Genomic DNA, 230,686 nt, shown 5'->3' with positions numbered 1-230,686 from the left:
TAGATAAACTTATTAAAGAAAAGAGCATTGACAAATTTGTTACAGATGCCAATAAACAAGTAGAATAATACACTTAAAACATAAAGGATAATGAATTATCATTATCTTTTATGATTTTATTATAAGGGGGGAGTAATTTGGATTTTTCGTTTTTAAGTAAATATTATTCATTTTTTATAAATGGTGCAAAATACACTATTATATTAGCATTTTTCACTGTAGTAATAGGAACTATTCTAGGGTTATTATTATCCTTAATGAAATTATCTAAAAATAAAGTATTAAAATATATAGCTGTATCTTATATTGAATTTATAAGGGGAACTCCGGTTTTAGTGCAATTATATATAATATATTATGGATTGCCAACTATAGGTATAAACTTTCCAGAGGTTCCTATTTTGGGAAGTAATTTTCCAGACTTTTTCGCTGGGATATTAGCATTATCTATTAATAGTGGAGCCTATGTGGCAGAAATAATAAGAGCTGGAATCCAAGCAGTAGATAAGGGACAAATGGAAGCTGCAAGAAGTTTAGGAATGTCAGAATCTATGGCAATGAAAAATGTTATAATACCTCAAGCCTTTAAAAACATTTTACCAGCCTTAGGAAATGAGTTTATTACAATAATTAAAGAATCATCTATAGTATCTATAATAGGAATACATGAACTTATGTATAATGCAGATACTGTTAGAGGAAATATTTTTAAACCCTTTGAACCTTTACTTGTAGCTGCAGTAATGTATTTTATAATGACTTTTACATTGTCAAAATTACTTGGAGTAGCTGAAAGGAGGATGAGAGTAAGTGATAGAAATTAAGAATTTAAATAAAAGTTTTGGTAAGAATCATATATTAAAGGGGATAAATACTCATATAGATAAGGGTCAAGTTGTGGTAGTTATAGGACCTAGTGGCTCAGGTAAAAGTACATTTTTAAGATGTTTAAATTTACTTGAATGTCCGGAAGAGGGAGCTATTATATTTGAAGGTGAAGATATTACAAGTAAAAAAACAAATATTAATAAGGTAAGAGAAAAAATGGGTATGGTTTTTCAGCAATTTAATCTTTTCCCACATAAGACTGTTTTGGAAAACATAACTATATCTCCAATAAAGGTAAAAAAACTTTCACAGGAACAGGCTAATGAAATTGCTATAAAACTTCTAAAAAAAATAGGACTAGAGGATAAGGCAAGTTTTTATCCTTCTCAGCTTTCTGGGGGACAAAAACAGAGAATAGCCATAGCAAGAGCCTTAGCTATGGAACCGGACGTGATGCTTTTTGATGAACCTACTTCAGCCTTAGATCCAGAAATGGTAGGGGAAGTTTTAAATGTAATGAAAGATTTGGCTCTAGAGGGTATGACTATGGTGGTAGTTACTCATGAAATGGGTTTTGCAAAAGAAGTTGGAGATAGAGTCATGTTTATGGATGAAGGGAAAATACTAGAAGAAGGCACACCGGAGGATATATTTAACAATGCTAAAAATTCAAGGACAAAGGACTTTCTAAGTAAAATAATTTAGTCTAGGAAAGGAGTATGTTATGAAAAATAAATTTTTAGCCTATAAGTATAAAGAAAATGAAAATAATTTAATGTCAGAAACCGCTAATTTAAAAAAGAAGTTTGAAGATATAATTGATTTAAGCTTAGGAGATCCAGATATAATAACGGATAAATCTATTATACAGACTGCTTTTAAGGATACAAAAAAGGGATATACTAGATATTCAGATCCAACAGGGGATAAAGAATTAATAGAGGGAATTATTAATTTTTATAAAAAAGATCGTAATATAACTTTTAAAGAAAATGAAATTATGGCAGTGGTAGGAGCTTGTCATGGTATGTATTTAGCTCTGCAATCCATTATAAACCCTGGTGAGGAAGTAATAGTACATTCTCCTTATTTTACTCCATACAAGGAACAAATAGAGATGGTAGGTGGGAAATTTATTGAATTTGAAACCCTAGAGGATGATGAGTTTAATATAAACCCTAAAAAATTAGAAAAATTAATAAACAGTAAAACAAAAGCTATAGTATTAAATTCCCCTAATAATCCTACTGGTGCATTTTTCCCTAAGGAATTGTTAAAAGAAATAGCTAAAATAGCCATAGAAAATGATTTAGTTATAATATCCGATGAGGTTTATGATGGATTTACTTATTGGGAGGATTTTTGCTCCATAGCTTCCCTAGATGGGATGAAAGAGAGAACCATAACTTTAGGTAGTTTTTCAAAGGATTTCTGTATGACTGGGTGGAGAATTGGTTATGTAGCTGCTCCAGATTATATAATTAATACTATGAAAAACATTAATGAAGGTATATGTTTTTCTGCTCCTACAATTTCTCAAAGAGCTGCCATATATGCTTTAAAAAATAGAGATAATATTGTATATAAAATAAAAAAAGAATTTAAAGAAAGAATGGAATATGCCTATAATAGGATAGAATCCATAGCAAAACTAAGTGCTTTTAAACCTAAAGCAGGCATATATATATTTGTAAATATAAAGGAAACAGGTAAAAGCTCTGAAGAATTTTGTGATGATTTATTAAATAAAGCTCATATAGTAGCAATACCAGGAAAGGCCTTTGGTAAGTATGGAGAAGGATACATAAGAATTGCTTGTACAGTAGGTTTAGAAGAATTAGAGCAAGCTTTTGATAGAATTGAAAAAATACTATAAACAGATTTCTTGGCTTCAGAGGAAGTATTTACTCCCACTAAAGCTTAGGAAATGGTTATCCAGGGACGTACCCGCTCTTTATTCTCACTTTGAAGAAAAGCAGAGAGTCCAAATCGTCGATTTGGTGCGAATCGCTTTCACAGAGTGCGATGGGAGTATTAGAGCGGGTAGTTATAGGATAAATAAAAAAGACATCCGCAAATGAAGTGTAACCAAAAGTTAGAGGTAAATCTAATATTTTAAGGTGCACTTCAAAAGGGGTTGTCTTGTTCTGTTATAAAGAAGGTTATAAACTTATTATGTTGGCTAAAGGTATTTTAAATATACTAAATTTAAGTTTAATAAAAAAGATTGTTTATAAAATTTTTAAATCTATGTTTTTAAGTTTTATTGATTTATCTTCAATAACATTGTATTAGAATGTAATTTTTTATATTAATTTCATAAGGGTTAAGACATCTTATCTCCCAAATTTGTCCCAATTATTCCAAGTATAATCATAAATGAACCAATTATATGAAAGTATTGTAATTTTTCTCCCAGAAATACTACTCCTGCCATCATAGTTATTAAGGTGGAGAGATTATTAAATACACTCATTTTAGAAGCTTCTATTTTAGATAGAGAGTAGTTTAATAAAAAGGATGTAACAAGAGAAGATAATATTCCTAAATAAAATATTGAAACTATAAATAATGGATTGGTAAAGGGTTTAAAGTAAAGATTAAGAGTACCATTTAAGCTATGATTAATAATAGACACAATATTAAAAAACACAAATCCTATACAAATTACTGTATAAGTTAGGGATATAGGTTTATATTGTCCTGACATTTTTCTTGCTAGTACGTTGTTACCAGAAGAGGAAAGGGCAGATAACAGAATAAGAACTATACCTATAAATATATTACTTTTTAAATTTACTCCCTTCATAAAAAATATATACACTACTCCTGCTACAGATAATAGAATTGATAGTTTCTGTAATATACTAGGACGCTCCTTTAAAAATATTATTGAAAATATCATTGTAAAAATAGGAATAGTTGCTTGGATAATTCCTGCTTCAGAAGAAGCAATATAAACTAGTCCAAAAATCTGAAAACCAAAGAACATAATTGGATAAAATAATGATAGAGGCAGAATAGAAAGAATATCTTTTTTAGTTATATCTAATTTTATCCATCCTAATAAAACAGATACAAAAGCAAATATAAAGGATATAGTAAAACGATGAGCTAGTGTATCTAAAGGATCTGCAAAAGTTAAGCTTATTTTTGAAAATAAAAATGAGAAACCTATTATAATAGAATATAAGATAGCGGAAACATAGGCCTTTTTTTTATGTGAAAATTTCATGGTATACATTCCTCCTAAGTTTATATCTTGCTATAAGTTTTAAATTTTACTCTAGAGTATAATTATATGTTAGTAGATTACTAGTTGTAGTACAATAAGAATAAAAGCTATCTATACCGGTACAGATTTTATATAGGGGTGGAAATATATGTATAAATATTTAGAAATATTAAATCATGTTGAGAGTTTAATTCAAGAGGGGGAGTATAAAGATGGGGATAAGTTACCCTCTATTCGTGATTTTACTAAGATATATTCCTGCAATAAAAGTACTATTCTAAAAGCTTTAGAGGCATTAGAGAGGCAGCACAGAATATATTCCATACCTAAGAGTGGTTATTATGTTGTAAAGAGAAAAAATCCTACCAATAGCAATAAAGAAATATTATTAGATTTTGCATCCTCTGCTCCAGATCCACAGGTTTTTCCCTATTTAGATTTTCAGCATTGTATTAATGAAGCCATTGATATATATAAGAATGAATTATTTATCTATGGAACACCTAAAGGATTACCTTCATTAATTGATGTAATACAAAAGCATTTAGCAAATTATCAGGTATTTGCTAATAAAGATAATATTTTTATTACCTCTGGAGTTCAGCAGGCCTTGGCTATACTAACTACACTAACTTTTCCAAATAAAAAGGAAACTATCTTAATAGAACAACCTAGTTATCATTTATTTATAGATTATTTAGAAACTCATAATGTTCCTGTACTAGGCATTAAAAGAACGGATAAAGGTATTGATTTAAATGAACTTGAGAGATTATTTAAAACGGAAAGTATTAAGTTCTTCTATACTATGCCTAGGTTTCATAATCCTTTAGGTACTTCTTATTCTCAAAGTGAAAAGAAAGCTATTGTAAAGCTAGCTCAAAAATATGATGTATTTATTGTGGAAGATGACTATTTAGCAGATTTAGAAGAAGATCCAAAGGCTGATCCTTTATATGCCTATGGTGATTTTTCTCATGTTATTTATTTAAAGAGTTATTCAAAAATTATATTTCCTGGACTTAGAATAGGAGTTGCGGTTATTCCTAATACCATTTTAGAGGGCTTTGGAAAATATAAAAGACTTATAGATGTAGATAGCTCCATGCTCTCTCAAGGAGCTTTAGAAATTTATATTAAAAGTGGTATGTTTCAGAGACACAAACAAAAGATTAAAGCTTCTTATTCTTTAAGAAGTAAATGCTTAGCTTCAATTTTACGAAAACAATATGAAATTTATAGTGATATTTTTCAGTATAAATCTATTAAAAACCCATGTATTCATACATATATAACCTTGGATGAAAAAATAAATAGAGAAAGACTTATAGATAGATTGAAAAAGAAATCTATTATTGTGGCTACAGAGAGAGGACACTATTTAAGCATATTTCCAAGTGAAAAGATTCTTAAATTAAATGCTACAAATGTAAGAGAAGATTATATTGAGAAAGGAATTTTGGATATAATTCAGGAACTTATAAAAATTTCTTAAATACTCTTATAAAATTAAGTCCATAAGTTATGAGGTCTATATTTATTACTATTATAGAGATAAAATAAAATGCATCTTTAGTAAAATATTTGATTATGAAATTTTAATATTATGATTTCCATAAATGTAGTTACAAAGATATAGTGTAAATAGAAGCCCATCTACTATAATAATGTATTCATAATAGCTTTATGTTTTATATTTAAACAATAGGAACTGCTAAAGCAGTTCCTATTAGTTATATGTTTTATATGTTTATTTACCTGGATTTATAAACATTTGAGTCCAATAGGATGTTCCATTAGAACTCTTAGCTAATCCAACACCTATTTCAGTGAAAGATTTGCTTAATATGTTAGCTCTATGTCCTGGTGAATTCATCCATCCATCTACAACTGCTTTAGCTGTAGGGTATCCAGAAGCTATGTTTTCACCTGCTGCAGAGTATTTTATCCCGAATTTTTTCATCATATCAAATGGTGATCCATAAGTTGGTGATGTATGTGAAAAATAGTTTTTATCAATCATATCTTGAGATTTAAGTCTTGCTACATTTGAAAGCTCTGCATTAGCTTTAAGTGCTGGTAAACCAGCCTTTGCTCTTTCTGCATTAACAAGAGTAACTACTTCTTTTTCTAATGCTGCTACACTTGAATCAGGTTTAGTTGCACTAGGTTTAGTAGCTGTAGTAGTTGGTTTAGATTGAGAAGTTGTGTTTGCAGTATTATTTGTATTACTGCTAGTTGGTTTAGATTGAGAAGTTGTGTCCGCAGTATTATTTGTATTACTGCTAGTTGGTTTAGATTGAGAAACTGTGTTCACATTATTATTTGTATTATTTTTTGTGTTTTTGCAGTCAGTATTACCCTTATAAGTCTTTATTACTTTTATGCCGTAGTTAGACTGAGTTTGTGCACAATTAGTAGTAATTTTGCTCAAATTTACTGGGTATTTAGATGCAGCAGATACTAATTGTATATTAGACATTGCTATAAATGCAGTAAGCACTGAAGTAGCCATAAGTTTTCTTATGGAAGATTTATTCATTGTAACACCTACCTTAAAATATTTTTTTAAAGATTCACATTTTAAATTTATTTAAAATTTTTGTGAAAATTTATATTTCACATTATACGTTACATATAGGGGCATGTCCAAGGTAATGTTGTGGAAAAACATCAAACTTATTCCATTTACTATTTCATCACTTTAAGCTTTTAGGGTGTTGATTTAGAATATAATGAGTGTAAAAACTAAGTGCTTTTACATATAAAAATAAGCTGTCTTTTTTATTTCAAAAGAGGGATGGTTTATGAAAATATATTATAAAGATAATAAATTTTCATGAATCGTCCCCTTATATAAAGAGTAAAAATAAAGAGTATCTCACTTTAAAGTGAGATACTCCTATTTTACATTTAATTGTTTAAATTTTAAAAGATTTTATTTTAAAAGATTTATTATAAGATCATTAATCCTCTTTAGAATTTGTTAAAACTCTTCTAGGGATTTTTAATTTAATTTCTTTTTCTATGGTATCTAAAGTAGCTTCATCTTTTGGTGCTACAAATAGGAATGTATATCCTTTTTCACCAGCTCTTCCAGTTCTGCCTATACGGTGTATATAGCTTTCAGCATTTTCTGGAATATCATAGTTAAAAACATGAGTAACTCCAGTAATATCAAGTCCTCTAGCCGCTACATCTGTAGCTATTAAATATTGAATTTCTAGATTTTTAAAGGAACGCATTATTCTTTCACGTTTTGGTTGAGTTATACTACCATGAAGTTTTTCACAGTTATAACCCTTTTTATAAAGGTCTTCCTCAAGATTATCAACTCTTCTTTTGGTTCTACAAAATATAATAGCCATAAATGGATTTTCTTCATCTAAAATTTTACACAAGTCCTCTTGTTTTCTTCGGTCAGTGGTTTCTATTAAAACTTGTTTGATATTTTTAAGGGTTACTTCTTCTTTTTCTATTATTACTAGTTTTGGGTCACGCATGTTTTTATAGGCTAGTTTTTTAACTTCAGAATTCATTGTTGCCGAAAAACATAGAGTCTGACGCTTTCTTGGTGTATTATCTATGATAGATCGAACTTCATTTTTAAATCCCATAAGTAACATTTCATCAGCTTCATCTAATACTAATGTTTTTAGATCTTTAAAATTCAGTGTGTTTCTGTTAAGGTGATCTAAAAGTCTACCGGGAGTTGCAATTACCAAATGTATATTATTTTTAAGTTTTTTTATTTGAGATCCTATATCTTTACCACCATAGGCAGCTAAAATATTCAAATCTTTGGCTTTTTTTAACTTCATAGCTTCCTCAGTTATTTGTATAGCAAGTTCCCTTGTAGGGGTTATTATTAAACCTTGAATTGCATTTATATCAGGAGATATATTTTCAAACATTGGAAGTAAAAATGCAAGGGTTTTTCCAGTTCCAGTTTGCGCTTCAGCTATAACATCATTACCGTTTTTTATTAACATAATGCTTTCTTCTTGAATTGGTGTTGGCTCAATGATTCTTTGATTTTTAAGAACATCTATTATACTATCACTAAGACCTAGTTCTTCAAATTTTATCATAATAATTTACCTTTCAATTTTCAAATATATTTTTAGCTTTTTATAAGTTAAATCAGCTAAGTATAACACATTTTTAATATAATAAAAAGAAACATGGGAGAAATCAGCTTAAGTCACTGTTATTCTAATTGATGGTTTATAAAATTTTATTATAAAAATAGCAAATTTTAATGAAGCGTCTCCTTATATTATGGTTAAATGTGATGGGGAATATTTATCATTAAAGTTATGGTAATATTATATAAAGCTTAAATTTAAGATAAGTATTTCATAATAGGACATAATTATAGAAAAAATTTTATTAAAAACAAATAAAAATAAAATATGTCTTCAATTGAAAATTTATAAAGATTAATGATAAAATTAGGTATCAAAAGGATATAGAAAACAAAGAGAGGAGGAGTTACGTTAAAACGAAAGCATTATATTTCTGTGCAAAATAATTTTAAAAGTTTTACGTAACGAATATAAGTGTCTTTAAATAGTATAAAGGGCTCTGTTCAAGAGGTGGCGGAAGCTATAGCCGCAGTTCTTAAGGTGGATGTTACTATAATTGATAAAAATTTTAATAGAATTGCCGCCACCGGTAAGTATAAAAAATTTATAGGAAATAAAATACCAGGAAAATGTTTGTTTGAATTAGTTATAAAAGAGAAAAAAACCAATCATATAAAAAGATATTTAAAAGATAATGAAAAGAAGATAAATCCATCTGTATGTGAAAGCTGTGAGGCGAAGGAGAGATGTACAGAATATGCAACCATAGGTTACCCTATAATTATGGAGAATGAAGTAATAGGAGTAATTGGTATAAATATTTTTAATGAAAAGCAACTTAATATAATATCTGAAGAATTTGATTCTATGATAACATTTTTAAATAGATTAAGTACATTACTTGTAGGAAATATTATTTATTATGATACTATAAAAAAATTACAAATTCAGACTGAAGAAACCAATCATATAATAGATAGTTTAAGCCACGGTATAATGTGTGTAGATAACAATGGAATTTTAAAATATATTAATCATAAGGGAAAAAAACTATTAGATATTAAAGAGAAGTCATTAGTAAACACTAATATTAAAGATACAATATCAAACTTTAATATTAAACTTTTAAGTAAAGAATATAAGGGTAAAAGAATAAGTATCCATGGTAAAAATGAAAGTTTTTTAATTAAAAGTAGTCCCATTATATTCAAAGGTGAAAGGGTAAGTAATATTATAGAATTTAATAAAAAAATTGATGAAGTTCAAGCTGCCTATAAGCTTTTTGCTAGTAGTAAAATTATAAAATTTGAAGATATAATGGGTAGTAGTAATAATATAAAAAATGTAAAGCTGATTGCTAAAAATATTGCTAGAACTGATTCAACTGTGTTATTAAGAGGAGAAAGTGGTACAGGAAAAGAACTTTTTGCAAGAGCTATACATTTTGAAAGCCAAAGGTGTGATGCTCCTTTTATAGCTGTTAATTGTGCTTCTATTCCAGATAATTTATTAGAAAGTGAATTTTTTGGATATGAAGGAGGGGCTTTTTCGGGGGCAAAAAGGGAAGGTCAAATGGGGAAATTTGAACTTGCCAATGGAGGAACTATATTTTTAGATGAAATAGGGGATTTACCTTTGCATCTTCAACCTAAAATATTAAGAGTACTTCAAGAACAAAGTTTTACTAAAATTGGTGGTAAAGAAGAAATATGTGTAGATGTTAGAATAATAGCAGCTACCAATAGAGAACTTGAAACTATGGTTAAACATGGACAATTTAGACAGGATTTATATTATAGATTAAATGTAATACCTATATATTTACCTAGTCTTAAAGATAGAGGGGAAGATATAATATTACTTAGTGAATATCTTATGGATAAATTTTGCGAAAGATCTAATCTAAAGATTAAACAGCTTTCAAAGGAAGTAAAGGATAGTTTTAAAAAGTATTCTTGGGCTGGAAACATAAGAGAACTAGAAAATGTAATAGAATATATAGTAAATACCACAAAGGAAAATATAATATATAATGAACATTTACCAAAATCCTTTAAAATATCTAAAGAAGATGAAAAAAGTAATAAAAGTTTACAGGATAGACTTTATGAGTATGAAAAAAATTTATTAATATCAATGATGGAGGAATATGGTGAAGATGGAAAAGGGAAAGAGAGAATTGCAAAAGAACTAGAGATTAATTTATCCACCCTTTACAGAAAATTAAATAAATATAATTTGCAAAAGTGAGAATATTTTTGCAAGAATGCAAAAAAACTTTAATATCAATATATAATGCCTTGAAATTTATAATTAATAACAGGATTATTTGCAATGATGCAAAAATATAGACTAAAATAATCTGTATATTAAGTAAATAAAAAATAATTAAATACTTAAACCTATTGAAATGTGAGGCTTTATAATGGATTGAGGATAAAATTTAAATTCTTTGGCATCCTTATTGCTACTTATTATAAGTAGTAGAACTTAAAGGGAGTGGGTTAGGATGTTAAGATTATCAAAAGAGGAAATAAGTGAAAGATTATTAGAGCTAATAAAAGATGAAACTAAACCAGCTATAGGATGTACTGAACCTGTGGCAGTAGCTTTTACTGTAGCAACAGGTAAGAAGTATATGCAAGGTAAGATTTTAAAAATAGACTTAAAAGTAAGTAAAAATATATTAAAAAATGGTAAATCCGTTACTATACCAAATACAGAGGTTTGTGGTTTAGATATTGCAGGGGCTCTTGGAGAAATATGTGGAGATTCAGAGGAAGGATTATTTGTTTTTAGGAATGTAAACAATGAATATTTAGATAAAGCAAAAGAAATGATAAAAAATAAAGTTGTAACCCTTAATCCAATTGAGGATACAGATCCTGTTTTTGTAGAGGCTACTTTAAAGGGAGAAAAGGATGAAGTTGTTGCCATTTTAAGAGGAGGACATACTAATATAGAGCAGGTTATTGTAAATGGTAAAATAGCCTTTGAAAAAGATAATAAAAATAAAAAAGATAATAAAGATTGTGATTTTATTAAGGAGCTTTCTTTAAAGGATATAAGACAAATTACAGAGGATATTAGTATAGAAAAATTAGACTTTATAATGGATGGAATAGAGATGAATAAAGAGGCTGCGATGGAAGGGTTAAAAAGACAAAAGGGTTTAACATTAGGATCTTCTCTTTTAAAATTACAAGAGGAAGGAAAAATAGGTAAGGATTCTGCAACCATAGCAAGGATTTTAACTGCTGCAGGCTCTGATCTTAGAATGGGTGGAGGAATGTGCCCTATAATGACCAGTGGTGGAAGTGGTAACCAAGGATTATGTGTAATTTTACCTATTAACGTAGTGGCGGAGGATATAAAAGCTCCTAAGGAAAGACTTCAAAGGGCAGTATTCTTTGGTCACGCCGTTAATAATTTTGTAAAGAAATATACAGGAAAATTATCTGCAATTTGTGGTTGTGCCATAGCAGCAGGTATAGGAGCAACAGCGGGAATTGCTTGGCTTTTAGGGGGAAAAGATAAGGAAATAGAAGGAGCTATATTAAATATGTTAGCAAACCTTACAGGAATGGTATGTGATGGAGCTAAAGGAAGCTGTGCTATTAAACTTTCAACCTCAGCCTCTGAAGCGGTTATATCAGCTTATTTAGCTTTAAATGATATAATTGTACCTAACAATACGGGAATTATAGGAAATACCGTTGAAGATACAATAAACAATCTTGGGATGCTATGTAAAGATGGATTTTATAAAGCAGATGATGTAATGCTTTCTATAGCCTGTAAAGAGGTAATATAGTATATAAGATTTTAAGGTTCAGGTGGAGTTTTCTTAGAAAATTCATTTATTTCATCTGAACTTTATAAATATTTGGAGTGAATAGTTTATACAGAGTGCTGATTTTGTGCGAATATCTTACACAAAATGGGATGTAAGTATTAGCAATAGAAATAATTGGATAATTTTTTAAAAATATTTTTAAATCATCTCTAGAAAGGACAAAATCCGACTGGATAATATTGTAAAATAGGTATAGATAATATTTGAAATTAGTAGAGGTGATTCTTTATGAATTATAATCATATGTCTAAGAATGAATTGATAGAGGAATTAAATAAAAAAGATAAAATAATAAAAAGGATGAAATATATTTTTGGAAGAGATCCTGTTACCTCTGTATATAATAGAAAATTAGGTTTGGAAAAACTTCATAGAGAAATTAAGCTAGCAAAAATTAATAAATGTAACTTAATTATAACCTTTGCGGATGTAAATAATCTTAAATATATAAATGATAACTATGGTCATGATACGGGAGATTATGTATTGGAAACTCTATGTAGTATAATAAAAAACAATATAAGAAAAAGGGATTTTATTTTTAGATATGGAGGGGATGAATTTATAATTGTATTCCTGAAATCTAATATGAATGATGCAAATAAAATATTATCTAGAATTCAAAAGAAAATAGATGAATTGGGGGAAGATTTGGAATATAAAATGGGGTTAAGTTATGGTTTAGTAGAGTATAATAAAAATACGAATAAAACCATGGAAGATTTAATAAAAATAGCGGATTATAGAATGTATGAGAATAAGAGGAAAATTGGATAAGACTTGAAGGGGCTGTCGTATTAGCATAAAAAAATATGTTAACGTGACAGCGTTTTTCGTGTATTTCACAGAAATTTTAATGATATTTTAACCCCAAATAAGCTTAATAATCGAAAAATGACGCACTTTAATAAGCCTTTGATATTAAGGTTTTTTTGACTAGGCAAAAAGCTGTGGCACTAATTTTTTTTAGTGTCACAGCTCCTTTTTATTTTTAGTGTTAAAATTAAATTTATTTTATTTTGAAGCAAATTATATCTTTATAAACATAATTATATTTTAAGGAATAAAAGAAAGAATTCCTAGGCTAAAAATTATAGCTTTTATTATATATTTTAATGATGAATTTTTCAGGAAAAGTAAGTTAATTTTATTTAATATACGTATAATATGTAAAACTATGTTGAAAATATTCGCATAATGTGGTAATGTTTATTATGTTATAAAATAAAATATTCGCTCTTATATAATTCTGATAATAGGGTTCAGGAGTTTCTACAGAGTAGCCTTAAACTACTCTACTATAGGAGAGGTTATTAGGATGCATATATTCTATAACTTATCTCCTTTTATTATTAAGAGTAGATATAATTGAAGGGAGATAAAAGATATGGATTTATGGAAAGACATTTTATCAATTTTTAGTGTGCTTTTAAATGGCTTACCACAAGGGCTTTTAGCATTATCCTTTGGTTTTGCCTCTGTTCCTACAGCCTTTGCATTTCTAATAGGTGCTGCTGGTAACGCAATAACAGGAAATGTAGTACCTATATCATTTCAAGCGGAAACAATTACTTTAGCTGGTACTATGGGGGACAACCTTAAAGAAAGACTTTCAATGATTTTTTATGGTGGTTTAATAATGACCTTCATTGGATTATTTGGATTAATGAGTAAAATAACTGATTCTATTGGCCCTGTTATTACAGCAGGAATGATGGCCGGAGTTGGAATTATGTTAGCTAGGGTTTCTATAGAAATGGCTAGAAAAAATAAAATTATAGGATATGTTTCTATAGCTTCAGGAGTAATAACTCATCTATTTACAAAGGACTTAGTTTATACCATAGCAGTGTCTGTAATAATATCAAGTATTGTATATAATATCCTTGGAAATAAAAAAGGAGAATCTTTTATTATAGAAAGAGAAAAAATAGCTATAAATAAACCATCTTTTAGCTTAAAAATATTAAGAGGAGCTATGAGTATGGTATGTCTTAACATAGGGGCTAACATTGCCTTTGGAAATATTACGGGACAATTAGCAAACCGTAAGGTAAACATAGATCATGTATCTATAATAAGTTCATTAGCTGATATGAGTTCTTCTATTTTGGGTGGTGCGCCGGTAGAATCTATAATTTCAGCAACAGGAGGAGCTCCTAATCCTAAAGCTAGTGGTATTATAATGATGCTACTTATGGCTGCAATATTATTTGCAGGATTTCTACCTAAAATAGGAAAGTATATTCCTACAGAATCAATAGCAGGATTTTTATTTGTGCTAGGAGCCATAGTTACCGCTCCGGTAAACGCAGCCTCTGCTCTTACATCTACTGCTGCTAATGGTACAGTTATAGGTGGGGTTACAATGACTGTCACAGCTATAACAGATCCTTTTATTGGTATGATTTCAGGGTTATTAATGAAAATATTATTACCTATGATAGGGTAAATGGAGGGGAAATATATGAATAAATATTATGAATTAAATGTATGTGGTGTTAAGCGTAATCTTCCAATAATCAAGATAAATGAAGAGTTGGCCATTGCTAGTTTTGTAATTCTTGGGGATACTGAACTTATATCTAATGTAGCTTTGGATATAGCAAAAAAATTGCCAAAGGTTGATGTATTAGTTACTGCAGAGGCTAAGGGAATTCCCTTGGTTTATGAAATATCAAAAATATTAAATATGAAAAGTTTTATTGTGGCGAGAAAAAGCATAAAACCTTATATGAAAAATGCTATATGTAGTGAAGTGCTCTCTATAACTACTCAGAAAAAACAATTATTGTGTTTAGATGGGGTAGATGTAGATAAAATTAAGGGTAAAAAAGTTGCAATCATTGATGATGTAATAAGTACTGGAGAATCATTAACTGCACTGCAAAAATTAGTGGAGGATGCAGGCGGAATTGTAACTAGTAAGGCTGCAATTTTAGCAGAAGGGGAAGCTTCAAAGAGAGAAGATATAATATTTTTAGAAAAACTACCTCTATTTCCATTAAAGTAGAAGTACATATGGTATTCACTCCGTTATGTATATACAGATAAAAAGACTGTGTATACATAACGGGGTGATTTTTTATGGAAAGTAAACAAAAACATATTTATGGAAATAATAAGGAAAATTTCCATGAAAATTAGATAGATTTGAACATATCATCTTTTTAAAGAGTCAAATATTATGGTGTGAATTTTATCCACCTTTTTTCTTCACTACTTTTTTGAGCTAGTTCTATAATTTTTATTTTGTGAAGATTTCTTTTTATTTTCTTCTATTATTTTTTTCATTTTTTCTATAGTACTTTCCTTCATATTATTCTCCTCTAATTTCTATATTTTAATGATCACACAGGCTTTCCCTTGAATATTATACTATTTTCTTATAATAGTGAACACCCCATAATTTTAGTAAATATAATTTTAAGAACTAAATCCCTATAATCCATATAAAAAACACAGTATTATATCATATCTGTTCATTTTTCTTTTTAAATATTTAATTTTATTGTATTATATCTTTATACCCTTCACTGTAACAATTAAATTATCATATTATATTAATTATAATCATTTAGTGAGGTTTTAAATTGTAATGAATTGGACAATGCAAAGACAAAATATATACTTAAGAGAAAAGGCTGTGAATTATGCTATAACTTATGCTTTAAATCCTAATCCTCAATATAGATATTTCCCTATAATAAATAATAATGGTGGTGACTGTGCAAATTTTATATCTCAATGTCTATTAGCTGGTGGGGCTCCCATGAAATTTAGTAGCGAGTATCCTTGGTGGTATAATCATAGCAATACTATAAATGTATTAGATGATACTTGGTCTATATCTTGGGCTGTAGCTCATTCTTTATACTATTATTTAAAAGTAAATCAAGAAAAAGGCTCTTTTGGTGCAAAGGGGCTAGAAGTTTATAATAAGAATGAATTAAATATTGGAGATTTAATATTTTTTGAAGATAATAACAGTCATATATTTCATTCTGCAATAATAACCGCTTTTCAGAATAAAGAACCTTTAATATCACATCATACTTTTAATGCGCTAAATATTCCTATTAAATATTCCTGGAAATATGATAAAATACATTTTTTAAAAATAAGCTTATAATTCTATATGTATTACTTTAAAAATTCTTGAAGTAATACATATAGAAGTAACACATATATATAATTAGTATTTTCATTGCTATAAAAATTATAAAACTAGAGAAAATCTTGATAATTTCGCAATTGGTAATTTTATAAATAGAATAGATTAAAAAATTCTAAAAACAGATTTTAAACATAATGTTACAATGAATAATAATTTATGTTAATTAGGGCTAATACTTAAACTTTTATAATTTATATATTAGCTCTAAATTTATTTTTGTAAAAATATAAATCTATACTAATGGAAATTTATATGCCTAATTAAATATAATAACGGCTATAGATACTGCTTCAGAATATGTTATCAAAGGAAGGAACTTTTTTAAGTGATTAAGAATGTTGTAAGATTTTGAAAATTGCAAAAATATCTTGAGGAATATGTATAAATATAGTAAAATTGATTAAAAGATGCTTCAATTAGTGTTAATTCATAAAGTTAAAATTAATTAGAAATTTAGAAGGAGGTATCATATATGGAAATTATAAAAAAGAGTGGGAAATTAGAGTACTTTGATGAAAGAAAGTTAAAAACAAGTATAGCTAATTCTGCTAGAGATACTGAGGGGGTTCATTTAACAGAATCAGATTTAAATGCCATAGTAAAAGATATAAAAAATATAATTAAAAACATAAGAAAGGATAATGAAAAAACCTCCAGTTATGAGTTAATAGGCATAATAAATGATGTTCTAATAAAAAATAAATTTCATAAAGTATTAAAAGAATTTGTAGCTTTTAAAGATAAAAGATAATAAAAAAGTTGCCTTAAAATTAAATCTATTTTGAGGCAACTTTTTTTAATAGTGTTATTAAACCTTTCTAAATATTATTTTGTAAATTGTAGTTTGTAAAAATAATATTTCTTAAACTTAAATGAATAATATTTCATACTTTAAAGGCAATGAAATTAGCACTTTTAGTATATAAATATCATTAAACATACAATGATGAGGAACGATAAGTATTGGTCTGACTGATGTATTTAAATCTAATGTAGTTATAATGTGTTTTTTTAGGATTGTGCTAAAAAATTGAAAAATGTATTATTATTATGTATAATAGTATAAAAATACAATAATAAAATAATATAAATTAGGCAGGTGTATATAATGTCTTATCCAAGGGTTGAAGTAGATACTAAAAAAATTAGATATAATACTAAGGTTCTAGTAGAGGAATGTAAAAAAAGAGGAATAAAAGTAACGGCGGTAACCAAAACATTTTGTGGAAATCCTAAAATTGCAAAGGTTATTGCAGAAGAAAAAGTAGATATTCTAGCAGATTCTAGAATAGAAAACTTAAAAAAATTAACTCATATTAATTTGCCTAAAATGCTTTTAAGATTACCTATGATAAGTCAGGTAAAGGAAGTTATAAAATATGCGGACATTTCACTTGTATCAGATATTATTACTATAAGGGAACTTTCTAAAGAGGCTATAGAACAAAATAAGATACATAATATTATATTAATGATAGACTTAGGAGATTTAAGAGAAGGTATATTTAATGAAGAGGAAATTTATACTACTGTAGAAGAAATACTTAATCTTAAAGGTATAAAACTAATGGGCATAGGAACAAACCTATCCTGCTATGGGGGAGTCATTCCTACATACGAAAATTTATCACAGTTAGTTAATATAAAGAAAAATATAGAAAGTAAATTTAATATAAAAATAGAGGTTATTTCAGGAGGAAATTCTGGATGTATTAGTTTATTTAAAGAAAATAAGGTACCAAAAGAAATTAATCAATTAAGATTAGGAGCATCCATATCCTTGGGAATAGGATTGAATGATGGACATATAGAGCCTCTTCTAAAAGATGCATTTAAATTAGTGGTTGAGATAGTGGAAGTTAAAAACAAGCCCTCAGTGCCCATTGGAAGTATTGGATTAGATGCCTTTGGTAACAAACCATTTTTTGAGGATAAAGGTATTATGAAAAGAGCCATATGTGCTATAGGAAGACAAGATATTAGTCCAGATAACCTAATACCCATAGATGATAAAATAGCAGTTTTAGGGGCAAGTAGTGACCATCTTTTATTAGATATTACAAATTGTAATAAGGATTATAAAATAGGTGATAAAGTAGAATTTAATGTTACCTTTGGAGGATGTTTATCCATAATGACTTCTGAGTATGTTCATAAAATTATATTATAGATTTTTTAGTCATTCTTTATTGATACTTTTGTATTTTTAGAAAAAATATCGATAAAGAATGACTTTTATTTTGTATAGATAATGTTAGCATACTTGAAAAAATTTATAAGAGTATTATAATTATAGAAGTTAATACAGTATTAGATAAAATAGACAGAAGTAGGTGTAATTTATGTTAAATAGCTTTAAGAAAAAAATATTAGCAGGGTTTTTATTAGTAACTATAATGTGTGTGGTTTCTTTAACTGTAGTATCATCATTAGAGACTAGAAAAATAGCTACTAATCAAATGAAAAAGGATGGTATTGCTATAAGTAATATGGTAAGAAAATCTTTAGGTAAAAATAAAATAACTGAAACAAAAGAAATAAGTACAATATTAAAGGATATAAAAAAAGATTTAAAAGAAGATATGGTGTATTTATCAGTGTGTGATACAGATTATAAGGTAATTGCTCATAATGATGACAATATGCTAAATACTGGAATAGAGAATAAAGAGCAATTTGAAAATGTACTTAAAGAGGGAAAAACTATAGGATTAATATTTAAAAGGACAACTGGAGATAAGGTATATAATGTATCTACTCCCTTTTATGAGGATGGGAAAGTAGTGGGCATTGTAAATGTAGGAATCTCCCTTGAAGGCATGAATAAGTTAATAGAAAAAGGGCTTATTGAAACATTAGTTATAGTCTTAGTAATATTAGTAATTTCCTTTATTATAGCCATTTTAATTGCAAGAAATATATCAAAACCTATAGAAAGTATGGTAACTAAAGTGAATAAGATTTCTGAGGGTGACTTTACTATAGAATTTCATGCAAAGGGCGAAGATGAGATTTCAAAACTAATGAACTCTTTAAATAAAACTATGGAAGTTATAAGAAATCTTATAGGTAAAATTAAAGATGAAGCAATTACTATAGATGGAGTTTCTCAAAATTTATCTGCCTCCAGTGAAGAAAATTCTGCTTCGACTACTCAGGTTTCAAATTCCTTAGCAGAGGTTGCAGAAAACTCTACAAATCAAGCACAACAAATTAATGAAGCTACTGAAGCTCTTATGAGATTTGGAGAAATTTTAGAAAATATAAATGATAAAGTTATAGATGTAGCCAGCAGCAGTTCAAATATAAAGAATTCTGCCCATGAGGGTTCTATAAAGATAGACAACCTTGTTAAATCCGTAGAAGATATTAAAGAAACCTTTATATCTGTTACAGATAGAATTTCTTCATTAAATGTTAGTGTTCTTAAAATAAGTGAAATCACAGATGTTATAAATGAAATAGCAGAAAAAACTAATCTTTTAGCCTTAAATGCTGCTATAGAAGCAGCTCGAGCTGGTGAAGCTGGAAGAGGTTTTTCAGTAGTAGCAGAAGAAATAAGAAAACTTGCAGAACAAGTTTTATATTCATCTAAGAATATACATACATTAGTTGAGACCGTAACAACTAATACAAATGAAGTTTCCCATAACACTGAAAAAGTATCAGAAAAAATACAAGTGCAAGCAGATTCTATAGAAGATACTATAGATTCCTTTAAAAATATACTAGGAGAAGTGGAAAAAATTAATCCTGAAGTTGAAGAAGTATCCCAAAAATTAAATATGACTATGGATAAAAAAGATACTATTCTTAATAATGTGGGAACAGTATCTAATATATCTCAAGAACTTTCAGCTTCCACAGAAGAAATCGCTGCAGCTATGGAACAACAAGCATCTTCTACAGAAGAAGTATCTTCTTCTGCTGAGGAGCTTACAGAACTAGCAGATAGGCTAGCAAATGTGGTAGAAAAGCTAAAAATATAATAGGGGATGGTTCATGCCAAAAAAATAAAAATATAATACATGTAGTTAATACAAAAACATAGAAAAGCTAAATAAAAAACAATTTTAATAGGCGCCTTATTTCATGTCAATAATCATAAAAAAAACATGAAATGAGGTATTCTATTTGGGGAATTTTAGAAGATATAAAAGGGAATATGGAATATATTATGTAATAGTAAGAGCCGTATCTGAAATCCAAGTGTTTCAAAGAGATAAAGATCAAGAAATATATTTATCACAGATGAAGTATTATAAAGAAAATAAGAAATAGATGATAGTTAAGTTTTTATAACTAAAGATCTATTTCTTAGTTATGATATATATTAAATATGAAGATAGTTGTCTAATATTTAATATGACGATAAGTCTCATTTATTTAATAATAATAAAATTATAAATAAATGAACCATTCCTAAAAAGGTCTTATTAGAGGGTTAAATTATTAACAAAAATGTTGAAAAATAATTGATTTATATATTATTTATACAAATTTGCTAGATTATCTGCAGTAAGAATAGCAGCATAAACATCCTCGTAAGTTACTTCAAAAGGCATATTGAAAATAGTTTCTCCCTCAGCACAGGTAGCTTTAGCCACCTTCATAATGTCTTCTTTTTTTATCTCTTTAATTCCCATATCTTCTAGAGTTATTGGAAGATTTACGTCTAAACAGAATCCTATAACTTTTTCAAGTTCTTCTAATGGACTGTTTTCTAAAACCAGTTGTACTAAAGTTCCAAAGGCAACTTTTTCACCATGGTACAAATGATGACATTCCTCTAATACTGTAAATCCATTATGGATGGCATGGGCTGCTGCTAGGCCACAGCTTTCAAAGCCAATTCCACTTAAGAAAGTATTAGCTTCAATAATATTTTCTACAGCTTTAGTGGAAACTTTATTTTCTACAGCAAGTTTTGCTTTAAGTCCATCTCTTAAAAGGGTTTCATAACAAAGTTTAGCTAATGCAAAGGCACTATTAGTTCCTTTACCACCAGCTAAAGTATCGGAATTTGAATTTGTGCAAGCTCTAGCTTCAAAATAAGTTGCTAAAGCATCTCCCATGCCTGCTACTAAAAGCCTTGCAGGAGCTTTAGTTATCATAGAAGTATCTACCAATACTAAGTCGGGATTTTTAGGGAGTAATAGGTACTCTGAGAAAGTTCCTTCTTTTGTATATATTACTGAAAGGGCACTACAAGGAGCGTCTGTGGAGGCCACAGTTGGAGCGATAACTACTGGAGTATTCTTATAGTAAGCCACAGCCTTTGCTGCATCAAAAATCTTACCTCCTCCAATACCAACTACCACATCACAGTTATTGGATTCCACACAAGAACATAATCTATCTATTTCTTCTTTGCAACATTCTCCATTAAAGGACTTAAATATTAATTGTATATTAAAATTTTTACAACTTTTTTCTAAAGTAAATTTAGTTCTTTTTATTCCATTAGGACTAGCTATTATTAAAAATTTTTTACCTAAAGATTTAGCATGAACTCCAAAGTTAGATAATTCTCCTTTACCTTGAACATATTTACTTGGGGAAATTATTATTTTACTCATATTCTTTCCTCCTAAAAAGTATATCTAGTTCTATATTTATTATATCAAAGAATAGTTAATTTTTTATCAATTTATTGTTAAAAAATTTAAATTTTAAGTTTTATTTATACATAAATTGATTAAATAATAGATTTTATTATTTGAAATTTATTCACAATTGACATTGTATATTAAAAAATATAGTATAAAATAGAGAAAACTAAGTTACATATGTTAAAAGATATATATAATATATAAATGAACCGTCCCTAAATAATTATTGGAATAAAGGAAGATAATAGAATATAATTAAATTCAAGGAACATGTTTAATAAGTAGTTCTTATTAAAATAATATTTTATAAAAAATTAACTAAAGAATGTGAAGTTTTTAGTATAGAACAAAAGATAAAAATTTTGATGAATAGATTAGAGTATTTTAAATGGAGGTATTGAGAAGTTTATGAGGTATGAAGGCGCTATATTTAGACCACCTAGTGAAGCGAATAGCTTAATTTTACAGATTACTATAGGGTGTTCTCATAATAAATGTAGTTTTTGTTCTATGTATAAAAATGAGAAGTTTAGAGTAAGAAATTTAGAGGAAATATTTGAGGATTTAGAGGAAAGCAAATTATATTATAGAAGAATAAATAGAATATTTTTAGCAGATGGAGATGCACTTTGTTTAAAAACAGAAACTTTAAAAAGGATACTAGTAAAAATAAAGGAAACTCATCCTCAATGTGATAGGGTTGGCATATATGCTACAGCTAAAGATGTACTAAGAAAATCCATAGAAGAATTAAAAGAGCTTAGAGAATTAGGCTTAGGAATAGTTTATATGGGATTAGAAAGTGGTAGTCCAGAAATTTTAGAGGACATAAATAAGGGAGTTAAAGTTGAGGAATATATAGAAGCTTCTAAAAAAGCAAGGACCAGTGGTATAAAATCATCTATAACTGTAATATCTGGCCTTGGAGGAAAAGAAAAATGGCAACAGCATGCCATAGAAACAGGTAAAGCATTATCTTTAATAGATCCAGATTATGTTGGCTTATTAACTCTTCTTTTAGATGAAGGTACAGAGATGACCGAACAGGTGAAAAGAGGAGAGATCACTTTACTAAAACCAGAAGAGGTTATGAAGGAAACAAAATTAATGCTAGAAAATATGAATGTAACTAATTGTATATTCAGAAGTAATCATGCCTCTAATTATGTGGCATTAAGAGGTACATTACCTAGTGATAAAGAAAAATTAATAAATGTAATAGAAAATATATTAAAGAAAGATTTTTATTACAAAGAAGATATGTATAGATTGTTATAGGATCAATTTAAATAAACTATATTAGGAATATTAAAAATTGAAAACAGATATTAAAGTAGAAGGATATATTAATATAAATAAATATTGCAAATAAAAATTAATGATAGGAAAGATTTTTAATATGACATGCAGGTGTCATAATAGCCTTGGTATAATGAAATTATATATTAAAGATAAATTTAAATATCAAGGAGATAATAATTTATGAATATCATAAGTGTTGATAATGAAAATATTGATAAAGAGCATATTTGTTGTGCTATATCAGATAAAAAAGGAGAAACTTGTATATCATCTAAGAAAAACTGGATGAAAAAACAATTTAGTGAAGGACTGGTTTTTAAAAAGTTTAATGTACGTGGTAAGGTTTTTATAGAATATATACCTTCCGAAAATGCATGGTGTCCAATTGAAGCCCCAGGATATATGTTTATCAATTGTTTTTGGGTTTCTGGTCAATTTAAAGGTCAGGGTTGTGGAAATAAATTGTTGGAAGAATGTATTATGGATGCAAAACAGCAGAATAAAAAGGGGCTTGTTATCCTTTCATCAAAAAAGAAAATGCCCTTTTTGTCAGATCCTAAATACTTAAAATATAAAGGGTTTAAGACATGTGATATAGCAGAACCTTATTATGAACTGTTATATTTTCCTTTTGATGAAAATGAAGTAAAGCCAAAATTTAAAGAGTGTTGTAAAAATGGTACAATTAATGAAAAAGGAATGGTTTTATATTACTCAAATCAATGCCCACATACTGATAAATATGCACTGCTAACTAAAGATATTGCTCAATTAAAGAAAATAAAATTTTCATTGATAAAGTATGAATCTAAGCAGCAAGCTCAGAATGCACCTTCACCCTTTACCACATATAGCCTTTTTTATGATGGTAAGTTTGTGACCAATGAAATATTATCAGAGAATAAATTTAAGAAGTTCCTTGAGAAAAAAGGTTTTTAAAATGGAAAAAATGTCCTCAATGTTTTTTAACAATGAGGGCATTTTTTATAATGGAATATTTTTATTTAGGAGGATGAGATAAAATTATTTTGCTGCCCATATTTCAATTTCTAATTTTATCTCTTTTAATCCTAAAGCATTTACATAAGCAACAGTCATTGAAGGATAAGGTTTTCCAAAAAAATCATCATATACTTTATCAAAGTAATCCCAGTCAATTTCTTCTGTTGCCCAAATATTAACCTTTATAACATTATTAGGTGTTAAACCTATACTCTTTAATAGATTTGATATATTTAAAAATGTGTTGTTTACCTGTTCATTGAATTCCACAGGGAAATTGCCATCTAAATCTGCTCCAACTTGTCCAGAAAATGTGTAAAATGTTGCATTAGGCTCTATTTTGGTTATATGAGTATAATTACCTACTGCTTTACTTATTTTTGAAGAATCCAATCTACTAACTACATTATTATTCATTTTTATTAATTCCTTTCTCTATTGGGATAAAATAATTTCTACCACTATATATTGCTTATAATATATAGTTATCCATTGATAGAAATTTATTTATCGAAAACAGAGATGGAATGTTTATTCTTTTCTATGTTACTAGCATATAAACATTCTTTCATTTTAATACCCCCCATGCTATAAATATATATATTGAAATAGATTTTGTCAATGAATACTAATTAATGCTATAATAAAGTTGAAATAAATAGCTTTGAGATAAAAACACGATTCGGTTGGTAGTCCGAATAGGGTAATTAGCCCTCAGTAACCTGCCCTCCTGGGGTTGTCCGTTCTCTAATTGAGCTATATAACAGGAGGAAAAAAATGATTAAATTAACAGTTTTATTTGACGAGCCTTTTTGGATAGGTATTTTTGAAAAACAGGATCAAGATAAAATTCAAATATGTAGGGTGGTTTTTGGTCAGGAACCTAAAGACTATGAAGTATACGATTTTATCTTAAAAAATTATTACAATATTAAATTTAGTGATCCAATATCCATAGGCAAAAATCCTAAGAAAAAAATTAATCCCAAAAGGATGCAAAGAGAAATTAAGAAAACAGTACAGGAAAAAGGTATTGGAACAAAGGCGCAACAGGCTTTAAAACTTGATCATAAAAATAAAAAAACAGAAAGAAAGATTAAGTTAAAGGAAAATCGTGAAAATAAAAAAGAACTTAAATTTCAAAAAAGACAGGAAAAGAAATCTCAAAAGAAAAAGGGACATTAATATAGAAATGACATATGTTATAAAAAATATTTATTAGGAGTTAAAAAATGTCTACAACAAAAAGAACATACAAGTAAGCCTTCTATACTTATGAAAAATCACAATTATATAATAAAAAAGAGTATAGGAGGCAGTTTTTATGAATAATAATATTTTTCAAAATTGGATGAATAGCTATATAATAAAGGATCATATTACAAATAAGAACATTGAAGTTGGTGATTTTTCTTATTATTCCGGCTATTATCATGCTAAGCATTTTCAGGACTATTGTGTAAGATATTTATCCGAAGAGAGAGATGATGTTGATAAACTAAAAATAGGAAAGTTTTGTTCAATAGGTTCAGGAGCTGCATTTATTATGGCAGGAAATCAAGGCCATAGATATGATTGGATAACAAGCTATCCCTTCTATTATACAGAGCTTAATGAAAATTCAAAGGATGGATATGTGCGAAGTGGAGATACTGTAGTAGGAAATGATGTATGGATAGGAACTGAAGTTATAATAATGCCGGGAATAAAAATAAATGATGGGGCCGTAATAGGAACAAGAGCAGTGGTTACTAAAGATGTAGAGCCATATACCATTGTGGCTGGAAATCCAGCTAAACCTATAAAAAAAAGATTTTCACAGGATGAAATTCAAATGTTATTAGAAATGAAATGGTGGAACTGGCCCATTGAAAAAATAAAGGAAAACATACCTATTTTATGTAGTAATAATATTAAATTATTATACAAAAAGTTTGTATGCAATAATATCTAGTTTAAATATTTTAATTTTAGAAGCATTTAATTTAGGGGTTTTTTTAGTAATTATATGAATGGGGATGAAAAAATGGTTATAGAAGTTAATAAAAGTATTTTTGATGGTCTTACTGAAACAGAGAAAACAGTAGTTAATTATATTAATTCTAATGAAAGCAAAATACCTAATATGTCTATAGTAGATGTAGCAGAAAAATCTTTTACCTCCCCAGCAACGGTTTCTAGAACTATTAAAAAATGTGGATTAGAGGGTTTTTCCGAACTAAGATACAAAATTTCAGCTAAAAATGATTACAATCATGATTCTAAAAAGGTAAATGAAATACTAGGTAAATCTTTAATAGAAGTAACAAAGACTATAGAAAATATTTCTGTAGAAAATGTATTAAAAACTGTTAGACTAATAAAAGAAGCAAAGCGTATATACATTTTAGCTAGAGGTCTTACAGAACTTGTGGCTCAAGAGTTTAATTTAAAATTAGAATTATTAGGATATAATACATTTTTGATAGTAGATCCTAATATTATGAAAAAGATATGTAAAACTTTAAATAAAGAGGAACTTGTAATAGTCTTTTCACTAAAAATCGGCTCTCCTGAAATAGTAGAGTCAGCAGAAAGTGCAATTAAAACTGGAGCAAAATTAATCACTTGCTGTTGTGTTAAAAATAGTAAATTAGAAAATTTATCAGATATTACATTGATAGGCCATAAACAGTCTAGAACGGCTATTAAAGAATTTGAAGTTACTTCAAGGTTACCATTGTTTATAATATCAAGAGCTATTATAGATTATCTAATAATTTAAAAGCTGTATGAAAAGAGATTTTTTAATATTGAAAATCTCTTTTTTATATTTTCAGAATTATTTTACATGCTCTAATATAGACAAATACAGGAGTACATTGTATATTTACATAAAAAAACATATATGAACTATGAAAACATTTTCTCTATATATTAGATAAAATAAAAGTATAAATAAAATATAAACGGAGGACAAAATAATGAGAAGAATTTTATCTACTAGAGAAATGTTAAAAAAAGCTCAAGCAGGAGCATATGCTATACCAGCATTTAATATTCATAATTTAGAAACATTACAGGTTGTGGTAGAAACTGCAGCAGAATTAAAATCTCCAGTTATTATAGCAGGAACACCATCAACAATTAGTGATTATGCAGGACCGGATTATATAGCTGCTATGGCAGAAGTTGCAGCAGAAAAATATGATATTCCAATAGCAATTCATTTAGATCACTTTGAAAATGTGGAGGAAATTAAAAAGGATATCGATATTGGATTTAAATCTTGTATGATTGATGCATCTAAAAAACCCTTTGAAGAAAATATAAAAACTGTTAAAGAAGTAGTAGAATATGCTCATAAGTATGATGCAACTGTAGAAGCAGAACTTGGTAAACTAGGTGGAAAAGAAGACGATTTAGTAGTAAGTGAAAAGGATGCTATGTATACAAATCCAGATGATGCTGTAGAATTTGTAAATAGAACCGGGGTGGATTCTTTAGCAGTAGCTATAGGAACAGCTCATGGATTATATAAGGGAGAAGCAAAACTTGATTTTGATAGATTAAAAGAAATTAGAGAAAAAGTTAGTGTACCTTTAGTATTGCATGGGGCTTCAGATGTACCAGATGAATTAGTTAAGAAAGCTATATCTCTTGGAATTTGTAAAGTAAATGTGGCTACAGATTTAAAAATACCATTTTCAGATGCTGTAAAAAATTACTTTAATGAAAATCCAAAGGCTAATGATCCAAGAAAATATATGACACCAGGAAAAGAAGCCATGAGAGAAGTAGTAAGACATAAAATAATGGTTTGCGGAAGTAATGGACAAGCTTAGACCTAGAGGAGATGAGGCTATGATTTATACATTAACTACTAATCCAGCTATAGATATGAATTGTTCTTCCAGTAGTAATGAACCTTTTAAGGTAAATAGAACTACTAATTTATCCTATTCACCTAATGGCAAAGGAGTAAATGTGTCACTAGTTTTGAATCATTATTCTATAGAAAGTAAAGCTCTTGGATTTTTCGGAGGATTTACAGGAAAGTATATTGTAGAGGAACTAGATAAGAAAAATATACTTACAGAAGCTTTTTGGATAGAAGAAAATACAAGGATAAATGTATTTATAAATACGGAAGATAATAAAGAATTTAAGTATGTAAACAAGGGACCTTTTGTTTCGAGGAAAACTCAAAAGGATTTATTAAAATACTTATCATCAAATTTAAAAAAAGGTGATTATTTAATAATAAGTGGAAGTCTTCCTCAAAGTATTGAAGAGGATTACTACAATGAAATTTTAGATATATGTGTGGAAAATAATGTTCAAGTTATATTAGATATAAGCTCTAAAAAATTAAAAGAATTATTAAAATATAAACCTTTATTAATTAAACCTAATGATGAAGAAGTTGAGGCTATATTTGGACTTAGTTTAAAAGATGAAGAGGATATAAAAGGGGCATTAAAATATATTTATAAGTTAGGTGCAAAAAATATACTTTTAACCTTAGGAGAAAAGGGAATGTATTTTTACAATGGAGACAAAGTTTATTATTGCAATGCACCAAAGATTAAACTTTTAAGTTCTGCTTGTGCAGGGGATGCATCCTTAGCAGCATTTTTAAGTGAATGGTTATTTGAATCTAATATAGAAAAGGCACTTAAAAAGGCATCCGCTACCGGTGCAAATGTTGCTGAATCTAGTGCGCTAGGAACTTTTAGTAAAGTATCAGAGTATATACAAAAAATAGATGTTAAGGAGGTAATGTAAATGAAAAAGATTATTGCTGTTACGGGATGTCCTACAGGAATAGCTCATACATTTATGGCAGAGGAAGCATTAAAGAAGGCAGCCAAAGAATTAGGAGTAGATATAAAAGTAGAAACTAATGGTGCTGTTGGAGTAGAAAATGAATTAACAGATAAGGATATAGAAGAAGCAGTTGGAGTAATAGTTACATCAGATAAAGATGTTAGAGCTGATAGATTTACAGGAAAAGCAACTATAGAAACTTCAGTAGCAGATGGAATTCGTAAACCTAAAGAGTTAATTCAAGCGGTATTAGATGGAAAGGTTCCTATAAAAGGAGGAGCAGCTAAAAAAACTATAAAGAAAAGTTCAGAAGAAGTTCCAGGTAAAAAATCTGTAACTAGAGATATCTATAAACACTTAATGAATGGTGTATCTCATATGTTACCTTTCGTTGTAGCAGGTGGTGTACTTATAGCTATATCTTTTTTATGGGGAATATATTCCTTTGATCCAAAATCAACACAATATAATCCTATAGCAGCTATGATTAAGGGAATAGGTGGAGAAGCATTTGCAATAATAGTTCCAATATTTACAGCTTATATTGCAGATTCCATTTCTGGAAGACCAGGTATGGTAGCCGGATTTGTTGGTGGACTTATAGCAAATACTACAGGATCAGGATTTTTAGGTGGTATCATTGCAGGTTTCTTTGCAGGATATCTAATGCTTTACTTTAAAAAATTACTTTCAGGATTACCAAAACAATTTGAAGGTTTAAAATCAATATTTATATTGCCAATAATCGGAATATTGGTAACAGGTGTACTAATGACATTATTAGGTGAACCGGTAGCAGCTTTAAATAAGGGTATTATGGCATGGCTTGCATCACTTGAACAAGCAAATCCAATTTTATTAGGAATAATTATAGGTTGTATGTCTGCCTTTGACTTTGGCGGACCAGTAAATAAAGCCGCTTACCTAACAGGTACAATGCTACTTGCACAAGGAAATTATTATTTCATGGCTGGTGTTTCAGCAGCTTGTATAACACCACCACTTGTAATCGCTTTAGCAACAACATTCTTTAAAAACAGATTTGATGAAGAAGAAAGAGCAGCTGGATTAGTTAACTACATCTTAGGTTGTACTCATATAACAGAGGGAGCAATTCCTTTTGCAGCCAAAGATCCATTAAGAGTTATTCCAATATTAATGGTTGGTTCTTCTGTATCTTCTGTATTAACTTATTTAATGAAAATTCAAGTGCCAGCTCCTCACGGTGGATTTTTAATACTACCATTAGTTAGTAAACCATTACTATGGGTAGGCGCCATATTAGTAGGATCAACAGTAGGTGCAATATTATATGGAATATATAGAGGACATACACAAAAGAAAGCTCAATAAGATTAATTCAAAAAATATATACCTTGTTACTATATTAATTATAATTTATAATAGCATTGGACATTATTGTTAAGCATAAGACAAAAACAATAATTTACAAGGTATTTAAGATAAGGGGATGAATAAAATAATTATGGAATTAAATGAATTAATAACAGAAAGCACTATAGAATTAAATGTAGTGGCAAAGGATAAAGAGGATCTTATTAATAAAATGATTGATGTTTTGGTAAAGGATGGAGCAGTTCTTGATGAGGATAAATTTAAAGCAGATATTTATCATAGGGAATCTTTAAGTAATACAGGCATAGGTTTTGGTATTGCTATACCACATGCTAAATCTATAGCTGTAAAGGAACCGCGTATTGCAGTAGGAGTTCTTAAAGATAATGTAGATTATGACTCAATAGACGGAGAGCCAGTAAACATGATATTTATGATAGCAGTAAACGATATGCAAAGTGATCTTCATCTAAAGGCATTAGCTAACTTATCAAGAAAATTAATGCATGAAGATTTCAGAGGAAAAATATTAAACGCAAAATCAAAATCAGAAATATTAGAAATAATTTAAATTACTTCTAACAATTTAGATTTAATAAAAACTCTATCTCAATTAAAATTTATTTTATAAAATCAATAATATGAAATCAATAACTAATATGATTATATAAATTTAAACATAAAAAAGTTACAACACAAAAGAAAGAAACTGTCTTAAAGGAGATTTAATTTTAAGACAGTTTCTTTTTAATCTACTGTTGTAAAGTTAAAAAACAGTATTATTTTCTTCGTGCAAATTCTACAAATTTAAATCTATCCGGTCTATGTCTAGATTCAGTGTATTGAAATAGACTCATATCATCTAGATATATATAGTTTTTTACCACTACTATCATATTATAGTTTTCAAAATCTAGATATGATTTGTCTTCCTCAGTAGCTTGTTGCACTGTAATTTCCTTCTTGGCAAAGCTAATTTTAAGTCCTAGTTCATTTTCAAGATATTCATATATAGAATTTTCACAAATATCCTTAGTTAATAAAGGTACATATTTCTTATTAAAAAAGTCTTTATCCAAGATGATTTTTTTATTGTTTATTTCTCTTACTCTTATAACTTTCCACACATCATCATTTTTTGATAGGTTTAGTTGTTTCATTAAAAAGTTATCTGGTTTCATTAGCTTTAATTCTTTAACTAGGGTATTAGATTCTACGCCCATTTTAGTAGATAATTCTTTAAAACTTGTAAGTCCTGAAACAGGAAAATCAAATTTATTAATATCTATAACAAAGGAACCTTTACCCTTTACTTTTTGAATATAACCATTACTTTCTAGTAAATTTAATGCCTTTCTTATGGTATCTCTAGATACATTATATTCTTTCATCATCTCATTTTCAGAGGAAAGTTTTTCACCGGATTCAATTTTATTATTTTCTATTTTATTTGAGATCTCATTATAAATAGTCAAATACTTGCTTTCCATATCTTATCACCAGAAACATTTTAACATTTTTTTAATTTTTCCTCAAGATGATAAACAATAGACTCATAAGGTCGTAAATTAATTTCTCTAAAGTCTATAGGAGAATCCTTATAATTAGAAATTAAAATTTTGTTTTTATATTCATCTAATTTTAATTCTGTAGGCAATTTAAATAAGGATTCCTTTCCATAAAAATTATTTATTACAAGTAGTTTTTCATTTTTGTAATTTCTTAAATAAGCAAATATACTTTTATCTTCTTCTAATATCAACTCAAAATTTCCATAGGATGTAATATTATATTCTTTTCTTAATTTGATTAATTTTTGATAGTGATAAAAAATAGAGTTATTATCTTTTAAAGAGCTTTCTACATTAATGGATTTATAATTTTTACATATTTCTATCCAAGGCTCTCCTATGGTAAATCCAGCATTGGTTGAGTTATCCCATTGCATTGGGCTGCGGGAATTATCTCTGGATTTTGACTGTAGAATTTTAATTATTTCTTCTTCAGTTTTACCTTCAGATTTTAGTATATTATAAAAATTAATCGACTCCACATCCCTATAAGAATTAATTGTATCATAATAACAATTTGTCATACCGATTTCTTCTCCTTGATAAATATAGGGAGTTCCTCTAAGTAGGTGTATTGATGTAGCTAACATTTTTGCGGATTCCTTATGGTATTTTTTATCATCTCCAAAACGGGATACAATACGAGGTTGGTCATGGTTACACCAAAATACTGCATTCCAACCGTTTCCTTCTTCCATTCCAACCTGCCAATGATTGAAGAGATTTTTTAATTTTATAAAATCAAAATCCATTAAGCTCCATTTATCACCGTCTTTGTAATCTACTTTTAGATGGTGAAAGTTAAATACCATAGATAATTCTTCTTCTTTAGGATTTGAATATTTAACACAATTATCTATAGTGGTAGAGGACATTTCGCCTACAGTAATTATATCTTTATATCTGCCAAAGGTTTCTTTATTTAATTCCTTTAGATAGTTATGAATATTAGGACCATCTGTGTAGAATGAACGACCATCTCCATTATTGTCATCCTTATATTCCATTGGTTTTGAGATCACATTAATAACATCGAAGCGAAAGCCTTTTACACCTTTTTTAATCCAAAAATTCACAATGTCAAAAACTTCTTTTCTAACTTCTTCATTTTCCCAGTTAAGATCCGCTTGGGTAGCATCATATAAATGTAAGTAATATTCATTAAATTTTTTAACATATTCCCAGGCAGAACCGCCGAACTTGGAGTCCCAATTGGTAGGCGTATGTCCATTCTTAGATTCTTTAAAAATATAATAATTCTTGTATTTTCCATCACCTGTTAGAGCATTTTTAAACCACTTGTGTTCTGTAGAGGTATGATTAAATACCATATCAAGCATAATGTCAATTTCTCTTTTATTTGCTTCTTTAACTAGCTTATCAAAATCTTCCATGGTTCCAAATAGGGGATCAATGTTACAATAATCTGCTACATCATATCCATTGTCTTTTTGAGGAGAGATATAAAAAGGAGTTAACCATATATAATCTATACCTAATGTTTTTAAATAATCCAATTTAACTGTAATTCCTTTTAAGTCTCCCAATCCATCACCATTAGTATCATTAAAGGATTTTGGGTATATTTGATAGACTACGCTTTTTTTAAAATCTTTCATATAATTTGCTCCTTTTTTTATAATATGAATCAGAAAAGGGAGGAATTTAATCCTCCTTTTCTATTTGTAATATTATTTTAAGATGTTTTTCCTTTGAAATTTTGTATTTTAAATTTACTTTTATTTGAACTATTATTTTATATTCTAAGCATTTTTCTATTTCAAATCTTATTATGGTAATTTTAAAGCTTTTTTCTTTAAAATGTAATTAGTTTATTGTGTTTTTTTACTCCACTTTTTTTTCTTAGAAAACACAATTGTAAGTATAAAAGGTACAACAATAGCTACTAACATTGCTAATGCAAAAGACAGCATGTATTGTGGCTTTATAGACAAGATGCCTGGTAGGCCACCAACTCCAATTGAATTAGCCATAACATTTGAACCTACTGATATTACTGCGGCTATGGAAGAACCTATCATAGCTGCTAAGAAAGGGAACACATACTTTAGGTTTATACCAAATATAGCTGGTTCCGTTACCCCTAAATAACAGGAAATTGCTGCTGGAATAGATATTTGTTTTTCTTCTTCATTATTTTTATTTAAATAAATCATTGCTAAAACAGCAGAGCCCTGAGCTATATTGGATAGAGCAATCATTGGCCATAAATTAGTTCCACCAAGTTCGGCCATTATTTGCAAATCAATAGTATTTGTCATATGATGTAATCCTGTAATTACTAAAGGTGCATAGGTAAATCCAAATACCGCTGCAAAGAGCCATCCGAAGGTTGAAGTTAAACTTGAATATACTACGTTTGCTATAACTGTACCTATTTTCCAACCCACTGGACCCAAAACAATATGGGCTATTAATACAGTAGGTACTAAGGAAAGAAAAGGTACTACAATCATTGAAATATATTCTGGCACAATTTTACGTACAGATCTCTCTAACCAGGCTAAAAGAAAACCGGCTAGCATGGATGGAATAACCTGTGCCTGATAACCAATCATTTGAATCTTTGCAAAGCCAAAATTCCAAACTGGAATTTTATCGATAGGAGTACTTGAAGCGGCATAAGCATTCAATAGTTGAGGAGAAACCAAAGTAAGTCCTAATATTATTCCTAAAATCTGTGTGGTGCCCATCTTTTTAGAAATAGACCAAGTTATTCCAACAGGTAAGAAGAAGAAAATTGCTTCACCAATTAACCATAAGAAGGAATGAACTCCTTGCCAAAACTGTGATACCTGTATTAAAGTTTTAGTTCCATTTTCAACTAATTTAATATCTCCAATAATATTACGGAATCCTAATATTAAACCTCCAACTACAAGGGCAGGGATAAGAGGTGTAAATATTTCTGCTAAATTAGCCAGTAGTTTTTGCATAAAATTCATATTATTTTTAGCAGCTACCTTGGCTTGATCTTTGCTAACACCATCTACTTCTGCTATTTTTACAAATTCATTATAAAATGTTGATACTTCATTACCAACAATAACTTGAAATTGACCGGCCTGTGTAAAAACCCCTTTTACGGATTTAATTTTTTCAATGTTTTTAACATCAGCTTTCTTAATATCATTTAATACAAAACGCATACGGGTTGCACAATGGGTTACTGCAGAGATATTTTCTTTTCCGCCGATATATTCTAATAATTGCTGTACGTCATTTGAAAACTTAGACATATTATAATCCCCCTTTATTATTTATACTTTCGTAAATATTTTTATCTATTAGAAAGATGTACGTACAAGTTAATATAACTAAATTATATCTTGTACGTACATGCTAGTCAATACGTTTTCATAAATTTTTATTATATTTATTTTTTCTATTAAAGTAAAAACATATACAAATGGAAAATAAGAGGGAAATAGAGTTGAGGGTAACATTAGCTATACTCTTCTTTTTTAAGCCATTATCATAAAATCAAAAAACATTAATATTTTCTTGTAGGAAATTTTAATAATAATAGGACTTATCTGGGGTAGTTTAAATAAACCCAAATAAGTCCTTATAATAATAATACAAATAAATTATTTAATATATGAATTAATTTAAGAGTAGTCATTACATAGTTATAAATTTTTAACTTACATACTGACAATATTATTTTTAATATTGTCTTAAAATAGCTTATGGTATATTATGATAAGTTAAATAAATCCTTTAATAGTTTCAGCTCTCTTATAGGCTTTTTCAGTTACTTCCTTTGGATAGCCAATATACTCTAAAAGTCTTATGGCATTTCTTGTATTAGAAACTCCAACCTTTAGCTTATAATCAAAGTTTAATCCATTCTTACTATCAACGGATTCGCTGAAATAATAAAACTGGTAACTATCCTTTAAAATATCTACTAATTCTCTATCATGGGTAGCTACAATAGAAACTGTTCTTCCATTTTGAAGATAAGAAAGTATTTCTGCTGACATAGCTATTCTCTCGATAGGATTTGTTCCTCTAAATATTTCATCTATAGGGCAGAATACAGGTAAATCTTTTTCAAGAGCTTTAACTATTCTAAGTATTCCTTCTGCTTCAGCCATATAGTAACTTTTTCCCTTTGATAGATCATCATTAGGACTAATAGAGGATACTATATTAAAAAAGGAAGCTTTATATTCTTTAGCTAATGCAAAATAAAAGGTTTGTGATAATAGTATGTTTATACCTAGCATCCTTAAAAATGTTGATTTACCAGACATATTTGTACCTGTAAGTACTATTCCTTTATCTTTAATAGAAATAGAATTTGATACTGGTTTATCTAAAAGTGGGTGAATACCTTCTTTAATATCTAAGGAAACTTCCTCTGTAAAAATAGGATTTACATAGGATTCATTTAACTTTTTTTGATATCCAGATATGGATAGTAATACTTCTAATTCACCTAAAATATAAAATATATCCATTATGTATTCTTTCTTGTCTTTTAAAACTTCAGATACTTTATAATAGGCACATTCTTCTACTAAAAATATTACACATATAGCCTCAAACAAACCCTGCCACATATTTACAAAGCCTATTAAAAAAGTGCCTCTGTCAATAGATTTTACCTGTTTAAGATTATGGTTTATATTATTTGTATAATAGTTAAGACCATTACTTTTTATACTACCTATTTTTTTAGCTGCTTTTATAATTGCCCTTAAATATATAATTCCTTTAGATTTTATTGTATTTCTTTCAATATAATTAACAAACATATTTAAACCAGCTGAAATAGCTATATATTTAGCATAATTTACATTTGCAAATACAGTAAGCAGGATAGCTATTAAAGGGAAAATTTTACCTAATATTGTATATAAATAATATTTTATTTTATTTACCACTAGTTCACTTTCTATCATGTCTAAGAAAGTATTCTTTCTATCTCTACCTAATTCATAGTATATAATCAAAAGCTTATCTCTTAAATTTACATCCTCTTTAAATAGCTGAATTAGATTATTCCTGCTTTTTAATTTTTCTTCATTATTTAAGGGGTTTCTAAGCATATAATATAAAACAGATTCCCCTAAAGTACTGGAGTTTCTATCTAATTTCCCATAGATTCTATCCATATCCATATCAGACCAGGTTTCATCATCAATGGTATAATCTTGTTTTTCTTTCATATCAAAAAATTTTCTTATATTCTTAAATTTTCTGTTTTTTTCATCACCTTCTTCATATTGTATTTTTGCCCAATTTAAAGCTACTTTTTTATTCAATTTTGTTCTCCTTTCAATATGAAATATAAAAATTTTATATAATAATATTTTAACATGTATTTTATGACTTAATATTAGTTTTTTACATTTTATATTAAATATTTCTTAAAATCTATTAAAATCTTTAATTTACTATATAAGATTAGACTTTATTAAGTTGATATCATTTGGAGGTCCTTATGCGCATATTCTTATAATTTTACAAAAGGAATTATCAAGAATATGGGGAGATAATGAAATTTAGGATAATTTTTTTAGAATTTTATATATAGTATTTTTATTTTAGTTATATTTTTTGTAGCTAATTAGTTATTGTGTTTAAATAAAATTTTTTATAAAAAGCATGTAATTATTAGCTTTTAAAGGGATAATAACTGTTAATTAATTTCTTAAAATATTGACATAAATCCTTAAATATGTTATATAAAAAGTAGCCGTTAGCACTCGCTAGGTTAAAGTGCTAACAATTATGCTATATAAGATTACAATAAATACATAAAAGTGTATTTGTAGTTTTTATTCTGAAGGGAGAGACTGATATGGAAACTAAACAATTTAAAGCGGAGTCTAAAAGACTTTTAGATCTTATGATTAACTCAATTTATACTCATAAGGAGATTTTTTTAAGGGAACTTATTTCAAATGCTAGTGATGCTATTGATAAAATTTATTACAAAACTCTAACAGATGATTCCTTAAAATTCGAAAGGGATGATTACTATATTAAAGTAATTTCTGATAAGGAAAATAGAATATTAAAAATTGCTGATACTGGTATTGGTATGACAAAGGAAGAGCTTGAGAATAATCTTGGGGTTATAGCTAAGAGTGGATCTTTGCAATTTAAAAAAGAAAATGAAGTAAAAGAAGGCTACGACATAATAGGTCAATTTGGTGTAGGCTTTTATTCAGCTTTTTTAGTATCTGATGATGTTACAGTTATAAGTAAAGCCTTTGGAGAGGATGAGGCTTACAAATGGAATTCAAAGGGAGCTGAAGGTTACACTATAGAACCTTGTGAAAAGGAATCCTATGGTACAGAAATTATACTTAAAATTAAAGATAATACAGAAGAAGAAAACTATGATGAGTTTTTAGATGAATATACATTAAAATCTATAATCAAAAAATACTCTGATTTTATTAGATACCCAATAAAAATGGATTTAACAAAGACAAAGCCTAAAGAGGACAATAAAGAAGAATTTGAAGAATACAAAGAAGAAGAAACTATAAATAGTATGGTTCCTATTTGGAGAAAAAATAAAAATGAGCTAAAAGCAGAGGATTATGAGAATTTTTATGCTGAAAAGCACTATGGCTTTGATAAACCAATAAAATATATTCATACTAGTGTTGATGGTATAGTAAGCTACAATGCAATCTTATTTATTCCAGAAACAACACCTTATGATTTCTATACAAAAGAATATGAAAAAGGTTTAGAGTTATACTCAAATGGCGTTTTAATTATGAATAAGTGCGGAGATTTATTACCAGACTATTTTGGTTTTGTTAAAGGTATAGTAGATTCTGAGGATTTATCTCTTAACATATCTAGAGAAATACTACAACATGATAGACAATTAAAGCTGATTGCTAAAAACATAAAAACTAAAATTAAAAATGAATTAGAAAGCTTATTAAAAAAGGAAAGAGATAAATACGAAAAATTTTATGAATCCTTTGGTAGACAATTAAAATATGGTGTTTATAGTGATTTCGGAAGTAACAAAGATGTATTACAAGATTTATTAATGTTCTATTCTTCTAAAGAGAAAAAGATGGTTACTTTGGATGAATATGTTTCTAGAATGCCAGAAGACCAAAAATATATTTATTATGCTGTAGGGGAATCTAATGAAAGAATTGAAAAACTTCCACAAATAGAAGGAGTATTAGATAAAGGCTATGAAGTACTATACTTTACAGATGATATAGATGAATTTGCTATTAAAATGCTTATGAATTATAAAGAGAAAGAATTCAAATCTGTATCAAGTGGTGACTTAGGTATAGAAGGTGAGGAAAAAGAAAATACATCTAGCTCTGAGGATAAAGAAAACAAAGAGTTGTTTGAATCTATGAAGGATATTTTATCAGGAAAAGTTAAAGATGTTAGAGCCTCAAAAAGATTAAAAAATCATCCAGTATGCTTAGCAAATGAGGGTGAGCTTTCAATTGAAATGGAGAAAGTATTAAATGCTATGCCTAACAATGAAAACATAAAAGCAGATAAAGTTTTAGAAATAAATATAAATCATGATGTATTTAAGTCATTAAAAGAAGCTTATGAAGGAGATAAAGATAAACTTAAATTATACACAGATTTATTATACAATCAAGCCTTACTTATAGAAGGATTAACAATAAATGATCCAGTAGAATTTACAAACAATATTTGTAAAATAATGAAATAGATATATCTATTTAGAAAAGTTTTTGAATAATGTTAACATAAAAATTTATAATATAAATAATATCTGAAAATCAATATATATTATTATGTTTATCTGAATTTTTAGATGATTTATCTTATGTCTGGCCACTGTAAGGATTCCGTGGTATTATGTAAAAGTCATTATCACTGTTGGATATTTGCTTTTTTATAAACATGGAAGATAACAGTGGCAAGACCTTAGATAAGAAATTCTAATCTTTATATGGAAGAAAACACTTTTCGCAAAATTATATTTAATTTTCTAATAATTTTATAGTAAGTTATTTTTAAAATCAAAGGTTTCACCATATATTCTATTTATGAAAAAACATTTCTTTATAAAATATTTAAAATATTTAAAAAATTTTAACATGAATATTAAAAAATCCTTAAAATTTATATGTTATAATTAAATATCCCAATATGAGAATATAAATATTTATTCTAATTAATCTCTGTTTTCATTTCACTTTTTTATTAATCAAAGACATAAGAATGAATAAACATAAAGGTTGGAGGTAGTGTATGAATGTTTTATTAATTTCTGGTGTGATTTTGTTTCTATGTGTAATTTCAAGTAAAGTTTTATATAAGTATGGTATACCTACACTTATTATATTTCTTGCAATAGGTATGATAATGGGTTCTGAAGGCTTAGGTGGGATTTATTTTGATAATTCTCAATTAGCTAGTCAGCTATGTAATTTTGGTTTTCTATTTATTATGTTTTCAGGTGGTTTTGAAACAAACTGGAAAACCGCAAAACCTATTATTTTTCCATCTACAGTTCTTGCTACTATTGGAGTAGCTTTAACAGCTTTTCTTATAGGTATTTTTGCTCATCATTTTCTTGGCATGACTTTTCTTGAAGGAATGCTACTTGGTTCTATTATTTCCTCTACGGATGCAGCGTCTGTATTCTCTATTTTGCGTTCTAAAAATTTAAATCTAAAAAATAATTTAGCTCCTATGTTAGAAATGGAAAGCGGTTCAAATGATCCAATGTCATATATGTTGACTACTATCTTTTTAGGCGTTATAACAGGTAATGAACATAATATAGTAATACTTCTTACAACACAAATATTAATAGGAGTTTTGGTTGGCCTTTTAATAGGTAAAATTGCCTTGTGGTTAATGAACAAAATAAATCTTGATATTGAAGGACTTTATTCTGTTTTAGCAATTAGTATAGCTTTATTATCTTATTCTATAGCCAGTGCAACTATGGGAAATGGATTTTTAGCAGTTTACATTACAGGATTAGTTATGGGAAATGGTAAGCTTGTGAACAAGGTAAGTTTAGTTCGCTATTTCGATGGTATATCTTGGCTTATGCAAATTCTACTATTCTTTACTTTAGGTTTATTAGTTTTCCCATCTCAATTATTAGGGGTAGCGTTAAAGGGAACTGCAACTGCAGCTTTTATTATATTTGTAGCACGTCCAATAGCAGTATTCTTCGTATTAACATTATTTAAAAAGCCTATAAAAGATATGCTACTTGTGTCTTGGGTTGGATTCCGTGGTGTGGCATCTATTGTTTTTGCTACTTATCCATTAATGGCAGGACTTCCAGTAGCAGATGAAATATTTAATATAGTATTCTTTGTGGCTTTAGTATCTGTTTTAGTTCAAGGAACACTATTTGTTCCTATAGCTAAGAAGCTTAATCTAGTAGGAGAGGAAGAAACAGTACTTAAAACTTTTAATGATTATGAAGAGTTTGCAGTGGAATTATTAGAAGTTAATATTGATAAAAACAGTAAAATGATAGGTAAAGCTATAGAGGATATGAACATTCCAGGAGATGTTTTAATAATTATGATTAGAAGAGGGGAAAAAATCATTACGCCTAATGGATCAACTGTAATTAAAGCTAATGATACCATTGTATTTTCAGCAGAAGATAAAAATAAGTTATTAAAGATAGACGAAAAATTAAAGCTTGCATAGTAAGCTTTGATTTTTTTATATTTTAATGCTTTAGATTCGTAATTGAGAGTAATTTAAAATTAATATTAATTGTGATAAATAAATCATATGGAACACTTGAAACAAGTTCTTAGGATTTTTTAGTGCTCCATAGAAATTACTAAAATATATAGTAAATTTTAAGAAAAGTTCATTATAACATTTACATTGTTTTTTAGGATATAATCTCATTGCAACCTTTTCCATGTATTATGTTATTTGAAATTAACAAAGGGTACAATTTTTTTATTAAGGTTATCATTACAAGTAGTGTACACTTTATGATAAAAAGAAGGATCTTTTTCTTTGCAATTTAAAGCTTTCATATAATCAGATATAGCATTTTCATAGCTTTTCATTTTATAATACATAGTTCCTCTATTTAAGTAAATATTTTTATTTTCAGGTTTGAGTTTAAGAGCATTGGTATAATCTTTTATAGAAGGAGAATATTTCTTTAAATTATAGTAAGCAAAAGCTCTATTTTCGTAGGCTTCACTATCTCTCGAGTCTTCATGTATAGCTTTTGTAAATTCAATGGCTGCTCTTTTATAATCTTCTATTTCAAGGAAAACCATACCTCTATTAAAATATATGTTTTTATAATGTTTATCTATGGAAACTAACTTATCTAAGTCCTGTAGGGCTTTATCATAATCTTTTATTAAATAATATACAATAGCTCTATTATTGTAACAATCTTTATCTTTAGGATCTAATTCTAAAATTTTGCTATAGTCCTCTATAGATTTATTATATTCTTCTAATTCTTTATATAATTCAGCTCTATTAAAATAAGCATCTATAAAAGAAGGCTTTAGTTTTATTGAAATGGTGTAAAATTTAATTTTTTCTTTTATATCCGAAGAATAGTAGCCATTAGAAAAAAACTTTTCCGCATCATGTTCATATTTTTCCCTTTGCAAGTTTTCTTTTGACCATTTAAACTCATTAAAATTTATACACTTCATAAGTAAATAAATCCTCCCCAAATTTTTTTCACTCAACTTTATTCTATGCATATTTTTATATAAGGGCAATAGAATGCTTTAATATATAAAATAACTATAGCTAGTGTATCAGTGTATATGAAAAATAAATATAGCTTAATTAAATTGAAAAGAGGGTCTATAATAAAAATTATTAAAATTTCATAGGGATATTGATAGCCTTTAAATATAAATAATAAGAACAATATTTTATATATTAATGTTTGTTATAAATACAAAAACCAAAATACAGAAGTTATAACAAAACTCTGTGTTTTGGTTTTTATTATGTTGTAGATCCACCACAGCTTGATCCACTACCAGCAGTACAAGCATAGCAATGGTTTCCTAAAGAAATTTGGCGTTTTACAATGGGATTACCTTTTAGCATACTAATATGATTTTTACCATTAACAGTCCATCCCAATGTCTGGTTGAAATCACAATCATAAAGTTTTCCATCCCAAGCGATAGAAAGTTGATTTCTACACATCATATTTTCTACAGTTGATGAGTTAAAACTATTTGAAAGTCTTTCCATATATCCTTCTAAGTTATTACTTCTTTTAAGAAATGCTCCAAAACGACCTACAGGATTATTAGTAATTGTAAATAAATTATTGAATGTTATTTCATATTCCTTTTTTAATTTTTGTTTATATTCTAATTCTAGGGATTCTTGAGGTGGTGGTAAAAATGCTCCACCTGGATTGTATACAAGATTTAAAACTAGAGATTCATCTTTTCCATATCCTAGCTTGTTCAATTTTTTTAATATATTAATACTTTCATTAAAAACTCCTTCACCACGCTGTCTATCTGCATCTTTAGCACTATAATAGGGAAGAGAACATACCACTTCTACCTTATTTTCTGCATAAAATTCTAGTAAATGTTTATATTTTTCCTCTCTTAATATAACTAAATTTGAGCGTACAATAACTTTAGCTCCTATTTTTATAGCTTCTTTAACAAGCCATTCAAAATTAGGATTCATTTCTGGAGCTCCTCCAGTAATGTCTAAAATAGAAAAATTATTTTCTTTAAAAACCTGTAGACAATCTTTCATAGTTTCTAAATTCATAATTTCTGTACGGCTTGGACCTGCTTCTACATGGCAATGTCTACAGGATAAATTACAAAGCTTTCCAATATTTATTTGCATTGTTGTTAAGGATTTATTAGTTTTACAAAAATCTTTATTAGTCACTTTGCTTTCAAAGCTAGGAATACAATCTAATTTATCTAAATAACTTTTATTATTCATATCTTACTCCCTTTAAAGTTCTAATTTATTTGCTACATTTTTCATTTGAACACCATGAACTAAAGTAGCACCCCCACGAATTGCAGCGGCTACATGAATTGCCTCCATCATTTGTTCTTTATTTACACCCTGTTCTAAACAAGTTTGAGTATAAGAATCTATGCAATAAGGGCATTGTAATGCGTGTGCTACTGCTAAAGCTATAATTGCTTTTTCACGAGCAGTTAAATTTCCTTCTTTAAAAACCTCACTATAATATTCAAGAAATTTTTCCCACAGTTCAGGTGCATCTTCTCCAATTGTTCCAAACTTTCCAAGGTCCTGTGGATCATAATAAGTATTCATTTATATATCCTCCCTTAAGCTTTTTAAAAATAATTTTAAATATTAAATTCAAACTGTATGCTTATAAATAGTTTATATATAAGTATAAATAGTTTATATATTAGTTATTTTATGTATATAGATATATTTACTAAAATAACTACAAAATCATGTTAATTTTAGTGTATAATCACAATTATTGTATATGCTTGTTTAACTTGTGTCAAATAGAAAAACGTAATACAGTGATTGGGTGGTATTACTATATATTATCAATATTTTACAATATTCGACCCTTTATTAGGCATGATGACTATAGTATATGATATAATAAAATTATCAAAAATTTCTAATTTACTACAAATAGGGAGGTTATATAAGTGAATGAACAACAGGTTTTAAAAGCTTTTTCAGAGGGGTTTGATTGTTCACAAGTGGTTTTAAGTAGTGTAGCTAAAGATCTAGGTATAGATGAGATTATAGCTAAAAAAATATCAGCATGTTTTGGTGGAGGGATGTTTTGTGGAAGTACCTGTGGAGCAGTAACTGGAGCACTTATGGCCATAGGATTAAAATATGGTCATAGTATTCCAGATACCCCTCATATAAAAGAACAAAATATTTCTAAGTTAATAGAATTTAGAGAAAAGTTCTTACAAAAATATGATTCAGTTATATGTAAAGATCTTTTAGGATATGACCTTACGAATTCTGAAGATATGAAAAAGATTCAGGAAGAAGAATTACTCACCACATTTTGTCCTAAATTAGTATCAGATGTAATTGTTATTTTAAAAGAGATATTACAAAATAAATAATTTTATAAATCTATTACATAAATAGTGTATTTATAATGATAATTTTATAGTTCCAAGAAAATATAAAATATAAGTTTAAATGTTAGTGCCATATTTTAAAATTATGAATAAGATATATTAAGATGAAATAAAAAAAATATAAAATACTAGGATGATGCTTATATAGATAGAGTAAAAGCTTTATATAAGGAATTTGTGCAGAATGTTATCGTAATATTGAAGTTGAGTATTGTGAAATAGAGAAGGTAAATACAAAACGTATAATTGTAAAAAATAACATTTACTTACCATTATAAGTAAATAAATTTAAAATACATATAAAAAAACATAGAAGAATGTTCATATAATATAATTAAAAAATATATGAATGTTCTTTTAATTTAGTTAATATTTAGCTATTATAATACTCCTTTTTTAACATAAAAATATAAAGGAGGTTAAGAAAAATGAATGAAGAATCAAGAAGATATTGTCAAGAACCAAAAGAGGATAAGTTAGAATCTAATGCAGCAGCTTTTGCTTATAATAAAAACTATAATATCTTAGTGGCGCCTAATACAGTTAATGATGATGATGGTGCAGGAATAGATGCTAATAAAACTAAAAATCATTTTGATGAATTGATGGAAAATCTTCGAGACAATGATAAAGATATGGAAACAAAGTCTAAAACTACAGGTCAAGCCACTATAGTAAACACAAATTTAAACTTTATAGTTACAATTTAAAGGTTGATTAGAAAGTATTTATTTAGTTTTATCAGGTTATAAATAGACTATTTTGCTTAGAAATTACTATGGGAAAATAACCCTATAGTAATTTCTATTTTAAGAAATTCAATCCTAGTTTTACATTGTAAAACATTACATAATAGCTCTTTATAAGATATTAATAAAATGTAAGGAGAGAAGTAGGATGGTGAAACAGGATTATAAATGTGAATTTCAAAATCAAGGTAATATAAATTTTATAATTATAAAGAATTCTGAATCAGTTTTAAATTATAATAAGTATGTGGAAGAGTCCTTAAAATTATGCGATAAGTTTGATGAATATTCAAATTTAAATATGAATATTATTTTTATTCATAATATAATAATATATGATGATAATGAAGAAAGAAATGGTATAGAAAAGGATTCAAAAGAGAATTATGAAAAAGAAAAAATTAAATTAAAGAATAATAATGTGAATATAACCCTCTTAAAAAACATAATTAATGTAAGGGGGGAAATAAAATGAATGAATGAGTATGAATCGAGGGAACATTATGAAAGAAACAGAATGGATGAGGAGGAGCTAAGAGAATATTATAAAAGAAATAGAATTGAAAAGTATTATAATAAAAAACATTTGAAATGTACTGTAACAGCCTATGCTTATAATGAAAACAAGAATATACTAATTGCCCCAAACACAAATACGCCTAATAATTCAGAAAATGAAGATTGTTTAAATTCAGCTAAAGAAAATTTGGATAATTTAATAAAAAACTTTATAGATGATAATAAAGATTCTGAAACAGAAAATAAAGCTGTAGGGAAAGCTAATATTGTAAATACAAATTTAAATTTTATAATATCTATATAGAAATTAATTTTATTATAAAAAGGTTAAAGTATAAAAAAGTTGTTTTTATACTTTAACCTTTAATATTTTGATTTTCTATATTTTAATATAGATTTACTAATGAATTATGTATATGTATTTTAAATTTTAGTTATATAGTAGAAGATAAATTTTCTGTTTTAGATTATTATTCCACAAAAAAGTAAAATTTAAAAATTATATGCTTATGAATTAGGTTGGAGTAATTTCTTATCTTTTTCTCTCCAAGCAAATAGGGCGATTAAAGTGGAAAAAATTATATTATAAATTATATATATAGGCATTATTTTGCCTATAATTTTCTTTGAATTAGTTACATTACCATAGAAGAATGATATTATAATCATTAAAGGAATGCTCAATAATAAAATTTTTGTTTTATCTATTTTTTTAATTAGATTGTTTAATTCATGAAAAGCTATAAAATAGCTATTACATATAGTCTTAAACATAGTTAAGCTCCATAAGGACATGAATATATATCTGAAAGAATTTATTACTGGTACCATTATACTTTCAGTAATATTAACTATTGGCCATGTAAATTTTAAACTAGCCTCTATGCCTAAATAAAGTATATCTATAATAGTAAATAAGAAATAAACTACCGTTATAAAAATAATACTTTTAAACCCACATTTTTTTATTTTTTTATTATCTTTTAATAATGGATAGATTAATAAAATTATTTCTATTTGAGAGAAGGAGAAAATGGTCTCTTTTACTGCTTTTAGTATATTTAATGCTCCGCTTCCCAATACTGGCTGTATATTTAAAATATTTGAATCTTTTATTGCTATTAGGGGTATAAAAAAAATGATAATAGTGGAGAAAAATATAAATTCATTTAATATCCCTACAGTTTTAAATCCTCCATGGACAGCATAGGCTATCATACAGTATATAACAATTAATATAGTCCATTTATTTAAACTTTGAACCATGTAAATATGTAATACATTAGATACATCTGCAGCTACTTTTGTAGATATAATTACAAAATATAAGATAAAAATTAAATTTAGAATGTTCCCCAATATTTTACCAAAAAATTTTTTGCTTAAAATAAGCATATTTTCTTTTGGATAATTCTTACCTAAATAACTTGCTATAAATACTATATATAAGGGGTAAATAGATCCTAATAGAACAGATATCCATCCATCTTGTTTTGCAATTTTTATAACATCATTTGGTAGACTCAAAATGCCCACACCCATCATAGATCCTATTAGAATTAGAGTGAATTGCATTTCTGTCAATTCATTATCTCTATTATTTTTCATGAAATATCCTCCTAATTTATTATAAGACAAAATATTTTAATTAATAATCTCCTCTACCTTGGCTATCTACTTTAACCTTTACATTAACTTTAATTTCAGAGTTTAATACTTCTTTATTCCAGTCTACTCCAGATTCCCTTCCATATTTAGCTGCAGCAACACTCCCTAATTGTAATACATCTACTTTGCAACTTTCTTTCATTTTACTTATAAAAAGAGTACATTTTTTTTCTACAAATTGCTCCATATCCTTTTCAAATTTTTTTAATACCTTTGAATCAGTATCTAAATTTTTATATAGTTGATTAGATACAATAGGTCCCTTAAGAGTAATATCTATTATAAACTTATATTTATCCCCTTCTTTATAACACTTAACCCTTTTTTTTGATTTGGGATAATAATTTACATATTCCTTAGAGTTCTTTTGAAGGGTTAAAATTCCTTTACCATTATTTTCTCTTAAAAGATTTAATATTTTACCATCTTCTACGCCTAACTTTTTTACCATTTTAGTTTTATCAAAAATAGCTAAACCTGTTATTTTTAATTCATCATCAACAATCTCTATATAAGGAACAACTGGATTTTTACCCTCGGAACTAGATTTTATGATAAAATCCATTAAGGTATATTTTTTAGAAAAAAAATTAAAAGCATATAAATGTTCTATTAATGAACCGACATATTCTTCTGTGCCACTATATTTTTTTACTTCATACTCTAAAACATCCTTTGCTTTACCACTGCAGATTACCATTGCAGCATTATCATTTACTAAAGGATTATTAAGCAATATATCAATTATATTACTTATTTCAAATCTAGCAGCTTTTTCACTTATAACAAGAGATTTTTCTAGTCCTAATATAAAATCTTTACTAGCTTGTAGCTGTCTTTTGTTTCTAGTTTCTCCTAAATTTATTGCTTCCGCAGTTATTAATTTACTTTCATTAGGCAATTTACTTTCAGAAAAATAAATTCTTAGAGGTACACTATACAATACTTGATCTCCTGTTTTTTCAACTATATCATAACCTATGCTATTAGGAAGATTTAATTCTTCTATCAGAGTTCCTCTTTTCCCTATTAAATTAACAATTATAATTAAAATAAAAGCAATTTTTATTATTGTTTTCATTTTATTTTTCATTTTTATCACCTTTTCCTAAAGCTACTAATAGAGCAGTAATAGAAATAAATATAATATTAAAAATCACATAGGGAGGGAAAATTTTATCTAAAAAACTTCTTCTCCTTACTGGAGTACCATATAGATTTGATACTATAATCATTACAGGATAGAGTAATATTACCCAAGTTTTCCTGCTAATTTTCTTAAATATTTTATTTAATCCATGAGCAAATAAAAAGTAATGTACAGATATACATTTAAACATAGTCATAGTCCATAGAGATAAAAATATATAGCTAAAAGAATTTATTACAGGTATTATTATGCTTCTAGATATGGTTATAACTGGCCATAAAAATTTATTAGTGATATTAATTCCTAAATATAACGTAGTAAGCAAAGTATATAAAGTATATAAAATTGTAATAAAGGATATACTTTTAAAACCTATTTTTTTTAGTTCTATATTTTCATCTACAAGGGGATATAATATAAGAAGCATTTCTATTCCTGAATAAGCTATAATAGTTTTTTTTGTAGCATTTATAATATTTTTTATTCCACTTCCTAGTACTGGTTGTAGATTTAGTATATCAGCTTCTTTTAATGAAAAGATAGGTATTAGAAAAACTATAAAGGTAATATAAAACAATACTTCATTTAATCTTCCTACTGTTTTAGTCCCACCATAGACAGCATAAGCAGCTCCCAAAAATAGCAAACTCAGTATGTTCCAAGAATTTAAAAAATTCACCATATAAGTTCTTAGAACATTATTTATACCTGCAGCTACATCTGTGGCAATTAGGAAAAAAAATAATAAAAATATTAAATTTAATATGTTTCCTAGGATTTTTCCATAAATTTTTTTGCTTAAATATAAAATATCCTTTTTAGGGTGTTTTTTTCTTATATAAATTGTTATAAATACGACATATATTGGATAAATCGTTCCTAAAAAAGTAGCTATCCAAGCGTCTTGCTTAGCTACTTTTATTGGAGCTAAGGGTAAATTTAGTACGCTTATTCCAATTATGCTACCTATAACCATAAAGGTTAATTGGCTCTCAGTTAAGGCATTTTCTTTATTATTCATCACTTTTTTTCCTCCTAAACAAATCTCTAAAATTGCTTTGTCTAGTTGGGTTTGAATTTGGGATAATTTCTGGCCTTTTTTTCATTTTATAATTAGGAGCTCTTATTAATATATCTTTTAAATCGCTTTTATAAATTTTAAAATAGGGTATTCCATAGCTTTCTAAAGTACATAAATAGGCTATTAAAAAAAACCATCCTATGGTAATGCCGAACATGCCTAAAAAATTACCTAAAAATAACATAGGATAACCTATTAATCTTATAGAAATAGCCATTTCATAATTAGGGATTAAAAAAGTGGCTGCTGTAGCGATACCTACTACAAGCAGAGTAGTAGAGCTAACTATTTTTGCTCTTATTGCTGCATCACCAATTATAATACCACCAACCACACTTAATGTCTGACCTATCTTAAAGGGTAATCTCAATCCACCCTCTCTTAAAAAGTCTATAATCATATTCATAGATAATATAGACATAAAAGGCGTTAATGCTATACCTTTTCTTGATTCAATAAGGGCCCCTAAAAATTTAAAGGGAATTAATTCTGGATTGAATTTTATTAAGGTTATGTATATAGCAGGCAGTGTTATAACTATAAAAACTGCAATATATCTTAATATTCTAGTAAAAGAAGATATAATAGTTCTTTGACTATAATCTTCAATTGCTTGAAAAAACTCAAAAAATATTGCAGGTACTGTAAATACAAAAGGAGTCCCATCAGTAATAATAGCAATCCTGCCTTCAAGTAAGTTTGCCCCTACTACATCTGGTCTTTCTGTAAAAAAAGCCTGAGGAAATATACTATAGGGACTATATTCTATTAATTGTTCTAAAATACCGCTACTTACTAATGCATCTACATCTATTAAACTTAATTTTGATTTTACATCTTCAACTATATTTTTATCTGCTATATTGTCAATATACATTAACACTACATCTGTTTGATTTCTTCTCCCAATTGTAAAGTTTTCTTCTATTAAATTGTTATCCTTTAGTCTTCTTCTCAATAGACTTATATTAGTTTCTAATTTTTCTACAAAACCTTCTCTAGAGGCTCTTGTAGAAGTTTCGTTTATGGGGTCTGAAATACTTCTATATTCTCCCCCAGCAGTGTCAAGAATTATAAATTTTGTACTGTCTTGCAAAAGTAGTAGAGTTTTACCTCGCTTTAAGTGAAAAATAGCTTTATTAATATCTTCTTCTAAAAAGGCGTTGCTAAGTGATATGTATTTCTTACAAAGAATTTCTTCTAAATTATCTATAATACTTAGATCTTCCTTTATATTAAACATTAAAGGTTTGAGAATATCTCTATCTATGACTTGGTTATTAGTTAACCCATTTATATATAATAATACAGCCTCCATATTGGAAGTTTTACATATTATAAATTCTTTTACTATTAAATCATTTTTTTCTCCAATTAAAGTTTTAATAGAATTAATTTTATCTTGTAATGAATTTAAATTTCTATTTCTCATAAACACCATACCCCTTTATAGGAAATATTATAGATAAAATAATTATTCCCTTATAATAAAATAACTATGCAATATAATTATATTTTTATATAATGTTTCTGTTAATTTTAAGTAGAGTTCTGATAATTTTTTAATTCTTTCAATGATTCACATATTTAGGAAATGTTGTTTTAATACACAATAAGATAAAATATAAGATGTTTTTTATAAAATTTAATATAATTAAGAATTATTTCAAAATATGAGAATTATATAGTATAATATAGTAAATTTATGAAAATAATCTGGGGGTGTGATTTTTGAATAAAATTTATCCATGTGTAGAAATAAACCTTAAAAATATAACTTACAATATTGGACGGCTTATTGATTTGTGTAATGGAGCAGGAATAGAGCTTGCAATAGTAACTAAATCCTTTTGTGCAGAAAAAGCTGTGGTAGAAACCATAATAAAGGAAGGAATTAAAACTATAGCAGATGCTAGAATGAAAAATCTTATGAAAATACAGGATTTAAATTGTGAAAAGCTTCTTCTACGCATACCTATGAAAAGCGAAGTTTCAAAGGTAATAGAATATGCAGATATAAGTTTAAATTCAGAACTAGAAATTATAAAAGAATTGTCAAAAGAAGCTATGAAAGTTAATAAAATTCATAAAATAATTCTCATGATAGATTTAGGAGATTTAAGAGAGGGGATTCTTCCAAAGGACGTATTACCTACAGTAAAAGAAATAATAAAACTTCCAAACCTTGAATTTGTAGGCGTAGGTACTAACCTTACTTGCTATGGTGGAGTTATTCCTGATGAAAATAATTTGGGAAAACTTTTAGAAATAAAAAATCAAATAGAAAATGAACTAAAAATAAAGGTTTCTATAGTTTCTGGTGGGAATTCTAGTAGTTTACATATGATTGTAAACGATTCTATACCACAAGGCATAAACCAACTAAGAATAGGGGAGGCTGCCATATTAGGAAGAGAAACAGCTTTTGGACAAAAACTAGATAATTTTTATGAAGATTGTGTAACTTTAGTAGGAGAAATTGTAGAATTAAAGGAAAAGCCTTCTATGCCAGAAGGGAATATAGGGTTAGATGCTTTTGGCAATAAGCCAAGTTTTATAGATAAAGGTATTATGAAAAGGGCTATACTCGCCTTAGGACAGCAGGATATAAAGTTAGATGGACTTATTCCTAAGAATAGTGAAATAGAAATACTAGGAGCAAGCAGTGACCATCTATTATTAGATTTAACGAAATGCAAAAACCAATACAAAATAGGGGATACTGTGGAGTTTAATATGAATTATGGATGTTTGCTTGCAGCTATGACTTCTGAATATGTAACTAAATATAGTAAATAATTTTTTATGAAATATATTTTTAAGATTAGAGAGTGAATTAATTTCACTCTCTAATCTTTTCTAATATATCTATGTACTTATATAAATTTCATTAGAAGTCAATGCTTATTAATTTTTCGAATAATTACACGTTAAAGCATAAATCTTTCTTATTAGACAAAATATTTAATGTTTACTAATATTATAATGGACATTATACAAATTAATAATTGGAGGAGATATAATATGAAACAAACTTTAAAATTAAAAGAAATTGTAGTAATGGCTATGCTAAGTGCTCTTATGGGAGTTGTTTTTATGGGCTTAGACAGTGTTTATCAGCCCCTTACTACTATAGCAGGTCCCTTAGGAGGAGATATTATATATGGAGTATATTTAATATCAGCTTTATTATCAATGTATATAGTTAGAAAACCAGGCGCCGGTGTTATCGGATCTCTTTTTACAGGATTAGTAAATTTATTAATGGGAAGTCCTTACGGGATTCATATAATTGTGGCATCCTTACTTCAAGGTGCTGGCGTTGAAATAGCTGTAGCAATTAGAAAATATTCAAAGTTTTCTTATTTTCAAATGTCTATTGCCTCAATATTAGCAATGATTCTTGTAACAATAAGAGATTACTTTATTTTTGGATTTCAACTTTATCCTAAACTTATACCAATAATGCTTATTATTAGAGCGATTAGTTCAATTATCTTTGGAGCCGGTCTTTCAATAGCTTTAGGAAAAGCTTTAAAATCTACAGGTGTTCTTAATGATTTTAAAATTAGTAGAGGGAGTGAATCTTAAGATTGCTTGAAATAAAAAATTTAAGTCTATCTTTTCAGAATAATTATAAGGTTTTTAAAGATATAAATATCAAAGTAAAAAAGAATAGAGTTACCCTTCTTACTGGTAAAAGTGGATGTGGTAAAAGTTCATTACTTATGTGTATTACTGGGGTTATACCGGATATTATAGAGGGGAACATTACTGGTGAAATTATTTATAAAGATGAAAATATAGAAAACAAAGGTGTAAAAACTGTTTCAGGTGAAATTGCTTATATGTTTCAAGATCCAGATAGTCAGTTGTGTACATTTACGGTTGAAGACGAAATAGCCTTTGGACTTGAAAATATAAAAATGGAACCATCTCATATGGATCCTACTATTGATAAAGTTTTAAAGCTAACAGGTATAAAGCATCTTAGGAAGCGACAATTAAATCACCTTTCAGGGGGAGAGAAACAAAAGGTTGCTTTAGCTTCTATATTAGCATTGGATCCTGAAGTAATTTTGATGGACGAACCTACTGCAAATTTAGATCCTAAATCTACTATGGAAATAATCAACCTTATAAAAGACCTTAGGGATAAATTTGGAAAAACTATACTAATTGTTGAACATAAAATAAATGAATTTAGTGAAATAATAGATGATATAATCTGGTTTCAAAGAGACTATGCTAGGAATATAGATAAGGAGTTCTTTATACAATCCTATAAAAGTGAATCAACTCTTCCTGCTGGTAATAAAAATCAATCAACTACAGAAAAAGTATTAGAAGCTAAAGAAATATGCTTTTCTTATAATAAAAACAGTAAAGTGCTAAAAAATGTGAACTTTTCATTAAGAAAAGGGGAAATAGCAGCAATTATTGGGCCTAATGGGGCTGGGAAATCTACTTTATCAAAAATATTAATGGGATTATTAAAAGCAGAAAAGGGAGATATATTAGTAAAGGATATAAATATAAAAAATATAAATCCACGAGAATTGGGAGAACATATGGGACTTGTGTTTCAAAATCCTGAGCATCAATTTATTAAAATGACCGTTGAAAAGGAAATGGCATTAAGTCTAGAAATAAGGAAGCAAAATTCAGAAATAATCAAAAACACTGTAGACTCATATTTGTCCATGTTTGATTTAGCTAACCATAGGTTATCAAATCCATTTTCTTTAAGTCAAGGACAAAAAAGAAGGTTAAGTACAGCCAGCATGATGATAAATGGACAATCTATCTTAATTTTGGATGAACCAACCTATGGACAAGATAGAACAAATCTTAAGGAATTAATAAATTTATTATATAAAATAAACAGCGAAGGTACATCTATTCTTATGATAACCCATGATATGGATATGGTTTTAAATTGTTGTGATAGAGTAATATATTTGGAAAATGGAGAAGTAAAATATGAAGGTTCACCCAAAAATATGAAAGAAAATATTTTTACCTAAAAAGAAGGAGAGAATATGACTGAAAGAAATTATTTTATAGATAACATGAATCCATTTTTAAAATTACTTATTCTTATACTGATAACTATCATAGGATCTCTAGATTTTAAGCCCTATGCATCAAGTATTTTGATTATTAGTGGAATTATAATTGCTTCTATTTTTAGTAGTCTAAGTATTTTAGAAATATTAAATTCTGTTAAAGGGTTTATAATAATGTCAGTAAGTTTTATGTTTGTTATTTTAGCTGTAAGATATATTAGTGGAGAAACTCTTAAGGTTATTGCTGTATTAGGCTTAGGGTTTAGGATAATATTAATAAGCATTTATACTTCTATTTTCGTAAAAACAACGGATCCTACAGAGTTTGTTATATCTTTAATAAAATATCTTAAGATGCCTCCTAAGATAGGCTATGCTTTTTTGACTGCTTATAGATTTCTCCCTACCTTTAAAGAGGAACTTCAAACCATAAAATATGCTCATGAAGTAAGAGGAATTGTGGAGAGCAAAAATCCTTTTATTAAAGTATGGAATTCGCAAAGATATATACTTCCCATGATGGCTAATGCTGTTAGAAAGGGTATAAGAATATCTATGGCTATGGAAACTCGTGCCTTTGACAAATACAAAACTAGAACCTATTATAGGGAACTTCATATGCCTATAAATGAAATAATTATGACAACAGTTTATATTCTATATATTATTTCTGTTGTAGTTATACTTTATTTAAATAATCTTGTTGCTTTTGCTGTTAAGTATGTACAATAATAAAACATTGGAGGGATAAAATATGCCATTTAAACATGAAAAAATAACTTATGGATTTCCACAGGATCCATATGATAAAAATATTGTTAAAGAATTATGTGAAGATATTAACTGTGCATTAAATTTTAGTAGAAGACCTGTAGGCATAAAATTATATTTTGACAAAGAGGAGTATAGTAAATTAGAATGGAAGGAACCTAATGCACCATTATCTTATTGCTGTGTAGTAGAGAAAGCTACTAGAGGGAAAGCATTTAAAATAAGACTTGAACATTTAAGCTGTGATGGAGGCACCACTGCATTAAATCTTGAACCTTCCACAGAAAGAATAGAGTCCGGTGCAGAGTATTTTTCATATAATTTATATAAAACTCCAGCTGCAGCAAGAAGAGTAAGAGAAGGAGTACCTGGATTATATAGAACAGGTGCTACTACATATGGTGTTGCAGTAGCACCCTTAGAAGAATTTAAAACTATTCCAGATGTAGTTATTTTTATAGTAAATCCTTATCAAGCTATGAGAATTCAACAAGGATATGTATACCATGAAGGTGGTAGATTAGAAATTACAGGTGCTTCAATGCAAGCAATTTGTGCAGAAGCTACTGTAGAACCTTATATAAAAGGTAGATTAAATACTACAGTTCTTTGTCCAAGCACTAGATTTTTAGCAAAATGGAAGGATGAAGAAATGGCAGTAGGAATCCCTTTTGAAAGATTTCAAAGTGTGGTAGAAGGAGTAATAGCTACTATAAACACTACAGATATTAAACGTAGAAAAGATGAGATTAAGGAAAGATTTGCCGAAAAAAATAAAAATATAAACTTAGAATATTAAAACTTTTAACTACCTAAGTTTTGTACAAACACAACTTAGATAACTAAGATAATAAAAAATGGCATCTCAAAATAGCTTTAATTTTAATAGAGTAGATATAAATAATATATGTAATAAACATATGAATTAGCTTTAGTAGTTCTTAATTTGACGGAATTAAAAATTTTTGTAATTCTTCACAGGACGTGAGGAGCCAGTAGTGAAACCAAGGATGGTGCCTCTACTGGGTAAAAAATTTTTAATGGAGTCAAATTTAGAACTCCTTAGCAAAATGAAGTGCTTTATGAATATATTATTTATATTTACGGTTTTAAAATTAAAGCTATTTTTATTTTGAGATAGCCCTATTTTTTATTTAAAATTAATGATACATAATGATTATTTAAAATATGTTCATAGATTTTGAGTATTTATTAGTATAAAATATAAAGGAATTTATTTTTATTAATTTATAAATAATAAATAAAGTAAAGATTATAAATATATTAATATGTAAAAATAGTTATGCATAATTAATGATATATTTAAACAGGAGAGGGATTACAATGCCAAAGAAAATTCTTGTAGTAGAGGACGATTTTGATATACAAACTATTATAAGTGAAGTTTTAAAGGAAAGTGGATATTTAGTAGAAAAGGCTACAGATGGATTAATGGCGGTGGAGATGTTTAGAGAGGGGAATTTTGATTTAATAATTTTAGATGTGATGCTTCCTAAAATCGATGGATTTGTAGTGTGTGAAATTATAAGAAAAGAATCAAGTGTGCCTATAATAATGCTTACTGCTTTAGGGGAAGAAGAGGATGAAATGAGGGGTTTTGAATTAAAAGTAGATGATTACATAACAAAACCCTTTTCTATTAATTTATTAATAAAAAGAGTGGAAGCAGTACTTAGAAGAGTTAATGGTTTAGAAGAAAATAATTCAACTTTAACCTTTGAAGAAATAACAATATATCCTTCTAATTATAAGACTTTAGTTAATAGTAAAGAAATAGAACTAACTTATAAGGAATTTCAAATATTAGAAATATTAATATTAAATGTAGGAAGGGTTTTTTCGAGAGAATCTTTATTAAATCAAATATGGGGTTATGATTATTTTGGAGATACCCGTGTTATTGATACCCATATCAAAAATTTGAGACAAAAGTTAAATGTAGATTATATAAAAACCATAAGAGGAGTGGGGTATAAAATTGAAAAATAAATTTAAAAAAAGTATATTATATAAACTATTTTTAGTAACTACATTATTATTAGTAATAAGCTCTATATGTACTTACTCTATAATTTATATGTTACTTCCTAATTATTATCATAAATATAAAAAAATGACTATAGAAAACCAATTAGATAGTATAGTAACTAATTCACCTAAGTTAGACATAAATAATATTGAAGAATATTTAGGAAAAATTTCATTTGATAATAATGCAACTATATTAGTAACAGACGAATATGGAAGAGCTATTTATTTTACTAATTTTTCTCAAAAAAGTCCTATAGCTATACCTAAAGAAGAAGATTTACCCCATTTTAAAAATAAGGAAAAACTTAATAGTAGGTCTACATATAGAAGTTATAGAAAAATAAAATTTCGTAATAGTGAGGAAGAATATAATTTATATTTAACTGCTCCACTTCAGCCTATATCAGAGGCATCTAAAGTTTTAGTTCTACTTATACCTTACATAGGATTGGTTGTAATTTTAATTTCTATAATAGGAGGATTAATTTATTCTAGATTTATATCTAAACCTTTAATAAGTATAAACAAAGTAGCTAAGGAGATGGCAAAATTAGATTTTACTAAAAAGTGTACCGTAAAAGGGGAGGATGAAATAGGTGAACTTTCTCAAAGTTTAAATGATCTATCTGACAATTTAAGGATCTCTATGGAAGAACTCCAAAGGGCTAATGAACAATTATTAGATGATATTGCTAAAGAAAGAGAAATAGAGAAAAAAAGAAGAGAATTTATAGCAACTATATCTCATGAATTAAAAACCCCTATAACTATTTTAAAGGGTCAAATAGAAGGAATGTTATCTAATATAGGTGTTTATAAGGATAGGGATAAATATTTAAAAAGAAACCTTGAAGTTTTAAATGATATGGAATATATGGTTAAGGAAACTTTAGAAATATCAAAATTAGAATCCCAGGGCTTTAAACCTAAAAAAGAGCAAGTTTCTTTAAGTAAAATAGTTGAAGAATGTATTTATAATACCTCCTTTATATCTAAAAGAAAGAATATATTCATAGATAAAAATATAAAAGAAGATTTATTTGTTTGTGGAGATAGTAAATTATTAAAAAAAGTAGTGAACAATATAATAACCAATGCTATTAATCATTCTCCAGAAAATGAGAAAGTTTATGCAAGTCTCTATGAAGAAAGAGATGAAATTATATTAAAGATAGAAAATACAGGAATCTATATAGAGGAAAATGAACTTAAAGAAATATTTAAACCTTTTTATAGAATTGAGAAATCTCGTAATAGGAAAAGTGGAGGTAGTGGCCTTGGACTTTATATAGTAAAAATGATTTTAGATGCACATAATGGAAAGTATTCTATTTCAAACAGTGAAAAGGGAGTGGAATTTAAACTTTGTCTAAAAAAGTATAGTTAAAAGAATTGATCATTATTAAGTAATTTTTAAGCATAGAAGATAAACCATAATAGAATAAAATTAAATATAGAGATGGGATTGATGTAATAATAGATATAGCAAAGACTTATTTATAATTGCTCAAAATTTATTTGCTTATGCTATAAAAAATGTAGGTAAATTTGTTTTTATACAAATTTACCTACTTACATATACTTAACACATCATTTAAAGTATTTTAATTTATAATATTAGTTTCTAACCTTTAAATGACCTTCTTTAATTAACATTTCATTTCCTTCAGAGTCTATTGCTACTATTTTGTAAGGATAGTCATAATTGTGCCAATTTGAAAAATATAAATCAAATTTAAATCCTGCTTTTGATAAATCATATCCAGCATATTTATTTTTGTAATCTCTTATTGCATATCTTTTTGCATCAACATATGGGTATCCGTTGACATATAATTTAACTGCTTTAATTTCTTTTCCATAAACACATTCACCGGTTAAAGTTCTAGCGCCATATAAAGCTTCATTATCTCCTAAGTTGAAATTACCTTTGAAAGGTAATTTCTTGCTGTTTCCCTGTTTTTTTACTCTTAAATAACCTTTTTTAATTGAAATCCTTTGTCCATCTTCTGTAGTTACCTTTATTTCGTATGGATAATTAGATTCATACCATCTTGAAAAGTCCATTGAAAATTTGAATGCAGCTTTGGATAAGTCATAACCTTTATATTTATTTCCTGGATCATTTAATTTGCTACGTTCAGCATCCATATATTTATATCCATTTATATATAATTCTATATTATTAATTTTCTTTCCATATACACATTCACCAATTATATTTTCAGTGTTTGATAATGTTTTGGTATCATCAAAATTCACTTGGTGCTTAAGTGGTAAGTTTTTATCAACAGTTTCACCACCAGCAGTTTGTCCATTTATAACAACATTAAAGTTAACAGTGTTACCTGATACATTAATATTTTCTAAACTTATTCCGCTATCACTTCCATCTGATAAGAATAATTCCTTTGAATTTATACTTGTTTTATTATAAGCTAAAGCTGCTTTAGATATATCTCCAACATTATTTAAACTTCCATTTGGTCTGTATACATATACTTCATCATTACCACTAGAATTACCTCTACCTTGAAATGCTGTATTAATTCTATAAACTAATAACCCTTCTCCAGGTAAATTCGATTCATATTGTCCTTCATTTTTTCTGTATTCTACTACAAAATATTCTTTGTTTGAATTTGGTGACTTTATAATATAACTGTTATTAGCTTCATTACCTATTTTACCTATTGAATATTTTCCTGGTTTATTTATTTCATTTATGTTATTAAGCCACTTACCGTAATTCATTTTCATGTATGCCCCCATGGATTGAGGAATAGATGCGGTTTGATCCATTACATCCCATGGTCCTACAGCAACTTTGCCATCATAATTATAGTGATAAAGATCCGGCGCTCCTAAGGTATGGAACATTTCATGGCTTAAAACTCCAATACCATTATCACCTATAAAATCTTCCAATTGGAAATTATAAGTATCTATTTTTTTACCATTTATTCTTACATCTTGGTAGAACATATTCCATTTATGAGGCCATAAAAGTGATGACCATCCAGTTGTTGCTCCTTTTATAATAAAGCATACATTATCAACTTTGCCATCATTATCTGAGTCCACATTTAAGTCCTTTGGAATTTCACTTTTGACAGAATCAACAGCATTTTTAAGTAAGGTTTGCTCTCTTGCTGCTCTTTCATTTTGTGGAACATTAGTATAATAACTTCTTGGGTGACTGTCAGTATAACTTAAAACTTTATCTCCATTAGGTTTAGGATAAAAAGTTGTATTAACATCTAGTTTGTTATATGATACTTCTTTGTAATAATTATTTAAAGATGCCTGATTTTTTGAATTAAATTGCCTATCATAGATAGAAAAATCTCTTGTTATTTCATCTTGATCGCTAAATTTTATAAAAATAACTATATTATTAAGTTGTCCAATATTTTTTGTTCTTTGGATTGGATTGTTTGCATTGAGCAACTCTCTTTGTTTTTCAATCTCATCCTTTGGAGCTTTAACATCTTTCATGTTAACTTTGCTATCAGAATCAATTTGTTTTAAAGTTTCAATATTGCTCTTTGTTACTCTTTCTCTAGATGGTTGTACTTTACTTTTTACATATTTTCCATAAACATAATAGCCCGTTTTTTCATCCTTAACTATAGCTCTTCCATTTGAATCGTGTAAATAGTTATAAAATTCATCTCCTGAGGCGTAACATTGAATAACTTGTCCATCAGGTTGAGTTAATTTTACTTCTGCATCCTTTATAGGCGCAGCACTAACCTTGGTTTGATTTGCTCCTATAATAGTAGATGAAGCAACTAAAATTGGTAAGACCAGTTTTGGTAAAAGATTTTTTTTCATTGTTTTTCCCCCTTTTTATTTTATATTGAGAAATCTGGTTCAACTAGATTTATATATATATCTTTTACTGGTTTATAATTGGATATATTATTTTTATCTAGTTTTAGAGATTTCAATTTTTTAAAATTACTTATAACTGATATATCTGATATTTTGTTGTTATCTAATGCTAAGTTCACTATTTCATTTTTATTTGAGAGTATAGAAACATTACTTATTTTATTGTTACTGGCCCAAAGACCTATAAGTTGTTCCATATTTTTTATCCCTTCTAGATCAGATATATTGTTATTACAGATATTAAGTTCTTTAATAGATTTCATATTTTTTAATTCTTTAATTGTATTAACTCTATTATCACTAATATCCAAATTAGTTAATTTAAGTAAACTACACATTGGTTTTATATTTGTTATATTGTTGTTTGACATATAAAGCTCTTTTAAATTTGTTAAGTTTCCTATTCCTTCTAAGTTATTTATTTGATTATTGCTAATATCTAATCTTTTTAATTGTTTTAAGTTTTTAACTATTGATACATCATTTAATTTGCAATCTATAATTTCTAAATTCTCAAGGTTTTTTAATGTAGATATAATTTCTAAATCTTTTATATTACAGTGGACTATTTTTAAAGCTTTAATATTTTCTTTCCCTTTTAATTTATCTATATGTTCTATATCACTATCAATAATTTCTAATGAGGATATTTTATCTAAATTTTTTACATCATCTAAGTTTTTTGCATTATTATTTTTAATAACACTAGGTATTTCATCTTCATTGATTTTTGAATCATCATTTTCTCCATTTTTAGAAGTTTCTTTTTTATTCTTAGAATTATTTTTAGAATTGTTATTCTTTATATTGCTCCTAGATGAATTTTTTTCAGACTGAACTTTTTGTATATTGGTCTCAGTATCATTTTTCTTAGTTTTATTGTGATTATAAATTAAAATTACAGATGTAATTATAATTAGACAAACTATTATTATAGAAATCTTCCTCTTTTTCACTTTTTTCACCCCCTTTTTTTCAAATTTTACTTTTTCTGTTTATTATCGCAATTATTGTTTGAAACTTTACATAAAAAGTATAATTTTATATAAATTTATATTAATTATAAAAAATAAATTATTTAAATTCTTTTTCTATTTATGATAAATAATAGATAATTTTAATGATCAAGCTATTTTAGAATCGTAGATTATACTATATAAAGTATAAGAAAGATTATCCTTGTAATTAAAATTTGATAGATTACTTAATAAAAATTTAGGCTTAAATTGAAAGGAAAAAAGTACCCTGTAAGTTAACACAGCCTCTTTTCTGTGTTTATCTTACAGGGTACAGTTTACTATCTTTGGTCTTTATCTATCATGATAGATAGAATGGTTCGGTCTGTTTCAACCATGCCAGGATTGCTGACTTGTCCCATGTTTCGGATAACTTGTTCCGCTGTTACATCGCAGATTCCGTCTGATGGCTGTAGCGCTACGTCAGACATAGCCAGATAAGCGCACATTAATGCTGCATTTGTTGCGGTAGCTAACTTTAAGGCACAGCCGATTTTGCCGCCGTCACAAATCATACCAGTTAAATTTCCACTCATGTTGATAATGGCATTGGCAATCTTGTCATCATTTCCCCCCATCAGCCATACCATAGCTGCTGATGCTGCTGTAGCAGCGGATACGCCGCAGCCACAGGTGGCAGACAGCTTGCCTGTAAAAAGCTTGATATAGACGTTGAGAGTGTGTGAAAATGCCAGTGCTTTTACCAGCTGCTCTCTGGAGGAATTTAAGTAACGGGCCATTTCGGTTACGGGCAGAATAGCTGTGATTCCGTGATTGCCGCTACCGGCACTGCTCATGACGGCGTAGGGACAGCCGCTCATACGACCTTCAGCGCTACTAGCAACGCGGAGCATAGTTCGACTGAATAAATTATCTCCCATAATATCTGTGGTCATTTTTTCCTGTAGGGCAGAAGCGATGCCGATTCCCAGAGAATGCTCCAGACCATAGTCTGCTAGCCTTTCATTCATATCAACACCGTCTAATAGGAAGGAAAGCTCTTCTTCCTTGCACTCGTCAATCAACTTACGAATTTCAGCTATGCCCATAAGCTTCAGCTGCTGATGAAGGGAATCGTCAGAGTCGGCAGAGTATTCCTTCTGCAGAAGCATATCATTATTTCGTTTAGTAAAAATTATATTGGAATGGGTGCCACGGATTTCGCTGATGCCGATTCCGGCAGTGGTGATGATTTCCGCCCGTACGTATAACTGAGCTTCTTCATGATTAATTACTACTACAGCCTGGCTGTTTTCTACAATTTTTATGGCTCTTTGGCTTAACTCTGGTGTGATGTCCTCTAAAAGCTCTAGCTTCTTCTCAGGATTTCCCATGACTGCTCCTAGTGAGGCTGCATATTTAAGGCCTACGCGGTCGAAGCCGGGGATACCTACAGACATTCCGTTTTTATAGATTCCAGGATTTACTTCTATTTTAATAGAAACAATTCCGCCTCCTATGGCATGATAGGCGTCTGCCGTAGCCAGGGCTACACAGACAGGTTCGGTACATCCGAGGGCAGGAACAACCTCCTGCTTTAATAAGGTTAATAAATTTTCTTTTGTTAGCATTAGAAAAATCTCCTTTCAGGCTTTGTTTTTTACTTTTTATATAGAGCAAAAAATATGCCAATTTTTAAATAAGAGAAAAAGAAGGGGATTAGAATCGGAAAGAAAGGTAAAATAATCACAGAATATGGTTAAAATGGTCATATAAAACATATTAACCATATATATGACCAAATAGACCAATTAAGATAAGCTGAGAAGGTGAAAAAATATAAAATTTGTTTAAAAATGCAAAAAAATTTTTTGGCATGGTTTTTGCTCATCATATTAGTATCAACTGTAAACAACGAGGACAGTAAGGAAAGGAAGATTTATTATGAAATATGATTTTGATGAAATCATTGACCGCAGCAATAATCGTGCTGCAAAGTATGATGAACGTGTGAAAAAATTTGGTACCAATGAAGTAATTCCTTTGTGGATTGCGGATATGGATTTCAGAATTGCTCAACCAATCATCGATGCTTGCAAAAGAAAAGCCGAGGAGGGCCTCTGGGGTTATACTTCCAGGCCAGACAGTTATTTTAAGGCTGTACAGGAATGGGAAAAAAAGCGGAATCAATGGGATGTTGATGTATCCCTGATGAGCTGGAGCTTAGGGGTTGTTCCTGCATTATCGGCTATTGTTAAAGTTTTCAGCCACACTGGCGACAAAATTTTGATTCAGACTCCGGTTTATTCAGAGTTTTATGATGTCACAGAAGCTTGGGGACGAGTAGTGGTAGAAAATCAGCTTATAGAAAAAAATGAAAAATGGCATGTTGATTTTGAGGAGTTTGAAAAAAAAGCAAAAGAGTGTAAGATTTTTCTTCTGTGTAATCCCCACAATCCCCTTGGCATTGTATGGGAGCCGGAGGAATTAAAACGGATGGTGGAAATCTGTATTGCAAATGATGTGCTTCTAGTGTCAGATGAAATACACTCAGATTTAATTTTCCATGGAAAGAAGCATACGCCTACAGCAACACTTTCCAAAGAAATTGCAAAAAAAATTATTACCTGTGTATCTGCAACTAAAACTTTCAACCTAGCAGGTCTTCAGGCTTCTACGACTATCTTTCCAAATAAGCAGATGAAACAGAAGTTCGACGATTTTTGGATGAATATGGATATTCAAAGAAACAATGCTTTTAGCTCAGTAGCCATGGAAGCAGCTTACAATGAAGGCGAAGAGTGGCTAACACAGTTGCTTGCTTACATCTCAGAAAACTTTGATTTTATTAAGAAATATTTTGATGAAAACATTCCAAAAATCAAGCCTAATGTTCCAGATGCTACATATCTGGTCTGGCTGGACTGCCGAGAATTAGGCATGAGCAATGAAGAGCTCCGTGACTTCATGATTCATAAAGCTGGTTTAGGCTTAAATGAAGGATGCAGTTTTGGACGCAGTCTTTCCGGATACATGAGACTTAATGCAGCATGCCCGCGCTCTGTACTGGAACAGGCATTGAAACAGTTAAAAGAAGCAATGGATAAATTATAAAATACAAAAGCTAGGGTTTTTATGAAATGCTGGAAAGGAGAAAATATGGGGAAGAAGAAAATATGGGAGAGTTATCGATCTCCACTCATTTTGCTTGGGGGGATTATTACGGGAGCTATATTGGGTGTTGTTTTGGGGGAAAAGGCAACAGTATTTGAGCCTTTAGGAAATATTTTTATTAATTTAATGTTTACTATTGTAGTTCCCATGGTATTTGTTTCAATAGCAACTGCTGTAGGCAGTATGTTGAATATGAAACGTTTGGGTAAAATCTTGGGAAGTCTGATGCTGACCTTTGTGGTAACCGGATGTTTCGCGGCAGTGCTGGTTCTGGTAGTTGTCAATATCTGGTCGCCGGCAGCGAATACTGCAATTGCAATGGAAAGCGCAAAGGTGCAGGAGAGTGCAAGTATCAGCTCTATGATTGTAGGCTCTTTGACGGTTGACGATTTTTCTGGTCTTATGAGTCGTAAAAACATGTTGCCGATTATTGTATTTGCCATCATTTCCGGTTTGGCTGTATCTGCCTGCGGTGGGGAAGAAAGTGCTGTAGGTAAGTTATTAGAAAACCTGAATAGGGTTATTATGCGGATTGTGGAAATGATTATGAAGTTAGCTCCTATTGGATTGGGCGCTTATTTTGCAAATCTGATTGGTAAATTTGGTCCTCAGCTGATTGGGGATTATGGACGTACGATGCTGATTTATTATCCGATGTGTCTTGTTTATGGGATGGTTTTCTACCCGGCTTATACATATTTTGCTGGAGGAAGGCTGGGAGTAAGGAAAATGCTGCAGAATATTTTGGATCCTGCAGTTACTTCATTTGCCACACAAAGCTCTGTGGCTACCTTGCCCGTTAATATGAAAGCCTGTAAAAATATCGGAGTACCGGAGGATATCTCTAACATCGTTCTCCCTATGGGAGCTACCATGCATATGGACGGTTCCGTAATTTCGTCCATAACAAAGATCGCTTTTCTGTTCGGTGTGTTCAAAATGCCGTTTACAGGGATAGGAACCTATGCTATGGCTGTCCTGGTATCAATTTTAAGTGCATTTGTATTATCTGGTGCTCCAGGTGGCGGTCTGGTAGGAGAAATGCTGATTGTCAGTTTCTTTGGTTTTCCAGGTGAAGCGTTCCCATTAATCGCCACCATCGGATTTTTGGTGGACCCAGCAGCTACCTGCCTAAATTCGTCAGGTGATACTATTGCTTCCATGATTATTGCACGTTTTGTGGAAGGCAAGGATTGGCTGTTAAAGGGAGAGAAAAATAAAAAGGGAGAGAAAAATAAAATAGAAATTAGCTGTTAAAGAGAGAGAAAAAGAAAAAAATAAAAAGAAAGGAAAATGAATACATGAAAATTACTGTAATTGGAAGTCATCTTTGCCCAGATACCTTAGCTGCATTAAATAAGCTTTCTGCTGTTGGAGCAGATATTGATTTTAAGGATATACTGTCCTGCCATGCAGATTTAAAGGAATATTTAAAACTAAGAGATACTAATGCTCTTTACGAAGAAATCAAAGGAACAGAAAGCCTAGGAATTCCATGTTTTGTTTTAGAAAATAATGAACTGACCATGGATATCAAAAAGGTTATGGAGGACTAAAAAAGTCCTAGAATATATAAAAAGAAAGGAAGAAGAACATATGAAAATTATTGAAACAATAAAAGCCCCAGGAGCTATTGGACCATACTCTCAGGGATATGAAGTAAACGGTATTGTTTATACTTCCGGCCAGATACCGGTTAATCCGGAAAATGGAGAAATAGGGAAGGAAATTTCAGAACAAGCAAAACAAAGTTGCGAAAATGTGGGTGCCATTCTGGAAGCGGCAGGCACCGGATTTGAAAAAGTATTTAAAACCACCTGCTTTTTAGCGGATATGGGGGATTTTGCAGATTTTAATGAGGTTTATGCAAAATATTTCGTATCAAAGCCGGCCCGCAGTTGTATAGCAGTAAAGACCCTTCCGAAGGGTGTATTATGTGAAATTGAAGCAATTGCTGTAAAATAAGGAGGAAATAATATGAAAATTACTGTAATTGGAAGCCATCTTTGCCCAGATACCTTAGCTGCATTAAACAAGCTTTCTGCTGTTGAAGCAGATATTGATTTTAAGGATATTCTGTCTTGTCATGCAGATTTAAAGGAATATTTAAAACTAAGAGATACTAATGCTCTTTACGAAGAAATTAGAGGAACAGAAAGCCTAGGAATTCCATGTTTCGTTTTAGAAAATAATGAAATCACCATGGATATCAAAAAGGCTCTGGAGGGTTAAGAAAAAGACCTGGAAGACATATCAGGCCTGATACAGATACCTGACAGAGGGGAAGAAAAAGGATGCTGTATAAAAACGTTTGCAGCATCCTTTTGTCATATAAGGAGAATGGTATAAATTATACTATAGGAATGTAAAAAATGATCAAAAAGTTACATTCTAATCTAATCTTGATATTTATACAAAATTGCATTCACTTATTCTTTAAGATATAATAGATATAGGTAATATAAGAAAATTATGGAGGAATCATGAAGGGATCATGAAAAAAACGATGTCTGTAGTGGCTTTGGATGCCAGAGCCGGAGAATTTTATGCAAAAGAAATCAATGAGCTGTTTGGGGAATATGTCGAGATAGCATCCTACAATGTGAGTGACGGGTCTGCCGTGGGAACGTTGCCAAAGGCAGATTTATTTGTGATTTCAACAGATGCATATGGTTCAGCAGAAGAGGTGGCCCGTCATGTTCCTATAGACAGCCTTACCATGGGAATTGAAGTTTCCTACCGGTGGAGTACGTTGCAAAATCTTAGTATGATACCAAAGGGAACCCGAGCTCTTTTTGTAAATATGACAGATACCATGGCTCGAGAGGCTATTGCACAGCTGCAACAGCTGGGAGTAAACCATATTCGTTTTATTCCATTTTATCCAGGTGCTGTTTTGGAAGAGCCGGTGGATATGGCTGTAACGCCGGAGGAGGAGAGATATGTACCTCAGAGTGTAAAGAAAGTTTTAAATATCGGACACCGTTCCTGTACCTCGGGAATGATGATTGAGATTGCCTTGCGTATGGGACTTGAACAGTTGTTGGAGACGAAAAAATTCCAAAATTATTTCCAAGCAATGGCAACGAATAATTACAGCTTTAATCAGATATATGCCCGTTCTAGAAGACTGGAAAGTCAATTTCATATTTTGATGGAAATATTGGATGAGGGACTGGTAGGTGTTAATGAAAAGGGGGAGATTTTTGCATGCAATAAGAAAGCCTGCCAGATTGCAAAAATCGCTGAAAATCTTGTCATTGGCAGGTGCGGGGAAAAAGTATTTCCCTATATTCCCTTTTACAGCGCCTTGAAGGATAAGAAAGAAATTCCCCCTAAAGTGATTAAGCTGGGTGGCGTAAACATAAGTATTGAAGTTATACCGGTTCTGCGGCAGAAGAAATGCATTGGTGCATTTGCTACCCTGCAGGAATTTAGTGAGCTGGAATCCAAACAGAATGAGCTAAGAAGCCAGCTTCTAAAAAAGGGTTATTGTGCCAAGTACACCTTTAATGATGTAATCGGAGAGTCAGATTGTATCTGCCAGACAAAGGGGATTTTGAAACGGATGGCGGCTACCGAAAGTCCGGTTTTAATTGTAGGTGAAACAGGAACGGGAAAAGAACTGCTGGCTCATGCGGTGCATTGTGCATCTAAGCGAAGTAAAGGTCCTTTTATTGCCATTAATGTGGCAGCCATGCCGGAAAATCTTCTGGAAAGCGAGCTTTTTGGCTATGAAGAGGGCGCATTTACCGGCGCGAAAAAAGGCGGACGCCCTGGACTGTTTGAATTTGCCCATGGTGGTACCTTATTCCTCGATGAAGTAGAAGGTATGAGCCAGGCTATGCAGGTAAAGCTTCTGAGAGTTCTGCAGGAAGGCGAAGTCATGCGTGTAGGTGGCAGCAGAATCGTAAGCGTTGATGTTAGAATTGTTGCAGCAACCAATGAATCTTTGGAGCAGAAGGTGGAGGAAGGAAGCTTCCGAAAGGATCTGTATTATCGTCTGAATACTTTGACGGTTGTAGTACCGCTGTTACAGGAACGAGGAGAGGATGTCTTTCTTTTGATGGAGCATTTTAAAGAGGAGCTCCGGGGTGATTTTAAGTTATCGGAGGAAGTGAAAGACTTTCTGCGTCAGTATTCCTGGCCGGGAAATATCCGGGAACTGCATAACACAGTGGAATATTTTGTTTATACCGGGAAACAGGTGATTGATATGGATGATTTACCCCCTACTATTTTCCATGACCGGACATCCAGACCGGTGAGTGTGGAGAAGAAGGAGAGACTGCAGGAGGTGGTTTCGCCCTTCTGGTTTGTTCTGGAACAGCTTTATATGGCAGCAGAGAGGAATGAATTTATCGGAAGGGATAAGTTGCTGTTGAAGGCGAAGAAGCAGTATCTTCTATTGTCCCAAAAGGAGATTCGAGATATTTTAAAGGATATGGAGAAAAAAGGGTTTGTAAAAATCGGAAAAGGAAGAGGCGGTAGCAGGATTACCCTGGAGGGGAAGGAATACTGGCAGAGCCGGGATATTATGTGTCGTTGATGAAATTATTTTAGAATGCTATCATTAAAGAAAGGCGACGTTATTATTTGCTTAACTAATACATTGGTAAAACCATCCTTAAGCACTAGATAATGACTGAAAACAGGCTTTTAATGAGATGTGAGTCTTAAAGGGGATAAGCCTTTGGATAAATAGAGCAGTGCCAAGTTATAATATACTTAGCACTGTTTTCTTTCTATATGTCTTAAATTATAGTGATAAATAAATTTTTTATTTATATTCTTTAAAACAATTGATTGGTGTTTTTATCTTAGAGCAGTGTGATTAATTATAAGTTTATATTTAATAAATTCTTGCCCAAAGAGCTGGTGTTTTTGATGGCTCCCAAGTAACTATGGCATTATGAGCTTGAAGGCATTTATATTTATAATTATTATAAGTTACTATATCGCCAACTTTATAGCTTGTACCAGGTTTCCATTCCTTAATATCCTTATCTTCTGTACCGCCAGTTTGCTTTTTTACCTTTAAATAACCTTGTTTAATTGAAATTTTTTGTCCATCTTCAGTAGTTATTCTTATTTCGTATGGATAATTTCCATCAGAGAATTTTGAAAAGTCTACTGAAAATTTAAAGGCAGCTTTAGATAAGTCATAACCTTCATATTTATTTTCAGGATCATTTAATCTACCACGTTCAGCATCCATATATTTAGAGCCATTTAAATATAATTCTATATTATTAATTTTCTTTCCATACACACATTCACCGCTTATATCTTCAGCTTTTGATAATGTTTTAGTATCGTTAAAGTTTACATTATATTTAAGTGGTAATTTTTCATCTCCAGTTTCGCCATTACCAGTTTGTCCATTTATAACAACATCAAAATTAGCAGTATCCCCCAATGTACTAATATTTTTTAAACTTATTCCACTATCTCTTCCATCTGATAAGAATAATTCTTTTGAACCTATGCTTGATCTATTATAGCCTAAAGGAGCTTTAATAAGATCTCCAATATTATTTAAACTTCCATTTGGTCTATATAAATATACTTCATCACCACCGATACCTGTACCACCAATATCAGCACCATCCATATTACCCTTGCCTGCAAAGGCTGTATTAATTCTATAAACTAATAATCCTTCTCCATGTAAATTTGAATCATATTTTCCTTCTCTTTTTCTGTATTCTACTACGAAATATTCTTTATCTGAATTTGGTGATTTTATTATATAACTATTATTAGCTTCATTACCTATCTTGTTTATTGAATATTTGCCTGGTTTATTTATTTCTTTTATATCATCAATCCATTTTCCATAGTTCATTTTCATGTAAGCGCCTGTTGATTGAGGGGTATGAGAAGTTGAAGCCATTATATCCCATGGCCCTACAGGATCGTTAGTGCATCTACTTTCTTGGTGATAATGATAAAGATCTGGTGCGCCTAATGTATGGAACATTTCATGGCTTAAAACTCCAACACCCTGAGTATTTAAATGATCTTCTAATTGGAAATTATAAGTATCTATTCTTTTATTATTTATTCTTACATCGTAGAACATATTCCATTTATGTGGCCATAAAAGTGATGACCATTCAGTTGTTGCTCCTTTTATAATAAAGCATACATTATCAACTTTACCATCATTATCTGAGTCTACATTTAAATCACTTGGAATTTGATTTCTAACAGATTCTACAGCATTTTTTAGCAAAGTTTGTTCTTTTGCTACTCTTTGGTTTTCTGGAACATTAGTATAATAGCTTCTTGGATGACTGTCAGTATAACTTAAAATAGTATTTCCATTAGGTTTAGGGTAAAAAGTTGTATTAATATCTAGTTTGTCATAGGATATTTCTTTAAAATAATTATTTACAGATACTTGGTCTTTTGAATTAAATTCATTATCGTATTTGGACAAACTTGTTTTAAATTCATCTTGATCACTAAATTTTATAAAAATAACTATATTATTAAGTTTCCCAGTATTTGTTGTCCTTTGAGCCGGTTTGTCTGCATTGAGTAATTTTCTTCGTTCTTGTATTTTATCTTTTGGAAGTTTAACATCTTTCATATTAACTCTACTATCAGAATCAATTTGTTTTAAATTTTCAATATTAGCCTCTGTTACTCTTTCTCTGGATGGTTGTACCTCATCTTTCACATATTTTCCATAGACATAATAACCTGTTTTTTCATCTTTAAGGATAGCTCTTCCATTTGAATCATGAAAATAGTTGTAGAATTCATCTCCTGATGCGTAACATTGAATAACTTGTCCATCAGGTTGAGTTAATTTTATTTCTGCATCCTTTATAGGTGCAGCACTAACTTTGGTATTATTTACTCCTATAATAGTAGACGATGCAACTAAGATTGGTAAAACTAATTTGGGTAAAAGATTTTTTTTCATTATTTTTCCCCCTTTTTTATTTTATATTGAAAAATCTGGGTCAACTAGATTTTTATATATATCTTTTAATGGTTTATAACTTGATATATTATTTTTATCTAGTTTCAGAGATTTCAATTTTTTAAAATTAGTTATAGTTGATATGTCTGATATTTTATTATTATCTAGTGCTAAATTTACTATTTCATTTTTATCTGAAAGTATAGAAATATTATTTAGTTTATTATTACTAACCCAAAGACCTGTAATTTTGCTCATATTTTCTATTCCTTCTAAATTAGATATATTATTGTTGCATATATTGAGTTCTTTAATGGATTTCATATTTTTTAATTCTTTGATGCTAGTAATTTTATTATCACTAATATCTAAATTGGTTAGTTTAAGTAAGTTATGAATTGGTTTTAGATTTGCTATATTATTGTTTGCCATATAAAGTTCTTTTAAATTTGTTAGATTTTCTAATCCATTTAAATTACTTATTTCATTATTGCTAATATCTAATCTTTTTAATCTTTTTAAATCTTTAACTATGGATACATTACTTAATTTACAATCTACAATTTCTAAATTCTCAAGATTTTTTAATGTAGATACAACCTCTAAATCCTTTACATTGCAGTGAACTATTTTTAAAGTTTTAATATTATCTTTTCCTTTTAATTTATCTATTTTTTCTATAGAACTATCAACAATTTCTAATGAGGATATTTTATCTAAATTTTTTACATGGTCTAAGTTTTTTGAATTATTGTTTTTAATAATAGTAGGTGTTTCAGTCTCCTTAGATTCTGAATCATCATTTTTTTCCTCTTCTTCAAGGGCTTTCTTATTACCAGAATTATTTTTAGAATTTTTATTATTCTTTACATTGTTTTGAGATGAATTTTTTTCAGACTGAACTTTTTGTATATTTGCCTCAGTAGGAGTAACTTTAGTTTTATTATGATTATAAATTAAAGCTGTAGATGTAATTATAATTAGACAAAATATGATTAAAAAAATTCTTTTCTTCTTCACTTTTTTCACCTCCGTTTTTGGAATTTTATGCTATTTATTGTTAGTATACCAATTTTTTCTTATTATTGCAATTATTTCTCAAAACTTTATATGAAGAGTATATTTTTATATAAAAAATAGTATGAAAATCTGGTTATCCGCATAAACACTGGACTTATCACACTTTATCAAGGACAAACCCAATCAATTTACTACTTATGAATGAGCTTTGATACGACGATTTACTTTTGATAAGTGAAGAAACAAAGATACTTCCAATATAAAATTGAATATGTAAAAGGTAGACACTTCAAAAATGAGGTGTCTATTTTTTTACCCAATTTTGAAAGCCCTTAAGCCCCTAAGCATACTGAACAATTGCTTATAAATTATATATAATATAAAAAGTGATTGGAGGTAAGTTATGAGAGGCAGAAGTTATACAAAAGAATTAAAAGAATCAATACTAAACGAGGTAAAGGAAGTTGGAAATGTTTCATTAGTTTCAAGAAAACATGGAATTTCAAAATCCACTATATTTACATGGATTAAAAATTCTAAACAAAAAGATGAAATTAAGGTGAAGCCGGGTAGAAAGGCTTTAATTGAGGGAAAAAATAACTTTGAAAAAGAAATAACAGAAATAACACAAGAAAATGATACTCTTAAAAAATATTAGGAGAAAAGGATTTAGAAATAGCAATTCTTAAAGACTTAATAAAAAAAGCCAACCCTCAATTAAAGATAAAGTAACAGTAGCTAAAAAATATATAGAACAAAATTATAACGCAGTTTTTGTTTTAAAGACAGTTGGTTTATCCAGATCTACATATTACTATAATTTAAGTATAGAGGGGAAAGAAAAATACAAGCCGGTAGGCGGTAAACCAAAGGGATATTCTTTAACTTCAAAAGGAGAAAAAATTTGTGATGATGAGATCAAAGAGTATATTTTACAAGCTATAGAAGGTGATGCTATAAATTATGGTTATAGGAAAATAATGCATTATCTAAAACGCGAATATGGACTTATTATAAATCATAAAAAAGTATATAGGCTATGCAAAGAACTTGATATCCTAAAGAATCAAAGGGCTATAAAACCTAAAGTTAAGCGGAGCATTGCTGCTAACAGAATTATAACAGGTTCAAACCAATTGTGGGAAATGGGTATCAAATAAGGGTACATTGAAGGAGAAGATAAATTTTTCTATATGCTGAATATTATAGATATCTTCGATAGAAACATTGTAGATTATCATATAGGTTTTCATTGTGAAGCCAAGGATGCTACCGCATTATTAAGGAAGAGCCTAATTAGAAGGGATCTATTTGCAGAAGGTGCTACAAAACCTGTTATAAGAACCGATAATGGTCCACAATTTATAAGCTATAAATTTAAAGAATGCTGTGAAGAGTTTAAATTACATCATGAAAGAATACCAGTAAAAACCCCAAATAAAAATGCACATGTGGAATCTTTCCACAGAATACTTGAAGATGAATGTTTTAAAAATAATGAATTTCAAAGCTATACGGAGGCATATGAAATAGTAAACGATTTTATAAATTTTTATAATAACAGAAGATTACACTCAAGTTTAAGGTATATGACTCCCAATGAATTTTACCACCTTTATTTTGGAGAACAGCTAACTAATATTGAGGTGAGGGTGTAATTATAAGAAAAAATAAGAATTAATTAGATATTGTCCAAAATAAAGGGGTTAATCCGTTGAAAACTTAATATTGATAGTTAATAGATATTCTTCTATAAAAAATTAGTCTTGACAAGCGACCGTTGGTCGCTATATGATAAAAGCGAAACAAGAAACGACCGTTGGTCGCTACAAGGAGGTACCATCACATGCCAAAAGGAATTATGCTTACCCCCGAACAACAAGCAGAGCGCCGGGAAGAAATAATCGGTGTTGCTTTGCGGCTCATAGAGAAAAATGGATTCCAAAAAACATCAATGCGGGAAATCGCGGTTTTAGCAAACATGGGAAAGTCCAGTCTGTATGATTTTTTCAAAACGAAAGACGAGATTGTTGTATACGCAGTTGAGAAAAAAATAGAAGAAACAATTCAAAAGGTTCATAGAATTATTGCTGATGAATCTTCGCCGGAACAGTGCCTTAGAAAAATCATGCTGAATCATCTTGGAGTACCAAAGCAGTATAGAACTGTGCTGATGTGGTTAAATACAGAATCTGACTACTTAGAAGAAGAATATCGAAAGCGGCTGAGAGCTGCGCGTTACGCATATCAGGATATTATAAAATCTGTGATTGAAAATGGAGTGACCGCAGGCATCTTTCGTAAAACGAATGCCGATCTTATGGCGCGTTTGTTAATTAACTCCGTTATAGCAATCATCTACACATCCCGACCATCAGCCAGTCCGGAAAAAATGCTTGATGAAACAATGAATATATTTCTACACGGAATTATGAATGATGGAGGTGAATTATTATGATTTATTATATCCTACCATTGGCGCATAAACAGGCAACCCTTGAAATGGTCGGCGGAAAAGGTATGTCTTTATCAAAACTTATGACAGCGGGCATCCCTGTGCCAGACGGCTTTCATGTTACGACTGCTTCATACCAGAGTTTTGTTGAGATGAACCGTATTCAGCCTCACATTAATAAGTTGCTGGACGGTATTGATTCCAACAATACCAGCCAGCTTGAAGATGTTTCTACGCAGATTGGGATGCTTTTCCATAATGGAGAAATGCCGCAGGAAGTGTCGGCGGCAATTAAAACCGCTTATGCTGGATTAGGGAACATCGCGGTAGCTGTCCGTTCCTCCGCGACCGCCGAGGATTTGCCCGACGCTTCTTTTGCGGGCCAGCAGGAAACTTATCTTAACATACAAGGTGAGAATGAAGTCCTTGCCGCTGTAAAGCGGTGCTGGGCTTCCCTGTGGACAGCACGCGCTATTGCTTACCGCGTGAAGAATGATATAAAGCAGGAGATTGTCGCGCTTGCTGTTGTAGTACAAAAGCTTGCGTTTTCCGATGCGTCTGGCGTTATGTTTACGCTAAACCCTATCAATGGCAGACGTAGCGAAATGATTATTAACGCCGCGTGGGGACTTGGCGAATCGGTGGTTTCCAGCTTAGTCACCCCTGATACAATCGTTGTAGATAAAAACGCCGAACGAATTGTATCGTATGAAGTAGCAAACAAAGAGATCATGACGGTTCGCACCTCAGATGGAACGGAAGAAATCCCAGTTCCTGAACGGTTGAGGAAAAAACATGCTCTTACCCGCAATCAAGTCATGCGGTTGACACAGCTTGGGAAGAAAATTGAGAAGTATTATCAAATGCCTATGGATGTAGAGTGGGCACTGGAAAAAGATAAATTGTATATTGTTCAGGCTCGCCCCATTACTGTCCTGCCGCCCGAATGGACGTTACCGGAAAAGGATGTTATATACACAAAAGGCAGTCTGGCGGAACACTTGCCAAATCCTGTTACGCCCTTGTTCGCCACGCTTGGCCTTGAAATCGTCAACCGTGCGTCGGCGCTTTTATGGGTAGATATGTTTGGTAAAAGCGCGAAAAAGCTATTGCCAGAAAACGGAGCATATACGATTATTAACGGATATGTTTATCTTTCTGCCAAATCAAAGCCACTTTTGATTGCTGTCAAATCCCTTTCGCCCCGCTCTTTGCGCCGGGCGCTCACGAACAGCGTTGCACGCTGGGAAGCGGCACGAAAAGAATTTGAGGATGTGATTAAACAATGGGAAGAAAAGCCCATGCATATGCTGAACGCTCATCAAATAATGGAGGGGATTCAGACTGTATTTTATGCCGCGTGTATTTATTTCACAAGGATTCAGCTTACATTGCCCGCCGCCTCTATCAGCGAAACATTATTTACAAAATTATTTCAGGGAGCGGCTCGCCGCGCTGGTATGACAGATACTTCTGTTTTCCTGCTTGGATTTGATACGATTGCTCTGCAAGCGGAAAAGAACCTGTGGAGCCTCTCGGAATGGGTAAAGCAAAATAGCACCCTCAACCTTTATCTGCAAAACAATCCGACAACAAAGATAGCGGAAGATTTTATGTCCTCAGTTCTGCCTGCCGAAGTTTCGCAGGAAGTATGGATAGAATGGAAAAATCGAATCAATCAGTATTTTAAAGAGTTTGGTCGTACCGCTTATGAATTTGATTTTGCGTATTCCACACCGCAGGAAACACTTACACCAACCTTTGAATCCATAAAAACATTTGTGGAAGGAAAAGGGGAAAGTCCTTTTTTACGTCAAGCCACATTTGAAAAGCGTAGGAAACAGGCAGAAGAAGAAATTTTACAACATATAGGTAGCTCACGCAAAAAACTGTTTTTGAAGTTGCTCCATTGGGCGCAGGAAACCGCCCCTATGCGTGAAAATGCTATTTATTTGATGGGAATGGGGCATCCGCTGATTCGCCGGATGTTTCAGGAAATTTCAGCCCGCCTTATACGTGGCGGAGTTACTTCGCATCTGGATGATATTTACTGGCTCACAAAATCGGAATTGGAAAAACTCATAGTACAGTTAGACGAAAATATACCTTTATCCGATAGAAGCAAGGCGATACTTGCGCGAAAAACGGAACTAAAAAAATACCAGGGGTATGTGCCGCCAGCTCAGTTACCTGAGAAGAATGCAAAAAGCACATCACATGCACCACAGAAACAAAAAGATGGAAAAACCGTGTTGAGGGGTATAGGAACCAGTTCTGGTGTTGTGACAGTTCGCGCCTGTGTACTGAATAGTCCGGCAGATTTTGAAAATTTCCAGCCGGGAAGTGTATTGGTTGCTGTTACTACAACTCCCGCTTGGACACCCTTGTTTGCCTCTGCAAGTGCAATTGTAACGGATATTGGCGGTCCTCTCAGTCATTCAAGCATTGTTGCACGGGAATATGGTATCCCTGCTGTTATGGCGACACACACCGCCACGAGAAGCATTGAAAGTGGACAAATGATAACGGTGGACGGTTCTGAGGGAACGGTGACGATTAATGGATAAAAAGCCTATTTTCGCTTTAAAGCTTGCGACTTTGGTGATTGCGTTAGGATATAGCCTAATTCTTCCGGTCATGCCGTTTCTCTTAAGCCCCTAAGCAATTGTCCAAGTATGCTTAAGGGCTTAAGAGATAATAGCTAATTTTAATAATTAAGCTATTTTAAAATCATGGATTATACTATATAAATTATAAGAAATGTTATTCTTATAATTAGGATTCAATAGATTACTTATTAAAAATTTAGGATTAAATTTGAAGGGAAAAATATATAATAATGGCGATGCTTGTTTCACGGGTATGGTAACAATAAATAGAGGGCTAGGCACTCGTGATGACTATGGGAGTAATTATTAACTTATTTTCATATTGGACAAGGGCTTACTATGGTAGAAACTTTAATCTACTGACCCAAGTTAAGGGCAAATACGATTCTGAGAATATATTTAGATTCCCACAAAGTATACCGCATGCAACTGAATGTGACTAAAAAATGGATAAGAGGAAAGTTAATAGTCACCCAAATACAAAATGCTTGAAGAAATATATGTAAAATTGATAGGCTTTATTAAAGACGATGTTGAATTAAAAACTTTTCAATATGTGATTATTGATATATTATTAGAAGGGATAGTATATAATAATTTATACTATTTTTTCTATTTCACTGTTGAACTATATTTTTAAATGTTGAACCTTTAATAAAGTATATAATGTAAGCCTATATTTATATAGTAGACCTAATGTATAACTTAGAAAAAGTTTATGTTATATCTGTTACGGTAAACAATGTCATAAATAACATAGATTTTTTACAGCAATGTATAAACCACAAGTAATGAAGGGATTTTTAAATTAGAAAAGGGTGTGTCAAAATAAAAATAGCCTTAATTTAAAACCATAAATATATTAAAATTAGGGCTATTTTGAGACATCCTCTTCTAAGATTAACGTATAAAATTGGTCCATGCTCTTGGTTCTTTTTCTGGGAGTGCAACTCCTGCTTCTTTACCAGCATTTATACTTTTCAAAAGCCAGGCCATATTTTTACCTAATACTCTCATTGTTTGCATTCCTTCTAAATCCTGTTTTACTTCTTCAGGAGTATTTCCATGAACCATATTCCAATATTGAGAAGATACAATAGGCATGTTTGAAATAGTAAAATATTTATTTAACTGATCAAAGGCTGCAGTTGAACCACCGCGGCGACAGCTTACAATAGCGGCACCAGGTTTATACTGAAAGCTATCTCCTGCATAAAAGAATCTATCTAAAAAAGATGTTATTTGGCCAGAGGAAGCAGCATAATGTACAGGGGAACCAAAGATAAAACCATCGGCTTCTTTAGCTTTTTCAAGGGCTATATTTACAGTATCATCGTCAAATACGCACTTGCTAGCCTCATTTCTAGAACAACCTCCGCAAGCCATGCAACCGCGAATAGGCTTGTTTCCAATATGAAAAATTTCTGTTTCAATATTTTGTTTTTCCAGTTCCTTTGCTACTTCGCATAAGGCAGTATAGGTACATCCTTTAACCTTAGGACTTCCATTAATAAGTAATACTTTCATTTTTATACCTCGCTTTACTTTTATACTATTTTTATATTATGATATTATTCTAGAATACAAGTATTACTATTACAAGTACGTACTTTTTAGTATCATAGTACCAAAAAGGATACTGTAAAAAATAAGTAGCGTATAAAGATAGGAAAAGTCTATGTTATATCCGTTACGGTGAAATGCACCACAAATAACGGAGACTTCCTTTGAAGCTGCTGATAGCATTGACTTTAAGAGAGATAACAGTGTTATAATCATAAGCAAGATAACTATAAGAGATAAGGAAGATATAGATGGTATAGGGCTTCACTTTGATGAAAAGATACAAAAATAAATGACTCAACATATGGCAGATGCCTATACTATGTTAAGTCATTTTCTAAAGTTTCTATCATTAGTTTTGTAATATAATGTTTTTGTTCTTTTTGGGAAATATCAGAAATTAGGTACTCCTCAAAAGAGTAATCTCCTAAAGAAATTCCATTCTCATCCGCATAATTTAGCATTTTCTCATAAGCATGGCATAAGTCATCATATGTACCTTCAAAGTATCCACATAGATAGATTCCTGGTTTTCGAATTACTGTTTTACCTGGTAGAAAGGATTTTGTTTTGATATACAGATAAGAAAGATTTGTGGATTTATTCTTTCTCAAATTTTTAACTGATATGATGCCACCGACAGATTCCTGAACCGCAATTCCTAGATCTTGACAGAATTTAATATACTCTTGCATATAGTTGGCAAAGGTTTTATTTGTTGAATTCTCCATATTATTCGATGGGAGAATGGTCTCCTTAGGTAAGTATTCTAAGTAAATGTTATTGTGGCTGTTTATACCTTCTATGGTCATGGCTTTCATACTTTCAATCATTTCCTGTATATCTTCAAAATATTTTATTTTTTCAGCTACCTCTTTACTTTTTTCTTCTAATAAATCTAAGAACATGGATGGATCGCGCTGCTCAAGATAGATTTTTATGTCCTTTAAAGACATTCCAATTTTTTTTAGGTTCAATATAACAGAGAATGTAAAATACTGATGATAGGAGTAATAACGGTAACCATTTTTCTTGATTATTGCCGGTCGGAATAGGCCGATGTCATCATAGTGAAAAAGAACATGTTTTTCAACATTACACATCTTAGCGAATTCTCCAGTGGTAAAATATTTTTCTTGCATTTTTTAAAATCTCCTCTTGACTATAAGGTAACACTATAGTTTATCATAATATATGTTGATGGGGAAATCAAGGATTGATTTTACAAAAAATCGCTGACAAAAGAGAGGTTGAATATGAAGTTAATTTTACAGTATTTAAAAAAGTATAAGCTATACGTATTTTGCAACATCCTAGCGGTGCTTGGATTTGCTGCGGCAGAGCTTGGAATTCCTACAATTGTCTCTAATATGATAGACAGGGGCATTGTATTGAAGGATAGAGTCTATATTTATAAGCTGGGTATTGTTATTTTGATTTTGGCCATTATTGGTGGTATTGGGAATATTGTGTTGGCCTATTGTAGTTCCAAGGTGAGTACCTCAATTACAAGAGATATTAGAAATGACATTTTCAAAAAAGCCCAGGGATTTTCTCATAGGGAATATAATAAATTTGGTGTATCCAGTATGATTACCAGAACCACCAATGATGCTTTTATTCTCATGCAGTTTATTAATGTTCTACTTAGAATGGCCTTTTTAACGCCGATAATGATTTTAATCAGCATGTTTATGGTAATAAAGACAAGTGTAACTTTATCTATGGTAATTGGAGGATGTATTCCCATTATATGCTTTGGAGTATATCTCATTGCTAGAACGAGTAATCCAATTAGTACTAGGCAACAGAAGGGAATGGACAGGTTAAATCGAATTACAAGAGAGAATTTAACTGGAGTTAGAGTTATTCGTGCATTCCGGAAAGATCACTATGAAACTCAGCGATTTTACGAAGCCAACGAAGATTATGCATCTAATGCAAAAAAGTTATTTAAGTTGATGTCTGTTGCGCAGCCAGCCTTCTTCTTGCTATTAAATCTTGCAGTTGTAATTGTATTTATCATGTCTAGCAAAATGATTGATGTAGGAACACTACAGGTGGGAAAATTAGTGGCATTCCAGGAATATATGTTCCATGCAATGTTTTCTATGATGCTGTTTTCTATGATATTCGTAATGTATCCCCGTGCAGAAATTAGTGCTAGACGTATTCAAGAGCTTCTAGAGGAAGAACCGATTATTAAAAATCCTGAGAATGCAGTAACAAAGGGAGATGAAAGGGGAACTTTAGAATTTGATCATGTAACCTTTCAATATCCTGACGGTGAAGTTCCTGTATTACATGATATAAGTTTTCAGGCAAAGAAAGGGGAGAAAGTTGCTTTTATTGGAAGTACTGGTAGCGGTAAAAGTACGTTAATCAATCTTATTCCTAGATTTTATGATGTAACTAAAGGTAGCATTAAAGTAGATGGAGTAGATGTTAGAAAATATGATTTAATATCATTGCGTCAAAAAATTGGTTTTATTCCACAAAAAGCCCTGCTGTTTTCTGGTAGCATCAATGAAAATATCCGCTATGGAAAACATAACGCGGTACAATCTGAAATAGAGCATAGCGCCAAAGTTTCCCAGGCTTATGATTTTATTAAAGATAAGCCAGACCAGTTTGAGGAAATGATAGAAGAGGGAGGAAGCAATGTATCTGGTGGACAAAAACAAAGGTTGAGCATTGCAAGAGCTGTTGTAAGAAAGCCGAACATCTATATATTTGACGATTCTTTTTCCGCATTAGATTCTAAAACAGATGCTAAATTGAGAAAGAGATTAAAAAGTGAAACTACAGATGCTATTACTTTGATCGTGGCTCAGAAAGTATCTTCTATTATGGATGCCACAAAAATTATTGTATTGAACGAAGGAGAAGTGGTTGGAATAGGAACTCATGAGCAGCTACTAAGAAACTGCAAAATTTATTATGAGATAGCCGCTAGCCAGATGTCAAAGGAGGAATTGAAACGATGAAAAAGAAAAATACTGGTATTAAACGTTTGATTCCATATTTAAAGAAATATAATATAAAGATTATCTCAGCAATATTATTAATCATTGTGGCGTCCTGCTTAATCGCATTAAGCCCTACTTTAGAGGGGATGATTACTACTCAATTATTTTCTGATATTACAAAAGGACAAAGGGTAGATTTTGCAAAAATCAATAGAATTATTTTAATTTTAATCTGTGTCTATGCTGCAGGAGCTTTAAGCAACTGTGCTTATCAGTTCTTATTAACCGATGCAATACAAAGCGCTATGGTGGATCTAAGAAATGATGTGCAAGGTAAAATCAGAAGACTTCCTATTGCATATTTTGATAGAAATGCCTTGGGAGATACTTTGAGTCGTGTATCCAACGATGTGGAGACCATTTCTAATGCTCTTCAACAAAGCTTCGCTCAGATTTTAAATGCTATTTTAGGATTAAGCCTTGCGGTATTTATGATGTTTAAGATTCAATGGGTAATGGCTCTATCTTCCGTTGCAATTATCCTAGTGTCGGTTATTATATCTAAGGTAATTGTGAAGAAATCTCAGCCCATATTTCAAAAGCAGCAAAATGCTCTAGGGCATTTAAACGGAATTGTTCAAGAAAAATTTACTGGTTTTAATGAAATTAAATTATTCGGTAAACAGGAAGATGCACTGACAGAATTTATGAATGCTAATGAAGAATTGTGTGAAAATGGTTTTAAAGCTCAGTTCATCAGTGGTTTGATGTCTCCACTTGTAGCCTTTGTAACTTATATTGGAATTGGATGCGTAGCCATTGCAGGTGCATTTTATGCCATTGGGGGAATTATTACTGTAGGACAGCTTCAGGCTTTTATTCGTTATATATGGCAGGTAAATCAGCCTATGTCTCAGATTACTCAGTTATCCTCAGCAATACAGTCTTCTGTAGCTGCAGTGCACAGAGTTTTTGAGTTCTTAAATGAAGAGGAAGAATCAGAAGAAGTGGAGTTAGTAAAATCAGATAAAGAAGTTCATGGAAATGTATCCTTTGAAAATGTAGAATTCTCTTATACAAAGGAGAAACCTTTACTTCACGATCTGAATGTGCAAGTAAAAAGTGGTCAGATGGTTGCTATAGTAGGGCCTACAGGAGTAGGAAAAACTACATTAATCAATTTACTTATGAGATTTTATGATGTAACTGGTGGTTCTATCAAGATAGATGGTGTAGATATTCAACATATGAAACGAGATGATTTAAGAGCAAAATTTGGAATGGTTCTTCAGGATACCTGGCTCTTTAATGGAAGTATTAAAGAAAATATAGCCTATGGAAAAGAAGGCGCTACGGAAGAAGAAATCATAAATGCAGCTAAGATAGCAAATGTACACCACTTTATTACCACACTTCCCGAAGGCTATAACATGATACTGAATGAAGAGGCTAGTAACATCTCTCAAGGAGAAAAACAGCTTTTGACCATAGCTAGGTCTATTCTCTGTGATCCACCTATCATGATTTTGGATGAAGCTACTAGCTCCGTGGATACAAGGCTGGAACAAAAACTACAGGATGCCATGAGAAAAATTATGAAGGGCAGAACTTCCTTTGTAATTGCCCACAGATTGTCTACAATTAAAAATGCAGATTTAATCATGGTAATGAGAGATGGAAATATCGTGGAGCAAGGAACACACAATGAGTTGCTAGGTAAGAAGGGATATTATGAACAGCTTTACCATGCCCAATTTGGGGATTTGGCTTGATAATAATTTCTAATGTATTTTTTAAGCTAACCTATAGGTAGATACTATTCATATAAATAGTAATTTAAGTTTTTATAAAAAATATTTAAAACAATAAAAAACCACTCCTTTATGGTTGATTTATTTTGTAGATTAACTATAAAGGGGTGCTTTATTTATGAGAAATTATCAACAATATATTACTAAAGGATTAAAAAATACTAAGATTCACTTATTTGCTCTCAATAGAATAAACTTATAATGAAAGAATTTTATTATAAGAGGTATTTGTATGGGATGTTATGTTAAAGTAGAACCAAATGTAAAACTTTATGTAGAGGATCTTAATCCAGAAGGGAAAAAAACAATTCTATTTCTACATGGATGGCCCGGAAGTCATAAGCTGTTTGAATATCAATTTGATCAGCTTCCTAAAATGGGGTATCGATGTATAGGTATAGATCAGAGAGGATTTGGCGAATCCGATAAGCCTTTTAGGGGCTACTCATATGATCGATTATCAGATGATGTTCGATGTGTAGTTGAAGCACTTAAATTAAAGAACGTTACGTTGTTAGGTCATTCTACAGGAGGAGCCATTGCTATTAGATATATGGCAAGGCATAGTGGATATGGTGTATCTAAACTTGTTCTTTGTGCAGCTGCGGCTCCTAGTCTTATTAAACGTCCATATTTCCCTTATGGTTTAGAAAGGGAAGCTGTGGATAAAATTATTGAAGGAACATATAATGATCGTCCAAAAATGTTGCAAGACTTTGGAGATATATTTTTTTTCAAATATATAACTAAGCCTTTCTCCGATTGGTTCTTCCAATTAGGATTACAGGCGGCAGGCTGGGCTACTGCAGAAATTGCAAACACATGGTTAGATGAAGAAGGGTTATTTTCTGATCTTAAGAAAATAAAAGTTCCAACTCTAATTCTTCATGGTATTCATGACAAAGTTTGTCTATTTCCATTAGCTGAAGCACAAAAAAAAGGAATTAAAAATTCAAAACTTGTACCATTTGAAGAGAGCGGTCATGGGTTATTCTACGATCAAAAAGAAAAGTTTAACAAGGAATTGACCAAGTTTATTGAAAAATAAAGTTTTATTATGATTAATAATTACTTTGAAGAATTAATCATATAAAACATATTATTTAAATATAAAAAATGAGGGTATCTCAAAACAAAAATAGCCTTAATTTTAATATAGTAAATATAAATAATATATGTAATAAACATATGAATGAGCTTTAGTAGTTCTTAATTTGACGGAATTAAAAATTTTTGTAATTCCTCACAGGACGTGAGGAGCCAGTGGTGAAGCCAAGGAAGGCGCCTCTATTGGGTAAAAAATTTTTAATGGAGTAAAATTTAGAACTGCTTAGCAAAATGAATTGCTTTATGAATGTATTATTTATATTTACGGTTTTAAAATTAAGGCTATTTTTAGACATCCTCAATTCTACTTATCATCTTTTCTAAATTTATAGGTTATAAAAACAATAATTAATCCTACCAAAGAGTATCCAATATATTTTAATTTAGCTTCATAGGGAAGTGTTAATAATATTATTATCCAAACTATACCTGAAACTATACAGTCCCTTTTTATGCTTTTCATTAAATAATCCCCCTATTTATTACTCATATATATTTAACTATTTCTTTAGAGAAATACAATGTTATTATAGCATATTTTACAAATATCTTATTATTTTATTATGATTTTAGGATATTTTTTGTAATAAAAATAAATATAGAAAACATGAATTAAAACTTTAGTTATATAGAATTTTAATTAATATGATTTTTATATATAAAGGAATTTATATTTTATATAAAAAACAAATTAACTTCACAAAAAACACATAAAGCTTTATTAGAATAACCTTTGTAAGAAATTTATAAGACTTAGGAGGTTATATAATATGAATTTTTTAAAGAGAGCTATGCTTAGTATATCAAAAAAGAAAATAAAGTCTTTGATATTATTTGTTGTACTCTTAATAATTGCCAATATGGTGTTGGTGGGTTTATCGATACAAACTGCTACAAAAAAATCCACAGAATTAGCTAGAGAAAAATTAGGCAGTGATGTAACACTTAAAATTAATGAACAAAAATTTATGGAACAAAGAAGAAATAATAAGGAGGAAGGATCAAGCAGCAGACCATCTTTAACTACAGATATTGCAGATACTTTAAAGGATAATGAACATGTAACTCAGTATAACTATATTTCTTCAGGTTTTGGGTTGGCTAAAAACTTTGAAAATGTAAAGAGCGAAGAAAGCAGTGATGATACTACTTCCGAAGAAGGTGAAGAAAAACCAAAAGGTATGTTCAAAATGGCAGGTACTAATGTTACTACTATGCCAGAGGTTTCTTTTTCAGGTACTATAGCTACAAATCTTTTATCAGATTTTAAGAATGGAGATAGTAAAATCGCAGAAGGTAGAGGAATTACAAAAGATGATGCAGGAAAAAATGTGGCTATAATTGAGAAAAATTTGGCTAAAGAAAATAGCTTAAAAGTAGGAAGCAAAATACAAGTAGCTTCTATTGATGAAAATACTACACTAGAACTTGAAGTTGTGGGGATATATGAGGCAAATTCAGATGAAAGTACTAATGATAATAGAAATATGGATTTTTTAAACCCATATAATAAAATATATATGCCTTATGATGTAGTTTCTAAGGTTTCAACTGGGGATAGTACTAATAGTAAAAATATTACTTCTGCAGTATATTTTATGGACAATGCTGATAATATAGAAAGTTTCAGAGAATATGCAAAAAATAAGAAAATAGATTTAGAAACCTATACATTAGATGCTAATGATCAATTATATACACAAATGGTAGGACCTATTGAAAATGTAGGATCCTTCTCAAAAACTTTAGTAGCAACTGTATCCATTGCAGGAGCAATGATCTTAGTTCTTATAATAGCATTATCTCTTAAGGATAGAAAATATGAAATAGGAGTATTACTATCCCTGGGAGAAAGCAAATTTAAAGTTATTTCTCAACTAGTAGTTGAAGTACTTTTAGTAGCTTCTATAGCTTTTGCTACTTCTGCATTTACAGGAAATTTAGCAGCTAACAAAATAGGAGATAGTTTACTTGCAAATGAAATTAAAGTAACAGAATCATCTTCAACGCAAGAAAATCAGAATTTTGGTGGGCGTGGTCCTATGGTAGTAGGCCCTGGTAGAATGAATAGTAATGCTATTAAAAATGCAGATGTGGTAAAAGACATGGATGTTTCTATAACTTCAAAGGATTTAGAAAAATTAGCAGGTATAGGATTACTTATAGTAATAGCCTCTGCAGCTATACCAACTATATCTGTACTAAGATTTAGTCCTAAAACTATACTAAGTAAAAGAGAATAGATGGGGTGATATATATGAATGCAGTTTTAGAATTTAAGAATGTAAATTATAGCTATAAAGATGGAGGAAAAGAATTAGTAATTTTGGATAGTGTAGATTTTAATTTTGAAGGTGGGAAATTTTACACTATATTAGGAGCTTCTGGATCAGGAAAAACTACTGCTTTATCCTTGGCAAGTGCATTAGATAGTCCTAAAAGTGGTGAAATTTTATATGAAGGTAAGGATATAAAGAAAATTGGCTTAACCAACTATAGAAATCAATATATAGGAATAGTATTTCAAGCATACAATTTAATTAATTACATGACAGGTATACAAAATATTATTACTGCTATGGAAATTACCAAGAATGAAATTTCAGATAAAAAACAAAAGGCTTATGAATTAATAGAAAAGGTAGGGCTTACAAGAGGAGAAGGAGATAGAAGTGTATTAAATCTTAGTGGAGGACAACAACAAAGGGTAGCAGTAGCAAGAGCTCTATCTACAAATGCCAAAATTATATTGGCAGATGAGCCTACTGGAAATTTGGACAGTAAAACCTCTATAGATATAATAAAGCTTTTTCAGAAATTAGCTCATGAAGATAATAAATGCATAATAATGGTAACTCACTCTTTAGAGATTGCATCTATGTCTGATATAATTATAAATTTAGACAATAAGAAGTTTAAGGTTAAATAAGAACTTTAAAAGTAATCTATATTGTTTATAACTAGAAAATTAAACTTGTTAAAATAAATTTATTAGGCTTGCCTGATCCTTTAACTTAATAAGTAAAATTAAAAAATACTCAAATTTAGTGTTTATTAAGTGACTTTTAGATTCAGATGGAGTTTGATTATGACAGATAGTCTCTCCATTTGAATCTTATTAAAAAAGTTCTTGGAATCTTTTTTATTAGTAAAAAATTTTTAGAAGTTTTTTAGAAGTCCTTATCTTTTAGGAGAAATTAGTATCTTTCAGAAGCAAGTGCTTATACAAAATCATTTCATTTTTTATTCTCAATTTTTTATAAAAATCAGATATTAAAAGTTTCTAATTTTATCAACTAGGTAATAAGTATTAACAATCATAGCTATATTATAAAAAATAAAAAAATGTGACTTTTTATACTTATATTTAAAAATAGTAGGAGGAGATAGTTATGAAGATAAATAAAAAATACTTACTTTTTGCTTTATGTATAGTATGGATTATATCAATATACATCTTTAATAAGTATGATTTTATATCACTTACTATAGAAATTATGAAGGGTTATTTAAATTCAAATAAAGCAGGAATAATGATTATTTTTGTTTTACTATGGATAGTAAGACTGCCGATTTTATTGCCAGGATTTACATTAATAATATTAGGAGGTACTTTATTTGGAACAATTAATGGATTTTTATTATCTATGACAGGAATGATTCTAAGTGAAACATTAATATATGTGATAGCTAAAGTATTTTCTAATTGGAATATAAAAAATTTAATTAAAAAGAAGTATGATTACATAGAGCCATTAATAAAAAAATATAATTTTAGATTTTTAGCCTTGGGCATAGTATGCCCTATAGCACCTACAGATGTGGTATGCTTTTTATCCTCATCAGTGGGGTTAAGCTATATAAGATATATATTAACAATAATTATTTCTAACATACCAATAATATCCATTTATAGTTATATGGGCATAAGTTATAAAGAATCTTCATTAAGTGTTATAATACTTTGTTTATCAATAAGTATATTAGCATTATATACAATGAAAATTTGGAATAGTTTAAAAACAAATTATTTATAAATTTTAGATGAATAAATTTAACAAAGTAGTTATTATTAAAATTTGCTTATGATTTAGTATTTTTATGGAGCAACATCACATAAGATTTAAAAGTAAGTGTTCAAATATATAGCATCCTATGATAAACTAAACATTGGAAATAAAATAATATTAAAAAAATAATATAAAACTTTTTATGTTATGAAATAGAAATTATTTTCTAATTTTCTTAAAGATAAAGAAGATAGGATGAAGAGGGAATGATTATATTAGAAACAAAAAATTCAATATCAAAAAGCATATCTTTAGGTGATGCCCAAAAGGTTTATTCTTTAACTTCTCATGTTGAAGTTAAAAAAATTATGAAATTTAATACACATTCTTGTAAGGACAAGCTTCTTTTGCCAAACTTACCCCAGGAGCTTTTGATTTATACATTAGATTTGGAGAAGAATAATGAGTAGCACAACTAAGGATTTAACTAAGGGCTCTCCTTTAAAAGTAATACTTAAATTTTCATTACCTATGATAGTAGGAAATATATTTCAGCAATTATATAATGTTGTAGATTCAATAATAGTAGGGAAATTTATAGGTACAAAGGCTTTAGCCGCTGTAGGCTCTTCCTTTGCTATTATGGTTTTTATAACATCAATTTTGCTAGGATTATGCATGGGCACTTCTATTGTGTTTTCACAATTTTTTGGAGGTAAAAAAATAAATAAGCTAAAGGCTAGTATATCTACATCCTTTATTTTTATAGGAATTACCTCTATTGTAATAAGTGGATTATCCTTAATATTTGTAGATCAGATTATTTTATTTATGAAAATTCCTAAAGAGTTATTTGTAGATACTAGAAGTTATCTTAAGATAATATTTAGTGGTATATTTTTCACCTTTTTATATAATTGGGCAGCAGGTCTTTTAAGGGCTCTTGGAAATTCTAAAGTGCCATTATATTTTTTGATTTTAGCTGCTATTATAAATATAGTATTAGATCTTGTATTTGTAATTACTTTTAATATGGGTGTATCTGGTGCAGCTCTAGCTACGGTTATTGCCCAATTTGTTTCGGCTATTTTGTGTATTGTATATTGTATAAAAAAGCTAGATTTCTTAGAGTTTAAACTAAGTGAAATTAAATTTGATAAAGAAATATTTAAACTAACTGCCAGTTATTCCTTGCTTACATCAATACAACAATCTATTATGAATTTTGGAATATTAATGATACAGGGATTGGTAAATTCCTTTGGTATAGCTCCTATGGCAGCCTTTGCAGCAGCAGTTAAGATTGATTCCTTTGCTTATATGCCTGTACAAGATTTTGGAAATGCTTTCTCTACCTATATTGCCCAAAACAAAGGAGCAGAGAAAGATGAAAGAATCAAAAGTGGTATCAAAGTATCTTTAAAGATTATAACTATATTTTGTATTTTTATATCTTTAGTTGTATGGATTATGGCAGATAAGTTTATGCTAATATTTATAAATTCTACAGAAACCCAGGTTATAAAAATAGGAGTACAGTATTTACGAATTGTATGTACATTTTATTGTTTCATAGGTTACTTATTTATGTTTTATGGTTTATATAGAGGTTTAGGCAAGGTTAAGATGTCCATAGTCTTGACAATAATATCCCTTGGTCTTAGAGTGGCTCTTGCTTTTATTACAGCTCCTTATTTAGGATTAAAGGGAATTTGGTGGGCAATTCCTATAGGGTGGATTATAGCAGATGTAGTAGGAATGATATATTATAAATTTATTAGTTAATGTTAAATTGATATAGAGTTTAAAAATAAAATGATCTAAAATGGAACAAAAATTATAAATTTAGTAGATTTATAAAAAAATAATATAAAAATGTGTTATAATGGTACAAAATATTATATAATGTAGAGTATATAATATTTTGTATTTTTTATAATTTAATATACGGAAAATACAGAATATTCTATATACTTAGCAAGTACAATGAGGGGGATGTTTTCATGAAAAAACTTTTGTTACTTTTATCTAGTATTTTTTTAACATTAAGTTTAGTGGCCTGTGATAAAAGTAATTCCACAGAAAGTACTAAGGAAAAGGATAAGAGTAGGACTATGATACTGGCTACAACTACCAGTACTCAAGATTCAGGACTTTTAGATTATTTGCTTCCTGAGTTTAAAAAGGATACAGGAATAGATGTTAAAGTAGTTGCAAAGGGAACTGGTGAAGCTCTTAAACTTGGACAAAATGGTGATGCAGATTGTCTTTTAGTTCATGCCAAAGCTAAAGAAGAAGAGTTTATTAAAAAAGGTTATGGTACTGAAAGACATGATGTTATGTACAATGATTTTATTATAGTTGGTCCAAAGGAAGATACTGCAAAGTTAAAAGAAAAAGCTCCTAATAATGCAGCAGAAGCTCTTAAATTAATTAGTGAAAGTAAAGCTAGTTTTGTTTCTAGAGGAGATGAATCAGGAACCCATACTAAAGAAAAGAAGCTTTGGAAAGATATTAAAGTAGATCCTAAGGGAGAATGGTATATAAGTGCAGGTAAAGGTATGGGAGCAGTATTACAGATGGCAAATGAAAAAAAGGCCTATACTTTGACAGATAGAGCTACTTATTTGTCTATGAAGGATAAATTAGATTTAGTAATTGTAACTGAAAAAAGTAATGATTTATATAATCAGTATGGAGTTATAATGTTAAATACTGAAAAAAATAAAATTAAAGAAAAGGAAGCCAGAGAATATATAGATTGGATGCTTTCTGATAAAGGGCAAAAACTTATAGGAGAGTATGGAAAAGAAAAATACGGACAAGCACTTTTTGTAGCTAACGGAAAGAAATAGGTGATATTATGGAGCAGGAAATTTTTAATATAATAAATTTAAAAGAAATTATTCCTGTGGTATTAATGTCTCTTTATGTTTCATTAACTTCAACTTTAATCGCTTCAATATTGGGAATGCTTTTAGGCATTCCCTGTGCTTTATTAAACTTTAAATTAAAAAAGATTATAATTCAAATTAATCATACTTTAATGAGTATACCACCAGTTCTTATGGGATTATTGGTTTATCTTTTATTATCGAGAAAGGGACCTTTAGGTGAATTTGAATTATTGTTTACTCCTACCGCTATGATAATAGCCCAGACATCACTTATATTTCCTATAGTATTTGGTCTTAGCATATCTATTATAATGAAAAATGGTAAAGATATAAAAAATACATGTACCACATTAGGAGCTAATAGATTTCAAAGCTTTTTAATTATTATAAAAGAAAACAAGATACAATTATTATCAGTTGTAACAGCAGCCTTTGGAAGAGCTATATCTGAAGTTGGTGCAGTTATGATAGTAGGAGGAAATATTAAAGGATTTACAAGGGTTATGACCACATATATTGCATTGGAGACAGGCAAAGGTAATTTTAATGAAGCTTTAGCAATAGGAGGAATATTACTAGTTATATCTTTTATAATTAATGCTATTCTTCATTTTTTTCAAGGGAGTGAAAGTTTTTGAAAATAGAGGTAGTTAATGCAGTAAAAGAGTATGCTGGTAGAAAAGTATTAGATATAGAGCATATGGTTTTTAAAGAGGGAGGTATATATGGAATATTAGGATTAAATGGAAGTGGAAAAAGTACTTTATTACAAAGCATAGCAGGATTTAATAAATTAAATGAAGGGGAAATTATTTATGATGGAAAAGATTTTAATAAAGTAAAAGATGAAATTTCTATGATGACTCAAAGACCGCTTTTATTTAATTGTTCTGCAGGTGAAAATATTATAATGGGACTTAAATTTAGAAAAACACCTAAAAAAACTATTGATGCTAGGTTTGAAAAATACATAAAATATTTTAATATAAATGAAATTCTTAATAAAAACGGGAAAAAATTATCTGGAGGAGAAACTCAAAAGGTAGCCTTACTTAGAACGGTTATATTAGAAAGTGATGTTATAATATTAGATGAACCTACTGCAAGTATGGATATAGAAAGCACTTTAGCTTCTGAAACTTTAATTAAAGATATTATGGAAGATAAAAGAACCGTGATTTTTGTAACTCATGATTTTTATCAAGCAGAGAGAATTGCAGATTATGTAATATTTATGGATAAGGGTAAAATTATAGAACAGGGTGAAAAAGATATTATATTTAATAATCCTAAGAATGCTAAAGTTAAGATGATGTTAAACAAGTGAGAAAACAGAGTATAAGGGGGTATAACTATGATAAAGACTGCTATTGTTACAATAAGTGATAAGGGTTCAAAGGGCGAGAGAAAAGACGAAACAGGAAAGGTACTACAGGATATTTTAGAAAAAGAAGGATATAAAGTAGAGGAGTATAAAATAATACCAGATGAAATCAATATTATAAGTGAAGAGCTTATAAAGTTATGTGATGAAAAGAAAGTAAATCTTATTATTACTAATGGAGGTACAGGCTTTTCTAAAAGAGATGTAACTCCAGAGGCTACAGAAAAGGTTATTGAAAAACATGTACCAGGTTTTGGTGAAGCTATGAGGGCCAGTTCCCTTTATATAACGCCAAAGGCCATACTTTCTAGAGGAATTGCTGGAATTAGAAAAGATTCTCTTATAATAAACCTTCCAGGAAGCCCAAAAGCTGCAGTAGAAAATTTGCAGGCAGTATTAGGGGCTATACCTCATGGAATAGAGATTCTATTAGGTGAGGCATCAGAATGTGCTAGATAGATTGGTTTAAGGAGGTAATATTAGTGGACTTATTTAATGTTGTATCTATTAAAGAGGCTAAAGATCTTATAGAAAAAAATTTTAATGTAAAACCAATAAAGGAAGAAGTGGAGCTTTTAAATAGTATGGACAGGGTTATATATGAGGATATAATTTCTCAAATAAATGTACCTAATTTTAGAAGATCTACCGTAGATGGATATGCTGTAAACTCTAAAGATGTAGCAGGTGCTAGTGAAAGTATGCCCGCTATGATGAACTATAAGGGGGAAGTTCTCATGGGAAAAATTCCTGAAGTTAATATGGATTTCCCTGGGGATTGTGTGTATGTTCCAACGGGAGGTATGATTCCAGAAGGTGCAGATTCTGTAGTCATGGTGGAATATACAGAAAGAGTTCATGAGGATACAGTACTTATAAATAAACCTACAGCCTATGGTGAAAAGGTAGTAGAAATAGGTGAAGATATAGCTAAAGAGGAAGTAATAATAAAAAAAGGTAAAAGATTAAGACCCTATGAAATAGGGGTATTATCTAGTCTTGGAATAACTAAAGTGCCTGTATGTAGAAAACCTAAAGTAGCTATAATATCTACAGGAGATGAGATAGTAGATCCTAATAAAGAACCAAAATTAGGCCAGGTTAGAGATATAAATTCTTATATTTTACAGACTTCCATTATTGAAGATGGAAGTATTCCTATAAATTATGGAATTATAAGAGATGATTTTAATCTTTTAAAAAATACAGTAGAAAAAGCTATAGAAGATACGGATATTGTACTTATATCCGGGGGGAGTTCTGTAGGAAAAAAAGATGTAACCATAGATGTCATAAATAGTTTGGGAGATCCTGGAGTTTTTGTTCATGGAATAGCAATAAAACCTGGTAAACCAACTATTATAGGAAAGGCTAAGGATAAAATAGTTTTTGGACTACCAGGACATCCTCTGTCAGCAGCTATTGTATATAAGATTATAGTTAAACATTATATAGATAAAATTGCAGGTGCTAAAGAAGAGGTTTTCCCTATAATTTGTAAGTTTAATATAAATTATCATAGTGCAAAGGGAAGAGAAGAATATTTGCCAGTAACATTAAATTGGGAAGGAGATGAAATAATTGCATCACCTGTATTTTCTAAGTCTGGACTTATAAGTGGTTTTTCTAAGGCTTATGGTTTTATAAAAATAGATAAGAATCTTGAGGGAATAAAGAAGGATGAAAAGGTTTTTGTATATAGATTTTAGGAGGTTTTAGTATGGGGCAAAATATTTATCTTTCAAATTATGAAATTGAAGAGGCATTAAAACTTTATTTTAGTAAGATAAGCATAAAAAAACAAAAGGAATTTGTAAATACAGAATATTCAAGTGGTAGAATAACAGCATCACCTATATATTCTAATATATCTTCTCCTTTCTACAATTCTTCAGCTATGGATGGTATCGCAGTTAATAGCGAAAAAACCTTAGGTGCAAATGAAAAGAATCATATAGCTTTAGAAGAAGAAAAGGATTATATAGTGGTAGATACGGGAGATCCTATACCTAGAGAGTATGATTCTGTGATAATGGTGGAAGATTTAATTAAAGTAGATGATAAAAGGGTGGAAATATATAAAAGTATAGCCCCTTATGAAAACATAAGACCTTTAGGAGAGGATATAGTGGAGAAATCCCTTATAGTTCCTTCCTATCATAAGATAAGACCTGTGGATATTTCAGCAATGATTGCTGGAGGAGTAAATGAAGTAGAAGTTTATAAAAAACCTGTGGTAGGTATAATTCCAACTGGCACAGAGCTTGTAGAGCCAGGTAATAATTTAAAAGTAGGAGATATAATAGATTTTAATTCAAGAACCTTTGCAGCACAGATCTTTCAGTATGGTGGTATTGCTAAAAGGTATGAAATAGTTAAAGATAATTATGAAAAAATTAAAGCTACTATAAAAAAGGCAGTAAAAGAATGTGATATAGTTCTTGTAAACGCTGGTTCCTCTGCAGGAAGAGAGGATTACACAGCTAAAATTATAGAAGATTTAGGTAAGGTATATATACATGGAGTAGCTATAAAGCCAGGAAAACCGGTTATTTTAGGAAAGATAGATAATAAACCTGTTATAGGAATACCTGGATATCCTGTGTCAGCCTATGTTATTATGGAAAACTTTGTAAGACCTATTGTGGAAAAATTTGCAGGGGAAAAACCCTACAAATATAAAAAAATTAAAGCGATATTATCTAAAAGGGTTATGTCTTCATTAAAATATGTTGAATTTATTAGGATAAAATTAGGTAAAGTAGGAGAAAAAATAGTAGCTACACCTTTAAATAGGGGAGCTGGCGCCACCATGTCTCTTGTTAGAGCAGATGGAATACTTGAAGTTCCACAAAATGTGGAAGGTATCGAAAAAGGAACGGAAGTAGATATAAAACTTCTAAAGGATGAAGAGGAAATAAATAATACTATAGTTTGTATAGGAAGTCATGATCCTATCATAGATGTTATAGCAGATTTAATTCATGTAAAACAGGGTGGATATTATTTATCCTCTGCTCATGTAGGTAGTATGGGAGGAATAATGGCACTTAAAAATGGTGAAACCCATATAGCTCCTATACATCTTTTAGATATGGAAAGCGGAGAATACAATGTAAGCTACATTAAAAAATATATTGGTAATAGACCTATGGCTCTTATAAAGTGCGTAAAAAGAATTCAAGTAATTATGGTTCCTAAAGGAAATCCTAACAGTATTACTTCTATTAAAGATATAAGGGATAAAAAATTAAAATTTGTAAATAGACAAAGGGGAGCAGGTACAAGACTTCTTTTTGATTATAATCTTAGAAAATTAAATATAAATCCTAGAGAAATACAGGGTTATGAAAGGGAAGAGTATACTCATTTACAAGTGGCCGCAGCTATTTTAAATGGAGATGCTCATTGTGGACTTGGAGTATATTCTGCAGCAAATATGATGGGGCTAGATTTTATACCAGTTTGCAGTGAAGAATATGATTTAGCAATCTTTCAAGAGTTTTTAGATATGCCATCTATAAAAGAACTTATAAATATTATAAAAGCTGATAAATTTAAAGAGAAATTAGAGGAGCTAGGTGGATATGATTATAGTGAGGCAGGCAATATTATTTTACTATAAAGAGAATAAATAATTTTAGTTTTTACAAAGCTAAATATTAATTAATATTATTTTTATACAAAGGAGGAAGTTAATGTTAGACAAGCATGGAAGAAAAATTAACTATTTAAGAGTATCTGTAACAGATAGATGTAATTTAAGATGTGTTTATTGTATGCCTCCTGAAGGTATTGTTAAAAAAGAACATGATAATATAATGAGATATGAAGAGATTTTTAATGTAGTTAAAGAAGCTTCTTTATTAGGAATAGATAAAATTAGATTCACAGGTGGAGAGCCTCTTATACTTAAAGATATAGATAAATTAATCTACAATACATCGAAAATAAGTTCCATTAAGGATATTGCTATGACTACCAATGCTACACTTTTAGAAGATAGAGTAGAGGATTTAAAAAAAGCTGGTCTTAAAAGAGTTAATATAAGTCTTGATTCTTTAAAAGAAGATAGATTTAAGAGCATTACAAGAGGTGGGGATATTAATAAAGTTTTTAAAAGCATTGAAAAATCTTTATCCATCGGTATAAGACCAATAAAAATTAATACAGTAATAATGAAGGGCATAAATGATGATGAAATAGAGGATTTTATGAATTTAACAAAGGAATATCCCATATCCGTAAGATTTATAGAACTTATGCCTATAGGAGAAGGTAGAAAATTATACAAATATAGTTACATAAGTTCAGAAGAAATAATATCCAAGAATACAGATCTTATACCTGTGGAAACTGATAAAAGTAGTACGGCTCTATTATATAAATTTAAAGAATCTAAAGAAAATATTGGGTTTATAAGTCCTATGAGTTGCAAATTTTGTAGTGGCTGTAATAGAGTAAGATTAACTGCAGAGGGCACATTGAAACCTTGCCTTCATTCTGAAAAGGAAGTAAATCTTAAAAACTATGTAGGAAATAACCAAGCACTTTTATCTAAGATAAATGAAGCTATTTATAATAAACCCTTAGAACATCATATGATAGAAGAAGAAAAAAGTAAAAGCAAAAAAATGATGTATCAGATTGGAGGCTAGTTTATGAATTTAACACATATAAATAAGCAAGGAAGAGCAAAAATGGTGGATGTAGGCAGTAAAGGAGATACAAAAAGAGAGGCTATTGCCTATGGGCATATAAATATGAAGAGAGAAACTTTAAATAAAATAAAAGAAGGTACTATATCAAAGGGAGATGTGCTATCTGTGGCTCAAGTAGCAGGTATTATGGCAGCAAAAAATACCGCTAATATTATACCCATGTGTCATCCCATAATGATAAATGGTTGTGACATAAATTTTCATTTTGATTTTGAAAACAATAACATAGATATAACATGCTCAGTAAAAAATACAGGGAAAACAGGAGTAGAAATGGAAGCTTTAACTGCAGTTACAGTAGCAGCTCTAACTATATATGATATGTGTAAAGCTGTAGACAGAGAAATGATAATATCAAATGTAAAACTTATGAAAAAAGATGGTGGAAAATCAGGATTATTTCAAAGGGAGGAATCATAACATGGCAAAGGTAATAGCAGTTAATATAAGTGAAAAAAAAGGTGAGATAAAACATCCTATAGATAAAGGGTTATTTAAAGTGGATCACGGTCTTGTGGGAGATGCTCATGCTGGAAACTGGCATAGACAAGTAAGTCTTTTAGGTACAGAAAGTATAGATAAAATGAAAAAGTTAGGTCTTCAAGGACTATGTACAGGTAAATTTGCAGAAAATATAACTACAGAGGGCTTGATTTTGTATGAATTACCTATTGGAACTAAATTAAAAATAGGTGAAGTACTTATGGAGGTAACTCAAATAGGTAAGGAATGTCATGCAGGATGTGAAATAAGAAATCTTATAGGAGATTGCATAATGCCTAGAGAAGGGATTTTTACAAAAGTATTAAAGGAAGGCTTTATTAAACCCAATGATGAAATAGAGGTCTTATCCCAGGTTTAAAATTTTAATAACTTGATAAGTTGTCTTTATCTTAAAGGGGAAGATTTATATGAAGAATGATTTTGTAAAAGAAAAATTTTGCGTATTAAAGTCTCACGAAAAGTGTAATAGTTTAGGGATTAATAAAGATTTAGTATACAGTAAAAAAATAATAAGGGATGAAGAACTTAAAAGGGAACTAAATAATAATTCAGAGTTAATTATTATTGCTACACCTTTTATGAACAAGCTCTATCAATTTGTTAAAGGCTCTAACTTTTTCGTTATTCTTACAGATGGGGATGGTTGTATACTAAATGTCATAGGAGATGAGAGTATATTAAAGGAAGCTTTTAATGTAAAAATGATTCCAGGAGCCTATATGGATGAAAAAAATATGGGGACAAACGCCATGGGGATGGCTTTAAGTGAAAAGTCTCCAATTCAGATATCTGGAGAGGAACACTATGTTAAAGCTTATCATAGATGGACTTGTTCTGCAGCTCCCATAAAAGATATTAATGGGAAAATAATTGGTACTCTTGATTTGACAGGATATAGTGAAAATGTACATTCTCATACCTTAGGAATGGTAGTGGCTGCAACTAATGCCATTGAAAAAATGATAGAATTAAATAATTATAATAGAGCTTTGCAGGTATCCAAAAAGAGTATTGAAAATGTCTTTAATTCTATACAGAGAGCTATATTAAGGGTGGATTTGTCAGGTGCAATAAAGACTATAAACAACAACGCTATAGAACTTTTAGGTTTTAATGAAAATGATATAAAAAGTATGAAGATGTGGGATTTAATACCTGACTGGTCTATGGTTTTAGATGAGATCTATGACAAAGGGAGTTTTGTAGATGAAGATGTATATGTACACTGTCTTAAAAATAAACTTCAATTAAATTTGAGTGCCTATCCTATATATGATTCATCCATGAGAATTATTGAAGTAACCTGTTTACTTTCAGATATACAAAAAACTCGGAAACTTGCAGGAAAAATACTTAGTGGTCAAGCTATCTATACCTTTGATAAAATTATAGGTGAAAGCAAAAAACTTCTTAATATAATAGATTATTCAAAGAAAATTGCAGATAGCAGATCTACTATACTTATTACTGGTGATAGTGGAACGGGAAAGGAAGTTTTTGCACAGTCAATACACAACTATAGTGATAGAAAAGATAAGCCCTTTATAGCTGTTAATTGTGGAGCTATCCCAAGAAATTTAATTGAATCTGAACTTTTTGGATATGAAGAGGGAGCCTTTACTGGAGCAAAAAGAGGAGGATATAGAGGAAAATTTGAAAATTCCCATGGTGGAACAATATTTCTTGATGAAATAGGAGAAATGCCCTTAGATATGCAGATAAAACTTTTAAGGGTTATAGAAGAGGGCGTTATAAATAGAATAGGAAGTTCTAAACAAATACCTGTAAATTCTAGAATAATAGCTGCTACTAATAAGGATTTAAGAGAAGAGGTAGAGAAGGGGAATTTTAGAAAGGATTTGTTTTATAGAATAAATGTATTACCAGTATATTTACCAGCATTAAAAGAAAGACGAGAGGATATACCTTTACTTATAAATTATTTTATGAACAAAACATCTAAACATTTAAATAAAAGGAAGGTAGAAATACCACCTGCATATATGGAAAGGCTTATTAATTATCATTGGCCAGGTAATATAAGGGAATTAGAAAATATAGTAGAATTGATAATAAATGCAGAAAGTGTTGAAATTATTAATAATATAAACCATCATAGTAGCAAGGAAGTTAGAGATAAGGCAAAAGAAGAAACTATGGTGTTTAATCTTGAAATTGTGGAGAAAAACCACATTAAAGAGGTATTAAATAAGTTTGATGGTAATGTTTCTTCCGCTGCAAAGGCTCTAGGTATAGGAAGAAATACTCTTTATAGAAAAATAGAAAAATACTCACTGTACTAATATAGAACAAAGTTCCAAAAAAGAACAATAAAACATAAAAAAATGTATCTAAATAGAACAAAAAGGATTGTTATTTTTAATATTAACTTTAAGTAAGTATAATTTAAATATTTTTTTTAGACAGGGTATATATTATACAAAGAAGAGAGTTTGACTTTAGATAGAGTTAAGCTCTTATCTAGGTATATAGAAGCCTTTAAATATACCCAATATGGTTTTTTTCATAGAGTTTGTACAAATATTATTACTAGTAACTATAGACATAGTATGTTAGTTTATACATAATATATGTTCTCTTTTTTACAATTATAATTTTTTGGCATAAAACTTGCTTATTATCTTATTATATAGTAAGTAATGTATAAATTTTTATAAGGAGGATTTATTTATGTATGGTTATAATGGAAAGATTTTAAGAATTGATTTAACAAATAGAGAATGTACTTTAGAGTCTTTAGATGAAGAAAAGGCTAAAAAGTTTATAGGGGCTAGAGGACTTGGAGTTAAGACTTTATTAGAAGAAATAGACCCTAAAATAGATCCATTATCTATTGAAAATAAACTTGTTATAGTTACAGGTCCTATTACTGGAGCTCCTATGCCAACCAGTGGTAGATATATGGTAGTAACAAAGGCGCCTTTAACTGGTACTATTGCAATATCAAACTCTGGTGGAAAATGGGGAACAGAACTTAAAAATGCAGGATACGATATGATAATAGTACAGGGTAAATCAGATGTACCTGTTTATGTAAACATAGAAGATGATAAAATAGAAATAAAAGAAGCAAATCATCTATGGGGTAAGACTTCATTAGAAACTACAAAAATTCTTTGTAATGAGAACAATGAAAGAGCAAAAGTACTATGTATAGGGCCTGCAGGAGAAAAATTATCTCTTATGGCAGCTATTATGAATGATATAGATAGAGCAGCAGGAAGAGGTGGCGTTGGAGCTGTAATGGGTTCAAAGAATTTAAAAGCCATAGTAGTTAAAGGTTCTGGAAAAGTTAAAGTGTTTAATGAAGAGGAAGCAAAAAAAGTATCCTTAGAAAAAATTAAAATATTAAGAGAAGATCCAGTTGCAGGTGGAGGACTACCTACTTATGGTTCTGCTGTACTTGTAAATATAATTAATGAAAATGGCGTACATCCCGTGAGAAATTTCCAAAAATCCTATACAGATGAGGCTGATAAAATAAGTGGAGAAACTCTTACAGAGGATTGTCTTGTAAGAAAAAATCCATGTTATAGATGTCCAATAGCCTGTGGTAGATGGGTAAAATTAGATGATGGTACAGAATGTGGAGGCCCAGAATATGAGACTTTATGGTCCTTTGGATCTGACTGTGACGTATATGATTTAAATGCTATTAATGTAGCTAATATGCTTTGTAATGAATATGGTCTCGATACAATTTCAGCAGGGGCTACCATTGCAGCAGCCATGGAGCTATATGAAAAAGGATATATAAAGGATGAAGATATAAAAGAGGATGGATTATCTTTAAAATGGGGAGATGCAGAGGCTGTTGTTGGATGGACAAAAAAGATGGCATTAAGGGAAGGTTTTGGAGATAAAATGGCAGATGGATCCTATAGATTATGTGAATCCTATGGTGTTCCAGAGTTCTCTATGACAGTTAAAAAGCAAGAATTACCAGCTTATGATCCAAGAGGAATTCAAGGACATGGTATAACTTATGCAGTTAACAATAGAGGTGGTTGTCATATAAAAGGTTATATGATAAGTCCGGAAATACTAGGATATCCAGAAAAACTTGACAGATTCTCTCTAGAAGGAAAGGCAGCCTATGCTAAAATATTCCACGACTTAACAGCTGTAATAGATTCTTTAGGATTGTGCATATTTACAACTTTTGGACTTGGCGTACAGGATTATGTAGATATGTATAATGTAGTTGTAGGTGGTAAGTTACATGATGCAGAATCTATAATGGAAGCAGGAGATAGAATTTGGACATTAGAAAAGTTATTTAATTTAAAAGCTGGCATAGACAGTTCCCATGATACCCTTCCAAAAAGATTGCTTAAAGAACCTATTCCAGAAGGACCTTCTAAGGGATGTGTTCATAAATTAAGTGAATTACTTCCAGAATATTATGCAATAAGAGGATGGGACAAGAATGGTATACCATCAGAGGATACATTGAAAAAATTAGGGCTTGAAGAATATATAAAGTAGGAAATATAAACAGAGTTCTTGGCTTCAGAGGGAGTTTTTACTCCAACTGAAGTTTAGAAATTGTTATCCAGGGAAGTACCCGCTCTTTACTCCCACTTTGGAGAAGATGGGAGTATTAGAGCGGGTAGTCATCGGATAAATAGATAATCAGATGAAAATAATTATGAAATAAAGATGCATTAAAAGCAGATAGTAAATATTTAAAAATAGAAAGGCTTTCAAAACTAAAAAAATAAAAGCCTTTCTATAATTTTAATATAAAGATAAGGGGGTGAATTTTTGAAAATTGAAGTAAGATTATTTGCATATTTTAGAGAAGGAAGAGATAAAAAATATTTTATGGAAATAAATAAGGAAAATATAACCCCAAGGCATATACTTGAAAAATTAAATATTAAAGTAGAAGAAGTGGCTATATTACTTATTAATGGAAGAGATGGAAATGTGGATACTTTATTAAAGGATGGAGATGTATTATCTTTATTCCCACCAGTAGGAGGAGGATAGAATGTCTAGATATGATAGAAATATAAAAACTCTTTCTTTAGAGGAAAATGAAAAACTTAAAGATTTTAAAGTCTGCGTAGTTGGATGTGGAGGACTAGGTGGATATATAATTGAGATGCTAGGAAGAATTGGAATAGGCTATATAACAGCAGTGGATGGTGATAATTTTAGCGAATCTAATTTGAACAGACAAATTATTAGTAATGATTTAAATTTAGGAAAAAATAAAGCTATAGAAGCTAAAAAAAGAATGAAAATAGTTAATGATTTAATATATGTAAATCCTATTACAACATTTATAAATAAGGATAATGTATTAGATATTTTAAAAGAACATTATATAGTTATTGATGCTGTGGATAATATAGAAACTAGATTTTTATTACAAGAAAGTTGTGAGAAGCTTAGAATACCATTTATTCATGGTGCTATTGCAGGCTGGTATGGACAAGTAACAACTATATTTCCGGGGGATAGAACACTGGATATTATTTATAAGAATAAAAGTAAAAAGGGCATAGAAGATGTTCTTGGAAATCCTTCTTTTACACCAGCTTTAGTGGCTTCTATACAGGTAAGTGAAGCACTAAAAGTATTAATTAATAGAGGGGAAATTTTGAGAAATAAAATATTTATGATAGATTTACTGTACCAAGATTTCTATATATTGAATTTAAAAGAGTAGTTTAAAGTTGTATATAGGTGTTTTTATCCAACTTCATAAGTTATTTCTAGACTAAGAAAATATATTTCATAAGTGAATTCAACCTGAAATTAAAAATTATTCCATAAATAATTACCCCTTAATTTATTATTATATATAATAATAAATTAAGGGGTAATAGTTTTAAAAAGCAATATTAGATTATATGTAATTTCAATTAATTCTATTTAAATATAGATTTGATTTTATATGTAATCATATAAAAAAGTTATTGTTAATAATGGATTTTTAAGTATTAAAATTATTTTATACTATGTTACATTTACAAAAAATTAATTTATTTTTAAAATAATATTTTTTATTCCTATTATATGGTCGCTAAGGTATTGTAAATCTTCAGAAGAAAGATTAGATATTTTTTCTGTTAGCAAAGTCTTTACTAATTTTTCTTGATCCTTTATAAAGATTGATCCTTTTTCTGTTAATTCAACTCTTATAACTCTTCTATCCTTTGAGTCAGTATATCTAGTAACCATATTTTCAGAAATTAGTTTATCAATGATAGGAGTCATATTAGGTTTAGAAATTAATAAATCCTTAGCAATTTTAGAAATAGAACAATTGCCATTATGCTTAAGATAAACAATAACTTTTACATGGGAGGGAGGTAGAGGGAATTTTTTCTTTAACTCATCTGGATTCAAAAGTTTTTTATGTAAATTTAATAATAAATCATATAGATCTTGAGATATTTCATTAAGTTGAGTATTATTCATTTTTATCCTCCTTAGTTAATTTTATGCTCTAATTACATTATATTGTATTCAACCTTATTATACAATATAAAAAAGTTATTGACATATAAAATATATTAAAATATAATAGTTATGAAAATATAACTATTATATTGACATAGGCGAAGGTAAGATAGTGTATATTTTAAAGATTTTTAATTAAATTATATTGTATTTTTCATAATTTTACAATACAAAAGTTATTGACACATAAAATATATTAAAATATAATAGTTATGAATTTATAATGATTACATTGTTAAAAACAGGAAATATAATCATTATAAATTTAATTTTTTAAGGGGGAATTATTTATCTTAGTTAGGAACAATATAATAATAGCTTTTTATAAATTTAATCATTTATAAAATGGACGAAATGGAGAGATGATATTGAATGTTAAAGATAATAAAGCACTTAAAACCATTTATTGCTTCAATACTTCTAGTATTAGGGCTTTTATTTGTGCAAGCTGTATGTGATCTATCCTTACCAGATTATATGTCTAATATTGTTAATGTAGGCATTCAACAAGGCGGGGTAGATAATGCAGTACCAAAAGTAATTCGTAAAAGTGAATTGGATAAAATTAAGGTTTTTTTAGATGAAGGGGATGTAAAAAAAATAGAAGATAATTACATACTATTAGATAAGAAAAACCTTTCTAAAGATGATTTTGAAAATTATTTAAAGGATTATCCAAATCTTAATAAAGAACCTATTTATAAATTAAATACAAAGGATAAAAATACAATAAATGAACTAAACAGTATATTAGCAAAACCAATAATTATGGTAGGGGGAATGGAAAAAGCTGATATGTCAAAGTCAAATAATATTGCTAAAGAATCAGCGCCTCAAAATAAAGCTAATAAAGTGAATCCACAATCTGAACAAAATGATAAGATAAAAACCTCTTCAGAAGATCAAATGACTAAAGTTCCTTCCAAAAGTGAAATGTCTAAAGGGAATGCTAATTCATTTTTAAATATGCCAAAGGAACAAATTAATGTAATAAAAGAAAGTTTAGATAAAAAATTTAAGGATATGCCTGAAAGTATGATTACTCAGTCAGCAGTTATTTTTGTTAAGGATGAGTATAAAGCTATGGGAGTAGATACAGATAAACTTCAATCAAGCTACATTCTTAAGGAAGGATTTAAAATGCTACTTTTAGCATTACTTAGTATGGTGGCTACAGTTATGGTTGCTATGCTAGCTGCAAGAGTAGCTGCAGGACTTGGAAAAAATCTTAGAAGAAATGTATTTACAAAGGTTACCGATTTTTCTAAGGGAGAATTTGATAAATTTTCTACAGCTTCTTTAATTACAAGAAGTACAAACGATATTCAACAGGTTCAAACTTTTATGGTAATGTTGCTTAGAATAGTATTTTATGCACCTATTTTAGGTATAGGTGGAATACTTAAAGTACTAAAAACAGATACCTCTATGGCCTGGATCATAGCTGTAGCAGTTATGGCTATTTTAACTTTAGTTATTGTTTTATTTGGATTAGCTATTCCTAAATTTAAAAGAGTTCAAAAATTAATAGACAAAATAAACTTAATAACTCGTGAATCTTTAATAGGAATGTTAGTTATACGTGCTTTTAATACTGAAAAGCATGAGGAAGAAAAATTCGATAAAACTAATAAAGAGTTAACACGTACTAATTTATTTATAAATCGTGCAATGACGATGATGATGCCAATGATGATGTTAATTATGAATCTTATAACTTTATTAATTGTATGGGTAGGATCTCATCAGGTAGATGCAGGAGCTATGCAGGTAGGAAATATGATGGCCTTTATGCAATATACAATGCAAATAATTATGGCATTTTTAATGATTTCCATAGTATCTATTATGCTTCCACGTGCTTCCGTATCAGCTCAGCGTATAAGTGAAGTTATAGATGTACCAATAACTATTAAAGATATAGAAAAGCCAAAAGAGTTCACAAATTATAAAAAAGGATATATAGAATTTAAAAATGTTTCCTTTAGATATGAAGGCGCACAAAAGGATGTACTTTCTAATATTACATTTAGTGCACTGCCAGGAGAAACTACAGCTTTTATAGGAAGTACAGGTAGTGGTAAATCCACTCTAATAAATCTAATACCAAGATTTTATGATGTAACAGAAGGAGAAATATTAATAGACGGGGTTAATTTAAAAGAGATATCTCAAAGGCGTTTAAGAGAAAAAATAGGTTACGTACCACAAAAAGGAATATTATTTTCAGGCACTATAGAAAGTAATATTAAATATGGTAATGAATCAGCTACAGATAAAGATATAGAAAAAGCAACAAGAATAGCTCAAGCTATGGAATTTATAGAATCTAAAGAACAGGGCTTTAAGACAGAGGTATCCCAAGGAGGTACTAATGTTTCTGGAGGACAAAAACAAAGACTTTCTATTGCACGTGCCATTGTAAAAAAACCAGATATATATATTTTTGATGATAGTTTTTCAGCCCTTGACTTTAAAACAGATGCAACACTTAGAAAGGCTTTAAAGGATGAAACAAAGGAAAGTACAGTATTAATTGTAGCCCAAAGAATAAGTACTATAATAAATGCGGATAAGATAATTGTATTAGATGAAGGAAAAATGGTTGGAATGGGTACCCATGATGAATTAATGAAAAATTGTGAAGTTTATAAGGAAATTGCCTTATCACAACTTTCAAAGGAGGAACTTTTATCATGAGCAATAAAAAAATAGAAAATAGAAGAAAAGGTGGTTTTGGCTCACGTCATGGTGGTCCTATGGGAGCAGTTGAAAAGGCAAAAGATTTTAAGGGTACCATGAAAAATTTAGGTAAATATATAATGCCTTATAAAATGTCTATAATTTTTGTAATTGTTCTTGCTATAGGTAGTGCGGCTTTTTCTATAGTAGGACCTAAAATCTTAGGAAAAGCTACTACAAAATTATTTGAAGGATTAGTACAAAAGGTTACTGGAGTAAAAGGTGCTTTAATTGATTTTGATTATATAGGTAAAATAATAATTTTACTTCTTGTATTATATATAATAAGTGCTATATTTTCTTTTGTACAGGGATATATAATGTCTTCAGTGGCTCAAAAAATTTCTTATGAATTTAGACGTGAAATTTCTGAAAAAATAAACCGTATGCCTATTAAGTATTTTGACAATAAAACTCATGGAGAAGTATTATCTAGAGTTACTAATGATGTAGATACAGTGAGTCAAACCTTAAATCAAAGTATGTCTCAAATAATTACTTCTGTTGTTACAATAATAGGTGTATTAATTATGATGTTATCTATAAGTTGGCAAATGACCATTGTAGCTTTATTAATATTACCTGTATCCATGATGATTATAATGCTCGTCGTAAAAAAATCACAAAAATATTTTAAGGCTCAGCAAGAAGATTTAGGTAATATTAATGGTCATGTAGAGGAAATTTATGGTGGACATAATATAATGAAGGCCTTTAATAGAGAACAAGAAGCTATAGAAGAGTTTGATAAAATAAATGATAAGCTTTATAGTTCAGCTTGGAAATCTCAGTTCTTATCTGGAATGATGATGCCAATTATGTCCTTTATAGGTAATATAGGATATGTGCTTGTATCTATTTTAGGTGGATGGCTTGCCATAAAGAAAACTATTGAAGTTGGAGATATTTTATCTTTTATTCAATATGTTAGAAGTTTTACCCAACCTATATCACAGGTAGCTCAAATAGCTAACGTGCTTCAATCTACAGCAGCTAGTGCAGAAAGGGTTTTTGAATTTTTAGAAGAGGAAGAGGAAGTTAAAGAAACAGAAAATCCTGTTAAACTTCAAAAAGTTTATGGAGAAGTTGAATTTAAAAATGTTAAATTTGGATATAATAAGGATAAAATTATCATAAATGATTTTTCAGCTAAAATTAAACCAGGACAAAAGGTAGCTATTGTAGGACCAACAGGAGCAGGTAAGACCACTATGATTAAACTTTTAATGCGTTTTTATGATGTAAATAAGGGTGGAATATTTATAGATGGACATAATATAAATGACTTTAAAAGAGCAGATTTGCGTAAAATATTTGGAATGGTACTTCAAGATACTTTCTTGTTTACAGGTACTATAAAGGAAAATATAGCCTATGGAAAGCTTGGAGCTAGTGATGAAGAGATAATTAAAGCAGCAAAATCAGCTCATGTTCATAATTTTGTAGAGACTTTACCAAAGTCATATGATATGGAACTAAATGAAGAAGCAAGTAATATTTCCCAAGGACAAAAACAATTACTAACCATCGCTCGTGCAATATTGTCAGATCCTAAAATATTAATATTAGACGAGGCAACTAGCTCTGTAGATACTCGTACAGAATTACTTATACAAAAAGCTATGGAAAACTTAATGGAAGGAAGAACTAGCTTTATAATTGCACATAGATTATCTACTATTAGAGATGCAGATTTAATTCTTGTAATGAAAGATGGAGATATTATAGAACAGGGTAATCATGAAGAATTATTAAAAGCTAAAGGCTTTTACTATTCTCTTTACAATAGCCAATTTGAAAATGCAGAAGTGTCTTAACAATGTCTTTCAAGTTGTATACTAATTTAATAAAATTAGATTAATGCATTGATATTTCCTCTATTCTGTTAATATTTATAGAACAGAATAGGGGATTTTCAATATTTTTTATGCATAAAATGCAAAGATTTACTTCTTGATATGAGAACTATTTCAGGACAAAATCATAATAAAAATTTAACATAAAAATATCTAAATATCAATAAAAGCACTATGAGTATTATTGAACTTAAATAATACTCATAGTGCTTATTTTACTAACTTTAAATAAAATTCTATGTATTACCAATAAGCATAGGATATTTTAATAAAACGAGTTTAGATTACTTTAGTAAAATGAACTGCAATTTGTAGGAATATATAATATAAAAATTTTCCTAATCTTTATAAAATCTTTAAAATTATCCTTTAATATAAAAGTGCAGAGAAAAGAAAGGGAGGATTTAGAGATGAATAATATAATAGAAGTTAAAAATTTAAGTAAAAATATTAAAGGAAAGACTATTATAGAAAATATGAATTTTAATATTGAAAAGGGGGATATATATGGATTTGTAGGTCCTAATGGAGCAGGTAAAACAACTATGATTAGATTACTTACAGGTCTCATAAAACCTACTAAGGGAGAGATTTCAATTAATGGAATAGATGTAAATAAAGATAGAAAGGGAGCTCTTTTAAATCTTGGAGCCATAGTAGAATGTCCTATATTTTTTGAGTATATGACAGGAAGAGAAATTTTAAAAAATCTTGTAAGATTGCATCCCAATATTCCAAAGGAAGAAAGAGAAAAAAGAGTAGATGAAGTTCTAACGCTAGTAGATTTAAAACATAGAGAAAATGATAAGGTATCTAGCTATTCTCTAGGAATGAAACAAAGGTTAGGTATTGCCCAGGCGCTTTTAGGAAAGCCTGAAATAATTATTTTAGATGAACCAGCTAATGGGTTAGATCCTATTGGAATTAAGGATTTAAGAGATATTATTTTAAAATTAAATAGTGAATTTAAAATAACCTTCTTAGTATCTAGTCACTTACTTGATGAGCTTCAAAAGTTTTCCAGTCGAATTATAATTATAAATCATGGTAGGTTAAAATTTAAAGGATCTTTAGAAGAATTACTTTCCATGGGGGATGGCAATATTGAAGAGGTGTTTTTGCAAGTATTAAAAACTAAGGAGGTAGCCTTATAATGGAGATCTTTAAAAGTGAGTTTGAAAGGTTATGGAAGAACAAATTAACTTTATTTTGTTTTATGCTGATACCTCTTTCTATAATAGGTTCTTCAGAATATTACCTTGGAAATAATTTGAAGTTATCTATAAATAGTGCTGAATATACTTCCTTCGGTAACTATTCCTTTATGATGTTCCAGGAAATGTTACCTACTTTATTTAATTTTATTGCTATTTTATTTGTATGTATATCTATTACGGAGGAATATAGAAAGGGTCAAATTAGACTGATTATGACGAGAGGTTATTCCTTTAAAGAAATATATTTTGCAAAAATAGCCTCTATCATAGCTACAATGTTTATATTTTTTGTAGTGTATTTTATATTATCTACAGCAATTGGATATTTTATAGCACCTAAATTATATAGAGTAAAGCTTTTTTATCATAATAGTACCGTAAGTAACTTAAAGGCTATTTTTTATTCTTTAAAATATTATGCCTTAGGATTTTTAACGATTTTAGCAATAATTTCTGTATTTGCTCTTTTCTCAGTAACCTTTAAAAGTTCTACAGGAACTATAGCTGCATGTATATGTTTTTTAGTAGGAAGTTTCATTTTTTCAGAAGTTACTATGCATTGTGGAATTATGTTAACTAGAAATCCACATAATGATATAAATCTTATTAAAATAATCGAAAAACTTTATTTAATCACTATTCCTAAGATTCAACATATTGGTATATGTTTGGTTTTAGCTGAACATCCTGTATTAAATTATTGGATCTTAAGTATATTAGTAGCCTATATAATTATATTTACATCTATTACTTGTGCTATATTTTCTAAAAGGGATAATTTTATTTAATTTTCTAAGATATATATAGGGTATTTAACAGCAAGACTACAGCTTAAATTAAGAATTATTCTATATCTAAAAAGATTCTTATTATACAATGGAAAGGAAGTGAATACTTAGTGAGCATTTGTATCTATAATATGCACTCTCACTAAAGATAATTTATGAAAGAGTTAATTATTAGCGAATTTTTAAGAATGAGAGGAAGAAAAAAGAATAGAGCTTCTTTTATTCTAATTTTAGTTAATTTTATATTTAGTATCTGTTGGTATAAAACTTTTGGAGGAGGTATAGGTTTTTATACTCCAGACATATCTGCAAAGATAAATTCTTTAAATTTACCTATTTTTGTAATGAAAGATTTAGCATTAATTCTATTTTTAATAGTTCTTCCAATGCTTTTTATAGATAGTTTAAGTGGAGAGTATGAATCTGGCGCTTATAGGCTTATATTAATAAGACCCTATAGTAAAATTAAGTTATGGTTTTCTAAGTTGATAGTTCAAAGTTTATTTTCATTAGTTATATTTGTTGTATTTTTTATTCTTTCTGTAATTAGTGGCTATATTTTATTTCCTAGGGCAACTGTAACTAACTTTTACAATATACCTAAAGTTTATGATCAATTAGGAGCTTTTATATATAATTTTAAAGTTGTAGCACTGATGTACTTTGTAAGTATTGCAATTTTAGCTTTAGCTTCTTTAATTTCCTCAATGGTATCTAAATCTGTGGCAGCCGTCTTAATCCTTATATGTTCTTTAATAGGAGGAATATATATAGGACATGGGCTGCAAATTATATTTTTACCTTTTCATAATATAATTAGACTTTTAAGTTTAGGAAAAAGAGCTGATTTTTATATTCCAGTTGTATCCTGTCTACTTATATGCAGTTTTTTAAGTACATTGATTTTTACTAGAAAAGATTTGAAATGCTAAAGAGTAAGACATAAGCATAATTTATGTTATTGCTATATTTTTATACTTTCATACTGCTTGGTTTAAGAGATATAAACTTAATCAGTATTTTATATATTGAGGATTTATTAGGCTTAAGACTTGGGGGACTTTTTTACTAAAAGTTAGAGCTAATAACTGTTTAGAACTTGTATTTATAAATTTAATTTATATCTAATTTAATTTATAGAGTATGAAACTTGAAAAATATTATATTTAAATGTACATGCTATAATATTATTAAAATGCAAAAATAGAGGTGGTTATATGCAGGAAAAAATATTAATAGTAGATGATGAAGATGATATAGTATCTTTTATAAAGGATTATTTTGAGGATCAAGGTTATCGCGTTATTACAGCTAGTAATGGTAGAGAGGCTATAGAATACTGTGATAAAGATATAGATATTATTTTGCTTGATATAATGATGCCTAATATTGATGGCTTTCAGGTTTGCCAAAAGATAAGGAACAAAGTATCCTGTCCTATAATATTTTTAAGTGCTAGACAAAGTGAAGTTGATAAAATTAAAGGTCTTTCAGTAGGTGGTGATGATTATATAGTAAAACCCTTTAGTATAAAGGAATTAAAAGCAAGGGTTCAGGCCCATCTTAGAAGAGAAAAAAGAGTTCCTTTAAATAATAAATCTAAAATAAGCTTTGGAAAACTTAATTTAGATTTAAGTAGTCGTAAAGTTTACTATGAAGAGGAAGAGATTATTTTTACAGCTAAAGAATTTGATATAGTAGAACTTCTAGCATTACATCCAGAACAGGTATTTTCTAAAGAACAAATATATGAAAAAGTTTGGGGATATGATGCAGAAGGGGATGCAAATACAGTAGCAGAGCATATAAAAAAAATAAGAGCAAAGTTTATAAAAAGAAGTGCATCTCTTAATCATATAGCTACGGTATGGGAAGTAGGTTATAGATGGGAGAAAAATAAAATATGAAAAAAGCATCCTTAAAAACACAAACTATAAGTACTTTTCTATTAATTATATTTTTAAGCATGGTATGTACAATAGCTACTATAGGTACCTATTTATTTACTATGTATTTTGGAAAAGATCCTATGTTAAAACCAGATAACTATTATCAAAAACAGTCTGATAAAATTCAGCAATTTATAGTTAGCAAGGGAGAAAATATATTAGAGGATAAAAATAGGTTAGAACTTGAAAGTTTAATTCCCCAAAAAGGTATAGGGTATCAAATTACAGATCTAGAGGGTAAAATTATATATGGAAATGAAAAAGAAAGAATAATAAAAGATAAAAAACAATTGATAGAATCAATAAATAAAACAGATATTGATAATCTTGATAGAGCTAGTGTTTTTGGATCAAAGGTTAAAAGGTATATACCTATATTGGACAGTGATTCCAATGTGAAAGGCGTTGCTATAATTAAATACAATATTGAGACAAGTGTGAAGAAAGATAAAAATGAAAAAATAGTTCATGTATTTCAAGTATTCTTACCATTCTCCCCTTTTGTATATATAATTATTTTTACAATTATTTTTACAAGAAAATTAATTAAAAGTATTCAACAGCCTATAAATGAAATAATAGATGCTTCAAATAAGATAAAAGAAAAGGATTTAGATTTTGAAATAAATTATAAAAGTAATAATGAGTTAGGAAAATTAGTTTCTTCTTTTGAAGAGATGAAAAATGCTTTAAAAGAATCACTAAATAAACAATGGATTATGGAAGAAGACAGAAAAGAAATGATAAAAGCCATAGCTCATGATTTGAAAACTCCTATTACTGTTATTCAAGGACATGTGGAGGTACTTATGGAAGAGGGAACTAAAGCTCCCATTAGAGTAGAAAAATATTTAAATATTATAAAAGCTAATACAGAGAGAATGGGAAGGCTTATTTCAGATATGAATCTCACATCAGAAATAGAGAATAAAAACTTTGATTTAGCTCCTGTAAAGGTAGACATAATTGAATTCTTAGAAAAAAAACAACAGGATTATAAAGTGCTATGTAAGGACAAAAATATAGAATTTAAATTGTTTTTAGAAAAGAATTTTGATTTAAACAGGGAATTTTCTATAGATGCTGAGAGACTAGAGCAAATACTAGATAATATAATATCTAATGCCATAAGGTATACACCTGATGGAAAATCTATAATTACTAAAGTAAAAATACATAATAATATCATAAAATTTATTGTGGAGGACGAAGGAACAGGTTTTAATGATAAGGAATTATGCTATATTTTTGAAAAATTCTATAGGGGCGATAGTTCAAGATCTAAAGAGAAAGGTCACTCTGGATTAGGAATGTATATTGTAAAAATTTTAGTTGAAAAGCATAATGGTTGGATCGTAGCAGAAAATAAAGAAAATGGTGGAGCAAGAATAAAATTTATTATTAAAGAAATATAGTAATTTTAAATTATTGAAGATGCTGGATTTCTAGAGATAGAACTAGAGATTTAAGTTGGCGTGTAAAAGCTAAAGATGATTTAAAAGAATCAAATTAGAAATATTTAAAGGCTGTAAAAATTTCGAGAATTATTTACAGCCTTTAAGTATTTTATTAGTATCAAATATTTTCATTTTATTTATTTTTTCATTTCTTTTAGTATGCTTTTTATTTTTTTATTCAACGTATAGATTCTTATATTAGACTTTAATTTAGCTATAAATAAGTTTTCATCTAAAGGTTTGTTTATAATATCATCTGCTCCACAATTTAAAATATTAGATAGAGTTTTATTATTGTCTAAAACAGTAACAGCTATTATAGAAGAGTTTATATTATTTCTTCTTATTTGTCTTATTAAAGTTTTTCCAAACTCATTTTCTAATACCATATCAATTAAATACATATCATATTTTTTATTACTATTAAATAATTCTTTACCAGAATTATAATAATCTACATTTTCAATGCCATATCTTGCTAGCATATCTTTTTCTAGAGTACAATCAAAGGAGTTATCATCTATAATTGCAATTTTTGCTTCTTTTAAATTTTTCATATATTCATCATCTTGGAATACTGCATCCACATGCTTTGTAATCTCTTCTTTTAAATCATCTTTTAATAAATAATCAAATACACCTAGATTAAGAAGATTTTTCTTCTTCTCATGATCATTATCGCTTGTAACTATAAATATAGGTATTTCATTAGAATCCATATATCCAATATTTTTTATAAAATCTTCTATATCTCCACCTTTGCCATAAAGGGAAGTTATTATAAGATCTATGTCATATTCTTTTATTAGATTATAAGCCTCATTAAAACTGTCTGTAGCTATGTAATCATAATTTTTTTCTCTTAAAATATTTTCTACCATTTTGCAAAAAAAATCGCTTTGTTCTATATGAAGAACGGTATACATATTAAGTACCTCCAATAATATTAATTTTTTATATTATCGTAGTTCACCTTTAGGCCTTTAGAAAAATATAACAGATATTCAAAATCACTAAACATAAATATTAAAATATGGAAATGGTTATAGTATAATTAATTTAACATAAAGGAAGATTTAATCTATATAGAATTTTTATTTAAGTCAAGTTAATACTACAAGTAGGGAATCATAGTAGAAACATGAAATATTAAAGATTTTAAAATTAACTATAATAGAATAAATATAAACTTTTAAAGTGTTTCTAAACTTAATTATGAAGTAATATATAAAGTTTAAGTAATTGCTAGTTGAAGTTATTAAGAGTTCTTAAAGAAATTATGGAGGTGTTAAGTATGAAAGAAATAGTTTTAGCTGGAGGTTGTTTTTGGGGAGTAGAAGAATATATGTCAAGAATTAAAGGCATAGTGGAAACAAAAGTAGGCTATGCTAATGGAATAAAAGAAAACCCTAGTTATAAAGAGGTATGCAGTGGAACTACAGGTCATGCAGAAGCTTGTTACATAAAGTATGATGAAAGTATTATCTCCTTAGAAGAACTATTAAATAAATTTTGGAACATAATAGATCCAACAGTACTAAATAAACAGGGAAATGATAGGGGGACACAATATAGAACAGGAATATTTTACTTAAATGAAAAAGATTTAAATATAATTACAGAAAGCAAATCTAGGGAACAGAAAAATTATAAGAGAGCAATAGTTACTGAAGTAGAGCCCTTAAAATGTTTTTATAAGGCTGAAGAGTACCATCAAAAATATTTAAAGAAAAATCCAGAAGGATATTGTCATATACATTTAGATTAATTATTTTTTATTAATTATGTATAACTTTTTTAAAATGCAAAATTAAGAACTCCTTTCTAGTGAAAACTAAAAGTATAAAACTAGAAAGGAGTTTTTATATGAAAATTTTCACTAAATAATGCTAGATTTGTTATAAGTAGAATAATAGAAATATAATAAATTCTATAGGTTTTATATTATTTGCGATTATTAAAAGATTCAATTGTTTTTAAATTTTAAATTACAAAAATCATCAATATAATACATAATTATAGTTTTTTCTACAAAGTATTGATATTGATATTTATCTTAAATATAATTATATTATTATTAATTATAAAATTATAAACTTCTTAGTTCAGATAGAGTTTATTTATAAACAATATCTTTAATTATATAAACTATTATATGTTTAAAGATTATGTCTTTAAAATATATGGGAGAGCACAAAAATAACAATAGAATAAAGTATTAATAACAGTAAGGGGGAAATAAAATTGATAAAAACGATAAAAGGTAAGCTAATTTTTCTTGTAGGTATATTAGTAGGTGCAATTCTATTTATTGGGGGATATTCTATAAAAAATTTAGATAATGTGAATAAGATGTCTACTGAAATTTCAAAATATTGGGTTCCTTCCATAATATATTCAGAGGAATTAAATACAATGACCTCAGATTTTAGAATATTAGAATATGATCACATTATTTCTACCAATGCAGAAATGATGAATGAAAAAGAAAAAGAGATGGAAGAAAAAAGTAAGGAAATAGAAAAATATTTAGTCCTTTATAAAAAAGGTGTAAACTCAAAAGAGGATGAAGAGCTATTTAACACTGTAGAAAAGGAATGGAATAAATATTTACAATCAAATAAGAGGGTAATTGTTTTAAGCAGACAATTAAAAACAGAGGAAGCAATGAAAATAATGAGGGGAGAATCGAAGGAATATTTTGATAATGCATCCTCTTCTTTATTAAAATTGGCTCAGTTTAACAAAAGTAAAACAGAAGAGATCAGCTTAAAAGGGGACAAGCAGTTTAATGCTGCTATGAAAATAAATTTAACTTTAATGTTATTATTATCAGCTATAGGTGCAGCCTTGGGAATTTTTATTATTAATGGTATAAGAAAATCTTTAAATGTTTTAAAGGGAGAATTAGATGAGTTATCTGAAAGAGGAGGAGATTTAACTCAAGAAATAAAAGTTAATTCTAAGGATGAAATAAATGATCTTGCTAAAAGTTTAAATAAATTCATACAGAATATAAAGGATATTATTAAAACTGTTAATGAAAGTGTAGATAATATTGAAACAGTTGTAGATAGTATAAAAACTAATGTTACAGATTTGAATAATGATGTAGAAGAGGTTTCTGCAACTACAGAAGAACTTTCTGCTAATATGGAAGAAACTGCAGCTTCAGCTGAAGAGATGTCAGCGACTTCTCAGGATATAGAAAGAGCTGTTCAGTCTATTGCACAAAAATCTCAGGAAGGTGCTACTCAAGCAGGGGAGATAAATAAAAGAGCAGAGGATACAAAAGCAAATGTACAAGCTTCTCAGAAAAAGGCTAAGGAGATATTTACAAATACAAAAGCAGAACTTGAAAGTGCTATAGAATCATCAAAGGTTGTAGAACAGATAAATGTACTTTCAGATTCCATAATGAATATAACATCACAAACAAATCTTCTTGCATTAAATGCAGCTATTGAAGCTGCAAGGGCAGGAGAAGCAGGAAAGGGATTTTCAGTTGTAGCCGATGAGATAAGAAAACTTGCGGAACAATCAAAGGATACAGTAACAGAAATACAAAGTATAACAGTTAAAGTAATAGAATCAGTGAAAAATCTTTCTGATAGTTCAAGCAATCTATTAACTTTTGTGTCTACAGATATGGATAATGATTATAAGACTATGTTAAATGTGGCGGATAAATATAGCGAAGATGCTAGTTTTGTAGATACCCTTGTGACAGACTTTAGCTCAACTTCAGAGGAACTTTTAGCATCATTGCAGGATGTTCTTAAAACTATAGAAGGAGTAGCACAGGCTGCTAGTGAAGGTGCGGGAGGTACTACAGACATTGCAAGTAAAATATTAGAAGTTAATAATAAATCAAATGATGTACTTCAAGAAGCTCTAAAATCAGAAGAAAGTGCTAATAAATTAAAAGAAGAAATTTCTAAATTTAAAATTTAAAATAATTTATAATTTTGTTTATTCTATTTTTATAGCAAATAATTTTATAAAATAATGATTATATTAAAAATTTTGTTTAAACATCCATAAAAACTTTAAAATTAATATATTTAAAAATAACTAGATATGAGTATTGTTATGCTAATATCTAGTTATTTTAATTTACTCATAGTATTACATATATTAATAATAAAGTTCAATTATAGCTTTGAATAAGTCTCCATCAAAGTCAATGTACATGATTCCATCATGAAGTTCCACTATACTTTTAGCTATAGCTAGTCCTAATCCGCTTCCTTCAATATCTGATGTCCTTGACTTATCACCTCTAGTAAACCTTTCAAATATTTCTTTTTTATCAAAATCAAGAGGAGAATAGGAAACATTTTTGAAAGATATTTTTATTCCTTTAACAATATCTTCTATTTCTATATAAATCCTTGTGTTACTCAAAGAGTATTTTAAAGAATTATTTATTAGATTTTCAAAAACTCTAGACATTCTATTTCCATCTAAATTGATTTTAATTTCAGGTAAGAAGGTTCTTGTTATAAAGGTCAAATTTTTATTTTTATAGATTTCTGTATCAGAGTATTCAGCTATAGATTGATTTAAAAATTCTACTATATCAACTTGTTCTTTATTTAATTCCACTTTACCACTATTTATTTTAGAGATTTCAAACAAATCTTCTATAAGAGTTTTAAGTTTTAAGCTTTTTCTATTAAGTATTTTTAAAAATTCTTCTTTTTCACTTTCAGAAACTTTTTCTTTTATCAATATATCTGTATAATTTATTATTGATGTAAGAGGTGTTTTTAAATCATGGGATATATTAGCTACCAATTCACTTTTTAATTTTTCATTTTTTATTTGATCCTCAATAGATATTTTAAATCCCTTATTTATTTTGTTTATGTTTTGAGAAAGTATTGAAAGTGATTTATCACCTTTTTCTTTTATTGTAAAATTTAAATCTCCACTAGTTATTTTATTTGTTCCTTTTATTATTTCATCTATATAATTGCAAAATTTAATGAATTTGCTAAGAATAAATACTATATAAAATAATACGCATACTGCATAATCTTTCATATATCTATCACCAGATAATATTTTCATAGTAATAATTACTGTAGGTAAAGTAAATATACTGAAAACAATTGCTTTGAAAAAAGTACTCCTAGTTTCAAACCATTGATTTATAGACTTAAATAGTCTAATTATAAAACTATTTTTTATTCCCTTAAGAATATTTTCTTTACCAATAAAATATAGAGTAAGTAATAAAATAATAATAATAAAAGCACAAAGTGTTATTAAATAGTTTATTCTAGTTAAATCTTTTTTCAGGTCATTAATAGAATTAGTCTCATTAGTTATATCATTTTTATAATTATCCTCAGCATCTTTTAATATATTTTTTATAAGGTTGAAATCCTCTTTTTTATAAGAATAATTTTTAGGAAACCAATAAGCTTCTATATAATTATTAGGATTCTCCATTATAGGTTGAGGATTGCTGTTATATGCTGGTGAACTTTCGGAATTATAAGATATGTTATACCAAGTACCTTTATTTGAAACATAATTAAATAGTTCACCATTTTCTTTGGAAAATAGCTGAATGTTTTTTTTAATAAAATCTATGTCATTAGTATCATTAGTTAAAAAAGTGTTTTTATTCTTATCAATAATTATGAATTTTACTAATTTATCATAGTCATTATTTTCTTTTATGATTTTAAAATCTTTACTTTTTTTATCTAAAGCTTCTTGTGAAGTTTGAGATAAGATTTTTAAATAATTTGTATTTTTATATATGTATAAATTTACCGTACTAGCACATTGTTTTAACCACACATCATAACTGAGAGTTCTAAAATTAGTATTATTTTTTTTTATATTTTCAAGTTCGGTATTAATATTAGATAGTTTTTTCCCTTTTGTTTCTATGTGAGAGTTTAATGAATTTGCATTTCTAAAAAGAAAAAATATACCAAACAATAGTGATAGAATAATTAAAAATATTATAATTATATTTTTACCTAACAGTTTTTTTAATCTATCCTGCTTTCTAATACTATTTATCAATTTTATAACCAACTCCCCAAATTACTTTTATATACCTAGGTTCTTTAGGATTTATTTCTATTTTTTTTCTTAGTCTTCTTATATGCACTGCTACGGTGTTTTCAGTTTTAAAAGAAGGTTCATTCCAAACATATTCATATATTTGTGAAGAAGGGAATACTCTACCGGGATTATTGGCTAAAAGTAATAATATATCATATTCTATAGGGGTTAATTTTATTTTTTTACCATCTACAGTAACTACATGACTAGTTTTATTTATAACTAATTGATCTAAACAAATTTCATCATCAGATGCAGTTTGAGGAAAATTCCCCAAATTTGTATATCTTCTAAGTTGAGAATTAACCCTTGCTACTAATTCTAGAGGATTAAAAGGTTTTGCTACATAATCATCTGCTCCTATATTTAATCCTAAAATTTTATCTGTATCTTCATTTTTAGCAGATAGCATAATTATAGGAATATTATTTTTCTCTCTTATTTTCATACAGGTTCTTATACCATCAAGTTTAGGCATCATGATATCTAATATTATTACATGAATTTCATTATTTTCTAATACATCTAATGCATCTAATCCATCTGCTGCCTTTATTATATTTATATTTTCTATACTTCTTAAATATATCTCTATGGCATCTCTAATTTCTTTCTCATCATCCACTACAAGTACATTGTAAGTACGCAAACTAATTACCCCCCATTTTTGATATAAAGCCTTTTTTCTTATACATAAAAAAATTAAAAGGTTCTTTTGTACTACCTTTTATAGTATCAATTTTTGTTATATTTCTCAAGTGATATATTCTACCGGAATAATCCTTAGCTTGATTATCGCAAATATAGGCATAATCATACTTTCCTTCCTCTGCCCATCCCATAAATATATAAGTGTGAGTTGGTATTCCATCCTTATTTAAATTTTCATCCGTAGTAAAGCATATATCCCCAGGTTTAAGTTTCTTGTAATTTTTATTTTTCTTCCAACCATCTTTTTTCATTATGTGTAAAAGCTGAGTTGTGTTACAAACACTATCATCTATACTTTCTCCATTTCTCCTCAATACTTCTGCTATAAAATAAACACAGGTATTGCTAGAACTGCCTTTATTAAGCTTTATGCTTCTAGAATAAACTTTCAATCTATTTTCCTTTATCATCATTGAATTATAAATTTTTTCTTGTAACTTAGAATTATATAATCTATTGTCATATTGTAAATTTTTTATAAAATTAACTAATATTGATATAAATAATAAAAGCACAAGTATTGATATAGGTGGAACACCTTTAAAGTGTGATTTATTTTTACTTTTAGAATTTTTTTTTGTAAATAAATTTATCATAAAAAATCATCCCCCAATATAATAAGAAACCTTTATATACAATTATATATTAGATAATACATATTAAGAAAAGCCTATTATAAAAATGAAGATTTTCGTACAAATGTTATTTTATATAAAAAATAATATATTTAGTTATTAGTATTTACGGCACAAATATATAATTGAAATATTAAAATTAGTAACTTTAATTATGAATTACCTGTTTATTTATTTCTATTTATAATTGTTAAAATTTAATACATGCTTAATTATTTTTATCAAGTTTTTGAATTATAAAAATAAATATAAAAAAATTTAATTTTTTTTCAAAAACAGGAAGGAAAATGAAAAGAAATGTAGAAAATATAAAAATATGAATTAAATGTAAATTGGAAACAATATGTACATATTGTGCAAATACATGGGGTGTTTCTATTAATATTAAATACATTATAATTCTAAATAATAAATCAAAAATATAAAATTTGGGGGTATGTGTATTATGTTAAAAAACAAGTTATCTATTCTTTTAACTTCTACTTTGGTGGCTGCTTCTCTTTTTAGTTTTAAACCTGTATATGCTGATTCAGTAAATAATTCTAATAAAACTAATCTAAACAATATTAGGCAGGAAATACAAAAAGCAGAAAATAATAATCAAAAGGTAACAATTATGTATTACTGTGATGCTGATAATAATTTAGAATCATCTTTATTAAGTGACATTGAAGAAATGAAAAAAGGATATGTTAACAATCCTAATCTAAATTTGGTGACACTTATAGATAGATCATCAAGATATACTAGTGACAAAACAGTTTTCGGTGAAGATTTTGAAGATGGTCGTTTATATAAAATTGAGCATAATACAACAAAAAGATTAGATGGTGGAAAGGAATTTCCAGAAATAACTCTTAATAGTAATTATGAAGCAAATATGGGAGATGCAAATACTCTTAAAAAATTCATTAATTATTGTAAAGCTAATTATAAAGCAGATAAATATGTTTTAATAATGGCTAATCATGGTGGTGGAGCAAAAGAAAAACTTAAAAATAATCAAGATGTAAACAGAGCAATTTGTTGGGATGATAGCCATTATGATGGAAATAGTCCAGATTGTCTTTATATGGGAGAAATTTCAGATACTTTAACACAGGAGCAATCTGTTGATGTACTTGCCTTTGATGCATGCTTAATGGGAACAGCAGAGGTTGCATATCAATTTAGACCAGGTAATGGAGGATTTTCAGCAGATGGAATAGTTGCTTCAAGTCCTGTAGTTTGGGGACCAGGATTCCAATATGATAATATTTTAAGTAGATTAAAATCTGGTGGAGGAAGTAGCAATGAAGATGATTTAACTTTAGGAGGTAAAGAGAAAAACTTTGATCCTGCAACTGTTACTAATGAAGAATTAGGAGCATTATTTGTAGAAGAACAAAGGGATTCCACTCATGCTAAGGGAAGCTATGATCAACATTTGAGCTTTTATGATGCTACTAAAGTAGAGGATGTAAAAAGATCAATAGACAATTTAGCTGTTAATTTAAGTAATGAAAATAAAAAAGATGAAATTGAAAAATTAAGAGGAAGTAGAAACAATACAAATTTAATGCACTATTTTGATGAATATAATGAACAAGAGTGGATTGAATATCCTTATTTTGATATATATGATTTATGCGAAAAAATAAATGAAGGTAATAATTTTAGTAATGAAACTAAAGCATTGGCTTCAATCTGCATGGATAAAATAGATGATATGGTAGTTTATTCTTTTGGTGGCCCTAGCAAAGAATTTAAAGAAGGTAAAAATGGATTAAGTATATTCCTACCAGATGGGGATAAAAAATATTCAAGTTATTATAATTCAATTCCTCATTGGACTATTCAAAGTTGGTATAATTCAATAGATACAGTTCAAAATGGATTACCTCCTTATGGAAAATTAACTTGGTGCCAAGATGGACAAGATCCAAGAGTAAATAAAGTTGGAAATTGGTTTGAGCTTTTAGATTCTTGGTTTGATAAAACTAATGGAGTAGATGGTGGCGTTAATCATTATCAATGGTAATATAGATTTTTAAGTTAAATACTTATTAAAAATTAACTGCCTAAAAATAGAAGTTATAATCTCTATTTTTAGGTAGTATTTTAATTATATTATTTTTGACTTCCTGATTTACCTTTTATAGTTTTTCCGTTTTTACTTTCAGACGGCAGTTCTTTTTTAGTATTTTTATCTACTTCCACTTTATTTTTTTGTGATTTATTGGTTGAATTATTTTGTATAGTATTTGAAGTTTTAGGATTACTGCTATTGGACTTTTCTTTAGTATTATTACGATTCCCATTATTTTTCATATTATTATTTTCTTTATTAGAAATGTTATTTTTTTTATTTCCATTGTATTTTTTTGTTTCAGAATCTACATCTTTGGATATAGTTTTATCAATAGAATTATTATTTTTATAATTATCCTTTAGATTCTTGTCCTTATTAACTGGAGTTTTATTATTATGTTTTGTTTTATTATTATCATTTGCTTTTATATTATCCTTATTGTAGTTTGTTTTAATACCCTGAGAGCTTTTTATATTGTACTTTACCTTTAAATTTTTAAGGTTATTTTCTATATTACTAAGGTTTAAACTAGAAGTATCTCCAGTAAAGTTTATGGATATGGCTTTAGGGCTGTTTTTATAATCATTATTTATATAATTTTCCTTTTTAGCTTCTTCTAGTATTAAATCAATTCCTTTTTCTAAGCCTTTATTTTTAAGATTTAAGCTTTTTAATAAATTAGTACCGTCTTCATTTAAAGGAGTAACATTAATAACTTTGTTCCATCTATTTGCCTGTAATTTAATAGAGGGATTTATTTTTATAGTTACAGAAGAAACTGGTGTAGTATAAGTCTTTATAAATATAGAACATATAAAAATAATGAGCAAAGAAGCTGCCATAAGAGAAAACTTTTTTATATTTTTATAGGCAGAGGATCTTAACTTAAGTTCCTCAGATTCATATATTTCACCTAGGTTAGGGGAAACAGTAGAATTTGCTACATAAATAAATTCACCACTAGAGGTTAATATGCCAACTTTATTTTTATGAATTTCCATTACTATTCCTTTTTTATTCATCAATTATCACCTGCCTTTTCAATATTAAGATATCCTTTAATATAGGAGTAATCATCGCTAGATAATATTATAATTAGTACTATTAAATATTTTCTCCAGTTTTCTATTAATTTTCTTTTACTATTTGTAAGTAAACATATCTCTTTAACAGGGAGTTGTTTTTTATTTTGTAAATAGGAAACTATGGTTTCAGTATGTATACAAGCTAAAGCTATATTTAATAAGCTATCCCTAGTATCTTTATGTCTTGGACAACTTTCTGCAATATCTTTAAAAGATAATTTATATTTCATTAGTTCTTCATTTAATAATTTTATTTCTTCCATTCTTATAGAATTTTCTGAAGCTATATTAAAATTATTTATGGAAACATTATTATCAATAGCATTAAAGTCATCATCTTCACTCCAAATTAAATAAGGAATTCTATCTGACTTTTTGAAAAAGTCTATTAAGGAATTTTTTATTATTACGGAGGCATAGGTAAAAAAGCTTCCCTTTTTATTATCATAGGTATCACAAGCTTTATTAAAAGCTATAAGAGCAATACTTATTTCATCATCATTTTTACGATCTAATTTTTTTTTGCAAATCCTATTTGTGGTTTTATATATAAAATTCATACTATCTTTTATGAATTTATCTCTATTTTCCTTTCTTAAAAAATCTAGCTCCATATATTCACCTCTAATCTTAGAAAGTCTCATAATATTATATACGAGGTTCACTATATTTTTTAAGGGGTAATAATTAGTAATTTTATTTATTAAGTATTAAAAAAGATTTATTTATAATATTACCCCCTTAAAGAATTATTTTTGATCGTAAATATAATCAAAGATAAAAATTTTACATAAGGAGGAATAAATAATGAAAAGAATATTCATATTAACAATTTCAGCTTTAATATTTTTGGGAGGTGGTGTAAAGGCAGAAGGAACAGTATCTTTAAAGGATGAAGCGGGTATAACTCCAGATAGTGTTCTTTATAACATAGATACAGTCTTTGAAAATATAAGTTTAAATTTAGCAGCTGATAAAGATAAGCCAGAACAATTATTGGATATATTAAATGAAAGACTTGGAGAAATAGAGGTTCTAGCTGAAAAGGACGAAGATGAATTAGTAGAAAAAACTTTGAAGGATTATAATAATACGGTAGAAGAAGTTGAAAATACCGTAGAAGAATTAGAACAAGATACAAAGAAAGGAGAAAAATTAGAGGAAAGTATAGATAATATACAAGATATTATTGTTGAAAATAGAGAGAATTCTATAAAAGTATTAGAGGATATAAAAGATAAATTGCCGGATAAAGCTAGAAAAAATATAGAAACTGTAATAGAAATGCAAAAAAATAAAAAAGAAGCAGTAAAACTTATGGTAGAAAAAAGACATGAATTTAATGAAGCTAAAAAAGATTATAATAAAGCAAAGGCCGCTTTAAAGGAAGCACAAGCTTTAGGTGATGCAGATCCCATAAAGAAAGCAGAAGAAGAACTTAAAAGTATTGAAGAAGTTTACAATGCGAAAAAGCAAGCTTTAAATGAAGCAATAGAAAATAAAAAACAAATAGTTAAAGAAAAGAAGAAAACTAATGATAATAAAAAAGATAAAATTGTAAAAAATAATGGCAGTAAAGATAAAGTAAAAAGCAATAATGAAGTTAAGGAAAACGACAATACTGAAGTAAATCAAAAGCAAGATAATATACAAAGAAATACAAATACAAAAGAGAATAAGGTTAAAGAAAATAATAGTAATAAACAAAAAGTTAATAGTACTAATCCAGATTTAAATAAAGCTTCAGAGGTAAAGGTAAATAATAAAACCTCTGATAAGGTTATAGAAAATAAAGAAAAAGTGGAAAAAGTACAAAAAGTTAATTCTAACAATAATAAAGAAAAAATAGAAAAAGTAAATGAAAAATCTTCTAAAGAGAACAAAGGTGATAAATAAAATAATATAGAGTATTCATTATTTTATTATGTATGATTTATTGAAAATTTAAAATTAATTACTCCTTTCTAGTTTAAATTATAAAACTAGAAAGGAGTTTTTTTTGGAAATTTTACTATTTAATATTTATAAAAAAGATTAAAAATATTATAAATAGTAGAATAACAATAATATAGGGACAATAAATGATAAATTCACAAAAATGTACCTTTTTATATTATTAAAGTTATTAAAAATAGCGAATTATTTTTAATTTATAGTTTGCAATAGTTTACAATAAAAGACTTTATTATAGTTTTTTTTACAAAGTATTGATATTAATCCTCCTATTACATATAATTGTAGTATTGCTAATTTTAAAACTATAATATTTTTAGGTTCAGGTAGGATTTATTTATAATCAATACATTTAATTGTACGTTTACAAATTATGTATTTAAAGTATAGGGGGCTACAAAGGCAGCCATGGAATAAAGAATAAAACAATAAGGAGGAAATAAAATTGGTAAAAACGATAAAGGGTAAACTAGTTTTTCTTGTCGCTATATTAGTAGGTGCAATTGTATATATGGGAGGATATTCAATAAAAAATTTGGATAATGTAAATGAAAAGTCTACTGAAATTTCTAAAAAATGGGTACCTGCCATGGTATATTCCGAGGAATTAAATACAATGACCTCAGATCTTAGAATACTAGAATATGATCATATTATTTCTACTAATGCAGAAATGATGAATGAAAAAGAAAGAGAAATGGAGGAAAAAAGTAAGGAAATAGAAAAATATTTAGCTCTTTACAAAAAAACAGTGGATTCAAAAGAGGATGAAGAGTTATTTAATACTGTAGAAAAGGAGTGGAATGAATATTTACAACAAAATAAGAAAGTAATAGGCTTAAGTAGACAATTAAAAACAGAGGAAGCTGCAAAGATAATGAGAGAAGAATCTAAACAATCCTTTGATAGAGCCTCAGATTCTTTATTGAAATTAGCTCAGTTTAATAAAAACAAAACAGAAAAGGCTAGTTTAGAAGGGGATAAGCATTTTGATACTGCCATGAAAATAAATTTAACTTTAATGGTATTATTATCTGTTATAGGTGGAGTTTTAGGAATGCTTATTATTAAGGGTATAAGAAACTCCTTAAATGTTTTAAAGGGAGAATTAGATGAATTATCTGAAAGAGGTGGAGATTTAACTCAAGAAATAAAAGTTAATTCTAAGGATGAAATAAATGATCTTGCTAAAAGTTTAAATAAATTCATACAAAATATAAAGGATATAATTAAAACCGTTAATGAAAGTGCAAATAGCATTGAAATTGTTGTAGATAGTATAAAAACTAATGTTACAGATTTAAATAATGATGTAGAGGAGGTTTCTGCAACTACAGAAGAACTTTCTTCTAATATGCAAGAAACTGCGGCTTCAGCAGAAGAGATGTCAGCAACTTCTCAAGAGATAGAAAAAGCTATTGAATCCATTGCACAAAAATCCCAGGCAGGTGCTACTCAGGCTGGAGAAATAAATGAGAGAGCAGAACAAACAAAAGAAAATGTACAAGCTTCTCAGAAAAAGGCCAAGGAAATATTTGCAAATACAAAAGTAGAACTTGAAAGAGCTATAGAATCCTCAAAGGTTGTAGAACAGATAAATGTACTTTCAGAATCTATAATGGAAATAACCTCACAAACAAATCTTCTTGCATTAAATGCAGCTATTGAAGCCGCAAGGGCAGGAGAAGCAGGAAAGGGTTTTTCAGTTGTAGCTGATGAAATAAGAAAACTTGCGGAACAATCAAAGGATACGGTAACAGAAATACAAAATATAACAATTAAAGTAATAGAATCGGTAAAAAATCTTTCCGATAGTTCAAGTAATCTATTAACTTTTGTGTCTACAGATATGGATAATGATTATAAGACTATGCTAAGTGTAGCAGACAAATATAGCGAAGATGCTAGCTTTGTTGATACTCTTGTAACAGATTTTAGTTCAACCTCGGAGGAACTTTTAGCATCTTTGCAGGATGTAGTTAAAACTGTAGATGGAGTAGCACAAGCTGCTAGTGAAGGTGCCGGAGGTACTACAGACATTGCATGTAGAATACTAGAAGTAAATAATAAATCAAATGATGTACTTCAAGAAGCTCTAAAATCAGAAGAAAGCGCTAACAAACTAAAGAAAGAAATTTCTAAATTTAAGATTTAAAGAGTAATTTAGTTTTTTATTCTAATGGCTACCAGGTAGAATATTCTTATGCTTATTTAGATGATATTTACTAGAAATTTGGGGCTTCAAGTTATAATCATCTTATATTCGTGTTTAACTAAAATCTTGATTGAGTTAAAGTTTAATCATAATTAAGTTTTACATTATAAAGCTCATAGAAAATTTGTTCCTTTATTATGAACAAGCTATCTATGAGCTTAAATTTTTTTACTTATAAAGTCAATGCTCTGTTAATTTAAAAGATCTTTAATAATTAATCTAAGAACAAGCTTATAGAATTTTATAGAACGACTATGGGCTTTTATTACTAGGATAAAAATTCTAAATTTTTTAAAAATTAAAATTAATTCTAAAATTTCAAGTAAAAATGAAGATTATGTATTATAATATAAGTAATAAATAAATTATAAAGTTTACCTACCTAATATAAATTCTAAAAAACAACTAAAAAATAATTAGTATATTTAAGGAGGGCTTTTTTATGTATGCAAATTTGTCTAAAGAAATTTGTATTGAAGATACAGAAGACTTAAGAGTAAAAGAGAAGTCAACTCTATCAAAGGAAGGATATAAGGACTATGAGGTTTTTGTATTTACTGTTAAAAATTCTCCAAGTATATTACAAAATAGATTAGAATCACAGGTAGGAGATGTAGTACTCTATTGTTATAAATGGGATAACAATCCTGAACAGATTGTAAGAGTTTATGTAAAAAAGGATTCTTCAAAAAATCTAAATACAAAAGAATGTTGGAAGTTATTAAGAGAGGATATGAAAGAATTAGGAATGGAAATTAAAAAATTAGTAATGCATAAATCTTAAGTATAAAACTGATTGTAATAAAATAAGATATTTTCCTAAAATAGGTATAGTTTTACATGGCCAATATATAAAAATACACTTCATAAACTAAGTCATTTCCCTAAAAAGAGCTCTAGATCTAGCTTTATTAAAAATTTTCTAACCGGTGGAGAACTAATCTTGGACTTCTCCACCGGCTTATCACATACTGTGATAAATTAGAAGGATTGTTTAATTGGATAAAATTAAGAATTACTGAAACTTATTCCTATGAGTTTATTCATAGGTTTACCAGTGTACCTTTATATTTTCTATATTTAAATTACATCTATTTAATCTATAGATGTTTTCTTTATACTAATGAGTAAATCCATAAATACCTTGGTTTTCTTCTTCGTGAAATAATATATGAGCATTATTTAAATCATTTATTGCTGTTTTAAAATCTTTTATCAATAGTTCTGCTAAATTATATCCTAGATCTGAACGACAAACTATTCTTTGTATTATTATATGGTTAAGATTTTCAGGGAGAGGGTAAGCTGGTATTTGCCAGCCTTTCATAGCTAGTCTATCTGATAAGTCATAAAGATTCCATTTTACATTAGATGATTCCTTTAGTTTATAACAAACTATAGGAAGATTACTACCATCATTATATATACTGAATAATCCCGTAGCTTCAAGCTCTTTGGAAATATACATAGCTACCTCTTTTGTGCGTTCATGAATTTTTTTATATCCTTCAAAACCAAAGCGTAGGAAATTATAATATTGTCCTATAATTTGGCTTCCAGATCTAGAAAAATTAATAGCTAAGGTTGGCATTTTGCCACCCAAATAACTTACTTCAAATATTAAATCTTTAGGAAGATATTCTTGATCTTTCCACAGAATCCAACCTATTCCTGGATAAACTAATCCATATTTATGACCGGATGCATTTATAGAAACTACATTTTTAAGACGAAAATCCCACAAAATTTCTGGATTAATAAATGGGGTGAAAAAGCCACCAGAGGCAGCATCTACATGAATATATACCTTCATATCATGCTCATTATTATATTTTTCAATGGCATCATCTAAAGCCTTAATATCATCAAATTTACCTGTATAAGTTATACCTAAAATACCTATAATTCCTATAGTATATTCATCTACATAATCAAGAATTTTATCTATATTTAAACTTAGATTATCCTCATCCATAGGAACGGTACGCATTTCAATATCCCAATATACACAGAATTTTTCCCAACATACCTGATAACCAGATGATATTACTAAGTTAGGTTTCTTCTTATTAATATCAATACCTAATTTTTCAGCTTGATCACGCCAACGGAATTTCATAGACAGGCCACCTAACATACAAGCTTCTGAAGAACCTACAGTAGAGGTACCTAAGAAGTTCATATCCTTTGGGACATTCCAAAGATCTGAAATAATATTAACACAGCGATTCTCTATTTCGGCGGTTTGTGGGTATTCAGACTTGTCAATAGCATTTTTTTGTAAGGTTTCGGCCATAAGTTTGGTAGCTTTATCTTCCATATAGGTTTGACAAAAAGTAGCTAAATTTAAGCGTGCGTTACCTTCATTCATAAGTTCATCTTTAATCATACGATAGGCTATATCAGGTGCAATAGAATTTTCATTAATTTTATACTTAGGAATTGAGTAGTTATCCTTAGTAATACCAAAAATGGGGGTAGCATAGGTATCATTACTTTGTTTGTTTTTCGAAGAGTAGAGCATAATAAAAAAACCTCCTTAAAGTTAAATATATAAAATTAATTTGTTAAAAATTTCAAAAAAAACAAATTGTTAGTAATATTATAATAGTAAAGAAAGAATGATGCAAAGCCATTTATGCTTCAAATCTCCGCAAATATGAAAGTATTCCTTCATATATTAGAATAAAGTCATTGTTTTTATTAAGTTAAGTAGGTTTATTATTTCTTATGTTCAATTATAATATGTACACTAGATAAAATGGTTATTAAATTTTTTTAAAAATAAGTATATAAGATTTAGTCATTTTATATAAAAAAGTTTATTTAAAAGATAAAACAAAAAATAAGCAATGTATAAATTTGAACAGATAAAATTTTTATATTTATAGTGGTATAATTAGGTATGTACTTTAAATATAACAATAATTTATCAATACAATAATGATGAATTATCAACATAGTTACCAAAGTGTTATATTCAAAAAATAGTATAAAAAGAAGAGAGGTGAGTTTTAGTGAGGGTTTGATAATTATTGTACATTTTCTCACTAAATATAATCCATGAGCAATTGTGTATTTTGTAATTATAATCCTACAGAAATAATAGCAGAAAATAGAGTTGCGTTTGCTATATTAGACAAATTTCCAGTAAATGAAGGACATACATTAATAATTCCTAAAAGACATTTTCAAAGTTTTTTTGAAGCTACAGAGGAAGAAGTAAAAGGAATTTATTCTCTTATGCACGAAGTTAAGGAAATGCTAGATATTCAGTATGAACCAGCAGGATACAATGTAGGGGTAAATATAGGATATGATGCTGGACAAACTATAATGCATCTTCATATTCATTTTATTCCAAGATATAAAGGTGATGTAGTAAATCCTAGAGGAGGAATAAGGAAGTTAAAAACTCCTCTAATAGAATATGATGGTTAAAAATTATGTATATTAAAGAGGAGGTGATTAATACGTTTTTAACAAATAGATTTAATTTTAACACCGTAAACATAAAAAATACATGTAATAAATAACTAATTCATTTCGCTAAGTAGTTCTAAATTTGGCTCCATTAAAAATTTTCTACCCCATGGAAACACTATCCTTGATTTCACCACCGGCTCCTCATGTCCGTGAGGAATTACAAAAATTTTTAATTCCTAAAGAATTAAGAACTACCAAAGCTTATTTATATGTTTATTACTTGTATTTTTTATATTTGATATATGAAAATTAAATCTATTTTATTTTCATATATTCTAAATGTTCATTAATTATTCATAGGTTACACTGGTCATAAATAATCCTTGACTTGGGGCAGTAGAGCTTGCTTTTCTTCTATCTTCTGCCTCTAGTATGGTTTTTACGTTCATAGGGCTTAGATTGTGTAATCCTATTTCTATAAGAGTACCTGTTAATATTCTTATCATTTTATGTAGGAATCCACTACCTAAATATACTATATCTACATAGCCATCCTTTTTTATAATATCTATGCTATAAAGAGTTCTTACAGTGGATTTCTTTTTTGATCTTGCTGCAGTAAAAGATGCAAAATCATGTCTTCCTACTAAATAAGTACAAGCTTCTTTCATAGCCTCTATATCTAGAGTTTGTGGTACATGATAAGAGTATTTTCTAGAGAATACATCATGAAATTTTTTATTACAAATCTTATAGGTGTATTTTTTCTTTTTAACATTTAATCTAGAGTGAAATCTCTCATCTACATGAAAGGCATCATAAACTACGATATCTTTAGGTAAGTATTCATAGCAATAGTTTAATATTTCATTTGTAGAACCTTGAAAATTTGTATGAAAATTAGCTACCTGCATATTTGCATGTACGCCTGCATCTGTTCTACCAGAACCTATTAGGTTTATATCTTCTCCTGTCATAAGAGAAAGTACATTTTCAATTTTCCCTTGAATAGTATTGTCATTTTCTTTTTGTTTTTGCCAACCGTTATATTTAGAACCATCGTATTGTATGTATAATTTTATATTAGTCATATTTAGTACTTCCTTTACAAATATATTTAGATAATTAGTTTTATTTAGATATTACTTTTTAATCTTTTCTAAATTTGTTTTAAATCAGGCTCTTTTGGATCTATAAATATGGTTTTGTTTGTGTAGTATATAACCATACCTGGTTTTGCTCCATTAGGCTTGTGAACATTTTTAACCTCTGTGTAATCTACAGGAACCTTTGTAGAGTCTTTAGATTTACTATAAAAGGCTGCTAAGGTGGCAGCTTCTTCTAAAGTTTTTTCTGGAACATTTCCTTGGAAATTTTTAACTATTACATGTGAGCCAGGTATATTTTTTGTATGCATCCAAATATCATGATTGCTAGCAAATTTTAATGTTAGGTAATCATTTTGTATATTGTTTTTTCCTACATAAATATCTATGCCATCTGAGGAAATAAAGTGTAGGGGCTTTGTATTTTTAATCTTTTTATTATTTTTCTTTTTAAATTTAATATAGCCTGTTTCAATAAGTTCTCTTTTTATCTCATCTATATCATCATAACTATCTGCATTTTTTATACTAGTTAAAACGGAATTTAGATATTTTAACTCATCACAAGTAAGTTCTATTTGCTCTTTGGCTGCAACTTCAGTCTTTTTTAGCTTATTGTATTTTTTAAAGTATTTTTGTATATTATCAGAAGGATTTTTGTTAGGATCTAGCTTTATATCCATGTATTCATTAGTATAATAATTTAAAAGATTTACTTTATCCATACCCTTTTTGAGAGCATATATGTTAGCAGTTAAAATTTCTCCACATATCTGGAATTTTTCTTTTTCACCGCAGTCCTTTAAATTCCCTTCTAATATTTTAATCTTCTTTTCGCATCTTTCAATGTTTAGATTCATTAATTTGTTAAGATCAGAGCTTTTAGAATTTAATCTATCTGCCTTATCTTTTTGAAAGTAAAAGGATTCTATAAGAATAGAAGGGCTTTCATAGTGTATATTTTTTAAGTTATTCAAACTATGAAGATCTACACAATAAAAATCTTTTACAGTATCTGTATCTAAATAACAGTTAAAAGAGAAATTTTCATTTTCTAGGTCATCAAATATACTTTTTGTAGCAACATATATTTCATCCATGTTTTCTAAAGTAATTTCTAGATTATTTTCTTTTTCTAATCTATAAAAAATTTCCTTGGAAAAAGGTCTTGCGATTCCCGTAAAAATATTAGAAAACATAGCTTTGTTAAGCTTTACATTATTGTTTTCTATATAATTTTTAAAATTCTCTAGTGAAAAATTAAAAGGGCTTAGTTTTAAAGAGGCCGGTGGATATACATATTCTATAGATGGATAAAGATTTCTTACACTATTTATTTCAGGGGTAACATGTTTTATGCTATCCATTATTAGATTATCCCTTTCTCTTACTAGAGTTATATTACTATGCCTTCCCATAATCTCTATAATTAATGTATATATGCTATTAAATCCCATTTCGTCAGCACTTTCAAAATCTATCAATGCTATTCTATCAGTATCCAATTGTCTTATATTTATTATTTTAGAAGAATTTAAATATTTTCTAAGAACCATACAAAACATAGGAGGCTGCATAGGATTTTTCTTAGGAATATCCGTAAAATGTATTTTAGGGTATACAGCACTAGAACTAATTAAAAGTTTGTAAGTTTTTCTATTATTTTTTATGGATAAAACTATTTCATCCTTTTCTGGCTGAGTTACTTTATCTACTCTACCATCTAATATTTTGGTTTTCATTTCATTTATTATACTAAATAAAAAAATCCCATCTAAAGCCATAAATATTCCTCCTTAAAATGGTATAATATAATGTATATAGCAATATATGCTAATATTAAAGGCTATTAAACTTATATTAGTATACCATTTTAATTTTTTAAAATAAAGTTTATATTTTGTATATTGATATTAAAACACTGTCGTAGTAAACTTATTTTTAGGAAATTAAACTAAAATAAAATTATATTTTATGTAAGATTAAAAGCTATTAATAAAAATAATTATAAGTGATAATGTAAAGGATGTGACAAGTATGGAGTTTACTAAAATGACTGGAAACGGTAATGATTTTATAGTTTTAGATGACAGAAAGGGAGAGCTTATAGGAAAAGAAAAGGAATTAGCACAAAAATTATGTAATAGACATTTTAGTATAGGGGCAGATGGTATTTTATTTGTAAGGGAAAGTAATACAAATGCTCAAATACAAATGGTAATAATAAATGCAGATGGTTCCTATGCTTCTATGTGTGGAAATGGTATAAGATGCTTTGCAAAATATGTATGGGAAAAAGCTATAGTAAAAGAAAATCCTATGATAATAGAAACAGGAGATGGATTAAAGGAAGCTTTTTTAGATATTGAAGAGGATAAAGTAAAATATATTACTATTAATATGGGAGAGCCTATATTTGAAGGAGAAAAGATATCCAATGAAAAGGAAAAAATAATAAATAAAAGTATTAGAGAAAATAATAAGGAATATTCCATAACAGCCTTTCATATGGGAGTACCTCATACTATAATATTTGGTAACTTAGATGAATATGATATAGAAGAAGGTAAAAATATAGAAACATTACCTCTATTTAAGGAGGGAACCAATGTAAACTTCTGTGAGGTAGTGGATAAAAATAAAATAAAGGTAAAAACCTGGGAAAGGGGTGCAGGACCAACTTTAGCTTGTGGTACTGGAAGTTGTGCATCAGCTATAGCAGCTAATTTATTAGGTTATACAGGAAAGTCTACAGAGGTAATATTGCCTGGGGGAAAACTTTTCATAGAAATTAAAGAAAAGGGTATTTTTATGAAAGGCCCTGCAGATATTTGTTTTAGAGGGGAAATAGATGTATAAATGTTTAAGAAAGGCTTTAAAAATATAGGATATTTTATAATAGTTTTTTTAGTTATTGGTTTAGTTGGGTGTAAAAGTCACAGAATATCAGAAGGTGAAAAGGTAGATATCCCTAAATTCACAGAAGTAATAACATTAAAAAGAGAAAAAGACTCTTCAGATATATATAATATTGAAAATGGGGATATAGACAAAACCATGGAAACCAAAGATGTGGTAGATGTAAAGTATAACAATAAAAATAAGACTTATGTTTTTACAAATTTTATAGAAAAGGGTAATGAGCTTAACAAAAACAAAATAACTATAATAAAGAATGGGAAGCAAACAATTTTAGATAACTTTTATTCAGCATCAGATGTAGATATTTCAAAGGAAGGTAATAAAATAGCCTATAGATCCTTTAAAAAAGATTCTCTGCAAAGTGCAGAAGGCATGAAAATATATGATTTGGAAAATAGAAAAGAAATAAAAATAAAAAGTGATGTATTGGTATCAGGAAATCTTTTTAAATGGTTAAATGAAGATGAAATATTATATTATGGAATAAATTCTGAAAAAGAAAATAAAGCTAAAATATATAAATATAATGTTAAAGAAAATAAAGAAGAGGTATATGTAGATAATATAGAGGGTATTTGTACTTATTTTATGCCTAATGGGGATGATGTGCTTTTACTAAGTAGACAGGGGGATAAAATTAACCTTTCTTACTATAATAAAAAAGATAATAGTTTCAAAAAAATAAGTGAAGAAGTAAGCCTAATATATAAAGGCACAAAATCTGCAAAAAACATGTATTTTCTAGGGAAAAATGATTTAGAAAACAAAGATTATTTATATAAAATTGATGGAAATACATTGAATTTAACCAAGCTTACTTATGACTTTCCACCTAAAATAGATATAAATGGTGGTATTGTTTCAGATAAAAATGGTAATATATATTTTTCTGGTTATGAGGATTTAAAAGAACAGCCTTTAAATGAAATATATGTTTATAAAGAAAAAGATGATGCAGTAGAAATAATGTCTGATGAAGAAAATTCTTATTATATAATGGGAGAAAAGTAATCTAAAAAAACAAATTAAATATAAGCTATAGACAATTAAAGTTTAAGAAATGGAGATCTTTAATTATCTATAGCTTTTTATTTTTTTACAGTCAGAATTAAGAACTACTAAGGCTTATTCATATGGTTTATTACGTATATATTTTTATCTTTGCTATATTAAAATTAAATCTATTTTTAAATTTGAAGTGAAGTTTTAGTTAGAAATAATATATAAAGTAGTACTAAATTAATATTTCGAAGGGAAGTGTTTACTTTTTATATATGTGTCTATAATATAGATAAATTTTGAAAAATTAGTATAGGAGAGAATTAAATATGAGCTTTTCTATGAATCATCTAGATTTAGATGAAATTATTCCAAACTCTAAAGAACTAAGAGTTAAAAAACAGTGTCAGAATATAGACTTTAGTACTTTAAGGGTAGAGTCATCTTTACTAAAATTATTACCAGACCATATTTGTAGAAAACATAATATATTACCACTAAAAATAATTGATGAACAATTATATATAGCATCTTCAAGTTATTTAAAAGAAGAGGTTTTGTATAAAATATCCTTTATTACAGGTAAAAATATAAAAATAGTACTTTGTAATAGAGAAGATATTCTAGGAGCTATAAAGAGATTCTATACAAATTATGAAGAAAAATATAATGCCCAAGGAATAAAGGAAGAAAAAGTTATACCTTATGAAGAAAATAAAGAAAAAAAGTTAGAAGGACCTATAATAAAGTTAACAGATTCTATAATAGAAGAGGCTGTTTGGCGAAAGGCTAGTGACATACATATAGAACCCTTCAAAGATTTTGCCTTAATAAGATTTAGAATAGATGGTATTCTAATAGAATTCAAAAAAATATCCAAAAAAATTTACATGTCTATTTGCACTCGTATAAAAATAATGAGCTATATGAATATAGCAGAAAAAAATATCCCCCAGGATGGTAAAATACAAAATAATTATAGGGAGAATAATGACTTTAGAGTATCCACATTGCCCACAGTATATGGTGAAAAATTAGTTATAAGAATACTATATAAAAATGAAAAAATATCAGATTTAAATTCCTTAGGATTTTTAAAAGAAGATAGAAAAAATATAGAAAAAATGCTTAAAAAACCTAATGGATTAATTTTGGTTACTGGACCTACAGGCAGTGGTAAATCTACAACTTTATATTCTATGCTTCAATATATAAACAACAAAGAAAAAAATATAATAACTATTGAAGAGCCGGTAGAATATACTATAGCTGGTATAAATCAAGTTAATGTAGATTATAAAAGGGATTTAACTTTTTTAAAAGGTTTAAAGTCAATATTAAGACAAGACCCGGATATAATAATGGTAGGAGAAATTAGAGATGAAGAAACAGCTAAAGTAGCGGTAAGGGCTTCTATAACAGGACATTTGGTTCTATCTACGTTGCATACTAATGGAGCTTTAGAATCCATAGTAAGACTTTTAGATATGAATATAGAGGCATATATTTTAAGTGATGCTTTAAGGGGGATTATTTCACAAAGGTTGGTAAGAAAAATATGCCCTCATTGCAAAGAATCTTACAAACCCTCAAAAGAAGAAAAAGAATTTATAAATATAAAAGAAGATTTTCTACTATATAGAGGTAGAGGATGTCACAAGTGCAATAATACGGGTTATTTAGGTAGAAGTATTATTTATGAATATATAAACATTGACAAAGAAAAAAAGAATTTAATTAAAAATATAGTAAAAGACAATAATGAAAAAATTCTTTTAGAAAATAACTTAAAAGAAAATATTAATAAAGCATTAAAACAAGGAAGGACATCCTTTAGTGAAATCCAAAAAATAATATAAAGTTTAGCTACTAAACATCCTTATCAAAGGAACAGCTAGGCTGATTTAAGCCTCATTTTCAATACGTATTTATAAGAAAATTCTCTAAATTTAAAAAAAATTTTATTTTAGAAAGGAAGTGAATAAAAATATAGATATGGATTTATTTTATTATAAGGCTAAGGATATTAAAGGAAATGTACTAAAAGGAACCTGTAATGAAAAAGAAAAGGTTAATATTTATAAAGAATTAAGAGAAAAGGGATATTTCTTATTAAATATAACTAATAAAAATATATTTAAAATAAGAAGTGAAAAAATTACATTAAAGGACTGCTCAATTTTATGCAATAAACTTTATATGCTCATGGCTTCAGGGATAAACATAACAGATGCTATAAATATAGTTTATGAGGATTTTAATAATACTCCTGTAAAAAATAGTCTCTATACTATAAAAAATAATATATTAAGAGGAGATAGCATTTATAATAGCTTTAGAGCTTTTAGTAATATATATCCTAAATTTTTATTGAGTATGATATATATAGGAGAGGAAAGTGGAAGAATTCAATATGTTTTTTCTGATTTGAAAAATTTTTATGAAAATAAATATAAATTTAATAAAGAAATAAAAAATGCATTAATATATCCTGTAATAGTTCTAATAGCATTTATAATAATGTTATATATACTTATACATATGGTAGTTCCAAGCTTCATAGGAATATTTAATGAATTAGGAGGCAACATTCCTAAAAAGACTTTAGGTATGATTACCGCAATTAAAGTTTTTAATGTTATTCTAGGAATATTATTTATAAGTATAAGTTTTATTTTGTTAAGTAGCAAATTTTTTTATAAAAGATACAAAATAAAGTATGCAATTGATAATTTAAAAATAAAAACACCAATATTAGGTCAAATCTATAAAAACATCTTTATATGCAATTTTTCTAATAGCATGAATTTAATGATTAAGTCAGGCATTCCTATAAATAAATCTCTAAATTTATTAGAAGAAATTACGGATAATTATATATTTAAAGAGAACATAAAAAATTTAAATAAGAATATAAAAGATGGAAAGAGTATAAGCTTTTCTTTAAATAAATGTGATTTCTCTAACAAGATACTTTTATCAATGGTACGTGTAGGAGAAGAAAGCGGAAAGTTAGAAGAAAGCTTTTATAGTGTTTATAATATTTTGAAGAAGGATTTAGAAGAAAAATTAAAAGTAAGTGTAAAACTTATAGAACCTACAATAATAATTTTCATGTCTTTAATAATATGCATAATATTCCTTTATGTGTTTATTCCAATGATGAATTTAGTGGACTTAATTTAAAAATCTATTTAAATTAAACAAATAGTATAACTTATTTCTAATATTAAATGGTTATATAATTTTAAAACTATATGAAATACTTATATAAAATTGAATTATATAAATGTATTCTAAATTACAGTATTAATGATTTATAAAAAACAATCATCTTATTTATAAATTATTTCAACTATTAGTATAGGAGGATAGATGTATGAAATTAACTCTAAAAAAAATGAAAAAAAAGAAAGGGTTTACACTTATAGAACTCATGGTGGTTATTTCTATAATATTAGTGTTAGCTAGTTTCTTAGTACCAAAACTCACAGCTTATAAGGATAAGGCAAAGGACACTAAAGCTATAAATACAGGGAAGCAAATACAGGTAGCAGCTATCAATAGCTATAACGAAAACAATGAAAGCTTTAATAGTAACAATTTAAAAGAAGATATAGAAACTTTTACAGGAATTAAAGTAGATTCAGCCAGTGAATCTAAGATTGGAGAGGCAGTGGATGTTGCTTATAAAAGTGATAATGAAAATTATATTGTACAAATAGATCTTGAAGGAAATAGTTATAGCGTAAAAAAGGATAATAAAACTATATTTCCTAAATAGCATAAAGTAAAATTACAATTTAAAAATTGTTGTTAAAGGATTTTTAAATATTTTGAGTAAGTATCCCCTAAAAACAAACTTCATTTTAAACAAATAATAACCTCATAAAATTTAAAAAGGAGTGAAAGTATTGGATAAATACATACATAAGAAAGGTTTTACGTTAATAGAAATAATGTTTTTTATGAGCTTATGTATTATAGTATTTACTGTTAGTTTTACCAAAATATCTGGCTATAACAAAATAAAAAATAATATTGCAGTAGATGAAACGGGAATTTCTTTGGTGAACTTTATAAATAATTCTAGAGAAAGATGTAGAGAAGAAAAAAAGCAGGGTTATATTTATTTTGATATTAAAGAAAACAAGATGGGATTCAATATAGCCTATATATGTAAAGAAGATTTTTATTTTCCAGATGGAATTGTTTTAGAGTCAGTAAATTCGCCAGGAGGAAAAATAGCTATAGACAATAGAGGTTTTACTAGTGATGCTTGTACTTTGAAGTTTAAAGATAATGGAGGGAAAACACACAAAGTAACTATTTGTGTTGGAACGGCTCATGTGGAATTTAAAGGATAAAAAAGGATTTATAATGATAGAGATATTATGTACTTTGTCAATATTTATAATGCTTTTATCAGGTGCTTTAGTAGCTAGCAAAAATGCTTCTAAAATAAAGTGTGAGTATAGCGAAAGAGAAAAATATATAGGACTTTTACAGGGGGTAAAAAATGAAGTTATGTACAATTTTACTTATGAGGATTTAAAAAATTTGAAGGAAGAAAATAAACTATATATACATAAAGATGAAATGAACTGGGATTTTCACCAAAATAAAGATACAAAAATGCTGTTTACAAACATTGTACCCCAAAAGGAACCTTATTTAGAAATGAGAATTACTGAAACGGAGATATTTAAAGTTAATTTAATATTAAATTATGAAGAAAGAAAAGAAAAAAAGAGGGTTCACTGTGAATTTTATAAAGGTAGGTACAAAAGATGATAAAGAGGAAAGGTTTTTCTATAATAGAAATTTTAATAGGATTATCAATTATGTCTATAGTGAGTCTTTATATAATTAAAATTACTGTAAGGTATACAAGTAATTATAAAATTAAAAAGGAAGAAACCTTAGAGACTGTTTATATTGAAGAAGCTTTTAATCTTATAAAGTATGTTCTAGATAAAGAAGCATCATCAAAGGTTATAGAAGATGTTATAAAAGTAGAAAGAGCAGATGATAAAGGATATGACTATATAAGAAAAGATAGGGCTGGAAATATAATTATAAGTTATGGTGCTAAATATTCTTCTACTACTAATAATATCTGTAGAGGGGTAAAAGAATTTAATGTAAAAGAAAAGGGTGATGTAATACATTTAAAGATAGTAGGAAAGAAAGGGAAAGAATATATAAGATGTTTAATAAAAAAAGAATAAAAAAGGGATATATACTTTTGTATGCATTATTTATGGGTTGCTTATGTATATTTTCTAGTTTATTCATACTTAAAATGGAAAACATAAAGTGGCAAAATAGTGGTAAGGAACTTAGATCTTTAAGCAAAGTAAATAATGTACAAAAGGATAGAGAGTATGTGTTATCTTATATAGATAAGTTTTTTTATGACAATATAGATAATATAAATTCAGATAATATGGATAAATTTATAAGAAGTTTAGATAAGAATTTTAAAGTTACTTTAAGTAATAGTGCGGCTTACTTTTATAATGGAGATTTAATAATAGATTATTACAAAAATAAACTTTTTTATAAGCAAGAAAAATACAAAATTTCTACTAAGGATTCTAATATAGCTTATAAAAGGGAGTATGTATCCTATGAAAGGAAAGTGAGTAATTAATTGTTTAAAAATATTAATTTGTTGGAAATGGATAAAAGCAATGTATGTTTAAAGGACATGAGATTTAATAGCTTAAAAGAAAAAAGTCTTATAGAGAATAATATAATAAAAATAGTTAATATGGAAAGGAGAAAATTGTATCTAATACTAGAAGGGGAGAGAGTATATGCTAAATTTATAACATTACCTAGAATAAATAACAAAAATAAAATAAATGAAATAATAAAAAATGAATTGATATATGAATTTAGTGATATAGACAATATATTATATAGTTATGATATTTTAAAGAAAAATAAAACTAATATGGAAAGTATAATTTTTTGTATAAATATAGGCAATAATAAAATATTAAAAAAGTGCATGGCACAGTGCGAAAATATAGCAGGTATATACTCCATACAATTTTCTGTATTAAATTTATACAGGGAATATATAAAGGAAAAAAATTATATTTTTTTATTTAAGCATAAAAAATACACTTACATAATACTTTATTCAGAAAATAATTTAATTTATAGTAATTTTATTTATGAGGGGGAAAAGGAAGATCACAAAATAGAAAGGGTTTTAAAAAAAGCGGAGGAGCTAAATATAAACTTAAATACTATATATGGAATAAATATAGAGGAAAGTTCTATAAAAGATAAGCTAAAAGAATACAACTTTGTATCTTTACAAAAATTTAGAGAAAAAGATTATAAAAGAATAATATAGTGGGAGAAAAAGAAAGTGAAAATTAATTTTATACCAGAAAGCTATATAGAAATAAGCCATAAAAAATCTATAAAAAACCATATAGTATTAATAATTATTCTATTAACTATAAATATTATATTTTTTAATAAAGTATTATGGAGTATGAAAAGGATGGATGTGATAAATGAAGAGATTCATAGTTTAAATCTAAAAAAAGAGAGGAAAAATACTAATAATCACAAAACAGATAAAAACTACAATCTTTTTATAAATCTATGGGAAAATACAAATGAAGGAATTATAGTGGACAGCTTTAATATAAAAGAAGGTAGGGCAATTTTAGAGGGAAGATGTTTAGATTTAAATAATTATTATAGTTTATTAAATTTATTAGAAAAAGATAAAAAAATAAATATTAAAAATTTAGATGTACCAGAAAAAGAAGAGGATTTTTATAAATTTAAATTTATTTTGGAGTGATAAAATTGAAAAGATTGAATATATATAGAATTGTTTTTATAATAAATTTATTAATACTTCCAGCTATTATATTATTTAATATAAATTTAAATAATAAGGTTAGTTTAATCGAGGAAGAAAAAAACAGGCTGCAGTTAAGTTTTCAAAATATAAACAGTGTTAAAAGTATAGATTGTACTTATATTTTAGAAAAATTAAGTGAAAATCCTTATGTGAGTGTTAAAAGTATAGAAAATGAAAAAAATAATATATATGTAAATCTAAAATACTACGGGGACAATGAGGATTTAAAGAAATTTTTAAGTAATGTGAATTCTTCAAAAAACTTTAGAAGCATTAAAAATTTAAATATGAATACTAAGAAAGTAAAAAATAGCACTAATGAAAATAATAATAAGTATGGTAATGAAAGTGGTGAAGAAGTTAATAATAGTTACAGTAATGAGGAAGAAAAACAGGTAGATATTATATTACAGTATGTAAAAAGTTAAATTAAATAAAGTAAAAGTTAATTTAAAAATAATTTTTATCAAATCTGAATTTGGATTTAATGAATTTTAATATTTTATAATAATAATAAATTATTGTTACATAAATATTTTAATTGAAAATATAATTTTTTAGTAAAGATGGTGGTGGGTTTGCAGAATATTATTTTAATAGGTATGCCTTTAAGTGGGAAAAGCACCTTAGGTAGAGAACTTAGTAAGATTTTAAAATATGATTTTATAGATACGGATGTACTTATAGAAGAAATAGAAGGTAAAAATATAAAAGAAATATTTAAAATATATGGGGAAGATTATTTTAGAGAAAAGGAATTAGAAATTATAAACAAGCTAAAAAAAGAAAAGAATAAGGTTATATCTACAGGTGGGGGGCTTCCCATATATAATGGGAACATATATAAATTAAAGAATATTGGCTTTACAGTATACCTTAAGGTGCCATTAGAAGAGTTAATCAAAAGAATGGTAAAAAAAGAAAATAACACAAGGCCTCTTTTAAAAAACAATGATACAAAATTTTTAGAGGGAATGTACAAAGAAAGAATAGATATTTATGAAAAAGCTCATACTATAATATGTAATACTAGCAAAGAGGAAAGCTTAATTGCAATTGTAAGAGCCTATAAAAAGTGTAAGGGTATATAAAAGAAAAAAATAACAATATATGTATTTTATGAAAAAATATTTGCAAATACCCATAATATTATTTGCAAATAAAGTGAAGTTTTGATAAAATATCATTGTTTGAGTATTATATAGGACAGCATATAGTATCATTAAAAAGGAGAAGGCTTTAAAGGTGAATAATATATTGATCATTAATGGACCTAATTTAAATTTATTAGGTAAAAGAGAGCCGGATGTATATGGCAATATTACCTTGGAAAATATAAACAAAGAAATAAAATCACATTTTAAAAATGAAGATTTAAAAATAGATTTTTTTCAAAGTAATGAAGAAGGAACAATTATAAATAAAATAATTGCATCAGAAGAAAAATATAATGCTATAGTTATAAATCCTGCAGCCTATTCTCATTATAGTATAGCTATATTAGATGCTATAAGAAGTATAAATATCCCTGTAGTAGAAGTTCACTTAAGCAATATATATAGAAGAGAAGAATATAGAAAAAAATCTGTTACTGCGGAAGCTTCTTTAGGTGTTATTAGTGGCTTTGGTTATTATGGATATATAATGGCTATAGAATTTATTTTAAATAATTTAGTAAGGAAAAAATAGCATTGTATTATATTAAAAAAATTGGTATATAAGGCCTTACAAAGGTTATAATATAAAAAGGAATATTTAGTTTTGGAGGGATACATAAATGATATCAGCAGGAGATTTAAGAAAAGGAACTACTTTTGAACAAGATGGACAAGTATACGTAGTTGTAGAATTCCTACATGTAAAACCAGGTAAAGGAGCGGCTTTCGTAAGAACTAAGTTAAAGAATGCCATAACTGGAGCTGTAACAGAAACAACTTTTAATCCAACTGCAAAACTTCAAGAAGCAGTTATTGAAAGAAAAGAAATGCAATATTTATATACTGATGGAGAATTATATTACTTCATGGATCAAGAAACTTTTGAACAAATCCCATTAAATTATGATAAAGTTGAAGAAGCTATAAAATTCTTAAAAGAAAATATGTTTGCTACAATAAAATTCTTTAAAGGAGAAGCTTTCTCAGTAGAAGCACCAAACTTTGTTGAATTAACTATATCTCATACAGAACCAGGTGCAAAAGGAAATACTACTAGTAACGTAATGAAACCAGCTACATTAGAAACTGGAGCCACAATTCAAGTTCCATTATTCGTAAATGAAGGAGAAACTATCAGAGTAGATACAAGAACTGGTGAATATATGGAAAGAGTTTAGTCTATACTATAGATAGTATAATTTGTAAGGATGTGATTTTGTGAAATCTATTACTTCAAAGGTATCCTATTTAAAAGGTCTTATAGAAGGGCTAGAGGTTAAAGAGGATAGTAAAGAAGGAAAAATAATTTCTGTTATGTCGGATATATTACAGGACATAGCTTATGAAGTTGAAGATATGAAAGAATCTCAAAGTATAATACAGGAATATGTAGATACTATAGATCAAGATTTACTTTCCCTTCAGGAAGATTTTTATGATGAAGATGAAGATGAGGATTTTCTAGAAGACTTTATGGGAATAGAATGTCCTATGTGTGATGAAACCATCTATATTGATAAAGATGTATTTGGAGGTAAAGCAAATATTTGTTGTCCAAATTGCCACAAAGAAATATCCTTAAACAATATATGTAGTTGTGACTATGAATGTGAAGAATTAAAAAATAAAAACGATTAGTTAAACACCTTATAAGATTAAAATCTTATAAGGTGTTTTTTTTATACAAAAAATTATACGGTATAACCTAGTACTACCATTAATAACCTGAAAAAGAATAAAACAAAGAAACATTTAATAATTATTTTAATAAAGTTTTTGGAATAATTTCGTTAAGTTTGAAATAGATATTTTATAAAGAAAGGAGATGATAAATTTGTATACAAAAGAAATTCTAAATATACTTCCAAGTCATATAAGTAGATTAATATGTGATCTAGATGAAGTAGATAAACTTCAAGAAATAAGATTTAAAATAGGAAAACCTATATGTTTCCAAATAGGCAATAGAGAAAAGCTTGCATCTTATGAGGTGAAAAGAGAGGATATAAAATCTATAGTTCAAAGAATGAGTAATTACTCTATTTATAGTTTTGAAGAAGAAATAAAACAGGGATACCTAACTATAAAAGGTGGTCATAGGGTTGGTATATGTGGTAGATGTGTAATAGATGGAGGCAAAGTTAAAACTATAAGAGATATAAGTTCTTTAAACATAAGAATTTGTAGAGAAATATATAATGCCTCAAAACTAGTTATGCCCTATATAGTAGAAAATGGACAGGTCTTAAATACTATAATAATTTCGCCGCCTAAATGCGGTAAAACTACCATAATACGGGATATATCTAAAAAAATATCTGACGGAGTGGATGCTTTAAATTTAAAAGGTCAAAAAGTATCTGTTATAGATGAAAGAAGTGAAATAGCTGGGAGCTATAATGGTGTTCCTCAGTTAGATGTGGGTTTGAGAACGGACGTTTTAGATAATTGTCCTAAAAGCGAAGGTATAGTAATGGCTATAAGAAGTATGGCACCAGAAGTAATAATCTGTGATGAAATAGGAACCTATAAGGATGTAGAAAGTATACTTATTGCTTTAAATTCAGGAGTAAGTTTAATAACAACTATACATGGCTTTGGAGTGGAGGATATTTATAATAGGCCTGTTTTTAAAGAAATAGTAGAAAATAAAGTTTTTAAAAGAGCTATAGTTCTAAGCTCTAAAAAATCTGTAGGTACTTTAGAATATGTATATGATTTTAATAAGAAGACCAAGCTTTACTGTAGGATAATTTAATAAAAACTTTTCTTAAAAAAATAGGAGTGTACAAAACTATGTTTAAAATTTTAGGAAGTTTATTAATTTTTGTTGGAAGTTTATATTGGGGGATAACTACTGCTAATAAATTTAAATATAGAAGAGATGAACTTTTAGAATTGGAGCGATGTATAAGTGAACTAAAAAATGAAATAACCTATACCTATACTTCCATACCAGATATATTAATGAATATATCCTTAAAAAGTAAAAAACCTATAAGTACTTTGTTTAAAAAAATTTCCAATATGCTCTATGAAAATAAAGTGAATAGTATTTATGAAGCTTTTAATAAAGGTTTTTTAGAGGAAAAAGATAATATGGCACTAAAAGAGGAAGATATAGATATAATATTAGATTTATCTAAAAATTTGGGCCAGTGGGATCCAAAGGGACATGAAAACATAATAGAGTTAACTCTTTATAATTTGAAGAAACAAAGTGATAGAGCAGAGGAAACCATGATAAAAAATATGAAAATGTATAAATATTTGGGCTTTTCTATAGGGGCTGTATTGGTGATTATATTTATATAAAAAATATTAAAATACTATATGAAAATATATAGGTTAAAAAGGGGGTATAACATGCTGGACATACAGTTGATTTTTAAGATAGCGGGAGTAAGCATATTGGTTATAATTTTGGATAAAATATTAAAATCCAGTGGTAAAGATGATTATGCAGTGGTAACTAATTTAGCAGGTATAGTTGTAATACTTATGATGGTAATAAATTTGATAAATAAATTATTTAATGCGGTAAAAACCATGTTCCAAATTTAAAATATGCTAAGGCTTAGGAGGGAAAAATGGAAATCATTAAAATAGTAGCCTTTGCATTTATTTCACTATTTTTAATACTAATATTTAAAGGAAGAAGAGATGATTTAGCAGTCCAAATAAGTATTGCAGCAGGAGTCATAATATTTTTATTTTTAACATCTAAAATAACAGCCATACTTCAATTTATGCAACAATTAGCTTCAAAAACTAATATAGATTTTATATATTTAAGCACAGTTTTTAAAATATTAGGAATAGCTTATTTGGCTACTTTTTGTAGTGAGATATGCAAAGATGCAGGAGAAAATAGCTTAGCATCAAAAGTAGAATTTGCTGGTAAGATACTAATACTTGGACTTGCCATACCTATACTTATGGCAGTACTTCAATCTATTTTAAAGATTATGTAGGTGAGAAAATGAAAAAAAGATTAATGACTATTTTATTAACATCTTTATTTACGATTATATTATGTTTCAATGTACAAGCCGCACCTAGCCAGCATAATGAAATAAAGGAAGAAAATCAGGAAATAGAAAAACTATATGATTATATATCTAATATGAAAAATCAATATGAGATTTTAAAGGATATAAATGCAAAAGATTATGTAAAAAATTTTATGGAAAAGGGAGAAAGCCACATTTCTGTAAACAAAGCAGCAAAAGCTATAACTACATATGTATTTAAAGAAATAGCGGCATCCTTAAAATTAATTGCTCTTCTAATTATGGTGGCTATAATATGTGCTTTGCTGAATAATTTACAAAAGGCCTTTAGTAATGAAACTTTATCGGATATAGCTTACTTTGCCTGTTATGCATTAATAATAATAATATTAGCTAGAAGTTTTTATTTAGGGGTTAATATAGCTAGAGATACTATAAATAAGATGACAGATTTTATGATGGCCTTAATACCAATTTTAATAATGCTTATAGCTTCTATAGGGGGTATTGCAGAAGCTGCTATGTTAGATCCTATAATAATAGGAACTATAAATATAAGTGCTAATATATTTTCAAGATTTATAATTCCATTAATATGTATGACCTTTGTTTTGCAGTTTGTAGATAATTTGTCAGAGGACTATAAGATAAATAAATTAACAAAATTATTAAATCAAGTAGCTCTTTGGACTCAAGGAATTGTAATGACTGTATTTGTGGGGGTAGTTACTATAAGAGGTATAACTTCTAAAGCTATGGATCAGGTCACCGTTAAAACAGCAAAATATGCTGTGGATAATTTTGTTCCGGTGGTAGGTAAATGTTTATCTGATGCCATTTCTACTGTAGCTGGCTATTCATTACTCTTAAAAAATTCTATAAGTAGTTTAGGACTTATTGTAATAGTGGCCATGCTTTTAGTGCCCGTTATAAAGCTTTTAATAATGGCTTTTATGTATAAGATGGCAGCGGCTTTAATAGAGCCTATAAGTGATAGTAGACTTGTAAACTCTATAGGAGCCGCAGGAGACTCATTAATACTTATATTATCTTGTTTGATATGTGTATCTGTAATGTTTTTTATAATGATAGCCATAATGGCTTCTGCAGGAAAGGTTTTTATGGGCACATAATTTAAAATATAACTTTATAAAGGGGTGATTATATTTTGCTCCAGTGGTTAAAAGAGTGGATAACTAATATAGCTGTAGCAGTATTTTTTATAACTGCAATAGAGATGCTTTTACCCAAAAATAATATAAAAAAGTATGGAAAATTTGTTCTTGGATTGATATTAATAACTGTAATATTAAATCCAATAATAAAAATATTTAATAAAGATTATAATATATCGCAGTATGCAGATAAGGCTACAGCTTCATTTAATAATGCAGAGTATAAAAATGATTTTGATAAATACAAAAAAAAGAATAGAGAGGAAACTTTAAATAACTTTAAAGCTAATCTTCAAAATCAAACTAAAAAAAAGTTAGAAGAAAAGTTCCCAGAAAATAAATATGAGGTAAATGTAGAAATTGCCTATGATGAAGAAAAGGATAATTTACAAATAAAATCTATGGATGTGGGAGTAAAGGGTAATAAAATAGAAAAGATAAAAAAAGTAAACAAAATAAATATAGGCAACAATGAAAATGGAAAAGAGGATAAAAAGACCTTTGAAGGAGAAGGTAAAATAAAACAGTTTATAAGTAATGAATTTAAGGTGTCATCTGGAGTAATAAAGGTATATAAATTATAATGGTGATTTGATTATATTGAATTCAAAATAAAATACAAATATGTATTTTTAAAAAGTATATTATATATTTAAAAATAAACTTAGCTTAAAATAATAGTCTACTAAAAATCAATTCATTATGATTTAGGAGGAAGTTTTATGAATATAAAAAATTGGCTTAAAAAGTTAGAAACTAATCCCAAGAATAATAAGAAGAATATAAACATACTAATAGTAGTATTAGTTGGAGTATTATTTTTAATTGCAGGTAGTACTTTTAAAAAGGACAGTGTTATGAGTAAAAATGAAGATCCTAAAAATAAACAAACTCAGGAAGAAAAAATAGAAACGGAGAATGAGGACTATGAAAGAGAAACTCAAAGTAAATTAAAAACTACTTTAGAGAAAATAGATGGTGTAGGAAAAGTAGAAGTGATGATAACCTTTGAAAGTGGAGAAGAAAAGGTACCAGCTGTAAATATAAATAATTCAACTAATAAGAGTGTAGAGAAAGATACGGAGGGAGGTACGAGAAATACTACCCAGGAAAATGAAGGAAGTTCCGTTGTTATAACCAATAATGGGGATAAAACACAACCTCTTATTGTAAAAGAATATAAACCTAAGATTACAGGAGTTTGTATAGTGGCAGAGGGGGCAGAGGATAATATAACTAAATTAAGAATATCAAAGGCGGTAGTGGATTTGTTTTCACTAGCAGAAAATAAAGTAAATGTATATCCTATGAAAAAATAGTATATTAATTAAATCTTATGCATATAATTTTGTAGAATTATAATTTGGGGGGAATGAAACCATGAATAAAAAACAAGGAGTTATAATTGTAACCTTATTAGCACTCATAATTTGCACAGGAGTGCTTGCAACAAAATTAAACAGTCCACTTTATGTAAATGGAGCTGAGGAAGGAAGTACTGTTTCCTTTAACAATACTTCTAAAAACTCAAATAAAACAGAAAGTAAAGAAAATAGTAAATCAGACTTTTTTGCAGAAACAAAACTTACTAGAGATCAAAAGGCAGCTCAGACACTACAAACATTAAAATCTTTAATAGATGATAAAAATGTTCCAAAGGAAGATAAAGATGAAGCCACAGCTAAATATACAAAATTAGCTATGGATTCAAATTATGAATCAAAGATAGAGTCTGTATTAAAAAGTAAAGGATTTGATGATGTTATATGCTCCATAGAAAATGACAAAGCTAGAGTAATAATAAAAGGGAAAGATAAATTAACAGATAAAGAAACAAGAGATATAAAAAATGTGGTTATGAGTATATCAAACATACAGGAAGTAGAAATTGAAACTAAACAATAATAATTGTAAAAACATACACCTTTTGATATAATAAACCTAAGATTACGTTTTGCATAACTCAAAACCTAGGAGGTACGGAAAATGGAAGAAAATATTAAAAATGAAATTGACATGGGCATAGTTAAAATATCTGATGAAGTAGTAGGCGTTATAGCAGGACTTGCAGCTACAGAGATAAAGGGTATTGTAGGGATGAGTTCAGGAGTAGTTGGAGGAATAACTCAAATACTTAAAGGAAAGAAAAATATTTCTAAAGGTGTAAAAGTAAATGTAGGAGAAGAAAGTGCATCTATAGATTTATATGTAGTTGTGGAATATGGTGTTAAAATTCCTGAAGTAGCTCAAAAAGTTCAAGAAGATGTTAAAAGATCAGTAGAAACTATGACAGGTCTTACTGTATCCTCAGTTAATATTCATGTTCAAAATGTTATGATACCTAAAATGGATAAAGAATTAGAGGATATTGATTTAGAATAATAAATAATTACACCCTCTCAGGTAGAGGGTGTTTCTATGTACAGAATCAATATTCATAATAATATAAAAAATGTAAATAATAGTAGTATTTAAAGTTGAAAATTACAAAATTAAACATAGAAAATTAGGGAGGAAAATATGAATAGAAGAAAATCAAGAGAAGTGGCCATGAGATTATTATTTCAAACTACATTAAATGAAGAAAACTTAGAGGAGGCTCTAGAAAATTTAAAGGATGTTAGAGAATCTGAAGAAAGTGCAAAAGAAAAAGATTATGAATCTGTAGATTTAAAAGATGTGGATATAGATTATGTTAAAAGAATAATAAAAGGAATAGAAGAAAACAAAGAAGAAATAGATGAGAAAATAAAAGGAAATTTAAAAAATTGGAAAATAGAAAGATTATCTAAAGTAGATTTATCTATACTTAGATTATGTACATATGAATTAAAATTTGAAGAGGATATACCAAGCAAGGTATCCGTAAATGAAGCTATAGAATTAGCTAAAAAATATTCAGGAGAAAAAGCTGCAACTTTTATAAATGGTGTTTTAGGTAAAATGATTTAAAATTAATAGATACTTAAAAAGTGAAGAGCTTAGCTTTTCACTTTTAATATTAATAAAAAGGAAGATGTTTATGCATATTAAAACTCTTACTGTTTCTCAGTTAAATAGATATGTAAAAAATACCTTAGATGCTGACTTTATATTAAATAATGCTTCCGTAAAGGGAGAAATATCAAATCTTAAAATTCATAGTAGCGGTCATATTTATTTCTCCTTAAAGGATGGAGGAAGTAAAGTAAATTGTGTAATGTTTAAAAGTTATGCATATAACTTGAAATTTGTACTGGAAAATGGTATGGATGTAGTAGCTCTAGGAAATGTATCTGTATATGAAAAGGAAGGTTCCTATCAATTATATGTGAAAGAGATGAAAAGAGAAGGCATAGGAGATCTTTATGTAGCTTTTGAAAAATTAAAAGAAAAACTTAAAGAAGAGGGGCTTTTTAGTGACCTACATAAAAAAGAAATACCTAAATTTTCTAAAAAAATAGGGGTAATAACCTCTCCTACAGGAGCAGCTCTAAAGGACATCATAAATGTAACTAAAAGAAGAAACAAAGGAATAGAACTATTAATATATCCTGCCTTAGTACAAGGGCTTGATGCTAGTAAAACTCTTATAGAAGGTATAAAAACATTAAATAAAGTTGAAGATGTAGATATAATAATATTAGCCCGTGGAGGAGGGTCTATAGAAGAATTATGGGCCTTTAATAATGAAGAACTGGCTTATGAAGTGTATAATTCTAAAAAGCCTATAATAACTGGAGTAGGTCATGAAACGGATTTTACCATTGTAGACTTTGTAAGTGATAGAAGAGCACCTACGCCCTCTGCAGCTGCAGAAATAGCTGTTTTTGATAGAGAAGTTTTAATAAAAGAGATTTTAAATTATAAGTATAATATAAAAAATTCCATGGAAAATATAATAAAAGAAAAAAGAAATTATTTAAATTTATACAAACAGAGAATAGAATCTAACAGTCCTACTAATATAATAGTAAATGAATATAAAAATATAGATAATTTAAAAGAATTATTAAATATGAAAATAGAAGGTAAATTAAATAAGGGAAAAAACAATCTATCCAGACTATCTTCTTTACTAGAAGCACATAATCCACTAAATGTATTAAAAAAAGGCTATACTCTAGTGGAGGATGAAGGAAATAATTTAATAACAGAAAAAGAAGCTTTAAAGGAATTAAATAAAATAAACATAACCTTTAAAGATGGTAAGGCAAAATTAAATATTAAATATATAGACTAATTTAGGAGGAGAATATGGGAAGAAAAAAAGAATCCTTTGAAAATATGATTGAGAAATTAGAAACTATAGTAGACAATATGGATAACGGAGAAATAACTTTAGAAGATTCCATGAAAAGTTATGAAGAAGGAATAAAATTGTGTAATAAGTTATATAAAGTACTAAAGGATACAGAGGGCAAAATAAAGATTTTAGAAGATAACAAAGAGGAAAACTTTGAAAGTTTATAAACATATATTATATTTATACCAAGAACTTTATAATTTTAAAGTCTTTGAATTAATTAAAACAAAGTTAAGATAGAGTAATAATTTAACCTGAATTAAGATTTGCTTTATAGCTAAAATTAATATTAAGGATTGGTGAACTTTATGGATAAGATAAAAAAAATAGGGGAAGAAATAGAGTTATGGTTAAAAGAATATTTAGACAATAAAGGTAATTATGACAAAAAAATATATGAAGCTATGGCTTATAGTTTAGAGGCTGGTGGAAAAAGAATAAGACCAGTATTGCTTTTAAATACTTATGCTTTGTATAAAGAGGATTATAAAAAGGCTATGCCAATAGCTGCTGCCATAGAAATGATACATACCTATTCTTTAATACATGATGACCTGCCAGCTATGGATAATGATGACTTAAGAAGAGGAAAACCTACCAATCATAAAATTTTTGGAGAAGCTATAGCTATACTTGCAGGAGATGCACTTTTAAATGAAGCTATGAATATAATGTTTGAGTATTCATTAAAAAATGGAGAAAATGCATTAAAAGCATGTTATACCATAGCTAAAGCCGCAGGAGTAGATGGAATGATTGGGGGCCAGGTAGTAGATATATTAAGTGAAGACAAATCTATATCTCTCGATGAATTATATTATATGCACAAAAAAAAGACTGGTGCTTTAATAAAAGCATCTATATTGGCTGGAGCTATTTTAGGATCTGCTACATCTACGGATATAGAACTTTTAGGGGAATATGGAGATAATTTAGGATTGGCATTTCAAATAAAAGACGATATATTAGATGTAGAAGGTGATACTACTACTTTAGGAAAAAAGACAAAGAGTGATGAAGATAATCATAAAACTACTTTTGTTAAAGTTTATGGTATAGATAAATGTAATGAACTTTGCACTGAAATGACAAATAAATGTTTTGATATATTGAATAAAATAAAGAAAAACACAGATAACTTAAAAGAAATTACTATGTTTTTATTAAATAGAAACTATTAATATTAATAAAGCTTTAAATTAATTTAAATAAAAAAATAATCCTATGCAATAAATATTTTTCTGTGATATAATATAAAATGTTTTATACACGAAATGAATATTTTTAGATTAGAAATTCAATCTTTTATTTTGAAAGTATATATAAATAAAGGTGGTGCAGTATTCTAGTCAGGTAAGTATATTTTGAAGGCGGGGCTAAAAATCCGCTAAAGGGCACATCGATGAAGCTTCTGGTGCTGGCTTACGACGCCCAGTTGTGGGCTGGTGCTGGGAGAAAGAAGGCTGGGGCAATCACAAAGGCATGTGACAACTGACCCTACCTTCGTGGAGGCCATTGATTGTGTATAGGGAGAGATTCCCTATGGACGACAATGGATTAAACCTGCAATGTGGCGAGAAGCTATGTGCAGTGTAGCCTGCCTTGAGTGGTGGGGGGAGAGGTTAAGTTTAAATCTAAAGGTTAGGCCAAACCTTTAGGCTATTGCTTGCTGAAACCTCTATTGCAAAAGAGGCTAGAGATATACCCAACTGCCGAGGAAATCTCCTAGACTGTTCTATACGAAGTATATTGGGGATTACAGTGCGGACTAAGTGGCAATCCAGTCCTATTTCTGGTGACAGGGTAGGTAAAGCATTAAAGGGAAACCGTCAAAATGGCGACATTTTGATTGTTTTACGGGAAATCCTACTGGACCTAAGCCGCAAGGTTTACTCAATATACTACCACCTTTTAAAATTACATATTGAAATGTATAATTTATAAAGTGATTTTTAATACTTAGTTTTCATGGAGGAATTATAATTGGGAAATAAAAAAGATAATAAAAAAGATAATAAGAAGAGTGACTCCAAGGTCAATGTGAAATGGGTATTAACCATTGTTACATGGTCTGTTATTTTTTCAGGGAGTATATCTCTTGTTTCGGATGTGCTACTAGATAATGTAAACTTATTAGTAGCTTTTATTATATTAATTTTTATTATATTAATTGGTATAATATTTGATATAATAGGAGTTGCAGTAACTGCATCCAATGAAACACCTTTTCATGCAAAAGCTGCTAATAAAGTACCAGGGGCAAAACTCGCAGTAACTTTTATTAGAAATGCAGAAAAGGTATCAAGTTTTTGTAATGATGTTATAGGAGACGTTTGTGGTATTGTAAGTGGTTCCATAGGGATAATAATAACAAATAAAATATTATCTTTAAATTCTACTTTAAATTCTACTGTAGTAACTACAAGTATAGGTGTTACCATAGGGGCTTTAACTATAGGAGGAAAAGCTTTAGGTAAAGGATTTGCTATAACAAATAGTAATGATATATTAGAAAAGGTTACAAGGATAATATATTTTTTTAAAAGAGGATAGATGAAAATGAAAAACATATTAGATAAATACCAAGATTTTGATAGTATAAAGTCCATGTCTATAAACGAGTTAAATCAATTTTCTTATGAGATAAGAGAATTTTTAATAGATAATGTGTCTAAAACAGGAGGTCATTTGGCCTCTAATTTAGGAGTGGTAGAACTTACTTTAAGTATTTTTAATGTATTCGATTTAAATAAAGATAAAGTTATTTGGGATGTAGGACATCAAGCCTACGTACATAAAATATTAACAGGAAGAAAGGATGAATTTAATACATTAAGACAATATGGAGGATTAAGCGGTTTCCCTAAGAGATGTGAGAGTCCTTACGATGTATTTGAAACAGGGCATAGTAGTACATCTATATCTGCTGCCCTTGGAATGGCAAGAGCAAGAGATATAAAAGGAGAAAATAATAAAGTTATAGCTGTAATAGGAGATGGAGCTCTAACTGGTGGAATGGCTTTTGAGGCATTAAATGATTTGGGTTTTAATAAAACAGATTTGATTATTATATTAAATGATAATCAAATGTCCATAGCTGAGAATGTAGGAGGAATGTCTAGCTACTTAAGTAAAGTAAGATTAGATCCTACCTATAACAAATTAAAAAAAGAAGTTACTAATACTTTAAATAAAATACCTAACGTGGGAAAAGGAATGGCCCGTTCTTTGGAAAGAGTAAAAAATGGTATAAAACAAATGATTGTTCCAGGTATGTTTTTTGAAAACTTAGGAATAAAATATTTAGGACCTATAGATGGGCATGATATAAAAGAACTAAGTAAAGTTATGAAAATGGCAAAGGATATAAAGGGACCAGTTTTAATACACGCTATAACTAAAAAAGGTAAAGGTTATGCTTATGCAGAAAAAAAACCAGACAAGTTTCATGGTATAGGACCTTTTGATTGTACTAGTGGTGAAGTTAATTCTAAAGCCTGTTTAACTTACTCAGGGGTATTTGGAGAGGAATTAACCAAAATAGGAAAAGAAGATAAATGTGTTGTAGCTATAACTGCAGCTATGAAAGATGGAACTGGCCTTAGAAAATTCGGAGAAACTTTTCCAAAAAGATTTTTTGATGTGGGCATAGCAGAACAACATGCAGTAACTTTAGCAGCGGGTATAGCAACAGAAGGATTGAAGCCAGTTTTTGCTGTTTACTCTACATTTCTTCAAAGAGCATATGATCAGGTATTACATGATATATGTATACAAAATCTACCAGTGGTTTTTGGCATAGATAGGGCAGGTATAGTAGGAAGTGATGGAGAAACCCATCAAGGAATTTTTGATTTGTCATACTTATCCTCTCTGCCTAATATGACAATAATAGCCCCTAAATGTTTAGAAGAAATGGGAATAATGTTAAAGTGGGCATTAAATCAAAATTCGCCAGTAGCTATAAGGTATCCTAGAGGTGGAGATATAAAATCTTTAGAAATGACACCTATAAAAAATATGGAAAAGAGTAAGTGGGAAATAATTTGTGAAGAAGGAAATATAGCTATAATAGCCACGGGAAAAATGGTGCAACATGCTATAATAGCAAGAGAAAAATTAAAATCATGTGGAATAAAATCTACAATTGTAAATGCAAATTTTATAAAACCTATAGATAAAGAATTAATAAAAAACTTTGTAAAAAAAGGATATAAGATAGTAACTGTAGAAGATAATGTAATAAAGGGTGGATTTGGTTCTTTAGTTCTTCAATATATAAGTGAACTAAAAGCTAATAATACTGTTTTAAATTTGGGATTTAAAGATAAATTTGTTCCCCATGGTAGTACAGATATATTATATAAAATGGAAGGATTAGATCCAGAGGGTATTGTTAAAAATATAATAAAGATTATATAATATTATACGAAGGAGTTATTTATGGCAGACAAAAAAGAAAGATTAGACTTGCTTTTGATAAAAAAAGGAATTTTCCAATCTAGAGAAAGAGCAAAAGCTAGTATAATGGCAGGAGAAATATTTATAGATGGTAATAGAGTAGATAAATGTGGAGAAAAAATAAAAGAAAGTGCTAATATAGAGTTTAGAGGAGAAAAACTACCCTATGTAAGCCGAGGAGGACTAAAATTAGAAAAATCCATAAAAAATTTTGGAATAGATTTAAATGAAAAAGTATGTTTAGACATAGGAGCATCCACAGGAGGGTTTACAGATTGCATGCTTCAAAATGGAGCAAAAAAAGTATTTTCTATAGATGTAGGATATGGACAGTTTGCTTGGAAGCTTAGAGTGGATCCTAGAGTAGTTTGTATGGAAAGAACTAATATAAGATATGTAACTTCAGAGGATCTAGGAGAAAAGGCTAATTTTGCAAGTATAGATGTATCTTTTATTTCTTTAACTTTAGTAATACCTGTAGTAAAGGATTTGTTAGATGAAAAGGGAGAAATAATGGCTCTTATAAAACCACAATTTGAAGCAGGAAGAGAAAAAGTAGGTAAAAAAGGGGTAGTAAGGGAAAGTAGTACTCATAAAGAAGTAGTGGATAAAATAGTCCAATTTGCAAAAAAATTAGATTTAAATATATTAAATTTAGATTTCTCTCCAATAAAAGGTCCTGAGGGGAATATAGAATACCTTATATATATGACAAAAAATAAAGGTATAAATAGTGATTTTCAAGAGGACTATATAGATTATATAGTAAATAAAGCTCATAATAATTTAAATGGTGATAAATGATGAAAAATATTGGTATAAATATAAATACGGATAAGAATATAAGTAGAGACATTTTAGACAAAATTTTTCAGTATATACATGAGGAATGTAGTGAAGCTAAAATAAAAGTTTTTTATGATTCTAAAGGTTTAGATAATGAAGAAAATATAGAATTAGATGTGGTTATGGTACTAGGTGGCGATGGTACTATTTTAGGGACTGCTAGAGCATTAGCTAAATATGATGTTCCTATATTTGGTATAAATAGAGGGCATTTAGGTTTTTTAGCAGAGGTAGAATTAGAAGATTGCAAAAAGGCTATAAAAAATCTATTTAAAGGTCAATATAAAATAGAAGATAGAATAATGCTAAAATGTGACTTGAATGAAAAAGAAGAGGATTTTTTAGCATTAAATGATATAGTACTTACAAAAGGAAATTTATCACGAATAGTAAAATATAGCATATATGTAGATGATGTATGGTATACAACTTTTGTAGCAGATGGGGTCATTGTAGCTACACCTACAGGATCTACAGCTTACTCATTATCAGCAGGAGGACCAATACTATATCCAGATTTAGATGTATTAGAAGTTACACCAATTTGTCCTCATTCTTTAGGAATTAGACCTATAATATTAAATGGAAATAGTAAAATTAATATAAAGGTTTTAAAGAAATATGAGGATCCTGTACTTACTATTGATGGTCAAAGATATAAAAAAGTAACAGTAAATGAGGTTACTATAAGTAAATCTAAATATAAATGTAGACTTATAAAATTTAAAGACAAGGATTATTTTAAAATATTAAGAACTAAAATATCTTATAGATCTAGAGAATGTGAAGGTGAATAATATGAAAGTTTCAAGACATGCCAAAATTTTAGAAATAATAAATTCTAAGGATATAGATACTCAAGAGGAACTAGCAGAAGAATTAAAGAAAATGGGAATGAATGTTACACAAGCCACAGTTTCAAGAGATATAAAAGAGCTTAAGCTAATAAAAGTTTTGGGGAATACAGGTAAGTATAAATATGCTACCATAAACCATACAGAAAGCTATATGTCAGATAAACTTGTAAATATCTTTGCGCAAACAGTAATTAATGTAGAGAATATTGATAAGCTTATAATAATAAAAACCATATCAGGCTCTGCTCCAGCAGCAGCGGAGGCTATAGATACACTAGGTTTCGATGGAGTAGCAGGCACTATAGCTGGAGATAATACTATATTTGTTATGGCAAGAACCAATGAGAAAGCTCAAGAGATAACTATGAAATTAAGAAAGATTATTACTGCATAAGGGGGATTTAAAATGCTCCTTCAACTTAATATAAAGAATTTTGCACTTATAGAAGAACTATCTATATCCTTTGATAAAGGATTTAATGTATTGACCGGTGAAACTGGAGCTGGTAAATCTATTCTTATAGATGCTATAAGCTATGTTTTAGGCGGCAAATTTAATAGAGACTTAATAAGGACTGGAGAAAATAAAACCTATGTAGAAGCAGTCTTTTCTATTGAGAATGAAAGTACAGAGAGAATATTAAAAGAACAAGGAATAGATTCTGAGGATATATTAATAATAGCCAGAGAAACTTTTCAATATGGTAAAAGTATAGCTAAAGTAAATGGGAAAAGTGTTTTATTAGCTAATTTAAAAGAAATAACAAGCACCTTATTAGATATTCACGGACAGCATGAAAATCAAAATCTTTTAAGCTCTGAAAATCATATAAACTATCTAGATTATTTTAGTGAAAAAGAATTATGTTTCATTATGGAAAAATATAAGGGTGAGTATTTAACTCTTTTAAATATAGAAAATAAAATAAAAGAGTTATCCGGTGGAGATGAAAGTGAAAGAGAAAAGTTAATGGACTTTTTAAAATATCAAATTAAAGAAATAGGAGAGACTAATTTAAAAGAGGGAGAAGAGGAAGAATTAGATAATAAATTTTTAGAACTTTCAAACGCGGAAAAAATTAGCAAAGTACTAAATAATAGCTATGGAATACTATATGGGGGATTAGAAGAGGAGTCTTCAGCCTTTGATAGTTTAGGATACGTTATAAGAGAGATGGAATCTATTAATAACATAGATAAAGTGACCACCATATGTCAAAGCTTAAAAGAGGCTTATTATATAATAGAGGAGTCCATAAGAAATATAGGAGATATAAAAGATAATATATATTATGATGAAAATGAATTAGACCGTATAAATAGTAGGCTTTTTCAAATATCTACTCTTAAGAAAAAGTATGGTACAACCATAAAAGAGATTATAGAATATAAAAATAAAATAGAAAAGCAATATGAAGATATGGTAAATTCAGAAGAAATAATAGAAAAATTAAACAAGGACAGAAAAAAAGTATTAGACAATTTAAAAGAAATAGCCATGGAAATCCATAATATAAGAGTTAAATACGCAGAAGAATTAGAAGTAAGGGTGAAAAAAGAATTGAGCTATGTAGGACTTTCTAAAACTAGATTTAAAATTAATGTAGATTTAGTATCTAGTTTTTTTAAAGGTGGCTGTGACAAGGTAGAATTTTATGTATCTACTAATCCAGGAGAGCCTTTAAAACCTTTAGATAAAGTAGTATCTGGGGGAGAACTTTCACGAATAATGTTAGCTTTAAAAACTGTATTTGTAGATAAGGATAAAATACCTTCAGTTATATTTGATGAAATAGATACAGGTATAAGTGGAGTGGTAGCACAAAGTGTAGGAGAAAAGATGTATTCTATATCTCATGGTCGTCAAGTATTTTGTATAACCCATTTACCACAAATAGCTTGTATGTCTGATAATCATTATTATATACATAAAGAAGTATTAGAGGATAAAACCTATACAAAAGTTACAAAACTAAGTAAAGAAGATAAAGAAATAGAAATAGGAAGAATGATAGGGGGATCAAATCTTACAGATATAACTCTCCAAAATGCAAAGGAAATAATAAAAATAGCGGACAATAAAAAAGAAGAAATATTAAAAAATTCCTAAAATGGTATTGACAAAATAATAGATAAGGTTATAATAAGTTCTAAAGATATTTAAAATTAAATAGTGAGCTCTTATCAAGAGTGGCGGAGGGATCAGGCCCTATGAAGCCCGGCAACAGCTAGTTAAACCTAGAAATGTGCTAATTCCTGCAGTGAATTCACTGAGAGATGAGGGATTAAAGTTACCATATTTTAATATCTGTAACTGTTAATAAAGTCATTTCTCATGAAATGGCTTTTTTTAATACAAAAATTTAATTTTAGATTAAAAATATTTTAAATTATAAGGGGGACAAGAAATGAGTATTAAAAATTGGAACACAGAAACCATATGTATTCAAGGAGGTTACACTCCAAAGTCAGGAGAGCCAAGAATTCTTCCTATTATTCAAAGCACCACTTACAAATATGAGGATCCAGATACAGTAGCTAACTTATTTGATCTTAAAGAGGAAGGACATATGTATACAAGAATAAGTAATCCAACAGTGGCTGCTTTTGAAGAAAAAATAGCACAGTTAGAAGGTGGGGTAGGAGCTGTAGCAGTTTCTTCTGGCCAAAGTGCTACCACATTAGCTGTTTTAAACATTTGTAGTGCAGGAGATCATATACTAGCCTCCTCAAATTTATATGGAGGTACATTCACTCTTCTTTCATCTACTTTAAAGAAATTAGGAATAGAAACTACTTTTGTTTCACCGGAAGCATCAGAAGAGGAAATCTTAAAACTTGCTAAAGATAATACCAAAATAGTATTAGGAGAAACTATTGGTAATCCCTCAGTAAATATTTTAGATTTTCATAAATTTTCAAATGTGGCTAAAAAAATAGAAGTTCCTTTTATAGTGGATAATACTTTAATGACTCCTTATTTATGTAAACCCTTTGAATATGGAGCTAATATAGTAATTCATTCTGCTACTAAATATATAGACGGCCATGCAACTAGTGTAGGAGGAGTTGTTATAGATGGAGGAAATTTTAATTGGGAAAATGGAAAATTTTCTTTATTAGTAGATAAAGATCCTACCTATCATGGTATAAGTTATACCAAAGAGTTTAAAAATCTAGCTTATATAACTAAACTAAGAGTAAATCTTTTAAGAGATTTAGGAACTTGTTTAAGTCCATTTAATGCTTTCTTATTTAATTTAGGATTAGAAACATTACATCTTAGAATGGAGAGACATAGTGAAAATGCTTTAAAGTTAGCACAATTTTTACAGGAGCATAATAAGGTAGCTTGGGTAAAATACCCTTTATTAAAGGATGATAAAAGTTATGAAAGTGCTAAAAGATATTTAAACAATGGAGCCAGTGGTATGTTAACTTTCGGTATAAAAGGAGCAACAGATCAGGCTAAGGAATTTATTAAAAATTTAAAATTAGCAAGCTTAGTAATACACATAGGAGATGCAAGGACTAGTGTACTCCATCCCTCTAGCACAACCCATAGACAATTATCCTATGAAGAGCAAATTGCATCTGGAGTAAAAGAAGATTTAATAAGAGTATCTGTAGGTATAGAGTATATTGAAGATATAATAAAAGATTTTGCAGAAGCATTGAGTAAAATATAAGTAATCTAGCTAAAACTTTTAGATAAAGGAGGTATAAATATGGTTTCAATTGCTATTTTAGGTAATGGAGTAGTGGGTTCTGGATTAGTAGAACTAATAGAGAAAAATAAAAAAGAGAGTGGAGAAGAGAATATAAGTATAACTAAAATATTAGTTAAAGATAAAAATAAGCACAAAAATAGCAGATTATTTTCAATAATTACAGAGGATATAAAGGAAGTTATAAAAGAAAATGTAAATATTGTTGTAGAAGCTATAGGTGGTATAGAGCCTGCTTATGGTTATATAAAAACTTTTTTAAAAAGTAAAAAACATGTAGTTACTGCTAATAAAGATTTAATATCAAAACATGGTGATGAACTTTTAAAAATTGCAAAAGAAAACAATGTTAAACTTTATTTTGAGGCTAGTGTAGGTGGAGGAATTCCTATACTTAGACCCATGAAAGAGTGCTTAGTAGGAAACAATGTGAAAAGTATTAAGGCTGTATTAAATGGTACTACAAATTTTATTTTAACTAAAATGCATAAGGAGGGAAGTACTTTTAAAAATGCATTAATTACTGCACAAGAATTAGGATTTGCAGAATTTGATCCTACAGCTGATATAAAAGGATATGATAGTGCAAGAAAATTAGCTATATTATCAAATTTAGCCTATAATAAAAAATTCAATTGGGAAAGTTTTAATGTAGAAGGAATAGATAATATTGATGAATATGATATTGATATGGCAAATAAATTAGGAGGAGTTATTAAACTAATTGGAATAAGTGAAAAATTCAAAGAGGGTATATATACAGCTGTTAAACCAGCTATTATATCTAAAAATAGTATTTTATCAAGAGTAGAAAATGAGTTTAATTCTATAATAATAGAGGGAGACAGTATAGGGGAAATAGCTTTCTATGGAAAAGGTGCAGGTAAATTACCAACAGCCAGTGCAATTTATTCAGATATTATAAATATAATAAATAATAAAAAAGAGAAAGGTTTATTATTTAATGATGAAAAGGCTGTAATTTTTAGAGAATTTCCAAAAGAGAAAGATTGGTTTATAAGAATCTCTACTGAATATAGAACTGAAGTTATATGTGATATAAATAAGTCATTTAAAAAAGTATATGTATATTCAAAAAATTGTTTTTCAAAGAAAGAGATTTTTGCTATAGTTTACAATGAAAAAGAAAAGGATCTAAAAAATAAGCTGGATAGTATACCTAATATTAAAAAATTAAAGACCACTATAATTTTATTCCATAGCTAAGGGCTAATTAGCAAAGGAAATAAAATATGGCTTTAATTATAGATAAAAACCTTCCAGCTTATAAAATATTGAAATCTGAAAATATAAATATAATGGATAAATTAAATTATAGCAAAAATACAAATAAATTAAAACTTATAATATTAAATTTAATGCCTAAAAAAATAGATACAGAGATTCAATTATTAAGACTTTTAGGTAAAAGCTCTGTAGATTTAGAGATTACTTTTTTAAAAACTGAAAGTTATAAAAGTAAAAATACAAATAATGAGCATTTAGATAAATTTTATAAGACTTTTAATGAAATAAAAAATCAAAATTTTCATGGAATGATTATAACTGGTGCCCCAGTAGAACTTATGGATTTTGAAAAAGTAGATTATTGGGAAGAACTTAAAAATATAATGGATTATTGTAATAAAAAAGTAAAATCTACTATATTCATATGTTGGGCAGCACAAGCAGCTTTATACTATTATTATGGTATAAATAAGTATTTATTAAATAAAAAGCTTTTTGGGGTTTTTTCTCACAAAATAATCAAAAAAGATTCTTTAATTACTAAAGGTTTTGATGATGAATTTTATGTACCTCATTCTAGATATACTTATACAAAAAAAGAAGATATAAAAAAATGTAAAGAAATAGAGATAATTTCAGAATCAGAAGAAGCTGGATTATATTTAATACAAAGTAATAATTTTAAAAAAATATTTATATCAGGACACTGTGAATATGATAGAGATACATTATATGAAGAATATATTAGAGATAGAGAGAAAAATAAGCCTATAGATATTCCTAAAAACTATTTTGAAGAAGATAATTTAAATAAAAAACCTATAATGAAATGGCGTTGTCATGGAGAAACATTATTTTTAAATTGGACACAGTTGATAGAAAAACTATCAAGTGATTCTTAGGTAAAAGTGAAGTTTGCTTAGAATAATTGATAATTGTATAAACAGGATAAAAATTAATATGTATTCATAATATAATAATTAAATTTATAACAGAAAAATATTACTAAAATATCCTATAGTTATTTTGTTCATTTTAAATTATATTATTTCGTTAAAATTTAAAATTCAGAAAAGTTCTAAATAAATTGTATTAATAACACAATCTATTTAGAGCTTTTTTTATGTACAATAAAAAACTTTTATATATTTATATGTAAATATTTTTTTATTTTTTGTTAAGAATAAAAGATATGTCAAAAATATTATTTGCAGCATATAGTACAAAGAATTGGATTTTAAAGAAAATATACTACAGCATAATTATATTTGAAAGGGGAAATTTAAGAATAAATAAGATTTTAAGACAGGAGGTAAAAGTTATGGACAGAAATAAGAAAAAATTTTTAAGCTTTTTTTTAATTCCTATCCTGTTAATAAGTTTATTTACTTATTATAAGATTCATCACATACCTACTACAATTTTTGTAAGAGAGGGAGAAAGAGTAAAAAACGATAGTTTTATTAAGTTAACAGAGGATATAAGTGCAGATTGCACAGTTTCTGATATAAAATCAAAGAATAAAAAAATGAATGTTAAAATTTTAGGAATGGTTCCTGTAAAATCTGTTTCATTAAAACCCGTTTCTAAAGATATTATGTTGTATCCTGGTGGAAAACCTGTTGGAGTAAAGTTAAATACAAAGGGAGTTTTGGTAATAGCCCTTTCAGATATAGAAACAGAAGAAGGAAAAGTACAAAGCCCTGCAGCTGTATCTGGTATACAAATAGGAGATAGTATAATAAGTATAAATGGGAAAGAAATAACTAACTCCGAGGATGTAGAAAAGGAAATTAGAAATTGTGAAGGTAAAGACTTAAAAATAGTGGCTTATAGAAAAGGTGAAAAAATAGCAAAAAATGTAAAGCCTGAAAAAGGCAAGAAGGATAATAATTATAAAATAGGATTATGGGTAAGAGATTCTACAGCCGGTGTAGGAACACTGACTTTTTATCATGATAAAACCAAAAAATTTGCAGCATTAGGCCATCCTATCACTGATGTAGACACAGGTACTATACTTACTATAGATTCAGGAGAAATAGTACCATCCTCTATAGTATCTATAAAAAAAGGTATAAAAGGCAACCCTGGGGAACTAAAAGGAATATTTTTAGATGAAGATTTAGTTTTAGGCAATATAGAAAATAATACGGAATGTGGTATATTTGGAACAGCAAATGCGAAATTAAGTAATAAAAAATATGAAAAACCTATGAAAGTAGCTTTAAGAAATGAAATAAAAGAAGGACCAGCTCAAATATTAACTACATTGGAGGGTGAAGAGCCTAGTTTATACAATATAGAAATACAGAAACTTTTATCTCAGGATAAACCGGGACCTAAAAGTATGATTATAAAAGTTACAGATGAAAATCTTATTAAAAAGACTGGAGGCATTGTTCAAGGCATGAGTGGAAGTCCTATAATACAAAATGATAAAATAGTTGGCGCTGTTACTCATGTTTTAATTAATAAGCCAGATGTAGGATATGGCATATATATAGAATGGATGCTAAAGGATGCAGGCATATTAGATAATAATCAATAAATGTATTTAACTCTATATAGAATTAAAAGACTAATATAATTAATAATATTTAATATAAGCTACATTATATATAATAAATTAGTAGTGTAAGTATTATAAATGATTTAGAAAAATTTAAAAGAATATTACTGTAAATTATAAGAATATAAAATAGCAGAAGGAAAATAATTGAAAATTTATATAAAAACCATAAATTTAATAGTAAGAAAGAGTAAATTTACAATAATTAACATATAAAAGGACGAAATCCTATGACAAAATAAAATATATGTGTTACCATATAAAGTGTAAGAAATTAGAGTATCTTACACTTTATTATTTTTTATATATTTTTTCTCAAATAAGGAGGAATTGAATTTCTTTTGTCGAATAAATAATTTGTTAAGATATGGTAATTTTATCAAAAAGGAGAGTAGTTTATATGGAAGAAACAAAGATCAATGTTATCATCGCGGATGATAATAAGGAATTTTGTAACATATTAAGTGATTATTTGCTAAATCAAAGAGACATAATGGTTACAGGTATAGCTAATGATGGAGTAGAGGCTCTTAAATTAGTGGAAGAAAAAAAGCCAGATTTAATAATACTAGATATAATAATGCCTCATTTAGATGGATTAGGAGTTTTAGAAAAATTAAATAGTATAGATATTACTCCTATGCCAAGAGTAATTGTTTTGTCTGCCGTAGGGCAGGATAAGATTACTCAAAGGGCTATAAATTTAGGTGCAGATTATTATGTAGTTAAACCTTTTGATATGGATGTTTTTACAAAGAGAATAAGACAAATGTTTAACAATACCATAAGTAGCGAAGAAGTTAGAAGACCAGTAGTAATGCCAGAAACATGTTCACAAGAAAAAATATCCTTATCCAAAAATGAACCTGCAGATTTAGAACAAGAAATAACAGATATTATACATGAAATAGGTGTACCAGCTCACATAAAAGGATATATGTATTTGAGAGAAGCTATAACTATGGTAGTTAATGATATGGAACTTTTATCCGCAGTGACAAAGGAATTATATCCTTCAATAGCTAAAAAATATAATACTACAGCAAGTAGAGTAGAAAGAGCTATAAGACATGCTATAGAAGTAGCTTGGTCAAGAGGTCAAGTTGAAACTATAAACAATATATTTGGGTATACTATAAATAATGGAAAGGGAAAACCAACAAATTCTGAGTTTATTGCAATGGTAGCTGATAAATTAAGACTAAAAAATAGAGTTTGTTAGAAACGCTTGGTTGATGGGTTTGTTGGATATTCTATATCGATAAACCTTGCAAAAATCGCTATGGATTTTATTGCTTTATATCAATAGATTTAAAATTAAATTGTATAAGAATGCCTTTTGTACATTAGCTTAAGTGCTAATATTACAGGAGGTGTTTTTATTTTGCCAAAAGTTATAAAAAGATAAAAGAAAATAATTGATTTAATTGAAGATTTTTTAGAATATTGCAGTTATAAAAATTTATCTAATAAGACTATAAAATCATACAATCAAACATTAGTTTTATTTATGAGATATCTTGAAGAAGAAAAGGACATTATAGATATTAATAAAGAAATCGTTCAAGAATATATTATATTTACAAGAAATAGAGGTAAATATAGTTTTGTTGCAAGCACAGATAGTATGATTAAAGCTAATATTGATAAAAGAAATGATATAGGAGAACAAGTATCAGATGCTACATTAAATAATTATTTAAGAAACATACTCTTTCTAGGATTTTAGGACATAGCTCTGTAACTGTAACAGAAAAAGCATATTTAGATTTAATGGACGAAGATTTTAGGAAGAAATACCAAAGATTTAGTCCGCTAAAAAATATTCAAAGAGGAGGTAAATACTAATGATTAACTACACAATTACCTCCAATTTTGATATTAATAGTTTAAGGCTTTCCGATGGTGCTTATCGTTGTTATATGAGCATATGGTTCTAAAACCGAAGTTTATCCTAGCATTAAATATATGGCTTGTGCTTTAGCTAGAAGTTGTATAACCATTAATAGATACATTAAAGAATTAGTATCCTTAAATTTTATTGTTAAGCCTAGGAGAGGCAGTATTTCAAATATATATATATTAGTCAAAAATAAAATTAATAATGCTGTAGAGCGTTTGAGACAAGCTAAAAACGGGAGCTTATCAGATTGTTTAATTAATTAGAAAGATATCTTTATCATTATCTTTGTAGAGTTATAATAGTAGCAATATTATCTTACTATATTATTATTTAATAATGAAAAAAAACCAAATAAATAGATTTTATTTTTAAAATTTTTTTATACATATTGGTATAGTATTTAACTATATTGAGATATTTATTTGATGGATAAATTTAACACGACTATTATTAATCCAAAATCAAATAATATAATTGTGCGAAAATTATATTAAATGGAGGTAATAATATGAGAAAACTTTCAGAAGTAGAAGTGTTATCTTTAACATCATTATTAAAAATGGAACAAGATGGATTAATTGTACAAAAAGCAATAAATACATTAATAACAGATGATAACTTAAAAAGACAAGGGGAAGCTAGTGTATTAGCATCAGAGGGTAGAATAAAAGGATTGCAACAATTTATTAATGAAAATGAAATAATAACTCCAAGGGAGGTACAATAAAATGGCAAAGATAATTGAAAATATGATTAAAAATAATATTAATATTAATGATGAAGTTATATCTGAAAATATGCTTTCTGCGGGAAAAGCTGCAGCTGATGCATATCTTAATGCCACATTAACAAGTAGTACTCCAGAATTAAGATCCATATACTCTGCTGGTTTAAATCAAATAGTTGGAGGTCATAGTGCTCTTACAGAATTAGTTGTAAATGAAGGTTGGGCTAAACCTTATGATTCACCTAAACAACAATTAAGTAATACTTATAATGAATCAAGAACTGTAATTAATAAAATTGAGCAATAGTATAAAGCAGAATCTATTTTTTATAATTAATAATGAATCTAGTAGTAACATAATCTTGTCTATCAACATATTATATTAAGTGATGTAAATTAGCAATATTTTGGAGGATATTTTTGAACATTAGTAATATTAAAGAAATGGCATTGTTTGAGCATCAATTTTGGCTACAGATTTTAGGGGATCACTCTAGATTCCTTTTAAACTCATTTTCACCACATTTTCACCAAAAGAGGTATCTTTTATTGAACAAGCAAATAGATTTAAAAATTTATTCGATAGCTTATTAAAGAAATCAAAACAATTACTTTCAGAAGAAGAACTTTTTACTTTAAACAATCATGCTTATGATGCAGCTATGAAAATTAGAGAGTTTAAGCTGGATATAATTGATAGGCAGATTACCGATAAAATTACCATTTCGTTGCCACCTACATTTATTAATCATATGGTTAACGAAGTTGATGAATATATATTTATATTAACTAGATTAATGGAAGGAGATATCCCTAATATAGGCTCTATTCATCTCAATCTTTTATGGCTTCCGGATGGAGCAGGTCATGCATCTAATATAGCTAGTGGTCTTGATATGACAGAAAAAGAATTGATTAAAGAGAGTAATCAATATTCTAAGGAATTTGATAATTTATATTTAAGGACTATAGAGTACAATGGTTATACAAGAACTGGCATTTGTAATTTCCCTGCACTTGATAGTCTAAATAATAATGTTGACAAAACAATGAGTTGTTTTAAAGAATTCTTAAATGAATTAAAAAGAGGTATTATAGAAAAGAAAATACTTGGAACTCTTGTACCATTGGGACCTGATCATATGTTTAGAGAAGAATGTTACTATTTAATGAAGCTTTCAATGGTTTCAAACATAAAAAAGCCTGAGTGTGACCCTGCAAAACCAAGAGTAGAAAGTTAAATTTAATAAAGAAAAAGAGCCCATTTTATATTTTATAATGGGCTCTTTTTTACGAGAGTTTATCAGTGTAAGTCTAGATATAAAAAATAATTGCGAAGAAGCTACAGGACATAAATCGTATGAATTTAAATTAAATAATGGGAAAAAAACATAAGTAAAACTATTTTTTAAAATTAATATAATCACAAAAATTAAATTCAAAGTTATTAAATTTACTTATAATTAATTAGTTTCCTATAGAAAATTTTTATGCATACTATAATTAAATAAAATTTGAAAGCTTATTTTGGAAAACTAATTACAATATTGAGAAATATTTATGAATATAAGATAAAATGGAAAATAAATTTGATCAATTAACATAAAATAATGTAAATCACCAATATAATAGAAAAAAATACAAAATATTGAAATTGTCAAGAAATAGGTTATAATTAAATTGTAAGAAATAAAATTATAGTATGAGGTGGAAAACATGTCACAAAATTCACAAACAACCAAAAAGTTAACTTTGATACCATTAATATTAATGATCTTTACTTCTGTATTTGGCTTTGCTAACATGCCTAGATCTTTTTACTTAATGGGCTATGGTGCTATTCCTTGGTATATCTTATCCGGTATAACATTCTTTATTCCTTATGCATTCATGATGGCGGAGTATGGTGCAGCTTTTAAAGATGAGAAAGGTGGAATTTATTCCTGGATGGAAAAATCTGTAGGACCGAAATATGCATTTGTAGGAACTTTCATGTGGTATGCATCCTATATAATTTGGATGGTTAACATTTGTTCTACACTATGGATTCCAATTTCAAATGCAATTTTTGGTAAAGATACTACTTCAACTTGGGCATTTTTAGGATTAAATTCAACTCAAGTTTTAGGTGTATTAGGTATAATTTGGATAATATTTGTAACTTTTACTGCGTCCAAAGGATTAGAGAAAATAACTAAAGTAACATCTATAGGAGGAACTGCAGTTGCACTTTTAAATATCGTTTTATTAGTTAGTGCAATAATTGTTCTTATAGCCAATGGTGGACAACTAGCAGAACCTATAACTTCTGTTAAATCTTTTATACAATCTCCAAATCCTGCATATCAAAGTCCAATTTCTGTATTAGCTTTTATAGTTTTTGCTATATTTGGTTATGGTGGTATAGAAGTTGTTGGAGGACTTGTAGATCAAACTGAAAATGCTGAAGTAACTTTCCCTAAAGGAATTACTATTGCAGCTATTATAATTGCAGTAGGATATTCAATTGGAATATTCTTATGTGGTATATTTACAAATTGGAATAGTGTTTTAGCTTCCAAAGATGTAAACATAGGAAATATAGCCTATGCACTAATGCATAATTTAGGATATCAATTAGGACATTCTTTTGGAATTAGTGAAGCATCATCAGTATTAATGGGAGATTGGATTGCAAGATTTGTAGGACTTTCTATGTTCTTGGCTTTAACTGGAGCATTTTTTACATTATCCTATTCTCCACTAAAGCAGCTTATAGAAGGTACTCCAAATAAATTATGGCCTGGAAACATGGCTAAAATTGAAAATGGTATGCCTTTGAAGGCTATGCGTGTTCAATGTATAATTGTAGCAATATTTATTGCATTAGTATCATTTGGCGGAGATGCAGCAGCTAAGTTTTTTGGAAAGTTAATTCTTATGACCAACGTTGCAATGACTATACCTTATATGTTTTTATCATGTGCATTCATTTCTTTTAAAAATAAAACTGAAATAAAAAAGCCATTTGAAGTTTATAAAACTAAAAAAAGTGCAGTTGTTGCTACAGTTATAGTTACATTTACCATAGCCTTTGCTAATTTTTTCACAATTATAGAGCCTGCTACAAAAGGTAATATATCAGATACAATATTCTCAATTATTGGGCCTATATTCTTTAGCATAGTTGCTATATTAATGTATAATTCCTATGAGAAAAAGTATATTATTAAAAGTGAAAAAGATAAAACTAAAAGTTTATAAATTATAATTTATATAAAATAGAGGGGATACTAAAATTAATCCCTTCTATTTTTTTAGTGCGCCAAGCATTGGCATGAACTTGACGATGAAAATATGTTGTTGGTTTGGTAGTGATAACCATTAGTTAAAATAATAAATATATCTATATGTAGTTGAACTATTGGAAAATATAGTACATATAAGGTGTTTTTTAATAAAAAATAATTTATAATTAAATTGTATAAAGATAAGTTAAAAATAAGCATAAAGAGGTGTTTGAAATGAATTTTTATGAAAAAACATTAGAAGAAGAGGAAATATATAAAGGGAAAATAATAAATGTTGTAAAACAAAGGGTGAAATTACCTAATGGTAAAGAATCTTTTAGAGAAATTGTAAAACATCCAGGAGCAGTAGCAATTTTAGCTTATAAAGATGAAGATACAGTACTTTTAATAAAGCAATTCAGAAAAGCTATAGATAAAGATATATTTGAGATACCAGCAGGAAAAATAGAAAAGGGAGAGGATATAGAAAGTTCAGCCTTGAGGGAACTAGAAGAAGAAACAGGTTATAAGGCGAAAAAGATGGAATACTTAGGCAAAATAGTTACATCACCAGGTTTCTCAGATGAATACATATATATTTATAAAGCTTTTGACCTTTGTAAAGGTAAAGATGGCCTAGAGGATGAAGATGAATTTATAGATTTAATGGAAATTAGTATAGAAAAATTAAAAGAATATATTAAAGATGGAAAAGTAATAGATGGAAAAACTATAAGCGCAGTTATGATGGATACTTTATCTAGATATTAGATCTAGGAATTAGTAAAAAATTATATTTTTCTATAGAAAATAATTTTTTAAAAAAGATTTAATTAATAAGTAGCAGATCTATCTATTAGTAATCTTAAAGAATTTATTAGATGTTATTAAAAAAATAATATTTTTAAAAGTTAATAATAGTAGTAATATCCCTCTTTTGTTAGTCATAAATATAAGAAAGATAGAAACAAAGGGGGATAAATTTATTATGGAAAACAAATTTTTAAGTAATATAAACAGACACGTTCAAGAGAATTTTTGGTTATATATTATAAGTCTTTTATGTATTTGTACCGGTATAGTCTTAGGTATATATTCAGTAAAATATATGGGTTCCTTTGAAAAAGGTGATCTTTTAAGCTATGTAGAGAGTTTTAGTAAAAGCATTTCATCTAATGGAATAGATTCTAAATCAATTTTATTTGAAGCTATAAAAAATAATATAACTCTTATTATAGCTATTTGGTTTTTAGGATTAACTATGATAGGAATTCCAGTTATTCTCATAATAGATGTAATAAAAGGATTCACAATAGGTTTTACCACAAGCTTTATTGTAAATGGATTAGGAATGAAGGGAATATGGATGTCCCTTTTAGGTGTATTACCTCAAAATTTAATATATATTCCCTGTATAATATTTGCATCAGTGTTAGCAATGGAATTTTCAATACAAATATTAAGGGATAAAAATAATAGAGGATTTCAAAATGGAATATGGGTAAGAGCTACCTCCTATTCTTTTTCCTTTGTATTTGTAGTAGTAATTATGTTTATAGGGTTTTTAATGGAATCTTATATAACACCTAATATGATAAAGCTAGTAGTAGCAAGAGTAGGGGTTTGTATGTTATGTTTATAGAATATAAGAAAACTATAATTACTTTAATAAAGTGTTTTTTAATATTATTATTTTTTTGCTCCCTATTACCTAAGGCGTTAGATATAGTTCTTTATAATTTTTTTATAAAAGATAAGGTATATGAAAACAGTACTTTAGTATTTAAAAATATAGATTTAAAAATAAAAATTATATATAATTATATACTAGTTTTTAATAATTTTTTAAGAGGTTTTTAAATTAATTTGTTGAATATAATAAAGTAAGCTTAAAAAATAGGGGAATGATAAATGAAAAATATTATAGAAATTTATATAAAAGATTTACAAAAGAAAAACTTAAGTAAAAATACGTTAGAGGCTTATAGAAGAGATGTGGAGAAGTTTAGTGAATTTGTGAAAGGCAGAGAGGAGAAAATACTTTCTGTTGATACAGTTACTATAATGGCCTTCGTTCAATATTTACAAAGAGAAGGACGAGCTACCTCTTCCATAGTAAGGAATATAGTATCTATAAGAAACTTTTATAAATATTTAATTAAAAAAAACATGGCATCTGAGGATCCTACACTAGGATATGAAATACCTAAAATAGAGAGAACTATACCTAAAATACTTTCTGTAGAAGAAGTGGACAAACTTTTGAATTCCCCAGATTCTTCAAAAAAAGGATTAAGAGATAAAGCAATGCTAGAACTTATGTATGCTACAGGAGTTAAGATTACAGAACTCTTAAATTTAAATATATATGATATAAATTTGAAGTTTAATTATATAAAATGTAGAGGCAGTAAAAAAAGAGAGAGGATTATACCTATAGGCTCCTATGCAGTAAAGTGTTTAAAAAATTATTTAGAAGTAAGACCAGCTATAAATGTATATAATTTAGATTATTTATTTTTAAATTTAAAGGGAACTCAAATGACTAGACAGGGTTTTTGGAAAATAATAAAATTTTATGCAAAAGAAGCATCTATAGATAAAGAGATAGATTCTTATACACTAAGACATTCCTTTGCAGTACATTTACTTCAAAATGGAGCAGATATAAAATCTGTGCAGGAGCTTTTAGGTCATAAGGATTTAGCTGCAACTCAAATTTATTCTAGTATATCAAAGAAGAGTAAAATAGCAGAAGTATATAAAAATGCTCATCCAAGGGCATAATTTTAATAAAGCTTTCAAGACGAAGGAGGAGTTAATTTTGAATTTAAAGAAAATAAAAGAAAGTGCAGATTTTGTGAAAAATAACATATCCATAATTCCTGAAATTGGAGTTATTCTAGGATCAGGGTTAGGTGATCTAGCTGAAGAAATAGAAAATAAAGAAATTATAAAATATTCAGATATACCTAATATGCCGGCTTCAACTATAAAAGGACATAAGGGTCAATTTGTAGTGGGAACTTTAAAGGGTAAAAAGGTTATAATGATGCAAGGGAGAGTACATTATTATGAAGGAAATAAAATGAGTGATGTAGTACTTCCTGTATATATAATGAAAGAGCTAGGAGTAAAAAATATAATTGTTACAAATGCAGCTGGTGGAGTAAATGAAAATTACACTCCTGGAGATCTTATGATTATAAAGGATCATATCAATTTTGCGTTTAATAATCCTTTAATAGGTAGTAATGATGAAGAGATTGGCCCAAGATTTCCAGATATGTCAGAAGCATATAATAAAAACTTAATATTCCTTGCAGAAAAAGAAGCTGAAAAACTAGGTTTTTCTCTTCAAAAGGGAGTATATACTATGATGACAGGCCCATCATATGAAACACCATCAGAAATAAAAATGTTAAGAATGTTAGGGGCAGATGCAGTAGGAATGTCTACAGTACCAGAGGTTATAGCAGCAAATCATTGTGGAATTAAAGTGTTAGGAATATCTTGTATAACAAATATGGCAGCAGGTATATTACAGCAGCCACTAAACCATCAAGAGGTTATAGAAACATCCAATAAAGTAAGATCTAAATTTATATCCTTACTAAAATCAATATTAGAAGTTATATAAAATTTTTAATAAAAATGGGTTAATAAGTGATTCTTAAGGTCAAGTATAGAAATGTTTTGTATAAACAACCTCTACTTGACCTTAAGAATCACTTAATATATTTAAACTGTGAAACCTTAAGAGGTTGTTTCAAAATAAAATAGATTTAATTATAACAGCGCAAAGATAAGAAGTATATTTCATAAACTAATTCATTTCATTAACAAATTCTAAATATAGATATATTAAAATTAAATCTATTTCCAGACAGTGCGTTATATTATATAATGATTGTTTTATAGGGAGGAATAAATTATGAGAATGTATGATTTAATCTTAAAAAAAAGAAATGGGGAAGAATTAAGCAAAGAGGAAATAAATTATTTTATTTCAGAATATACTAATGGACATATTCCAGATTATCAAGCTTCAGCTCTTTTAATGGCTATATATTTTCAAAAAATGAGAAGAAGAGAAACTGTAGACTTAACTATGGCTATAGTTAACTCCGGAGATATATTGGATTTATCAAAAATACAGGGAATAAAAGTTGATAAGCATAGTACTGGAGGAGTGGGAGATACTACTACTTTAGTTTTAGCACCTATGGTAGCAGCTCTAGGTATACCTGTAGCTAAAATGTCTGGTAGGGGTTTAGGTCACACTGGTGGAACTATAGACAAATTAGAATCTTTTAAAGGTTTTTCAGTAAATATGACAGAGCATAAATTTATAAATAATGTTAATAATATAAAAATAGCTGTAGGGGCTCAAACAGCAGATTTAGCTCCAGCGGATAAAAAATTATATGCGCTAAGAGATGTTACTGCTACAGTAGATAATATTTCTTTGATAGCTTCTAGTATAATGAGCAAAAAAATAGCTGCAGGAGCCAATGCAATAGTTTTAGATGTAAAAGTAGGAGAAGGAGCATTTATGAAAACTCCGGAAACTGCAAAAGAGTTAGCGGAAGAAATGGTTAATATAGGTAAAAGTGTAGGTAGAAATACTGTAGCTATATTATCAGATATGGATCAACCTTTAGGCTATGCCATAGGTAATGCCTTAGAAGTAAAAGAGGCTATAGATACACTAAAAGGCAAAGGACCTAAGGATTTATTAGAATTATGTTTAACTTTAGGAAGTAATATGGTTATTTTAGCTCAAAAGGCAAATACTATAGATGAAGCAAGAAAAATGCTTTTAGAGACTATAGAAAAAGGGTTAGCTATAGAAAAATTAAAAGAATTTGTTAGATCTCAAGGTGGAGACGATACTTTAGTGGACAATACTGATAAATTACCTAAGGCAGCATATATAATTCCTGTAGTTTGCGAGAAAAATGGATATATAAACAAAATTCACGCTCAAAATATGGGGATAATAGCATCAGAATTAGGCGCAGGAAGAGCTACAAAGGATAGCATTATAGATTTAGCTGTAGGTATAGTTTTAAACAAGAAAAGGTCAGATAAAGTTAAAAAAGGAGATATAATAGCCTATGTTTATGCTAATGATAAAACAAAAGGAGAAAAGGCTGCAAAAGATATATTAAATAATTATGTTATAGAAGAAGATTTAAAAGAAGAATTGCCTTTAATATATGATATAGTAAAATAATATAATTAAAGCATTCTATAAAAGAGTATTTAATTTTTTTAGTAGATTTAAATTAAAACGACAATTATATAATGTTATAATTATATAAACATAGAGGAGGAGTAAATATGTTTTCAATTATGGCAATAAAAATTTCTCCTAGAAATGAAATTGCACCAAAGGTTCAAGAGATTTTAACTAGAAATGGTTGTATAATAAAAACAAGATTAGGACTCCATGAAGCTACCAATGATAGTTGTTCAAAGTGTGGATTAATTTTATTAGAACTTTTAAATAATAAGAAAGAAGACATAGAAAATTTAAGTAAAGATTTAACTTCTTTAGAAGGGGTATCTGTAAAGTTATTAGAAATTTAATACAGAATATATTTAGAAATTAATATTTATAAATACAAATTTACACAATAAGCTTAGGATGTTACTTAGGTTTATTGTGTTTTTTATTGATAATTTTATCCAGTTAAAATATACTTAGAATATATAAAGAGAAAGAGGATGGTGCTTAAAGGTGAAAAAAATCGGACAAGTTTTATTGGGCATAATTATTTTAGTTATATTAATTGTAGGGGGATATATCTTATTTATGACAGTAACAGATTATAAACCAGAGGATAAAATTAAGTTATCCATTGAAAGACAAACAGAGAATAAATTAAATTTAAATGATAGTTTTTCTATAGCTACTTTTAATATAGGCTATGCTGGAATGGATGATGAACAAGATTTTTTTATGGATGGAGGCAAAGGTTCTAGATCATCTAGCAAAGAAAAAACTATGGAAAATATGAAAGAAATAACTGCTTTTTTAAAGAAAGATCATAGTTCCTTTATATTTTTACAAGAAGTAGACACTAATTCAACTAGAAGTTTTAGAATAAATCAATATGATTATTTAAAAAATAACTTAAAAGCATATTCTTCAAGTATGGCTTTAAATTATAAAACACCCTGGGTACCAGTACCTGTATTAAAGCCACATGGCACTGTTAATGCAGGCTTAGTAAATTTATCTAAGTACAAGGTTAATTCAGCCACTAGATATCAATATCCAGGTAAAGAAGGTTGGCCAAGACAATTGGCAGAATTAGATAGATGTTTTTTAGAATCTAGAATCTCTCTGGAAAATGATAAAGAATTAGTTCTTATAAATTCTCATCTATCTGCTTATGATAAAGGTGGTAAAATAAGAAAACAGCAACTTTCTTTTCTGAGAAATTATATAATAAAAGAATATAAAAAAGGGAATTATATTATAGTAGGTGGGGATTGGAATCACTTAATACCGGGAACGGATCCTTTAATATTTAAAACTACAGAAAAGTGGCCAGATTGGCTCCAAAAAATACCTAATGACTTTAAACCAAAGGAATTTAAGTGGGTAGCGGATAAAAATGTTCCAACCACTAGAACGGACGCCACTCCTTATAAAAAAGGAGAAAATTTTACAGCAGTTATAGATGGATTTTTAGTATCAGATAATATAGAAGTTATAAGTGTAAAAGCTCATTCAATGGATTTTAAAAATACAGATCATAATCCTGTCAATATGAAATTTAAATTAAAATAATTTATTAGGACCGTTAACATATTTAAATATAAAATAGGTTAATGGTCCTAACAAATTAGGTAATATATAAATAGAATTATTAGCTTTAAGTGGAGTATTAGGCTTAGTAATCATCATGTAAAAATTAGTTCTTAAAATAAAAATAAGGAGAATTTTGTATGACTAAATATGAAATAGATGCTATAAATGAATTAAATATGTTTAAGAAAGAAATGACCAAAAGAGATTCTATAGTTTATAAAGTTACAAAAAAAGTTCAGAATAAAACTAATAGCTTTATTCCTGAAAAAGCACATAAAGTAATTACTGAAGGGGTTAAAAATATGATAAAGGTTGTACTTTTTACTTCTAAATATGTTACTATTAAGCCTCCTAAATTAGCCAATTTAGAAGAAAGAGAAAATTTAGCTTATGAAAAGTTAAATTTATATAGAAAAACAGCAACAATTAGTGGTGCAGGTACAGGACTAGGAGGATTAATGTTAGGTCTTGCAGATTTCCCTATATTATTAACAATTAAGATTAATTTTTTATTTAACTTAGCTAATATATATGGTATTGATGCTAGAGATTATAAAGAAAGATTATACATTCTATATATTTTCCAATTAGCTTTCTCAGAGGGAAGTGAGAGAAGAAAAACCTATAATAAAATTATAAATTGGAGTAGTTATAGTAAAGAATTGCCAACGGATATTAATACTTTTAATTGGAGAGAGTTTCAGCAAGAGTATAGAGACTATATAGATTTTTCAAAGATGCTTCAAATTATTCCAGGTATAGGTGCTCCAATAGGTGCTTATGCAAATTATAAATTAATGAATAAATTAGCTTATGTCGCTATTAATTGTTTTAGAATGAGATATTTTTCTTTAAATTGATTTATATAAAAAATACATATAATTAGTTTTAGTATTCCTCCTAACAGAGTCTAGTTATTTATCTATAGAAAATTTTTCCGTGATAATATTATGAAATTCTGGAGAAAATATTTGTAAAGGAGGGAACTATAAATGAAAAGAAAAATTTATTACTTTTTCAGTGTAATAATTACCATAACCTTTATTTTTGGTGTATTTGTAACACCTGTAAATGCGTACAGTAAACAAAATGACTTAAAAAAAGAAGAAAAAACGGAAGAGAAAGATTCTAATGAAGGAGGTAGTTTAGATGTAGAAGCTAAGTCTGCACTTCTTATAGAACCTACAACAGGAAAGGTTATTTATGAAAAAAATTCTCATGAAAAATTTGCTCCAGCATCAGTCACAAAAATTATGACAATGCTTCTATCAATGGAGGCGGTAGATAGTGGTAAAATAAAGTTAACTGATAAAGTTACCATAAGTGAAAATGCTAAAAAAATGGGTGGAAGCACCATGCTTTTAGATGTAGGAGAAGAAAGAACAGTTGAAGAACTTTTAAAAGGAATAGCAATAGCTTCTGGAAATGATGCTGCAGTAGCCATGGGAGAATACTTAGCAGGTAGTGAAGAAGCATTCGTAAAAATGATGAATGATAGAGCTCAAAAATTAAATATGAAAGATACATCTTTTAAAAATTGTACTGGACTTAGTGAAGAAGGTCACAAAACTTCAGCTTATGATATATCTATAATGTCAAGAGAATTATTAAAACATAAACAAATATTGAAATATACAGGAACATATATGGAAACCATATCAGAAGGAAGAAAAAGCCCTATAGGGTTAGTAAATCATAATAAACTTGTTAGATTCTTTAAGGGTTGTGATGGCTTAAAAACAGGATTTACAGATGAAGCTAAATATTGTATATCAGCTACAGCAACACGAGATGGAGTAAGAATGTTAGCAGTAATAATGGGTGCTCCAACCTATAAAATAAGAAATAAAGATGCTAGTAAACTTATGAATTACGGATTTTCAAAGTTTCAATGTAAAACTATAGTTAAAAAAGGAGATGTAATATCAAAGATACCTTTAAATTCTAAAGGGGATAAATATTTTATGGCAAAATCCTGTGAAGAACTAAATGCTATAGTAGAAAAAGGTAAGAAAACAAAAATAACTAATAAATGCATTATAGATGAAAATAAGAAAGAGTATAAAATAAACGAAGAAGTTGGTATATGTGAGTTTTATTCAGATGGTAATTTAATAGGTAAGGTTAAGATAACATCTGATAGAAATATAAGAAAGTCAGGAATTTTTAATCAGTTTAAAGGTGGATTTGAAAGATTAATAGATAAGGGTATATAATAAGAATATATATGATTTAAAAGGAGGGTAAAAGCTAACATGACTATCTCATGTTAGCTTTACTTAAATATGAATATACTAAATAAATTTACGAAAAAAGAATTAGAAAATATTTTATTAGATTATTCTAATATTTATGTTAGAATATTAAATGTACTTTATTCAATAAAAGGTGAACATGGACAAAGTATTTTTATAGATAATTCCTTCTTAAACAGGGATTTGAGAAAGTCTATACATAAATATATACATAATAAAGAAGTTTATGATTTAAGTTTATCTAATGCTAAGGATAACTATGAAATTTATAAAGTATCAAGTAAAACTCATAGTTTTGAAAGAATTTTATTAGCCTAGAATTCAAAATTTAGATACAAAGTATATAATTATGAGAAAAATATAAAATTAATGGATTTAACTATGAATGGACAGGATATAAAAAAATTAGGCATAAAAGAAGGAAAAGAAATAAGATTAATATTAGAGTATATGAAAAAATATAAAATTAATTTAGGATTACTAGACGAAGAAAATTTTTTAATAGATAATATGGGAGAGATAAAAAATGCCATTAAATATAAAAATACATAATTTCGATGGACCTTTTGACTTATTACTACATTTAATTAAAAAGAATAAAATGGAAATATATGATGTAAGTATATATGAAATAACTAATCAATATTTACAGTACTTGAATAGAATGGAAGAGTTAGATTTGGAAATAACTTCAGAATTTATAGTTATGGCAGCTACCCTGATTGAAATAAAATCTAAATATTTATTACCTAAAGTGGAAGAAGAAAAAGAGGAAGAGGAGAATGATCCTCAAAAAGAACTTTTAGACAAGCTTTTAGAATATAAAAAATTTAAAGCTGCTGCAGAGTTTTTTAAAACTCGTCAAAAGATAAGTGGAACATCCTTTAGTAAAAAACCAGAAATTATAGAAGTTAAAAATAAAGAAACAACCACAGAAGAACTACTTAAAAATGTAACAATGTTAAGCTTATATAATACATATAATGATTTAATAAGTAAATATTCGAATAAAATGAATGAAAATGTGGAATTTAAAGGAGAAATACAATTAGATAAATATAAAATAGAAGATAAGATAGAATATATCGGTAAAAAAATAAGTTCAAAAGAAAAGTGGCTTTTTTCTGATTTTATAAAAGAATGTAGTTGTAAAATGGAGATAGTAGTAACTTTTTTAGCTATACTAGAGCTTATAAAGTTAAAAACAATACAAGTATACCAATCTAATAATTTTAATGATATACATATAGAAAGAGGCGTTGTAGGTGAATAAAGATTATGAAGAACAATTAGAAATAAATGAAGTATCACAAAAAAACAAATATAAATCTATAATAGAATCTCTTTTATTTATGAGTGGAGAACCTATTAACATAAAAGATTTAGCAACTATATTAAATTGTAAACATGATAAAGTAAGCTTATTACTTAATGAAATGAAAAATAACTATGCTAGTAAGGATAGGGGGATAAAAATATTAATATATAATAAAGCTGTTCAACTAGTGACTAAACCAGAAAATAGCATATATGTAGAAAAACTATTAAAAACTAATGTAAGACAATCCTTATCTCAGGCAGCTTTAGAGACATTATCAATCATAGCATATAAACAACCTATTACCAGAGTTGCTATAGACGAGATAAGAGGGGTGAAAAGCGATAGAGCTATATATACCCTGTTAGAAAAAAACATTATAAAAGAATGTGGTAGACTGGAGGTACCAGGTAAACCTATTTTATATGGTACTACGGAAGAATTTTTAAAATTTTTTGGCTTAGATAGTATAGAAGCTATTCCTAATTTAGAAGATTTACTAAAAGAATTTAGTAAAGAAGAAGATTAATCCTTAAAACAAACTAAAAAGTAGTATAAAAGCCCCTTAAATATATATTAGGGGCTTTTATTTAGATTTCATGATTATTAAAATTACTGTCACAGCTAGAATTTTCTTCAGAATCATTTTCCTTTTTATTACATCCAAACTTATCTTTTAACATATCCATTATTTGGGGCACATTATCTATTAATTTTTCATAAGTATTTTTATGATCTACAGATAAAAGTCTTATTTGATCACCTTTTATTACTAGAAATGCAACTGGTTTTACAGTAACACCTGCTCCAGATCCCCCTCCAAAAGGGTAATTTAAGTCATTCTCATTTTGCTTTTCAGATAAATACTCGGAACCACCAGAAGCGAAACCAAAGGAAACTTTAGATATAGGTACAATTGTAGTGCCATCGGGACTATTTAAAGCATCACCTACAATTGTATTTACATCTATCATATCTTTTATGTTTTCCATGGTATTTTTCATTAAATTTTCAATAGGATGACTATCCATTAAAAAAACCTCCTCATATAATTTATTAACAGATTTTTTATTTTTAAAATTTTATTAATAAATTTATTTTATGCCCTTTTTAAATTTTTATAATTTATTTTAAATGAAATGTATATATATATAATTTTTACCAAGCTTATATAAAATATACCTTTAAATTTAAACTCTATAAAATTTTTGTTTTTAAATAAAGGGGTTATATTAAACTTAAAATTTTTAAGTTTAAATATTTTAAGTAAATAATTATAAATATAAGGTACTAGACTTTGCAGTGCCCCATAAATAATAGCTGAATAAGCTGCATCTTCTATATCATAATTTAAAAAAGCAGAGATATTAGCTTTAGGTTTAAAATTACATTTTTCTAAAGTTACTTTTAAAGCTTTTGTCTTGTTATCATCTTTTTTCTCATTTGTTTTTTTATTAATATAATTTTGCTTTTTTATATTTTTAGATTCTTCTTTTTTCCATTTAAAATTATATATATACACATTAAAGTATTTATCAGTATATATAACTGTTATTTTAAAAGGCATGATTAAAATAAGTATAAAAATTATAAATATTGAAATAATAAAAAAAAGCATGTTAAAAGCCTCCTGGAGATTTAAATATTATAAATTATTGCCAATAATAAAAAAATATAAACAATTATATAAGTAAACATATAAAAAATTATGTAAATTAAATCAAAAGGTAAACTAAAAAACTATTTATTTTTCAAAAAATTTTACAAATAATAAATACAACATAACTGGAGAGTGAACAAGATGAAAAAAACTCTAAAAAACAAATTTATATTAATACTTTCTTTAATATTTATAGTTACATTAATACCAACAAAAGCTTACGGGAAAGAAGAATCTCAAAAAAACAAACCACCTTATATTAATGCTAGATGCGCCATTGCCATAGATAAGGATACGGGAATAGTATTATTTGAAAAATCAGCCAACGAAATAGTTCCTATTGCAAGCACCACAAAAATAATGACCACTCTAGTAGCACTAAAGTATGGAGACTTGGATAGAAAAATAGAAATCTCTGAAAATGCAGATAAAATAAAAGGATCAACGGTAGGCTATAAAAAAGGTGAAAAAATAACCTTAAGAGAATTACTTTATGGCCTTATGTTAAGATCCGGCAATGATGCAGCTATAGCTATAGCTGAGGGTATAGCAGGAAGTGTAGAGGGTTTTTCTAAACTTATGAATGAGTATGCTAGTGAAATAGGACTTTTAAATTCTCACTTTATAACTCCCCATGGTTTAGATAAAGATGAACATTACTCTACAGCCTATGATTTAGCTCTAGCTACAGCAACTGCTAAAAAATATGAATTGTTTAATAAAATAGTATCCTCCAAAGATGTAAAAAAAGAAGAATATAGTTTTACAAGAGATTACCACAATATAAATAAAATACTTTGGAAGATACCTGAAGCGGATGGAGTTAAAACAGGGTATACTGGAAAAGCAGGTAAATGTTTAGTAACCTCCTCTAAAATCAATGGTAATGATATTATAATAGTAGTTTTAAACTGCACTCCTAGATGGAATGAGACAACAAAAATACATGATTATGTGAAAAATAATTATGATTTTAAAAAAATATGTACTAAAGGAGATATATTAGATCAGGCTGTTTTTGAGGAAGGTTCCGTAAACATAATAGCAGACAAGGATATAATTATTCCTTTTAAAAATGGAGCAAATTATTCTATAAAGATAAATAAGCCTAAAGAGTTAAATTGGAAAGTTAAAAAAGGTGAAGATTTTGGATCTATTTCTATATTAAATGGTAATGAATTAATCTATAATAAAAAACTTAAAGCAGGAAATAACTTATCTAAGGGTGGAATAAAAAATTGGTTTTTAAATAAGAAGAAATGCACCTCTGATAAATAAGCATTAATAAAAGGGATATCTCAAAATAGATTTAATATTTAGAGTTCTAAATATTAAATCTATTTTGAGATATCCCTTTATTGTTGTTTTAATTTATTTTTTATTTAATTTAATTTCTATGTATTTGTCTAAATAAATTTTTATGATGGCTGCAATAGGCACAGATAAAAACATACCCATTACACCAAAAGTTCCTCCACCAATAGTTATTGCAAATATTATCCATATAGGACTTAAGCCAACTTGATTTCCAAGAATTTTAGGCCCTAAATACCAACCATCAAATTGTTGAAGTATTACTATAAAAATTAAAACCCAAATAGCTTTTATATAATTAAAAAACAATGTTATTATAAAAGCAGGTATCATTCCTATAAAAGGACCAAAATAAGGAATCATATTTGTTATTCCTACAATAAAAGATATTAAAGCAGCATAAGGAACTTTCATTATTGTTAATCCCGCAAAACACATTAATCCAATTATTAAAGAATCTATAGATTTACCTATTATGTATTTTGAAAAAACCATGTCTACCTCTTTGAAGAAACTCAAAATTTTTGAATAATTTTTTTCACCAGATAGCGCTAATATAAATTTTTTTAAGTTTTCTATAAGACTTTCCTTATCTAATAAAAGGTATATAGAAATAATTAATCCAAATACAAACTTAACTAAAAATGAAGTGAATTTTATTGTAGTATTTAAAAATGTATTTATAAATGTATTAGTTAAATTAGATATTTTATTCAATAAACTAGGTATATTATTGCTTATTTGAGAATTTTCCATTAACATATCATATACCTTTGAATATTTTATATTATCATTAAACCACTGAATTGTTTGATTAATATAATCAGGACTATGAGCGAAAAGATCCCCAATATTTTTTATAATTTTAGGAACAAAGGTATTTATAAATAGTATCAAAAGGCCGATTACAATTATATAAGTTATAATAATACTAAATATCCTTTTTAATTTAAATTTATTTTGAAAATATTTCATTAATGGATTTAATATATAAGCAATTCCAAAAGCCCAAATAAATGGTACTAATATTGATAAAAAAGATTTCATAAAAGAATAAATATTTTCTATGTTGTTTATAAATTTTAAAAGTAGAAAGGATATCACTAGTATAGGTATAAATTCTAAGAATGGTATTTTTTTATTTTTCGTCACCTGTTTAACCCCCAATTATAGATAATAATAACCTATGCGCTTTATAAATTTTACTATATTGTAATAGATTTTACAACCTATATAATATTATAAATGCGTTTAAAAAAATTAAATCATAAGTATATATTAATAAATTTTTAATATTCTGAATTTTGTCTTGCTAATACTATTTATGATATAGTTATGTGATATAATAAAAAACAAATAAATTTATTTTTTAGTATGGAGGGCATTAATATGGATACAAAAACTAGAATACTAGGAGGATTATTTGGAGTAGCCTGTGGAGATGCTTTAGGTATAACATTAGAAAATATGGATAAAGAAGAAATTCATAAGTATGGATATTTAAAAGAAATAGTTGGCGGTGGGGTTTTTGATTTAAAGCCAGGCTGTACAACAGATGATACTTTAATGGTGTTATGTGTAGCTAAAGGAATATTAAATAATCCAGAAGATCCAAAAGATAGCATAGGAAATGAATTTATGAAAGTATACCAAGATCTAATAAAATATGGAGGCACTACTATAAAGTGTACCATAGAAAAATTTTTGGAATGTAGAGACTGGTATGAAGCTAGTTTACACAGCAGTGAAGTACTTAGCTGGCAAGCTGCTGGTAACGGAGCCTTGAAAAGAAGTCTGCCTGTAGCTTTATATTATAAAGATTATGATGAAATAGTTAAAATAACAAAAGAACAATCTCAATTAACTCATAGAAGTAAAATTGGAGAGAGAGCTTGTCTTCTGTATAATACATTAATTTATTATTATATAAAAGAATATGATAAAAATGAAGCATTAAAATTAGTACTTAAAGAATTTGATGAATTTTATGAGATAACAAATATAAATAAATACTCATTAAACTCATCCCCTTTTGTAGTAGATTCATTAATGTGTGCTATTTGGAGTATTATGAATACAACTACAGCAGAAGAAGCTATATGTGAAGCAGTTAATTTAGGTGGAGATGCAGGAAGTGTAGGGGCAATAACTGGAGGACTAGCCGGTGTGTATTATGGATATGATGCTTTACCGAAAAAATGGACAAACATAATAGATAAAAAACAAGAATTATTAGATATAGCCTTAAAATTAAGTAAAAATAGTTAGAATTTTTATTAATAAAAGTAAATAATTTGTTAACATAATTGTTAAATAAATAAACAATAGTTTGTGCAAAATATAACAATTACTAATTGAATAGAATTTATTGTTGACTATAATAATAAATTGTGGTAAATTAAATGAGTAATTTAAAAATAGGCGATGGAGTTCGCCATAATCGCGTAATGCTAATGACTCCTACAAATAATATGATTGTTATTTGTAGGATTTTTTGCGTTTGTAATAAAAATTTAAGGGAGGAGATTTTATGGCAGGAAGTTTAGCTATTATTATTTTATTAGGATTAATTGCAAATAAACTCTTTGAAAAGTTAAATCTACCAGGTCTTTTAGGAATGTTAATATTAGGTATTATAATAGGCCCTCATGGTTTAAACTGGTTAAGCAAAGATATATTAAATACTTCATCGGATCTTAGAAAAATTGCTTTAATTGTAATTTTATTAAGGGCAGGATTAGGTCTTAATAAAGACGAATTAAAATTGGTTGGTAAAACAGCTCTAAAATTAAGTTGTATACCTGGAATTATAGAAGGATTATTTATAGCAATAGCCTCCGTAAAACTTTTAGGTTTTTCTTTTATACAAGGAGGATTATTAGGATTTATTATTGCTGCAGTTTCCCCAGCAGTAGTTGTACCTCAGATGTTGAGCTTAATGGACAAAGGCCTTGGTAAAGCTAAGGGGATACCAACTCTCATATTAGCCGGTGCTTCTATAGATGATGTTTTTGCAATAACAATATTTACCACACTTTTAGGATTATATACGGGGAAGAATATAAATATAGCCATACAGATATTAAAAATACCTGTTTCTATAATATTAGGTACATTAATTGGTGTATTATCAGCAATCATTATTATAAAGATATTTAAAAAGTATCCTATAGATAACACTAAAAAGATATTAATTATACTTAGTATATCTATTATACTTACTTTAATAGAAACTTTACTAAAGGGTAAATTAGAAATAGCTAGCTTATTGGGGGTTATGTCTTTAGGCTTTGTAATATCTGATAAAATTCCTAGTATAGGAGATAAAGTATCTAAAGGATTAAATGAAATATGGGTTTTTGCTCAAATACTTTTATTTGTTCTTGTAGGAGCTGAAGTAAATATGGTAATAGCTTTTAAATCAGGATTTTTAGGTATAATTATTATTGCTTTAGGTCTTATAGGAAGAAGTATAGGAGTATTAATTTCTCTGAAAGGTTCAAATTTAAATATAAAAGAAAAACTCTTTTGTGTTATAGCCTATATCCCTAAAGCTACAGTTCAAGCAGCTATGGGAGCAGTACCATTAGCCAATGGTGTAGCAGCAGGAGATATTATTTTAGCAATAGCAGTTTTGTCAATTTTAACTACAGCTCCATTGGGAGCTATAGCAATAAATTTATCTGGTCCAAGATTATTAGAATCAAACCTTTCTTAGACTAGATCAAATTTTTTATAAAATATATCTCTTTTGCTATAAAAAACTTTGAAAAATACAAGAAAATCATTAAGTTGTATAAAAATAGATTTAATTTTAATATAACAAATTAAAAAATACAAATACTAAATATATGAATAAGCTTTAATAGTTCTTAATCTAGGGAAATTAATTGATTTATAAGTGTATTTTTTATCTTTGCGGTGTTAAAATTAAATCTATTTTATTTTGAAATATCTCTTTATACAAAATTTATGTTAATTTATTATCATTCATGATACATAAGAATGAAGGATTTAAGCAAAAGATTGTTAAATAATAGTAAAAAATCTCCCTAAAATTAATGAAAACTTAATGAAATTGATAAAAGTAAAATTTACCACAATTAATTTTCAGAAATATGTTAATTTTCTAAAGAATATATAGTATAATATAAAATAAAAAAATAAATGGATTTTTCAAATAGCAAAAAGGGGGAGGATTCCTATGTGTTCCAATGAGTTAGCAAATATCAAATTCAAAGAACTAGAAGAATATATAAACAATATCTCCAATAAGAAAGGATCCCTTATAGAAGTGCTTCATAAGGCTCAACATATTTTTGGATATCTTCCAAATGAAGTGCAGGAATTTGTAGCTAAAAAGCTAGATATTCCCGTTTCAAAGGTTTACGGAGTTATTACTTTTTACTCTTATTTTACTACAGAACCAAAGGGTGAAAATGTTATAAATGTCTGTATGGGCACAGCTTGCTTTGTAAAGGGAGCTGGGGATGTACTTTCACAATTTGAAAAGAAATTGAATATAAAAGTTGGAGAAACCACTAAAGATGGCAAATTCACATTACAAGTTTTAAGATGTGTAGGGGCCTGTGGATTAGCTCCAGTAGTTACAATTAATGATAAGGTATATGGACATTTTACTAAAAATGAAGTAGATAAAGTATTGGAAGAATATGGGGCGTAGGAGGGATATTTATGGAGAAAATTAATTCCTATAAAGAATTGAAAAGCTATTATAAAAACTATAAAGATTTATTAAAAAGTAGACATACCACCCATGAAGAAGAAACAGCAGTAGAAAATAAAAAATGTGAAAGACTTATATTAGTTTGTGGCGGTACAGGGTGTAAATCAGCTGACAGTGATAAAATTGTAGCAAATTTAAGAGAAGAAATAAACAAATTAGGACTCCAAGAAGAAGTAAAAGTTTCTATTACAGGGTGCTTTGGTTTCTGTGAAAAAGGTCCTATAGTTAAAATAAATCCAGATAATGTTTTTTATGTTAAAGTAAAACCAGAAGATGCTAAGGAAATAGCAGAAAAGCATTTATTAAAAGGTGAAGTAGTAGAAAGATTACTTTATGAAGAACCAACCCTTAAAGAAAAAGTAAAAAGACAAGATGAAATGTCTTTTTACAAAAAACAAAAAAGAATTGCTCTTAGAAATTGTGGACTTATAAATCCAGAAGATATAAAAGAATGTATCGGCTCAGAGGGATACTTAGCCCTAGGAAAAGTTTTAAGTGAAATGACACCTGATGAATTAATAAAATTAATAACTGACTCAGGCCTTAGAGGAAGAGGCGGCGGTGGCTTCTCTACAGGTAAAAAGTGGAGTTTTGGAAAAATGTATGATAGTGATGTTAAATATATAATATGTAATGCAGATGAGGGTGATCCAGGAGCCTTTATGGATCGTTCCATATTAGAAGGAGATCCTCATAGCATAATTGAAGCTATGGCCATAGCTGGCTATGCCATAGGAGCTTCCGAAGGTCGTATATATATAAGAGCAGAATATCCTTTAGCTGTAAATAGATTAAAAATAGCTATGGATCAAGCTAAAGAGTGTGGTCTTTTAGGAGAAAATATTTTAGGCACCGGTTTTAACTTTAATATAGAAATAAAATATGGTGCAGGAGCCTTCGTATGTGGGGAAGAAACAGCATTAATACACTCCATAGAAGGAGAAAGAGGAGAACCTACTTATAAACCACCATTCCCAGCAGAAGCTGGTCTTTGGAATAAGCCAACAGTTGTAAATAATGTAGAAACTTTAGCAAATATACCTGCCATAATAAATAGGGGGGCAGATTGGTATAAATCCATAGGAACAGAAAAATCAAATGGTACAAAAGTTTTCGCCCTAGCAGGAAAAATAAATAATGTTGGATTAGTTGAAGTTCCTATGGGGACTACTCTAAGAGAGATAATATATGATATAGGTGGAGGTATAAAAAACGGCAAGAAATTTAAAGCTGTTCAAACAGGAGGACCTTCAGGTGGATGTATTCCAGCTTCACTTTTAGATATTCCTATAGACTATGAATCATTAACATCTATAGGATCTATGATGGGTTCCGGTGGAATGATTGTTATGGATGAAGATAATTGTATGGTAGATATAGCAAAATTTTATCTTGAATTTACAGTGGATGAATCCTGTGGTAAATGTACCCCATGCAGAATCGGTAATAAGAGACTTTTAGAAACTTTAATAAAGATAACTAATGGGAAGGGTTCAGAAGAAGATTTAAATAAATTAGATGAATTATCACATATAATAAAGGATACTTCCTTATGTGGATTAGGACAAACTGCACCAAATCCAGTACTAAGTACTATGAGATATTTTATGGATGAATACGAAGCTCACGTTAATGAAAAAAGATGTCCATCAGGTACTTGTAAGAATTTACTCCATTATGAGATTACTGATAAATGTATCGGATGTACTAAATGTGCAAGAGGTTGCCCAGTATCCTGTATAATAGGAAAAGTTAAAGAAAAACATTTTATAAATCAAGAAAAATGTATTAAATGTGGAAATTGTTATAGTGCTTGTCCAGTTGGGGCTATTATAAAGAAATAGGAAGAAAGAGGTGAATAAAATGAGTTTAGTAACTTTAAATATAAATGGTAAAGAGCTTAAGGTAGAGAAGGGAACCACTATATTAGATGCAGCAAAACTTTTAAATATAAATATACCAACTCTATGTAATTTTCATCTTAATGATAATAAAACAGAAAATAAACCTGGTTCCTGTAGGGTCTGTGTAGTAGAAGTAGAAGGGAGAAAAAACTTAGCGCCAGCCTGTTGTACCCCTGTAGGGGAAGGAATGATAGTAAAAACCAATTCCATAAGGGCTATAAAAGCTAGAAGAGCCATAGTAGAATTACTTTTATCTGATCATCCAAAAGATTGTTTGCTTTGTGAGAAAAACACAAAATGTGAACTACAAAAATTAGCTGCAGATATGGGAATAAGAGAAATGAAATATCAAGGTGAAATTTCAATGTATCCTATAGATATTTCTAGTTATTCCATAGTTAGAGATATGGATAAATGTATACTTTGTAGAAGATGCATAACTATGTGTAATGAAGTTCAAACTGTAGGAACTCTATCTGCTATTGGAAGAGGTTTTGAAACTGTAGTAGCACCAGCCTTTTCTGAAGCTATAAAAAATACTAATTGTACCTTCTGTGGACAATGTGTTTCTGTCTGTCCAACTGGGGCTTTAACAGAAGTAAATAATACAAGTAAAGTTTGGGATGCTCTATCACAAAAGGATAAAGTTGTTATTGTACAAACAGCTCCAGCTATTAGAGCTGCTTTAGGTGAAGAATTTGGATTAGAACCTGGAACAACTGTTACAGGAAAAATGGTAGCAGCTCTTCGTCAATTAGGATTCAGTAAAGTTTTTGATACAGATTTTGCAGCAGACTTGACTATTATGGAGGAAGCTTCAGAATTTATTCATAGATTAGAACATGGCGGAACACTTCCAATGCTTACAAGTTGTTGTCCAGGATGGATAAAATTCTTTGAACACAACTTTAATGATTTAATGGATATACCATCTAGTTGTAAGTCTCCTCAGCAAATGTTTGGAGCTATAGCTAAAAGTTATTTAGCAGAAAAAATGAAGGTAGATCCTAAAGATATTATAGTAGTATCTGTAATGCCTTGTCTTGCTAAAAAGTATGAAGCAAAAAGAGAAGAAATGAAGAGAAATGGAATTCCCGATGTAGACATTGTTATAAGTACAAGAGAATTAGCTAAAATGATAGTAGAAGCGGGTATAGATTTTAATTCTCTACAGGAGGAAGAATTTGATAATCCACTAGGTGAATCTACAGGGGCTTCAGTAATTTTTGGAACTACCGGTGGTGTTATGGAAGCAGCCTTAAGAACTGCCTATGAATGGGTTACTAAAGGTACTTTAAAAGATGTAGAATTTATAGAAGTTCGCGGTGAAGAGGGTATAAGAGAAGCTACAGTAAACATAAAGGATATAGAGGTTAAAGTAGCTATAGCTAGTGGATTAGGTAATGCTAGAAAACTTTTAAATGATATAAGAAATGGAAAGTCTAAATATCATATGATCGAAATCATGGCGTGTCCATCAGGCTGTGTAGATGGTGGTGGTCAACCTTATATCTATGGAGATACAAATATATTGAAAAAAAGAACAGAAGCACTATATAAAGAAGATAGTAATAAAGAAATAAGAAAGTCTCACGAAAATCTATATATAAAGAAACTTTATGAAGAATATTTAGGTAAACCTTATGGTGAAAAAGCTCATGAACTTCTTCATACTAAATATAGAGTTAGATAACATGAAATAAATACAAATTTTTTCATTAATATACACCAAATAAAACCAGTGTCAGTATGGTTTGAAACTATAATCAGTTATAAGTTTAAAGTAATTTCCTAAAATATGAAACCTATATTAGATTATATAGTTTATTGTAGGTTTTGTAATATAAAAATAAGAGAGCCTTTATTTATCCCTTTTTACCCCTCATCTTAAATATTTAGGCTCTCTTATTTTTGTGTTTTAATACTTATGCAAATAAAATTTTTAAAATATAGCTAAGAAGAAATTAAATCTATATTATAAATAAATTATTGACAAGGCTTTATTTATAAATTAAAGTTTATTTTAGATTATATTTTCAGGAGGACTTTTACATATGAGTATATTAAACGTTAAGGATATTAGCCATGGATTTGGAGACAGAGCTATTTTTGAGGAAGTATCCTTTAGGCTTTTAAAGGGAGAGCATGTAGGACTTATTGGAGCTAATGGAGAGGGTAAGTCTACATTTATGAATATAATAACAGGAAAACTAATGCCAGATGAGGGTAAAATTCAATGGGCAAAGGATGTAAGAATAGGCTACATGGATCAGCATTTAAATCTTACAAAGGGAAAAACCATTAGAGAAGTTTTGAGGGAAGCCTTTAACTATTTATTTAATCTTGAAAAAGAAATGAATGATTTATACATGAAAATGGGAGAGGTATCCCAGGAAGAAATGGAAAAAATGCTAAATAGAACAGCTACTATACAGGATATGTTAGATCATAATGATTTTTACATAATAGATGCTAAAATAGAGGAAATAGCAAGGGGACTTGGTATTGCTGACATAGGTTTGGATAAGGATGTATCAGATTTATCTGGAGGACAAAGAACAAAAATACTTCTAGCAAAACTCCTTTTAGAAAATCCAGATATATTACTTTTAGATGAGCCTACAAACTATTTAGACGAAGATCACATAGAGTGGCTCAAAAGTTATCTTAAAAACTACGAAAATGCCTTTATTTTAATATCCCATGATATACCATTTTTAAATGAGGTAATAAATTTAATTTATCATGTAGAAAATAAAAGACTTACTCGTTATGTAGGGGATTATAATGAATTTAGAAGGGTTTATGAGGAAAACAAGAAACGACTAGAGGCAGCCTATGAAAGGCAACAGGCAGAAATATCAAAACTAGAAGATTTTATAGCAAAAAATAAAGCAAGAGTTTCCACCGTAGGTATGGCAAGATCTAGACAAAAAAAATTAGATAAAATAGATAAAATAGAACTTACAAAAGAAAAACCAAAGCCAGAATTTAATTTTAAACAGGCTAGAGCTTCTGGAAAAGTTATATTTGAGACTAAAGATTTAGTTATAGGCTATGATTCACCTTTAACAAAACCTTTAAATATAAAAATGGAAAGAGGACAAAAGGTAGCCTTAGTAGGAGCCAATGGTCTTGGAAAAACTACATTATTAAAAAGTTTATTAGGAGCTATAAAACCATTGGAAGGGGATGTTACTCTAGGTGATTATCAATACATAGGATATTTTGAACAAGAAGAAAGAGAATCTAATTATAATACCTGTATAGAAGAAGTGTGGAAAGAGTTCCCTGTATTTACTCAATACGAAATAAGATCTGCCCTAGCAAAATGTGGATTAACTACAAAGCAATTAGAATCTAAAATAGTAGTACTGTCCGGTGGAGAAGCAGCAAAGGTAAGGCTTTGTAAAATACTAAATAGAGAAACCAATATACTAATATTGGACGAGCCTACTAACCACTTAGATGTGGAAGCCAAAGAAGAATTAAAAAGAGCATTAAAAGAATATAAAGGTTCTATACTTTTAGTTTGCCACGAAAAAGAATTTTATGAAGATATAGTAACAGAAACTTGGAATTGTGAAAGTTGGACAACTAAAATTGTATAGTAAGCCTATAAAAGTAGCTAGTTATCAAATCTAGCTATTTTTTGCTATTTATTTCATAGCATTATAATTTGTATATTGAAGAAAATAGTACTGTAATTCTAAAACTTAATTCTTATTTTAGGAGGAATAAATGCTATGAGTGAAAAACATGATAAATCTTGTGCAAGTCAACAACAAAAAGAAAAAAAAAGCAAATAATTCTGGGACTAAACATAGTAAAAAAACACATAAACAAGACTGATATTAAAATTAATTTAAAAACATTATGTTTTAAGTATATGCAGGATCAGCCTAAATATGAAAAATATAATTTAGGTTTAACAACTAAAATTATATAAAAATTTAAAATAAAAAGGGCTAATATAACTAGTGTAAAGGGTAACTATGATTAGAAAAGAAGAGGATGGCTTTGAATTTTATTTCAAATCATCCTCTGGATTTTATTATACAATTTTAGTTTAAGAAAGGAATTCTTACAATTAAGATTTTTTATTAGCTACAAGAGTAAGCAATTTTACATTTTTAAAATCTGTATACTCTCTTTCTTATAGATTTATACTCTAAATTTACAAATATGTTATGAATTGAATTAGTGAGCAGTTTCCTTTTTGAGTCTCCATATTGCCAGTGCAAAGCTAATACAGCACAACACTGCAAATAGCAGTATGACAGGCAGAATGTCCCCAAACACAATGATTTCTCCCAATATTAAATTGCGCAGAGCACTAATAATATACGTAAATGGATTGAGCTTCACAGCTATAGCTAAACCTCCAGACAAATTTTCTAAAGGAAAAAGAGCTGTGCTCAAAAAGAATATAGGCAGGATAATAGCAGTCATAATTGTTTCATATATTACTTCATTTGGCAAAGAAAGGCTGATGAAATAAGCAAGCCCTGACAGGAAGAATGCCGTCATAAAGATCAGCAGTATCATGAGCGCAATCCCGGTGATGCTGGATGATATCTTTACTGAGAAAAAAAGACTTACAACAAATAAAATCCCTACTTCCATAAAGGAAATCAGTATCACTTCTAACATTTGGCCAAGCACAATTGAGCTTCGTCTTACAGGTGCAATCAGATTTCTATAAAAACTACAGCTAGATTTCATAATGAAATTGATGATACCACCGCTACAACTTACAGAAAAGATCACGAGAAATATGATACCGGGCAAAACGAAAGCAGTGTAATTACCAACTCCCATATTTTGCATTGTCTGACTTGCCACAGCACTATACAAAACAAGCCAAAGAAGAGGTTGCAGTATGGTAACTAGGATGGAAATTGGGTTTTTTAGGCGCCACTTCATATTTCTCCACATAATATTTAGCATCGTTATTCCTCCTCTCTATTGTTCTCTGAACCCGTTAATGACAAGAAGACATCCTCCAAACTAGGTTCTACAATTTCCATTGCATTGAAATCCACTTTATTATCTAAAAGCCACTTATTCACAGTTGTAAAAGCTATTCTGCTGTTATCTACACCTAAAAAAACAGAATTATTTCGCACATTAATAAACTTAATGAGCCCCATGCTATTAAGGGAATCTTTATATTTTTTCATTCCCTGGATGCTGGGAAATGTGATGCGAAGCATATTTTGCCTAATATAACTACGTAAGCTACCAGGTGTTCCTTGGGCTAGTTCCTTACCATCCTTCATGATACAAATACTATCACTCAACTGGTCCGCCTCCTCAAGATAATGAGTAGTAAGAAAAATAGTTGTCCCATATTCATCTCGTATTTTCAGTAGCATTTTCCACAGGGCTTTTCTAGACTCAACATCCATTCCCACTGTGGGCTCATCCAGAAACAGAATTTTAGGCATTGATACCATATTCATGGCAATATCTAGTCTGCGTTTTACCCCGCCGGAATAGGATGCGGTAGGATACTTCCGATATCTGGAAAGCTCAAAGCTATCAATCAAAGAATTGATTCTTTCTTTTGCTACCTGCGCATCTACTTTATACAGCCTGCTTTGAAATATCATGTTTTCCATAAGTGACAGGTGCTCATCAATAGAAACATGCTGTGCAACACAAGCAATCTGTGTACGAACCCAGGCAGGATCCTCGCATAAATCTTTACCCAGAATTGTTACATTTCCAGATGTGGGTTTGTAAAAGGTTGTCAAAATGTTAATCAAAGAGGATTTTCCCGCGCCATTGGGACCTAACAGAGAAAAAATTTCTCCATTAATTACTTTTAAATTTAAGTCATCCAAGGCTCTGACACCATTTTTGTACTGCTTAACCAAATTGTCAACTCCAATTGCTAACATTTTACTCCTCCTTTTTAAGTGGGAATATTATTTCCGTAATATATTTATTTGGATTTCCTTTTAATATCATTCCAGGTCCTTTTATAAAAACTTCTCGAAAAGGAGGTTGTAAAGATAGATTGTTTTCTTGTGCATAGTTCTTAATAGCTTCGTATGCATAATACATTGTTTCATAAGACCCCACATGTGTAACACAAACAGCCTTTACTTGTGGCATATTTTTTACCGTAACACCATTACTCTTTGGAGTTTCAGCAGTAGGCACGCATAATTCCATTTCTCCCATTTTAGTTTCTTGATTCATTTCATAGTAGCAGAAAAAAGGGGCACCATTTACTTTTCCTTGTATGGCTCTAAACAGGCTAGGAAACACTTTTGACGCTCCGCTAACAGCTCCTTTGTACCCCATGAAAGCTACCCTGATGGGTTCAATATTCTTGATTTCAATTTTATAATTCATTTATTTTCCTCCTAAATACATTTGTATTATCTTGACTTCTTAACTGCAATCCAAACTTCCGAATGTCCGCCTTTTAATTTTGGATCACTAATAGGGTAAATTTCTATATCCGGCAACTTGGCATATTCATATCCAGAAAAGGGAAGCCATTCTGTGAGAAACCTTTTAAAAATTCTTTGAATAGAATCTTTAAAATTCCCATTACATTCAAAGATAACCCATGTAGCTGCAGGTATATTGAATTCCACCATTCCTTCTGGTACAGGTTTATCTGTGGCTGCTGCAATATAATAATATATGTCTTCAGGATTTTTATACACAGTTATACCTAAAATACCATGAGGGTTTTGATTATTTAATTTACAAATTTGTGAAAATAAATTACTTTTTAACGTTCCATCCCAGAAAGAAGGAACAATTTTAAAATTTTCTTCTGTATACTCTTTTAGTGCAGTTCTAATTCCTACAATTTTAATAGGATCTTTTCTTTCAATTCTATATCTCATACTTTCACCTCCAGTAATGCTAATAGAAAAACTAATAGGAGGATAAGTGTTTAATAAAGTTCCTTCCATGCGAGCAGCAGTTGGTGCAACACCATGAACATTTTGAAATGCACGATTAAATGATGTTGGAGAAACATAACCATACTTTGAACCAATATCCATGATTTTAGTGTCACTTACCTGTAATTCAAAAGCAGCTTTTGTCATTCTCCTACGACGAATATAATCAGATAGGGGAATACCCGCTACGTAAGAAAACATTCGCTGAAAATAATATGTTGAACAGCAAGCAATTTTTGCAGCTTCATCATAAGATATATCACCTTCTAGATTATTTTCTATGTAATCAATTGCTTGGCTTAGTTGCTTCAACCACTCCATATCATCACCTCCTTAGTTCAAAGTTTAACACAATATAAAATATATCTCTTCTCTTTTGGTGTCCAGTTTTGTAAACTTATTATTTGATAAAAATTCTCTTATATTTTTTGAATTTATGTAATAATTACCTTAGATTTATAATAAATAAAATTTAGGGTACTAATAAAGAGGAGTGATATATTTTTAAAATTTTTATAGTACTGAAAGTAATGTATTTGAATATACTATTTATGGCGATAAAATATTTATATTAATAGAGTTATTGTGTTTATTTTTATAAACTTTTTGATATAATATAAATTGGATAAATTTTATGCCTAAGCTGAGAAATACAAACTTTTTAAAACAAGCTTTTTAAAATCCTAATTAGAAAAGGCTTAGTGCTGAGAACACTAAGCCGATCCTAGAACGTTTTTAAGCAGAAATCCGAATTATCATTTAGTATAACTGCTTCCCACTTTAGTGGTGTTGTTTTAGGGCTATTGGATTTTTAACTTATAAATATGTTAAACAAGGAAAAAGGCACTAATCTTTGGAGGATGGGTGCTTTTTCTCTTTGCTATCAACTTCTATATCTAAACCAAGAAATCTAACCTTGATTTTTATATTGGAAATAAAAAGGTTGTGTTTTAATATTAAATTAATAATATAAACAACAAAAACTCCTTTTATTAAAAGTTCTAGCATATCCAATACCACCCCCTTAAGCTATAATGAGAAATCATCCATAGCCCAAGGCGGAAAACGTACAACCACCGTAGCCATCCACTTCTACGGAATTTGAAAATTTTTACTTTTATAGTATAACATAATTTTACCAGCTAGTATAGTCATAAGTTAAAAAATAAACAATTTTTTAACAATGTAAGGGTATATTAAATACTGATAAATCAGGAGAATTTATAGATGATAAATAAAACCTGTATTATGCATTGACAGATTAAAAATTATAAATTATAATGATTAATAAAAAAATTAAAGTAAAGAATACACTTTAAATTGGTCCTGTGAGACCAGAAAGAGGTATGATAATTATGGAAGAATTTTTTTGTGATGCAAAAAAAGGTTTAAATTTAAATAAAATTTATATAAAGGGAAATAAAAAGATTATTTTTTAACATAAATCTTTTTATTTCCCTTTTGTTTTAAAAATTAGGTTTAGCCCTTGCAAAGTGTATTTTTACTGAAAAAATAAAAGGGGGCCACTTATGAAAGCAAAGCTTATATTAGAAAATGGAGTAAAATTTAAAGGAAACGCATTTGGATGTCTAAAGGAAAGTGTTGGAGAGGTTGTATTCAACACTGGAATGACAGGATATCAAGAAGTTCTTACAGATCCATCCTATTATGGTCAAATTGTTACAATGACATATCCTCTAATAGGAAACTACGGTATAAATTTAGAAGATATGGAATCAAAGTCACCAAAGGTTAGAGGATTTATAGTTAGAGAGAAATGCAGTTTTTCAAGTAATTTTAGATCAGAATTAGAATTGGAAGATTATTTAAAGCAAAACAATGTTATAGGATTAGAAGGAATAGACACAAGAGCTTTAACTAAGATTTTAAGAAGCAATGGAACTATGAAAGGTATAATAACTTTAGAAGATATAGAATATGAAGAAGTTAAAGAAAAACTTAAAGATTTCTCAAATAAAGATGCTGTAAAAAAAGTTACAGTTAAAGAAAAATATGAAGTATCAGGAAAAGGAAATCATGTTGCAATACTGGATTTTGGCATAAAACAAAATATTATAAAATCTTTCTTAAATAGAGGATGCAATGTAACAGTTTTCCCAGCAAATGCAAAGTCAGAAGAAGTTTTAAAGGTAAATCCTGATTTGATATTTTTATCTAATGGTCCTGGAGACCCAGAAGATTTAACAGAAGTTATAGAAAATATAAAGATTCTTATAGGTAAAAAGCCTATTGTAGGAATATGTTTAGGGCATCAACTTCTAGCTCTAAGCTTAGGAGGAAAAACAGAGAAACTTAAATTTGGTCACAGAGGATGTAACCATCCTGTGAAGGACTTAGAAGAAAATAAGGTGCATATAACTTCACAAAATCATGGATATTTTGTGGATGTACTTCCAAAGGATATGGAAGTAACTCATATTAGCGTAAATGATGGAACTATAGAAGGAATGAAACATAAAAATTTATCTATATTTTCAGTTCAGTTTCATCCAGAAGCATGTCCAGGTCCAAAGGACAGCGACTATATATTTGATGAATTCATGAAATATGCACTATAAGAACAGGAAATTTAGGAGGTAGCAGTTATGCCATTAAATAAAGATATAAAAAAGGTTTTAGTTATAGGTTCAGGTCCAATAGTTATAGGTCAAGCAGCAGAGTTTGACTATTCAGGAACACAAGCTTGTGAAGGACTAAAAGAAGAAGGAGTAGAGGTTGTACTTATAAACAGTAACCCTGCTACAATAATGACAGATAAAGAAGTTGCAGATAAAGTTTATTTAGAACCTTTAACAGCGGAGTTTGTAGAAAAAGTTATTGCTAAGGAAAGACCAGATAGTCTTCTTGCAGGAATGGGAGGTCAAACTGGGCTAAACTTAGCAGTAGAGCTTTATGATAAAGGAATATTAAAAAAATACGGAGTTAATGTAATAGGTACATCTATAGAATCCATAAAAGAAGGAGAAGATAGAGAACTATTCAGAAATGTGATGAGTAGAATAAATGAGCCTGTTATACAAAGTGAAATTGTAACTGATATGGAAAATGGAAAAGCTTTTGCAAATAAAATAGGATATCCAGTTATAGTTAGACCAGCTTATACTTTAGGGGGAACTGGTGGCGGAATAGCTGAAAGTGAAGAAGAGTTAGAGCAAATACTTGCATTAGGTCTTCAACTAAGTTCTATAGGCCAGGTACTTTTAGAGAAAAGTGTTAAGGGTTGGAAAGAAATAGAATATGAAGTAATGAGAGATAACAGAGGAAACTGTATAACTGTATGTAATATGGAAAATATAGACCCTGTAGGTATCCATACTGGAGATAGTATAGTTGTAGCACCAAGCCAAACTTTGTCTGATAAAGAATATCAAATGCTTAGAAGTGCATCTATAAATATAATAAACTCAGTAGGAATAGAAGGAGGATGTAATGTACAATTTGCATTAAATCCAAATTCCTTTGAATATGCAGTTATAGAAATAAACCCAAGGGTTAGTCGTTCTTCAGCATTAGCATCAAAGGCAACAGGATATCCAATAGCAAAGGTGGCTGCTAAAATAGCTTTAGGATATACTCTAGATGAAATAAAAAATGCAGTTACTCAAAAAACGTATGCTTGTTTTGAACCATCTTTAGATTATGTAGTAGTTAAAATTCCAAAATGGCCTTTTGATAAATTTCAAAGAGCAGATAGAGCTTTAGGTACAAAGATGATGGCTACAGGAGAAATAATGGCCATAGGAAGCAATTTTGAAGCTGCATTCTTAAAAGGAATACGTTCATTAGAAATAGGGAAGTATTCACTAGAGCATAAAAAGTTTAGAGGACTTAGCATGAAAGAATTAAAGACTAGAGTTATGTCTCCAGATGATGAGAGAATATTTGCACTAGCTGAAATGCTTAGACGTGATTACAGAATGGATAAGGTAGCTGAAATAACAGGTATAGATAAATTCTTTATAAAAAAATTCAGATGGATAGTTGAAGAAGAACAAAGATTAAGACTTAGTAAAATAGATGATTTAGATAAAGAATGGTTATATAATTTAAAGAAAAAAGGTTTTTCTGATAAAGGAATAGCTGATATGCTGAAAGTCAGCCCAGAAGATGTCTATAGACTTAGAACTATATGGGGCATAAATCCAGTGTATAAAATGGTTGATACTTGCGGTGGAGAATTTGAAGCCTTATCACCTTACTATTACTCAACTTATGATGTTTACGATGAAGTTGAAGTTAGTAAAAACAAAAAGGTAATAGTTATAGGTTCAGGTCCAATAAGAATAGGTCAGGGAATAGAGTTTGACTATGCTTCAGTACATTGTGTAAAAGCGCTTAAAAAATTGGGCATAGAAACAATAATAGTAAATAATAATCCTGAAACTGTTAGTACTGATTTTGATGTGTGTGATAAACTATATTTTGAACCTATTACAGAAGAAGATGTATTAAATATAGTAGAAAAGGAAAAGCCGAATGGTATAATTCTACAGTTTGGAGGTCAAACAGCTATAAAGCTTGCTAACTTCCTAAAAGAAAAGAATATACCAACTCTTGGAACTACTGCAGATCAAATTGATATGGCAGAAGATAGAGAAAAATTTGATGAACTATTAGAAAAACTTCAAATATCAAGACCTAAAGGTAAAGGTATTTGGTCTGTAGAGGATGGATTAGAAGAAGCCAAAAAGTTAGGATTTCCAGTGCTTGTAAGACCTTCTTATGTACTTGGAGGGCAGGGAATGAAAATAACTCATGATGAAAAAGAACTTGTATACTATCTATCAAATGCTTTCCAAAAGGACAAGAAGAATCCAATACTTATAGATAAATACTTAATGGGAAGAGAAATAGAAGTAGATGCTATATCTGATGGAGAAGATGTTTTAATACCAGGTATAATGGAACATTTAGAAAGAGCTGAAGTACACTCAGGTGATAGTATAACTATGTATCCAACTCAAAATGTAAGCAAGGATATAAAAGAAAAAATACTTGAATATACTAAAAGGCTTGCATTAGGAATAGGCATAAAAGGTATGATAAATATACAGTTTATTGAGTTTCAAGGAAATCTTTATGTAATAGAAGTTAATCCAAGAGCATCAAGAACAGTACCATATATAAGTAAAGTAAGCAAAGTTCCTATAGTAGATATAGCAACTAGAGTAATGCTTGGTGAAAAGTTAAATGATTTAGGATATGGTGTAGGTGTATATAAAGAGCCAGATCTAATCTCTGTAAAAGTTCCAGTATTTTCTACTCAGAAACTTCCAAAAGTTGAAGTATGTTTAGGACCTGAAATGAAGTCTACAGGAGAAGTTTTAGGTGTAGGAAAAACTTTAGAGAAAGCGTTGTATAAGGGATTTGTAGGAGCTAATATGTCTATTAAAAAGGAAAAAGGAACAATCCTTGCTACTATAAATGATCATGATAAGGAAGAATTTTTACCAATAGCAAAGAAACTTCACAGTTTAGGATATAAATTTATAGCAACTTCTAAAACAGCAGAACTTTTAAAGGAAGAAGGCATAGAAGTTAAACAAGTTAGAAAGCTTAAAGAAGAGTGTCCAAATATAATAGATACAATTAAAAATGATGAAGTGGATTTAGTGGTTAACACGCCTACAAAAGGTAATGATTCAAAGAGAGATGGTTTCCACATAAGAAGAGCAGCTATTGAAAGAAATCTGGGAGTGATAACATCACTAGATACGTTAAAAGCTATAGTAGATATTAAATCTAAAGAGATAAAAGATGAAACTTTGTATATATTTGATCTTTCAAACTAATCTATATATATTACAATTATTTCAAAAAAATTATTACAAAGCAATTATATAAATTGTAATAAGATACAGATTAATGTATAATTTAACTATATTGACAATAAAATCATTGAAAAAGTACTCTTAATAACATATAATGATAATATAATATCTATGTTTCATAGAAAATAATTAATATAAATATATACTAAATAAAAAAATTTACAAGTATATATGTCTAGAACAATGGAATACAGTTGAAAAATTTTCTTATATTTTTTGAATTTATGTAATAATTTCTTTGGATTTATAATAAATAAAGTTTAGGGTCATTAATAAAAAGTACTAAATATATTTTTTAACTTTTATAGTACTGAAAGTACTGTATATGAATATAATATTTATGGTTATAAAATATTTATATTAATTAAGTTATTATGTTTATTTTTATATAATTTTTGTTATAATATATATTAGGTAAAATCTGCAGGCAAACTGAGAAGTACAGAACTTTAAAACCAAGTTTTTAAAAATTCTAATTAGAAAAGGCTCAGTGCTGAGAACACTAAGCCGATCCTAGAACGTTTTTAAGCAAAAGTCCAAATTTATTATTTGGTACAACTGCTTACCACTTTAATGGTGTTGTTTTAGGGCTATTGGATTTTTAAATTATAAATATGTTAAACAAGGGAAAAGGCACTAATCTTTGGAGGATGGGTGCTTTTTCTCTTTGCTATCAACTTCTATATCTAAACCAAGAAACCTAACCTTGATTTTTATAGTGGAAATAAAAAGATTGTGTTTCAATATTAAACTAATAATACAAACCACAAAAATTCCTTTTATTAAAAGTTCTAGCACATCCAATACCACCCCCTTAAGCTATAATGAAAAATCATCTATAGCCCAAGGTGGAAAACGTACAACCACCGTAGCCATCCACTTCTACGAAATTTGAATTTTTTTATAGTATACCATAATTTTACCACCTAGTATAGTCATAAGTAAACACTAATTAGGTTTTGTTATATCTCTATACTATCATTATATGCAAAAAAACTCATATAACTACAATGCTTTTTTAAAGTTTTTTCTAATATAATATTAATATATATTAAATACTTATTTCTATTAACGTTTTTATAATAAAAGTTATATTATTTTTAACAAAAAAATTTATTTACATTTTTCTTCAATGTAATGTTATAATACATAGTATAATAATATGAATTATAATTCATTTAAATTAATACTTGATAATGCTAATATTAATTTAAATAAACTTTTACTTAATGATATAAATAATTTTATACACTAGGAGTGAGCTATATGAACACAAATACAACAGATTTAGGGAAAGGTAATATAGGAAAACTATTATTTAAACTAGCAGCACCGGCTATAATTGCACAGATAGTAAATGTACTTTATAACATAGTAGATAGAATATTTATAGGCAGAATGCCTAATGGTGAACTAGCTATGGCAGGAGTAGGAGTTGCCTTTCCTATCATTATGATAATTTCAGCCTTTAGTGCTCTTATAGGGATGGGGGGAGCACCACTTGCTGCTATTAAAATGGGTGAAAATAATAAGAGTGATGCTGAGAAAATAATGGGTAATAGTTTTTCTATGTTAGTCATATTGTCTATTATATTAACCATAGTATTTTTAATATTTAAAGAACCTATTCTTTGGAAGTTTGGAGCAAGCACTAGAACTATTACATTTGCTAAAGATTACTTAACCATATATCTTCTAGGAACATTATTTGTTTTAATAGCACTAGGAATGAATCCATTTATAAATACTCAGGGTTTTGCAAAAACAGGAATGATTACAGTAATGATTGGAGCTCTTATAAATATAATTTTAGATCCAATATTTATATTTGTATTAAATTTAGGGGTTAAAGGTGCTGCTATAGCTACTGTTACATCTCAATGTATATCTGCTATATGGGTATTATTTTTTCTATTTGGAAAGAAAAGTACAATTAAAATAAGAAAAAAATATTTAGTTCCAAATAAAAAAGTGATTTTTTCTATTATGGCTTTAGGAGTTTCTCCCTTTATAATGCAAGCTACAGAAAGCTTAGTACTTATATCTATGAATAGTAAATTACAGATTTATGGTGGTGATTTAGCAGTAGGAGCAATGACTATAATGAGTAGCATTATGCAAATATTATTTCTTCCCCTTATGGGATTAACTCAAGGCGCTCAACCTATTATAAGCTATAACTTTGGTGCAAAAAAAATAGAAAGAGTAAAAAAAACCTTTAAGTTATTAATAATATCTTGTATCTCCTATACAGTTATTATGTGGGGCTCTTTAATGTTATTTCCAAAAATATTTGTAAGCATATTCAATAACAAACCAGAACTTGTAACAATTACTTCTTGGAGTATAAAAATATACTTTGCAGGTATTGGTATATTTGGTGCACAAATAGCCTGTCAGCAAACATTTTTAGCATTAGGACAAGCAAAGTACTCCCTTATACTAGCTTTGCTTAGAAAAATAATATTATTAATACCACTTATATTTATACTTCCTTTCTTCATGAAAGATAATTTATTTGCAGTATTATTGGCAGAACCTATAGCAGATGTAGTAGCTTCATTAGTAACTATTATGTGCTTTTCTTTGTTTTATAAAAGGACCTTAAATAATGAAGAACTATCTTATAAATAACTAGAATGGGATCTTTTTTTAATAGGTTAAATTTAATCCTAATAAATAATTAAATTATTAATGTTAGTTCTATAGTTCTTATTTACAATGAAAAGCATGGTGATGTTAGAAAATGTTTAAAACTAATTTTTAATTAAAAAATAAATAAAATTATTCTTATATATGGTAGGGTTAATATTTTAAGTAACAAAATATTAACCCTACCTAATTTTTATATTAGAAATAAAAATATAATTGTAGATATTAAATAACGACCAAAGGTAAAATCTACAATTATACAGTATAAGTACTAACCTTTTTATATTATTTTAAAAAGTGAGATATTATAGTAATTATCCATAAATGTATAGGATAAAAAGCATAAAACATATATTTTATGAACTTATTATTAAGTCCTCTTTGGCCATTATACATAAGAATAAGAGGAAGAGCAAAAATCATTAACCATTGGTAATTTAATACGAATAAATTCAAATAAGTTAGTCCTCCACCGCTAACCATAATAAATTCAAACAAAGAAATTGAAATATATCCAATAGATAATTTAATTTTATCCTCTCTAAAAAAGTAGAAAACTAAAGTCATTAATACTCCATCAAGAGATGCTTCTGTAAAAATAGCTAATATACCTACTATAATAGCTAGTGGAATACCAAATTTATAATTTTTACTTTTTCTGGTATAATCAATAACATACATCAAAAGTACTGATAATCCTAGAGATAAAAATATGTTATTTTGCAATGTTTCCTTTCCTGGTAGAGCATAATTTAATATTGAAGAACCTGCAAACATAATAGCTCCCCATCCGAATAATCTTCCTAAATATTTATTCTTATTTTTTGTATGAAAAAATCCTTCTGCCACAAAAAAGAAAAATATAGGGGCTACCAATCTACCAAGCCATCCAAACCATATTGGCGTATTATCAAAAGCTTTAGGCAAATGATCTAATACCATAAGTATCATTGCTATAATTTTCAATTTAAAACTATCTAATTTCATAATATAAATCCTCCTTTAAGTATTTCTTTTATGAATAAAATTATATATGGTTAAAAGAGATAGGGGAATTTATTTATATTACATAAACATTACAATAGTGTAATAAAAAACTCATTTAATTTTAATAAATCACTAATTAATAACTTTAAACAATATTATTATGTAACAATAAAAACTCTATTTATATTTTTATGTCATAATAAGTAATTCTTATTTATATAATTTATTGGAGCATATTTTTTATATTGCAATCAATAAATTCCTAGGAGGAGTAATGAATAATAGCTTTTGCCCATTAATTGAAAGAAAAGATACCACCTCAAAAATTCTTTGGAAAGAAGCTTTAAATTTAATTAATCATAGGAGAACTAAAAAAATAAATGCTATATGGTTGGAGGTTACAGGTTGCTCTGGAAATATAATTTCTCTTCTAAATGCAGAAAACCCAGGGCTTATTTATATATTAAAAAATATAGTTAACTTAACTTTTAATAATGCTTTAATGGGAGCCGAAGGAGAATTTGCCTATGAACAGTTTCTAAATACATTGAATACAGAATTTATATTATTAGTAGATGGAGCTGTATCCACTAAAGAAAATGGTTATTATAACATTATTGCTAATTATAAAGGGAAGCCAGTCACCGCATTAGAGGCAGTAAAGATGGCAGGCGAAAAAGCAAAATATGTAGTAACTGTAGGAACCTGTTCCTCTTATGGCGGTATTTCTGCGGCTAAGCCTAATCCTTCCGGTAGCAAAAGCGTAGAAGCTGTTATAAATAAAGAAGTAATAAAATTGCCGGGATGTCCTTGCCATCCTGATTGGGTAGTAGGTACTTTAGCCCATTTAGTAGCTTACGGTAAACCAGAATTAGATAATAAAGGGAGACCTATATTATTTTATGGTATAACCATTCATGATAGTTGTACAAGAAGAGGTTTTTTTGATAAAGGAATCTTTGCAAAAAAATTTGGAGAAGAAGGATGTATGTTTAAGTTAGGCTGTAGAGGACCTGTTACAAGAACAGATTGCCCGAGAAGAAAATGGAATGGCTATGTAAATTGGCCTATTGGAGACAACACAAATTGTATAGGCTGTGCCCAAGAAAGATTTCCAGATGGTATGGAACCCTTTGTTAGGTATTAATTTCTATAGTTTAAAAAGTAAAGTATATTAATTTTTAGTTTAAATTATTTATGCTTAAGGTAACTAACTAAATTTTAAATTATAAAAAGGGGAGGTCATTATGGGAAAGACTATCACTATTGATCCTATAACTAGGATTAGTGGATTTTTAGAAATAAAGGTAAAAGTAGAAGATAACATTATTGTAGATGGTGAAACCAGCGGATTATTATTTAGAGGTTTTGAAAAAATGTTAGAAGGAAGACCTCCTTTAGATGCTATATATTTTACTGAAAGAATATGTGGGATATGTTCTACTGCACATGCTATGACTTCTACTTTAGCTTTAGAAAATGCATTAAATATAACACCAAGTATAAATGATTTATATATAAGAGATATGATGCATGGATTTGAATTTATACAAAATCACCTAAGACAGTTTTATTGTTTTACTATACCCAGCTATGTAAATTTACCTAATATAAAGCCTATATATCCTCAGGAATATAGTGATTTTAGATTACCTAAAAAGCTTAATGAAAGAATAAGTTCTCATTATGAAGAAGGCATAAAGTATAGTAGATTAGCCCATGAAGCCTTAGCTGTATTAGGAGGTAAAGCACCTCATACTCATGGTATCTTTGTAGGAGGAGTTACTGTAAATATAGATTCTTACAAATTAACAAAAATACAATCCATATTAAAGGCAATAAAAGAGTTTGTAAATACCTATATGCTAGAGGATATGAATATAATTGCTAAGTATTACTCTGACTATTTTAACCTTGGAAAAACCTATGGGAATTTTATGAGTTTTGGTGTATTTGATAACTATGAGGACAAAAATATAAGTTATGTAAAACCAGGAGTAATAATAAATAATAAATCAGAAAATTTTGACAGAAATAAAATAACAGAAAATATTCGTTATGCTTGGTATGTAAGTGACACTATAACAGAAAATCCAATTATGGATAATGAGTATACTGTAGATTTAAAGAAAGAAGGAGCTTATAGTTTTGTAAAGGCGCCTAGATATGATGGGTTACCTATGGAAGTAGGCCCTCTAGCTAGATTAAAAATTGCTGGAGAATATACTGGTGGTAATTCCTCTATGGATAGAAATATAGCCCGTGTTCTAGAAACTAAAAAAATAATAGATATACTATCTAATATATCAGAAAAAATTCAATTAATACCTAATAATCAATCTGTATATAATATCCCAGATAATGCTTTTGGAGAAGGTCTTATAGATACTACTAGAGGTTCCTTATCACACTTTATAAAAATAGAAAATAAAATCATCAAATACTATAACATTATAACTCCTACAGCCTGGAATATATCTCCTAAGGATTCAAATGGTACAAGAGGTGTGGGAGAAAAATCCTTAATAGGTTCAAAAATAAATAATGTAGAAAAGCCCGTAGAAATAGGTAGAATAATCCGCTCTTTTGATCCCTGCATTTCCTGTGCCACCCATTTAATAAGTAATAATAATGAACCAATTAAAGTGGAGGTTTTAGTATAGCTATTAAAGTTATTGCTATAGGAAATGTTTTAATGGGTGATGATGGTATAGCCATAGACATAGCTAAAAATATACATGGATTTTTAAAAGAAAATAATATAGAAGTTATAATAGGAGAAACGGATTTTGAGTATTGTCTTTCAAATATAGAAGGTGATGATTTTTTGTTTATACTAGACGCAGGGTATTACGGTAAAAAGGTAGGAGATATAACAATTTTACCACTAGATACTTATACTTCACACAAAAAGGGATATACTCAACACAGCTATAGTTTTATAGATTTAGTTAAACTTTATTATAAAGAAACTAAGGGATATATTTTAGCTATTGAAGTTTCTAACATAGATTATACTTTAGAAATCAGTAAGGAACTTAAAGCTAATATGAATAAAATTTCTAATGAAGTAATATCTATAATTAGAAAGAAAATAAAATATCTGATTTTATGATAATGGAAAATGTAAGTATTAGCAGTAATATAAATAAAATAATAAGTATATTTTAGTAAGACTTTGAAAATTTTTGTTTGAATAATCGTTTAATAGTAGTGTTAAGGAGTAAAAAATGAAATGTAATGATTGTGTATTCTTAAAGCTTTCTAGCTATCGTCATAGAATATCTTATTATAGTCAAATGCTATTTTTTAGCTCAAACTTATCAGAAATAAAATTTTATACAGATTTAATAGAGAAAGAATTAACTGAGCTAAAAAAACTAACAAAACATTGTGAGGACAGCTTCAAAATATCAAAAAATAACAGGTTTTATTATAATAATTTTTCATATGATTTAAAAGCGAATAAAATTACACTCCAAAATAGAACTAGCGAAGGTAACAATATGGAAAGACAAAAGGAATTTACATTAGAAGAATTAAAAAAATATGATGGAAGTAATGGAAAACCAGCTTATGTAGCAGTGAATGGTATTGTATATGATGTAAGTTCTGAAGCTACTTGGGGTGGTGGAACTCATTTTGGACTTTATTCTGGAAAAGATTTAAGTAGTGAATTTTTAGGATGTCATAAAGGTATGATAGAAATCTTAAATAAAATACCTAAAGTAGGTATCCTTAGATTTCTGTAAAATTTGATTATGAATAATATTTTTTATTGATAATTATATAAAAAAATAAGATATAAGTTTGATGTTATAAAGAAAAAGGCTGACTATATATTTTTAATATGTAGCCTATGTACAAAGTAAATAAAATAAAGTCTTGTGTGGTAAGATACACGAAATATTGGGGAAAGGGAGTAAAAAGATGCATGATACTTTTTTAATAGATAGAATATGGGTTAAGGTACAAGAACTATGCAAAGAAAACGAAATGGAGAAACTCACCAAATTAGTAGTGACAGTAAATAATAACAGTCATGTGAATAAAGAAAATCTATATGATCATATAACAAAGTGCAATAGTGAATTAATAGATGAAAATATAGAAATTGTTGTAGAAAGACAACCTATAGATGAACAAACAGCTATTATTGAATCCTTAGAAGGTGATGTATCTGAATCATATAGATAAAGTTAATAATAAAAGACGATATTTAATAAAAATAGAAGGTATAGTACAAGGGGTGGGCTTTAGACCTTTTGTATATAATAAAGCAAAGGAGTTTCATTTAAAAGGATATGTGAAAAATAAGGGCAGTATGGTAGAAATAGATTTAGAGGGACATAAAGAAAATATTAAAAATTTCTTATTAGAAGTAGTTAAAAATCCTCCGATTATGTCTAAAATAGAAAACTTGAAATGTAAATTTTTGAAACCTATTAATTATAGGGACTTTATCATCAAAGAAAGTTCTAGTGAAAAAAATGCAGCAAATTTTATAAGTCCAGATATAGCCCTTTGTCAAAACTGTATAAAAGAATTAAATTTAAGTACTAATAAAAGATATGAACATCCTTTTATTAATTGTACAGATTGCGGACCTAGATACTCTATTATAAAATCTTTGCCCTATGATAGAGAAAGTACAACTATGAAAAATTTTACTATGTGTAATAGTTGCAGACAAGAATATGATATTCCAGACAATAGACGATTTCATGCAGAGCCTAATTGTTGTAATTTATGTGGTCCTTCCTTAATATTATTGAATAATAAAAAACAAGTTATATGTACTAATAAAGCAAAAGAATATATAAATAATGGTGATTATAATAAAAAGAAAATTTATAACAATTATATAAATCTAGCTAATTTAAGTTATAAAAGACATCCCATTTATACTGCTGTAGAATTAATAAAAAAGGGATACATTGTAGCTGTAAAAGGTATAGGAGGATTTCATTTAGTTTGTAATGGTAAAAATAAAAAGGCTATAGAGAATTTAAGAATAAGAAAAAAAAGACCTCATAAACCTTTAGCTATAATGTGTAAGGATTTAAAAACCGTAAAAGAATTATGTTATATATCTAAATTAGAAGAACAGATTTTAAAAGGCAATAAAAAACCTATTTTAATTTTAAAGAAAAAAAGTACAAATATATTGCCAGATAACATAGCTCCTTTAAATAAATATATAGGAGTTATGCTGCCTTATAGCCCGCTCCATTATTTACTATTTAAAGAAGGTTTAGATGTAATAATAGCTACTAGTGGCAATATAAGTGGAATACCTATGGAATATAAAAACTGTGAGGCTATAGAAAATTTAAAAATTGTAGCAGATTATTTTTTAATCCATAATAGAGATATTCATACTCCTGTTGATGATTCTGTAGTAAAAGTTATAAATAATAAAGAAAGTTTAATTAGAATAGGTCGTGGTTATGCTCCTTATACTTTAAATATAGAAAGTAAAAATGAATTATTGGCAAAGGGTACAGAAGAAAAAAACACCTTTTGCCTTTCTAAAAAGGGATATGTGTACATGAGTCAATATATAGGAGACTTAAAAAATCTAGATTGTTATAGTAGACATTTAAATACTATAAAACATTTAAAGGCTTTGTTAGATATAAATCCTAAAATAGCTGTTGAAGATTTACATCCAAATTTTAATACTAATTGTGAAAATAAAAGCTATAATAAAACCATTAAAGTTCAACATCATCATGCTCATATGGTAAGTTGTATGGTAGAGCACTCATTATTTGATAGGGTTATAGCTGTTATATTTGATGGTACAGGCTTTGGTAAGGATAATAGTATATGGGGAGGAGAATTCTTAGTAGGTGACAGAACCTATTTTGAAAGAGTTGGTCATCTAAAAAAAGTTAAGATACAGGGTGGAGATAAATCCATAAAAGAACCTTGGAGGTGTGCTTTAAGTTACTTGCATTCTATAAATTATAAAAATAGTTCTATTATTAAAAACATAGAAGAAGAAAAAATTGAAATAGTAAAAAAAGCTTTATTCAATAATATAAATTGCTATACATCTTCTAGTATGGGAAGATTTTTTGATGCAGTAGCTTCATTAGCAGGTATAAGAAATATCATAAGTTATGATGGTCAAGCTCCTATAGAATTAGAAAATATAATAGATGAATCTGTATCCCTTTATTATGATTATAGCATCAACAAAATAGATAATGTTTTAGAAATAGATTATAAAAATATACTTTTAGGAATAATTACAGATTTAGAAGAAAACAAAGATCTAACTACTATATCCTCAAAATTTCATAATACAGTTATTAATTTTACCTGTGATTTGGTATGTAAAATAAAAAAAAGTTATAAACTTAAATATAAATTAGATAAAGTTGTTTTAAGCGGAGGAGTTTTTCAAAACAATTACTTATTAAAAGGTATATACAATAAATTAAAGGATAATGGGTTTAAGGTATTTTTTAATGAAAAAGTTCCTATAAATGATGAAGGAATAAGCCTTGGTCAATTAGCTATTGGTGACTCTATTATAGAAAGGGAGAGAAGAAATGTGCATTGCAATACCAGGGAAAATTATAAGTATTGATAGAGATTATGCTATAACAAATACCATGGGTGTAGAAAGTGAAGTAAATATAAAACTTATAGAAAACCCTTGTATAAATGACTATGTTTTAATTCATGCAGGTTGTGCTATAGAAAAAATAGATTATGAGTACTTTTCTTATTTAGAACATATTATAGGAGAAGCTTTAAGGAGTAATTCAAATGGATGCTAACAAATTAATGGATGAAATTATAAGAAAAATAAAAGATTTAAATATAAGGCCTCTAAAAATAATGGAGGTGTGTGGTAGTCATACTGATATCATAGGTAAATTAGGCCTAAGAGATATTTTATACCCTAAGGTAAAATTCATATCTGGTCCTGGATGCCCTGTATGTGTAACGGATGAAAGTTATATAAATGCAGCTTTAGAACTTTTAAATAAGAAAAATATATTAATAACTACCTTTGGAGATTTAGTAAGAGTTAAAGGCAGTAGTAATAGTTTGATGGATAAAAAAATAGATCATAATAATATAAAAATTGTATACTCACCCTTAGAAGCTATTAAAATGGCAAAAGAAAATAAATCTTTAGAAGTAGTTTTTCTAGCAGTGGGCTTTGAAACTACCGCCCCCTTAATAGCCTTATCAGTAAAAAAAGCTAAACATGAAAAAATAGAAAATATAAGCTTTTTATTAGGTTTAAAAACAATGAAACCCATATTAGAGCATATATTTAAAGATAAAAATCATGATATAGATGGATTAATTTGTCCAGGCCATGTAGCTTCTATTAAAGGAGCTAATTATTTTAGTTTTATAAGAGATACATATAATATTCCAGCAGCAATATCAGGATTTCAACCCTTAGATATTTTAAGTTCTATATATTTTATTATAAATGGTAATATGAAAAATGAAAAAACTTTTATAAATTTATATAAGACCTGTGTAAAAGAAGAAGGAAATAAAATTGCTAATGAACTTATAGATGAAGTTTTTTCCCCTGAGGATTCAAACTGGAGAGGTATAGGATTAATTAAAAACTCTGCTTTAGGTTTAAAGCATATATATAGTGACTATGATGCTTTAAAAAAATTCAATATAAAAATTGAACAGTATAAAAAATCTTCTAGCTGTATATGTGGTGAAATTATATTAGGTAAAAAATCTCCTAAGGAATGTACCTTGTTTTCTAAAGAATGTACTCCACGAGACTCAAGGGGTCCCTGTATGGTATCTAAAGAGGGCGCTTGTGCTATATTTTATAAATATAATAATTTTAAATTTTGAAAAACATTAAATTATAAACTAAAAATTTATTTTAAATGCTTTTCAAAGATACTGAGCCTATTAAAATATGTAATTGTAAGATACAAGGAGGAAATATAGATTGGATGAATTTATTACATTAAGTCACGGGCATGGTGGAAAGTATACCCATGAACTTATAGAAAAGATTATGTATAAACATTTTAGTAATGAAACTCTCATAAAAGGTATAGATTCTGGAATTTTTAATATAGAAAAAAGTAAGTTAGCCTTCACTACAGATTCCTTTGTGGTAAAGCCCTTATTTTTCACTGGAGGAGATATAGGAAAATTAGCAGTATGTGGTACTGTAAATGATCTATCTGTATCTGGGGCTAAACCTCTTTATTTAAGTTGTTCTTTTATAATAGAAGAGGGATTTCCTATAAAAAAACTAGAACTTATAGTAGAATCTATGGGAAACACAGCTAAAGAAGTTGGAGTTTTAATAGTAACAGGGGATACTAAAGTAGTAGAAAAAGGGGATGTAGACCAAATTTTTATAAATACTGCAGGCATAGGAATTATAGAAGGGCAATATGCTATTAAAAATATTGAAAAGGGTGATAAAGTTATAGTTACAGGAAACATAGGGGATCATGGAACAACTATAGCTTTAGACAGGTATAATTTAAATATAAAAGCAGATTTAAAAAGCGATTGTACAGCAGTTAATACTATAACCAATAATTTAAAAGAATATTATCCTTATATAAAAATAATGAAAGATCCCACTAGAGGAGGAGTTGCAACAACTTTAAATGAAATAGCAACATTAACTAACCATTTAGGTATATGTATTTGGGAAGATAAAATACCTATAAAAAGAGAAGTAAGAGCAATAAATGAGATGTTAGGCTTAGATCCTTTATACATGGCCTGTGAGGGAAGAATAATTATGGTAGTGGAAGACCAATATGCAGAGGATATGTTAAAAATCATAAAAGAAATAGATGATTGTGAAAATGCAAAAATAATAGGTACTTTTGTGGAAAAGCCATACAATATAGTATATGTAGAAAATTTTTTAGGTGGTACACGAATAATAAATATGTTAGAAGGAGATATGCTTCCAAGAATATGTTAAATTTATTGAAATTAATCCCTAGTTAATTAATGAATAAATTTTAATAGTTCTTAATTTAAGGTAATTAAAAATTGGCTTAATTTCTCACAGGATATAAGAAATTAAGCCAAGGATAACGCCTCCACCGGTTAGAAAACTTTTAAATTAGATAAATTAATCTTCATTCGAGGATTCTACTACTCTTTTTAAATTAGTTAAAGTTATTTTGGTTTCTGCAGTAGTTTCTCCCAAAAGGCTAGCGATTTCTTGAGCTACTCTCATCTGTTTCTCTATTACTTCTTCTGCTGCACTAAAAGAACTTTCTTTAAGTGTTTTTAGTTTCTCTTTACTTTTCTCTTTTTCTGTTATATCAGTTAAAGATAGAAGAAAAATGTTTTGCTTTTCTATAAAAATAATACTTTCTATAAATACTAGCCCATAATTATTAATAGTAATTTTTTTACCTAAAATGTTATTTTTACTTTCTTTAACTTTAATAAAATCTTCTTCACTTATCAGGAAGTTTATAGATTTATTTTTAACTAGGTTTTTCTCTAACATAAAGGTTTTTTCAGCTGCAGGGTTTATTTCTATTATATTCAGTTGATAATCTACCGTTATTATACAATTGACTGTATTCTCAAAAATTATATTGGATATATTTTCAGCCTTACTTCTCATAAAATGAAGACACATCTCAGGTTCTGCCATACCTTTTAAAATAGCATTGGCTTTATCTATACAAGTATTATATCCACAAACCCCACAATTTAGTTCATCTTCTTTACTATATTTCCCCATGGTTTTTAATATATTTTTAATTTTTTCTTCATGTTGTATTTCTTTATTTATAGATTTATCTACAAAATCTCTATGAAAGTTTAAGTTGAAATTTTTTAGAACATTTTGTTTATCTGTTTTGTTCTCGGAAGATTTTATATAATTCTGTCTATTTTCAATATAATTTTGAACCTTTTCTAACTTATTATAATATTCATGATTATTAGTTATAACTTCAGGACCGCCTATACAACTACCTACACAAGCACTAGCTTCTATAAAAGAATTTTTTATATATCCCTTTTTCATACTTTCAAAAATATCTATGCAAGCATATACTCCATCTACGTAAAAAGATTTTATATTTTTATTCTTTAACTCATCCTTAAAATTACTAATAATACCTCCAGCAATAGGATAATAACTACCTAATTCTAAAGATCTATTATCAAACTCTAAAGGCTCTAACTTTTCCATACTTATATTATGTTCTTTCAATAAATTCAAATACTCTTCATAGGTTAAAACAGCATCTATACTATTTTCAAAATTATAATTTTCATGTTCCGCTTTTTTAGCAGTACAGGGTCCTATAAATAATGTAAATGAATCTTCACCATAGATTGTTTTCAATATTTTACCATGGCAAGCCATAGGGGACATAAAAGGAAGCATATATTTCACTAACTCTGGATAATATTTTTCAACAAGAAGATTTACAGAAGGACAAGCTGTTGTAATATAATAATCTTGTTTATTTTCTTTTATAAAGCTTTTATATAGCTTAGTAGTCATATCTGCTCCTAAAGCAGTTTCTTCTGCGTATTTTATACCTAAGGCTTTTAGTGAAGCTACTATTTTCCCATAGGATACATTAAAATTCCCCATAAAAGAAGGTGCAATTGATGCTATTATTTTTTTATTTCCATTTAGAGCTTTTTTTACTTTATCTAGGTAATTAACGACTTTTCTAGCATTTTGAGGACATACTAAAACACAACGACTACATAATATACATCTTTCTATTTCTATTTTTGCTTGATGATTTTTAAATTTTATGGCCTTTACAGGACAACTTCTTAAGCATTTATAACAATTTTTACAATTAGCTTTTTTAAAATTTATATAATCCATAGTTTTCCTCCTAACTAAAGGAAATATTTAAGATAGATGAATTTACTATACTATATTCAGGGTAACCTTAGTGATAACTGTTTTAACCCTAGTATATATAAGTTATATTCCATTTACAGTAACATTTTTACCTAGTTTTCTCATATGTTCTGATAGTTCTTCCACTAATTTTAATTTAATACTTAAGTCTACAGGTAAATTTGGATTCTGATGAGCAGGATTCATAGCACTACCAACCCATATATTTAAATGAGTACATTCCATTAATACTTTAACCAACAAAGAAGCTGCATCCTTACCTAATATTAATTTATTTTCCTCTATTTTATGAAAAGGATTAGAATAACTTTTTATTATATCTAATGCGCGACTTAATGTAAGCACTCCTTCTGTAATTAAATCTATGCCCTCCATAGTAGCTGTAGGGGGAAGATCAGTATTTATAAGTTCTAGATTTACTTTTAACTCTCTATTTAACTCTCTTTGAAGTATATTAGCTGCAGTTCCTCCACAAATTACTTTTTTACCCTTAGCTTTCATTAATTGTTCTATAACATATTTATCTTTAGATTTATCTTTAGGAGGGCCTGTAAATAAATCTACATAGGCTGGCTTTTTTATACCTATAGAAACTACCGTTGTATCATCTCCGGGTTTCCCAGCATAAAGATCAAAGCATACTTCTAATAGATCTTTTGCAATAAATTGAGCAGATATATTTTGATGAGATCTTCTTTCTAAATAGTCTTTAACATTTCCCCATTGCCAACCTAGATTAAGTATTTCACCTAGTCCAGCATGAATAACTCCGTCACTTACTACAGTAAGCAAATCACCGGGTTTTAATTTTATATTACTTTCTAAAACTCTTTTAGAATCTATTATTATTTCTTTTTTAGGGAAGTCTAAATATTTATTATTTCTTATAATAAATATTGGAGGGCTATCATATTCTGCAATATAAGCATCTCCATTATTATATATTTTTATTAAAGTGAAAGTGGAGTAGGCTATGTTTCTTACTTTACATATAGGTAAAGTATTTACTATAGTATCTACTGTATCATATAAATTAGCACCTTCTTTAAGCATAGTGGCTGCTATTTTAGATGTTAAGGTAGATAGTATATTAGCTTTAACTCCACTGCCTAACCCATCTGCTAATACTATTATAGTGCAATCTGAAAGCCGTACAATTTCTACCATATCTCCACATAATTCTTCACCATATTTATTTAAACTATGAGAAGCTACCTCTACAAACAAACTCATTCTATATCACTTTTATCTCCTTCCACTACTTGTTTTAATTTAGTTAAAGTAATTTTAGTTTCTGCAGTAGTTTCACCGAGAAGACTAGCTATTTCTTGAGCTACTCTCATTTGCTTTTCTATTACCTTTTGAGCTGTATCTATGGTTTGTTCTTTTACTTTTAATAGTTCTTCCTTATTTTCTTCTTCTTTTGTAATATCCATCATAGATACCAAAACTATATCTTGTTTTGGCATATAAACTATAGTTTTAATAAAAATTACATTGTATTTATAATAATGTACCTTTTTACCTATAATGCTTTTCCCTGTTTCTCTAACATATCTAAAATCCTCATCATTAATTAATAGGGATATAGGTTTGTCCTTTATATCTTTGGCTTTCATCATAAAAGCTTTTTCAGCAGCAGGATTTATTTCTTTTACATGCATATTTTCATCTAGAATAAAAATGCAGTTAACTGTATTTTCGAAAATTACATTAGTCAAATTTTCAGCTTTATTTCTCATAAAATGAAGACACATATTGGTTTCTGCCATTCCTTCATAAATAGCCTGTGCTTTCTCTATGCAAGTATTATAACCACATACTCCACAATTAAGTTCATCTTCCTTTGTATGTTTTCCCATACTTTTCATTATTTTTAAGATTTCTTTTCGTGAAGCTTCTTTTTTTTCAAAACGTCTATCTAAAAAAGGGGTTGAAAAATCAATGTTATCTGGTACAGAAAGTAATCTTATTGTATTACTAGTCTCTCTATTTTTTATATAATTTTTAACTTTATTTAATCTTGTATAGTAAGAAACTTCATTTTTTACCATGTTAGGTCCTCCTACACAATTTCCTCTACAGGCAGTAATTTCCAAAAATGTATTAGATATTTCACCTATTTCCATGCTTTTTAATACTTGAATAGATTCCTCAATACCGCTTATTGACATTGATATTAAGTTATTATTTTCTATTACATTTTCCATAGAATTTATTATTCCACCACTTAAAGTAAAAGAACGGATTTTCTTATAAGCATTTCTATCAAATTCTCCTATAGGCATAGAATTTAAATCTATATTCCACTCTTTAAACCAGGTCTTCAATTCATCAAAATTTATAACAGCATCTACAACTTTTTCTTTTTTATAAATATCTGATTCTGTCTTTTTAGCTATACAAGGGCCTATAAATACTACAAAAGCATCCTTATCCCAAATTTCCTTTAATATTTTCCCATGAGCTGTCATGGAAGAGGAAATAGGTATCATATATTTTATAAGAGAAGGGAAATACTTTTCTATTAAATTTACAATAGAAGGGCATGAGCTTGTAATATAATTATTTAATTTAGTTGTTTCTATATAATCCTTATATAGTTCAGTAACAATTTCTCCACCAAGGGCTGTTTCCTCTACATAAGAAAATCCTAATCCTCTTAAGGCAGAAACTATCTTGCCTTCCTCCACATTAAATACTCCTGCAAATACTGAAGAAACACTAGCCACAACTTTCTTCCCAGACTTTATAGCTTCTTTTACATGTTTTATATCCGGTTTATCCTTTTTAGCATTTTGAGGGCAAATCACAAGACATCTTCCACAGGATATACATCTTTCTTCAACTATTTCAGCTTTTTCATTTTTAAATTTAATGGCTTTTACTGGGCAGGCTCTTAAACATTTATAACAGTTTTTGCAGTTTAAACCGGATATATCTATATAATTCATTACTCTGTCCCCCTCAATACCACATTGTTAAAAAATTCTTCAGCATTTTCTTCATTTACAGAATAAATTTTATCTCCAACATTTACAGAAACACCTTCAGTACAATGACCTAAACAAAAAGAACCCTTTATTTCCACTTTGTCTTTCAAATTGTTTTTCTCTATAAAATTTTGGAGTAAAGTGATAACTTTATAAGAACCCTTTAAATGACAAGCACTTCCCACACAAATGTTTATTGTTAACATAAAAATAACCACCCTCTATAAATTGTCTGTATATTTATAATAATTTTACAATAAAAAAATAAAAAATAATATAGTAATTTAATTAATAAAATATTATAATATATTTACATAATTATAAAAAAGGAGATAATATATGGGAAAATATATTAGCACTATAATTATAACTATAATATTTTCTATTATAATTCTATTATATGGTAGTGCTTTCCTAATACCTATATTTGGTATAGGCAACAGTATGGCTAAACTTTTATTAATTATTATAGTTTTGCCTTTCATAGCTTTAGTTGGAGCATTAATATACAATATGTATGAAAGAATTAAAGAAATCAAGGAGGACAACAAAGATGATATTAGTAAATACTGATTATATCACGGGAAAGGAAGTAGAAACTTTATCCATAGTTAAAGGATCTATTGTATGGTCTAAAAATGTAGGTAAAGATATATTAAGTGGTCTTAAAACTTTAGTAGGAGGAGAGATTGTAAGTTATACTGAAATGATGAATGAAGCTAGATCTAAAGCTACTAAAAGAATGGTAAAGGAAGCAGAGGCTCTAGGTGCAGATGGAATTTTAAATATAAGATATGCTACAAGTAACATAATGCAAGGTGCTGCAGAGGTTATAGCTTATGGTACTGCTGTAAAATTTAAATAATATATTCATTATAGTAGATTACATATCCCTTTATATTAATTATTTTATACTTACTATTTAGCATAATTTCACAGTAACAAATTGTTTTTATCTTAAATTTAGTTCTATAATATAAATTTATAGATGATAGTTAAACTATTAAATTCTACTATACTTATGGAATTATTTTCTTTAATAAACTAAAATGGTAATGTATTTACAATTTATTAAATTTATATAGGGGGATTCTAATATGAAAAAGAAAATTATAGCCGTATTATTATCAGTAGTAGCATTATTTTCTTTCGTATTTGTAGGCTGTAGCAAAGGTACATCTAACACTGCTGATACAAAAGAAGAAACTAAGCAAGAAACTAAAAAAGATGATAAGAAGGATGAAGCATCTAAAGAATATAATTACATAAAAGCAGATGAATTAAAATCAAAAATTGAGAAAAAAGAAAAAATTATAATCTTAGATATTCAAGTGAAAGACCAATTTGATAAGCATCATATAAAAGGTGCTATAGAAACTAACGCTTATCCAGTTAAAACTGATGAAGATAAAGCAAAACTTGATAAAGTTATGGACAAACTTACATCTTCAGAAGATCCAATAGCTATTATATGTCCAAAAGGAAAAGGTGGAGCAGAAAAAACTTATAACTATCTAAAAGAAAAAGGAATAAAAGAAGATAGACTACTTATACTAGAAAAAGGACAAGCTGGTTGGACACATGAAGATCTATTAGAAAAATAAAATAGTATAAAATGCCACAAGGGATATATTCCTTGTGGCATTTCTATTTTTAGATATAATATGATAAATATTTTTAAATAACAATTATTATATTAACTTAAATAAGAATATATAAGTTTTAAAAATTTCTTTACTTAAATACGTTTATTAAAATATAATAATGAATACAAGTAACTATATATAATTCAAAGTAAAGGTGGGGTACAATGAACTTAAGATTAGCTAAGGAAAAAGATTTAAATTTTATAATGAAAATGCTAACAATTGTAAAAAAGCATATGCTAGAAAACGATAATGATCAATGGGATGGAGAATATCCAGATATGGAGACCTTAAGAAGGGATATAATAAATGAAGATTTATATACTATAATAGAAGAAAATAACTGTATGGCTATTATAGCAATAAATAAAGATCAAGCTCCTGAATATAAAAATGTTCATTGGAAACTAGATGATAAATCTCCTTTGGTAGTACATAGATTAGCAGTGAACCCAAAATTTCAAGGAAATGGTGTAGCTAAAGCCATTATGAGCTTTGTAGATGAAAAGGCTAAAGAACAAAATTGTAGATCTATAAGATTAGATACCTATTCAAAAAATAAGGTGGCAATAAACCTTTATGAGAGATTAGGTTATTCCATAGTAGGAGAAGTTTATTTTAGAGATAAAGAAAATCCATTCAAATGTTTTGAAAAAATTGTAGAAAATCTATAATGATCCCTTTGGTAATAAAATCTATGTTATTTATAATAATTTACAAAATCATGCAAACTCTTTAAATTGGTTCAACTAAAATTTAGATAAGATAAATCCTTTCTAAATTTTAGTTGAACTTTATTTATATACTAAATTCTATATTGATTACTTATAGTTAAAGTTTGTATTATAAAAGTTACCTATAATATATAATTAAAGTAAAAAAATGAAGTATAATGTTAAATATATGAATAAATTATAAAATATTATAGAAATAGGGGGATTTTTATATGTCAGAAAATCCAAGACAAATGGTAGAACATTTACAAAAGGGGGCAGGAGAATTAGCGGCCTCTAGTCCACAAGAAATGAAAGCTTTAACTAATTTTGTACAATCAGTATTTAAAGAAGGTGCCTTAGATTTAAAAACAAAGGAAGCTATTGCTATAGCCATATCTGTTTATAGTAGATGCCCTTACTGTATATCAGCTCATGTTAAAAATGCTTTAGATGCAGGATTAACTAGAGAACAAATAATAGAAGCTGGAACAGTAGCAATGGCTTTCGGTGGTGGTCCAGCTATGGCTTATAGTTCTACAATATTAGTTGACGCTTTAAATGAATTAGAAAAATAAAGTATTTGTTTGAAAATAACTATATATAAGCTTTCCTAAATTATAAAACTTATTTTATAATTAAAAGGTTATAACTTCTAGAATATGATATTCTAAAAGTTATAACCTTTTAATTTAATCTTTAGTATAATCATTCTAATTTTCATCTTTCAATATTTTTAAAAAATCTAAAGATTTATCAGAAAGTCCTGCAATTACTAGCATATCTCCTTCCAAAATCAGAGAATTACCATCTGGAAGTATTTCTTTTTCATCTCTAATAATTAAAAATATTCTAGAACCTTGAGGGATATTTAAATCTTTCAAAGGTTTATTAAATATTTTTTTATTGGTTGGAACTACTTCTCTTACACAAATTTTATTGGTATTAGATTCTATAGTTTTTTCTAAATCATCATATTTCATAACTTTATCAAATATAAAAGGAAACAACATACAGGATACTACAGCAGTTAAAATCAAAGCTGAGTAACCTTCCTGAGGAATTAATTTTAAATTAAAAGCAATTTGAGCTCCAACT

The 230,686-nt window shown here is 28.3% G+C and carries 214 protein-coding genes, 1 pseudogene and 3 riboswitches (2 of these 218 only partly in view); of the genes and pseudogenes, 166 read left to right on the top strand and 49 right to left on the bottom strand.

Annotated features, from left to right (window positions below; all coding sequences use genetic code 11):
- The 4 genes from ACYUDJ_RS02750 to ACYUDJ_RS02735 all read left to right on the top strand — a co-directional run.
- Nucleotides 1-68: the final stretch of an ABC transporter substrate-binding protein gene (locus ACYUDJ_RS02750; protein ID WP_003485591.1), read on the top strand. Its footprint begins 751 nt before the window's first position; 68 of the gene's 819 nt are visible here — the last part of the coding sequence; its start codon lies beyond the left edge, outside the window; the stop codon is at nucleotides 66-68.
- A 69-nt stretch (nucleotides 69-137) separates the two neighbouring features.
- Nucleotides 138-824: an amino acid ABC transporter permease gene (locus ACYUDJ_RS02745; protein WP_042384908.1), complete on the top strand. Its 687-nt coding sequence runs from the start codon at nucleotides 138-140 to the stop codon at nucleotides 822-824.
- Nucleotides 811-1,533: an amino acid ABC transporter ATP-binding protein gene (locus ACYUDJ_RS02740; protein WP_003485596.1), complete on the top strand. Its 723-nt coding sequence runs from the start codon at nucleotides 811-813 to the stop codon at nucleotides 1,531-1,533. The genes ACYUDJ_RS02745 and ACYUDJ_RS02740 overlap by 14 nt, the downstream gene beginning before the upstream one ends.
- A gap of 19 nt (nucleotides 1,534-1,552) precedes the next feature.
- A complete protein-coding gene (locus ACYUDJ_RS02735) occupies nucleotides 1,553-2,704 on the top strand; it encodes a pyridoxal phosphate-dependent aminotransferase (RefSeq protein ID WP_003485597.1) in 1,152 nt (383 codons plus the stop codon).
- Between the two features lie 450 nt (nucleotides 2,705-3,154).
- Here the strand turns inward: ACYUDJ_RS02735 and ACYUDJ_RS02730 are convergent, their stop codons facing one another.
- A complete protein-coding gene (locus ACYUDJ_RS02730) occupies nucleotides 3,155-4,063 on the bottom strand; it encodes a DMT family transporter (RefSeq protein ID WP_003485602.1) in 909 nt (302 codons plus the stop codon).
- 148 nt (nucleotides 4,064-4,211) lie between these two features.
- Here ACYUDJ_RS02730 and ACYUDJ_RS02725 point away from each other — a divergent pair, with 148 nt between their 5' ends.
- Entirely contained in the window at nucleotides 4,212-5,558 is a 1,347-nt protein-coding gene (locus ACYUDJ_RS02725; RefSeq protein WP_043031971.1) for an aminotransferase-like domain-containing protein, read from the top strand.
- Nucleotides 5,559-5,813: 255 nt separating this feature from the next.
- On the opposite strand, the gene ACYUDJ_RS02720 is transcribed toward ACYUDJ_RS02725, so the two are convergent.
- Together ACYUDJ_RS02720 and ACYUDJ_RS02715 are read right to left on the bottom strand one after the other, a co-directional pair.
- Complete coding sequence (locus tag ACYUDJ_RS02720; RefSeq protein ID WP_003485607.1) at nucleotides 5,814-6,605, bottom strand: CAP domain-containing protein; 792 nt, start codon at nucleotides 6,603-6,605, stop codon at nucleotides 5,814-5,816.
- A gap of 424 nt (nucleotides 6,606-7,029) precedes the next feature.
- The gene (locus ACYUDJ_RS02715) at nucleotides 7,030-8,154 is read right to left on the bottom strand and encodes a DEAD/DEAH box helicase (RefSeq protein WP_003485610.1); all 1,125 of its coding nucleotides are present in this window, start codon (nucleotides 8,152-8,154) and stop codon (nucleotides 7,030-7,032) included.
- A gap of 471 nt (nucleotides 8,155-8,625) precedes the next feature.
- Between ACYUDJ_RS02715 and ACYUDJ_RS02710 the strand changes: the two genes are divergently transcribed.
- The 10 genes from ACYUDJ_RS02710 to ACYUDJ_RS02665 all read left to right on the top strand — a co-directional run bounded on the left by ACYUDJ_RS02710 (nucleotide 8,626) and on the right by ACYUDJ_RS02665 (nucleotide 20,465).
- Nucleotides 8,626-10,401 carry a sigma-54 interaction domain-containing protein gene (locus tag ACYUDJ_RS02710; protein WP_003485612.1) on the top strand — a complete coding sequence of 592 codons (1,776 nt, stop codon included), beginning with the start codon at nucleotides 8,626-8,628 and terminating at the stop codon, nucleotides 10,399-10,401.
- A gap of 259 nt (nucleotides 10,402-10,660) precedes the next feature.
- Nucleotides 10,661-11,965, top strand: a complete 1,305-nt coding sequence (locus ACYUDJ_RS02705) for an L-cysteine desulfidase family protein (protein ID WP_003485614.1) — start codon at nucleotides 10,661-10,663, stop codon at nucleotides 11,963-11,965.
- A 270-nt stretch (nucleotides 11,966-12,235) separates the two neighbouring features.
- Nucleotides 12,236-12,784 (top strand): GGDEF domain-containing protein, encoded by a 549-nt coding sequence (locus tag ACYUDJ_RS02700; protein WP_003485617.1) that lies wholly within the window; start codon nucleotides 12,236-12,238, stop codon nucleotides 12,782-12,784.
- A 442-nt stretch (nucleotides 12,785-13,226) separates the two neighbouring features.
- Nucleotides 13,227-13,328, top strand: a riboswitch (purine riboswitch).
- A gap of 66 nt (nucleotides 13,329-13,394) precedes the next feature.
- Nucleotides 13,395-14,459 (top strand): hypothetical protein, encoded by a 1,065-nt coding sequence (locus ACYUDJ_RS02695; RefSeq protein ID WP_003485619.1) that lies wholly within the window; start codon nucleotides 13,395-13,397, stop codon nucleotides 14,457-14,459.
- A 15-nt stretch (nucleotides 14,460-14,474) separates the two neighbouring features.
- Nucleotides 14,475-15,020, top strand: coding sequence for a phosphoribosyltransferase family protein (locus ACYUDJ_RS02690; protein ID WP_042384912.1), 546 nt, complete (start codon nucleotides 14,475-14,477; stop codon nucleotides 15,018-15,020).
- Nucleotides 15,021-15,605: 585 nt separating this feature from the next.
- Nucleotides 15,606-16,139 (top strand): amidase domain-containing protein, encoded by a 534-nt coding sequence (locus ACYUDJ_RS02685; RefSeq protein ID WP_003485621.1) that lies wholly within the window; start codon nucleotides 15,606-15,608, stop codon nucleotides 16,137-16,139.
- A gap of 517 nt (nucleotides 16,140-16,656) precedes the next feature.
- Nucleotides 16,657-16,935, top strand: a complete 279-nt coding sequence (locus tag ACYUDJ_RS02680) for an ATP cone domain-containing protein (RefSeq protein WP_003485622.1) — start codon at nucleotides 16,657-16,659, stop codon at nucleotides 16,933-16,935.
- Nucleotides 16,936-17,292: 357 nt separating this feature from the next.
- Nucleotides 17,293-18,354 carry an ornithine racemase Orr gene (gene orr / locus ACYUDJ_RS02675; RefSeq protein ID WP_043031970.1) on the top strand — a complete coding sequence of 354 codons (1,062 nt, stop codon included), beginning with the start codon at nucleotides 17,293-17,295 and terminating at the stop codon, nucleotides 18,352-18,354.
- Nucleotides 18,355-18,526: 172 nt separating this feature from the next.
- Complete coding sequence (locus ACYUDJ_RS02670) at nucleotides 18,527-20,173, top strand: methyl-accepting chemotaxis protein (protein WP_003485624.1); 1,647 nt, start codon at nucleotides 18,527-18,529, stop codon at nucleotides 20,171-20,173.
- A gap of 145 nt (nucleotides 20,174-20,318) precedes the next feature.
- Nucleotides 20,319-20,465, top strand: coding sequence for a hypothetical protein (locus ACYUDJ_RS02665; RefSeq protein ID WP_003485625.1), 147 nt, complete (start codon nucleotides 20,319-20,321; stop codon nucleotides 20,463-20,465).
- 206 nt (nucleotides 20,466-20,671) lie between these two features.
- Here the strand turns inward: ACYUDJ_RS02665 and ACYUDJ_RS02660 are convergent, their stop codons facing one another.
- On the bottom strand, nucleotides 20,672-21,763 hold the full coding sequence (locus ACYUDJ_RS02660) for a glycerol dehydrogenase (protein WP_003485626.1): 1,092 nt from the start codon (nucleotides 21,761-21,763) through the stop codon (nucleotides 20,672-20,674).
- A 441-nt stretch (nucleotides 21,764-22,204) separates the two neighbouring features.
- On the opposite strand from ACYUDJ_RS02660, the gene ACYUDJ_RS02655 reads away from it, so the two are divergent.
- A complete protein-coding gene (locus tag ACYUDJ_RS02655; RefSeq protein ID WP_003485627.1) occupies nucleotides 22,205-23,074 on the top strand; it encodes a radical SAM protein in 870 nt (289 codons plus the stop codon).
- Between the two features lie 204 nt (nucleotides 23,075-23,278).
- The gene (locus tag ACYUDJ_RS02650; protein WP_003485628.1) at nucleotides 23,279-24,037 is read left to right on the top strand and encodes an N-acetyltransferase; all 759 of its coding nucleotides are present in this window, start codon (nucleotides 23,279-23,281) and stop codon (nucleotides 24,035-24,037) included.
- An 84-nt stretch (nucleotides 24,038-24,121) separates the two neighbouring features.
- On the opposite strand, the gene ACYUDJ_RS02645 is transcribed toward ACYUDJ_RS02650, so the two are convergent.
- A complete protein-coding gene (locus ACYUDJ_RS02645) occupies nucleotides 24,122-24,517 on the bottom strand; it encodes a RidA family protein (RefSeq protein ID WP_003485629.1) in 396 nt (131 codons plus the stop codon).
- A 360-nt stretch (nucleotides 24,518-24,877) separates the two neighbouring features.
- Here ACYUDJ_RS02645 and ACYUDJ_RS02640 point away from each other — a divergent pair, with 360 nt between their 5' ends.
- From ACYUDJ_RS02640 to ACYUDJ_RS02610, 7 genes are all read left to right on the top strand, one after another.
- Complete coding sequence (locus ACYUDJ_RS02640) at nucleotides 24,878-25,285, top strand: YjdF family protein (RefSeq protein WP_003485630.1); 408 nt, start codon at nucleotides 24,878-24,880, stop codon at nucleotides 25,283-25,285.
- A 139-nt stretch (nucleotides 25,286-25,424) separates the two neighbouring features.
- Nucleotides 25,425-26,054, top strand: coding sequence for a CatB-related O-acetyltransferase (locus tag ACYUDJ_RS02635; protein WP_043031969.1), 630 nt, complete (start codon nucleotides 25,425-25,427; stop codon nucleotides 26,052-26,054).
- Nucleotides 26,055-26,126: 72 nt separating this feature from the next.
- Nucleotides 26,127-26,864: a MurR/RpiR family transcriptional regulator gene (locus ACYUDJ_RS02630; RefSeq protein WP_042385532.1), complete on the top strand. Its 738-nt coding sequence runs from the start codon at nucleotides 26,127-26,129 to the stop codon at nucleotides 26,862-26,864.
- A 199-nt stretch (nucleotides 26,865-27,063) separates the two neighbouring features.
- The gene (locus tag ACYUDJ_RS02625; protein WP_003485635.1) at nucleotides 27,064-27,924 is read left to right on the top strand and encodes a tagatose bisphosphate family class II aldolase; all 861 of its coding nucleotides are present in this window, start codon (nucleotides 27,064-27,066) and stop codon (nucleotides 27,922-27,924) included.
- A 19-nt stretch (nucleotides 27,925-27,943) separates the two neighbouring features.
- The gene (gene pfkB, locus ACYUDJ_RS02620; protein WP_042384915.1) at nucleotides 27,944-28,867 is read left to right on the top strand and encodes a 1-phosphofructokinase; all 924 of its coding nucleotides are present in this window, start codon (nucleotides 27,944-27,946) and stop codon (nucleotides 28,865-28,867) included.
- Nucleotides 28,868-30,262, top strand: coding sequence for a PTS fructose transporter subunit IIC (locus ACYUDJ_RS02615; RefSeq protein WP_003485639.1), 1,395 nt, complete (start codon nucleotides 28,868-28,870; stop codon nucleotides 30,260-30,262).
- A 133-nt stretch (nucleotides 30,263-30,395) separates the two neighbouring features.
- On the top strand, nucleotides 30,396-30,836 hold the full coding sequence (locus ACYUDJ_RS02610; RefSeq protein WP_030035285.1) for a PTS sugar transporter subunit IIA: 441 nt from the start codon (nucleotides 30,396-30,398) through the stop codon (nucleotides 30,834-30,836).
- Nucleotides 30,837-31,044: 208 nt separating this feature from the next.
- On the opposite strand, the gene treR is transcribed toward ACYUDJ_RS02610, so the two are convergent.
- From treR to ACYUDJ_RS02590, 4 genes are all read right to left on the bottom strand, one after another.
- Complete coding sequence (treR, locus tag ACYUDJ_RS02605; protein WP_003485647.1) at nucleotides 31,045-31,755, bottom strand: trehalose operon repressor; 711 nt, start codon at nucleotides 31,753-31,755, stop codon at nucleotides 31,045-31,047.
- A gap of 20 nt (nucleotides 31,756-31,775) precedes the next feature.
- Nucleotides 31,776-33,455, bottom strand: a complete 1,680-nt coding sequence (gene treC, locus ACYUDJ_RS02600; RefSeq protein ID WP_460289485.1) for an alpha,alpha-phosphotrehalase — start codon at nucleotides 33,453-33,455, stop codon at nucleotides 31,776-31,778.
- Nucleotides 33,456-33,668: 213 nt separating this feature from the next.
- Complete coding sequence (gene treP / locus ACYUDJ_RS02595; protein WP_003485651.1) at nucleotides 33,669-35,096, bottom strand: PTS system trehalose-specific EIIBC component; 1,428 nt, start codon at nucleotides 35,094-35,096, stop codon at nucleotides 33,669-33,671.
- Nucleotides 35,097-35,567: 471 nt separating this feature from the next.
- Complete coding sequence (locus ACYUDJ_RS02590) at nucleotides 35,568-37,133, bottom strand: MutS-related protein (RefSeq protein WP_003485654.1); 1,566 nt, start codon at nucleotides 37,131-37,133, stop codon at nucleotides 35,568-35,570.
- A 539-nt stretch (nucleotides 37,134-37,672) separates the two neighbouring features.
- On the opposite strand from ACYUDJ_RS02590, the gene htpG reads away from it, so the two are divergent.
- Complete coding sequence (gene htpG / locus ACYUDJ_RS02585; RefSeq protein WP_003485656.1) at nucleotides 37,673-39,553, top strand: molecular chaperone HtpG; 1,881 nt, start codon at nucleotides 37,673-37,675, stop codon at nucleotides 39,551-39,553.
- A 545-nt stretch (nucleotides 39,554-40,098) separates the two neighbouring features.
- The gene (locus ACYUDJ_RS02580; protein WP_003485658.1) at nucleotides 40,099-41,529 is read left to right on the top strand and encodes a potassium/proton antiporter; all 1,431 of its coding nucleotides are present in this window, start codon (nucleotides 40,099-40,101) and stop codon (nucleotides 41,527-41,529) included.
- Nucleotides 41,530-41,762: 233 nt separating this feature from the next.
- On the opposite strand, the gene ACYUDJ_RS02575 is transcribed toward ACYUDJ_RS02580, so the two are convergent.
- The 3 genes from ACYUDJ_RS02575 to ACYUDJ_RS02565 form a co-directional block, all read right to left on the bottom strand.
- Nucleotides 41,763-42,518 carry a tetratricopeptide repeat protein gene (locus tag ACYUDJ_RS02575; protein WP_042384919.1) on the bottom strand — a complete coding sequence of 252 codons (756 nt, stop codon included), beginning with the start codon at nucleotides 42,516-42,518 and terminating at the stop codon, nucleotides 41,763-41,765.
- A gap of 304 nt (nucleotides 42,519-42,822) precedes the next feature.
- Complete coding sequence (arsS, locus tag ACYUDJ_RS02570) at nucleotides 42,823-43,803, bottom strand: arsenosugar biosynthesis radical SAM (seleno)protein ArsS (RefSeq protein ID WP_003485663.1); 981 nt, start codon at nucleotides 43,801-43,803, stop codon at nucleotides 42,823-42,825.
- Between the two features lie 12 nt (nucleotides 43,804-43,815).
- Nucleotides 43,816-44,148, bottom strand: coding sequence for an arsenosugar biosynthesis-associated peroxidase-like protein (locus tag ACYUDJ_RS02565; protein WP_003485665.1), 333 nt, complete (start codon nucleotides 44,146-44,148; stop codon nucleotides 43,816-43,818).
- A gap of 359 nt (nucleotides 44,149-44,507) precedes the next feature.
- Here ACYUDJ_RS02565 and ACYUDJ_RS02560 point away from each other — a divergent pair, with 359 nt between their 5' ends.
- The 4 genes from ACYUDJ_RS02560 (at nucleotide 44,508) to ACYUDJ_RS02545 (ending at nucleotide 46,535) form a co-directional block, all read left to right on the top strand.
- Entirely contained in the window at nucleotides 44,508-44,945 is a 438-nt protein-coding gene (locus ACYUDJ_RS02560; protein ID WP_003485666.1) for a C-GCAxxG-C-C family protein, read from the top strand.
- Nucleotides 44,946-45,391: 446 nt separating this feature from the next.
- Nucleotides 45,392-45,673: a hypothetical protein gene (locus tag ACYUDJ_RS02555; RefSeq protein WP_003485669.1), complete on the top strand. Its 282-nt coding sequence runs from the start codon at nucleotides 45,392-45,394 to the stop codon at nucleotides 45,671-45,673.
- A gap of 187 nt (nucleotides 45,674-45,860) precedes the next feature.
- Nucleotides 45,861-46,187, top strand: coding sequence for a hypothetical protein (locus ACYUDJ_RS02550; RefSeq protein ID WP_003485672.1), 327 nt, complete (start codon nucleotides 45,861-45,863; stop codon nucleotides 46,185-46,187).
- The gene (locus tag ACYUDJ_RS02545) at nucleotides 46,188-46,535 is read left to right on the top strand and encodes a hypothetical protein (RefSeq protein ID WP_003485675.1); all 348 of its coding nucleotides are present in this window, start codon (nucleotides 46,188-46,190) and stop codon (nucleotides 46,533-46,535) included. It begins immediately after the preceding gene.
- A 203-nt stretch (nucleotides 46,536-46,738) separates the two neighbouring features.
- Here the strand turns inward: ACYUDJ_RS02545 and ACYUDJ_RS02540 are convergent, their stop codons facing one another.
- Genes ACYUDJ_RS02540 through ACYUDJ_RS02525 form a run of 4 tightly spaced genes read right to left on the bottom strand, consistent with a single transcriptional unit; the run spans nucleotide 46,739 to nucleotide 51,562 of the window.
- Nucleotides 46,739-47,839, bottom strand: coding sequence for a GerAB/ArcD/ProY family transporter (locus ACYUDJ_RS02540; RefSeq protein ID WP_003485677.1), 1,101 nt, complete (start codon nucleotides 47,837-47,839; stop codon nucleotides 46,739-46,741).
- A 40-nt stretch (nucleotides 47,840-47,879) separates the two neighbouring features.
- Nucleotides 47,880-48,992, bottom strand: coding sequence for a Ger(x)C family spore germination protein (locus tag ACYUDJ_RS02535; protein ID WP_042384921.1), 1,113 nt, complete (start codon nucleotides 48,990-48,992; stop codon nucleotides 47,880-47,882).
- On the bottom strand, nucleotides 48,982-50,070 hold the full coding sequence (locus ACYUDJ_RS02530; RefSeq protein ID WP_003485682.1) for a GerAB/ArcD/ProY family transporter: 1,089 nt from the start codon (nucleotides 50,068-50,070) through the stop codon (nucleotides 48,982-48,984). Before ACYUDJ_RS02530 ends, ACYUDJ_RS02535 begins: the two co-directional genes overlap by 11 nt.
- The gene (locus tag ACYUDJ_RS02525; RefSeq protein ID WP_042384925.1) at nucleotides 50,063-51,562 is read right to left on the bottom strand and encodes a spore germination protein; all 1,500 of its coding nucleotides are present in this window, start codon (nucleotides 51,560-51,562) and stop codon (nucleotides 50,063-50,065) included. The genes ACYUDJ_RS02530 and ACYUDJ_RS02525 overlap by 8 nt, the downstream gene beginning before the upstream one ends.
- Before the next feature lie 299 nt (nucleotides 51,563-51,861).
- Between ACYUDJ_RS02525 and orr (ACYUDJ_RS02520) the strand changes: the two genes are divergently transcribed.
- From orr (ACYUDJ_RS02520) to ACYUDJ_RS02490, 7 genes are all read left to right on the top strand, one after another.
- Entirely contained in the window at nucleotides 51,862-52,929 is a 1,068-nt protein-coding gene (orr, locus tag ACYUDJ_RS02520; protein WP_003485686.1) for an ornithine racemase Orr, read from the top strand.
- A 225-nt stretch (nucleotides 52,930-53,154) separates the two neighbouring features.
- A complete protein-coding gene (locus ACYUDJ_RS02515; RefSeq protein ID WP_042384927.1) occupies nucleotides 53,155-53,721 on the top strand; it encodes an ECF transporter S component in 567 nt (188 codons plus the stop codon).
- Between the two features lie 2 nt (nucleotides 53,722-53,723).
- Complete coding sequence (locus ACYUDJ_RS02510; RefSeq protein WP_043031968.1) at nucleotides 53,724-55,157, top strand: ABC transporter ATP-binding protein; 1,434 nt, start codon at nucleotides 53,724-53,726, stop codon at nucleotides 55,155-55,157.
- A 15-nt stretch (nucleotides 55,158-55,172) separates the two neighbouring features.
- Entirely contained in the window at nucleotides 55,173-55,931 is a 759-nt protein-coding gene (locus ACYUDJ_RS02505; protein WP_043031967.1) for an energy-coupling factor transporter transmembrane component T, read from the top strand.
- A 22-nt stretch (nucleotides 55,932-55,953) separates the two neighbouring features.
- Nucleotides 55,954-56,769, top strand: coding sequence for a DUF169 domain-containing protein (locus ACYUDJ_RS02500; RefSeq protein WP_040108294.1), 816 nt, complete (start codon nucleotides 55,954-55,956; stop codon nucleotides 56,767-56,769).
- A gap of 545 nt (nucleotides 56,770-57,314) precedes the next feature.
- Nucleotides 57,315-57,980, top strand: coding sequence for a response regulator transcription factor (locus tag ACYUDJ_RS02495; protein ID WP_043031966.1), 666 nt, complete (start codon nucleotides 57,315-57,317; stop codon nucleotides 57,978-57,980).
- Entirely contained in the window at nucleotides 57,970-59,409 is a 1,440-nt protein-coding gene (locus tag ACYUDJ_RS02490) for a sensor histidine kinase (protein WP_043031965.1), read from the top strand. The genes ACYUDJ_RS02495 and ACYUDJ_RS02490 overlap by 11 nt, the downstream gene beginning before the upstream one ends.
- Before the next feature lie 230 nt (nucleotides 59,410-59,639).
- Here ACYUDJ_RS02490 and ACYUDJ_RS02485 read toward each other — a convergent pair whose 3' ends face one another.
- From ACYUDJ_RS02485 to ACYUDJ_RS02475, 3 genes are all read right to left on the bottom strand, one after another.
- Nucleotides 59,640-61,859 carry a M6 family metalloprotease domain-containing protein gene (locus ACYUDJ_RS02485; protein WP_043031964.1) on the bottom strand — a complete coding sequence of 740 codons (2,220 nt, stop codon included), beginning with the start codon at nucleotides 61,857-61,859 and terminating at the stop codon, nucleotides 59,640-59,642.
- Between the two features lie 20 nt (nucleotides 61,860-61,879).
- On the bottom strand, nucleotides 61,880-62,875 hold the full coding sequence (locus ACYUDJ_RS02480; protein WP_043031963.1) for a leucine-rich repeat domain-containing protein: 996 nt from the start codon (nucleotides 62,873-62,875) through the stop codon (nucleotides 61,880-61,882).
- Nucleotides 62,876-63,216: 341 nt separating this feature from the next.
- Complete coding sequence (locus ACYUDJ_RS02475; RefSeq protein ID WP_043031962.1) at nucleotides 63,217-64,506, bottom strand: L-cysteine desulfidase family protein; 1,290 nt, start codon at nucleotides 64,504-64,506, stop codon at nucleotides 63,217-63,219.
- A gap of 313 nt (nucleotides 64,507-64,819) precedes the next feature.
- On the opposite strand from ACYUDJ_RS02475, the gene ACYUDJ_RS02470 reads away from it, so the two are divergent.
- The 6 genes from ACYUDJ_RS02470 (at nucleotide 64,820) to ACYUDJ_RS02445 (ending at nucleotide 70,598) form a co-directional block, all read left to right on the top strand.
- On the top strand, nucleotides 64,820-65,989 hold the full coding sequence (locus ACYUDJ_RS02470; protein ID WP_043031961.1) for a MalY/PatB family protein: 1,170 nt from the start codon (nucleotides 64,820-64,822) through the stop codon (nucleotides 65,987-65,989).
- A 21-nt stretch (nucleotides 65,990-66,010) separates the two neighbouring features.
- Nucleotides 66,011-67,306, top strand: a complete 1,296-nt coding sequence (locus ACYUDJ_RS02465; protein ID WP_080333527.1) for a dicarboxylate/amino acid:cation symporter — start codon at nucleotides 66,011-66,013, stop codon at nucleotides 67,304-67,306.
- A gap of 44 nt (nucleotides 67,307-67,350) precedes the next feature.
- Nucleotides 67,351-67,605 (top strand): glutaredoxin, encoded by a 255-nt coding sequence (locus ACYUDJ_RS02460; RefSeq protein ID WP_003485715.1) that lies wholly within the window; start codon nucleotides 67,351-67,353, stop codon nucleotides 67,603-67,605.
- Between the two features lie 40 nt (nucleotides 67,606-67,645).
- Complete coding sequence (locus ACYUDJ_RS02455) at nucleotides 67,646-68,014, top strand: RidA family protein (RefSeq protein WP_043031959.1); 369 nt, start codon at nucleotides 67,646-67,648, stop codon at nucleotides 68,012-68,014.
- A 12-nt stretch (nucleotides 68,015-68,026) separates the two neighbouring features.
- Nucleotides 68,027-68,281: a glutaredoxin gene (locus ACYUDJ_RS02450; protein ID WP_003405252.1), complete on the top strand. Its 255-nt coding sequence runs from the start codon at nucleotides 68,027-68,029 to the stop codon at nucleotides 68,279-68,281.
- A 229-nt stretch (nucleotides 68,282-68,510) separates the two neighbouring features.
- On the top strand, nucleotides 68,511-70,598 hold the full coding sequence (locus ACYUDJ_RS02445; protein WP_080333526.1) for a sigma-54 interaction domain-containing protein: 2,088 nt from the start codon (nucleotides 68,511-68,513) through the stop codon (nucleotides 70,596-70,598).
- 303 nt (nucleotides 70,599-70,901) lie between these two features.
- Here the strand turns inward: ACYUDJ_RS02445 and ACYUDJ_RS02440 are convergent, their stop codons facing one another.
- Nucleotides 70,902-72,986 (bottom strand): M6 family metalloprotease domain-containing protein, encoded by a 2,085-nt coding sequence (locus ACYUDJ_RS02440; RefSeq protein ID WP_043031957.1) that lies wholly within the window; start codon nucleotides 72,984-72,986, stop codon nucleotides 70,902-70,904.
- A 21-nt stretch (nucleotides 72,987-73,007) separates the two neighbouring features.
- Nucleotides 73,008-74,006, bottom strand: coding sequence for a leucine-rich repeat domain-containing protein (locus ACYUDJ_RS02435; protein ID WP_042384940.1), 999 nt, complete (start codon nucleotides 74,004-74,006; stop codon nucleotides 73,008-73,010).
- 403 nt (nucleotides 74,007-74,409) lie between these two features.
- Here ACYUDJ_RS02435 and ACYUDJ_RS02430 point away from each other — a divergent pair, with 403 nt between their 5' ends.
- The 6 genes from ACYUDJ_RS02430 (at nucleotide 74,410) to ACYUDJ_RS02405 (ending at nucleotide 79,513) form a co-directional block, all read left to right on the top strand.
- The gene (locus ACYUDJ_RS02430; protein WP_141650347.1) at nucleotides 74,410-74,664 is read left to right on the top strand and encodes a transposase; all 255 of its coding nucleotides are present in this window, start codon (nucleotides 74,410-74,412) and stop codon (nucleotides 74,662-74,664) included.
- A gap of 58 nt (nucleotides 74,665-74,722) precedes the next feature.
- Nucleotides 74,723-75,166 (top strand): IS3 family transposase, encoded by a 444-nt coding sequence (locus tag ACYUDJ_RS02425; RefSeq protein ID WP_080333525.1) that lies wholly within the window; start codon nucleotides 74,723-74,725, stop codon nucleotides 75,164-75,166.
- Nucleotides 75,167-75,172: 6 nt separating this feature from the next.
- Nucleotides 75,173-75,664 (top strand): integrase core domain-containing protein, encoded by a 492-nt coding sequence (locus ACYUDJ_RS02420; protein ID WP_224215225.1) that lies wholly within the window; start codon nucleotides 75,173-75,175, stop codon nucleotides 75,662-75,664.
- Nucleotides 75,665-75,852: 188 nt separating this feature from the next.
- On the top strand, nucleotides 75,853-76,464 hold the full coding sequence (locus ACYUDJ_RS02415) for a TetR/AcrR family transcriptional regulator (protein WP_043031956.1): 612 nt from the start codon (nucleotides 75,853-75,855) through the stop codon (nucleotides 76,462-76,464).
- Nucleotides 76,461-79,028, top strand: coding sequence for a PEP/pyruvate-binding domain-containing protein (locus tag ACYUDJ_RS02410; protein ID WP_043031955.1), 2,568 nt, complete (start codon nucleotides 76,461-76,463; stop codon nucleotides 79,026-79,028). Before ACYUDJ_RS02415 ends, ACYUDJ_RS02410 begins: the two co-directional genes overlap by 4 nt.
- A gap of 329 nt (nucleotides 79,029-79,357) precedes the next feature.
- A complete protein-coding gene (locus ACYUDJ_RS02405; protein ID WP_080333614.1) occupies nucleotides 79,358-79,513 on the top strand; it encodes a BBE domain-containing protein in 156 nt (51 codons plus the stop codon).
- Between the two features lie 457 nt (nucleotides 79,514-79,970).
- Here ACYUDJ_RS02405 and ACYUDJ_RS02400 read toward each other — a convergent pair whose 3' ends face one another.
- Entirely contained in the window at nucleotides 79,971-80,597 is a 627-nt protein-coding gene (locus ACYUDJ_RS02400; protein WP_043031954.1) for a flavodoxin family protein, read from the bottom strand.
- A 356-nt stretch (nucleotides 80,598-80,953) separates the two neighbouring features.
- Nucleotides 80,954-81,775, bottom strand: a complete 822-nt coding sequence (locus ACYUDJ_RS02395) for a MerR family transcriptional regulator (protein ID WP_043031953.1) — start codon at nucleotides 81,773-81,775, stop codon at nucleotides 80,954-80,956.
- Between the two features lie 114 nt (nucleotides 81,776-81,889).
- Between ACYUDJ_RS02395 and ACYUDJ_RS02390 the strand changes: the two genes are divergently transcribed.
- The 3 genes from ACYUDJ_RS02390 (at nucleotide 81,890) to ACYUDJ_RS02380 (ending at nucleotide 86,461) form a co-directional block, all read left to right on the top strand.
- Nucleotides 81,890-83,620: an ABC transporter ATP-binding protein gene (locus ACYUDJ_RS02390; RefSeq protein ID WP_043031952.1), complete on the top strand. Its 1,731-nt coding sequence runs from the start codon at nucleotides 81,890-81,892 to the stop codon at nucleotides 83,618-83,620.
- Nucleotides 83,617-85,374, top strand: a complete 1,758-nt coding sequence (locus ACYUDJ_RS02385; RefSeq protein WP_043031951.1) for an ABC transporter ATP-binding protein — start codon at nucleotides 83,617-83,619, stop codon at nucleotides 85,372-85,374. Before ACYUDJ_RS02390 ends, ACYUDJ_RS02385 begins: the two co-directional genes overlap by 4 nt.
- Nucleotides 85,375-85,645: 271 nt before the next feature.
- Complete coding sequence (locus tag ACYUDJ_RS02380; RefSeq protein ID WP_043031950.1) at nucleotides 85,646-86,461, top strand: alpha/beta fold hydrolase; 816 nt, start codon at nucleotides 85,646-85,648, stop codon at nucleotides 86,459-86,461.
- 363 nt (nucleotides 86,462-86,824) lie between these two features.
- On the opposite strand, the gene ACYUDJ_RS02375 is transcribed toward ACYUDJ_RS02380, so the two are convergent.
- Nucleotides 86,825-86,983 (bottom strand): hypothetical protein, encoded by a 159-nt coding sequence (locus ACYUDJ_RS02375; protein WP_003485750.1) that lies wholly within the window; start codon nucleotides 86,981-86,983, stop codon nucleotides 86,825-86,827.
- Between the two features lie 307 nt (nucleotides 86,984-87,290).
- Here ACYUDJ_RS02375 and ACYUDJ_RS02370 point away from each other — a divergent pair, with 307 nt between their 5' ends.
- The 18 genes from ACYUDJ_RS02370 (at nucleotide 87,291) to ACYUDJ_RS02285 (ending at nucleotide 105,737) form a co-directional block, all read left to right on the top strand.
- A complete protein-coding gene (locus ACYUDJ_RS02370; protein ID WP_003485751.1) occupies nucleotides 87,291-88,763 on the top strand; it encodes an ABC transporter permease in 1,473 nt (490 codons plus the stop codon).
- A gap of 14 nt (nucleotides 88,764-88,777) precedes the next feature.
- Nucleotides 88,778-89,449 (top strand): ABC transporter ATP-binding protein, encoded by a 672-nt coding sequence (locus ACYUDJ_RS02365; protein WP_003485753.1) that lies wholly within the window; start codon nucleotides 88,778-88,780, stop codon nucleotides 89,447-89,449.
- 463 nt (nucleotides 89,450-89,912) lie between these two features.
- Complete coding sequence (locus tag ACYUDJ_RS02360; protein ID WP_003485755.1) at nucleotides 89,913-90,557, top strand: TVP38/TMEM64 family protein; 645 nt, start codon at nucleotides 89,913-89,915, stop codon at nucleotides 90,555-90,557.
- Nucleotides 90,558-90,796: 239 nt separating this feature from the next.
- Nucleotides 90,797-91,000, top strand: coding sequence for a hypothetical protein (locus tag ACYUDJ_RS02355; RefSeq protein ID WP_003485758.1), 204 nt, complete (start codon nucleotides 90,797-90,799; stop codon nucleotides 90,998-91,000).
- On the top strand, nucleotides 90,993-92,315 hold the full coding sequence (locus ACYUDJ_RS02350; protein WP_003485760.1) for an MATE family efflux transporter: 1,323 nt from the start codon (nucleotides 90,993-90,995) through the stop codon (nucleotides 92,313-92,315). Before ACYUDJ_RS02355 ends, ACYUDJ_RS02350 begins: the two co-directional genes overlap by 8 nt.
- Nucleotides 92,316-92,533: 218 nt before the next feature.
- Entirely contained in the window at nucleotides 92,534-93,385 is an 852-nt protein-coding gene (locus ACYUDJ_RS02345) for an ABC transporter substrate-binding protein (RefSeq protein WP_003485762.1), read from the top strand.
- Nucleotides 93,386-93,393: 8 nt separating this feature from the next.
- Nucleotides 93,394-94,065 (top strand): ABC transporter permease, encoded by a 672-nt coding sequence (locus tag ACYUDJ_RS02340; RefSeq protein WP_003485763.1) that lies wholly within the window; start codon nucleotides 93,394-93,396, stop codon nucleotides 94,063-94,065.
- Entirely contained in the window at nucleotides 94,062-94,754 is a 693-nt protein-coding gene (locus ACYUDJ_RS02335) for an ATP-binding cassette domain-containing protein (protein WP_003485766.1), read from the top strand. Before ACYUDJ_RS02340 ends, ACYUDJ_RS02335 begins: the two co-directional genes overlap by 4 nt.
- 27 nt (nucleotides 94,755-94,781) lie before the next feature.
- Nucleotides 94,782-95,270: a molybdopterin adenylyltransferase gene (mog, locus tag ACYUDJ_RS02330; RefSeq protein ID WP_003485767.1), complete on the top strand. Its 489-nt coding sequence runs from the start codon at nucleotides 94,782-94,784 to the stop codon at nucleotides 95,268-95,270.
- A gap of 23 nt (nucleotides 95,271-95,293) precedes the next feature.
- Nucleotides 95,294-96,520, top strand: coding sequence for a molybdopterin molybdotransferase MoeA (locus tag ACYUDJ_RS02325; protein WP_003485769.1), 1,227 nt, complete (start codon nucleotides 95,294-95,296; stop codon nucleotides 96,518-96,520).
- Between the two features lie 11 nt (nucleotides 96,521-96,531).
- Complete coding sequence (locus ACYUDJ_RS02320; RefSeq protein ID WP_043031949.1) at nucleotides 96,532-98,436, top strand: molybdopterin biosynthesis protein; 1,905 nt, start codon at nucleotides 96,532-96,534, stop codon at nucleotides 98,434-98,436.
- Nucleotides 98,437-98,509: 73 nt separating this feature from the next.
- A complete protein-coding gene (moaA, locus tag ACYUDJ_RS02315) occupies nucleotides 98,510-99,469 on the top strand; it encodes a GTP 3',8-cyclase MoaA (protein WP_042384945.1) in 960 nt (319 codons plus the stop codon).
- A gap of 3 nt (nucleotides 99,470-99,472) precedes the next feature.
- Nucleotides 99,473-99,952 carry a cyclic pyranopterin monophosphate synthase MoaC gene (moaC, locus tag ACYUDJ_RS02310; RefSeq protein WP_003485772.1) on the top strand — a complete coding sequence of 160 codons (480 nt, stop codon included), beginning with the start codon at nucleotides 99,473-99,475 and terminating at the stop codon, nucleotides 99,950-99,952.
- A 1-nt stretch (nucleotide 99,953) separates the two neighbouring features.
- The gene (locus ACYUDJ_RS02305) at nucleotides 99,954-100,394 is read left to right on the top strand and encodes an MOSC domain-containing protein (protein ID WP_003485773.1); all 441 of its coding nucleotides are present in this window, start codon (nucleotides 99,954-99,956) and stop codon (nucleotides 100,392-100,394) included.
- 49 nt (nucleotides 100,395-100,443) lie between these two features.
- Entirely contained in the window at nucleotides 100,444-102,339 is a 1,896-nt protein-coding gene (locus tag ACYUDJ_RS02300; protein WP_460289484.1) for a sigma-54-dependent Fis family transcriptional regulator, read from the top strand.
- 388 nt (nucleotides 102,340-102,727) lie between these two features.
- Nucleotides 102,728-104,545 (top strand): aldehyde ferredoxin oxidoreductase family protein, encoded by a 1,818-nt coding sequence (locus tag ACYUDJ_RS02295; RefSeq protein ID WP_003485775.1) that lies wholly within the window; start codon nucleotides 102,728-102,730, stop codon nucleotides 104,543-104,545.
- A 279-nt stretch (nucleotides 104,546-104,824) separates the two neighbouring features.
- Nucleotides 104,825-105,052, top strand: a complete 228-nt coding sequence (locus ACYUDJ_RS02290) for a MoaD/ThiS family protein (RefSeq protein WP_003485776.1) — start codon at nucleotides 104,825-104,827, stop codon at nucleotides 105,050-105,052.
- A 1-nt stretch (nucleotide 105,053) separates the two neighbouring features.
- Complete coding sequence (locus ACYUDJ_RS02285) at nucleotides 105,054-105,737, top strand: HesA/MoeB/ThiF family protein (RefSeq protein WP_003485777.1); 684 nt, start codon at nucleotides 105,054-105,056, stop codon at nucleotides 105,735-105,737.
- Nucleotides 105,738-106,048: 311 nt separating this feature from the next.
- Here ACYUDJ_RS02285 and ACYUDJ_RS02280 read toward each other — a convergent pair whose 3' ends face one another.
- Complete coding sequence (locus ACYUDJ_RS02280) at nucleotides 106,049-106,492, bottom strand: MarR family winged helix-turn-helix transcriptional regulator (protein WP_003358480.1); 444 nt, start codon at nucleotides 106,490-106,492, stop codon at nucleotides 106,049-106,051.
- Nucleotides 106,493-106,906: 414 nt separating this feature from the next.
- On the opposite strand from ACYUDJ_RS02280, the gene ACYUDJ_RS02275 reads away from it, so the two are divergent.
- From ACYUDJ_RS02275 to ACYUDJ_RS02245, 7 genes are all read left to right on the top strand, one after another.
- Nucleotides 106,907-109,234: an ABC transporter ATP-binding protein gene (locus tag ACYUDJ_RS02275; protein WP_003485778.1), complete on the top strand. Its 2,328-nt coding sequence runs from the start codon at nucleotides 106,907-106,909 to the stop codon at nucleotides 109,232-109,234.
- Nucleotides 109,231-111,093, top strand: a complete 1,863-nt coding sequence (locus ACYUDJ_RS02270) for an ABC transporter ATP-binding protein (protein WP_003485779.1) — start codon at nucleotides 109,231-109,233, stop codon at nucleotides 111,091-111,093. Before ACYUDJ_RS02275 ends, ACYUDJ_RS02270 begins: the two co-directional genes overlap by 4 nt.
- Nucleotides 111,094-111,542: 449 nt before the next feature.
- On the top strand, nucleotides 111,543-112,286 hold the full coding sequence (locus tag ACYUDJ_RS02265; protein ID WP_042384947.1) for an ABC transporter ATP-binding protein: 744 nt from the start codon (nucleotides 111,543-111,545) through the stop codon (nucleotides 112,284-112,286).
- Nucleotides 112,286-113,137 carry an ABC transporter permease subunit gene (locus tag ACYUDJ_RS02260; protein ID WP_003485781.1) on the top strand — a complete coding sequence of 284 codons (852 nt, stop codon included), beginning with the start codon at nucleotides 112,286-112,288 and terminating at the stop codon, nucleotides 113,135-113,137. Before ACYUDJ_RS02265 ends, ACYUDJ_RS02260 begins: the two co-directional genes overlap by 1 nt.
- A 155-nt stretch (nucleotides 113,138-113,292) precedes the next feature.
- A complete protein-coding gene (locus ACYUDJ_RS02255; protein ID WP_003485782.1) occupies nucleotides 113,293-114,069 on the top strand; it encodes an ABC transporter permease subunit in 777 nt (258 codons plus the stop codon).
- Nucleotides 114,070-114,354: 285 nt separating this feature from the next.
- On the top strand, nucleotides 114,355-115,044 hold the full coding sequence (locus tag ACYUDJ_RS02250; protein WP_043031948.1) for a response regulator transcription factor: 690 nt from the start codon (nucleotides 114,355-114,357) through the stop codon (nucleotides 115,042-115,044).
- Nucleotides 115,041-116,501, top strand: a complete 1,461-nt coding sequence (locus ACYUDJ_RS02245; protein WP_003485788.1) for a HAMP domain-containing sensor histidine kinase — start codon at nucleotides 115,041-115,043, stop codon at nucleotides 116,499-116,501. Before ACYUDJ_RS02250 ends, ACYUDJ_RS02245 begins: the two co-directional genes overlap by 4 nt.
- Nucleotides 116,502-116,680: 179 nt before the next feature.
- Here the strand turns inward: ACYUDJ_RS02245 and ACYUDJ_RS02240 are convergent, their stop codons facing one another.
- Nucleotides 116,681-117,469: a response regulator gene (locus tag ACYUDJ_RS02240; RefSeq protein WP_043031947.1), complete on the bottom strand. Its 789-nt coding sequence runs from the start codon at nucleotides 117,467-117,469 to the stop codon at nucleotides 116,681-116,683.
- A gap of 368 nt (nucleotides 117,470-117,837) precedes the next feature.
- On the opposite strand from ACYUDJ_RS02240, the gene msrA reads away from it, so the two are divergent.
- Together msrA and ACYUDJ_RS02230 are read left to right on the top strand one after the other, a co-directional pair.
- The gene (gene msrA / locus ACYUDJ_RS02235) at nucleotides 117,838-118,311 is read left to right on the top strand and encodes a peptide-methionine (S)-S-oxide reductase MsrA (protein WP_042384950.1); all 474 of its coding nucleotides are present in this window, start codon (nucleotides 117,838-117,840) and stop codon (nucleotides 118,309-118,311) included.
- A 476-nt stretch (nucleotides 118,312-118,787) separates the two neighbouring features.
- Nucleotides 118,788-120,497 (top strand): methyl-accepting chemotaxis protein, encoded by a 1,710-nt coding sequence (locus ACYUDJ_RS02230; protein WP_003485794.1) that lies wholly within the window; start codon nucleotides 118,788-118,790, stop codon nucleotides 120,495-120,497.
- 183 nt (nucleotides 120,498-120,680) lie between these two features.
- Here ACYUDJ_RS02230 and ACYUDJ_RS02225 read toward each other — a convergent pair whose 3' ends face one another.
- Genes ACYUDJ_RS02225 through ACYUDJ_RS02215 form a run of 3 tightly spaced genes read right to left on the bottom strand, consistent with a single transcriptional unit; the run spans nucleotide 120,681 to nucleotide 123,940 of the window.
- The gene (locus ACYUDJ_RS02225; protein WP_043031946.1) at nucleotides 120,681-122,591 is read right to left on the bottom strand and encodes a sensor histidine kinase; all 1,911 of its coding nucleotides are present in this window, start codon (nucleotides 122,589-122,591) and stop codon (nucleotides 120,681-120,683) included.
- A complete protein-coding gene (locus ACYUDJ_RS02220) occupies nucleotides 122,581-123,282 on the bottom strand; it encodes a response regulator transcription factor (protein WP_042384956.1) in 702 nt (233 codons plus the stop codon). Before ACYUDJ_RS02220 ends, ACYUDJ_RS02225 begins: the two co-directional genes overlap by 11 nt.
- Nucleotide 123,283: 1 nt before the next feature.
- On the bottom strand, nucleotides 123,284-123,940 hold the full coding sequence (locus ACYUDJ_RS02215) for a hypothetical protein (RefSeq protein ID WP_043031945.1): 657 nt from the start codon (nucleotides 123,938-123,940) through the stop codon (nucleotides 123,284-123,286).
- Between the two features lie 484 nt (nucleotides 123,941-124,424).
- Here ACYUDJ_RS02215 and cloSI point away from each other — a divergent pair, with 484 nt between their 5' ends.
- Nucleotides 124,425-125,999, top strand: coding sequence for a clostripain (gene cloSI, locus ACYUDJ_RS02210; protein ID WP_043031944.1), 1,575 nt, complete (start codon nucleotides 124,425-124,427; stop codon nucleotides 125,997-125,999).
- 89 nt (nucleotides 126,000-126,088) lie between these two features.
- Here cloSI and ACYUDJ_RS02205 read toward each other — a convergent pair whose 3' ends face one another.
- A complete protein-coding gene (locus tag ACYUDJ_RS02205) occupies nucleotides 126,089-127,072 on the bottom strand; it encodes an anti-sigma-I factor RsgI family protein (protein WP_003485802.1) in 984 nt (327 codons plus the stop codon).
- Complete coding sequence (locus tag ACYUDJ_RS02200) at nucleotides 127,072-127,749, bottom strand: sigma-70 family RNA polymerase sigma factor (RefSeq protein ID WP_042384959.1); 678 nt, start codon at nucleotides 127,747-127,749, stop codon at nucleotides 127,072-127,074. Before ACYUDJ_RS02200 ends, ACYUDJ_RS02205 begins: the two co-directional genes overlap by 1 nt.
- A gap of 193 nt (nucleotides 127,750-127,942) precedes the next feature.
- On the opposite strand from ACYUDJ_RS02200, the gene ACYUDJ_RS02195 reads away from it, so the two are divergent.
- The 3 genes from ACYUDJ_RS02195 (at nucleotide 127,943) to ACYUDJ_RS02185 (ending at nucleotide 132,087) form a co-directional block, all read left to right on the top strand.
- Nucleotides 127,943-129,031, top strand: a complete 1,089-nt coding sequence (locus ACYUDJ_RS02195) for a DUF5667 domain-containing protein (protein WP_003485804.1) — start codon at nucleotides 127,943-127,945, stop codon at nucleotides 129,029-129,031.
- A 502-nt stretch (nucleotides 129,032-129,533) separates the two neighbouring features.
- On the top strand, nucleotides 129,534-131,243 hold the full coding sequence (locus tag ACYUDJ_RS02190; RefSeq protein ID WP_003485805.1) for a methyl-accepting chemotaxis protein: 1,710 nt from the start codon (nucleotides 129,534-129,536) through the stop codon (nucleotides 131,241-131,243).
- A 502-nt stretch (nucleotides 131,244-131,745) separates the two neighbouring features.
- Nucleotides 131,746-132,087, top strand: a complete 342-nt coding sequence (locus ACYUDJ_RS02185) for a hypothetical protein (protein WP_003485806.1) — start codon at nucleotides 131,746-131,748, stop codon at nucleotides 132,085-132,087.
- A 336-nt stretch (nucleotides 132,088-132,423) separates the two neighbouring features.
- On the opposite strand, the gene ACYUDJ_RS02180 is transcribed toward ACYUDJ_RS02185, so the two are convergent.
- Complete coding sequence (locus ACYUDJ_RS02180; protein ID WP_003485807.1) at nucleotides 132,424-133,827, bottom strand: glutamate decarboxylase; 1,404 nt, start codon at nucleotides 133,825-133,827, stop codon at nucleotides 132,424-132,426.
- Between the two features lie 539 nt (nucleotides 133,828-134,366).
- Here ACYUDJ_RS02180 and ACYUDJ_RS02175 point away from each other — a divergent pair.
- A complete protein-coding gene (locus tag ACYUDJ_RS02175) occupies nucleotides 134,367-134,744 on the top strand; it encodes an HIT family protein (RefSeq protein WP_003485808.1) in 378 nt (125 codons plus the stop codon).
- Between the two features lie 335 nt (nucleotides 134,745-135,079).
- Here ACYUDJ_RS02175 and truA read toward each other — a convergent pair whose 3' ends face one another.
- Together truA and ACYUDJ_RS02165 are read right to left on the bottom strand one after the other, a co-directional pair.
- The gene (truA, locus tag ACYUDJ_RS02170) at nucleotides 135,080-135,820 is read right to left on the bottom strand and encodes a tRNA pseudouridine(38-40) synthase TruA (protein WP_003485810.1); all 741 of its coding nucleotides are present in this window, start codon (nucleotides 135,818-135,820) and stop codon (nucleotides 135,080-135,082) included.
- 68 nt (nucleotides 135,821-135,888) lie between these two features.
- Nucleotides 135,889-137,619 (bottom strand): Rqc2 family fibronectin-binding protein, encoded by a 1,731-nt coding sequence (locus ACYUDJ_RS02165; protein ID WP_003485812.1) that lies wholly within the window; start codon nucleotides 137,617-137,619, stop codon nucleotides 135,889-135,891.
- A gap of 253 nt (nucleotides 137,620-137,872) precedes the next feature.
- Between ACYUDJ_RS02165 and dapF the strand changes: the two genes are divergently transcribed.
- The 58 genes and pseudogenes from dapF to scpB all read left to right on the top strand — a co-directional run bounded on the left by dapF (nucleotide 137,873) and on the right by scpB (nucleotide 187,823).
- On the top strand, nucleotides 137,873-138,694 hold the full coding sequence (dapF, locus tag ACYUDJ_RS02160) for a diaminopimelate epimerase (protein ID WP_003485814.1): 822 nt from the start codon (nucleotides 137,873-137,875) through the stop codon (nucleotides 138,692-138,694).
- Complete coding sequence (locus ACYUDJ_RS02155) at nucleotides 138,695-139,768, top strand: hypothetical protein (RefSeq protein WP_003485816.1); 1,074 nt, start codon at nucleotides 138,695-138,697, stop codon at nucleotides 139,766-139,768.
- A 317-nt stretch (nucleotides 139,769-140,085) separates the two neighbouring features.
- Complete coding sequence (locus tag ACYUDJ_RS02150; protein WP_043031943.1) at nucleotides 140,086-141,615, top strand: GspE/PulE family protein; 1,530 nt, start codon at nucleotides 140,086-140,088, stop codon at nucleotides 141,613-141,615.
- A gap of 136 nt (nucleotides 141,616-141,751) precedes the next feature.
- Nucleotides 141,752-142,942, top strand: a complete 1,191-nt coding sequence (locus ACYUDJ_RS02145) for a type II secretion system F family protein (protein ID WP_043032410.1) — start codon at nucleotides 141,752-141,754, stop codon at nucleotides 142,940-142,942.
- A gap of 193 nt (nucleotides 142,943-143,135) precedes the next feature.
- Nucleotides 143,136-143,540 carry a type II secretion system protein gene (locus ACYUDJ_RS02140; protein ID WP_003496336.1) on the top strand — a complete coding sequence of 135 codons (405 nt, stop codon included), beginning with the start codon at nucleotides 143,136-143,138 and terminating at the stop codon, nucleotides 143,538-143,540.
- Between the two features lie 130 nt (nucleotides 143,541-143,670).
- Nucleotides 143,671-144,123, top strand: coding sequence for a hypothetical protein (locus tag ACYUDJ_RS02135; RefSeq protein WP_042384965.1), 453 nt, complete (start codon nucleotides 143,671-143,673; stop codon nucleotides 144,121-144,123).
- The gene (locus ACYUDJ_RS02130; protein ID WP_043031942.1) at nucleotides 144,104-144,550 is read left to right on the top strand and encodes a type II secretion system protein; all 447 of its coding nucleotides are present in this window, start codon (nucleotides 144,104-144,106) and stop codon (nucleotides 144,548-144,550) included. Before ACYUDJ_RS02135 ends, ACYUDJ_RS02130 begins: the two co-directional genes overlap by 20 nt.
- Nucleotides 144,547-144,987 carry a type II secretion system protein gene (locus tag ACYUDJ_RS02125; RefSeq protein ID WP_003485827.1) on the top strand — a complete coding sequence of 147 codons (441 nt, stop codon included), beginning with the start codon at nucleotides 144,547-144,549 and terminating at the stop codon, nucleotides 144,985-144,987. Before ACYUDJ_RS02130 ends, ACYUDJ_RS02125 begins: the two co-directional genes overlap by 4 nt.
- Nucleotides 144,966-145,412, top strand: a complete 447-nt coding sequence (locus ACYUDJ_RS02120; RefSeq protein WP_043031940.1) for a hypothetical protein — start codon at nucleotides 144,966-144,968, stop codon at nucleotides 145,410-145,412. The genes ACYUDJ_RS02125 and ACYUDJ_RS02120 overlap by 22 nt, the downstream gene beginning before the upstream one ends.
- A 27-nt stretch (nucleotides 145,413-145,439) precedes the next feature.
- Nucleotides 145,440-146,129: a hypothetical protein gene (locus tag ACYUDJ_RS02115; protein WP_043032409.1), complete on the top strand. Its 690-nt coding sequence runs from the start codon at nucleotides 145,440-145,442 to the stop codon at nucleotides 146,127-146,129.
- A gap of 15 nt (nucleotides 146,130-146,144) precedes the next feature.
- Entirely contained in the window at nucleotides 146,145-146,591 is a 447-nt protein-coding gene (locus ACYUDJ_RS02110) for a hypothetical protein (RefSeq protein WP_043031939.1), read from the top strand.
- Nucleotides 146,592-146,596: 5 nt separating this feature from the next.
- Nucleotides 146,597-147,082: a hypothetical protein gene (locus ACYUDJ_RS02105; protein WP_042385539.1), complete on the top strand. Its 486-nt coding sequence runs from the start codon at nucleotides 146,597-146,599 to the stop codon at nucleotides 147,080-147,082.
- A gap of 150 nt (nucleotides 147,083-147,232) precedes the next feature.
- On the top strand, nucleotides 147,233-147,745 hold the full coding sequence (locus ACYUDJ_RS02100; protein ID WP_043031938.1) for a shikimate kinase: 513 nt from the start codon (nucleotides 147,233-147,235) through the stop codon (nucleotides 147,743-147,745).
- 154 nt (nucleotides 147,746-147,899) lie between these two features.
- The gene (gene aroQ / locus ACYUDJ_RS02095) at nucleotides 147,900-148,343 is read left to right on the top strand and encodes a type II 3-dehydroquinate dehydratase (protein WP_003485839.1); all 444 of its coding nucleotides are present in this window, start codon (nucleotides 147,900-147,902) and stop codon (nucleotides 148,341-148,343) included.
- An 88-nt stretch (nucleotides 148,344-148,431) separates the two neighbouring features.
- A complete protein-coding gene (gene efp / locus ACYUDJ_RS02090) occupies nucleotides 148,432-148,989 on the top strand; it encodes an elongation factor P (protein ID WP_003485841.1) in 558 nt (185 codons plus the stop codon).
- A gap of 40 nt (nucleotides 148,990-149,029) precedes the next feature.
- Complete coding sequence (locus ACYUDJ_RS02085) at nucleotides 149,030-149,449, top strand: CD1247 N-terminal domain-containing protein (RefSeq protein ID WP_003485842.1); 420 nt, start codon at nucleotides 149,030-149,032, stop codon at nucleotides 149,447-149,449.
- A gap of 196 nt (nucleotides 149,450-149,645) precedes the next feature.
- Nucleotides 149,646-150,569 carry a stage III sporulation protein AA gene (gene spoIIIAA, locus ACYUDJ_RS02080; RefSeq protein WP_080333523.1) on the top strand — a complete coding sequence of 308 codons (924 nt, stop codon included), beginning with the start codon at nucleotides 149,646-149,648 and terminating at the stop codon, nucleotides 150,567-150,569.
- 38 nt (nucleotides 150,570-150,607) lie between these two features.
- Nucleotides 150,608-151,126, top strand: a complete 519-nt coding sequence (spoIIIAB, locus tag ACYUDJ_RS02075; RefSeq protein WP_003496361.1) for a stage III sporulation protein SpoIIIAB — start codon at nucleotides 150,608-150,610, stop codon at nucleotides 151,124-151,126.
- A gap of 51 nt (nucleotides 151,127-151,177) precedes the next feature.
- Nucleotides 151,178-151,375 (top strand): stage III sporulation protein AC, encoded by a 198-nt coding sequence (gene spoIIIAC / locus ACYUDJ_RS02070; RefSeq protein ID WP_003358967.1) that lies wholly within the window; start codon nucleotides 151,178-151,180, stop codon nucleotides 151,373-151,375.
- A gap of 26 nt (nucleotides 151,376-151,401) precedes the next feature.
- Nucleotides 151,402-151,785, top strand: a complete 384-nt coding sequence (gene spoIIIAD, locus ACYUDJ_RS02065) for a stage III sporulation protein AD (protein WP_003359080.1) — start codon at nucleotides 151,402-151,404, stop codon at nucleotides 151,783-151,785.
- 8 nt (nucleotides 151,786-151,793) lie between these two features.
- Nucleotides 151,794-152,957, top strand: a complete 1,164-nt coding sequence (gene spoIIIAE, locus ACYUDJ_RS02060) for a stage III sporulation protein AE (protein ID WP_003485849.1) — start codon at nucleotides 151,794-151,796, stop codon at nucleotides 152,955-152,957.
- 35 nt (nucleotides 152,958-152,992) lie between these two features.
- The gene (gene spoIIIAF / locus ACYUDJ_RS02055; RefSeq protein WP_030035167.1) at nucleotides 152,993-153,583 is read left to right on the top strand and encodes a stage III sporulation protein AF; all 591 of its coding nucleotides are present in this window, start codon (nucleotides 152,993-152,995) and stop codon (nucleotides 153,581-153,583) included.
- Nucleotides 153,584-153,721: 138 nt separating this feature from the next.
- Entirely contained in the window at nucleotides 153,722-154,318 is a 597-nt protein-coding gene (gene spoIIIAG / locus ACYUDJ_RS02050; RefSeq protein WP_043031936.1) for a stage III sporulation protein AG, read from the top strand.
- Between the two features lie 61 nt (nucleotides 154,319-154,379).
- The gene (locus tag ACYUDJ_RS02045) at nucleotides 154,380-154,904 is read left to right on the top strand and encodes a SpoIIIAH-like family protein (RefSeq protein ID WP_043031935.1); all 525 of its coding nucleotides are present in this window, start codon (nucleotides 154,380-154,382) and stop codon (nucleotides 154,902-154,904) included.
- Between the two features lie 81 nt (nucleotides 154,905-154,985).
- Entirely contained in the window at nucleotides 154,986-155,381 is a 396-nt protein-coding gene (locus ACYUDJ_RS02040; RefSeq protein WP_003358935.1) for an Asp23/Gls24 family envelope stress response protein, read from the top strand.
- 138 nt (nucleotides 155,382-155,519) lie between these two features.
- Complete coding sequence (gene nusB / locus ACYUDJ_RS02035) at nucleotides 155,520-155,951, top strand: transcription antitermination factor NusB (protein WP_043031934.1); 432 nt, start codon at nucleotides 155,520-155,522, stop codon at nucleotides 155,949-155,951.
- Nucleotides 155,952-156,021: 70 nt separating this feature from the next.
- Nucleotides 156,022-157,221, top strand: coding sequence for an exodeoxyribonuclease VII large subunit (gene xseA / locus ACYUDJ_RS02030; RefSeq protein ID WP_043031933.1), 1,200 nt, complete (start codon nucleotides 156,022-156,024; stop codon nucleotides 157,219-157,221).
- A 14-nt stretch (nucleotides 157,222-157,235) separates the two neighbouring features.
- Nucleotides 157,236-157,451, top strand: coding sequence for an exodeoxyribonuclease VII small subunit (locus tag ACYUDJ_RS02025; protein WP_043031932.1), 216 nt, complete (start codon nucleotides 157,236-157,238; stop codon nucleotides 157,449-157,451).
- 141 nt (nucleotides 157,452-157,592) lie between these two features.
- Nucleotides 157,593-158,465 (top strand): polyprenyl synthetase family protein, encoded by an 873-nt coding sequence (locus ACYUDJ_RS02020; RefSeq protein ID WP_003485863.1) that lies wholly within the window; start codon nucleotides 157,593-157,595, stop codon nucleotides 158,463-158,465.
- 802 nt (nucleotides 158,466-159,267) lie between these two features.
- Nucleotides 159,268-159,837: a hypothetical protein gene (locus tag ACYUDJ_RS02015; protein ID WP_003485865.1), complete on the top strand. Its 570-nt coding sequence runs from the start codon at nucleotides 159,268-159,270 to the stop codon at nucleotides 159,835-159,837.
- Nucleotides 159,838-159,843: 6 nt separating this feature from the next.
- Nucleotides 159,844-161,706 (top strand): 1-deoxy-D-xylulose-5-phosphate synthase, encoded by a 1,863-nt coding sequence (gene dxs / locus ACYUDJ_RS02010; RefSeq protein ID WP_043032407.1) that lies wholly within the window; start codon nucleotides 159,844-159,846, stop codon nucleotides 161,704-161,706.
- Between the two features lie 21 nt (nucleotides 161,707-161,727).
- Nucleotides 161,728-162,549 (top strand): TlyA family RNA methyltransferase, encoded by an 822-nt coding sequence (locus ACYUDJ_RS02005; RefSeq protein ID WP_003485867.1) that lies wholly within the window; start codon nucleotides 161,728-161,730, stop codon nucleotides 162,547-162,549.
- Entirely contained in the window at nucleotides 162,549-163,388 is an 840-nt protein-coding gene (locus ACYUDJ_RS02000) for an NAD(+)/NADH kinase (protein WP_042384975.1), read from the top strand. The genes ACYUDJ_RS02005 and ACYUDJ_RS02000 overlap by 1 nt, the downstream gene beginning before the upstream one ends.
- A 1-nt stretch (nucleotide 163,389) precedes the next feature.
- Entirely contained in the window at nucleotides 163,390-163,842 is a 453-nt protein-coding gene (locus ACYUDJ_RS01995) for an arginine repressor (RefSeq protein WP_042384979.1), read from the top strand.
- 12 nt (nucleotides 163,843-163,854) lie between these two features.
- Complete coding sequence (recN, locus tag ACYUDJ_RS01990; RefSeq protein WP_003485872.1) at nucleotides 163,855-165,558, top strand: DNA repair protein RecN; 1,704 nt, start codon at nucleotides 163,855-163,857, stop codon at nucleotides 165,556-165,558.
- Between the two features lie 68 nt (nucleotides 165,559-165,626).
- Nucleotides 165,627-165,732, top strand: a riboswitch (SAM riboswitch).
- Nucleotides 165,733-165,856: 124 nt separating this feature from the next.
- Entirely contained in the window at nucleotides 165,857-167,137 is a 1,281-nt protein-coding gene (locus ACYUDJ_RS01985; protein WP_043031931.1) for an O-acetylhomoserine aminocarboxypropyltransferase/cysteine synthase family protein, read from the top strand.
- Nucleotides 167,138-167,176: 39 nt separating this feature from the next.
- Nucleotides 167,177-168,403 (top strand): homoserine dehydrogenase, encoded by a 1,227-nt coding sequence (locus tag ACYUDJ_RS01980; protein WP_043031930.1) that lies wholly within the window; start codon nucleotides 167,177-167,179, stop codon nucleotides 168,401-168,403.
- A gap of 26 nt (nucleotides 168,404-168,429) precedes the next feature.
- Nucleotides 168,430-169,326, top strand: a complete 897-nt coding sequence (locus ACYUDJ_RS01975; RefSeq protein ID WP_043031929.1) for a homoserine O-succinyltransferase — start codon at nucleotides 168,430-168,432, stop codon at nucleotides 169,324-169,326.
- A gap of 419 nt (nucleotides 169,327-169,745) precedes the next feature.
- Nucleotides 169,746-170,975, top strand: coding sequence for a SpoIVB peptidase (spoIVB, locus tag ACYUDJ_RS01970; RefSeq protein ID WP_030035150.1), 1,230 nt, complete (start codon nucleotides 169,746-169,748; stop codon nucleotides 170,973-170,975).
- Between the two features lie 421 nt (nucleotides 170,976-171,396).
- Complete coding sequence (gene spo0A / locus ACYUDJ_RS01965; protein ID WP_003358896.1) at nucleotides 171,397-172,218, top strand: sporulation transcription factor Spo0A; 822 nt, start codon at nucleotides 171,397-171,399, stop codon at nucleotides 172,216-172,218.
- 192 nt (nucleotides 172,219-172,410) lie between these two features.
- Nucleotides 172,411-172,725, top strand: coding sequence for a site-specific integrase (locus ACYUDJ_RS01960; protein ID WP_321161473.1), 315 nt, complete (start codon nucleotides 172,411-172,413; stop codon nucleotides 172,723-172,725).
- A 682-nt stretch (nucleotides 172,726-173,407) separates the two neighbouring features.
- Complete coding sequence (locus ACYUDJ_RS01955) at nucleotides 173,408-173,626, top strand: hypothetical protein (RefSeq protein ID WP_043031928.1); 219 nt, start codon at nucleotides 173,408-173,410, stop codon at nucleotides 173,624-173,626.
- Between the two features lies 1 nt (nucleotide 173,627).
- Nucleotides 173,628-173,933 (top strand): spore coat protein, encoded by a 306-nt coding sequence (locus tag ACYUDJ_RS01950; protein WP_003485884.1) that lies wholly within the window; start codon nucleotides 173,628-173,630, stop codon nucleotides 173,931-173,933.
- Between the two features lie 113 nt (nucleotides 173,934-174,046).
- A pseudogene (locus ACYUDJ_RS01945) lies at nucleotides 174,047-174,867 on the top strand (DUF2935 domain-containing protein).
- A 475-nt stretch (nucleotides 174,868-175,342) separates the two neighbouring features.
- A complete protein-coding gene (gene yjeM / locus ACYUDJ_RS01940) occupies nucleotides 175,343-176,869 on the top strand; it encodes a glutamate/gamma-aminobutyrate family transporter YjeM (RefSeq protein ID WP_003485887.1) in 1,527 nt (508 codons plus the stop codon).
- A 260-nt stretch (nucleotides 176,870-177,129) separates the two neighbouring features.
- The gene (locus ACYUDJ_RS01935; protein ID WP_043031927.1) at nucleotides 177,130-177,666 is read left to right on the top strand and encodes an NUDIX hydrolase; all 537 of its coding nucleotides are present in this window, start codon (nucleotides 177,130-177,132) and stop codon (nucleotides 177,664-177,666) included.
- A gap of 217 nt (nucleotides 177,667-177,883) precedes the next feature.
- Complete coding sequence (gene spoIIM / locus ACYUDJ_RS01930; RefSeq protein WP_003485890.1) at nucleotides 177,884-178,537, top strand: stage II sporulation protein M; 654 nt, start codon at nucleotides 177,884-177,886, stop codon at nucleotides 178,535-178,537.
- Between the two features lie 269 nt (nucleotides 178,538-178,806).
- Complete coding sequence (gene xerD / locus ACYUDJ_RS01925; protein ID WP_043031926.1) at nucleotides 178,807-179,682, top strand: site-specific tyrosine recombinase XerD; 876 nt, start codon at nucleotides 178,807-178,809, stop codon at nucleotides 179,680-179,682.
- 37 nt (nucleotides 179,683-179,719) lie between these two features.
- Entirely contained in the window at nucleotides 179,720-180,535 is an 816-nt protein-coding gene (locus ACYUDJ_RS01920; RefSeq protein WP_042384986.1) for a purine-nucleoside phosphorylase, read from the top strand.
- Between the two features lie 294 nt (nucleotides 180,536-180,829).
- Complete coding sequence (locus ACYUDJ_RS01915; RefSeq protein WP_043031925.1) at nucleotides 180,830-182,134, top strand: pyrimidine-nucleoside phosphorylase; 1,305 nt, start codon at nucleotides 180,830-180,832, stop codon at nucleotides 182,132-182,134.
- Between the two features lie 107 nt (nucleotides 182,135-182,241).
- Complete coding sequence (locus tag ACYUDJ_RS01910) at nucleotides 182,242-182,490, top strand: CPF_0552 family protein (protein WP_003485900.1); 249 nt, start codon at nucleotides 182,242-182,244, stop codon at nucleotides 182,488-182,490.
- 151 nt (nucleotides 182,491-182,641) lie between these two features.
- A complete protein-coding gene (locus ACYUDJ_RS01905) occupies nucleotides 182,642-183,700 on the top strand; it encodes an endonuclease/exonuclease/phosphatase family protein (RefSeq protein ID WP_003485903.1) in 1,059 nt (352 codons plus the stop codon).
- A gap of 158 nt (nucleotides 183,701-183,858) precedes the next feature.
- Nucleotides 183,859-184,581 (top strand): EcsC family protein, encoded by a 723-nt coding sequence (locus tag ACYUDJ_RS01900; protein ID WP_003485907.1) that lies wholly within the window; start codon nucleotides 183,859-183,861, stop codon nucleotides 184,579-184,581.
- 132 nt (nucleotides 184,582-184,713) lie between these two features.
- Nucleotides 184,714-185,937, top strand: a complete 1,224-nt coding sequence (locus ACYUDJ_RS01895) for a D-alanyl-D-alanine carboxypeptidase family protein (RefSeq protein WP_003485909.1) — start codon at nucleotides 184,714-184,716, stop codon at nucleotides 185,935-185,937.
- A 69-nt stretch (nucleotides 185,938-186,006) separates the two neighbouring features.
- Entirely contained in the window at nucleotides 186,007-186,294 is a 288-nt protein-coding gene (locus ACYUDJ_RS01890) for a hypothetical protein (RefSeq protein ID WP_003485911.1), read from the top strand.
- Between the two features lie 51 nt (nucleotides 186,295-186,345).
- Nucleotides 186,346-186,528: a hypothetical protein gene (locus tag ACYUDJ_RS01885; RefSeq protein WP_003485913.1), complete on the top strand. Its 183-nt coding sequence runs from the start codon at nucleotides 186,346-186,348 to the stop codon at nucleotides 186,526-186,528.
- Nucleotides 186,503-187,249, top strand: coding sequence for a segregation/condensation protein A (locus ACYUDJ_RS01880; RefSeq protein WP_003485916.1), 747 nt, complete (start codon nucleotides 186,503-186,505; stop codon nucleotides 187,247-187,249). Before ACYUDJ_RS01885 ends, ACYUDJ_RS01880 begins: the two co-directional genes overlap by 26 nt.
- Nucleotides 187,242-187,823, top strand: a complete 582-nt coding sequence (gene scpB / locus ACYUDJ_RS01875) for an SMC-Scp complex subunit ScpB (RefSeq protein WP_003485918.1) — start codon at nucleotides 187,242-187,244, stop codon at nucleotides 187,821-187,823. Before ACYUDJ_RS01880 ends, scpB begins: the two co-directional genes overlap by 8 nt.
- A gap of 61 nt (nucleotides 187,824-187,884) precedes the next feature.
- Here the strand turns inward: scpB and ytfJ are convergent, their stop codons facing one another.
- Both ytfJ and ACYUDJ_RS01865 read right to left on the bottom strand, forming a co-directional pair.
- The gene (gene ytfJ / locus ACYUDJ_RS01870) at nucleotides 187,885-188,325 is read right to left on the bottom strand and encodes a GerW family sporulation protein (RefSeq protein ID WP_003485921.1); all 441 of its coding nucleotides are present in this window, start codon (nucleotides 188,323-188,325) and stop codon (nucleotides 187,885-187,887) included.
- A gap of 68 nt (nucleotides 188,326-188,393) precedes the next feature.
- Nucleotides 188,394-188,912: a DUF2953 domain-containing protein gene (locus tag ACYUDJ_RS01865; RefSeq protein WP_043031924.1), complete on the bottom strand. Its 519-nt coding sequence runs from the start codon at nucleotides 188,910-188,912 to the stop codon at nucleotides 188,394-188,396.
- A 183-nt stretch (nucleotides 188,913-189,095) separates the two neighbouring features.
- Between ACYUDJ_RS01865 and ACYUDJ_RS01860 the strand changes: the two genes are divergently transcribed.
- Nucleotides 189,096-190,232, top strand: coding sequence for a D-alanyl-D-alanine carboxypeptidase family protein (locus ACYUDJ_RS01860; protein ID WP_003485924.1), 1,137 nt, complete (start codon nucleotides 189,096-189,098; stop codon nucleotides 190,230-190,232).
- 93 nt (nucleotides 190,233-190,325) lie between these two features.
- Here ACYUDJ_RS01860 and ACYUDJ_RS01855 read toward each other — a convergent pair whose 3' ends face one another.
- Nucleotides 190,326-191,420 carry an AI-2E family transporter gene (locus ACYUDJ_RS01855; protein ID WP_042384990.1) on the bottom strand — a complete coding sequence of 365 codons (1,095 nt, stop codon included), beginning with the start codon at nucleotides 191,418-191,420 and terminating at the stop codon, nucleotides 190,326-190,328.
- A gap of 237 nt (nucleotides 191,421-191,657) precedes the next feature.
- Between ACYUDJ_RS01855 and ACYUDJ_RS01850 the strand changes: the two genes are divergently transcribed.
- The 6 genes from ACYUDJ_RS01850 to ACYUDJ_RS01825 all read left to right on the top strand — a co-directional run bounded on the left by ACYUDJ_RS01850 (nucleotide 191,658) and on the right by ACYUDJ_RS01825 (nucleotide 200,530).
- Complete coding sequence (locus ACYUDJ_RS01850; protein ID WP_042384993.1) at nucleotides 191,658-192,536, top strand: ADP-ribosylglycohydrolase family protein; 879 nt, start codon at nucleotides 191,658-191,660, stop codon at nucleotides 192,534-192,536.
- Between the two features lie 143 nt (nucleotides 192,537-192,679).
- A riboswitch (Fluoride riboswitch) is annotated at nucleotides 192,680-192,738 on the top strand.
- A gap of 60 nt (nucleotides 192,739-192,798) precedes the next feature.
- Nucleotides 192,799-193,986 carry a cation:proton antiporter domain-containing protein gene (locus ACYUDJ_RS01845; protein WP_003485930.1) on the top strand — a complete coding sequence of 396 codons (1,188 nt, stop codon included), beginning with the start codon at nucleotides 192,799-192,801 and terminating at the stop codon, nucleotides 193,984-193,986.
- A gap of 486 nt (nucleotides 193,987-194,472) precedes the next feature.
- Entirely contained in the window at nucleotides 194,473-194,952 is a 480-nt protein-coding gene (gene nuoE / locus ACYUDJ_RS01840) for an NADH-quinone oxidoreductase subunit NuoE (RefSeq protein WP_043031923.1), read from the top strand.
- Between the two features lie 11 nt (nucleotides 194,953-194,963).
- The gene (locus ACYUDJ_RS01835; protein WP_043031922.1) at nucleotides 194,964-196,859 is read left to right on the top strand and encodes an NADH-quinone oxidoreductase subunit NuoF; all 1,896 of its coding nucleotides are present in this window, start codon (nucleotides 194,964-194,966) and stop codon (nucleotides 196,857-196,859) included.
- A gap of 19 nt (nucleotides 196,860-196,878) precedes the next feature.
- Complete coding sequence (locus tag ACYUDJ_RS01830) at nucleotides 196,879-198,612, top strand: NADH-dependent [FeFe] hydrogenase, group A6 (protein WP_003485934.1); 1,734 nt, start codon at nucleotides 196,879-196,881, stop codon at nucleotides 198,610-198,612.
- A 361-nt stretch (nucleotides 198,613-198,973) separates the two neighbouring features.
- Entirely contained in the window at nucleotides 198,974-200,530 is a 1,557-nt protein-coding gene (locus ACYUDJ_RS01825) for an ABC-F family ATP-binding cassette domain-containing protein (RefSeq protein WP_003485935.1), read from the top strand.
- A 589-nt stretch (nucleotides 200,531-201,119) separates the two neighbouring features.
- On the opposite strand, the gene ACYUDJ_RS01820 is transcribed toward ACYUDJ_RS01825, so the two are convergent.
- The 5 genes from ACYUDJ_RS01820 to ACYUDJ_RS01800 all read right to left on the bottom strand — a co-directional run bounded on the left by ACYUDJ_RS01820 (nucleotide 201,120) and on the right by ACYUDJ_RS01800 (nucleotide 204,859).
- Nucleotides 201,120-201,869 (bottom strand): ABC transporter permease, encoded by a 750-nt coding sequence (locus ACYUDJ_RS01820; RefSeq protein WP_080333521.1) that lies wholly within the window; start codon nucleotides 201,867-201,869, stop codon nucleotides 201,120-201,122.
- 2 nt (nucleotides 201,870-201,871) lie between these two features.
- Nucleotides 201,872-202,825 (bottom strand): ABC transporter ATP-binding protein, encoded by a 954-nt coding sequence (locus tag ACYUDJ_RS01815; protein WP_003485937.1) that lies wholly within the window; start codon nucleotides 202,823-202,825, stop codon nucleotides 201,872-201,874.
- A gap of 1 nt (nucleotide 202,826) precedes the next feature.
- Nucleotides 202,827-203,285, bottom strand: coding sequence for a GyrI-like domain-containing protein (locus tag ACYUDJ_RS01810; protein WP_003485938.1), 459 nt, complete (start codon nucleotides 203,283-203,285; stop codon nucleotides 202,827-202,829).
- Nucleotides 203,286-203,311: 26 nt separating this feature from the next.
- The gene (locus ACYUDJ_RS01805; RefSeq protein ID WP_003485939.1) at nucleotides 203,312-204,172 is read right to left on the bottom strand and encodes an AraC family transcriptional regulator; all 861 of its coding nucleotides are present in this window, start codon (nucleotides 204,170-204,172) and stop codon (nucleotides 203,312-203,314) included.
- 525 nt (nucleotides 204,173-204,697) lie between these two features.
- Entirely contained in the window at nucleotides 204,698-204,859 is a 162-nt protein-coding gene (locus ACYUDJ_RS01800; protein WP_003485940.1) for a hypothetical protein, read from the bottom strand.
- Between the two features lie 521 nt (nucleotides 204,860-205,380).
- Between ACYUDJ_RS01800 and ACYUDJ_RS01795 the strand changes: the two genes are divergently transcribed.
- Both ACYUDJ_RS01795 and carB read left to right on the top strand, forming a co-directional pair.
- Nucleotides 205,381-206,430: a carbamoyl phosphate synthase small subunit gene (locus ACYUDJ_RS01795; RefSeq protein WP_043031920.1), complete on the top strand. Its 1,050-nt coding sequence runs from the start codon at nucleotides 205,381-205,383 to the stop codon at nucleotides 206,428-206,430.
- 27 nt (nucleotides 206,431-206,457) lie between these two features.
- The gene (gene carB / locus ACYUDJ_RS01790; RefSeq protein ID WP_043031919.1) at nucleotides 206,458-209,664 is read left to right on the top strand and encodes a carbamoyl-phosphate synthase large subunit; all 3,207 of its coding nucleotides are present in this window, start codon (nucleotides 206,458-206,460) and stop codon (nucleotides 209,662-209,664) included.
- Between the two features lie 675 nt (nucleotides 209,665-210,339).
- Here carB and ACYUDJ_RS01785 read toward each other — a convergent pair.
- On the bottom strand, nucleotides 210,340-210,501 hold the full coding sequence (locus ACYUDJ_RS01785; protein WP_162266626.1) for a hypothetical protein: 162 nt from the start codon (nucleotides 210,499-210,501) through the stop codon (nucleotides 210,340-210,342).
- 468 nt (nucleotides 210,502-210,969) lie between these two features.
- On the opposite strand from ACYUDJ_RS01785, the gene ACYUDJ_RS01780 reads away from it, so the two are divergent.
- The gene (locus ACYUDJ_RS01780) at nucleotides 210,970-212,337 is read left to right on the top strand and encodes an MATE family efflux transporter (RefSeq protein WP_003485945.1); all 1,368 of its coding nucleotides are present in this window, start codon (nucleotides 210,970-210,972) and stop codon (nucleotides 212,335-212,337) included.
- Between the two features lie 303 nt (nucleotides 212,338-212,640).
- Here the strand turns inward: ACYUDJ_RS01780 and ACYUDJ_RS01775 are convergent, their stop codons facing one another.
- The gene (locus ACYUDJ_RS01775) at nucleotides 212,641-213,342 is read right to left on the bottom strand and encodes a TraX family protein (protein WP_003485947.1); all 702 of its coding nucleotides are present in this window, start codon (nucleotides 213,340-213,342) and stop codon (nucleotides 212,641-212,643) included.
- A 274-nt stretch (nucleotides 213,343-213,616) separates the two neighbouring features.
- On the opposite strand from ACYUDJ_RS01775, the gene ACYUDJ_RS01770 reads away from it, so the two are divergent.
- The 9 genes from ACYUDJ_RS01770 (at nucleotide 213,617) to hypE (ending at nucleotide 222,304) form a co-directional block, all read left to right on the top strand.
- Complete coding sequence (locus tag ACYUDJ_RS01770) at nucleotides 213,617-214,489, top strand: hydrogenase small subunit (protein ID WP_003493674.1); 873 nt, start codon at nucleotides 213,617-213,619, stop codon at nucleotides 214,487-214,489.
- A 100-nt stretch (nucleotides 214,490-214,589) separates the two neighbouring features.
- Complete coding sequence (locus tag ACYUDJ_RS01765) at nucleotides 214,590-216,005, top strand: nickel-dependent hydrogenase large subunit (protein ID WP_003485950.1); 1,416 nt, start codon at nucleotides 214,590-214,592, stop codon at nucleotides 216,003-216,005.
- A gap of 17 nt (nucleotides 216,006-216,022) precedes the next feature.
- Nucleotides 216,023-216,457 carry a hydrogenase maturation protease gene (locus ACYUDJ_RS01760; protein ID WP_265202580.1) on the top strand — a complete coding sequence of 145 codons (435 nt, stop codon included), beginning with the start codon at nucleotides 216,023-216,025 and terminating at the stop codon, nucleotides 216,455-216,457.
- A 115-nt stretch (nucleotides 216,458-216,572) separates the two neighbouring features.
- Nucleotides 216,573-217,094 carry a cytochrome b5 domain-containing protein gene (locus ACYUDJ_RS01755; protein WP_042385001.1) on the top strand — a complete coding sequence of 174 codons (522 nt, stop codon included), beginning with the start codon at nucleotides 216,573-216,575 and terminating at the stop codon, nucleotides 217,092-217,094.
- A 178-nt stretch (nucleotides 217,095-217,272) separates the two neighbouring features.
- Nucleotides 217,273-217,539: a hypothetical protein gene (locus ACYUDJ_RS01750; RefSeq protein ID WP_042385002.1), complete on the top strand. Its 267-nt coding sequence runs from the start codon at nucleotides 217,273-217,275 to the stop codon at nucleotides 217,537-217,539.
- Nucleotides 217,517-219,943 carry a carbamoyltransferase HypF gene (hypF, locus tag ACYUDJ_RS01745; RefSeq protein ID WP_003485961.1) on the top strand — a complete coding sequence of 809 codons (2,427 nt, stop codon included), beginning with the start codon at nucleotides 217,517-217,519 and terminating at the stop codon, nucleotides 219,941-219,943. Before ACYUDJ_RS01750 ends, hypF begins: the two co-directional genes overlap by 23 nt.
- Entirely contained in the window at nucleotides 219,906-220,136 is a 231-nt protein-coding gene (locus tag ACYUDJ_RS01740) for a HypC/HybG/HupF family hydrogenase formation chaperone (protein ID WP_003485963.1), read from the top strand. The genes hypF and ACYUDJ_RS01740 overlap by 38 nt, the downstream gene beginning before the upstream one ends.
- On the top strand, nucleotides 220,126-221,199 hold the full coding sequence (gene hypD / locus ACYUDJ_RS01735; RefSeq protein WP_003485965.1) for a hydrogenase formation protein HypD: 1,074 nt from the start codon (nucleotides 220,126-220,128) through the stop codon (nucleotides 221,197-221,199). Before ACYUDJ_RS01740 ends, hypD begins: the two co-directional genes overlap by 11 nt.
- A 100-nt stretch (nucleotides 221,200-221,299) precedes the next feature.
- On the top strand, nucleotides 221,300-222,304 hold the full coding sequence (gene hypE, locus ACYUDJ_RS01730) for a hydrogenase expression/formation protein HypE (RefSeq protein WP_003485967.1): 1,005 nt from the start codon (nucleotides 221,300-221,302) through the stop codon (nucleotides 222,302-222,304).
- Nucleotides 222,305-222,457: 153 nt separating this feature from the next.
- On the opposite strand, the gene ACYUDJ_RS01725 is transcribed toward hypE, so the two are convergent.
- From ACYUDJ_RS01725 to ACYUDJ_RS01710, 4 genes are all read right to left on the bottom strand, one after another.
- Nucleotides 222,458-224,197, bottom strand: coding sequence for a [Fe-Fe] hydrogenase large subunit C-terminal domain-containing protein (locus ACYUDJ_RS01725; RefSeq protein ID WP_003485971.1), 1,740 nt, complete (start codon nucleotides 224,195-224,197; stop codon nucleotides 222,458-222,460).
- A 102-nt stretch (nucleotides 224,198-224,299) separates the two neighbouring features.
- A complete protein-coding gene (locus ACYUDJ_RS01720) occupies nucleotides 224,300-225,469 on the bottom strand; it encodes a SpoIIE family protein phosphatase (protein WP_043031918.1) in 1,170 nt (389 codons plus the stop codon).
- The gene (locus ACYUDJ_RS01715; protein ID WP_003485974.1) at nucleotides 225,466-227,190 is read right to left on the bottom strand and encodes a [Fe-Fe] hydrogenase large subunit C-terminal domain-containing protein; all 1,725 of its coding nucleotides are present in this window, start codon (nucleotides 227,188-227,190) and stop codon (nucleotides 225,466-225,468) included. The genes ACYUDJ_RS01720 and ACYUDJ_RS01715 overlap by 4 nt, the downstream gene beginning before the upstream one ends.
- Nucleotides 227,190-227,435 (bottom strand): (2Fe-2S) ferredoxin domain-containing protein, encoded by a 246-nt coding sequence (locus tag ACYUDJ_RS01710; RefSeq protein WP_003485976.1) that lies wholly within the window; start codon nucleotides 227,433-227,435, stop codon nucleotides 227,190-227,192. Before ACYUDJ_RS01710 ends, ACYUDJ_RS01715 begins: the two co-directional genes overlap by 1 nt.
- A gap of 133 nt (nucleotides 227,436-227,568) precedes the next feature.
- On the opposite strand from ACYUDJ_RS01710, the gene ACYUDJ_RS01705 reads away from it, so the two are divergent.
- The 5 genes from ACYUDJ_RS01705 (at nucleotide 227,569) to ACYUDJ_RS01685 (ending at nucleotide 230,166) form a co-directional block, all read left to right on the top strand.
- Nucleotides 227,569-227,802, top strand: coding sequence for a hypothetical protein (locus ACYUDJ_RS01705; RefSeq protein ID WP_043031917.1), 234 nt, complete (start codon nucleotides 227,569-227,571; stop codon nucleotides 227,800-227,802).
- Nucleotides 227,783-228,094: a YbjQ family protein gene (locus ACYUDJ_RS01700; RefSeq protein WP_003485980.1), complete on the top strand. Its 312-nt coding sequence runs from the start codon at nucleotides 227,783-227,785 to the stop codon at nucleotides 228,092-228,094. The genes ACYUDJ_RS01705 and ACYUDJ_RS01700 overlap by 20 nt, the downstream gene beginning before the upstream one ends.
- Before the next feature lie 232 nt (nucleotides 228,095-228,326).
- Nucleotides 228,327-228,833 (top strand): rhodanese-like domain-containing protein, encoded by a 507-nt coding sequence (locus tag ACYUDJ_RS01695; RefSeq protein ID WP_043031916.1) that lies wholly within the window; start codon nucleotides 228,327-228,329, stop codon nucleotides 228,831-228,833.
- Between the two features lie 206 nt (nucleotides 228,834-229,039).
- Nucleotides 229,040-229,549: a GNAT family N-acetyltransferase gene (locus tag ACYUDJ_RS01690; RefSeq protein ID WP_043031915.1), complete on the top strand. Its 510-nt coding sequence runs from the start codon at nucleotides 229,040-229,042 to the stop codon at nucleotides 229,547-229,549.
- Nucleotides 229,550-229,821: 272 nt separating this feature from the next.
- Nucleotides 229,822-230,166, top strand: a complete 345-nt coding sequence (locus ACYUDJ_RS01685; protein ID WP_003485984.1) for a carboxymuconolactone decarboxylase family protein — start codon at nucleotides 229,822-229,824, stop codon at nucleotides 230,164-230,166.
- 135 nt (nucleotides 230,167-230,301) lie between these two features.
- Here ACYUDJ_RS01685 and ACYUDJ_RS01680 read toward each other — a convergent pair whose 3' ends face one another.
- Nucleotides 230,302-230,686, bottom strand: the end of a protein-coding gene (locus ACYUDJ_RS01680) for a cation:proton antiporter (RefSeq protein ID WP_043031914.1). It continues 1,049 nt past the right edge of the window; the window shows 385 of its 1,434 coding nt (coding positions 1,050-1,434); its start codon lies off the right edge, out of view; the stop codon is at nucleotides 230,302-230,304.

The organism is Clostridium sp. CTA-6, from assembly GCF_054768115.1.
This window is presented reverse-complemented; position numbering and strand designations above follow the sequence as displayed.

Excerpts from the sequence above, each read along its gene's own strand:
- ACYUDJ_RS02670 (WP_003485624.1), top strand. The coding sequence starts at position 18,527 with ATGTTAAATAGCTTTAAGAAAAAAATATTAGCAGGGTTTTTATTAGTA.
- ACYUDJ_RS01710 (WP_003485976.1), bottom strand. The coding sequence starts at position 227,435 with ATGTTAACAATAAACATTTGTGTGGGAAGTGCTTGTCATTTAAAGGGT.
- spoIIM (WP_003485890.1), top strand. The coding sequence starts at position 177,884 with ATGGAAAACAAATTTTTAAGTAATATAAACAGACACGTTCAAGAGAAT.
- ACYUDJ_RS02405 (WP_080333614.1), top strand. The coding sequence starts at position 79,358 with ATGACTATGGGAGTAATTATTAACTTATTTTCATATTGGACAAGGGCT.
- ACYUDJ_RS02650 (WP_003485628.1), top strand. The coding sequence starts at position 23,279 with ATGAATATCATAAGTGTTGATAATGAAAATATTGATAAAGAGCATATT.
- ACYUDJ_RS02165 (WP_003485812.1), bottom strand. The coding sequence starts at position 137,619 with ATGGCTTTAGATGGGATTTTTTTATTTAGTATAATAAATGAAATGAAA.
- ACYUDJ_RS02555 (WP_003485669.1), top strand. The coding sequence starts at position 45,392 with ATGAATGAAGAATCAAGAAGATATTGTCAAGAACCAAAAGAGGATAAG.
- ACYUDJ_RS02580 (WP_003485658.1), top strand. The coding sequence starts at position 40,099 with ATGAATGTTTTATTAATTTCTGGTGTGATTTTGTTTCTATGTGTAATT.
- ACYUDJ_RS01935 (WP_043031927.1), top strand. The coding sequence starts at position 177,130 with ATGAATTTTTATGAAAAAACATTAGAAGAAGAGGAAATATATAAAGGG.
- ACYUDJ_RS02390 (WP_043031952.1), top strand. The coding sequence starts at position 81,890 with ATGAAGTTAATTTTACAGTATTTAAAAAAGTATAAGCTATACGTATTT.
- ACYUDJ_RS02610 (WP_030035285.1), top strand. The coding sequence starts at position 30,396 with ATGGAATTAAATGAATTAATAACAGAAAGCACTATAGAATTAAATGTA.
- ACYUDJ_RS02505 (WP_043031967.1), top strand. The coding sequence starts at position 55,173 with ATGACTGAAAGAAATTATTTTATAGATAACATGAATCCATTTTTAAAA.
- ACYUDJ_RS02280 (WP_003358480.1), bottom strand. The coding sequence starts at position 106,492 with ATGAATAATACTCAACTTAATGAAATATCTCAAGATCTATATGATTTA.
- ACYUDJ_RS02350 (WP_003485760.1), top strand. The coding sequence starts at position 90,993 with ATGAGTAGCACAACTAAGGATTTAACTAAGGGCTCTCCTTTAAAAGTA.
- ACYUDJ_RS02185 (WP_003485806.1), top strand. The coding sequence starts at position 131,746 with ATGTATGCAAATTTGTCTAAAGAAATTTGTATTGAAGATACAGAAGAC.
- yjeM (WP_003485887.1), top strand. The coding sequence starts at position 175,343 with ATGTCACAAAATTCACAAACAACCAAAAAGTTAACTTTGATACCATTA.
- ACYUDJ_RS02615 (WP_003485639.1), top strand. The coding sequence starts at position 28,868 with ATGAAAAAGATTATTGCTGTTACGGGATGTCCTACAGGAATAGCTCAT.
- ACYUDJ_RS02140 (WP_003496336.1), top strand. The coding sequence starts at position 143,136 with ATGAAATTAACTCTAAAAAAAATGAAAAAAAAGAAAGGGTTTACACTT.
- treR (WP_003485647.1), bottom strand. The coding sequence starts at position 31,755 with ATGGAAAGCAAGTATTTGACTATTTATAATGAGATCTCAAATAAAATA.
- ACYUDJ_RS01765 (WP_003485950.1), top strand. The coding sequence starts at position 214,590 with ATGGGAAAGACTATCACTATTGATCCTATAACTAGGATTAGTGGATTT.
- pfkB (WP_042384915.1), top strand. The coding sequence starts at position 27,944 with ATGATTTATACATTAACTACTAATCCAGCTATAGATATGAATTGTTCT.
- ACYUDJ_RS02460 (WP_003485715.1), top strand. The coding sequence starts at position 67,351 with ATGAAAATTACTGTAATTGGAAGTCATCTTTGCCCAGATACCTTAGCT.
- ACYUDJ_RS02735 (WP_003485597.1), top strand. The coding sequence starts at position 1,553 with ATGAAAAATAAATTTTTAGCCTATAAGTATAAAGAAAATGAAAATAAT.
- xerD (WP_043031926.1), top strand. The coding sequence starts at position 178,807 with ATGAAAAATATTATAGAAATTTATATAAAAGATTTACAAAAGAAAAAC.
- ACYUDJ_RS02150 (WP_043031943.1), top strand. The coding sequence starts at position 140,086 with ATGAGCTTTTCTATGAATCATCTAGATTTAGATGAAATTATTCCAAAC.
- dxs (WP_043032407.1), top strand. The coding sequence starts at position 159,844 with ATGAAAAACATATTAGATAAATACCAAGATTTTGATAGTATAAAGTCC.
- ACYUDJ_RS01690 (WP_043031915.1), top strand. The coding sequence starts at position 229,040 with ATGAACTTAAGATTAGCTAAGGAAAAAGATTTAAATTTTATAATGAAA.
- ACYUDJ_RS02020 (WP_003485863.1), top strand. The coding sequence starts at position 157,593 with ATGGATAAGATAAAAAAAATAGGGGAAGAAATAGAGTTATGGTTAAAA.
- ACYUDJ_RS01715 (WP_003485974.1), bottom strand. The coding sequence starts at position 227,190 with ATGAATTATATAGATATATCCGGTTTAAACTGCAAAAACTGTTATAAA.
- carB (WP_043031919.1), top strand. The coding sequence starts at position 206,458 with ATGCCATTAAATAAAGATATAAAAAAGGTTTTAGTTATAGGTTCAGGT.
- ACYUDJ_RS02695 (WP_003485619.1), top strand. The coding sequence starts at position 13,395 with ATGGATTTATGGAAAGACATTTTATCAATTTTTAGTGTGCTTTTAAAT.
- ACYUDJ_RS01695 (WP_043031916.1), top strand. The coding sequence starts at position 228,327 with ATGAAAAAGAAAATTATAGCCGTATTATTATCAGTAGTAGCATTATTT.
- ACYUDJ_RS02410 (WP_043031955.1), top strand. The coding sequence starts at position 76,461 with ATGATTTATTATATCCTACCATTGGCGCATAAACAGGCAACCCTTGAA.
- moaC (WP_003485772.1), top strand. The coding sequence starts at position 99,473 with ATGAATTTAACACATATAAATAAGCAAGGAAGAGCAAAAATGGTGGAT.
- ACYUDJ_RS01915 (WP_043031925.1), top strand. The coding sequence starts at position 180,830 with ATGAGAATGTATGATTTAATCTTAAAAAAAAGAAATGGGGAAGAATTA.
- moaA (WP_042384945.1), top strand. The coding sequence starts at position 98,510 with ATGTTAGACAAGCATGGAAGAAAAATTAACTATTTAAGAGTATCTGTA.
- ACYUDJ_RS01950 (WP_003485884.1), top strand. The coding sequence starts at position 173,628 with ATGGCAAAGATAATTGAAAATATGATTAAAAATAATATTAATATTAAT.
- ACYUDJ_RS02690 (WP_042384912.1), top strand. The coding sequence starts at position 14,475 with ATGAATAAATATTATGAATTAAATGTATGTGGTGTTAAGCGTAATCTT.
- ACYUDJ_RS02550 (WP_003485672.1), top strand. The coding sequence starts at position 45,861 with ATGGTGAAACAGGATTATAAATGTGAATTTCAAAATCAAGGTAATATA.
- ACYUDJ_RS02340 (WP_003485763.1), top strand. The coding sequence starts at position 93,394 with ATGGAGCAGGAAATTTTTAATATAATAAATTTAAAAGAAATTATTCCT.
- ACYUDJ_RS01975 (WP_043031929.1), top strand. The coding sequence starts at position 168,430 with ATGGCTTTAATTATAGATAAAAACCTTCCAGCTTATAAAATATTGAAA.
- ACYUDJ_RS02125 (WP_003485827.1), top strand. The coding sequence starts at position 144,547 with ATGATAAAGAGGAAAGGTTTTTCTATAATAGAAATTTTAATAGGATTA.
- ACYUDJ_RS01825 (WP_003485935.1), top strand. The coding sequence starts at position 198,974 with ATGAGTATATTAAACGTTAAGGATATTAGCCATGGATTTGGAGACAGA.
- ACYUDJ_RS02120 (WP_043031940.1), top strand. The coding sequence starts at position 144,966 with ATGTTTAATAAAAAAAGAATAAAAAAGGGATATATACTTTTGTATGCA.
- ACYUDJ_RS02625 (WP_003485635.1), top strand. The coding sequence starts at position 27,064 with ATGAGAAGAATTTTATCTACTAGAGAAATGTTAAAAAAAGCTCAAGCA.
- ACYUDJ_RS02640 (WP_003485630.1), top strand. The coding sequence starts at position 24,878 with ATGATTAAATTAACAGTTTTATTTGACGAGCCTTTTTGGATAGGTATT.
- ACYUDJ_RS02380 (WP_043031950.1), top strand. The coding sequence starts at position 85,646 with ATGGGATGTTATGTTAAAGTAGAACCAAATGTAAAACTTTATGTAGAG.
- ACYUDJ_RS01980 (WP_043031930.1), top strand. The coding sequence starts at position 167,177 with ATGGTTTCAATTGCTATTTTAGGTAATGGAGTAGTGGGTTCTGGATTA.
- ACYUDJ_RS02275 (WP_003485778.1), top strand. The coding sequence starts at position 106,907 with ATGTTAAAGATAATAAAGCACTTAAAACCATTTATTGCTTCAATACTT.
- ACYUDJ_RS02200 (WP_042384959.1), bottom strand. The coding sequence starts at position 127,749 with ATGGAGCTAGATTTTTTAAGAAAGGAAAATAGAGATAAATTCATAAAA.
- ACYUDJ_RS01700 (WP_003485980.1), top strand. The coding sequence starts at position 227,783 with ATGATATTAGTAAATACTGATTATATCACGGGAAAGGAAGTAGAAACT.
- ACYUDJ_RS02250 (WP_043031948.1), top strand. The coding sequence starts at position 114,355 with ATGCAGGAAAAAATATTAATAGTAGATGATGAAGATGATATAGTATCT.
- ACYUDJ_RS02265 (WP_042384947.1), top strand. The coding sequence starts at position 111,543 with ATGAATAATATAATAGAAGTTAAAAATTTAAGTAAAAATATTAAAGGA.
- ACYUDJ_RS02630 (WP_042385532.1), top strand. The coding sequence starts at position 26,127 with ATGGTTATAGAAGTTAATAAAAGTATTTTTGATGGTCTTACTGAAACA.
- ACYUDJ_RS02255 (WP_003485782.1), top strand. The coding sequence starts at position 113,293 with ATGAAAGAGTTAATTATTAGCGAATTTTTAAGAATGAGAGGAAGAAAA.
- ACYUDJ_RS02240 (WP_043031947.1), bottom strand. The coding sequence starts at position 117,469 with ATGTATACCGTTCTTCATATAGAACAAAGCGATTTTTTTTGCAAAATG.
- recN (WP_003485872.1), top strand. The coding sequence starts at position 163,855 with ATGCTCCTTCAACTTAATATAAAGAATTTTGCACTTATAGAAGAACTA.
- ACYUDJ_RS01820 (WP_080333521.1), bottom strand. The coding sequence starts at position 201,869 with ATGCTAAATATTATGTGGAGAAATATGAAGTGGCGCCTAAAAAACCCA.
- ACYUDJ_RS02700 (WP_003485617.1), top strand. The coding sequence starts at position 12,236 with ATGAATTATAATCATATGTCTAAGAATGAATTGATAGAGGAATTAAAT.
- ACYUDJ_RS02375 (WP_003485750.1), bottom strand. The coding sequence starts at position 86,983 with ATGAAAAGCATAAAAAGGGACTGTATAGTTTCAGGTATAGTTTGGATA.
- ACYUDJ_RS01810 (WP_003485938.1), bottom strand. The coding sequence starts at position 203,285 with ATGAATTATAAAATTGAAATCAAGAATATTGAACCCATCAGGGTAGCT.
- ytfJ (WP_003485921.1), bottom strand. The coding sequence starts at position 188,325 with ATGGATAGTCATCCTATTGAAAATTTAATGAAAAATACCATGGAAAAC.
- hypD (WP_003485965.1), top strand. The coding sequence starts at position 220,126 with ATGGATGCTAACAAATTAATGGATGAAATTATAAGAAAAATAAAAGAT.
- ACYUDJ_RS01910 (WP_003485900.1), top strand. The coding sequence starts at position 182,242 with ATGTTTTCAATTATGGCAATAAAAATTTCTCCTAGAAATGAAATTGCA.
- ACYUDJ_RS02660 (WP_003485626.1), bottom strand. The coding sequence starts at position 21,763 with ATGAGTAAAATAATAATTTCCCCAAGTAAATATGTTCAAGGTAAAGGA.
- ACYUDJ_RS02495 (WP_043031966.1), top strand. The coding sequence starts at position 57,315 with ATGCCAAAGAAAATTCTTGTAGTAGAGGACGATTTTGATATACAAACT.
- ACYUDJ_RS02525 (WP_042384925.1), bottom strand. The coding sequence starts at position 51,562 with ATGAGAAATAGAAATTTAAATTCATTACAAGATAAAATTAATTCTATT.
- ACYUDJ_RS02040 (WP_003358935.1), top strand. The coding sequence starts at position 154,986 with ATGGAAGAAAATATTAAAAATGAAATTGACATGGGCATAGTTAAAATA.
- ACYUDJ_RS02285 (WP_003485777.1), top strand. The coding sequence starts at position 105,054 with ATGTCTAGATATGATAGAAATATAAAAACTCTTTCTTTAGAGGAAAAT.
- nuoE (WP_043031923.1), top strand. The coding sequence starts at position 194,473 with ATGTGTTCCAATGAGTTAGCAAATATCAAATTCAAAGAACTAGAAGAA.
- ACYUDJ_RS02175 (WP_003485808.1), top strand. The coding sequence starts at position 134,367 with ATGAGCAATTGTGTATTTTGTAATTATAATCCTACAGAAATAATAGCA.
- ACYUDJ_RS02685 (WP_003485621.1), top strand. The coding sequence starts at position 15,606 with ATGAATTGGACAATGCAAAGACAAAATATATACTTAAGAGAAAAGGCT.
- ACYUDJ_RS02415 (WP_043031956.1), top strand. The coding sequence starts at position 75,853 with ATGCCAAAAGGAATTATGCTTACCCCCGAACAACAAGCAGAGCGCCGG.
- orr (WP_043031970.1), top strand. The coding sequence starts at position 17,293 with ATGTCTTATCCAAGGGTTGAAGTAGATACTAAAAAAATTAGATATAAT.
- ACYUDJ_RS02215 (WP_043031945.1), bottom strand. The coding sequence starts at position 123,940 with ATGATAAATTTATTTACAAAAAAAAATTCTAAAAGTAAAAATAAATCA.
- hypF (WP_003485961.1), top strand. The coding sequence starts at position 217,517 with ATGTATCTGAATCATATAGATAAAGTTAATAATAAAAGACGATATTTA.
- ACYUDJ_RS01770 (WP_003493674.1), top strand. The coding sequence starts at position 213,617 with ATGAATAATAGCTTTTGCCCATTAATTGAAAGAAAAGATACCACCTCA.
- ACYUDJ_RS01830 (WP_003485934.1), top strand. The coding sequence starts at position 196,879 with ATGAGTTTAGTAACTTTAAATATAAATGGTAAAGAGCTTAAGGTAGAG.
- ACYUDJ_RS02440 (WP_043031957.1), bottom strand. The coding sequence starts at position 72,986 with ATGAAAAAAAATCTTTTACCCAAATTAGTTTTACCAATCTTAGTTGCA.
- ACYUDJ_RS02485 (WP_043031964.1), bottom strand. The coding sequence starts at position 61,859 with ATGAAAAAAAATCTTTTACCAAAACTGGTCTTACCAATTTTAGTTGCT.
- ACYUDJ_RS02475 (WP_043031962.1), bottom strand. The coding sequence starts at position 64,506 with ATGCTAACAAAAGAAAATTTATTAACCTTATTAAAGCAGGAGGTTGTT.
- ACYUDJ_RS01720 (WP_043031918.1), bottom strand. The coding sequence starts at position 225,469 with ATGAGTTTGTTTGTAGAGGTAGCTTCTCATAGTTTAAATAAATATGGT.
- ACYUDJ_RS02130 (WP_043031942.1), top strand. The coding sequence starts at position 144,104 with ATGTGGAATTTAAAGGATAAAAAAGGATTTATAATGATAGAGATATTA.
- ACYUDJ_RS02545 (WP_003485675.1), top strand. The coding sequence starts at position 46,188 with ATGAATGAGTATGAATCGAGGGAACATTATGAAAGAAACAGAATGGAT.
- cloSI (WP_043031944.1), top strand. The coding sequence starts at position 124,425 with ATGTTAAAAAACAAGTTATCTATTCTTTTAACTTCTACTTTGGTGGCT.
- ACYUDJ_RS01860 (WP_003485924.1), top strand. The coding sequence starts at position 189,096 with ATGAAAAAAACTCTAAAAAACAAATTTATATTAATACTTTCTTTAATA.
- xseA (WP_043031933.1), top strand. The coding sequence starts at position 156,022 with ATGCATATTAAAACTCTTACTGTTTCTCAGTTAAATAGATATGTAAAA.
- ACYUDJ_RS01895 (WP_003485909.1), top strand. The coding sequence starts at position 184,714 with ATGAAAAGAAAAATTTATTACTTTTTCAGTGTAATAATTACCATAACC.
- ACYUDJ_RS02270 (WP_003485779.1), top strand. The coding sequence starts at position 109,231 with ATGAGCAATAAAAAAATAGAAAATAGAAGAAAAGGTGGTTTTGGCTCA.
- ACYUDJ_RS02045 (WP_043031935.1), top strand. The coding sequence starts at position 154,380 with ATGAATAAAAAACAAGGAGTTATAATTGTAACCTTATTAGCACTCATA.
- spoIIIAD (WP_003359080.1), top strand. The coding sequence starts at position 151,402 with ATGGAAATCATTAAAATAGTAGCCTTTGCATTTATTTCACTATTTTTA.
- ACYUDJ_RS02705 (WP_003485614.1), top strand. The coding sequence starts at position 10,661 with ATGTTAAGATTATCAAAAGAGGAAATAAGTGAAAGATTATTAGAGCTA.
- ACYUDJ_RS01835 (WP_043031922.1), top strand. The coding sequence starts at position 194,964 with ATGGAGAAAATTAATTCCTATAAAGAATTGAAAAGCTATTATAAAAAC.
- ACYUDJ_RS02025 (WP_043031932.1), top strand. The coding sequence starts at position 157,236 with ATGGGAAGAAAAAAAGAATCCTTTGAAAATATGATTGAGAAATTAGAA.
- ACYUDJ_RS01995 (WP_042384979.1), top strand. The coding sequence starts at position 163,390 with ATGAAAGTTTCAAGACATGCCAAAATTTTAGAAATAATAAATTCTAAG.
- ACYUDJ_RS02385 (WP_043031951.1), top strand. The coding sequence starts at position 83,617 with ATGAAAAAGAAAAATACTGGTATTAAACGTTTGATTCCATATTTAAAG.
- ACYUDJ_RS02365 (WP_003485753.1), top strand. The coding sequence starts at position 88,778 with ATGAATGCAGTTTTAGAATTTAAGAATGTAAATTATAGCTATAAAGAT.
- spoIVB (WP_030035150.1), top strand. The coding sequence starts at position 169,746 with ATGGACAGAAATAAGAAAAAATTTTTAAGCTTTTTTTTAATTCCTATC.
- ACYUDJ_RS02720 (WP_003485607.1), bottom strand. The coding sequence starts at position 6,605 with ATGAATAAATCTTCCATAAGAAAACTTATGGCTACTTCAGTGCTTACT.
- ACYUDJ_RS02195 (WP_003485804.1), top strand. The coding sequence starts at position 127,943 with ATGAAAAGAATATTCATATTAACAATTTCAGCTTTAATATTTTTGGGA.
- ACYUDJ_RS02145 (WP_043032410.1), top strand. The coding sequence starts at position 141,752 with ATGGATTTATTTTATTATAAGGCTAAGGATATTAAAGGAAATGTACTA.
- ACYUDJ_RS02500 (WP_040108294.1), top strand. The coding sequence starts at position 55,954 with ATGCCATTTAAACATGAAAAAATAACTTATGGATTTCCACAGGATCCA.
- ACYUDJ_RS02370 (WP_003485751.1), top strand. The coding sequence starts at position 87,291 with ATGAATTTTTTAAAGAGAGCTATGCTTAGTATATCAAAAAAGAAAATA.
- htpG (WP_003485656.1), top strand. The coding sequence starts at position 37,673 with ATGGAAACTAAACAATTTAAAGCGGAGTCTAAAAGACTTTTAGATCTT.
- ACYUDJ_RS02645 (WP_003485629.1), bottom strand. The coding sequence starts at position 24,517 with ATGAATAATAATGTAGTTAGTAGATTGGATTCTTCAAAAATAAGTAAA.
- ACYUDJ_RS02295 (WP_003485775.1), top strand. The coding sequence starts at position 102,728 with ATGTATGGTTATAATGGAAAGATTTTAAGAATTGATTTAACAAATAGA.
- ACYUDJ_RS01755 (WP_042385001.1), top strand. The coding sequence starts at position 216,573 with ATGAAATGTAATGATTGTGTATTCTTAAAGCTTTCTAGCTATCGTCAT.
- ACYUDJ_RS02635 (WP_043031969.1), top strand. The coding sequence starts at position 25,425 with ATGAATAATAATATTTTTCAAAATTGGATGAATAGCTATATAATAAAG.
- treP (WP_003485651.1), bottom strand. The coding sequence starts at position 35,096 with ATGTCTAAGTTTTCAAATGACGTACAGCAATTATTAGAATATATCGGC.
- ACYUDJ_RS02360 (WP_003485755.1), top strand. The coding sequence starts at position 89,913 with ATGAAGATAAATAAAAAATACTTACTTTTTGCTTTATGTATAGTATGG.
- ACYUDJ_RS02205 (WP_003485802.1), bottom strand. The coding sequence starts at position 127,072 with ATGAATAAAAAAGGAATAGTAATGGAAATTCATAAAAATAAAGTTGGC.
- ACYUDJ_RS02155 (WP_003485816.1), top strand. The coding sequence starts at position 138,695 with ATGTTTAAGAAAGGCTTTAAAAATATAGGATATTTTATAATAGTTTTT.
- ACYUDJ_RS02680 (WP_003485622.1), top strand. The coding sequence starts at position 16,657 with ATGGAAATTATAAAAAAGAGTGGGAAATTAGAGTACTTTGATGAAAGA.
- ACYUDJ_RS02455 (WP_043031959.1), top strand. The coding sequence starts at position 67,646 with ATGAAAATTATTGAAACAATAAAAGCCCCAGGAGCTATTGGACCATAC.
- ACYUDJ_RS02725 (WP_043031971.1), top strand. The coding sequence starts at position 4,212 with ATGTATAAATATTTAGAAATATTAAATCATGTTGAGAGTTTAATTCAA.
- ACYUDJ_RS01775 (WP_003485947.1), bottom strand. The coding sequence starts at position 213,342 with ATGAAATTAGATAGTTTTAAATTGAAAATTATAGCAATGATACTTATG.
- ACYUDJ_RS02465 (WP_080333527.1), top strand. The coding sequence starts at position 66,011 with ATGAAATGCTGGAAAGGAGAAAATATGGGGAAGAAGAAAATATGGGAG.
- ACYUDJ_RS02345 (WP_003485762.1), top strand. The coding sequence starts at position 92,534 with ATGAAAAAACTTTTGTTACTTTTATCTAGTATTTTTTTAACATTAAGT.
- efp (WP_003485841.1), top strand. The coding sequence starts at position 148,432 with ATGATATCAGCAGGAGATTTAAGAAAAGGAACTACTTTTGAACAAGAT.
- ACYUDJ_RS02655 (WP_003485627.1), top strand. The coding sequence starts at position 22,205 with ATGAGGTATGAAGGCGCTATATTTAGACCACCTAGTGAAGCGAATAGC.
- ACYUDJ_RS02565 (WP_003485665.1), bottom strand. The coding sequence starts at position 44,148 with ATGAATACTTATTATGATCCACAGGACCTTGGAAAGTTTGGAACAATT.
- spo0A (WP_003358896.1), top strand. The coding sequence starts at position 171,397 with ATGGAAGAAACAAAGATCAATGTTATCATCGCGGATGATAATAAGGAA.
- ACYUDJ_RS01865 (WP_043031924.1), bottom strand. The coding sequence starts at position 188,912 with ATGCTTTTTTTTATTATTTCAATATTTATAATTTTTATACTTATTTTA.
- spoIIIAC (WP_003358967.1), top strand. The coding sequence starts at position 151,178 with ATGCTGGACATACAGTTGATTTTTAAGATAGCGGGAGTAAGCATATTG.
- ACYUDJ_RS02005 (WP_003485867.1), top strand. The coding sequence starts at position 161,728 with ATGGCAGACAAAAAAGAAAGATTAGACTTGCTTTTGATAAAAAAAGGA.
- ACYUDJ_RS02260 (WP_003485781.1), top strand. The coding sequence starts at position 112,286 with ATGGAGATCTTTAAAAGTGAGTTTGAAAGGTTATGGAAGAACAAATTA.
- ACYUDJ_RS02115 (WP_043032409.1), top strand. The coding sequence starts at position 145,440 with ATGGATAAAAGCAATGTATGTTTAAAGGACATGAGATTTAATAGCTTA.
- ACYUDJ_RS02730 (WP_003485602.1), bottom strand. The coding sequence starts at position 4,063 with ATGAAATTTTCACATAAAAAAAAGGCCTATGTTTCCGCTATCTTATAT.
- ACYUDJ_RS02300 (WP_460289484.1), top strand. The coding sequence starts at position 100,444 with ATGAAGAATGATTTTGTAAAAGAAAAATTTTGCGTATTAAAGTCTCAC.
- ACYUDJ_RS02180 (WP_003485807.1), bottom strand. The coding sequence starts at position 133,827 with ATGCTCTACTCTTCGAAAAACAAACAAAGTAATGATACCTATGCTACC.
- ACYUDJ_RS01900 (WP_003485907.1), top strand. The coding sequence starts at position 183,859 with ATGACTAAATATGAAATAGATGCTATAAATGAATTAAATATGTTTAAG.
- ACYUDJ_RS02535 (WP_042384921.1), bottom strand. The coding sequence starts at position 48,992 with ATGAAAAATAAAATGAAAACAATAATAAAAATTGCTTTTATTTTAATT.
- truA (WP_003485810.1), bottom strand. The coding sequence starts at position 135,820 with ATGACTAATATAAAATTATACATACAATACGATGGTTCTAAATATAAC.
- ACYUDJ_RS02540 (WP_003485677.1), bottom strand. The coding sequence starts at position 47,839 with ATGAAAAATAATAGAGATAATGAATTGACAGAAATGCAATTCACTCTA.
- ACYUDJ_RS02430 (WP_141650347.1), top strand. The coding sequence starts at position 74,410 with ATGAGAGGCAGAAGTTATACAAAAGAATTAAAAGAATCAATACTAAAC.
- ACYUDJ_RS02305 (WP_003485773.1), top strand. The coding sequence starts at position 99,954 with ATGGCAAAGGTAATAGCAGTTAATATAAGTGAAAAAAAAGGTGAGATA.
- ACYUDJ_RS01685 (WP_003485984.1), top strand. The coding sequence starts at position 229,822 with ATGTCAGAAAATCCAAGACAAATGGTAGAACATTTACAAAAGGGGGCA.
- ACYUDJ_RS01740 (WP_003485963.1), top strand. The coding sequence starts at position 219,906 with ATGTGCATTGCAATACCAGGGAAAATTATAAGTATTGATAGAGATTAT.
- ACYUDJ_RS02470 (WP_043031961.1), top strand. The coding sequence starts at position 64,820 with ATGAAATATGATTTTGATGAAATCATTGACCGCAGCAATAATCGTGCT.
- ACYUDJ_RS01750 (WP_042385002.1), top strand. The coding sequence starts at position 217,273 with ATGCATGATACTTTTTTAATAGATAGAATATGGGTTAAGGTACAAGAA.
- msrA (WP_042384950.1), top strand. The coding sequence starts at position 117,838 with ATGAAAGAAATAGTTTTAGCTGGAGGTTGTTTTTGGGGAGTAGAAGAA.
- ACYUDJ_RS02320 (WP_043031949.1), top strand. The coding sequence starts at position 96,532 with ATGGGGCAAAATATTTATCTTTCAAATTATGAAATTGAAGAGGCATTA.
- ACYUDJ_RS01805 (WP_003485939.1), bottom strand. The coding sequence starts at position 204,172 with ATGGAGTGGTTGAAGCAACTAAGCCAAGCAATTGATTACATAGAAAAT.
- mog (WP_003485767.1), top strand. The coding sequence starts at position 94,782 with ATGATAAAGACTGCTATTGTTACAATAAGTGATAAGGGTTCAAAGGGC.
- ACYUDJ_RS01845 (WP_003485930.1), top strand. The coding sequence starts at position 192,799 with ATGGCAGGAAGTTTAGCTATTATTATTTTATTAGGATTAATTGCAAAT.
- ACYUDJ_RS02355 (WP_003485758.1), top strand. The coding sequence starts at position 90,797 with ATGATTATATTAGAAACAAAAAATTCAATATCAAAAAGCATATCTTTA.
- ACYUDJ_RS02530 (WP_003485682.1), bottom strand. The coding sequence starts at position 50,070 with ATGAATAATAAAGAAAATGCCTTAACTGAGAGCCAATTAACCTTTATG.
- ACYUDJ_RS01955 (WP_043031928.1), top strand. The coding sequence starts at position 173,408 with ATGAGAAAACTTTCAGAAGTAGAAGTGTTATCTTTAACATCATTATTA.
- ACYUDJ_RS01885 (WP_003485913.1), top strand. The coding sequence starts at position 186,346 with ATGGATTTAACTATGAATGGACAGGATATAAAAAAATTAGGCATAAAA.
- spoIIIAG (WP_043031936.1), top strand. The coding sequence starts at position 153,722 with ATGAATATAAAAAATTGGCTTAAAAAGTTAGAAACTAATCCCAAGAAT.
- ACYUDJ_RS01795 (WP_043031920.1), top strand. The coding sequence starts at position 205,381 with ATGAAAGCAAAGCTTATATTAGAAAATGGAGTAAAATTTAAAGGAAAC.
- ACYUDJ_RS02515 (WP_042384927.1), top strand. The coding sequence starts at position 53,155 with ATGAAACAAACTTTAAAATTAAAAGAAATTGTAGTAATGGCTATGCTA.
- ACYUDJ_RS02715 (WP_003485610.1), bottom strand. The coding sequence starts at position 8,154 with ATGATAAAATTTGAAGAACTAGGTCTTAGTGATAGTATAATAGATGTT.
- ACYUDJ_RS01985 (WP_043031931.1), top strand. The coding sequence starts at position 165,857 with ATGAGTATTAAAAATTGGAACACAGAAACCATATGTATTCAAGGAGGT.
- nusB (WP_043031934.1), top strand. The coding sequence starts at position 155,520 with ATGAATAGAAGAAAATCAAGAGAAGTGGCCATGAGATTATTATTTCAA.
- treC (WP_460289485.1), bottom strand. The coding sequence starts at position 33,455 with ATGAAAGATTTTAAAAAAAGCGTAGTCTATCAAATATACCCAAAATCC.
- ACYUDJ_RS02400 (WP_043031954.1), bottom strand. The coding sequence starts at position 80,597 with ATGAAAGTATTACTTATTAATGGAAGTCCTAAGGTTAAAGGATGTACC.
- ACYUDJ_RS01890 (WP_003485911.1), top strand. The coding sequence starts at position 186,007 with ATGAATATACTAAATAAATTTACGAAAAAAGAATTAGAAAATATTTTA.
- ACYUDJ_RS01705 (WP_043031917.1), top strand. The coding sequence starts at position 227,569 with ATGGGAAAATATATTAGCACTATAATTATAACTATAATATTTTCTATT.
- spoIIIAB (WP_003496361.1), top strand. The coding sequence starts at position 150,608 with ATGTTTAAAATTTTAGGAAGTTTATTAATTTTTGTTGGAAGTTTATAT.
- ACYUDJ_RS02450 (WP_003405252.1), top strand. The coding sequence starts at position 68,027 with ATGAAAATTACTGTAATTGGAAGCCATCTTTGCCCAGATACCTTAGCT.
- ACYUDJ_RS01850 (WP_042384993.1), top strand. The coding sequence starts at position 191,658 with ATGGATACAAAAACTAGAATACTAGGAGGATTATTTGGAGTAGCCTGT.
- ACYUDJ_RS01780 (WP_003485945.1), top strand. The coding sequence starts at position 210,970 with ATGAACACAAATACAACAGATTTAGGGAAAGGTAATATAGGAAAACTA.
- dapF (WP_003485814.1), top strand. The coding sequence starts at position 137,873 with ATGGAGTTTACTAAAATGACTGGAAACGGTAATGATTTTATAGTTTTA.
- ACYUDJ_RS02575 (WP_042384919.1), bottom strand. The coding sequence starts at position 42,518 with ATGAAGTGTATAAATTTTAATGAGTTTAAATGGTCAAAAGAAAACTTG.
- ACYUDJ_RS01725 (WP_003485971.1), bottom strand. The coding sequence starts at position 224,197 with ATGGATTATATAAATTTTAAAAAAGCTAATTGTAAAAATTGTTATAAA.
- ACYUDJ_RS02245 (WP_003485788.1), top strand. The coding sequence starts at position 115,041 with ATGAAAAAAGCATCCTTAAAAACACAAACTATAAGTACTTTTCTATTA.
- ACYUDJ_RS01800 (WP_003485940.1), bottom strand. The coding sequence starts at position 204,859 with ATGCTAGAACTTTTAATAAAAGGAGTTTTTGTTGTTTATATTATTAAT.
- arsS (WP_003485663.1), bottom strand. The coding sequence starts at position 43,803 with ATGAATAATAAAAGTTATTTAGATAAATTAGATTGTATTCCTAGCTTT.
- ACYUDJ_RS01880 (WP_003485916.1), top strand. The coding sequence starts at position 186,503 with ATGCCATTAAATATAAAAATACATAATTTCGATGGACCTTTTGACTTA.
- ACYUDJ_RS02000 (WP_042384975.1), top strand. The coding sequence starts at position 162,549 with ATGAAAAATATTGGTATAAATATAAATACGGATAAGAATATAAGTAGA.
- spoIIIAE (WP_003485849.1), top strand. The coding sequence starts at position 151,794 with ATGAAAAAAAGATTAATGACTATTTTATTAACATCTTTATTTACGATT.
- ACYUDJ_RS02395 (WP_043031953.1), bottom strand. The coding sequence starts at position 81,775 with ATGCAAGAAAAATATTTTACCACTGGAGAATTCGCTAAGATGTGTAAT.
- ACYUDJ_RS01815 (WP_003485937.1), bottom strand. The coding sequence starts at position 202,825 with ATGTTAGCAATTGGAGTTGACAATTTGGTTAAGCAGTACAAAAATGGT.